The organism is Tamlana crocina, from assembly GCA_040429635.1.
GTDB lineage: Bacteria > Bacteroidota > Bacteroidia > Flavobacteriales > Flavobacteriaceae > Flavisericum > Flavisericum crocinum.
Genome location: CP158972.1, coordinates 346,028 through 576,713, shown reverse-complemented (window position 1 = coordinate 576,713; position 230,686 = coordinate 346,028). Strand labels below are relative to the sequence as shown.

Here is a 230,686-nt window from a genome sequence, read left to right as displayed (position 1 = left end):
CCCCCAACAAATCTAAAACCTCGGCGAAATTTTCAGATTTTAAGTTTTTATAATTCACTCCAGCATTGAAAATGATGTGGTCGCTAATATTTTTTGTTAAAATAGAATTGATTGTGAATTGTTTGTCGTCCACGCGGTCTTCGTACAACGCATAAATGGCGTTTCTTCCATTTTGACTGTTAGTGATGTTCGCTTCGTACATGCTGCTCCAATCAATTTGCCCGTCATTTTGAAACGCCTTCAATGCGCCGTAGGCAAACTGTAAATCGTTCGGGAAATTACGTTCGAAATAGCTAGGCAATTTTTGATAATAGGCTGGGCTCGGGTTGGCACCGCCACCCTGCGGAAAACCATCCACCAAATCGGTGCCGTTGTAATCTAGCCGACTATTACCCATTTTTCCGAATTGATAGGCTACATTGGTATTTAAATTCGTTTTCGGATTCACCTTCCAATAGTAGTTCAGCATCACAATCGGTTCGTTGATGTCCTTGATTCGCGAATTCCGTTTTTCTCCATTCTGCCAGCCCCAATATTCGTTGTATTTTATACTTTTTAAATTGTAAATTTCTTGGGTGTTGGGCGATGATTTTCCGCGTCGGTTTGGGGTGTAAATGGCCGTGAAGTTCAAACTGTGGCTGTTGTTGATTTTCTTTTCCGCGGAAGCGAAAAAAGAATTGGCACTATACAGCGTGCCATCCTGATAGCCTTCGTTGCCCCAGCGCCGACCCAACGACACGGTGTAAGCCCAATTGTTTTTGAGCATGCCTGAAGCGTAAGTAGCCATAAGGCGGTTGGTGTAACTGCGATTGGAAGAGGAATAGGTGATGCGCCCGCCCGGTCGTGCCTGCGATGCCCGAACATTGATGTTTGTCGCCCCCAAAACACCGCCAAAGGTATAGCTTGAAGGCATGAGTCCCAATGCCAATTCCTGATTGCGGAGCACATCGTTGATGCCGCCCCAATTGCTCCATTGCGGACGGCCGTTGTAGGTTTTGTTCATTTCAATGCCGTTGATAAGCAGTGTACCGTTGTTGGAATCAAGTCCGCGCATTCTGAAAAACGACGAACTAAACTCAAATGCTGCGGTACGTTGGAAGACATCGAGCGAAGAAGCCAGAAGCCCTGAGATATTATCGGCGCCGCTGGTATCGTCATTCAGTTCGTCGTCTGACAATGTTATGGTGAACAAATCGGCTGCGTAGGCCGTGTTCCGTTCCAAAATCATATCGGAAATATTCACGGTTTCGCCTTCATTCACCACAATGGGATAGCGATTGGTGAGATAGCCTGTTTTGGAAATACGCAATACCTGCTCGCCCAAAGGCACATTGTCTTGAAATATAAATTCGCCCAAAACATTTGTGAGAACGAACTGTTCGATCTCCTCAATGGTAACGGTAACGCCTTCAATTGCCTCATACGAAAGTGCATCTTTAACACTACCTTTAATTAATGTTTGCTGTGAAAAAACAGGGATTGAGAACAGGCTAAACAGGAAAAAAAGTAATGTTCTATTCATTATAAAATCCAGGCAAAAAAGATGAAAAAAAGAAACACTTTGTGAAGAAATTTACAACATTTATAATAAACATGTAAATTTGGCTTAAGATTTGTTTTCAAAAACATTATGAAAAACACTCGATTTAGATTAATAAAAATCAGCCTTTTAGTGACGTTTATAGGTTTCTTCACCAATATTTACACGCAAGAAAAAAAATATAAAATCCATACGGTAGCTTTTTACAATCTGGAAAATTTGTTCGACACCATTAACAATCCCAAAAAGTTTGACGAGTACAGCCCCATAATGGAGTTAAAAACGAACAAACAGAACGCTTATCAGCAAAAAATTAAGAATATGGCCCGAGTGTTGGCAGACATTGGCCGCGATGTTACTGGGAATGCCCCCAGTATTATCGGGGTTTGCGAAGTGGAAAACAAAACGGTTTTGGAGGATTTGGTAAACGACTCCCTTTTGGTTGGTAACGATTACGGCATCATCCATTTTGATGCGCCCGATATCCGAGGAATTGATGTGGCTTTATTGTACCAAAAAAAGGCTTTTACGCCAACACATACCAGCACGCATGAACTGAAACTTTATGACAACGACACTCAAAAAAGGGACTATACCCGCGACCAACTTTTGGTGAGCGGCTTGTTGGAAGGTGAGCAAATTCACATTATAGTAAACCACTGGCCATCTCGGCGAGGTGGTGAGGCTAAAAGTGAGTATAAACGTATGGCTGCAGCTAAACTGAACAAATATCTAATCGATTCGCTACAAGTGATTGACCCTTATGCCAAAATTTTATCGATGGGCGATTTGAACGACAACCCCAACAACAAAAGCATAAAAAGCGTTTTAAAAGCGAAAAACAAACCCAGTAAAGTGGGTTTAAAAGGAATTTACAATCCGTATATGGATTTTTATAAAAACGGATTGGGCACTACAGCATATCGTGACAACTGGAGCTTGTTCGACCAAATTATGTTGACTAAACCCTTTCTGGAAAAAGACTACTCGACCTTGAGACTATATAAAGCCAGCATTTTCAACAAAAATTATTTAATTCAGAATGATGGCCCATACAAGGGCTACCCCTTTAGAAGTTGGAGCGATGGCGGTTTTAGCAATGGCTTTAGCGACCATTTTCCGGTTTATGTGTTTCTGATAAAGGAGCAATAAAAAAGACCTGATAAGTTTTTAAATCCTATCAGGCCTTTTATATATTATTAAAAGTATTCTAGCCCAACCAAGCACTCCAAGGAATTCTTGATAGTAAGAATACCAAGGCTATACTGTAAAAAATAGCAACGGTTTTTAATTTGGCTTTTGAGGTGAGTTTCTTTTTGTGCTTAGAATAACCGATAGTTATCAAGGCAACCGCAACAATATTAATAAATGGATGCTCTACCAAATACAAACGGTTTACGGCGTCTTTCATTACACCACCCATGCCCAATTCACTGAACAATTGCAAACGTGGCGACACAAAATACAGCACCAAACCTATTAACAATTGAATGTGCGAAACAATTAAGGTAAACAACGACTTTCTAAAATCGTTGGCTTCGTATTCCTTGTCTCCAAAGGTTTTAATAATGGCGTTAAACGTGGCGATTACTAAAACTAGCAATACTAAATAAGCCCAATAGGAATGTAATGATAGAACAACTTCGTACATAGAAATATTTTTAGTTAAAATGATTACAAATGTAACAATTAAAAGCTAAAAAAACCGCTTCGTTTTGAAGCGGTTTTTCTCTCTATAATTTTGTCTTAAAGCCATTTATTTTCGGCTTCAACACCGCCCCAAACCAAATTGACCAGGTAAGGGTTGTCTACAAAAGGATTTCTGTTTCCTTGAGCGGCGTAAATCACATCATTTCGTTGTTCTTCAAAAGGAGAAACGGGATCTTCAGCATTCCATTTTAAAAACAGTTCTATCCCTCCTACTTTATCAAACGTTTCACCATAACGAATATTTAAATAGAGTACCATTCTGGCCACATCTCCTTTCCATTGGTCTCCGGGGTACCATGTCTCACCTATTAACTGATAAGCACCATTCCCATCTGCAAACGGATAGTTTAACCTTAGGCTATTCACGTCGGCATCGCACGACCGCAAATGATGCAGGTCGGTAACAGCATCATCTGATGCTAACATCGATTGCGGATAAATATGCTCGGTATTAAAAGTTTGCGGGGTGTACGAATTGTTGCCCGAAGTGTATTCTTGCCAATATCTACTTTCACCAGAGTACATTAAAATAACATTGTCTGAATTACCCAAATCGGCATCGGCATTATATAAATAATTATGACGCTGTGAATACGACAAAATAGTGGTATGCTTTGTAACAGTGAGACTTTCTAATTCTTTAAAAGTTAAATCTTTGTCTTCTGAAAAAATCACGCCTTCGTAATACTCCTGCAACTGCGCAGGAATATTGAAATTAATGGCTTGGATTACAGTTACCGTTACGGTAGCGGTGGAGCAAGATGGCTCAGGACTATCGTCATCACAAATGGTGTAAGTAAAGGTATCGTCGCCTAAAAAATCCGTTTGCGGGGTATAGCTTACCGTGCCATCGGTATTTAAAACCACTGTTCCGGAAGATGATGTTCCGTCTACGGAAGTAATTTTTGCATCGTCAATAGTATCGTCGTTTTCGGTTAAACCCATTATTTGTCTGGTACTATTGTAGAGCGCCATTACATTATCATTCACTGCCACTGGATTTCCCTCGTCGGTTACAGTGATGGTTACCGTAGCGGTAGAACAATCTGGTTCATCATCACGGTCGCATAGCGTATATGTAAATGAGTCTTCGCCCACAAACCCTTCTGGTGGTGTATAAGCATACGAACCGTCACGGTTATCCTCAATAGTTCCTCCTTGCGTACTTGTAGCATCAAATGAGGATATACGGGCATTGTCTACCACGGTATCGTTACCTAAAATCCCTTTTATATCAACTTTTTTATCTTCGGTAGTTGTTGCAGCATCGTTAACCGCAACTGGCACCTCGTTGGGTTTTGGTTCCGGAATTGGCGTATCGTCATTACTTGAGCTACTGCAAGCGGCAAAAACCATTACCCAGAACATTACTACTATTTTTTTCATAAAATAATTTTGTTAAAAAAACCCCTTACCGATTTAAGGGTAAGAGGTTTTATATAATTTAAGGATTGAGGATTATTGTAAAACCCATACCCCGTTTGTTTTAATAACAGCGATATCTTCTGTACCGCTTGACCCGTTATAAATATCGTAAGTCACTACATATTTTTGGCCGTCTTCTGCTGAAGGATCTAGTTTACTTAAAACAACATCCATAGCTTCAGCGATCATTTCTGGCGTCCACTCAGCAGCATTACCTGGTCTTCTTTCAAAATTACCATAGTTTTCCATACTTCCTGTAGCTGCTGGATAAGTATCTTTTAAAGCCTCTACAATTGCTGTATAATCGGCTGGCACCAATGTGTATTTAATGGTATTATCTGGCACCCAAATGGTTCCGTCATGACCAAACTGAAGGGTTATATTAGCTTCATTTTCGTATGGAGCGAACGAGATTCCGTCGAAAACATAGGCTGCGGTATAACTCTCTGTTACACCTCCACCAACGTAAAGTTCGTACATTGACAACACAATATCTCCAGCACTTTTGGGGTTGTATTTATAAACATCTAAAAGTGCAATTGGAATTTTTTGGTTGGCTTCATCTTCACTTGTGAAGTTTGGAAAACCTTCTCCCATAGCTTCGTATTGGTCTTCAGTAAAACCTGTAAATTTAATCCACTCACCATCTTCGTAGGCAAAACCATCGGTTAATGTAGATTCACCTCCAGCATAGAAACGGTATCTTAAAGATACAAAATCACCATCTTCAGCATCTGGGTAAGTAGCATTCAAATATTGATAAATATGTCCACTTTCATCAAAATTACCATAAGTTTCACCTGTAATAGCGTTATGCTCTTCATCTGAAAGTTCGTAAACCTCTGCTTCGTAAGTATCAACAGGATTGTAAAGTTTATACGTTACTATAGCAGAAGACCCTTTACCTAATGCTGGATATTTATCGCTCAAAAAATCGGGCAATAATGCTTTCGCATCTTCTTCAGAGCTAAAGTTTCCGTATCCTAAATCTAAATCTTCGTAATCGTCATCACTCAATGTTAATACAACATCTCCAGAAACGACCAACTCGTTATTTTCATTAACTTCATTATGAATGTCTTCAAGTGGGTTACACCCAACAATAATTGCTGCTAATAAAATAGTGCAAGTATATATTATTTTTTTCATTTTCGTTTTTTTTAAAATTGAACTCTTAATCCTACGCTGTACGTTCTGCCAGCACCATAGTAAACTTGAGCAGCCGTTGAAGTTCCATCTATATCATTCGCATCAGAGATATACTCTGTATTAAATACGTTGTTAATCTTTCCGTTTAATGTGGCTTCAAATGGTCCCATATCAAATGTGTGACGCAAACCAACATCAAACAAACCAAAATCTGGCAACTTCCATACGTTTGGCAAATCAGCGCTTCCTCTGTTAGTTACATCGTAAGATGCATAGTTATCTCCTGCAAAGTTGTAATCAACATAAACGTTTGATTTTGGAGCTAATTTATAATCTGCACCCAAAGCAAAAGTGGTTTGTGCAGCATCACCAACTTTTAGGCCGTCTGCATAAACCTCAATAACGTCCAGTTCGTTTCCTGCTTGATCTCTAATTATAGAAGTAACATCGCTCTTCCATTTCCAGTTACCTAAAGAGGCCATACCTGTTACTGTTAACTTGTTTGTAGCTTTATATCTAAAATCTACCTCAACACCTTGATGTAAGGCATCAATACCTAACAAGTTATAAAAAAGTACTTCGTTGTTGGCTGCAGGTACAGACCCGGCATCTGCCTTATCTAACCAATTCGTGTGATAAATGTTAACATTAGCGCTTAACTTTTCGCTTCTGTAACCATAACCAATTTCTGCACTGAATACTTTTTCGTTAACAGCTTCTTCATTGGCCTCAATACCGTCTTCATCTAAAAATACTGAATCTAAGAAAGGTGCTTTAGAGAAATACCCAACATTAACAAACACGTTGTGATTCATATCGATATTGTAGTTACCACCACCTTTAACGCCAAAACCAACAAAGTTTACCTTATCAGAAGCTCTGCTACCAACAATCTCGCTGTTCATATATTCTTTTTGCTGATAGTTTGTATTAGAAATATCGGCAGCCATAAACACATTGAAAGAATCGTTTATTTGATACTCTGCTTGCCCAAACAAACCAGACCTCAACACAATCCCGTCGTAATCTTTGTTGTATCTATCTCCAACTGTTAAAGGCTTTCCAAAGGCAAATGTATCAGACTCGTTATCTAAAAAGAATTGACCTCCAAGTAAATCATCAACTTCGTACCAATGCGAACCAATGTAATAGCGGGCATCTAGTCCACCAGATATTACTAATTTATCGTTAATGGTATTCTTGTAAGTAGATAAAAGCCCGTACCACTCGTGCGAGTTTCTTGAAGAAGAAATAATATCGGTAGATCCCTCTACACCATTGGCTCTATTCTCTTCCATAATTCTATCAAAATCGATAGGCTGTAATCCTGTTGGCCCTAATCTGTATTCACCAGAACCTATTTTAGAGCCCTCATCTCTACGCCCGCCACCAGAACCAAACGAAGCATATAAGGCAGTAGATAATACCGAACTATCATCGATATTCCATAAGTGGTTTAAAGATATTTGCGGTTTATGGTAAAAGTTGAAGGACTGGTGGTAAACCTCACCATTTTTTATCCCCCAATCTTTGTTTGCTTTTTGTGGGCCAGAATCGGTTTGCTGTAATTCTGCAATAGTTGAGCGGTTAAAACGTTGTCCGTGCTCCTGTTGTGCTCCAAAAGCTGTAAAAGTCAATCTGTGAGCATCGTTTAACTGCTGAGCCAAACTTATAAAATAATTATAACCAGAAAACTCTGTGCCATCTACATAACCATCACCTGAAATCTGTGAGGCACTAACAGTAGCTGCAAAACCTTTATCTGATAATCCTGTGGAATAAGTCATTCCATATTTAAAGTAACCATCATTTCCTATTGATGAAAACACATTACCGCCTTGCTCTGCATCGGTACTTTTAGTGATAATATTTATGGTTCCCCCTACTGATGGAACAGCTACTTTAGAAGCCCCAAGACCTCTTTGAACCTGCATGGTTGAAGTTACGTCACCAAGCCCGGCCCAGTTGGACCAATAAACCACACCATTTTCCATATCGTTAACAGGCACACCGTTAATCATCACAGCAACGTTTTCAGAGCTAAAACCTCTTAAGTTAACTCTACCATCACCATAACCACCACCGGCTCTGGTAGCATAAACACCCGGCGTAGATTTTAAAATTTCAGGGAATTCCTGAGTACTCAGTTTTAATGAAATGTCGGCCGCTTTTATTGTTGAAACCGCCACAGGTGTTTTCCTGTCAACAGCTACCGAAGCAATAATTTGAACCTCTTCCAAGCCCACTTGGCTAGATTCCAGCACTACGTTTCCTAGAGCTACATCTCCAGAAAACGCGATGGTTTTTGTATTGTAACCAATAAAACTGATAACAACCTCTCCTGAAGAAGCCTGCGTTGAAAGTTTAAAGTTACCATCAAAATCGGTCGTCACACCATTTGAAGTCCCTTTCTCAATAACATTGGCTCCAGGAAGTGGGATATTGGTTCCCGCTTCAACAATGGTACCCGACACGGTACTTTGCGCCATTAAAACTGTAGAAAACAATAACACTACAGCGTACATTAAAAAATGCGTAGTTTTTTTCATAATTAATTATTTGAAATTAGTCGGGGCAAAAATACGCAATATCAATGTAATAAGATTATGATATTGTTAACAAACTTTAAATTTGTGTATAAAAAAACGGTGTAAATATTTAAAATATTCACACCGTTTTAGGGTTTTTTCGTTTTTTTTATCTAAAAATTACCGCTTTTGCTTATAATAATTCAATAAATTTTGGGTTGACGAATCGTGCGGGTTTGTTGCGCTATCGTTAAATTCCTGTAAAATTTTGTTTGCTAGTTGTTTCCCTAATTCTACCCCAAATTGATCATAACTGAAAATATTCCAAATAACACCCTGCACAAATATTTTATGTTCGTACATGGCTATTAGTTTCCCTAAACTTTCGGGAGTCAATTTGTTAATAAAAATGGTATTTGTTGGTTTATTTCCTTCAAACACTTTGAAAGCTATGACGTTAGACTGCGTACTTTCTGCAATAACCTGCTTTTCGGTCTTTCCATTTAACAGTGCTTCGGTCTGTGCCAAAAAGTTAGACATCAATTTATCTTGATGGTCTTGATTACCGTGCAACGACTCGGCAAAACCAATGAAATCGGCCGGAATTAATTTTGTGCCTTGGTGTATCAATTGAAAAAATGCATGTTGCGCATTGGTACCTGGCTCGCCCCAAATAATGGTTCCCGTTTGGTAATCGATGGGCTTTCCGTTTCGGTCAACACTCTTACCGTTACTTTCCATGATACCCTGCTGTAAATAAGTAGCAAACTGGTTTAAGTATTGCGAGTATGGAATAATGGCTTCGCTTTCGGCCTTAAAAAAGTTATTGTACCAAACACTAATTAAAGCTAATATAACAGGAATATTTCCAGCAAAATCTTCATTTTTAAAATGCTCGTCCATTTTATGGGCACCATTCAACAAACTGTTGAAATTATCGTAACCAACGGCTAAACTAATGCTTAAACCCACGGCACTCCAAAGTGAAAAACGGCCACCAACCCAGTCCCACATCGGGAAAATATTATTCTCGTCTATACCAAATGCCTTTACGTTTTTAATGTTGGTTGATACCGCCACGAAATGTTTTGCAATAGCTTCCTCTGAAGTTGATTTTAAAAACCAATCTTTTATCGTATTAGCGTTTGAAAGCGTTTCCTGTGTTGTAAACGTTTTTGAAACAATAACAAACAACGTGGTTTCGGGATTTAGTTTTTTGATGACTTCGTTTACGTGGTCGCCATCTACATTACTAACAAAATGCGTATTTAAATCATTTTTATAATATTGCAAGGCATCAATCACCATTGCTGGCCCCAGATCGGATCCGCCAATGCCTATGTTCACTACATCGGTAAACGCTTTTCCGGTATGGCCTTTTCGTTCGCCGTTTACTACCTCGTTTGTAAAGCCTTTAATCTTTTCCTTTACTTGATAAATTTCAGGCATGACGTCTTCGCCATCCACCTTAAAATTAGCCGTTTTAGGCGCTCTAAGTGCCGTGTGCAATACCGCTCGTCCTTCAGTTTTATTTATGGTTTCCCCTGAAAACTGGCTTTTTATGGCTTCTTTCAACTTTACCTCTTCTGCCAATTCCAGTAAAAGCTTCAGTGTTTCATCGGTGATTCTATTTTTTGAATAATCCACATAAAAGTCATCCCATTTAATGGTAAAATTGTTCGCACGATTGGCCTCTTTTGCGAATAAATCTTTCATGTGAAGCCCTTTAGCGTCTTCAAAATGTGCTTGCAATTTTTTCCAAGCTTCGGTTGTTGTTGGGTTGATAGTTGGTAATGCCATAATTATGAATTTGCTTGAGTGATTATGGGTTGTTTTGGTTTTTCCTCTTTTATTTCTGGTTTAAAATACAGATTGTCCAATTGGTACTTAACAGGAGCAATAAAATCTAAATATTTTACTTTTAAGCTGTCTGAAATGGGTTTTGCTTCGGGCAGTTTTTGCTTAAACGGATCTACTTGTTTGCCATTCACCCAAAAACGGTAACACACGTGTGGCCCGCCAGTATTTCCCGTCATGCCAACCCAGCCGATAACATCGCCCTGTTTTACAAAATCGCCCACTTTGGCCTTTCTTCGGCTCATGTGAAGGTATTGCGTTTCGTAAGTGGCATTATGGCGGATTTTCACGTAATTACCATTGCCCCCTCTACGTTCAGATTTTGTAACCGTTCCATTTGCCGTTGCCATAATAGGTGTTCCAATGGGTGCGGCAAAATCTGTACCTTTGTGCGGACGCACCTTAAATCCATAAACTGCAATACGGCGCTTCAAGTTGTAACGCGATGAAATTCTACTGAACTTAACCGGTGCTTTTAAAAAGGCCCGGCGTAAGTTTTTCGCATCTTCGTTAAAATAATCTACAATGCCTTTTACACTATCGGTCATAAACCTGAAGGCGTAAAAAGGTTCAGTGTTATGCTCAAAATAAGCAGCCTTTACATTGTGTACCCCAGTATAAATACTATCGTCTATATATTTATCCGTATAAATAACTTTAAAGCGATCGCCTGGTTGCAAGCGCCTAAAATCGATAGTCCAAGCATAAATTTCATCGGCCAGTTTATTAGTCAAAACCGGACTTACACCTTGCTCATCCAAGGTTACTGAAATACTACTGTTAATTACGCCCGTAACCGTTTTTTCGACGTATTTAATGGGTTTTCTATCGGCATAAGCGTGAATAGAATCGGCAAAATTGATTACCACATATTCTTCTAAACTGGGTTGATAAATAAAACTTTGAGGGGTTTCAAGGGAATCTTTGGCGCACAAAATCGCATAAGGCTTACCTCTTTGAAAAAACCGAGCTATATTGTAAACTTCTTTTGTTTTTTCGGCTATATGGAAAATTTTGGGATAGCCCACATTGTTCCGTTCCAAAATTTCTCCAAAGCTTTCTCCCGGTCTTACCGTATCTCTCTTTACAATGAAGTCGTCGAGTTTAAAACCAAATTCGGTGATTTCTTCAACTTCTTCTTCTACAATTTCTTCTGGTGTTTCAACTAGCGCTTTTTCTTCTTCTTTACAGCCCACAAAAATTGCTGCAAACGCTAATAGCATAATTAAATATCTGTTCCCCACGTGTCTTTCTCGTTCTCTGTCCATAAATCTGGAAAAAATATTCTTTTTTGGTATTTAGGGTGCATGTACTTTACCCACTCACTTCCTCCTGTGGCTTCTGCCGTTTCCCCTCCAATGTTCAAATAATGATTTGCCGTATTGTAATGTGCCATCACCCATTTTATGTTTACGGTATAATCGTAATGGCGCATGGCTTTTATCAAATCTTTATTGGCTTGTGAAGCTTTGGGTAGGGTTTTAAACTTGGTCCACAAATTATTAAACTGATAAAATTTTGTAAATCTAATAAATTCCTCTTTATATCGGTCTTCAAACGCCGATAATGTATAGGTTTTTTTACCCGTTTTGAAGTCTTTGCCAGCCGCCTGCCAATATAGGTGCTCGAAAGCGTGTTCGTAGGACGAATTTCGGTCTATGGTATCCCTAAATCGTTTGTCGATAAGGTTGATTAGCTCGGTTGAAGCGAACTCTATTTTTCGGTACTGTGCGCTTTGGAATCCGCTTGCCGGAATCAATGTTGTTCTGAATTGATTGTATTGCTCGAGGTCCATTCCATCTTTCATAATACTGAACGATGACGTGAGCACATCAAAATACCGACTGATGCGCATAATTTTATCCGTAAAAACCTCGGCACTAATAGGATCGGCTTTTGCGACTTGCTCAATTTCACTCAGGATCATTTTGAACAGCAGTTCTGAGATTTGGTGGTACATGATAAATACCTTTTCGTCTGGAAAAACGGTACGCTGCACCTGAAGATTCAACAGAGCATCAGTTTGGATATAGTCCCAATAATTGATTGGTTTGCTATGCAGCAAACCCTCTAAATGGGCCTCGACATCTTGGTCGATGGCCTCATATTTTTCTTTTAGTTTTTTGTTTATGTTGGTGCTCAAAATGAGTTAATTGTTAACGACAATCTTGAAGGGGTGTTTTAAACCTTTAAAAGCTTCAAGATCGGCTCTTAGTGACCCCACCGCTAAATCGGCCTTAACACGTAAAGGTATTTTATTTTTGTCTTTAGACACCCAAAGTGTTAAACTTTCTTCTTCCTTAAACACCCGACCAGCCATTACATACGGCCTAAATTTTAAAGATTCTACCTCGCCAAAATCGGTATTGATGGTTTCTTCGCCTAAATATATCAACTTAAAACCGTAGCTTTCTTCATCAAAAAACATTTCAACCTTAGCCTCGTCACCTACTTTAATATCTCGGGTATCCATGGTATTTCGCAGATAGTAAAATGCCGATAATAAATCCTGCACGTTCGGCTTGGTATCCACCACTTTTTGAATGTTGTGCTTTATATCGTTTATATGCGCTTTATTATTTGCCTGATCGAAATGAATTTCCAAGTTTTTCGTGTACCCGCCTTCATCGATATCCCTTATAAATTTATAGGGCATTATGGTTTCTTTGTCGAAATAGGTTTCGTAGCGGTCTTTCACCTTAAAAAACCATTTGATCATTCCGGTGGTCCAACCTTTACCAACTACATGATAGACCTCTTTTTCGTTAAGTTTTGAATCTTTTACCAGCAAAGTAGCATTTCCTGCTTTTAGCCAATTGCTATAGCTCATCCTAAATTTAAACCATTCGCCATCACCAAATGCTGGTTCTGGTTGGGCCACCAAAAACTGGACTGAAACAAAAGTAATTAGTATAAGTAGTATTTTTTTCATGGTATTTGGAACTTATGTAATGTAACTTCCTAAAGCCACATTTATTGTTTTACCTTAGAAATTACAATTACTGTTCCAAAAATAAAAATTTTCTCCTAACCCCTTTGTTAAATACTGTTATAGTTGTGTTAGGGTTTTTGCTGGATAATTGCAACTTTAAATACTGAAGAACGACCCTAAAACCAATTCAAACCGCTGAACATCAAAGCATTTTTAAGGTATTCACCTCTTGCTCGGTTAAATGTTTCCAATGGCCGCGAGGAATGTCCTTTTTGGTTAAGTGGCCAATAGCGACACAATCTAAACTCACAATATCGTAGTTGAAATATTCAAATATGGTACGGATAATGGTGTTTCCTGTGTTTTTAATTTTAAGCCCCACTTCGCGTTTTGAGGCGCCCTCGATATAACTGATTTCTTCAACTTCAACCAATTCACCATCAATTTTGAATCCGTTTTGGATTTTTTTGAAATCGTCGTGTTTTAAGTTTTTATCCAATTCAATATGAAACAAACGCGCCACACCGTTTTTGGAATTGGTGAACTTTTTCGTCACTGCATCATCATTGGTAAACAACAGCAACCCTTTTGAGTTCCTTCCCAAACGCCCAATAGGCTTTATTTTCGAATTAGTGGCATTGGCCACCAAATCCATTACCGTTCTTCCTTTAGTTTCGCTAGTGGTTGTTGCAAATCCTTTGGGTTTGTTCAACAAAACGTAAGCTTTTTTCTCCGGACTTATTCTTGAACCATCGTAACGCACTTCGTCGTCTGGTTTTACTTTATAGCCCATTTCGGTAACCACTTTTCCGTTCACGGTTACTAAGCCCGTTGCAATATGCACATCGGCCTCTCGGCGCGAACAAATGCCCGCGTTGGCCACGTATTTATTCAATCGGGTTTCATCGGGATTGCCCGATTTTTTCTGATTGGCGTTCGACTTTTTAATAGGTGCATTTCCCCTAGCATAACTGGCAAAGCGCTTATTTCCGCTTCCTCGCCCCGATGGCTTTCCTTTTCCTTTGCCCCCTTGATGTCTGTTCATGTTCTTAAATTTTGTACAAAGATAAAGTTAATATTGTGATTGTGTATTTATAGCTTCGGTTTTGTTTTATTTGGAAACATTCAAACCCCGTCTTTTAAATGCGGTTTAAAACCACACTCACCTTTATTAATACAATTGAAAACACCCCAACAACAATGATAAATTTAAGAATATTATGAAGAATGAGATAATGTGTTTTTGTTTGCGATCGCCAAAGAACTAGCAAAAAAACCACCAACAGACCAATGCTTAAATAGAAGTACCAATACATGTACCCCACATCGTAACGGTAGAGCAACATATAGGTAGGCACCAATGTTAAAACCGACAGCACCGTTAACATGATTTTCGACACTTTTTCGCCATAAGCCACGGGGATGGTTTTGTAGCCTTGGGCCAAATCGCCCGTTATGTTCTCCAAATCTTTGGTGAGTTCGCGCATGGAAATAAGCAAAAATAGAAACAGCGCGTGAACAAAAATGACGGTTTCGAAATTTTTGTAATACATAAAAATGGCAAAAAATGGCGTTATGGTTAAAATGGCCGAAACCAAATTCCCAACAAATGGCATTTTTTTGAGTTTATGTGAATAAAACCAAATGGCAAAAATGTAAATAGCAAAAAACACCACCGCCTTAAACGAGACATAACTCGCCATGACCACCGCCAAAAAATTGAGCACGAAATAAAATGACAATTTGGTATTTTGGCTCACCAATCTATCCAATCGACTTTTAATGGGGCGATTGATTAAATCCTTCTCTGAATCGTAAAAATTATTGATGATGTACCCTCCCGCAATGGTTGCTGCCGAAGCCAACACCAGCACAAATAAATTGATATCGAAAAGCACTTCGTGCAACGGCAAATCGTGCGCCAAAATATAAATGGAAGCCAAATATTGGGCAATTACGATTACCAAAATATTGTAGCCACGAATAACAGAAAACATGCTGAAAAACTTAAGAAGAATGTGTTTCTGCCGTCTGCTTAACATAAAATTCAAATAAGATGACTCCCTGCAACGTCTTAGTTAAGATGCACTAAAATTTAAAGAATCTATTAGAAATTGTAAACCACTTCCAGTTTATGTGCAGAAAGTGCTTTTTTGGCTTTTTCAAAATCTTCGGTAAACCCTAAAATGTAGCCACCGCCCCCAGAGCCACAAAGCTTTAAGTAGTAGGCATTGGTGTCAATTCCTTTTTTCCAAAGTTCATGGAATTGCTGAGGAATCATCGGTTTAAAATGATTCAGTACAATTTTTGAAAGCTGTTTTGTGTTTTTGAACAGTGATTTTATATCGCCTTTTAAAAAATCATCCACACAAGCATCTGTATGCTTAATAAACTGATTTTTTAGCATATTTCTAAAGCCTTCCTGTTTCATATTTTCCATAAACAGACTCACCATCGGTGCCGTTTCACCAATAATACCGCTGTCTATTAAAAATACAGCGCCTTTACCATCGCTTTGCTGTGCCGGGATGCCTGTGGCTTCAATATTATCTTTTGAATTGATAAGAATAGGGATACTCAAATAACTGTTTAAAGGATCTAAACCAGACGATTTCCCATGGAAAAAGGATTCCATAGCCGAAAAAACCTGTTTTAATTTCAACAGTTTTTCGCGGGTTAGGTTTTCAAGCACCGTAATTTTATCGAAAGCATATTGGTCGTATATCGCAGCCACCAATGCACCACTACTTCCCACCCCGTAGCCTTGCGGAATGGACGAATCGAAATACATGCCTCCGTTAACATCTTCGGTAAGTTTCTCAATATCAAAACGCACCAAACCTTCGTCAATATCTTGAAGATAAGCAGCAAATCGCTTTAAACTTTCGTTGGATTTTAAGGCTGCCTCTGAAGTATTACCATCATTCTTTAACGCTCCGTTATAGAAGTTATAAGGAATAGATAGCCCTTTGGAATCTTTAATGATGCCATACTCACCAAAGAGTAAAATTTTCGAATAAAATAGAGGTCCTTTCATAAACTATATGGTTTTCAGAGCAATACGTTTAACAAATATAATGTTTTTTTAAACAAAAAATCATTTCTATAAAATGTTTTCAGCCCCCAAACCAATAACATCGCAAATATAATGACCATTTTGGCAATACGCAACTAATTCATTTTTAATGAATTTCAAAACATTTTCAGCTTCATTTTCCGGATAAAGCACGTGCACGTTGGCTCCGGCATCCAAGGTAAAACACACCTTCGAACCTGTTTCGTTTCGGTACGCCCAGATTTTATTGATGATTTCCAAAGTGTTGGGTTTCATCAAAATGAAGTATGGCATACTGGTCATCATCATGGCGTGCAAGGTCAACGCTTCGCTTTCAACCAATTTTACAAAGGCATCCAAGTCGCCCGTTTCTAAAATGGTTTTTATTTCCGAAATATTATTGTTGGCCTGTTTAAAGCGCTCTTGCGCAAACGGATGCCCGTGCATTAAATTATGCCCCACCGTACTGCTCACCTGCTTTTCACCTTTATCGACCAACAAAATCGTGTCTTGATAATTTTTAAAATGATCGTGCACTTTATACTGATATTTAACGCCGTACAAATCGCTGCTCCCTTCAATAGAACCGTGTTCGCCCCAAACCACCAGTGGCCCCTCAAGGCTTCTGCAGGCACTGCCCGAACCTAATCGTGCTAAAAAGGAGGCTTTTTGATTGAAAAAATCATCAGTCATTTCGACTCCGCTTGCTTCGTCTTCGCTCAACAACCTCTGCTCTACACTCAATAAACATAAGGCTAAAGCACTCATGCCCGATGCGGAAGAAGCTATACCAGAACTGTGCGGAAAAGTGTTTTCGGTTTCAATTTTAAAATGATAGGATTTTAAAAATGGTAAATACACCTCTACACGCTTGAAAAAGGTTTGGATTTTGGGTTTGAAGGCATCGTTTTTCTGTCCATCCAAAAACACTTCAAACGAAAAATCATCCGTCCCTTTGAGTGCAGCCGAAAGGTCTTTTTTTGAAAAACTGAGCTTCGTGATGGTTTTACATTGGTTTAATGTAAAGCTGATGGATGGATTTTCGGGAATTTGGTTTTTCTTTTTCCCCCAATATTTCACCAAAGCGATGTTACTGGGCGATGACCAAGAAAAAGTGCCGGATTCAACATTTACTGAATAAGGCTTTGGAACAAAATGGCTTTCTGTCATGATAAAGGTTTAGCTTCCTAATTTTTGACAAAAATAGTAATTACAAAATAGCTTTTTCATTCACCTGAAGCCAAAGCTAATAATTTTGCCATCGTCTTGTAATTTCTAGCTGTTGCCGTAGTGTTTAGCTTTCTTTCAATGATATTATTGTTCAGTTTTGCTTTACCGTAACCCGTTGCACAATGCAAATACACGCAGGCATCGGTAATAACAAAAGTTTCGTTGGGATAGGACATGCTTTTAACTTCCTTAACAACTCCCTCATTTGGTTTTGAAAACAACAAGACAAAGTAACTGTTTACCTTCTGTTCATCAGGAAACGGACAATTCTTTAAAATATTCTGAAAATCGGTTGGAGTTTTTACTAAAACGGGTACCTCGAAACCAAAATGTTTTAAAATTACAGAACGGATTTCATTTTCTAATTTTTGAATATTTTCCTCAGAAGACTGAAAAACAACATTACCACTTTGAATATAGGTTGCAACATTTTTAAGCCCCGCTCTTGTTAGCAAATTTCGTAACTCGGCCATCGGCACTTTCTTTTGGCCGCCAACGTTTATACCCCTTAATAATGCGATGTATGTAGTCATAATTTATGTTTCGTTTTTAACACACCCCTTACTCCCCTCTTTTTAGAGGGGAAACTCAAGCCTTATTTCTTTTCGAGCAACAGTTTCCCTCCTAACAAGGAGGGATTAAGGGAGGTGTAAGCTATTAAGCTATACTATTAGCAACAATATACGCCCCCGTCCAGGCATTTTGAAAATTGAACCCGCCTGTAACCGCATCTATGTTCAGCACTTCACCAGCAAAAAAGAGGTTTTCTATTTTTTTACTTTCGAAAGTTTTAAAATTAATTTCTTTTAAATCTACGCCACCCGCCGTTACAAATTCTTCCTTAAACGTACTTTTTCCGTTAATGTTAAAAACGGCTTCCGTTAGTTGTTTGGCCAAGTTTTCCAATTGGGCTTTGTTCAAATCGGCCCAACGGGTTTCAGCAGAAATACCTGAAGCCAAAACCAATTGATGCCAAAGTCGTTTAGGCAAATCGAATTGTGTGGATTTATAAACCGTTTTTTTTGCCAAATCGTGTTTTGCGCTTTTAATTTGCTCCAAACACCGTCCAAAAGATTGACGAATGAAATTAATCTCGATTTGGAATTTATAATCACGCTCGGCCAATTCAATCGCGCCAAATGCCGAAAGCTTTAAAATGGACGGCGCACTCAAACCCCAATGTGTAACCAGCAACGGGCCTTCACTCCACAAATTGGTGCCCAAAACTTTCACTTCAACATGAGGCGCCACCACCCCCGGAATACCGGAAATACGTTCGTCTTTAATATTGAAGGTAAACAACGACGGCACGGGCTGGGAAATGGTATGCCCCAGTTCCTCTAACATCTTCCACATTTTGGGGTTGCTGCCTGTGGCCACCAAAAGTTTTTCTGCCGAAAAGCTATTTTCGGAGGTTTCAATTTTAAAAAAATGTTCGGGTTTCGAAATGGATTTCACAGCATGGCCATAAAGCACCTCAACACCATGCTTTTCGGCTTCGCTTAAAAAACAATCGATAATGGTTTGTGACGAATTGGACACGGGAAACATCCTCCCGTCATCTTCAATTTTCAATTCCACGCCCCGTTTTTCGAACCACTCAATGGTATCGCCCGTCATAAACTGATGGAACGGTCCCAACAATTCCTTTTCGCCGCGCGGATAGTTTTTAATCAATTCCTGTGGAATAAACTCGGCATGCGTGACGTTACAGCGACCGCCACCCGACACCTTTACTTTGGCCAGGCCTTCCTTGCCACGCTCTAAAATGGCCACTTTTAAATGGGGGTGTTGCTCGGCTATATTGATAGCTGCAAAAAAACCTGCCGCCCCGCCGCCAATTATTATCACATCTTTTTTAATCATAACTTAAATGACGTTCAATTAATTCTGAAAAAGCTACTCCGTAATCAAAATCTGGCTTTCTAACATCTATTTCGTTAGCTTCAAAGAAATCATTCAAGTGACTATTCCAAGCGGCAGGATGAACTAAAGGTAATATCGGAATATTTTCAACGTGATTGCAAAAAGTCTTAACCACCTTTTTTTTAGATAGGGAATGTACTTTTTTACCAGTCAACTTTGTAATTATATCACTTCCAAAAGTGATAATAATGTGAGGGTCCACAAGATTTATTTCATTCAATAATATTTCTAAACTATTTGTGTTTATATCCTTTTTCCTAAAATAATCATAACTTCTGATTTCCTTAGAAGTTACTTTAACTCTAAAAAAAGTCTTGTAAAGGTCTGTTAGATAAACAAAATTATCTTTTTGAAGGTTTTCTATTATAGTTCTATATTTACTTTTTTTCTTGCTTTCCTTTTCACTTTCCTTTTTAATCATCAAATGCAAAGCATAAGGTGTACCCAACAAAACATCTGTTTGGATATTTGCCCCTATTACTTTTCCATTCGAATCTTTAGCTTCCTCAAAAGCAGAGGGATGTCTTAAAGGGTCAAGCCCAACAATCATAACCCGTTTGTTTGCTGTTTCAATATTTCCAAAATAAAAAGGCAAATCTATTCCTCTTAAATAAGCTTTCTCAGGCACATTTAACTTTTCATTGATTACTTTTTTATTTTGAATCCACTTGTCTTTAGTTCCAAGTCCATTAAACCAAGAGTTATATAAAAAACCTATTTCTTTTTTTGAAATATTAAGTATTTGTGAATTCACAATTTTCACAATCTCTTTTTTCAACTTATTATTATTCATTTTATCATTCATTGAGATTTTATTTTAATCATAATCTATCCGGAAAGTCTGAAATAATGCCATCTACCCCATAAGCTTTCAGCCGTTCAATATGGACTTTATCGTTGACCGTATATGTGATTACTTGCATATTATTAGATTGTATATTTTTGACATGCTCATCCGTAAGCATGGTATAATCAGGGTGAATGGAAACCGCTTGGATTTGCCGTGCAAAGTTAAGAGCTTCTTCCAAATTGGTATCGGTCAAAACGCCCAACATAATGGGAAGATGGGTGGCGTATACCTGTTCTAACAAATCCTTTTGAAAACTCGACACCAGAAAATCGCGCCAAGCCCAACCTTTTTTTTCAACATGACGTTCAATAAATCTGGCAACGGGCTTGGTCGTATTTTGTCCCTTTAATTCGATATTCAGTAGAGTATTATTATCCAAAACCGAAACAACTTCGTCTAAAGTGGGGATTTCAAACTCGCCCAAAACCTTCAATTGTTTTAATTCTGAAAGTGTTTTTTGGGCAATTTCGCCCGTGCTATTGGTAACACGATCTAAAGTAAAATCGTGGAATACCACCAGCTCGCCCGAAGCGCACACATGCACATCGACCTCAATGCCTGTTGCCCCTAGTTCTATAGCTTTTTTTACCGACTCTACTGTATTTTCGGCTATGTGGCCGGCTGCCCCGCGGTGACCTATTTTAAAAATGTCGAAATTCATGCTTTATTGTTTTGGACGCATCAAACCCTCTTGGGCTACCGAAGCTATTAATGTTCCATCGCGAGTAAAAATGTTTCCTCTGGCAAAGCCCCTAGCGTTTGAAGTACTGGGCGATTCCATGGAAAAGAGCAACCAATCATCTAAATCGAAATCGCGAAAATACCACATCGAGTGGTCTAAACTAGCCGTTTGCGTATTTCCCCAGTGCGCTTTACTGGCATGCGGGTTTAGCGCCGAGACCAAAATATTATAATCGGAAATATAGGTTAAAATCTGCTGTTTTTTTGATACATCCAAACCGTTAACATCGCCCTTTAACTTAAACCACACATCGGTAAACGGCGGTAAATCTTTTGGCTGCATCGGGTTGGGTATATAGGTTGGCTTAAAATCAATTGGGCGTTCAATTTCAAAAAACGATTTTAAACTTTTGGGCAGAAAATCGCCGTACTGGTGCAGTATATCTGTCCAACTCAACAGTTCTTCAGGCTGTTTTAAGTCAGATTTCATGTCAATTTGGTGATTGTAACCTTCTTCTTTTTTATGGAACGACGCCGAAAGAATAAAAATAGTCGAATCCTTTTGGTGCGCCGTAACCCGCCGTACCGAAAAACTTCTGCCATCCCTCACTTTGCTCACATTGTACGTAATACGCTGACTCAAATCGCCGGGCTCCAAAAAATAGGCATGCATGGAGTGCAGCACCCGCCCGTTAGTAATCGTTCTGCTCGCGGCATGAACGGCCTGCGCCAACACTTGTCCCCCAAAAACAATGGGACTGCCAACGGTTTTACTTTCACCGGTAAACTCGTTTTCGGTTACTTTTTCTAAAGTGAGCAAATTGAGTAAATCATCAACTGTAGTCATATTTCTTTTGGCTTTTCACCCTATAAATCTAATAAATTACACCAGCGTTTTAGGCAAGTTTTACAAATAGTTTAAGATTTTAAATTTTCCTGTTGGGCCTAAAGTGGGTATTTTGGTTCAAAATTAAAACTTCATGATTTATCAGCTTTCAAAACTTTGGGCACTTTTGTTAATATTTACGTCTTGTAACACCGGAAAACTAAATGTTATCGCCGATTTACCTTTGGGTTTGGAAGAAGCTTCGGCCGTTGAAATGGTAGCCAGCCAAGAATTACTTTGGACGATTGAAGATGCCGGAAACGATAATTATATTTTCGGTTTTAATACTGAAGGCAAAATGAAGAAGCGCATTAAAATTGAAAATGCAAAAAATAGGGATTGGGAAGATTTAACTTCAGATGGTGAGGGCAACCTCTACATTGGCGATTTTGGCAACAACAGTAAAAAGCGCGACCACTTTACCATTTATAAAGTTTCTGATTTTAAAAAAGGCGAAACCCATGCCGAACGCATTGACTTCGATTTACCCAAGAAAGTAAAACCCGAAGATTTTGAAGCCTTTTTTCTGCTGAACAATTACTTTTATATTTTCAGCAAAGAGAACAAATCGAGCATACTTTTAAAAGTACCCAATGCCATTGGCGAGCATACTGCCGAATTGGTCACCGACTTTAATCTGGATGGCAAGCACCACAAAATAACCTCGGCAGATATTAGTGAAAACGGCAAAACCATAGTCTTATTAAACCACGATAAACTTTGGAAGGTCACCGATTTTGAAGGCGACGAGTTCTTTAAAGGAAATATAGAAGAACTAAAGTTTGAACACAGTTCGCAAAAGGAAGGCATTTGTTTTAAAAACGATGACACAGTTTACATTACCGATGAAAAAAACAAAAGCGAGGGGGGCAATTTGTACACTTTCAGTTTAAAAATTTAAGCCGAAACCGAACGAAAACCTTAAGCCTTCCACACTATTAAAAAAGTTGAAAGTACCCGACAAACTTTCGGCAGCAGTTACCCAAAAACCACCTCCGTAATCGTTGTGCCATTTATCTGAAAAATCACCTCTTAGCCATACGCGCCCCACATCTGCACCGCCAAACACTCCAATTTGCAACGGCAAAGTACTGGTTTTAAACGATGGAAAACTAAAACGTAAATCGGCACTTCCCACAAGTGAGTTTTTACCCGTAAAGCGTTCGGTTCTAAATCCTCTTAACCCATTATTCCCTCCAATATTCGCCGCTTGGTAAAACACCAAATCGTCGCCTACACGTACTTGCGTGCGTACATCGGTTTTTAAAACTAAGGCTTTGTTTGTAGTTAGCGTGTTGTAAAAGCCTAAATCTGAATTAAGATAGCCATAAGTGTTTTTGGTATCCTTAAATTCGGTTTTACCCCCTACTTGCAAATGGAAGGTCATACCCTTTTTGGGGTTGATTTTATCATCAAAACTTTCGTAATTAAATTGCGCTTCCAAGCCTCCAAAATAGCGACGCTCGTAGAATTTGGTATTATCGGCCGATACAAATTCGTCAGTAATAAATCTGTCTGCTGTATTTTCTATTTCAATGCCTTCAAAAACGGTTCGTATTCCATAATCGCTACCAAAATTCCCCTTTTTCAGGATACCAGCTTTTACGGCATAAATACTTGTTTTTACACGATTGTAATCTAAATCGAGGTCATCATCATTATTTGGCGTTTCGTTTCCGTAGCCAAAAAAGTTATTGGTAAAATTCTCGGAAGTGAACTGCCCACCGATATGCAAATTCCAATCGTTCATAATGTTGGCGAATTCGCCATCGTAATTCAGTGAAAATCCACTGGTTGCGAAATAATACCCTCCCTTAAAACGGTGTTGTTGCGAAAACGGATTTCGCTGAAAACCTTTGGTAGTGAGTGAATACGCCATTCCTACTGAAAAACCATCATCTGGATTAAAACCTACGGCCGGTGTAATAACGCTGGTTTTGGTAATGTTTTTGTTGAAATCGAAAAGGTTGAGTTTATAAACATCGGTAAGCCTGATGGTAGCCCCTTTCTTTTCCTTTATGGTGTTTTTCTTGCTTTCGTGGTCATAAACCTTAATGCGTCTTCCATGTTTTATAATGTAAGTATCATTCTCCTGCCCGCCAATCAACCGAGTAAAGATTAAGTTATTTGCCTTTCCGGTAACTTCAAAAACATCTTTATCGTCCAATCCGTAGATCCATATTTCTTTGGTAATATCCCTGTTAAAAGTACGATCTACAATCACCTTATCTTTTTTTCCATCAATGATTCTGGATATTTTTACGTGGGTTTCCTTATCGGCAGTTCGGGTCACTTCAATATAATCGTCTTTATCGGTTCCCGTTAAAATCACCAACTCATTCAGGTAATTATAATATCGCGTAGCAATATTTTGAAGATTAGCCCGACGGCCTTTTAATTTTTCCTTTATATCATCAAGTGTTTTGTCGTGCACCTCCTTTGGCACTTTAGCGAAGGCTCGCTCTATTACCTCGTCGGTTATATGTTCCTGAATGAATTTAGCATGCTCAAGCCAGGCATCCATTTCGGATCGCTGAATGAGTACCCGATCCAGCTTTATACCGGCACTGTTCATCCATTTTATATTTTTCAACTTATCATCATAAACCTGCAACTGTTTGGTTGAACCTGAAATAATGCGCATCACATCAAGTAACGCGCCATCAAAATTCGAGAACACCTGATCGCGGTCCCGTGGTATGGGTCTGTAATAATGGTCGCCGTTTTCCATATCGAACTGTGCCCAGCGCCATTGGTCCTGGTGCCGGTCCCAATCGCCAATAAGCATATCGAACAATCGAGCCCTTATAAAAGCATTTTCGTCAATTTTATGTTCTTCATCTTCCCTGATTTTCTCAATAATATCGTGGGTACTCTCAATATCATCAGCATAACCAAAATTCTTTTCGTTTGAATAATTTTCCTCCGGGCGTTCTTCAATCATGTAAAGCTCACCTCCGTATTCTGCGTTGAATTCCCCTAAATGCTTGTGCTTCGGAACAAAATACAGGTTGGGATTGGTATGGTAGATTTCTGCTGCATCCGACAAATCGGGAACCGCCATAAAAGCATAGGGATGCGCCGCGGTATAAAAATCTAAAATAAGTTGCTCTACAGCCGTTTGTTCAAATTCATCTTGAATGTAATTATCTTTAAACAGTACGGTTTGCAAATACTGGGTGGCACTTTTTCGCAGTGCGCGCATGTTCAGTTCCCGGCCATCTTTAGTTTTTAATCGCAGTGACCGGGTTTGGTGCCCACCGCCTTTACGCACTACTTCCAATCCGCCATAAAGTGTATCTAAAGTAGCGACTTGTGCTGTAATTTTTGTACTGTACACATCGCGATAATGGTCGCCCCAAACCGATTTAAAAAATCCAGACACATCGGTTTCCTCTTTGGAATAAATTGAAACTTCAACAGCCTGCGGAAAGGATTCGGGCAACTTTGAAATATCGTAGGCTTCTGTTGGCGGATATACTTCTTTGGTGAACAACAATTTAGGCTCGCCGTTTTCTTCCCCATAAAAACGCACCCAACTACTGCCATCCATAAACACCGTAAGTTCTGCAAAACCTTGCTTTCCATACGAAAACAAACCGTTGTTGCTCAATTCGGCATACGACTCCTTAGCGCCCGATCCCGAAACTATTTGTTTTATACTTTCGTTTTCGGCCACACTTTGGTTTTCAATATACTGCAAAGTATGTTCGTGCCCCGATACAAAAACCAAGTTTTCAACACCAATGGCCATGGTTTCCAAACGGTTCATCAATTCGTGGTAGCGCTCGTTGTAGCGGTCTTGAATGGACACCCCGCCCTGCGTTCTAATCTGGGTTATAAACGAGGCTATCCCGGGCAAGGGTATTTTTTTCTGAAAAGGATATAAATGTTTTTTAAACGCATATTTTCCACCGTGCGTTCCATTGGTGTACATAGGGTGGTGCATGGCAAACACGATAGTTTTGTTTTGGGCTTTTTTCAATTCGCCTTCCAACTCCAATAAAAAGCGCTCCCTTGTTTTTATTTCGCATTCGTCATTCACTTCTGGATGGCTGTTCCAATTTTCGAGATACCATTGCGTGTCTATAACTATCAACTGAATGGTTTCGCCCACATCAATACTTTCCAGCGGACAACCGTTTTCTGGCTGAAAGGTGTTTTTCCCCAAGGCTTCTTCAATATATTTTTCCTGTCTTTTCAAACCCTTTAAACCATTGGAATACCAATCGTGGTTTCCGGGAATAAAAAGTACTTCGCCCTTAAAATTCTTAACCGATTTTATTTGTCCGTTTAAGGCATTTTCGGCCGAGCTACGGTTTTTATCGCCTTTTGATGGCAACCCCGACGGGTAAATATTATCACCCAAAAAAAGGGCAAAATCTTTTTTGGTTGCCTTTCCTTCAATATGTTTATTGAAAGCCGTTAAAGCTCCAGACATGCCGCCTGTTGGCGAAATTCCAGCATCGCCAATTAAATAAAAGGTTCGGTCAATTTCTTTATCAGGAAACGAAACCTCTTTATGATTTTTATTTGAATATTGGGGTTTGTAAGTGGCACAAGCACTGATAATGACAAGCACAGCTAAAACTGAAAAATATTTAAGTATCTTCATATTTAATTTTATATGAAAGCGAAATTAAAGGCTTTTGATTCCTAAAGATATTGCATTTAGATAAATAATTGCCCCAAAAGAAAAGGCAAAATTAAGAACCCCTTGTTATCCTCGATTACTCATTGAGCTTAAGTGATTTAATTTTTCTGCGTTTACGGCTGCTGAATACTTCTTTAACAACAACCTTAATTTGGGTGTTATAAAATTTTCACAGAATGGCTTTTCGGGATTTTTATAGTAGTAATCTCGAATTTGCTCCCGGGACGGCTTGAAGCTTTGAAATGGCAAAACCCGTGTTATGAATGGATTTTCAAACAACGATTGAAGTTCGCTCAAAATGTCTTTGCAAGCTTTTGATTGTTCTTCTGAAAAAGAATAAATGGCCGACCGGTATTTTTTACGCATGGAATGGTTTGAGGTGCTTTTATGCGTTTGCAAATGAATTTCTATCAAGGTTTTGAGCGGTATTTCATTGGCTTTGAAATGGACAATAACCGCTTCAGACCACGATGCTTCATCGCCGTGTGAAGCCACATAGCCTTGCTCCACTTTATAAACGCCCACCAACGATTGAAACACCGCTTCGGTACACCAATGGCAGCCACCTCCAAGTGCTATTTCATCCATTTTCGATGCTTTTGTAATGATTTAAAAAATGAATCACTTTTTGGGCAGGCATTTCGCAAGGTTTTAATTGCTCCGATTGTTTTGTGATATAATAATTCAAACTGATAAAATCGGTATCACCCAAGGCTTCAGCAAAAACTTTAAAACTTTTTCCGTTGTTGAAATCCGTTCGGGTAACGCCGTATTTTTTGTTTTGATATTCTACTACCGAATAGCCCATCGGCAACCCTTTTATTTTGTCCAACAACCCCATTTACGAACTGCACGACAGCATGGAGCAACCTACTTTATGCCTGGCCCATTCCGGGCGTTTAGCAAACCATTTTTCATACTCCGGTTGCTCCGCATAAGGATACTTTAAAAGTTGAAATAACTCCTCAACTAATTTGTAATCCCCTTTTTCGGCATCGTCTATGGCGAGTTGTGCCATGTAATTTCGCAATACGTATTTTGGATTAACAGCATTCATTTTTTCTTTTCTTTCTTCATCAGAAAGTTGTTCTTGGCTAAACCTCTCGGCGTAGCGCTTAAACCATTTTTGCCACTTTTCTTCAATATCTTCGGAAAGCTCGTCGAGATTATAAAAAGCATCTTTTATTATTGCCAATCCCTCGGAAGTTTTTTCGGCTGAAAAGCCACTTAAATTTCTAAAGAAAATAGTCATATCCGTTTCTGCCAACAGCAAATTATCTTCCAATTCTTGGATTAGAGACGCATCAAAAGCATCTTCTTTTTCCAATCCCAATTTGGAACGCATCATACTTAAGGATTTTGTTTCGAACCCTGTTTTATAATCATCCAAAATAGCCTGAAATGGCTCTGCCTCCTCCACCAAAGGATACAGCGCATTGGCAAGTTGGTATAAATTCCAAAGTCCGATATTGGGCTGATTTCCGTAGCGGTAGCGTTTGTGTTGTCTATCGGTGGTGTTGGGCGTCCAACCATAATCGAAACCTTCCAGCCAACCGTAAGGCCCATAATCGATGGTGAGACCCAAAATGGACATATTATCGGTGTTCATTACCCCGTGCACAAAGCCCACCCGTTGCCAATGGATAATCATGTCGAGGGTTAGTTGGGCTACTTCTTTAAAGAAAGCGACATAGGCATCTTTTGAAGGTGCTCCCAAATGCGGGAAGTGGTGTTTTATGGTAAAATCCACCAAGGTTTTCAACATCCCATGTTCCTGTCGGGCCGCAAAAATTTGATAATTTCCAAAGCGTAAAAAACTGGGCGCCACTCGCGACACCACTGCCCCGGGCTCGTAGGCTGGATTACCATTGTACATCACATCGCGAAGTACGCTATCGCCCGTCAATACCAACGATAAAGCCCTTGTTGTGGGCACGCCCAAATAAAACATGGCCTCGCTACACAAGTACTCTCTTATGGACGAGCGCAACACGGCCAATCCGTCAGCTGTTCGTGAATACGGTGTTTCACCCGCCCCTTTTAATTGAACTACCCAATGCTTATTTTTATGCTCTACCTCAAACAAATTGATAGCCCGGCCATCGCCCAATTGCCCGGCCCAGTTTCCAAACTGATGCCCACCGTAGCACATGGCATAGGGGTTGGTTTCGGGAAACACCTCATTACCCGTAAGCACATTCAAAAAAGTTTTAGATTTGGTATCTTCCTCAGTTAAGTCCAAGTTTTCAAGCATATCTGGCGATACGTGAATCAATTCAGGATTTGAGGTTTTTTTAGGAGTAACAAATGAAAAACAGGCCGATTTTACCTGCCTTCTGGTATTATCCAAAATTGGGTCGGCTGGTAATTCAACGTTAAATCGGTCTTTTATTTTAAGCTGCATTTATTTCAATTTATCGGCATGAAGCTTTCTAAGCTTGGCCAGTTTAGGTGTAATTACAAAACTGCAAAACCCTTGTGTTGTATTATTTCGGTAATAATCTTGGTGGTAATCTTCAGCTTTATAAAATATTTTTAATGGAGCAATCTCGGTAACAATAGGGTCGTTGTAATACGGCGCCATTTGTTTCACCACTTTTTCCGCAATGCTCTTTTGCTCGTTGTCGTGATAATAAATCACCGACCTGTATTGCGTACCCACATCGCCTCCTTGACGGTTTAACGTAGTTGGGTCGTGCGTAGTCATAAAAATAACCAGTACATCTTCATACGAAATTTGGTTGGCATCAAAGGTAATTTGAACCACTTCGGCATGGCCTGTCAAACCCGAGCATACCTCTTTATATGTTGGGTGACCCGGGGCGTTGCCTCCCGAATAACCTGAAACTACTTTTTCTACGCCTTTAATTTCTTGAAAAACGGCTTCGGTACACCAAAAACACCCACCACCAACTGTGGCTACTTGTATATTTTTATCAGTCATTTACTTTTTCTTTTTTTAATGTCATTGATTCTGAATTGATACAATATCGTAATCCGCTAGGCTCAGGACCATCGGGAAAAACGTGCCCTAAATGCGCATCGCAAGTATTGCACATGACTTCTACCCTAACCATTCCAAACGAACTGTCTTTCTCGTACTTAATAGCATTTTCCTCAATAGGCTGGGTAAAACTAGGCCAACCTGTTCCTGAATTAAACTTTATGGTAGAATCGAAAAGTGGGGTGTCGCAACACACGCAATTATATTGCCCCGCTTCATAGGCAGCACACAGTGCACCACTGTGCGGACGCTCGGTCCCTTTCTCCCTCGTAATCCTAAATTGTTCTGGAGTGAGTTGCGCTTTCCATTCTTCCTCTGGTTTTTCCACCCGCCTATCGGGTTTTGGGTTTCCGTTAACCGAAAAATTTATAATGTCTTTCCAAGTAAGCATACTTTTGGATTTCTTTTTTCGTTAATTAATACTTTAAAACTTTATCTATGGGTAAGTCGAATTTTTCATCGGTTTCTTACCGTTAAAATCTTTATAGATAAAGCACTCATAATATATTTAAATTTTAGTAATTTGTGATGAAAAATCTATTCCATTTATGTCAAAACTAATTGAGAAAGCCGAAAAATTTGTTTTTGATTTATTTAAAAATGAATTAGACAGTTCTTTTTTATATCATAATTACACACATACCGAGCGTGTTGTAAGAAGTTTGCGCGAAATTATTGAAAATACCGACGTAAGCAAAGAAGATGGCGAAATATTGGAGCTTGCCGCATTATTGCACGATACCGGATACACGAAAGTACGCGACGGACATGAAGAGGAAAGCGTAAAAATAGCCACAGCATTTTTAAAAGAAAACAAAGCTAACGACGAATTAATCGAAGCCGTGAGCACTTGTATAATGTCTACTAAATTCAAGAACCCACCAGAAACGGAATTAGGGAAAATAATAAGGGATGCCGATTCATCGCATTTTGGGAAGAAATATTTTGCTGAAGCGAGCGAGTTTTTACGAAAAGAGTTCGAACTACAGGGTATAAAAACATATTCGCCTTCGGAATGGCGCGACGAAAACATTCAAGTGCTTACCAAAAAACATGAGTTTTACACCGATTATGCTTTAAAAAACTGGCAAAAACAGAAGGAGGAGAATCTCGCCAAATTGATTAAGGCCAAGAAAAAACAAAAGGAAAAACTCAAAAAAGAGGAAATGAAGGCCAAATATAAGGCCCAGTACAAAAACGAAAGTCCCGAACGCGGCATCCAAACGTTTTATAGAGTGGCCTTAAGAAACCACATTAAATTAAGTGATATTGCCGATACCAAGGCCAACATTTTACTTTCGGTTAACGCCATTATTATTTCATTGGTATTGGCCAACTTAATTTCTAAACTGGACACCAATCCGTATTTAATTTATCCCACGGCTATTTTCACGATATCGTGCGTTATTTCCATGGTATTGTCCATTATTGCTACCAGACCGAATGTTACGAGCGGTGAGTTTACCAAAGAAGATGTTGCCAACAAAGATGTTAACCTTACTTTTTTTGGTAATTTCCATAAAATGGAACTTAAGGAATACGAATGGGCCGTTAGCGAACTTTTAAAGGACAAGAATTACGTTTACAACTCCCTAACCAAAGATCTTTATTTTTTAGGAAAAGTATTGGAAAGAAAATATAGGATCTTGCGGATAACCTATACCATTTTCATGATCGGGATGATTATTTCTGTGATTGCTTTTGGCATAGCATTAAAAAGGAATGGCACCAATTTAAAGGATGTTTTACCAGAAGAACCACCACTAACCTCACAAAATATAGTACCAAAACAGGACAATTTGAACTATCCTGTTTTTAGGCTTTAATTTCTTTCATAAGGTCGTCGTAAGTGTAGAAGGTTTTATTATCTTCATCTTTGCCGTGGTACAAAATGCCCACTCGCAAGGCTTTAAGCCCAGTAACTCCTTGTAAATCTTCAAGCTCAAGCACTTCAACGTCTTCGTTCAACACTTTTTTATTCTGAAGGAACTTGATATACCTCATGTATTCTTCCTCGTCCTCTTTTTGTGAATAAACAATGGAGATTTTTCCGTTTTGGGTAATACGTTCTTCAGTACCTTTTACAAAAGCTTTGTCAACCCGCTTTTTTACCACTTCGTAACGGGCATTATAGGTCCCATCTACATCAAATTGTTTTTCATCCATTCTAAACCTGATAGACAGCGGCTGATTAAACACCAAAATCATGGAAGCTACATCCAAATTTATAGGGTATAAATGCTGGTTACCGTAGTACTCATTTTCCATTTCGCACATCACCTGCAATTGCCAAAGCCTTAAATTATACAAGTAAATAGGGTTGAAACTATCGGCTTTTGTAATGGCTTCGCCAATGTACATATTGTGCTCTACCCCATCTGTTTTGTAACGCTCAAAATAATGTGGATACATGGCTTGGGCGTCTTTTTGTTTTTCATCCAATACCGCAGCCATATTTTTATTGATGAGCATGATGGTATCGTCATAATTTTTTCGGTAATAATAAATCAGGTTTAAATCGCTATCTATTTTCCCAAAATAATCTTCTATCTCTTCTTTTAAACGGTTTTCTTTTTTCAGTTGAAATTGAAATAAAGGCTCAATCTCTTTTCGTAAAAAAGCTACAATATTATGCTCGCTATCTACCTTGAAATTGGATTTTAGCTCTTTGGTGTAATTGTTTACTTGAAATAATATTTCCTCATAAATAGGCAGTGGTTCATCTTCATTGATCTGTCCAACAATTTTTTCTACCAACGATAATTGCAACAACAAATCCTTTTGCGTGGCCAAATTTCGGGCGTCCGATGATCCTTTTACATCAATTTGCCCAAATAACGGATAAATATCATCAAACACAATTTGCTCAAACGTGGCTTTACTGCCATATTGTATTTTGTTCTTTAAAAACTGGCGTGCGGCAGCCACAAATTTCCAATATACGCTTTGGTGAATAGATGTGCATTCCTGCTGAATTACAGCTTCAATAGCATTTTGCTCTTCTGCTTTAGAACGCTCAACAGCCGAAACAATAAACGGCATAACATCAACCAACCTGTTGGCGTTGATGCTGTTTAGTATTGTAGATTGACCTGAAACGATTTCCAATACTCCCATAACGCCTTGCTCATTCGCAATTGGAGCAAAAATGGCGCTTTTAACTCCCTGCTCGTGCAAACGATCAATGTGCGGCGGATGCCCTTCTACATTATTAAAAATGTGTTCTACATTCGAAATGGCTATTGTTTTTTTCTCATTAAGCAAACTGTTGTAAGACCAATTACACAATACCTCCAAACACTTTTCTTCTTGCTTTTCACCCAACAAAAAACTCTGCATTCCTGCACCGTGCACACATTCAAAGGTGCCCTCCTCTTTATTGAATATTGAAAACCCTGCCCTAATATCCTTTATACCCAAAAGGGAACGGAAAATTTCCTGAAACCCTTCCATGAAGGTCTCGTCCTTACGCTTTCCTCCTACAATTAAGCTTGATTTGATATTGGAAATGGACTGATCATCGGTTACATCAAAAATGTTTGAAATCACAAACCCTTTGAACACATAGCTTTTCGGCGGAAATTTATCTTTCCACAATGCGATGTTATGGAAATTATCGAGCAACTCTTCTATGTCTGCTTGCGTTAATTCAGGAGCATCATCGGTTCGTATAATTTCACAAAAATCGCCATTGTACAAAATCTTGTAATACCGCATGACGCCATTGGCATCGGGTATTTCATAAAAAAACGGCCGCTTAAAATTAAGCTTGCAACCATAATAAAAGTTTAAAATAATGGTACAAGCTATGATATAAGTATGGTCGTCGGGCATGTTTTTTATTTCGAGCTCGAAATCATTACCCGCCGATTTTATGATATTTTTGAATCGTTCAGAAGAATTGAAAATCAAATTGTGCAAAGGCACCGAAGCTGTTTTAATCTCGTTATTGGTCAACAACGGACTAAAACTATCTTGAAGAACTATACCAATTTCCTTTTCACGTTCTTTCAGCACCCCAACTTCACTAAATCCATCGCGCAGTTCAGGATACCCCTCAACACTATTTAAAATGCGTTTGGCCTTGGCCGCAATAAACTCATCGTTTCCTTTTGCTAAAACTTCATATTGCTCCAACAATTTATTGAAGCTAACCTTTAACAATAAAGGCGACTCGATATTTGCATTAATATCCATACAGTTACAATTCTTCCGGTACAAAATTACGAATTATTGGGTTAGTCGATACAAACTAGACTAATTAACACCAAAATTGTTACAAACCTGAAGTTGGATTTTTAAACTGAAGTTTTAAGAAATGATTAAATGCTGCAGCCCGTTTTAGTTAACCGCCGGACAAAGACAATCGTAGGCTTTTCTTCTGCAATTAAAATTATAACCTAGGGTTAACTGGTGAAAGCCCCCGTTAGTGAACACCACCGAATTGGTTTGGTAAGTATAGGTGTAAGCAAACATAAAGTTGTTATAGTCAATGCCTAATATGGGAGTTATCTGCTGTAAGCGTTGGCTATCAGTACCATTTCCGGTAGAAAATTCGGCACCATCAAAACTGTTCCTGTATGAAAGACCGCCCCAAAGTTTGCCAAATTCCATTTCCTTGTATGCCTTTACATTAACATCAATAGCGGCCTCTTCAGTAGCATCTCGGTACTGAAACATTACCGAAGGCTCGAAACTCCAACTGCTTCCGTATTTGTTAAAAACATAACCTGTGGATAATAAATAGCGTCTTAAATTGCTGGTGATTTCAACATCTCTATTGATACCAGAATTGTTCAAAAGATTTTTCACTGTAGCATGCGCATAAAAATCGAGATAATGGTATGAAAACCCAAAATCGACATTAAAATTGGTTTCGTTTTGCACAATGCCATCAATAGCTGGATCGGGAATGGGCGCGTCATTTAAAAAAGACGTTTCGTCCAATTGGTATTGAATAAATCCGGCACTTAACCCAAACGACAACATGTTCAAATCGGCCTCTGTTCTAGAAAACAATAAATGATGTGCGTAGGTAGCATAAGCGCCTTTTTGTGAGTGATAACCGTTTTCGTCGGCAAACACAATACCGCCAATACCGGACTGCGACTCGCCCAACCTGCCATTCATGCTCAATGTTAACAGTTTTGGTGCATCATCTTGGCCAAACCACTGTTGCCTACCTGTTAGCCTCACTTTAGAACAATTAGCAATACCGGCCATAGACGGATGGATTAAATAATAATTATCCGTTAAATAATCGGTATAAATAGGTAATGCTTCTTGTGAAGAGGCTAATTTGGAGCTTAGCACAAGAATTACCGACAAAATAAAAGTTATCAGTTTCATAATCAATCACCAAGTAGGCTTGGGTTTACAAAACGCATTTACTGCTTAAAAATTACATTTACAAACTGCGCTGTTATTATAATTATTTATGTTATTTCAACATACAACAAAACTCAAATATATGACATCTAACGTTTTCTTTTAGTATTTTTGTAAAAAATTAGCTAAATGAACAATTATCAGGTTTCTGTACAAAAAACATCAAATGATGCTATTGTAAAATTCGAAATAAATCAATTTGTTACCAAGCACCAAAGCTTTGAGTTCAATAACATTGACGAGGCGAAGCATTCGCCTTTGGCGCAACAATTATTCCATTTGCCCTTTGTGAAAAAAGTATATATCAGTAGTAATTTTATAGCTGTTGAACGTTACAATATTGTGGAATGGAGCGACGTTCAGGATGAAGTGGCTGAACAAATTGAAGCTTACCTAAACAATGGCGGAGTTGTGGTTGAAGAGCAAGCGGCTCCTAAAAAAATACCGGTTACAGTTTATGCCGAAAGCACTCCAAATCCAGCGGTAATGAAATTTGTGGCCAACAAAAAAATTGTGAATACTATGTTTGAGTTCACCTCTATAGAAGAGGCCAAGCTCTCGCCATTGGCCACACAATTATTCCATTTTCCATTTGTGAAAAGCGTATTTTTTGACGAAAACTACGTGTCGATAACCAAATACGACATCACCGAATGGCAGGAAATCACCATTCAATTACGTGAATTCATCAAAGATCATATTGAAAAAGGACAAGAAATAGTGGCTCCTGATGCGGCACAAAAATTAGAAAAATCGACCGAGCAACTCGACCACCGTTTCGATAATTTGGATGACACCTCAAAAGAAATCGTCAACATTCTGGAAGAATATGTAAAACCGGCCGTGGCCAGCGATGGTGGAAACATCCAGTTTATTTCGTATGACGAGGACACCAAAAACGTTAGTGTTTTGCTTCAAGGGGCCTGTAGCGGTTGCCCATCGTCAACCCTTACCCTTAAAAGCGGGATTGAGAACATGCTAAAGCAAATGTTGCCCGGAAAGGTTGAAATGGTTGAAGCCATTAACGGATAAATTTTCAAAAACATCAAAAAGGAAAGCGTTCATATTTTGAACGCTTTTTTTACGCTCCATTTTAGCTTACTTTGAAAAAAACAACAACGTTAGTATGTCCATTACGACTACCCTCTTAATTGCTTTTGTAGCTTTAGAACATATTTATTTTTCTGGTTTTAGAAATGTTTCTCTGAACCAAACCTACTGGCATAAAAACCTTCGGAATAAAATCAAAGGGATTTGCTGAAGACACCAAAGTACTCGCAGCCAACCAAGGACTTTACAACGGGTTTTTAGCAGCGGGCTTATTTTTTTCTTGGTTTGTGTGACTATTGCAGCCATTTATGGGTCTTACTCCACAAAACAGATAAGGATATTTTATTTCCAGGCCATTCCCGCCATTGTGGCTTTAGCCAGTCTCTGTTTGTAAAAATTTAACTATATTTTCACATACTAAACACAAAAACCTTTTTTTATAGATATAATTTTGTATCACTAATTAACTTAAAATTTTTATGGATTTAGAAAACGTAGACACTGAAAAATGGATTGATTTAATAGTTGAGTACGGCTTAAAGGTACTCGGCGCTATTGTTATTTGGATAGTTGGTGCTTGGGTAATAAAAAAGATACTTAAGGCCACAAAAAGCATTATGTCCAAACAAAACTACGACGAAAGCCTTCAAAAGTTTTTAATGAATCTTTTAGGCTGGATTTTAAAGATTATTTTAATTATTGTTGTTTTGGGCACCGTAGGAGTTGAAACCACTTCGTTTGCTGCTATTTTAGCTGCCGCAGGTTTAGCCATTGGTATGGCGCTTCAAGGTTCTCTTGGAAATTTTGCCGGTGGGGTATTGATCATGATTTTCAAACCTTTTAAAATAGGTGACTTAATCGAAGCTCAAGGTGAAATTGGCGTGGTTAAGGAAATTGAAATTTTTACCACCAAATTGACCGGCTTATCAAACCGTGAGATTATTATTCCTAATGGGTCGCTTTCCAATGGAAACATTATCAATTACACTACTGAAGGTACGCGTCGTGTCGATTTGGTTTTTGGTGTAAGTTATGATGCCGACATTAAAAAGACGAAAGAGGTGATTATGAATGTGCTCACTTCACATCCAAAAGTACTGAAAGATCCTGCCCCAGCAGTTACCGTATTGGAACTTGCCGACAGCTCTGTAAACTTTGCCACCAGGCCATGGTGCAAATCTGAGGATTATTGGGACGTATATTTTGATGTTACCGAAAACGTTAAGGAAGCCCTTGATGCTGCCGGAATCGAAATTCCATACCCACATCAAGTAGAAATTCAAAAGCAAGGTTAAAACCTTTTTGTAATATTTAAATATAATGCCCTGTTACAGATTTGTAACGGGGCTTATTTTTTTGACTTTAACGCTACAAAATCCTTTAAATAAAAAGGCTCAAAGTAGGCGACATCTTCTGTATCGTTTTGTTTGAATTTTTCATAAGCCAAGTGGCTCATTTCATTAGCCGATGGTAATTCACCTTCAACAAAAATAGCATTCTCGTGTGTTATCAAGTTTTTGGTCTTTTCAACACCATTACCTACAAAATACACTTTTCCGTTGTTTAGTTCTTCCGCGAAAGCGTTTTCATCTAAAATTTGTGCTTGGGTCTCTCGAATCCTGTCATGTGCATTGCTGAATATTGCAGAATATACTTCCAGGCGTCTCGCATCGAGCATGGGCACGATAATGCCTTCCTCTGCTTTTACCTTATGCGCCAAAGCTTCTAAAGTGGGCACCGAAATAAGCGGTTTATTCAAGGCAAAACACAGTCCTTTGGCGGCCGAAACCCCAATGCGCAAGCCCGTATAAGAGCCCGGGCCTTTGCTGATGGCGATGGCCGACAAATCTTTTGGCGCAATTTTAGCTTCTTTTAAAACCTGGTCGATGTAAACATGCAACCGCTCGGCATGCGAATAGCCTTTATCGTTGTCTTCTTTTAAAACAATGGTTTCCCCGTTTTTTGAAAGCGACACCGAACAATTGGTGGTTGCGGTTTCAATATTAAGTATATACGTGCTCACTATTAATCGAATAAAGATTTACCGGCGTAAAAGTCTAAAACTTTTGTCTTAAAAACAAAATCGTACTTGGCATTTATTAAAGACGACTCGGCATTTATTAACTGAACCCGGGCCTGTTCCAATTCGTAGGTCGTCATTACCCCAATATCGTAGCGTTCTTTGGAATTATTGAATGCCAGTTTTTGCGATTCAAGTGATTTTTTAGCAGCATCGAAAGCCTTAAAAGCAGCTTGGGCATCGGTAAAGGCTTGCTGGATATTGGCTTCCAAATCCAATTTGGCACGCTGTAAATTGAGCTTACTGTTTTCTTCCTGAATTTTTGATTTGGCCACTGCCGTTTTATTTTGATACCTCGAAAAAATGGGAATGTTTACATTCAAATTGAAATTGTGCCCTTTGAACAAATCGAGCTCCCTGAAAAAAGCTTGTTTTACCAAATCGTTTTTAGATTCACTCCAAACCGAACCAAAGCCATAACCAAAACTCACAGACGGATAATACCCCGATTTTGAAATTTCGGTGCTCAATTCGGCACTTTCAACACCTTTTTCAGCTACTTTAATTTCACTGCGGTTTTCTAAAGCATGGTTTAAAACAGGGGTAACTTCTTTATATAATAAATTTTCCGAAGGGCTATCAACGGTAATAATTTCAACATCAAACCCTTCAAACGGCACTTGCAATAATTGCGATAGCGTTAACAACGCCAAAGTATAACTGTTTTCGGCCAGAGTAACCTGTTGGGCATCGCGGCTTAGAGTGGCTTCGGCATCGTAAATATTGGCTTTAGGCTGTACTCCGGCATCCACCAAATCTTTTACCTGTTTCAATTGTTTGCTACTGAATTCATACTGTGCTTTGGCGGTCTGCAAATTTTCCTTGTTGAACGCTACATTCAAATAGGCATTTACCACATTAAGGGATACATCGTCCTTTATTCTGCTTAACTCCAAAGCATTGGTTTCTTTGGTGAGCTGCGACTGTTTGTATTGGTTCAGCGTACGGAAGCCATTGAACACATTCTGGCTAACGCTTAAATTGTAATTGAATGAATGCGTGGTTTGGTTGTTGATACGCTGGTTGGAAACGGGATCGAAACCCGAACCAATACTCATCCGTTGGCCCATGCTACCACTCACCGATGGCAAAAACTGACCTCTCGCCGCCAGAATATCCTGGTCGTTGCTCAACAATGTATTTTCACTTTGTTGAATAGTGATGTTATGCTCCAAGGCATGGTTAACACACTCCTGAAGCGTCCACTTTTTTTGCTGCGAAAATGAAAATAACGATACAAAAAGTAGCGCCAAACACAAACCTGATTTTTGGTATTCACTTTTAATCATCTTTCGGCTCTTTTTTATCTTCATCGTCGTTATTATCGTTTGATGCTTTATTCCAAACCTTGATTTTCTCGCCCTCTTTCACACCGTCTTTAATCTCAACATTAATACCATCAGAAATACCCAATTCCACATCTTCTTTTTTGAATTTATTATCGCCATCGAGCACTTCCACAAAGGGTTTTTCGGTAATACGGTTGTATTGCAGCAAGGCTTCGCGAATGGCCAGCACGCTGTCTTTGGCCTCAAGGTCGATTTCGGCATTGGCACTGTAGCCCGCCCTGATATTGGTAACCGTATCGATTTTCACATCGGCCTTAATGGTAAACTGTACAGCACCATTTTCTTCGATGCCTTTTGGAGCGACGAAGGTTAACGTAGCCGGAAAATCTTTATCTTTTATCGCGCCCAAAACTACTTTGATTTCTTTGCCTTCTTTCAATTTACCTACTTCGGCTTCATCTACTTTACCTTCAAAAATCATTTTGCTCATATCTGCAATAACAGCAATGGTGGTTCCGGCATTAAAATTATTACTTTGAATCACTTGATCGCCCTCACGAACCGGAATCTCCAAAATAGTGCCTTGAATTTGGGCTACAATATTGGTGTTTGCCGAACTACCTCCCGAAATGGATCCCTGTTTTATAATTTGATAATCGTTCTGGGCTTGGGCCAAAGTTTCCTTGGCTTGGTTGTAAGACAGCTCGCTGTTTTCAAAATCCTGTTGAGAAATCACGCCTTTGTCAAAAAGGGCTTTATTACGGTTGTAAAGAATTTTGGCATTATCGAACGACAATTTTGAAGATGCAATCCGGCTTTTGGCACTCACCAAACTTTGCTCGTTGGGCACTACCCTAATTGTTGCAATTAAATCGCCTTTTTTTACCACGTCGCCTTCCTCTACCACGATTTTATCGACAATACCCGAAATTTGCGGTTTTAGCTCTACTTCTTCCTCGGGGTTTAATTTGCCCGTGGCCACAGCTTTGGTGTTTATCGACGTGTAAAAGGGCTCTTCAACCTTGTAATCGACAATGTCTTTAGAATTGGCATCCTTAAAATATTTTAGCACAAATGCCAAGGCTATAATGCCCACTAAAACTAAAATGATTCTTACTGTTTTATTCATTTTTTTGATTGTTTATTCTTCTCTTAATGCTTCAATAGGTTTTACACTGGTGGCCTTAAACGCTGGGATAAGTCCGATTAATGTTCCTAAGATGACTAATATGACCAAGGCCACAAAAACCACCGAAATCGACACCGATGCGTTCACGATGGCCGCCTCATCGCCTTGCCCAAAAAAGTAGTCTAATGTAATGAGTATCCAGCCTCCGGTAATAATTCCAATAACCCCAGCTACCAAGGTTAAAAACACGGCTTCGACCACTATTTGCCGTTTTATTTCAAAGGGTGTGGCACCCAATGCACGGCGTACTCCAATTTCTTTGGTGCGCTCTTTTACCGTAATCAATAAAATATTCCCGATGGCAAAAACGCCCGCTACTAAAGTGGCCAAGCCCACAAACCATGTTAAAAACTGCATGCCCGTTAAAAAGCCAGTTACTTTTGCAAATTCCTTCCCCATGTTAAAACTCCTGAAGCCTCGTTTATCTTCGGGATGCACGTGGTTTAAGGTTTTCAACATCAAAATGGCATCGTTTTCTATTTGTTGAATATCGAACTCTGGCTTTCCCGTAATCATTAAAAAACCAATTTTTTCGCCCTGATTATATACCTGCTGAAAAGTGGTAAACGGAATGTGGATGTCTTCACTCGGGCCAAAATTAACATTGCCCTGATCGTACATGCCCACCACCATGTAGTTGATGTTGTTTACTTGAATGTACTGCCCAATAGGGTTTTCGTCTTTTTCAAAAAGTTGTTTGTAAATACTTTCGGAAATGACCGCTACTTTTTTATGGTCGTCGATGTCACTTTGGTTGATAAACCGTCCATGTACCAATTTCTTTTTTTGAACCTTATCGAGCACCGGATAATCTCCCATCACATTGAAAGTTCCCGAGAGGAAATTCCGCACCACCAAACCTTGGTTCATATTTCTTGGCACGACAAATTCTATGCCTTCAACATTGGCCTCTACTTTTACAATATCGGTTAAGGTTAATTGTACCCTTCTACCCTCCTGAAAGCCCTTAAATGGCCTCCCGGTTGAGCTGCCCATAACAAATACGCTGTTGGTGGCAAAATCACCAAACAAACGGTTGAATGCGTTTTCCAAGCCCCGTGCCGAGCCCAATAATCCGATGAGCAATAATATACCCCACCAAACGCCTACCATGGTCAAAACCGACCGCAGTTTGTTCTTGTTGAAGCTATCGAAAACCTCTTGCCATGTATCTCTATCGAATAAAAATCTAAACATCGCTAATCGTTTCTTAAGGCTACAATGGGTTTAATTTTTGAAGCATGTTTAGCTGGTATGTAACCCGCAATGGCTCCGGCTAGAATAAGTACAATGGTTGCTCCCACCACCAGCCTATTGCTCACACTGGGGTCTTTTATAAAATATTGTTCCAAATACGGTGCTACCCACTCCAAAACGCCAACGCCTATTAGCAAACCGACGTAGCCTGCAATTGCTGTAATAATGATAGATTCCAACAAAATAATGGATACAATGGAACGCGGCGAAGCCCCCAAAGCTTTACGAATACCGATTTCTTTGGTGCGCTCTTTTACAATAAAAATCATAATATTACTGATGCCCACCACCCCAGCGATTAAAGTACCGAAGCCAATAACCAAAATGATAACTGTGAGCCCAAAGGTCATCATATCTACTTGCTTGGTGCCCTGTGCCATATTGTGCACCCTAATGGCCCGTTGGTCGCTTCTCGCCACCGAAAAACGTTCTTTTAATTTTTTGGTGATATCGTTTCCAAAAGCCAACGCTTGATCGCTGTTCATTTTTGGATTGTACGTTAAGTGCATAAAATCGATAAAATCGTTATTGCCGTACAAAAACTGGGCGGTAGTCAGGGGCACATAAATAACCCGCTCTTCGTTGTCGCCTTCATCATCAGTAAAAACGCCCACTACTTTAAAAGAAATGCCGTTTAAGCTGATGTACTTTCCAATGGCGGTTTCCTTTAAAAACAGTTCGTCGTTAACCACATTGCCGATTACGGCCACTTTGGTTTTATTGTTTAAATCGTTTTGATTGAGGTAGCGGCCTTCGCTCACAACATTGTTTTCAATAAACATGTATTCGGGATGCACGGCCCGCATTTGGTAGGTGTTTTTCTCGCCTTTAAAAGTGGCAGTTACGTTTCTGTTGACTTTACTGGTTATGTACTGTACTTTTTCACCAAACTCATCCAATACAAAATCGTGGTCTTCGTTTTTAAATTGGATTTGCCGTCCCGCCTGAAGGCCATCGTGCGCTTTGGTAGTTCGTCCCGGAAAAATAACAATGGAATTATTGGCATCGGTACCAAAGGCTTCAGCAAAAGTGTTTTGTAAACCGTTGGCAATACCAAAAAGAATGGCGAAAAGCAAAATGGCGAAGGCCACCGTAAACCCCGAAAGCAAACTTCGAGTCCGGTTTTTATTGATACTTTGAAATATTTCCCTCCAAAGGTCTAAATCAAACATATTGACCGGCTCTTACCTGATTTATTTTTTTGTCTTCCATAATTACCCCGTCGCGAAGCCTTACAATGCGTTTGCACATATTGGCAATATCTTCTTCGTGGGTAACCATTAAAATGGTTTTTCCTTCGTCATTCAATTGCTGTATAAACTCCATAATTTCGTGCGAGGTTTTGGTATCGAGTGCTCCGGTTGGCTCATCGGCTAGCAATAATTTGGGGTTGGCCGCCAAAGCACGGGCAATGGCCACACGTTGTTTTTGCCCTCCAGAAAGTTCCTTTGGCAGATGTTCGGCCCAGTTGGCCAATCCTACTTTTTCTAAATGGAACAATGCCTTTTCTTGGCGTTCCTTTCTATTCATACCTTGGTAGTACAGTGGCAATGCCACATTTTCCAAGGCGTTTTTATAATTTATCAAATTGAAAGACTGAAAAATGAACCCTAAAAATTTATTTCGGTAAACGGCCGCTTTTTTTTCTGTTAGGTCTTTAATGGGGAGTCCATCTAAAATATATTCACCCGTATCGGCTTCATCCAACATCCCAATAATATTCAGCAACGTAGATTTTCCTGAACCTGATGAGCCCATAATGGCTACCATTTCGCCCTCTTCAATATTGAGGTCTATTCCTTTTAAAACATGTAAACTGGAATCGCCAATGGGATAGGACTTGTGAAGCTCGTGAATTTTCAACATAACTTTGATGGATTTTAGGATTCTTATAGCCTAAAAAGTTAGACTACCCTCACAAAGAAATGTTACAAATTAAGTAAATAAAACTTTTTATTACTTTTTTAACGTATTGAATTTACGATAAATAGCATAAGCTATACCAGCCACCAAAATGTATGGAATGGCCATAAGGTACACGATGCCATCGTTAATGCCCTCGGCTGCAGTTTGGCTTTCTTCGCTCTCCAATACGGCACGGCACATGGCGCACTGAGCGTTTGTCTCTAGAAAAAAGAGAACAGAAAAGAGAAAAAAGACGAGTTTGTTTTTCATTTTAAATCTTATGAGACCCCGATATTCATCGGGGTTAATTCAACTTACTAATTTGTTCTCGTTTTGCAAACTTCACAAATTAGAGTTTCATTAATAGTAAGGTGAAATCATAATATAAACAATTACCCCCGAAACAGCCACATACAACCACAACGGAAACGTAATCTTGGCTATTTTTTTATGCTTTTCAATATTATTGGTTATGGCACGAACGTAAGTAATCAACACGAACGGGATAATGATGATCGACAACAAAATATGCGTAATCAACACGAAATAATAAATGTATTTTATGGCACCTTCGCCTCCAAACTTGGTGGAATCGCTGGTCATGTGATAGGCTACGTACATCACTAAAAACGCTACCGAACAGCCAATGGCCGTTTTCATTACATTTTCGTGCAATTTTACTTTTTTGTTTTTAATTGCCACAAAAGCAATAACCAACAAAACGGCGGTAAAACCATTAATGGTGGCATAAATAGGCGGCAAAAAACTTAAAGGCTCTACGTTAGGGATTTTAATACCAAACAATACCGCTACCGCAACGGGAATTAAAATAGAAAGTACAACAATTAACTTGTTGTATTTTTTTTCGTCTAAAATTTCTTGTGAATTATTCATTAAGCAACTTTTTTATATCTTCTTTTAGCGCGCTGATTTCTTCGGGCGCTCCATCATCATCTACTTTTTCATCTTCGGAAACAATCCCTCTGTAATAGATAATGGGGTTTCCAAAATCATCTTTTCTTGAACGGATAAAACCGTTTTTATCAATCAAGGCAAAATTACCCGAATGCTCAAATCCGCCTGCTGCACTTTCTTCTTCGGCTGTATAAAGATTAAAGCCTTCGTTAGCCAATTTATAAATCGCATCTTGATTGCCCGTCATTAAATGCCAATTGGGGTTGGTAATACCGTATTGTTCGGCGTAATTTTTTAAAACTTCGGGGGTGTCGAATTCGGGATTAATGGTAAACGAAGCCACTCCAAAATTTTCAAATCCATTGAATGCATTTTGAATTTGAACCAAGTTACGATTCATTCTGGGGCAAATGGTCGGGCATGTAGTAAAGAAAAATTCTATCACATATACTTTGCCTTCATAATCTTTATTCGTGACGGTCTTTCCGTTTTGATCGGTAAACGAAAACGGTGGTACTTTTTTGGGTTCACCGTTAATTTCGATAAACGCCAAACCAGAATCAATCGATTTATTTTCATCGGCATAATCACTGCGACTTTCCTTTCGGTTTATATCGCCTTCTGAAATTCTATCAACAATTTTCGGAATAAAAATAATCCCAAAAACCAAAATAATAAAAGCGATGCCTATGTATGAATAATTATTCTTTTTCATCGTTGCTGTTTAAATCGTTAGCGCGGCGCGTATCTGAGTTGAACTCTCCTTTTCGTTTTTGCCGATACTCGGTAAACAAAATGCGCATGTCTTCGCTCATTTTGTTCTTTATTTCGGCCACTTCAATACAATCGTAACTGTTTAGTCCGTAAACGGGTTTGTCCTTTTTCAATTCGTTATCGGTACGATCGTCTATTCTGCCGCGTTGGTTCAAATCTTTATCAATGATGAACACATGGTTGGTGGAAAAATCTTCTCTAAGCGGTTCTTCACTTTTTAAACTGGCGAATAGTTGTTCAATTTCGGAAGGTTCGCCGAACACAAAATGCCAAAACCTTAAATCTTCGTAAGAGCTTATTTCCGTTTTTAACTGACTTACGGCTTCTTCCGTCCCAACGGGCGCCACAAGCACCATTTGGAAACGTTTAAAGCCTTTAAACTTATCGTACACCAATTCCTTTAGGTTGGATGCACTGGTAGCGTTTTCCATTGGGTTTGTACCGACAAACCCTAAAACGGTAATATGGTCTTTTAAAACAATGTCTTCTTCGGAAGTTGAAGTAAACCCTTCTAAATCGGCTACAGAATCATTAACAATATCGAGGGGCGTATAATTATGTGTTGCCGGATAAAGCATCAATAAAAACGTTACGGGAAGAAAAAACAAAATCCCTAATACAACGTACCGACTCACTTTTTTGTAATCCATAAAACACTGAGGTTTTCGCAGCTAAAAAATGCGCTGCAAAAATAGAAAAAGGCGGTTGAAAAACCGCCTTTATTACTTTATTTAACACTTAAATTCCAGTAGACTATTAAACAGAAAACTGTTTAAAAATCTCTTTTTATAAAGCCTTCGTCATATACTTTAAATACATAACCACCTTCTTGCAACAAGATGAATATTAAGTAAAGTATCAAGAAAATGGTAGTCCAAACTACCGCGCGTCTCAATCCTTTGGTTTCATCGCGCATGTGCATGAAATCCCAAGTAATGTAGTACGCCTTAACTATGGTTAAAATAATGAAAATCCAGTTCAGTAATTTCATTCCCAAAACTTGGGCCATAGACCATTTTGGTTTGTAAATACCCAATACAACCTCTATCGCCGTAACAATGGATAAAAATATAAGTACACCCCAAATTTTCTGGGTATTGGATTTAAACTTTAGTAAACCTCTAAATATTTCTAGTTTATGTTCGTGTGCCATTTTTTAAGTTTTTCTTTATTATACAAGGTAGAAGAAGGTAAATACAAATACCCAAACTAAATCTACAAAGTGCCAGTATAAACCAACTTTTTCTACCATTTCGTAACTCTTGCGTCTTTCGTAAGTACCCAATACCACATTGAAGAAAATAATGATATTAAGAACCACTCCCGAAAATACGTGGAACCCGTGAAATCCTGTAATGAAGAAAAAGAAATCGGCAAACAATGGCGAACCGTATTCATTCACATGAAGGTTAGCGCCTTCAACAACCAACTTTCCGTTTTCTTTGATCTGCTTTAAAGACTCTTCTCTTGACAAAACTGTTTTGTGTCCGTTTTCATCAAGCAACTGTGTTCTTACCAAAACATTCTCGTGGCTTTCCAATCCTTTTACTACTTCTTCCACAGTAAATGGAGGCAGTGGCGCTTCATCTACAAACCACAAACCGTTTTTACGTTCGTGGGCTGTTCTATCGGTATGCTCGGCCACCACAAAATCTCTTAATGCTACGCGGTGCCCATCGGTATCAACAAACTGAAGAATATTTCCGCCTTTGGTTTGTACAGCACCGTAATCGCCTTTTATAAATGTTGCCCATTCCCATGCTTGCGACCCCACGAAGATTAAACCTCCAATAATGGTCAAGAACATGTAAAGGGTTACTTTTGCTTTGTTTAAATGATGCCCAGCATCAACAGCCAATACCATGGTTACAGACGACATGATTAAAATGAACGTCATGAACGCCACATAAATCATCGGTAACTCTTGTCCGTGCAAAAACGGAACGTGTGTAAATACTTCGTCGGCAATAGGCCACTCGCTTATAAACTTAAATCTTGAAAAACCGTAGGCCGCTAAAAAGCCAGAAAAGGTTAAGGCATCAGAAACGATGAAAAACCACATCATCATTTTACCGTAACTTGCTTTTAGTGGCTCGTTACCGCCACTCCAAGTTTTGCCTTCTGCTACTGCTGTACTCATATTTATTGGTTGTTGTTTAAAAGTTGCACAAAAATAATCAATTTATTTATCTAACGAAATATAAAAACAAAAAGAGATAGACCCAGAGAATATCAATAAAATGCCAGAACGTAGCTGCCAGTTCGAAGCCTAGCATTTTTGTTGGCTGATACTTTTGTTTATAATGATTATAAATTACCACCAATAGACACACCATGCCAGCAATAACGTGCAATATATGCACTACTGCTATCAAATAAATGTAAGACATGGTAACGTTACTGGTTGGGCCCGTAAAATTATAACCCTGATCTATGATTTGCTGAAAACCCGAAAATTGATTAAAAATAAACACAATGCCCAAAACCAAGGTAGCCCACAACCATAGCGTTGTGGCTTTTCGGTTGTTGGTTTTTAAAGCTTTTTTTGCCAAAAGAAAAGTGATACTGCTCAACACAATAACTACTGTACTGATCACAAAAGCATTTGGCAACACAAAATCTTTTAACCAATCGGGACGCGAACTACTTACAATAAAAGCACTGGTCCAGCCCATAAACGACATAATCAACGAAATAATACCAAACCAAAGCATCATTTTTTTGGCTCTGGCGTGTTTTTCTTCTTGAGTGCCTTGTGTTAAATCCATAGTTTATCTAATAAATTTATCTATAACATAAATAATTTGAACCAAAGTAATGTAAGACACACTTACCAGCATCAACTGCTTGGCAGCCTTTTCGGTCATGATTCTGAACAACCTTATGGCGTAATACAGCATCCACAAACCTGCGGCCAACACCAACAGCATCGCTACTACAGACAGCTCCAACCGTCCCGTAAACCCAAATACCGGGATGATGGACACTAAAATAGTCCAGACCGTGTACATAATGGTTTGTACCGCTGTGCCTTTATCCTGCTTTCCCGTGGGCAGCATGTAGAATCCGCCCTTTTTATAATCGTCGTACAAAAACCAACCAATGGCCCAAAAGTGTGGGAATTGCCAAAAGAATTGCAGTGCGAACAATGTGCCCGGTTCGATACCGAAATCGTCGGTTGCGGCCACCCAGCCCAACATGAACGGAATAGCCCCCGGAATGGCCCCAACAAACACCGCCAAAGGCGTTTTAGTTTTTAAAGGCGTATATACACAGGTATATAAAAAAATGGAAATGGCCCCAAACATGGCCGTTTGCTTGTTGATGGTGTATAAAATAACCACACCGGCCACCGTAAAAATACTGGCAATGATAAATGCCGTGGTTACCGACATGCGCCCCGAAGGGATGGGGCGGTTTTTGGTACGGCTCATCAAAGCGTCCAAATCTTTTTCTATAATTTGGTTGAAGGCGTTGGAAGCCCCCACCATAAAATAGCCACCAAAGGCCAATAAAATCAAGGTTTTTAAATCTACGGTTTCTACACCCAACAAATAGCCTGCCAACGACGAAAACACCACACTCAATGCCAAGCGCATTTTCGTGATTTCCTTAAAATCTGAAATTACAGAAGGGTTTGCTAATGAAGATTTTGAGTTACTCAATGGCCTAAATTCTTAACCGCTTTAAATTGCGAGTGCAAAGATACTCTTTAAAAGCGTTTTGGGCAATGGTTTTGGTGGTGAAATTGAAAATGGGCGTAGTTTAAAGAATTTAGGGGTTACCAAAAGGTGAGCTATACAATATATTTTTACAAAGCTTCATTTTAGATACGTTCAGCTAAAATATATTTTGGTTTGATAGTCTCAAAAATATAAAATCAAATGCTCGAATTGCCCCAATTAAAACCACATTTCAGACTTTCACGTATTTCAACCAATTCTATATATCTTTAACTTTTTATAATATTTTTTAGTATTAAGCAAAATCATTGGAACTTTAAGATAGAAATCATTATTGAAGCCAAATTCAAAAAATAGAGCATATTTGTTAAAGGGCGGATTAAACCTTTCCATAGAATCACTATATATCTCAATTTGAAATTTAAAAGCCCTATCTGCTGGCACCTCTAACTCTTCAGTCAAATTTGTCTCAACCACTTTGCCTCCAAAAGGCATTCCTATTTTATACTTGATTACAGGCCTCAAAATAGTTGGCAAAGGAATATGTGGTCCTGCCAAACCTATTGGAAGCTGTTCAGATCTAATTTTAACGCTTGTTAACAAAACTGTTTTATTCGATTGATTTATGAAGGTGAAATTAAAAACTGGAAACAGCGACTTCAACTCAACGGCTTCGAATGCATTTTTATAATCCTTAATAGGGCGCCATCCACATTGATGTTCATCAATCGAAACAGAAACAAACTGAATCTTTGATTTTTTATTCTTTAGATTTAGCTTTATATCAATAACCTCTTGCATAGAAATATCCTCTTTGGTGATTTTTGAATGACAGGTAGGACATAGTAAAATAAGATTTTGCAAATTATGGTTTGATGGATTCTCATCTATATGATGGATTTCAAAATGCCCCACGTCTTCATTATCACAAAAGGGACAAATGGAGTCAATCTCTTTTTGCAACTCAGAACGAACTTTGTTTTTTTGAGGAATATTTGTTTTTGTTTTTTTCATTCAATTCGTGATAAAGTCTCAAAATAATAAAAAAACACTTCGAATTCACTCCTGATAGATAAGGACATGAACTCCAATTTAAAAGATTCCCGCCTGCGCGGGAATGACAAATGATTATTAATGATCGAAATACCAATTAAACAAATCGGTGCGTATTCCAAAATTAAACCACACGGTATTGTTTTCAAACGTGGATGCCGTGGTGGCTTCGGGGTTAAAATTCCGCACGGTGATATCGGTAAAAATCTTAAGGTTCGAGGCGGGGTTTACCAAATACCCAGCTTTCAGATTGGCGTAAAAACTGTTGGTTTTTATGCCTTGCCCTACTTCTACGCCCGTATCGAAAGGGCGGTCGTTATAATCGCGGTAAATATCGCCACCGTAACTAAAATTATCGGTTCCGTTGTTAAAATCGAGTCCGCGCATACCAAAAATAAACTTGGCATTGCCATACCAGCGTTGGTAACGGTAACGGCCAATTAAAATCAGTTCGCTAAAATTGGCGCCCCACAAATGCGCCATACTTTGGTTGTTGTGCCCGTAGTTCAGCACAATAGTGTTATGCGAATAGGTAAACGGCCTAATGCGGTTATACTCCATTTGGAGCAATAAATTATCCACTTTAAAAGCATTGAAATACTTTACCCCAAGTTGGTAGCCGTACTTGTTTTTCCAACTTCTTTCACCGCCTTTTATATCGCCCAATGAAAATTCATCTAAAATGAATTGTCCGTAGGCATTCAGCTCGTCACTGAATTTATATTTTGCCGAAGCCCCTAAAAGCGCATTTCCAGCACCTTGCCCCGTTTCGAACTCAATGGCACGGTAAAACACAATAGGGTTTAAATAATTCACATCGAACCCTCGGTTGTTGGAATTGGTCCACAACACCGATTCAAACAACCCAATATTTAAGCGTTTCGATACATTCCAACTTAAATAATGGTTGGCCATGTATTTGGTTAAAAAAGCTTTGTCGGCCACCGCTTCGTCGCGTACATCTTTTAGCCACATCCAAGTGTTGGTGTATTTTATTTTCCAAAATTTGGTGTTCAGTTTTAAAAAGGGATGCGGGCTCGCCACATCGCTCAATAAGAGCGACCGATAGCCATCACCGATAAAATTTTTACCATGCCCAAACTGCACATTCATAAAATCGGTTGGTGCGTACGACAGGTATGCTTCGGCAACGGGGTAATCGTAACTATCGGTTTTAAATCGCTTGGCAATGCCCCGCCCGGGAATAATCGCCGGATCAGGCCCAAAAGCCTTTAAACTTTCCGCATAGCGGTTCACGTAATCGGCAAATCGTCCTTGGCTTTCAAAAACAGTGGTGTAAAAGTTTAATTTTTTGCCCAGCCCTCCCTGAACTAAAAGTCCGCGGGTGTTGTTATAAGTGGAACCAATTTCAGCATCGCTTCCTAATTGCAAATCGAAAATCGGGTCGATAGTGAACCAATAATCCTTACCCTGTAACTGCACCAAATGTTCATTCCACAGTTTTTTGCCCGCCCAAGTTCCAGCTTCTCTTTTCAACTGCTCCTGTTCGGCCTTAAAATCGTAATATTTTGAAACATCCTCGTAAACAAAGGGTTTTGATGCGGTATGGCTGTTCGTGCCCACTAAATTCATTCCGCGATCAAAACGCGCATAGTCGCTATGCGTAAATGGAATGTTTAATTGACTTTCAAACTTAGGGTTCTCGAAGGTTTTTAAACTGGCATTGACACTATCGAATTCGCGTTTGGCCGCCATTGCTTGTTGATTGATTTCGTTTTCGTTAGACATCGGCTGCCGTTTCACATATTGGTTTTGAAGGGGAATTTTAATCGCCACCGAATATTGGGTAAAAGTCTTTCGGCCGTTGTAAGTTGCTGGGGCAACTTTCGGCATGGCGCCAAAAAGCCGTTTGGCTTCGTCTTTCAACGATTGGTAAACTGCATTGGCATAAACCACTTGAAATTGCCCGAGCGTATCCACTTCAAAAAGCACCGACACTTCGCCTTTATAATTTTTTTGGGCAAGATCTTCTGGCACTTTAAAATGATTGAAAATATGATTGAAAACCTGCTTATCGAAACAATCCTGCAAACTAGCAATAGGTACGCTATCGCACTCTGGAAAAACAGGCGGTTTTTCGTTTACTGATTGGATTTGAGCATTACCGAATTGGAAAACAAAAAGTAGAATGGGAACAATAAATAAGCGCATGCGTGTTGTAAGGCGTTGATTTAGGACTGAAAGATACTATATTTTTTTAGATCGCCGATTGGTGAAACTTATGAAAGAAACTGTATTAAAAGTCGTCATTCCGAACAACGTGAAGGAATCTTTAAAAATCAAGTTATTGATTATGAGATTGCTTCACTTCGACTGCGCTCAGTGCAAGCTATTTTCCCTCAATGACGTTTATTTATCACTTTTTAGACAGTCTCTTGTCATTAGTTTAAACCAAAAAAGAGGTTCAAAAAAAAAAGTATATTTTCTGAACCTCTTTTATAAACTAAAATGGTAATTATTTATTGTGCCTTAAAAATAATTGGCAAATTATAAATCACCCCTACGTTCTTGTCCCTCTGCTTTCCGGGAGTCATTTGTGGAATCATATCTATAACACGCTCAGCTTCCTCATCCAATTTTGGGTGTGGCGACCTAGTTTTAATATCATTAACCTTACCTGTTTTGTCAATTGTAAATTGCACATCTATTCTTTGTACACCCTGCAAACCATAGCTTGTTGCAATATCGTTGCCATCAAACTTCCTTTGGATAAGCTTGGTGATTTTATCGGACATGCACTTTTTTCTACCCTTATTATCCTTAAACTTTTCACACCCCGGATAAATAGGAGCATCTTCAATTAAAATAAAAGAAACATTTTCTGGCTCTCTTGGCTTTTCCTCTAAAATTATATCGCCGGGTGAAGTTATTGGTGCAGACACCTTTTCCTTTTTTGGGGTTTCCTCAATAAAAATATCAGGTGTTTCATCGGGAACCTCTATAAAAGTTTCACTTGGAGCCGTAACAGCTTTCTCAATAGGCTTGCTTTCTTCAATAATTTCGGGAGTGAAATTTGGAGGGTCGGCACTGTAAATGGTGTCTATTGGAGGCAAGGCTGCAATCTCGACATTGGCCGTTTCAAATTTCATTTCAAGCAACCCGTAGGCGGCCAGTAAACAAACAATAAGCCCCACCTGAAAATAAAGGGTGGAGTTTTTTTGTAAATTTGTGTCGTGCTTGTGTGGCTTTTTCTCGACTTCCCCATTTTGCCGAATGGGTTTGTGAGCGATCTTTTGATTTCTCATAATAATTATAGTTTAAAATGTTAATAATATGCTAAAGTCACAATAAGCATACCAAAAACGAAACCCCGTTACAGAATTGTAACGGGGTTTTATGCTTCAGCTACGCTCAAGATAAACTACTAGAAATTCCACAATTATGAGATTCCTCCTCGTACCTCATTCGGAATGACACAATTCGTTAAACAATGCCATTAAAAAGAAGATTACCTATGTTTTTTTTAAATCAAACTCCCTTTCCTGAAAGCGAAACCATAACGCACAAAAAAACCTTGAAGCAAACTTCAAGGTTTTTATATAATTTATTAAGCATGGACTTAGTCTTGAACTTGGAAGATAATCGGTAACGAATATGGTACGTTTACCGGCTTACCTCTTTGTTTTCCGGGCTTCATTTTTGGTAATAAATTGATTACCCTTGCTGCTTCTTTTTCTAAAGCAGGGTGCGGTGCTCTGGAACGGATACCCGTTACGCTACCTGTTTTGTCAATTTTAAAGATTACGTTGATACGCTGTCTTCCCGACAGACCTAAATCACTGGCCAAATCTGTATTAAATTTCTTTTGTACAAACTTTTGGATTTTTTCAGACATACAGTCTCTTTTCTCTTGGTTGGATCCTTTTTCACAACCAGGGAAAACCGGTACATTTTCAATTACTGAAAACGGTACGTCTATATCTTCTTCTACCTCTACCACTTCAACTTCTTCAACTTCAACAATTTCGGTTTCTTGATTTACCTCTGTCGATTCGATTACAGTTTCTTCTACTTCTACCTCATCTTCAACAATCTCGATAACCTCAGGCGCTGCTGGTGGTGGCGGTGGTGGCGGTGGCGTTTGTATTTGTTCTGTTAATGGAATTTCTTCTTCAATTTCCTCTTCCATAGAAACCATACCTATATCTATTTCTTCCTTATCATAGGTTTTATAGTTGATGGCGTAATTGGTAAGGAAAAGCATAAGCGCCAAACCAATGGCGAAGTACAGCGAACTGTTTCGCCCAACATTTGCTTTAGGATTTTTTTTAGGTTCCATAATTTATTCGTTTATCAAGATTGCTAATTTAACTATTTATTTCCCAAAAAAGCAAGGCTTTATTGCTTTTTAACGTGTAAAGTTTTCTTTAGCCACAGAGTGCCAGCGGTTAACAATGCACCGAGACTATTGGCTATCATGTCGTAAATATCCAAACTTCTAAAATCGGTCATGGTATCTTGTAATACTTCAATAATTATACCAAAGATTACCGCAAAAACCGTGGCGCAAAGTATGGCTTTTGAACGCCCTGCACTGGTATAAAACAAAAACGTACCAAACCAAAGTAAAGTTAAAACGCTGTAAGCCAAAAAGTGAAAGATTTTATCGCCAAAAGAAACCCCTACATCTGGTAAATTATTCAACCGAATTAAGCACACCAAGGTTAAGGCCAAAGTATACAAAATGGTTACCAGAAGTATTAGTTTTTTAAGCACCAATTAAGGCTTTATAGTCGTCGGCAGACATGAGTCCGTTGATTTCCTCGGCATCCGAAATTTTCACCTTAATCATCCAGCCATCGCCGTAAGGATCGCTATTTACCTTTTCAGGTTCGTCTTCCAACAATTCGTTGAACTCGATTACTTCGCCAGAAAGCGGTAAAAATAAATCGGAAACTGTTTTTACGGCCTCAACCGTTCCAAAAATGTCTTCGGCATCTAAAGTCTCGTCCAAGGTTTCAACCTCAACATAAACAATATCGCCCAATTCGCTCTGTGCAAAATCGGTAATACCTATAGTAGCAATATCACCTTGAATGGATACCCACTCGTGATCTTTAGTGTACTTTAATTCTGAAGGGATGTTCATTTATATATCTATTAGATTATTTTGGCAAATGTATTTATTCGCTATTAAAATTCAAATATAATGCATGTTAATTAACCTGTGTTCGATATAACTATCTATTTATAAAACATTAATCTCAATAAATTAACATCATCTGTCAAGTTGAGCGGAGTCGAAACCCAATTGAAATTCTAATTTTTCAAAACCTTTCGACTCCGCTCAAGGTGACAACAGTCAATTTTATTGGAAATGCAACCGCAAATACTGAATTATTAATCGAAATTATATTAATTACCAAAATTGTACCTCAACGTAAGCCCCGAACGGATGGTAGTTTGCGGAAATGCGGTTGAAATGGCATATTCTGAAAACGTATAATCGAAATAAAAGATACCCGTTAGGTTTTTACTGAAGGCATAATCGGCCGAATATTTTAAGCCCCAAATGGTTTGTCCCGATGTGATTTGGTTGTTTTCCAAATCGAGGTAACGGATAATGGTTTTGTTATCGCGCACCGAAATATCGGCTTTCATATTCAAATCGCTCACAATACGGCGTTGCGGCCCAGCCAGTTTAGAGCGGATACGCAAGTCTTTAATGCGGTACCCCAAACCTATGACGTATTCATTGCCCTGTACTTCGGTCATTAAATTGTTATCGAAACTTAGAGACAGTAATCTATCCTTTCTAATTTCAGCCAGAATTTTAACCGAATTTTTCATTTCGAAATCCAATCGCATCAACGGACTGAACATTTCAGTAAGGTTGATGTTACTGAACAAGCGGGCATTTTTAAAATTTCCAGATTGGTCTAAAGCTTCCTGTGGTTGGTTTGAATATGGCGTTTCGGCAACGGGTTGTTCGTTATCATCCGGATCTAAATTCAAATTTAGGTTGGTTGTAAACTGATTGATGGTGTAAGTTGAACGGTAACCGTGCGTTAACGAGAAACGTTTAAAGTGCTTTTTAAACCAGTTAAACTTCATGAAACCGGTGTACTTTAAATCCCAGTTTGGGATGGGTACATCCCTAAACGCCGAGGTTTTTACCTTGTTGGCATCTTGCCCCGAATAGGCCGCCAAAAATGCTGGCAATAACACCTTCTGACTGTTTTTTCCGAAACCTAACGGGAAGCCATCCTCAGTATTTCGTTCGTAGTTTGTGGTGCCGTAAAATTCTTCCGCTAAACGCTCGGCCACTTTCAGTCGGTTTGACCTAAATTCATCAAAAGCTTCGCTCACATTTTCATCACTTTTACTGAAAGCCGTTTTTATCAACACCGTCGAAATATTGAAATTACCAAAGGTATTTGGCGTTAACGGATTGTACACCCCATTGACTACATTGTAGTTTTCGGCATAATTTTCATAATAGGCACGGTTTCCAAGTAAATCGATTTTTAAATCGGAAACAGGTTGCAAGCTCGCCGAAAAATCCAATTGTTTGGTATTGGTCGCCGTAAATTGCTGGTTAAATTCTGGGAAAGCAGTTAACCAACCTCGCCTTGCCGCCAAATAACGCACGTCACTTTGGCTACCAAAAGTATAACCAACGGTGGGTTTCAAAGTCCCTACAAAACCAGGTGTTCTGGTATAACCCGGCAAAAAGGTTCCGTTGTTTTCAGAGTAATTAAACTGAATTCGTTTTATACTGGTTAAAATATCAACTCCCGCATTTAATATTTTGGTCATCGATTGGTTTTTAGGCCGCGATGGTTTTGCATTATCCCCATTGGCTCCCGGAGGGCCGCCTGGTGTATTGGTTCTTTGCCTTACCGTTCGCACTGGTTTTTTCACCAAACCAATGTATTTGTAAAAACGGGTCATGTCCAACGACGTGTTCAGGTTATGTACATTGGAGTTTTGTATGGTATTCCCTAAATCGTAAGTCTGTCCGTCCAGCTCTACATTTCCAAATAAATCCGATCCTTTTTGCCATTGGAAACTGCCCGTGTATTGGTAAGTCGCATCAATAAAATTGAACGTTGGGATTTTATTAATCGGTAATTGATAGGTTACCCCCAAATTTTGGTTTTGCCTGTTAGGGTCGCCCACATCCATTAAACCGTCCCAAACATCCAATCGCTCGTCTTGCTCACCACGGATTAAATCGTTATCCACAAAATAATTCCTAACAATGTTATTGTTTGCCGCCGTAAAATTAAACTGAAGCGCATCGGTTAAATTGTAATTGATGGTATATTGAAAATCGAAAGTATAATTTCTTCGGAAGAGTTCCTCAATACCAATATTATCGCCCGTTAAATCAACTTCTCTAAATTTCTGTTTGTTGAATTGCCTGTTGATATCGGTATTCACCGTAAAACTCGATGGCAATAAATTCAAGTTAAAATCTTTAATGATTTTCCAATATTTATTTCTGAAAAGCGAATCGTTGTTTTTAAAAGGCTCCACCTTCACCGGATTGAAGTTGTGGGCATAGTTGGCGCCAACCCTTAAGGTTTTGTTTACCGAATTTTCAATTTCGAAATCGCGGTGCTCCACTTTGTTGTACGAGTAGTTTAGCGTTACGTTTTCCACATCATAAAAGCGTGGTTTTTTATCGGTCGTTCTATTTTTTCTAACCCCAATAAAATTGATGCTTTGGCGTTTGGTATAGTCTTCCGAGATTTTTTTGATGCGTTCGCGCTCTGCATCATCGTTGGCCGCTTCCAATCGCGACTCCAAGGTTAAATCTTTATAAAAGGCATCGTATTTTGGGGTAATCAACTCTTCGCTTTGCCCATAATTAAACGGCACTTGAATGCCCCATTTTTTTGGCAGCAATTGTCCCACATTAATATTGGTAACTACATCGTATTGCTTCACATCCTCCAAACTACGCTGGCTTGGCCCTTGCTCTAAAGCACCAAAACCAGAAGTGCTTTGTCTTGCCGTGGCACTAACGTTGGCAAAATCGGCAATATTACTATCCATGCTTACCACAGCTGCCCAACCACCTTCATTTTCTAAATCTGAAAGACGCAATTCGTTAAACCATACTTCGGCGCAAAGGTTGTTGTCATTCGAAACGTTTTTCACCCCAACCATTAAAGTCCGGATATCTCCAAAACTAGGGTTTCCTTTTATTCCCACACGATGCTGACCAATAACATGACCGCTGTACGGATCGGCAGCCAATACCAGTTCGCCATTCACAATATCATAAAACGTGGGGTCTTCGTTAGCCAAGGTCATGTTTGAAATACCTTCGGCTTTTACTTTTCCTAAAATTTCAATGGGTAGATTGACTTCGTTTTCGGTAGGCCACAGCCCCTCTCGGGAAGTAGATGTTGAAACCATTAACGGAATCTCAATTTGATAGTAGTTTTCGGTTAAATCGTTACCCATTCTAATGAAACCAACTAAATCTCCATCTCCTAAACTGCCTGCTCCAGAATCGTCGCCATCTTCAGCATGCATGAACATCCTGATACGTTTGTATTGACGCATATCCACATTGATGTTTTTAAACACCGCACGGGCATCTTCGGTTTCAAGATTACAAACCTTGGTAACCAACGACTGTTCATTTTGGCGTACCACCGTATTGTTATTAAACAATTCTTCAGGCTCAATTCCTGGTGGTCTATCATAACTACCTTCATTTTCAATAGTACCGATAACACCCACTGAAAAATCGGTTTGTGGGTCGCTTGGCTCAGGATCATCTTTATCCAAAACTTGGGTAAAACGACGCCAATCGCTTCGCACCAAATCTAAAGTACCAAAACGGAACACGGTAGATTGCTGGAACTCCTTTAAATAGATTCTCGCAAAACGTACCGACCTTAAATCATTGATGCCTCCAACGGCTCTAACATGTGCCCCTTGCACCGGAATCCTAAACTGGTACCAGCGTACATTTTCACTTTCTCCGTTAGGAAAATTACGTTGTCTTTCTTTATAATCTCTTAAAAATTGTTTTAACGGATTGGAATCTGGTAAATTCTGAAAATCGGCCAAAGACTCGGGCAGGTTTTGTCTATTTAAATCTAACTCATACTCAAAATAGCTATCAATCGTGTTCATGGTATTGTCACGATTAATATCCTCTACATCGGGTTGGGTATTGGCTCCACGGTTGGTATTCGAAAAGGTATCTGGTGAATTTCCATCTACCCCATTGAATCTTTTATAACGTTCAAAAATACCGCCTTCGGCATTTAAAAAATAGGTATAGTTATCATTTGAAGGATCGTCGCCAAACTGGCTTCCAAATACAGCAGCCTCTTCCTCATCGTCATAACCATCGTACCCCACATCTTGATTAGTTCGCTCTTGCCCCTTAGTATCGAAAGCATAAACCAAACTTTGGTTTTGTGGCGTTACCGTGCCCCAACTGGTAGGTTGTAGTAAACTGACATCGCCATCATCTGGCAAACCATTTTCGTATAATTTTTTACCATCCTTTATAATATCTTCGGAAATATTCCCGAGGTTGAATACCAGTTTTCCTCCCGGATTGTTGGGGTTGCCCTGAAAAGGGTCTTGTAACCAAAAATCGATGTACTCTACGTTTTGTTGTTCGAAATCGGTTGATGTAATCTGTCTGGTAATACCGGCCCACGAATCTTCTGGTTCTGTTAAAATTCCATTTTCAATATCAATATTCGTTGTTTGGAAGTTATAAGGCCCACGTTCTTCGGGATAATACGCTAAATCTAGAGTATAAAGCACCGAGTTTTGCCCCTGAACAATATCCCTGTCGGGGAACAGTTCGTTAATGAACACGCGGCTAGTGTATAAATCGGAAAGATCGTCGTCGGTAACGCCATTGGGGCGCTGACTCGTGTAAAAAATAGGATCAATCACATACCAGTTTAACATGGCACGGTTGAATCCGTTTTCAATTATGGGATTGTCCTCTGCATCGGGTTGCCCATCGCCATTTAAATCAATTGGCCTACTCGACAAAAACCACGATTGTTGCGAGGTTAAATCGATACCATTTTGCGAGCCTTCAAAATCGTCAATGTAAGAGGTCGCTTCACCGTTTAAATCGGTGCCTTTGGGCGCGCCCGGTGCCAAATAAGCAAACTCACCTCGTAGCGACAAATTCGATTCCACATCGGTATCAATATTCGGGAGCTTATTGGCTAATCGGGTTAAAAACGGCACTTTGGTGGCGTAGTTTCCATTCAATCCGAAAATGGTATTGTTTATGGACTCCGATCCGTAGTTTGCCTTTTGAGTAATGGGGCGTTCGTTAAGATTTAACAAGGTACCGCCCAAAACAAAGTTTTCGTTGAATTTATGTTCCACATTGAACCCCGTAAAACGACGCGTTTGCTGACCGAAAACCGCATTATTTTCAGTGGACACTTCAATAGGTGTGTTTGAAGCTTTTAAAGCTTCATCTAAAATTTGAACGCGGCCCAATTGATAATTTACTGTATAATCGATCCCCTCAACCAACACACGTCCGCCAGCAGTAACCCGCACCGAACCTCGTGGCACATTGAACGAACCGATTGGAATACCATCGCCACCACTGGATTTGTAACGGCCTTTTAATTTAAATTTGTTCTTTTCGGCGTCCTCTAAAGCGGCGGTTTTTGTACTGTTGTACAACGTATTGAAAACGTATTTTTGTTGATTATCGTCGTAAGTCGATTCATCCTCATAATTACCCGTTCCCAGTTTATTGAACAGATATTCACCAAACGGCTCGGCACTGGTAAACACAATTTTTCCGTTTTGCGGAATCACGGTAATGCCAGGCACAAAATCGAAAAAGCCATCACCTCGGGTTTGCGGATCGTTGTTGAAATTCAATTTATCAAGATTGAACACTCGCAACAATGGCGAATTTTCAATTAAATCGTCTTCGGGAGTTGACCCATCTACTGGGTTTCCGTTGATATCCAAAGCAAAACTACCGCCAACGGGAGCAATAAAATTCAGCGGTGAGGCTTCGTTGTAAAAAATATTCAGTTTAAAATCATCCTGACTCAAGTTGTAAGCTCCCGTATCGTAGATGTTTTTCATCATCAAATCCCAAATAGGCAAATCGACATTGGTCACACTACTTTTTAGCATTTTCAGTACCAAACTGGAATTGACCACCGAAGTGACCTGACCTTGGTCGTTCGTTTCTACATCTGTAGCGTCCACACCATCGTTGGCAAATTCCCCCACTTGATATACATTTCCGGACACGGTATATTGAAAAGCTACTGCCAAAACCTCATCGTTATTCAAGCGTTGGTTTAAGGAAACGTATCCCAATTCGCGGTTTACGGTATATTCCTGACCTTGGGTTAGTTTTCTGGCATTTTCTAATTTGGCATAATCGAAACCTTCACGAGCGTTGGCCACCTCGATACCTGCTTGAGCTGTTGAGATATCGCGGATATTCTGGTTTAATTGTGAGTTTGGCGCAGAACCAGCTATATTGGTAGGATCGAAAGCATTATTTCCGTTATCAGGAAAAGCGCCTGGCCCCGCCAAAACATTCACATCTGAATAGGTTTTATCGGTTTCACCCAAATCCTGTAAGGCTACAATATTCCTTACGTTTTCGGTACGGTTGCTTCGGTTGGTTACCCAAACTTCAATACGTGTAATTTGTAAACCTCGGTTATTTATAAACGGATAATTCGCCAATGAAGCATCGTAAGTATCCCTAAAATATTGAGACAGGAAGAAGTGACGGTTTTCATCGTAATCCCTAACAAAAAGTTCGAATTCCTCCAGTGTTCCACCGCCTTGTGCTACTACGGTATTGCCTTGCGATTTTTGTTCGGAAAACACACCGGTTACAGTCGTTTTACCGAATTGGAGCTGCGCTTTTACACCAAACAAACTTTGTGCCCCCGTGATGAGCGAACTATTGAGCGGCATACTCACGTTACCGACTTCAATTTTTTGGATGATATCGTCTTCCGTTGGGGTGTATTCCAACTTGATTAAATTCTGAAAATCGAAGGTAGATTGGGTATCGTAATTAGCCGTTACCTGCAATCGCGTCCCCACTTTACCCAACAAACTTAAACTGATACGCTGATCAAAATCAAAAGTAAAATTGCTTCGGTTACGTGGTGAAAACGACGGGTTATCCTGTTTTGAAAACAGAATACCCAAATCCATTTCTACCGAACCTTGCGGCACCACTTCAATGACATTGCTACCGAAAATGGTTTCAAAAAAATCGGACTGCACATAAAATTCGGGCAACAGGTTTTTCTGTCCGTCTTCGGCGCCTTCCTTTTTGCCATCAAAGGCATCTATCTTTTCTTTGTAATACCCCTTTAAATTTTCTCTTGCTACTAAAGCGTAGTATTCATCGGGCGTTAAAATTATAGGGTAATTAATATTGAATTCACCTATTTTTTCGGTGTAAATGTAGCGATCGGTTACGGGGTCATAAGTGTATTTAGACTCAACACTATTGGGGTTGGGCATTTTTATTTGGCCTACATTATACCCCGTTTGAACAGAATCTTGAACCGGCTCCTGACCCCAAGACCAAAAGGAAACACATAAAACACAAACCAGTAAAGTATATAGTTTATAAGAGTTTTGGTTAGTTCTGTTCAAAATAGTTATAAATTTTTTAGAGCTTGTTTTATAATGGTTTCAACATCGGCATCGGGCTGGGACTTCACAATCTTATCGACCACTCGCTCTGCTTGTTTTTTGGCAAAACCGAGCACTTCTAAAGCAGATAACGCTTCATCTTTATTGGTATTGTCTTTTGCAACCGAAACTTCATCAATATCATAAATCTTTAAAACCTTGTCCTTAAGATCAATAATAACACGCTGTGCCGTTTTTGCCCCAATCCCTTTTATGGATTGGATTAATGCGACGTCTTCACCAGCTATACCCTCGCGCACCTGTTTGGGTGTTAAGGACGATAACATGGTTCGTGCCGTACTGGCACCAATGCCGCTAACGGAAATCAGCAACCTGAAAATTTCGCGTTCGGCAAGCGATGAAAAACCATAAAGTGTATGGGAATCTTCTTTAACTTGAAGGTGGGTAAATAGTTTTAAATTCTCGACATCAGGTATTTGCGAAAAAGTATGCAGCGAAATATGGAGCATATACCCCACTCCATTACAATCAATAACCACATGCGTTGGATTTTTCTCAGTAAGTTTTCCTTGAATATGTGTTATCATCTACAGCACTTCATTAACCGACCAAATGTAATAAATTTATTTTCAATAGGATTACTTGGCACTGGCCTTTTCCTTTTCCAACTGCTCCTTGTGTTGTGCATCTACAACGGCAATGGCGGTCATGTTTACAATTTCATCAACACTGGCTCCCAATTGCAAAATATGCACCGGTTTTCGCATACCCATCATGATGGGACCGATGGATTCTGCCTCGTTGAGGGTTTTTAGTAATTTATAGGTAATGTTTGCCGAATCTAAATTTGGAAAAATAAGCGTGTTCACTTTTTTGCCTACCAATTTTGAAAACGGAAAACGCTCTTTAAGCATCTCGTCGTTTAGGGCGAAATCGGTTTGCAATTCACCATCTACAATCATTTCTGGGTGATAACGATGCAGGTTGGCCACGGCATCACGCACTTTTGAAGCCTTTTCGCTGGTTGACGACCCAAAGTTTGAATATGAAATCATGGCCATAACCGGAGTAAGTCCGAACATTTTTACCACATGCGAAGTCATTTGAGCAATTTTGGTCAGTACTTTTGCATCGGGGTCGATGTTGATGGACGTATCACTTAAAAACAACGGACCACGCTTGGTCATCATCATATTTGTGGTGGCCACACGGTTTACACCATCAGCCATTCCAATCAGCTCCAGCATCGGCTTAACCACACTCGGGTAGTTTCTGGAATAGCCCGAAACCAAAGCATCGGCATCGCCTTCGTTCACCATCATCGCGGCAAAATAGTTTCGCTCGCGCATTAATCGCTGTGCCGCGTAATAGGTTACACCACGACGTTTGCGTTGTTCCCAATACACTTTGGCGTATTTATTTTTTCGGTCGTTTTCTTCTTCCGTTTTAGGATCGATAATCAAGACATCGTCGGCCTCAAACTCGATTTCGGCCATCAATTCTTTAATGGTTTCAGTTCGTCCCAATAAAATAGGAATGGCTACGCCTTCCTCATAAACTATCTGTGCTGCTTTGATTACAGCCAATTGGTCGGCTTCAGCATAAACTACACGCTTCGGATTCAATTTGGCACGGTTCAAAAGTAACCTCACCAATTTATTATCAGAGCCCAAACGCTCGCGAAGGGTGTCTTTATAATCTTCCCAATCGGTAATGGGAGATTTGGCAACACCACTTTCCATGGCCGCTTTTGCCACGGCTGGCGGCACTTCGGCAATTAATCGGGGATCGAATGGCTTCGGAATAATATAATCTTTTCCGAATGCCAAACGGGTTTCGCCATAAGCGATATTTACTTGCTCTGGCACGGGTTCTTTAGCCAATCTGGCCAAAGCCTCGACCGCTGCCATTTTCATTTCTTCGTTGATTTTAGTCGCACGAACGTCTAAAGCGCCACGGAAAATAAACGGAAAACCAAGCACGTTGTTCACTTGGTTAGGATGATCGCTTCTACCCGTGGCCATAATTACGTCTTTTCGGGTGGCAATAGCCAAATCGTACTTTATCTCGGGATGCGGATTGGCCATGGCAAAAACGATAGGGTCTTTCGCCATAGATTTCAGCATTTCGGGCGATAGCACGTTGGCCATCGACAGACCAATAAACACATCGGAATCAATCATCGCTTCTTCCAAAGTATCGATTTTACGGTGTGTGGCGAATTCGGCTTTTTCAGAAGACAGATTTTCACGGTCGTCTCGAATAACGCCTTTACTATCCAACATCACCATATTTTCGCGCTTGGCACCAAAGGCTTGGTACAATCGCGAACAAGAAATAGCTGCCGCTCCGGCGCCACTGATTACGATTTTAACTTCGTCAATTTTTTTCTTCGTTAACTCTAAAGCATTGATTAAGGCCGCAGCGGAAATAATGGCTGTACCGTGCTGATCGTCGTGCATGACCGGAATATCGAGTTCTTCCTTCAATCGGCGTTCAATTTCAAAAGCGCCGGGTGCTTTGATGTCTTCAAGGTTTATTCCACCGAAAGTCGGCGCAATATTTTTAACCGTTTCAATGAACTCATCTACATTTTCGGTATCTACTTCAATATCAAAAACATCGATATCGGCAAAGATTTTGAACAACAGACCTTTTCCTTCCATTACGGGTTTTGAGGCTTCAGGACCGATATTTCCTAAGCCTAAAACAGCGGTTCCGTTGGAAATTACGGCCACCAAATTACCTTTGGCCGTGTATTTGTAAGCGTTGTTTTTATCCTTTTCAATTTCCAAACATGGCTCTGCCACCCCTGGCGAATAGGCCAAAGACAAATCTCTTTGTGTAGCGTATTTTTTTGTGGGGACTACTTTTATTTTCCCAGGAACGGGCTTGGCATGATATATTAAAGCCTCCCTGCGTTTGCTTTCTTCACTCATAGTTTTCGGTTAATTAACTAAACGAACAAAGATAAGAAACCTGATGAATGGAGGGCTTAAACTTTTCGTTTTTTGGTGGTACTTTCTTATCAAGAAATTATACTTATTTACCACACTCCAATTACTTGACAGAAAATGGTCACTGTCTTTTAAAAAATTTAAGGGCAAAAATGTCTTGTTCTTCAGTTTAATAGCATTTGACACCTACCACTTATTTTGTAACTTTATAGAAAGACAAATAGTCAACTACAATCAACACAATTCACCTTACACCCCAATATCCCTGCTTACTTTGGTATAAAACAGATGTTATTTGCCAATAGAAAAAGTAAATGTAGCCCCGTTACCTAAATCTGAATCTACTTTTATGGCTCCCCCTAATTTTTCAACCAGCTTTTTAACGGTAGCCAAGCCAATTCCGTTACCTTCTCGACCAAACCTATCTTGACTATTCAGTTTTTCAAAAATATTGAATATTTTTTGCTGATTTTCTGGTGCTATGCCGGGACCGTTATCTTTAACACTAAACTTATACTTCTTGCTGGTCTCCGAAACTGATATTTCTATTTTGGCCAATTCCTTGTCATTATATTTGATGGCATTAGCAACTAGGTTGATTAAAATTTGATTTATTGCTGTTTTGTTAGCCTTAATGCTAGACAATGATGAGTTTATAGTCATCTCCACCGAATGATCGAAATTGAACAGTTCAAGCATTTCAGTTTTCATCTCTTTAAGCCCAATAATTGATTTTTCCTGATTTAAAACACTATCGCTTTTACTGTATTGCAACAAACCATCTACCAAACTTGCTAAATTTTCCGAAGAATGGATAATCATTTCCAACATTTCCATCCCTTCATTATCGATCTTTACTTTATATTCTTCAACCAGCAAATTAGCTAAGCCAGATATACTCAATAATGGTGATTTTAAGTCGTGAGCCGCAACATAAACAAACTTCTCTAAGGCTTCGTTTTTTTCTTCTAAATCTTTTAAAGCCTCTTCTAACAGGTGTTTATTTTTTCGTAACTCAAGTAGTTTCATCACTTGATTGGAGAGTGCACTTAAAGATTGAATTTGACTTTGGCTTAACAAATTAGGTTTATGATCTATAACACATAATGTACCCAATGGCAGCCCATTTTCAGAGGTTAGAGGCACCCCTGCATAAAACACCACCTCTGGATCTCCCGAAACCAAAGGGTTGTCATGAAAACGTTCATCTTTTCTTGCATCTTGAACAACAAACACACTTTTTGGGTCGTTTATGGCATGCGCGCAAAAGGCATACTCTTTAGGAGTTTCCGTAGCCTCCAAGCCATGGTGAGATTTAAACCATTGCCTTTTGTCATCTACAAGACTGATAAGAGCAATAGGCATATTGCAAATCTCTGCCGCAATCTTTGTGATATTATCATAATCTTCTTCCGGCAATGTATCCAGAATACTGAAAGATTTAAGATTCTCTAATCTTTCGTTTTCGTTTTCTGGATCGGTTGGAGTTATCATGCTTTTCTTTTTTTAAGAACTCCAATCTAGTAAAATAATTACATTAACTACTGTTAAAATTTTGTTGTTTTAAATTTGTCGGTATTAGTTTTTATCAATTTCATACTCAAAGGTCTCAAGGTCTGCTTTTAAACGTACAGACTCTCCGTCATTTTCCCAAATAATATCAATCTTGTTCTCCGAAGTATTTTTAATGTGCATTTCGCCCAAAAATGCTTTGGAAGTATTTCGCAACCTAATCATCTCCAATTGATAGCGTACCACATCTGTTTTTAAGCCCTCTTCAACGTCCTGCAAGGTTAAAGTAGATCGGTTAATTTCTTTATGACCACCACTTCCTGCTTTATCGGCTGCCTCATAATCGTTCTTTCCGGCAAACACATCCAAATACCAAACTTGCGGAATGCCCGGCATAAACATTTGGATAGCACGCGCCAAAAGCATTTTATTTTCATCTTCGCCAAGGGCACTAAAAAATGTAGCATTGACTTGGTAATATGAGATTTTTTCTCCGGAAGGCCCGTAGAGATTTTTCACTCTTCCGCCACGCTCCATCACTTTATCCATTACGGCTTCAATCTCGGCGTCTTCCAACAAACCTTTATTGTATTTACCATCAACCTCTTTACCTTTTAAATCCAGAACCGGAATACCATCATGGCACCCCAACATATTTACGGTTTTATAGCCTTTGGAAACTATCTCATTTACCCATTTAATCAAGGCTTTGTTGCTTCCAGTTTCCAAAGTATGAATCATTAAACCTGGAAGAAAAAAATCATAAATAGGATACCTTTCACCTGCCACTTCTTCATGGAGTTTTGCGCCATATTCTGCATGGATTTCTGGCAGAAGCACCAAATTATGTTTATCTGCAATTTGTTTTATACGCTCTAAATACTGCCAAGTGCCCGGTTTATTAAAAAAGTTAGTTTCGCCAACTTCTTTATGGAGATAGGCAAAAGCATCGAGACGTAAAATTTTGCAACCATATTGCTTTAATTTAGCCAGGGTTTCCTCATAAAATTGCCAAACCAATTCGGATTTGGCATTAACATCCATTTGCCCTAAAAATGTTTTTTCGTTCGTGGCTTCATCCACCGTTATTTTTTGATAAAACGAGTTCCAGTAGGGTTGTTCCGCACCATCAGGAAATGGCACTTTTAAAATGGGCAGCCCTGCTTTACGCATAAACAGTTTATCCAAAAACTCTTTATTGGGCACTACTACACCTTCTTGATTTTTTTCACCGTTCCCGTCCCAAAAGGTATTCCAATTGATGAAGAAATCTTTATATTTTGATTGTTCGCCGTTCTGCAACAAATCTTTAAACTGAGGCGAAGCGACCGATAAGTGGTTTAAAACAATGTCAAACTTTAGTTTAATATTTAACGCTTCTAAAGTTTTTAAATCGCTTTCTGAAACCAATGCTTCATTCAAGTTATAATCTATAATTGAGAATCCCCGATCTAAATCACTATTAAAAAAAGTAGGCAAGACGTAAAACAGCGAAAACACATCCTTAAACTCAGCCTTTTTTAGCATGGCAATTAAATCGCCCAGATTTTCACCTATACTATCGGGATAGGCATTGAGCATTACCCCACTAAACATTATTGTTTGTTCATCTTTCATAACAGTTTTGATAAAATATTGATATTATCTGGCAATCGTCCTACATTTTGAAGTTTGAGTGCCGCTAGTTTTAAAGCCACTTCAAGACATTCATCAACAGACTTTTTATTAATATAAGCGAATAAAAAACCAGACCAAAAGGCATCTCCTGCACCAGTGGCATCCATAACCTTTTCTATTTTTACAGCCGGCTTCACTATCTCTTCTTTTCCTTTTTGCGACAACTTTACACCTTTGCTTCCCAAGGTTAAACAAACGGTATCGACACCTTGATTATGAAAAAATTTAAATATTTCTTCGTGCGGAAGCTCCTTTTCAAAAAGACGGAGCATATCATCTTCACTAATTTTCACCAGAGGGTTTAAATTACAATAGGCCTTTATCACTTTTAAAGCTTCCTCTCGGCTATCCCAAAGCTTTCTGGCATAGTTAACATCAATACTCAAAGTGCAACCTTGTTTACTTGCTTCTTCGGCTTTTTTAAGAATGGTTTCTTGTGCCGGTTTTCGACTTAACGCGAAACATGTAGTATGGTAAATATTGGTTTTTATTAAGGTTTCTTCTGTAATTTGACTTTCATCAATCTGATAATCGGTTTCCCTAAAAGGAAGAAAATCTGGAGTACCTTCAGACCGCGACACAAAAATGACGCTAGTGGCTTTGTTCTCCATTTTTTTGATAAAACTAGTCTTGACACCAACTTCTTCCAATCTTTTAAATATATATTCCCCAAAACCGTCGTTACCAACCGTAGCCACCAATGCCGAATTCAACCCCAATCGAGCGGAATTCATCGCTACGTTTGTTGGTGAGCCTCCTAAATACCTATGATAATCACGTGTCTCATTGATTAGCACTCCAGATTGATGACCAATAAAATCGACCAACACCTCGCCAACACACAAAATATCTATTTCTTTATTATTCTGAATCATTTTTAATCTCTGTAATTAATGTCCGCTAACGTTAAAAACATCCTAAATCGTTTCATCTTCATTCATTTCGGGTTGCTTAAGCCTTAGCGCGAAAACTCCTGAAATCACAAAAAATACTCCTCCAAACAGGATGGCGTTGACCGCACTATTGCTCAATAAGTTTTTAACTATTGGGCCAAAGGTTAATGTTTGTATTCCCATAGGAATCACAATCATCATGTTTAAAATACCCATGTAAACGCCACGACGCTCTTGTGGCACAATTTTAGATACCATGGAATACGGAATGCCCATCATCGCCGCCCAACCAATTCCGAAGAGTATCATGGGTAAAACCACCAATAAAGGGTCATTTATATATGGGATGCATAGCATGGCCAGTCCGGTTATAAACAAACTAAAAACATACACTTTTTTTCCGCCAAATTTTAATGCCAACGGCACCAATGCCAGGGCAAAAACAATGGTAGAAATATTGTAAGTCGTGTTCATCTTTGCCGCTTGTGCCAACGCTTGCGAGCTATCGAACCCCATACTTTCCTTAAACATAGGGGCTATAAATTGCCAATATACAAACAAGGCGTACCACTGAAACAAATAAACCGCTGACAGCTTCCACATAAATTTGGGCATATCTTTTATGGCGCTTACAATTTCCATAAAAGGCGTTTTAATTCTTTCGGAAATTGGTAAAGCTTTGTGTTTTTCAATTTCTTTCAGTTCGTCATCCGAGGGCGGAATTTCCGGTGTTTTTAATACTGACCAAAGAATGGTTGAAATGGATAACACAGCACCTATAAAGAAGGAATAATACAGCCACTTTGGAATGGATTTCACATTTTCGGTTACCTCTTCAACACCGCCAAACCAATCTTGAAAAATGAATATTGAAGCATTTGCTAAAACAATTCCAGCTCCCACAAATAAACTCTGCATTTGATAGCCAAAACTAAGTTGTTCATTTGGCAGCTTATCACCCACAAAAGCACGATAAGGTTCCATGGCCATGTTGTTTCCCACATCGAGAATCCACAATAATCCAACAGCAAACCATAACGCCGGACTGAATGGAAAAGCAAACAAACACAAACTACCAATTAAAGCCCCTATTAAAAAGAAAGGTTTCCGTCTTCCCCATTTTGGAGACCAAGTTTTATCTGAAATGGCTCCAATAATGGGCTGAACAATCAACCCTGTAACCGGACCTGCCAAATTAAGCAAAGGCAGTTGGTCGTGCTCTGCACCGAGAAATGAAAAAATGGGATTAACGGCTGTTTGTTGTAAACCAAAACTATACTGAATGCCCAAAAATCCAACATTCATATTAAAGATTTGCCAGAAGGACAATTTTGGTTTTGCTATTTTCATAGTTTTTAGTGTTTAGTGTTCAGTTGTTTTAAAAAGCCCTCAAAATCAGCAACATTATTCATAATCAATTGTTGTCCTAGATCTACAATCGGCAACGATATGGCATCAAGTGGAATGCCCTCCTTTTGCAATTTTAATATCATTTCGTTTTGTTTGTTTAAATCCACATCTACATCAAAGTAAACAAATGCTATATTGTTTTTTTTAAGGTAGGCTTTGGTATCCAGACAATAATGGCAGGTATCGCTACCGTAAACAATTAGTTTTTTCAACTCTTTTTGTACTGACTGATTTTTGGCAACTGAGCCTTGCTCTTGTGCAAAGCTTAAATTAACAGTTAGAGTAAAAAACACTATTGAAACAATTATTGACTTCATCATTTAAACTGGATTTAAAAAGAAACTGGTGGAACTTACCAACACACCACCAGTTCCTAAATTAACAAACAAATCAAACTAAACTTATTGTTTTTAGAATTTATATTGTAATGAAACAGTTGATGAGCGACCACTAATAGATCTTGCTCTTACCAAACGGTCATTACCAAAAGCACCATCACCATTACCCTCAACCTCTGTAATACCAACGGTATCGAATAGGTTGTTAACACTCAATACTAATGACAATCCTTTTGTTAACCCAGCTCTACCTATTAGGTTGAAGTAGGCATATCCTGGCATTACTAAATCGTTATCATCCTGAGCATAAGATTTTGTTGTACCCAAAACACTTAATGCCACCCCGTGCTGCTTACCTTCACCGAAGTTATAAGACGGTGATAAGTTGTAAACCAAATCGGCCTGTCTTCTTGGCGTGTTTCCTTTATTGTCTCCACCGTCAATTTCAGCTTTGGTCCAAGTAAAAGACCCGTTGAATGTTAGATTTTCTCCAAAAGCCAATGCTGTTTCGGCCTCTAAACCAAGTGCTTTAAATGGGTTACCTACAGAACGATTCAACTCATTACTTAAACCTTCGTCGGTATTACTCATAAATCCAGTAAGGTTAAGTACCCCGTTGTTTAATCTTTTCTTAAAACCAACTTCCAATTGAGATACTTCATCGTACTGAACATCGGCCTTTCCATCGGTGCCGTAGTTATTTCTATCGGTAGCTCTACCCGAAGCACCCGAACTATAGCGTGCGAACACCGCCGAACCTTCGTTCAATTTATAGTTAAGACCAGCTGAATACGATACAAAGTTGTATTTGTCGTCAACAATTTGACCGGCATTACCAATAATTACTGGAACGCTTTCTTCAATACCTTCTATAGTACCGTTTCCGTCGTAATCGTAGTTGCCTTGACTTGTTGGCCCAGCTTGAATGTTTCCGTTAACACGAACGTTTTCAAAACGGATACTACCATCAAAGTTTAATTTTTCAGTAATATCGGCATCCACACCAACATAAGGTGAATTTACATTATGTACCGTGTTGTATTTACGTTGGCAGCAGTTGCCCCAAACCGGAGTTCCGTAAGAATACTGTCCGTTTCTTGAGAAGCCGTCGAAATCTGCTAATCTTGCTTGTCCGCCACCTTGTACTTCAGAAATGAACGAACTCCATTGCCATCCAATTTTGGTGTTTTGGGTTGCTGTGAATAAACCAGCAGTAAAACCAACATTATCACTTATCTTCTTAGATACTTTTACGTCGCCAAAGAAATTGCTTAAATCATCAACCGTTACATCGAACATGTGAATAATTTGCGCTAAACCATTTGAAGGATTGAAAGCCTCTCTATCTCCATCTGAATACACTAAAGAACCTGTTGCATTTACAGCATCTCTTGCGGTAGATTCAATTTCTGAGACCGTTCCAACAGCCGCAGTAAATGGAGATACCCACTCACCGCTATTGCTTGAATATCTTGCTTTACCAGTTACTTTCCAATCTTTAGGCAAGCTAAAAGAGAATTCTGCACCCAAAGATTTAGAGATAGGATTGTTTCCATTTCTAACATCGTTTACATGGTTTTCTCCGCTAAAAGGCGAGGTTCCGGCACTTTGTTGTAAATAAGCTGAATGTACAGCATCTGAAGTGATATCGAAACCAGGCAAGTTATCGTAAGTAGGGTCGTCGTTACTACCTTTTAACAACATAGGCATAGGCAAGTACATTACCGATCTGTCATTCAATAATTTTGTGTAAACACGCACATAGCCGTTATCGAATCTTTTGGTAAGGTTGGCTTTAAACTGCCCACCTTTATTACCTTGATAACCAATTTCGCGAGGCCCTTCGCCAGTTCTGATGAACCCACCCATATGATATGAAAACCCATTTTCTAAAGGTGCACCATATTCAAAATCCAATCGGCTAGTTTGATAACCCAACCCGAATGTTGTACCTACAGAACCACCTTCAGTTGAACCTGTTTTGCTAATCATGTTGATTATACCTGCTGGCCCATTTGAAGTTTGTGTAGAGGCTGAACCACCTCTAATGGCTTCCACTCTACCAATATTAGAATCAATTCTTAAAAAGTTATCGGCATTACCAAAAGACGTATCACCAAATAAATTTAAAGGCAAACCATCTTCCTGAATTTGGAAATACCTTGAACCACCCGAAGAAATAGGCACACCACGCACGTTAAAGTTGGCATTACCTTCACCACCTGATGATTCTGCACGAATACCTGGGATATTTCTAAAAAGCTCACCTGAACTACGCGGAGAAGCCTGTTCTATGAGTTTAACATCCATGGTAGAAACCGATACACTCGACTCGATTTTCGATTTCGGATTTACCACACCGGTTACCACCACTTGGTCTAAAGATTGAGTATCTTCCTTCATGGTAACATTAACTGAAACATCTGCTCCGCTTACGGATACACTTTGTGTAAACTTGGCATAACCTAAAAAGGAAGCTACTAAAGTGTAAGTTCCATTTTCAACATTATCAATGGAATAGTTTCCATCAAAATCTGTTACCGACCCCTTGGAGGTTCCTTCTAAAATAACGTTTACACCAGGTAAAGGCACCCCGGCTTCGTCTTTAACGTTACCTGAAATTGATTGCGCCATTACGCTGCCCACCGATAGAAGCATAACAATCAACAACATCCCTTTGTTCTTTAATGTGTTCATTTTTGTCTTTTTTAGTTATTTGAAAATTTAATCAGTTTATTTTGTCAAATATATATTTCAAACATGATTTTTTTATCAATCCACTAAACTAAAACGATTTAGTTTAAACTAAATCGTTTTAGTAATTATAGAAATTAACTTTTATATTTACCATAATTTATAACTGGAATACCATTTTCAGCGCTGCGAAAAAACAAACAACTGAAAAACAAGCTATCGTAAAACTCAACTAAATGAAAGAAGCTGTAACCCTAAAACAAATTGCTGAAAAATTGGGTATTTCTGTAACTGCTGTCTCGAAAGCCCTCAAAGACTATCCAGACATTAGTAAGAAAACAAAGAAGCTTGTAAGGAAAACAGCAAAAGAACTCAACTATAAACCCAATACATTTGCAGTTAACTTAAGAACAAAAGAATCTAAAACCATTGGTTTGATTATTCCTGTAATTGTACACCACTTCTTCTCGAATGTTATTAAAGGCATAATAGCTCAGGCCGAAAAAAAGGGATACCTCGTGATTATACTTCAATCTAATGAATCTTATGAATTAGAAAAAAAACAATTGGATTTGCTGATGAGTCAACGGGTAGACGGCATAATAATATCATTGGCAAATGGAACCTCTAATTTTAGTCATTTAAACGATATCATTGCTCAGGAAAAACCTTTGGTAATGTTCGATAAAATAGCCAAGGTTGTAAAATGCTCTAAAGTGATTATTGATGACCGAAAGGCTGCTTACATGGCTACCCAACATTTAATTGATACAGGCTGCAAACGAATTGCTCATTTTAGGGGTTCACTGCTGCCACAAAATTCCATTGATAGATTTTTGGGTTATAAGAAAGCTTTAGAAGACAACAATATGGTTTTTGACCCAGCTTTGGTCTATTTGTGCGAATGTGGCGACATGAGTTTTGAAGAGGGGCAAAACAATGCGAAAAAGCTATTGAACGACCACAACGATGTTGATGGAATTTTTATCAACACCGATTTGGTAGCTATTGGTGCGATGACTGAATTTAACAAACAAGGCATAAAAATACCTGATGACATTAGTATTGTTGGGTTTAGCAATTGGTTTATGGCTTCGGTTATTTCTCCTTCACTTACCACCATAGACCAACCGGGATACCAAATGGGCAAAGCTGCATTTAAACAATTATTCAAAGAAATTAAAGCAGCTAAAAAAAATAAAACCGTAGAACCTGAAGTTATCACACTAGACACGGCTTTGGTAAAAAGGGATTCCACCAAATAAAAAAAATAATCGCCCTATCCCTTTAGGTCTTGATTTTTAAGCCTTCGCTCCCCCTATTGGTTAAAACGATAAACAGGCTTTCTTTTAAGTTATAAAAACACCCAAAAAAAAACCTAATGTAAACTTAATATTAACTAAATGTAAATTAATTGTAAACTTTTTGCTATATTAGATTAAAAATGAGAGTTATGCAATTATTTAAAAACATCAGAAAAACGTTTAAATCACTATCGTATAAATATTGGGTTTTTAAAATAAGATTGAAAATGTATGTCCTAAAATCGAAACGTGTTTTTGAAACGCCTTATAGGTAAAAACTAATCATTTAATGCTTTAAAAACTTAATATTTCGAGTTAAACCGGCGTATTTGGTACGCTTTACGGCCGATTTTTTAAACACTTTTCTAAAGGTATCTTCGGTAATCTCTTCCCAGTCTTTCTTGCTCATAGAAAGTAATTCGGGATGCGGATTGAACAATGGTTCATTATGTGGTTTTGAAAACCGATTCCACGGACAAACGTCTTGGCACACATCGCAACCAAACATCCAGTCGTCCATTTTCCCGTTAAATTCCTTTGGAATGTTTTCCTTTAACTCAATGGTTAAGTACGATATGCATTTGCTGCCATCTACTACATAAGGTTCAACAATGGCTTGTGTGGGGCAGGCGTCAATACAAGCAGTGCACGTACCACAATGGTCGGTAGTTGGTGCATCGTACTCTAATTCTAAATCGATAATCAATTCGGCTATAAAGTAAAAAGACCCTACCTGTTGGGTCAATAAATTGCTGTGTTTGCCAATCCAGCCCAAACCACTTTTTGCAGCCCAAGCTTTGTCAAGAACCGGCGCGGAATCGACAAAGGCCCGTCCTTCCACCTCCCCAATTTCATCTTGAATGAATTGTAAAAGTGACTTCAACTTATCCTTAATGACAAAATGGTAATCGGTGCCGTAAGCGTATTTTGACAGTTTAAAACTTTCAGGATTTTGGGTTTCCGAAGGAAAATAATTCAGCAACAACGACACCACACTTTTTGAACCTTCAACCAATTTGGTTGGATCCAACCGCTTATCGAAATGGTTTTCCATGTATTGCATTTTGCCGTTCATGTTGTTGTTTAACCATTTTTCCAAACGCGGGGCTTCTTCTTCTAAAAACTCAGCTTTCGAAATGCCACAAGACAAAAAACCGAGGCGTTTGGCTTCGGTTTTAATAAGTTCGGTATGTTTTTGTTTGGAGTTCATTTGTCAAAATAACCCACCCTGCGTTGGCCCTTTAATTTTACCAAGGTGCTTGTAAGCTTGCTCGGTCACTTCTCGGCCACGGGGGGTTCGCATAATGAATCCTTGCTGAATTAAAAAAGGCTCGTAAACTTCTTCAATGGTTTCTGGGCTTTCGCTTACTGCCGTAGCAATGGTAGTAATCCCGACAGGACCACCTTTAAATTTTTCGATGATTGTTGATAGGATTTTATTGTCCATTTCATCCAAACCGTGGGCGTCAACGTTTAAAGCTTCCAAAGCGAATTTGGCGATTTTAATGTCTATTTTTCCGTTGCCTTTTATTTGGGCAAAATCTCGAACACGGCGCAATAAGGCATTGGCAATACGGGGTGTGCCACGACTTCTTCCGGCAATTTCAACAGCGGCTTCCATCGAAATGGGCACGTTTAAAATACTGGCACTACGCTGAATAATCGTCGTTAATAAGTCGGTTTTATAATATTGCAGCCTACTTTGAATGCCAAAACGGGCACGCATAGGCGAGGTTAACAGTCCCGAACGGGTGGTCGCCCCAACCAATGTAAACGGATTCAAATTGATTTGTACCGTTCGGGCATTGGGACCGGTTTCGATCATAATATCGATTTTGTAGTCTTCCATGGCCGAGTACAGGTACTCTTCCACAATGGGACTTAATCGATGGATTTCATCAATAAACAGCACGTCGCGCTCTTCCAAATTGGTTAGCAGACCGGCCAAATCGCCAGGCTTATCTAAAACAGGACCTGAAGTCACTTTAATTCCCACATCCAACTCGTTGGCTAAAATATGGGCTAAAGTGGTTTTTCCCAACCCCGGAGGTCCATGAAACAAGGTATGATCTAAAGCTTCGGTACGTAAATTGGCGGCCTGAACAAAAATTTGAAGATTTTCCAATACCTGATCCTGACCCGTAAAATCATCAAAAGATAGCGGTCTTAACTTTTTTTCTACATCGAACTCTTCTGGAGAAAAACGATTGTTTGTTGGATCTAGGTTTTCGTTCATACAAAGCCCTTCGACTGCGCTCAGGGTGACATTTGATTTTAATTTAAAAATAGACTGCCGTCTTCACGGAAACAGCAAAGCTACATACTCAAGCAAATATAAACAAAAAGCCTTTCCTGTGCGGAAAGGCTTTGACTAATAATTTGGTTAAAATTAGGGTTGGTTAAGAATCTCTTTTATGATATTTCCGACTACGCGGAAATTTGCGTTAGTTTAAAATAGTAAACTCGCAGCGTCTATTAATATCGTATTCCTCATCATCACAAATGCCTTCTTTTACACATTTATTAAGCGGCTGCATTTCTCCGTAGCCAATGCTTTTTAAGCGGTTGCGCTCAATGCCTTGGCTTACCAAATATTCTAAAGTGGAAGCTGCGCGGCGTTTCGACAAATTTAAGTTATACTCGTCTGGGCCACGGGCATCGGTGTGTGCCGACACTTCTACTTCCATACTTGGGTATTTTTTCATTAAATCGACCAAAACGTTTAAAGTTTTAGCCGCATCTTCACGGATTTCCGATTTATCGAAATCAAAGAATATTTTTTCCAATTGCACCTGCACGTCTCCTTTTTCGTTTTCTTTTACGCGTTCTTCAGCATCGGCATACGATTCCAAACTTAAGTAAATATTATGCTGAATTTTTCCTTTGCTATCGGTTGAAAACTCTACATCCTGCGGAATGTAAGCTTTGCGAGTTCCACGAACCTTATATTTTTTATTCGGCTCGATTTTGAAAATATAGTAAGCATCATCACCCACAATAGTATCTTGAATTACAGTGTCAGACTCATCGAACAAGGTGACCAAAGAACCCGTTAACAATTCTTGGCTGTTTTTATCTTGCACAATACCTTCCACTTGGTATTTAGTCAACGGATTTTCTTCCCTTTTGAAACCAAAAATCCGGTCGTAACCCGTGCGGTTTGAAGACACATAACCCATGTTGTCTTTCTCGCGAACCACATAGGCAAAATCGTCCAAATTACTGTTTACCGAACCGCCTAAGTTCACTGGTTTATCGAACTCGCCGTTTACCATATTGCTCCTGAACACGTCCAATCCGCCATAACCTTCATGACCGATGGATGAAAAATACAGCACATTGTATTCACTAATAAAAGGAAACTGCTCGCGGTGTTTGGTGTTTAATTTATCACCCAAATTTATAGGCTCGCCATAAGTACCATCATCATTAATGGCCACTTTATAAATATCGAAACTTCCGTAAGTTCCTGGCATATCGCTGGCGAAATACAGTGTTTTCTCATCTTTGCTCAATGCTGGGTGCTCGGTACTGTAGCTGTTTGATGTAAACGGTAGTGCCGTTACGTTGGTCCATTCGCCATCAACCATTTCAGCTTTATAGATTTTGATGTGGGCAATACGCTCTTCATCCGTTCTTTTACGGGTTTCGTTTGTTCGGTTGAAATACATGGTTTTTCCATCTTTGGTAATCACCGCATTACTTTCATGCGAATCAGTATTAATGGCATCCGGAAATGCTTGGATATCTTCCAAAGTATTGGCATCGCTTAATGTAGCATGGTATAAATCCAAATACGGCAAATTATTCCATGAGTATGCTGGGTTATCGGAATTTCTGGCGGAAGCGAAAGCCACCTTATCATCTCCAAAAAACGATAATCCGAAATCACCACTGGAGTTTTTATTTTCAATTTGTTTTAAATTGAAGACGTGAGGCGTGGTTTTTTCAACCGACTCGATAAAAGCCATTGTATTTATAGGCTTGTTGTAATACATGCTTAAGTGCTTATCGGCTTCCTTATAGTTTTTAACGCCTTTTAAGGCCTGCCCAAAACGAAAATGGTAATCGATATCGATAGAATCACCATATTCCACAAACAGCTCTCTATAGGTTTTAACTGCTTTTTGAAGACTGGCATTGTAGTAATAACTATCGGCCAAATTTTGAAGCACTTCTTGGTTGCGCTCTTTTGTTTCGTAAATTTCGGCAGCATCTTTATAGGCGCGCATTTCAAAAAGCTTATTTACGCGCTTTAAATTGCTTTTTTGCGCCCATGCCATTCCACCAATTAATAAAAGGCCTGCCAGTATATATATATTTTTTTTCATCTTTCTTGTTGTTAAAAATTAGAAGAACCTTGGTGAACGGTCGTAGCCACCTTTAAATCCGAATAAGTCCACATCAAACAGTACAAAAATTTCGTGCGATCCCGAGCTGTATTCGTTTAAGCTGCTTATGGTATAATCGTAAGCATAGCCTATTCTTAAATCTGGTGTTACCCTAAAATTTACCAGGGCACTCATGGCATCCCCTAAACGGTAGCCTAAACCGGCTTCCAATTTTTCGTTAATCAACACATTTGCCGTCAGATCGAGAGCCATTGGCGCTCCTTTTACCGCTCTTGCCATAAAAGCTGGCTTCAGTTTTAGGTTTTGATTTAAATCGAACACATAACCACCGGTAAAAAAGTAATGCACATTTTCAACTCCCGTGGCTTTTATACCATTTTCTTCTTCCAAATGTTTTGTGGACAACATATTGGGAGCTGAAAGACCTAAATAATAGTTTTCTGCGAAAAAGAAAGCACCGATGCCCACATTAGGGAATACACGATTAACGTTTTCGTTAAAGGCATCATCGGTATTTGTTCCTCCCGATTGCAACTCGAAGCCATCAAAATTGGTATCGAACATAGTAACTCCGGCCTTTAATCCGAAAGATATTTTGGTTTCTATCCCCACCGGAAGCACGTATGCGAAATCGGCATAAATATTATTTTCGTTTACCACATCACCAATATTGTCGTTGGTGAACGAAACACCCATTTCAATTTTATCGTTTACGGGTGTATGGGCAAAAAACGTTCCCGTTTTTGGAGCACCTTCCACGCCTACCCATTGGGTTCTGTAAAGTCCACCGAGGTTTAAAATACCTTCTTCGGCGGTGGCATAAGCGGGGTTAATAACGCTCATGTTATACATGTACTGCGTAAATTGGGGGTCTTGCTGTGCGTGGCTTTGTATCGATAAGAACGCCAGACTTAACAAAGCAGCTATTTTATGATATATATTTAAATTGTTCATCGTTTCTAAATTTTGCTTTATTTATCAATTATCTGCTTAAGTATAAGCGTCCTTGTTCTGGTTGATTTTCGCCATCATTAAATTTGAAGATGTAGAAATACACGCCTACAGGAAGTTTTCCTTTTGAAACCACTCTCGATTGGTTGGATGTTCCGTCAAATCTTGGAGAATTGGCATTTCCTTTGTAAACCACATTACCGTTTCGGTTAAAGATTTCAATTTCGAAATTCGGATAAAGTAATGCTAGGTTGTCAACATCATAAGTATCGTTTACACCATCGCCATTTGGAGAGAAACCGTCTGGCAAATTAACTTTTCCGCAAGCGGTAACATCTGGCGTTACGGCCAAACGCGTACTACTTTCACAACCCGTTGAAGCATCTATCAATGCGGCATAATAAGTCGTGTTTGTAAGTGTTTCACTTTCTGAAAGGGTTGAGCCACCTGTTGCGACATCGTACCATACCACATTATCGGTATTTGAATCGTACTCCAAAATATTATTGCTTAAATCCAAAATGGTTGGATTATCATTGATACAATAGTCTTCGGAAGCATTTTCCAAGGTTGGTGTTGGGGCATCGTTCACCGTAGCTACAACTTGCACGGCCACTGACGATTCACAACCCGAAGTTGTTGTTTGGGTAGCATAATAATCCTCTCCATTAGTCAAGCCTTCTGTTCCTGTTAAAGGTAAAGTTAAGCTTGCATCTTCGTACCAATTCACTGTTCCACTTGGACGAATAGCTATTGACAAATCTGCTACTGTTGGGTTATCAACCAAACAGTAAGACGGATTGGCATCGTTAACAATTATAGCTGGGCTATCATTAACCGTTACCGTTACTTCAGCCTCGGCATCTGGCGAACAAGGTGATTCTGCCGTTACGGTATAAGTATAATCTCCCGGGGCATCGACAGCAGGGTCGAAAACGCCCGTACCACTAGCTAAGGCAGGCGACCAAGTTCCGCCGCTTTGGGCACCAGAACCTAATAAGGTGAATAAATCGATTGGTCCATCTATAACACAAAGCGCAGCGGATGCATCTGCTCCTGCATTTGGTGCCAAGGTAACTGAAACATCAATACTACTTGATGCCGTTCCGCAAGCGTTGGTGTATGCATAGGTATAAGCACCCGGAGCATCAACTAAAGGATCAAAAACACCCGTACCACTAGTTAAGGCAGGCGACCATGTTCCTCCCGTATCTGGATTTCCGTTTAAATAATCAAATAAATTTACAGTGCCATTGTTGCTACAAAGCTCTAATGGGTTGCCATCCGTTCCAGCATTAAAAGGCTCTTCCACTGTTACCGATATAACCGTGCTATCGTCAGCACAAGGAGATGTGCCTGATACGGTATAAGTAAAACTATAGGTTCCTGCGAATAATCCCGTGGCATTAAAAATACTACCGAGCAACGAGCCCACGTTATCGTCATTACTCCAAGTACCTCCAGCATCTTGCGAACCATCTAAGCCAGCAAATAAATCGATATTATTATCTGTGCTACAAACAATAAGCGCTGTACCATTGGGGTTTCCGGCATTTGGAGACGTGTAAATATTTACGTTTACCGCTGTTCGGGTTGCCGATTCACAATTTTTTGCTGGATCGGTTTGCGAAGCATAATAAGTAGCACCATTTACTAAGGTGTCTGTACTTGCTAACAGGTTACCACCAGTGGCCGCATCGTACCATTGGATGTTATCTCCAGTAGCCACTAAATCGGCCACGGTAGCGCTATCACAAAACTCTTGTGGAGAATTGGCGGTTGGAGCGAAAGTATCATTTATAATAATGGTTACGGTTACGTCTGCATCGTCGCAACTACCAATAGCATCCACATTAAAAGTAAAATTGTAATTGCCTTGAGTAAGATTATCTAAAGCCACTTCATTTCCGTTTAAAGCACCTGAGGCGTCATCATCAGTCCACGAACCTGATTGGTCTTCACCGGTAAGTAAATCGAACAGATTATAAGTTTGCCCCGTTGTAATTTCCGAAAGGCAGAATTCTGCCGGAGCATTTACTGTGCCGGATTCTGGAGCGTCGTTTACGGTAATTGTTACCGTGCTACTATTCGAGCATCCGTTGGTATCGGTAATAGTATAGGTAAAATTATAGCTCCCTATAACCAAAGCTGTTAAATCAATATCGCTTCCCGAAAGGGCTCCCGAAGTATTATCGTCGCTCCAATTACCTCCAGCATCTTCGCCTGAAAGTTGATCAAACAAATCTAAAGGTGAATTGGCTGTTAAATCATTTTCACAAAATGAAACGTTTGACGGTGTTCCGGTATTGGGCAGTGGGTTAATAATAACGGATACAGTAACGTTTGCATCGTCACAGCTTCCTATTGGGGCAATATCAAATGTAAAACTGTATGTATTTGCAGTATAACCCGATAAATCCACATTGGTTGGGTCTGCTACTGTTGTTGATGTCGTATTATTGGTCCATGTCCCCGTTCCACTTTCTCCAGAAATTAAGCTGTATAAGTCAAAACTTGATGATGCAGCGCCTTCACAAAACTCGGCCGGCGCATTCGCTGTACCGGATTCCGGAGCATCGTTTACGGTAACCGTTACCGTGCTACTGTCCGAACATCCATTCGCATCAGTAATGCTATAAGTAAAATCATAGCTTCCAATACCCAAAACAGTTAAATCAACATCGCTTCCAGAAAGGGCTCCCGAAGTGTTATCGTCACTCCAACTACCAGCAGTATCTTCGCCTGAAAGTTGAGCGAATAAATCCAATGGGGAGTTTGCTGCTAAATCATTTTCACAAAATGTAACGTTTGACGGTGTTCCGGTGTTTGGTAATGGGTTGATAATAACGGATACCGTAACGTTAGCATCGTCACAACTTCCTATTGGGTCAATATCAAATGTGAAACTGTATGTATTTGTAGTATAACCCGATAAATCTACATTGGTTGGGTCTGCTACTGTTGTTGATGTTGTATTATCGGTCCATGTTCCAGTTCCACTTTCTCCAGAAATTAAACTGTATAAGTCAAAACTTGCTGGCGCAGCCCCTTCACAAAACTCGGCCGGCCCATTGGCCGTACCAGATTCTGGAGCTGGTTCTATCGTAATACTAATAGTTTCAGTATCTGAACATGTTCCATTATCGATAGTGTAATTGAATGTATATGGGCTCCCCGACACAGTAAGTGTTGTTAAATCTAAACTATTAGAAACAGTAGCATTGCTCGAATCGGTCCATGTACCTCCGTTATTATCTTGCGAACCATCTAATGCATCGAATAAATTAAAGGGTGAGTTTGACGCCAATTCGTTCTCGCAAAACGTTTGATCTATGGCAACACCTGCATTTGGATCGGCCAAGACAATAACTTGTACCGTCGTAGATTCCTCAGGACAGGGACTTGGTGCTAAGTTTTGGGTGTAGGTAAAATTATAGGTTGCCGGTGTAAAGCTTGTTAAATCGATAGGCGATGTAACTACAGGGTCTGAACTGGAAGTTCCTTGTGTCCATTGCCCATTAGGGTCTTCATTTTCAATCAGTGAGAACAAATCAAAATCTGTTGGTAAGCCAGACTCGCAAAATGAAGCTGGGTTGGAAGCCGAAGCTGTACCCGACGACCATGTTTCATAAATTATTATTGAAACCGTTGAAGTTTCATCAGGACAAGCATTATTACTCAAAACAGTATAGGTAAACATATAAGTTCCCGCTGTGGTTAATGATGAAATGTCAACCGTACCCAGATGCCCATTTGATGTTGCTACTGGCCCTGCCCAATTTCCCGTTGTATATGGTGCGCCTGTTAATTCATCAAACAAATTAAAGGGCGCAGGAAGGTTGTCGTTACAATACTCCAATGTTGCTGAGTTTCCTGCGTTAACTGGATCATCAATTTCAACTGATACAGGAACTGCATTACTATCACAGGTTATTTCATCAACTTGCACATAATACGTAGCTCCATCTACTAAAGGTGTAGTAAGCGATAAAGCTGGAGGAACTGGGTCTCCAGAACCATCTACGCTACTATACCAGCTATAACTGCCTGTTGTTCCCGGATTCAGATCCTCAATCGTGGGGTTAGTATCAGAACAAAAAGTTTGGGGACTAACAGGGGTTGGATCTTCTGGCGAAGCTAACAATATTGTATTCCCTACATTAATTTGACTTTTACAAGCACCATCAATAAAAACAATATAGAATTTTGTAACTCCAACAGGTAAAGGATCTGAAGTGTTTGCAAGATTGGTTAACCCAGAATCATAATACAATTCAACTCCTGTTGGAATATAAGGTGCTAATGCATCATCAATATAATCTTGAATTACAGCATTTTCATTACTACAATAGAACTTGTCCAATGATACACCAGAAGAAGGGCTACTAACTTGAAAGTCTATTGTAATAGAATTTCTCGGTGTGGGGCAATTGCCCGAATTATTATCAATATAATACGTTCCTTCGTAAACAAGCTGAGAAGGAGAAAACGGGTTCCCTCCGGTATCTTCATCATACCAAACAATACCGTTTCCGGCATCGGTGGCATACGTAGCACTTAAATCGTTAAAAGTAAATCCCGAAGCATCGCAGATAGGCGGCGGATTTGAGTCTGTAATTGTTGGGCACTGTGCGAACAATGTTATCGACGTACCAAACAACAGTAAAAACAAGAGCGCATGTTTAAATGCATTTCTTAACAGTAGGTCTGTTTTCATAATTGAAACTTTAGAATCTTGATTAAATAGCGTTCAACTTGTACTAAATACTACCAACAAATTGGGAGAATCACATTACAAATGAAATTTAACGCAATTTAACTGATTTTTTTGTATTTCGTCGATTTTTCCAATTATTTTTTTCGTTTTGTCGAAAAAAAAAGGCTTTAAACGACAAAACCCGCCTAAATAGGCGGGTTTCTATATTTCAATTTTACTTTTATTAGTGTTGAAGCTCCTCTTCTCCTTCTTTTAAAGGTATGTTTTGAGGAACAAAGTCTACATCGTGTCCTGGTTTACTGTAATCGTAAGCCCAACGGTGTACGTGTGGAATTGCTCCTGGCCAGTTTCCGTGTATGTGCTCTACAGGTGTTGTCCACTCTAATGTAGTAGACTGCCATGGGTTTTGAGTTGCTTTCTTTCCGTAGAAAATACTAGCAAAGAAGTTATATAAATACACAATCTGTACCACACCACCAACTAGGGCAAACACCGTAATAACAACATTTACATTCGCTAAATCATCAAATAATGGGAAGTTACTATTAGTGTAATAACGACGTGGTAAACCTGCCATACCAATAAAATGCATCGGGAAGAATACACCGTAAGCGCAGATGGCCGTTAACCAGAAGTGAATATAACCTAAGTTTTTGTTCAACATACGTCCGAACATTTTAGGGTACCAGTGGTAAATACCAGCAAACATACCGTACAATGCCGATATACCCATTACCAAGTGGAAATGAGCCACTACAAAGTATGTATCGTGCACGTTAATATCTAAAGCTGAATCTCCTAAGATGATACCTGTTAAACCACCAGTAATGAAAGTTGAAACAAAACCAATTGAGAATAACATGGCTGGATTCATCTGTAAATTACCCTTCCAAAGTGTGGTAATCCAGTTAAACGCTTTTACAGCAGATGGAATGGCAATCAACAATGTTGTAAAAGTAAATACCGAACCAAGGAACGGGTTCATACCAGAAATAAACATGTGGTGACCCCATACAATCGTTGAAAGGAAAGCGATAGCCAAAATAGAAGCAATCATAGCACGGTAACCGAAGATAGGTTTACGTGAGTTTGATGCCATAATTTCAGATACTAATCCCATCGCTGGTAAGATTACAATATATACTTCAGGGTGACCTAAGAACCAAAATAAGTGCTCGAACAATACAGGAGAACCACCTTGGTAATGCAATACTTCACCTTGAATAAAAATATCTGATAGGAAAAACGAAGTTCCAAAACTTCTATCCATAATCAATAATAACGCAGCCGATAATAATACTGGGAATGAAATTACACCAATGATAGCTGTAATGAAAAACGCCCAAATGGTTAACGGAAGTCTTGTCATAGACATCCCTTTTGTACGCAAGTTAAGCACCGTTACAATGTAGTTTAATGATCCCAATAATGATGAAGCAATGAAGATAGCCATAGATACCAACCATAAGGTCATACCCATACCCGAACCACCTTGAGCCATCGGCAAAGCACTTAACGGCGGATAAATAGTCCAACCAGCAGCAGCAGGCCCAGCTTCAACAAATAAAGAGATAATCATGATTACACTCGATAAGAAGAATAACCAATAAGACACCATGTTTAAGAAACCGGATGCCATATCGCGTGCACCAATTTGCAACGGAATTAAAAGGTTACTAAACGTACCACTTAAACCAGCAGTTAATACGAAGAATACCATAATAGTACCGTGGATGGTAACCAAAGCCAAATAAATATCGGCATCCATTACGCCACCTGGTGCCCATTTGCCCAATAAGGCTTCAAACAATACGTTTGGCTCTTCCGGCCATGCAATTTGCATACGGAACATCATAGACATTAAAACACCAATAACACCCATAATAGTACCAGTAATAAGGTACTGCTTAGCAATCATTTTATGGTCTTGACTAAATATATATTTAGTTACAAACGTTTCTTTATGATGATGTCCGTGGTCGTCGTGAGCGTGGTTATCTGCGTGTGCTGACATAATCTTATATCGTTTTTCTTTTTTTAAAAATTAGTTTACTAAAGAGTTTTTAAATTCCTTTTGCTCTTTCATCCAAGCATCAAATTCTTCCTGCGTTTCCACTATAATCTTCATTTGCATGTTATAGTGTGATTTTCCGCAAATTTTGTTACACAACAAAAGGTAATCGAATTCGTAACGCTCTAAAGCATCTTCGCCGTTGGCTACCAATTCCTTACTGTTTTCAACTCTAATGTTATTAATGTTTTGAACTTTTTCAATCATTTGAGGTGTTTGGCGCATTTCCTCTGTGGTTACTGTTGGCGTAAACCCAAATTGCGTAATCATACCTGGAACACAGTTCATTTGAGCTCTAAAGTGAGGCATGTAAGCAGAGTGCAATACATCCTGTGAACGCATTTTGAACAATACTGGCTTGCCTACCGGTAAGTGCAATTCTGTAGTGATGACATCATCCTGTGCATTAGGGTCAGCCTCGTCTAAACCTAAAATGTTAGCACGATCGATATCAATTAAACGCACATTGGCTTTTCCTAACGTATTATCGGCTCCACCATATCTTGCTTTCCAGTTAAACTGTTGGGCATACAATTCTATCACTAATGGATCATCGCTTTCATCAACCCCCATAATGTTTACCCAAGTGCTCAATCCGTAAATGATTAAACCTGCTAAAACAATTACTGGGATAATGGTCCAGATTGCCTCTAATTTATTGTTATCGGCAAAGAACAAAGCCTTTTTCCCTTTTTCACCTTTATATTTAAATGCGAAATAGTGCAGTAAAAATTGGGTTATCGTCTGAACAAAGAAAATAATTACCAATGAAATTATCATCAAATTATCAATGGTTGGCCCATGCTCTGAAGCCGAATTTGATAATAATGGTAAATCTCCCCATTTAACAAAACATACTATGGTAATGATGTAAATAAAAGCTAAGAAGCCCATCATTAAATAACCATTTATTTTATTATCCTGATCTGTGGCCACACCAGAGGTAGTGTTTTCGTTTCTAGCCTGTGCCAAATCGAAAATCTTTACCATTTGCCAAATGGCAATTAAAATAAATACTAAAACTATAATTGTTAATAAAGCAGTCATTGGTATCGTTCGTCTTTATTTATATCTTAATTAATAATGAAAATCTTCACTTTCTTTTCTAAAAGGATAGCCTTTTACTAACAGCGGTGCTTTGGTTAAAGCTGTAAATACTACGAAAATAAACAGCCCCGCAAACAATAGTATTGAACCAATTTCTGGTACACCAATAAACCATCTGTCTCCTACCGTTGCCGGCATTATCATATTGAAAATATCAATATAGTGACCAAATAGGATTACTAAACCGGTCATCACTACAAACCAAGGAATTCGTTTGTAATCGGCATTCATCAACATTAAAATTGGGAATACAAAATTCAATACTACCATACCTAAGAATGGTAATTTGTAATCGTTGAAACGGCTAATAAAGTAAGTTACCTCTTCTGGAATGTTCGAGTACCAAATCAGCATGAATTGTGAAAACCAAAGGTAAGTCCAGAAAATACTCATGGCAAACATAAATTTAGCCACATCGTGAATATGATTTTCGTTTACGAAATCTAAATAACCCCTAGATTTTAAGTAAATAGCAATTAAAGCAATAACCGTAATACCACTTACAAACATACTAGCGAATACGTACCATCCGAATAAGGTTGAAAACCAGTGTGGATCTACACTCATTATCCAATCCCAAGACATCATCGATTCTGTATAAATAAAGAATACTAAGAATGCCGCAGAAATACGGAATGACTTTTTGAAGTTACTTTTATCTTCTGCAGTATCTTGAGCGATAGAAAACTTACGTGAAAAATGGCGATATAATACCCAACCAGCGATAAAGATGATTCCACGGATAGCGAAACCAGTGATGTTCAACCAGCTCGATTTACCTTGAATCAGTTTATCGTGGGCAACTACATCAGGATCCATCCAAATAAATAAGTTATAATGGCCAATAGTGCCAGATGCCAAAGCAATCAACAATACAATAACAGCTCCCGGTAATAGATATGCCGTAATACCTTCCATAACTCTAAAAAGCACTGGAGACCATCCGGCCTGCGATGCAATTTGAATCGCATAGAACGCCAAAACACCCAAAGCAATCATCATAAAGAAAAATGCCGCGACATATAATGCCGCCCAAGGACGATTTGCTATTTGATGCTGGACGTGCTCAATATGTTTAGCGTGCTCGTCAACTTCAGCGTGTGCTTCTTCGCCATGAGCATCTGCTGCATGGGCATCGTGCGATTGTGCAGCATGAGCCGCTTCCTCACCGTGCCCACCGCCATGGTGTGCTTCTTCAGCAAGAAGCGTTTCAACCTCTTCAAAAGATTTATGCGATGTCATAAAACCATATCCAACTCCTAATAGCCCCAATACCATTAGAATGATAGAAAATGTCTTTAATTTATTTGAAAATGTGTACATATCTATAATAATCTTATCAGTCTTATTTTTCTAAATCGGCCTTTAACTTCAACACATACGATACTACTTGCCAACGCTCTTCTTCGTTAAGTTGGTTAGCATACGATCCCATCGCATTCTTTCCGTAATAAATAGTATGGTAAATACTACCAGCTGTGATTGCTCTACCGGCATCATCGTAACTTGGAATACCCAATATCTTTTCTCGTTTCACAAGGTTTCCTTGTCCGTCTCCTTTTGTTCCGTGGCAGATACCGCAATAAATATTGTAAAGCTCTTTACCTCTCTCTAAATCTATAGCTGTAGAATCAAGCGGATTGGTTAATGAAGCCTTAGCCAGTTCATAACCTTCAGTGGTATTATCAATATCAAAAGGAATGTGACCTCTAGGCACAGATCCTTCAGCAGGCAATTGTGCTTCTACACCATCTCTAAATGCCGCTTCCCCATAGGTTTCATAACCGGCAGACTCATACATATTGGGCATGAATTGATAGTTTGGCGCTGTACTTTTATTACATGATACAGCCACAAAAACGACTGCTATTGCTACTATTTTAATTAAGCTTTTCATAGATATATTAATGGGCTTTATCAACTAAATTAACTTCTACTGCACCGGTATCTTTAAGTAAGCTGGCAAGCTCTTCTTCATTACCGTGCACAGGTATTTCCATTAAAAAATGGTCGTCTGTAGTTCTTGGATCTGGGTTTTCAGCTTTTTTAAATGGCCACATTCTACTTCTTAAGTAAAACGTAATTACCATTAAGTGGGCTGCGAAAAATACCGTAAGCTCGAACATGATAGGCACGAAAGCTGGCATGTTTTCCAAATAGCTAAAACTTGGTTTACCACCAATGTTTTGAGGCCAGTCTTCAATCATGATAAAGTTCATCATGGTTATCGCAACGGTAAGACCAACCAAACCATACATGAATGCAGTTATGGCGATACGCGTTGGCGCTAAGCCCATGGCTTTGTCTAGCCCGTGAACCGGAAACGGAGTATATATTTCTTCAATGTGATGTTTGGCTGCCTTCACCTTTTTTACGGCGTGCATTAATACATCATCATCGGTATAAATAGCGTGAATAACTTTTGAAGCTTCCATTGACTATAATTAGTTTATTAAATTTTTAGCTTGTCCTGCCCAATCATCGCGTTCTGCTCTTCCAGGGAAAGAACCAGTGATAGAGTCTAACAAATCGTATTCTTTTTTGGTCATTTTACTAACCTGAAGGAAGGTATAAATACCAATACTATTAAGCACTTCTTCCATTTTAGGTCCAACACCACTAATCTGTTTCAAATCATCAGCGGTTTGCGTAGCAGCATCAAACGTACCAATGCTTCCTAATAAACTGCTTACCTTTTCTGATTTTTCTTCTTCTGAAACTTCAACCCTTTGCTTTGCAGGTTCGGCAGTTGCCACAGATGATGTTCTTGGATCGGCACCTGTACCTACTAAGCTCTGTCCAGCTTCTCTTAAGTTTTTATATTTTTCGCCCGAAGATTTCAAAATCGTCTTCACCTCTGCTTGTGCAATTACAGGGAATGTTCTTGAGTATAATAGGAACAATACAAAGAAGAATCCAATCGTTCCGATGAAAATTCCAATATCAACAAACGTTGGCGAGAACATAGTCCATGACGATGGCAAATAATCTCTATGCAACGAGGTAACAATAATTACGAAACGCTCGAACCACATTCCTATGTTTACCACAATAGAGATAAAGAATGAAAACATAATACTAGTTCTCAATTTCTTGAACCACATAAACTGTGGAGAGAATACGTTACAGGTCATCATCGCCCAGTATGCCCACCAGTAAGGCCCTGTTGCTCTGTTTAAGAAGGCGTATTGTTCGTACTCTACACCTGAGTACCAAGCAATAAATAACTCAGTAATATAAGCCACACCTACAATAGAACCAGTAATCATGATTACAATGTTCATCAATTCAATGTGCTGTACAGTGATATAATCTTCAAGGTTACACACTTTTCTCATGATAATAAGAAGCGTGTTTACCATGGCAAATCCTGAGAATACCGCACCAGCAACGAAGTATGGTGGAAAGATGGTGGTGTGCCATCCTGGAATCACCGAGGTAGCGAAGTCGAACGATACAATGGTGTGTACCGAAAGTACAAGTGGCGTTGCCAAACCGGCAAGTACCAATGATACTTCTTCAAAACGTTGCCAATCTTTTGCTCTTCCAGACCATCCGAAACTCAATATGGAATAAATTTTCTTCTGAAATGGCTTTATAGCTCTATCTCTTAACATCGCGAAATCTGGTAATAATCCAGTCCACCAAAATACTAGTGATACAGACAGATATGTAGAAATCGCAAATACGTCCCAAAGTAATGGTGAGTTAAAGTTTACCCACAACGAACCGAATTGGTTTGGAATAGGGAGTACCCAATAACCTAACCATGGACGACCCATGTGGATAATTGGGAACAAACCTGCTTGCACAACCGAAAAGATGGTCATCGCCTCTGCAGAACGGTTAATTGCCATTCTCCATTTTTGACGGAACAATAAAAGTACCGCAGAAATAAGTGTTCCTGCGTGACCAATACCTACCCACCAAACGAAGTTGGTAATATCCCAAGCCCAACCTACGGTTTTATTTAAACCCCAAGTACCAATACCCGTAGATATTGTATATAAAATACACCCAATACCCCAAAGGAAAGCGGCTAGTGAAATTCCAAAAACTATCCACCATTGTTTGTTTGCTTTTCCTTCTACTGGCTTTGCTACATCCACAGTTACATCGTGGTATGATTTTTCGCCGGTAACTAAAGGTCTTCTAATAGGTGCTTCGTAATGAGACGCCATAATTATATAATTGATTCTTTAATTAGATTTATGCTTCAGTTGTATTTCTCACTTTCGTGTGGTACTGCACGTTTGGCTTCGTTCCTACGTGCTCCAACAAGTGGTACATACGGTTATCTTCCTTAAGTTTTGCAACTTTGCTTTCTTTGTCGTTGATGTCTCCAAATACCATGGCACCACTACTACATGCCGCAGAACACGCTGTTTGGAACTCACCATCTTTAATCTCACGTCCGTCACGCTTCGCATCAAGGATAGTTTTCTGTGTCATTTGGATACACAGAGAACATTTTTCCATCACACCACGAGAACGTACCACAACATCTGGATTCAATACCATACGACCTAAATCATCGTTCATGTGGTAATCGAACTCATCATTTCCATTGTAAAGGAACCAGTTGAAACGACGTACTTTGTAAGGACAGTTGTTAGCACAGTATCTTGTACCCACACAACGGTTGTAAGCCATGTGGTTTTGACCTTGACGACCATGTGATGTTGCCGCTACCGGACAAACCGTTTCACAAGGTGCGTGGTTACAGTGCTGACACATTACCGGTTGGAATGCTACTTGAGGATTCTCAGAAGCATTTTCCATTTCGCCAAATTCACTTAACGAACTTCCTAAACCAGAAATGTTATCTTTTTTCTCGTTATCGCCTTCAAATGAGGTTTCAGATGAATAATATCTATCGATACGTAACCAGTGCATATCACGGCTACGACGTACTTCAGACTTACCAACTACTGGTACGTTGTTTTCAGCATGACAAGCAATAACGCAAGCCCCACATCCTGTACACGCATTTAAGTCGATAGAAAGGTTGAAGTGGTGACCTACAGAACGATCAAACTCATCCCATAAATCCACTTCTGGTGAAGTTACTGGAGTTTCTTCGTGGTTTAATGACACCACAGGTACTGCATTCCAGTATTTTTTATCTTTAGTATTGAATATCTCTAAAGTGGTTTCCTTAACGATATCACCACGTCCCATTAAGGTATTGTGCAACTGTACGCAAGCAAATTCGTGCTCACCAGATGCCGCCTCAACAGAAACACTCTGTACGTTATTGAAGTTTTGGTATAATGGATAGGCATTAACACCCGTTTGCATTTCTTCCTTCAAACCTAAGGTTCTTCCGTAACCGAATGAAAGACCAACAGACCCTTTAGCCTGTCCTGGCTGAATAATTACCGGAGCGGTAACAGACACACCGTTAACAGTCACTTTAGCATAACTTCCGTTTAAAGCTCCATTGGCAACGTGCTTATTCATTAAGCCTAATGCCTCAGCATCTGCTTTTGAAACGGTTAAATAGTTATCCCAAGATGTTCTAGTGATAGGATCGGGGAATTCTTGCAACCATGGGTTGTTGGCTTGTTGGCCATCACCCATTCCTGTTTTTGTGTATAAAGTCAATTCAAGACCTTCTGATTTAGCAGAAGCAGCCAATGTTCTAGCGGCATTGCTAAATGGTGTTGCAGCAGCTTCTTCCTCAACAACTTCAGCTGTATCTTGAACTTCAGTGGCAATTGAACCTACATAGATTCCATCGTGAAGTGCCTTATTGAAAGAACCACCTCCTAAAATAGAAGTACCCCAAGCTTCTTTGATATAATCGTGGTAAGAAGCATCGTTACCCGTCCACTTCAACAAAGCCTCTTGAAATTGTCTTGTATCGAATAACGGACGAATGGTAGGTTGCGTTAAAGCAAAATGTCCCTTTTTGATTTCAACATCACCCCAGGATTCTAAATAGTGAGGCGCTGCTGCGATATATTGTGCTTCAGAAGAGGTTTCATCTTCCTTCATTGAAAACACAATCGATAATTCTGTTTTCTTTAATCCTTCAACAAAATCAGCTGCATTTGGTAAAGAATAAGCAGGATTAACACCACTTGCGATGATTGCCCCAACTTTTCCAGCTTTCATATCAGCAACCAATTGGGCTACTGACTTATCGCTACCCTGTTTTGTTTTTATTGGTGTTTTTGGATCAAATGCTTTACTTCCTAAAGCTTCGTTGATTTCAAAAACAACGGTTTGTGCGTTTACATCTTGAATTCCTGTAACTACAACCGCTTTACTTCCTGATTTTTTCAATTGGGAAGCCGCATTCCTAACAGCTTCTTCTGCTTTTTCAGGTAAATTCCCAGAAACTGAACCACCAACAATATAGCTATGCAATTTAGCTAAAGCTATTTTTTGTTGTGATGGCGTTAATGGCACACGCTTATCGGCATTAGCACCAGTTAACGACATATTAGCTTCAAACTGTACGTGACGAGACATTTTTCCGTGGTCTGGCACTCGGTTTTTGGCATAGCCAGAATCGAAGCCTCCGCCTTGCCAATCGCCTAAGAAATCAGCTCCAACAGAAACGATTGTCATCGCTTTTTCAAAATCGTAGTTCGCTAATCCGCGTTCTCCATATTTTGCCTGGTAAGCATCCAATGCAGCAGATTCTGAAACAGCATCATAAACTACATGGCGAACGTTACCATATTTTTCTTTGAATTCTGAAATCAACTTACTTGTTGATGGACTAGCAAAAGTTTGCGTTAACAACACAATCTCTTTTCCTGCAACTTTTAAATCGGTTAATTTCTGATTGGTCTCAGCATCAAAATCACTCCAAGAAATAGCTTTCCCTTCTTTTTTTGGACCCTGAACCCTTAAACTGTCATACAAACCTAAAACAGATGCGTTAACTCTGGCATTAGCACTGCCATTTGTTTTAGCCATCGCATTGTTTTCAATTTTTATTGGACGGCCTTCGCGAGTTTTAACCAATACGCTAGCAAAATCAAATCCGTCTGCAATAGTAGTTGCATAGTAGTTGGCCACACCCGGAATGATCTCGGTAGGCTGAACCACGTAAGGAATCGATTTTTTAACTGGGCCTTCACATGCTGCCAAAGAAGCAGCCGCTGTACTAAACCCAACATATTTTAAGAAATCGCGACGAGTAGTTGATGTAGTCTCTAACGTATCTTTATCACCTAAAAATTCATCAGTAGGAATCTCGTTAACAAACTCGTTTTGTTTTAGCGTCTCAACAATAGAGCTATTTTCGTTTAGCTCTTCAACACTTTTCCAGTATTTCTTGTTTGATGACATATGATATAATTGAATTACTTCTTATTAATTATTAATAGTGGCACTTACCACATTCCAAACCACCCATTTGAGCCGCAGTTAACTCCTCAACACCGTACTTTTTAGAAAGCTCTTCATGGATTTTCTCATAGTACGCATTGTCTTTTACAGCCACATTGGTTTCTCTGTGACAGTTAATACACCATCCCATGGTAAGTGGCGCGTGTTGGTACATAATTTCCATTTCCTCAACAGGGCCATGGCAAGTTTGGCACTCAACACCTGCAACGGTAACGTGTTGCGAGTGGTTAAAATAGGCGAAGTCTGGCAAGTTATGAATTCTAACCCATTTTACAGGTTGAGATTCACCAGTGTATTTTTGGTCGGCATCGCTCCATCCAGCAGCAGCATATAGCTTTTGGATTTCACCATCATAAAATTCTTTTGAATACTCAGGAGATGTTTCACCAGTGTATTCATAAATTGACTTATGACAGTTCATACAAACATTCAACGAAGGAATACCTGAAGTTTTACTTACTCTAGCAGAAGAGTGACAGTACTTACAATCGATACCGTTATCGCCCGCGTGGATTTTATGTGAAAAGTGAATAGGCTGCACTGGTTGATACCCTTGATCAACACCAATTTGAGATAAGTAGCCATACACAAAATAAGCACTTGAAAGCAAGAAGAAAATCGCCACTACAATCATCAAGAATTGATTTTGAACGAAAGCTTTCCAAAGCGGTGTTCCTTTTGTTTCTTCTGGCAATTCTATATTCTGAGCTTCAGCAAAACGACGCAACGTTTTGTTCACCAAGTATAGCCCAGCAGCCAAAAGGATAAACAAAACAGCCAGAGCCCCTAAAATAATTTCGTTTGAAATCCCTCCAGAAGCAGCAGGAGCTTGAGTTGCCACAGCACCGCCCGCAGCACCCTGAGCAGGAGCAGCTGGCTCTTCAGCCGTATAAGCTAAGATATTATTAATATCATCATCCGATAATTGCGGAAAAGCAGTCATTGCCGCTCCACTGTACTCATTGTAAATTTTGTTAGCATAGGCGTCCCCAGACTTTATCACACCCGAACTGTTTCTTATCCAAGCATGAATCCAATCCCTATCCAAACCTTGCTCGTCGGACAAACGCGCTTCAACATTACGCAATGCCGGTCCGGTCATTTTTTTATCTAATTTATGACAAGCTGCACAATTGGCATTAAATAAAGCTTTTCCTTTTGCTGGATCTCCATCTTGAGCCGAAAGAGAGGTTGTAAACGCTAGTAAAACCATTAAGCCTAAACGAAGAATGTTTGCGCTCAATTTACGGTGAATCACCTTTTCCATATTGTTGGTTATGTTAACTTCTAAACTTTGGTATGATTTTTTCATTTACGAAATAGAAAAAATACAGTTAAAAAAATCTGTCGCAAAAGTAATATTAAAAGTCCATTTTAGAAATGTTACATAAGTGTTAATTGATAATTTAGAGCAATTCTAAATAATAAAAAAGCACGCATTTCAGTTAATATCATATACATTTGTGAAAAATATTTAAAAATGAAACCATTGAATTTGAAAACTAGCATTTTAAGCATTCTCGTTTTTGCATTGGGCATCACTTTGGGCTTTTCCCAACAAGGAAAAACCGAAATAAATCGAGACCCAAAAATAGATGTTTTGATGAATCTGATGAAGGAAATGAACAAAAACGACAACGATTCAGATCGATATAAAATCCAAATCTACTCCGGAAACCGCTCGGGAGCCCAAAAGGCACAAAGTGAATTCAAAGAATCGTTTTCCGAATGGTATTCAACCGATGTTTACGAACCACCAAATTTTAAAATTTGGGTGGGCAATTTCAGAACACGATTGGAGGCTGATAGAGCGTTGCAACAAATAAAAAAGAAGTTCCCTATAGCTTTTATCTTTAAACCCAAAAAATAAACAAAAGCGAAACAAACAGTTTATACTGGGCGTCAAGTAAATGCTATACTTGACGCCCTTTTCTATTAAAGCTTACTTTACTGTTATCTTCTTTAAAACGTTGCCCTGGCGAGTTTCAATTTTTAAAAAATACACTCCCGATTTTAAGCCAGAAACATCTACATTATCAATTGCTGAAAATTGGCGGACTACAGCTTTTCCAAATACATCAAAAAGAACAAGTGAATCAATATTCACCGTGGTTTTGATTTGGATGGAATGTTTGGCAGGCACAGGGTAAACACGTACCATGTCTGCAACAGCGCTTTCTTCTATCGAAAGTTCTTCATCCTGAACATCGCCGGTTAAAACAGCATTCGAAGGACTCAAATTTCCTCCACAACCACTATCTGTAATTGAACTGTTTTCAATCCAAGTGCCCAACACCAAACTTGGCGGATTGGGACTAGAAGCAATTGTATTGGTATAAATAACGTAAGGTGAGCCAAAATCACCATTGCCATCGTCGGCAGTAAATTCCCAAACGCTGTCGACATCATTCCACTTAATTTTAAATTCACATGTACCAATGCCTCCGCAGGATTGTTCACCATCAACAGGAATCGTGGTGTAAACATTTCTGCCCGTAGCATCAGTTTCAACGTAACTGAAAATATAGTCTTGATTTTCGAACAAATCATGGCAGCCATTAAAGGTAATTTGGCCAAAAACACTGTAACAGCACATCACAATTAAAAGGGTTTGAATATTTGTTTTCATAACCAAACTAGTTTCGAGATGGAAAAATGCCTTGAAGGCAAATAATGTAATTTACAGTACCGTAAGGCTGAATATTATTTACGGGCTGACCACCTCCGGAGTTTCCAATCATAGTGCTGTTCATTGTTGTGTTGGCTGCTGCATCTGAATATTCTTTATCTAATGCCTTTGTACCCGCTGGTAAATTTCCGGTTGGCACGGATTGGTTACCATCCTCTACTACAGCATTTACAGTATGGGAGTGCGGTGGCATTTGCGAAACCGTTAGCGTATTTGTTTCCGTACCGCCTTTACTCCCTTGGCGGTAAGTACTAAGCCCGGGACCACTACCCGGATGGATAGCCACACGACCCCGCAAATCGGGAAGGGCAAAAGTGGTTCGGCCATCGCCGCCATAGGTAGTTCCTAAAATGGAGAACAAAGCTTGATACTGACTTATGGCCAATAATTGCCCGTCGCATAAGGCCCAACTTCTTGGTGCAAAATTTCCAGCAAACATGCGTATTTCACCAATAAAACCCTCTTGAGCGTTCAATTGGAAACTAAAAACAAAGCAAAGGAGAAAGAACCCGATTGTAATTCTTTTTTTCATAATGATAGATTTAAAATTAATAGCTCCTTTAAAGATAGGCAAAAAAAAAGCACTTATCAATTGATAAGTGCTTTTAAACGAATTGCTTAAATTCTATTTATTATTTCAGTTTCTTTTTAACCTCAACTTCATGGAACGCTTCAATAATATCGCCTTCCTTAACATCGTTGAAGTTTTTAATTTGCATACCACAATCGTATCCTTTGGAAACTTCCTTCACATCGTCCTTAAATCGTTTCAACGAAGCCAATTCACCAGTATGAACCACAACACCGTCACGTATTAAACGTACTCCTGAGTTTCTTAGTATTTTTCCATTGGTTACCATACAACCTGCAATCGTACCAATTTTAGACACCTTGAAGGTTTCCCTGATTTCTGCAGTACCCGTAACTTCTTCTTTAAGCTCTGGAGACAACATGCCTTCCATAGCATCTTTAAGGTCGTTAATGGCATCGTAGATGATCGAGTATGTTCTAATATCGATTTCTTCTTTATCTGCAATGGACCTTGCGTTACCAACAGGTCGCACATTAAATCCGATAATAATCGCATCGGAAGCCGTTGCCAATAACACATCACTTTCTGTAATGGCACCTACGCCTTTATGGATGATATTAACGTGGATTTCTTCAGTAGAAAGCTTTTGGAACGAATCGGTTAACGCCTCCACAGAACCGTCCACATCACCTTTAAGGATAATGTTCAGTTCTTGGAAATCACCCAATGCAATACGACGACCAATTTCATCAAGCGTAATATGGCGTTGCGTTCTTACAGACTGCTCGCGTTGCAATTGTGCACGCTTGGCTGCAATTTGTTTGGCTTCACGCTCATCTTCAAATACATTGAATTTATCACCTGCTTGAGGCGCGCCATCCAAACCAAGGATGGATACTGGAGTTGATGGACCAGCGGCTTCTATATCTTGGCCTCGTTCATCCTGCATCGCTTTTACTTTTCCGCTATGCTGCCCTGCTAACACATAATCTCCAACCCTTAGTGTACCTGCCTGCACTAAAACCGTTGAAACGTATCCGCGACCTTTATCTAAAAAGGCTTCCACTACTGTACCTTGAGCAGCTTTGTTAGGGTTGGCTTTTAATTCCAACAATTCAGCTTCTAGCAATACTTTTTCCAAAAGCTCATTAACACCAGTACCAAATTTGGCCGAAATATCGTGCGATTGTATTTTACCGCCCCAATCTTCAACTAGAAGATTCATATTGGCTAAGCCTTCCTTAATCTTATCAGGGTTTGCATTAGGTTTATCAATTTTGTTGATAGCAAAAACAATAGGAACACCGGCAGCCTGAGCGTGTGCGATGGCCTCTTTGGTTTGTGGCATGATATCATCATCAGCTGCAGCAACAATAATAGCAATATCGGTTACCTGCGCACCACGGGCACGCATGGCCGTAAACGCTTCGTGACCTGGTGTATCTAAAAAGGCAATTTTTTGTCCGCCCTCTAAGGTTACGCCGTAAGCTCCAATATGCTGGGTAATTCCACCAGACTCGCCAGCAATTACATTTTCTTCACGTATATAATCCAGAAGCGATGTTTTACCGTGATCTACATGACCCATTACCGTAACAATTGGCGCGCGTGGCTGTAAATCTTCTGGCTGATCCTCTACTTCTTCAATCGATTCCTCAATATCAGCCGTTACAAATTCAACCTTGTATCCGAATTCTTCGGCAACGATCGATAAGGTTTCAGCATCCAAACGCTGGTTCATCGTCACCATCATTCCTAATGACATACAAGCCGAAATAACCTGTGTTACACCAACGTCCATCATAGTTGCCACCTCGCTTGCCGTAACAAACTCGGTTACTTTCAGGATTTTGCTTTCCGCAGCTTCCATTTGTTGATCTAGCTCAGATTGTTCTCTGTGCTGATCACGCTTATCTCTTCTATACTTAGCACCCTTACCTTTACTGGACTTCCCTTGAAGTTTTTCGAGTGTTTCGCGCACTTGTTTTTTTACATCTTCTTCGCTAGGCTCTTCCTTTACAATGTTTCTACGTCCTTGGCCTTTGCCTTTATTAAAGCGATCGTTACCGCCTCTGTTACCTCCCTTGTTATCTTGAGGGCCACCAACTTTACTGATTCTTCTGCGCTTTCTTTTTCCTGCACCAGCATCACCTGGTTTTGAATCGGATTTTTTATCCTCTTTCTTTTTCTTAGGCTTGTTAAATTGCGATAGATCAATTTTATCGCCAGCAATTTTAGGGCCGGTAAGTTTTTGGTATTGGGTTTTTACCTTTTCTTGAGGAACCACCAATTCACCATCAATCAACACCTTTTTAGGTTGCTCTTTAGCAGGTTCATCGGCTTTTTTCTCCTCCTTTTTTTCTTCTTTTGCGGCAGGAGCAACAGGTTTTTCTTCTGTTTTAGGCTTAACTTCTTTTGGCTCCTCTTTTTTGGCTTCCACTGGCTTTTCAGCAGATTTAGCTTCTTCTTTAGGAGCGGCAGGCTTTTCTTCGGCCTTTTTGGGTTCTAAATCTATCTTCCCCACTGTTTTTGGACCTGACAGCGTTTTAGATGCCTTTACAATTTCTTCTTGCTTGGCTTTTTCTTTGGCTTCTTCTTCTTTTTGCTTAGCCTCTAACTCCTGTTCGCGCTTAATACGCAAATCTTCTTTTTCCTTTTGCTTAGCTTCGCTTACTTTTTGCGACTTCATTTTCTTATTCGCGTCGGTCTCAAATTCATCGGAAAGGATATTATAAGTTTCCTCAGAAATTTTGGTCGTTGGACGCTTCTCTATCTCGATACCTTTTGAATCTAAAAATTCAACGGCCCGATCTAGTGAAATGTTCAGTTCGCGTAATACTTTATTTAATCTAATTGTTTCAGCCATAAATTGCCTTTAAAATACTCAAATATATATATTATGCCTTTATAATGGCACAAAGTTGTGCAAATCTGCACTATTTTTATTATTCTTCAAATTCTTCCCTAAGAATTCTGATAACTTCGTTAATGGTTTCCTCTTCCAAGTCGGTTCTTTTCACCAAATCATCAACATCTTGCTCCAATACGCTTTTTGCCGTATCCATTCCAGCTTTGCTGAATTCTTCGATGATCCATCCTTCAATTTCATCAGAGAATTCTCTTAATTCCACATCTTCTTCAGCACCTTCTCTAAACACATCGATTTCGTAACCTGTTAATTGACCGGCCAAACGAATGTTGTGCCCACCTCTACCAATGGCTTTACTTACCTCTTCTGGTTTTAAAATTACCTCGGCACGCTTCGCTTCTTCATCAATTTTTATTGAAGTTACTCTTGCAGGGCTCAAGGCACGTGTAATAAACAATTGTAAGTTGTTGGTATAGTTAATTACATCGATGTTTTCGTTACCCAACTCACGTACAATACCATGTATTCTTGATCCCTTCATACCTACACAGGCACCTACTGGGTCAATTCTATCGTCATAAGAATCTACAGCTACTTTTGCCTTTTCACCTGGAATTCTCACTACATTTTTTATAGTAATCAAGCCATCGAACACCTCTGGAATTTCCTGCTCGAAAAGTTTTTCCAAAAATACGGGCGAGCTTCTCGACATGATTATAGTTGGTTTGGCGCCTTTTAACTCCACACTGTCAATGACACCGCGAACGTTATCGCCTTTTCTAAAGAAATCAGACGGGATTTGCTTGTCTTTTGGAAGCACGATTTCGTTACCTTCGTCATCCAACAAAATCACGGCTCTATGACGGATGTGGTGCACTTCGGCTGTATAAATTTCACCTACTAAATCTTTAAATTGCTTGTAGATGATGGTATTGTCGTGCTCGTGAATTTTAGAAATTAGGTTTTGGCGCAATGCTAAAATGGCACGTCTCCCCAAATCGACCAACTTTACTTCTTCAGATACATCTTCGCCAACCTCGAAATCGGGCTCAATTTTTTGCGCTTCAGAAAGAGAGATTTCTTGGTTTTCGTCCTCTACCTCTCCGTCGGCAACCACAATCCTATTTCTCCATATTTCTAAATCCCCTTTGTCTGGGTTAACAATAATATCAAAATTATCATCATCTCCAAATTTCTTCTTAAGGGCACTTCTAAATACTTCTTCCAAAATAGCCATTAACGTTACTCTGTCAATTAACTTATCGTCTTTGAATTCTGAAAAAGATTCAATTAACGCGACATTTTCCATATCTCTTTTAAATTAAAATTTAATCATAACTTTTGCTTCAACAATATCTTCATAAGGAATATTGGCTTCCTTTTTTACGGTGGTTTTGCCTTTACCAACGGGCTTGGGCTCTCTAACCTTCCATTCTAGCTTTATACTTTTATCGTCTGCTTCGGCAAGTACCCCTTCAACACTTTCTGAATTGGTTTTCACCTGAAGCGTTCGACTTATATTTTTTTTATACTGGCGCTGATGCACCAATGGCGAGGCTGCTCCTGCCGACATCACTTCCAAAGAAAAATCTTCCTCCTCACGGTCTAAATTATGCTCTATGGCGCGGCTTACAAAAATACAATCGTCAACCAAAACACCATTATCGCCATCAATAATCACTTTTATGTGGTTGCTTGGCGAAATGCTTAAATCTATTAAAAACAAATCTTGGCGTTCCGTCAATGCAGCATCAAGTAATTCTGTAACCTTCGTTTTAAACATTTTTTAGTATAAAAAGAGGGGACTTTTTGTCCCCTCATAATCTTTAATTTCGTCTTTCTATGGTGCAAATATATAATATTTTATTGATTTTTAAAGGAATATTTCATAAATTTAAATACATCTGACTCAATAAAACACTAACTAAATACACCTTGAACTGATGAAAAAATTACTTGTCCCCACCGATTTTTCTGAACAAGCCGAAAACGCCCTTAAGGTGGCGGCGCAAATCGCAAAAAAGCACAATTGCGAAATTTTTCTGCTTCACATGCTTGAAATCCCTCTTCAGGAAGTAGACCCTTTGGGCACACAAAGTGCTTTGCCCGAAGCCATGTTTTTTATGAAACTGGCGCACAAAAAGTTTGAAACCCTTATGAAGAAAGATTTTTTAGAAGGGATAACAGTGCACGAAACTGTAGACTTTCAAGAAATTTTCAAAGGCATTTTCCATGTATGCAAAAAGCACGACATCGATTTGATTGTAATGGGATCTAACGGCGTAAGCGGACTGCGCGAAATGTTGATTGGCAGCAATACCGAAAAAGTAGTTCGAACCTCTGAAACACCAGTTTTGGTGGTTAAAAAAGAGCATCCCATCTTTAATGTTGGCCATTTTGTTTTTGCTTCAGATTTTGAAGATGAAAGCAAAGATGCCTTTAAAAAAGCCATGAATTTCGCCGATATGTTTGGCGCCAAATTGCACCTTCTATTGGTGAACACACCCAATATGTTTATAACCACCGAGGAAGCTAACGAACGGATGGAAAGCTATCAAAAACTATTGGGCGACAAACCGCACTCTTTAAACATTTACAACGATTTAAGTATTGAAAAAGGCATTATGAATTTTGCCGAATCCATTAACGCCGACATCATTGGCATGAGTACCCACGGCCGCCAAGGGCTTTCGCATTTTTTTAATGGCAGCATCAGCGAAGATTTAGTAAACCACGCCAAACGTCCGGTAATTACCTTTAAGATTTAGTAAACTTACTTCACCAAAACCCCTTTCACTTTCATTAAAGGAATGGGCTGCAACGCCTTTTCGTTAATGGTATTTTTTCTAAACAGATAGGTTTTATCGAACATTTGGTTGCCCTCAAAAAACGATACTTTAAATTGGTTGTTTAAAGCAAAGAGTTCTTCCTGCATCAATTCGATTTTGGCATAGCTTTTTGCGGGAAGCTTATCGAGTTTTTTCCGAAAGGTGGATGTTATTTTATCGCCGGCATAACCGTTGGTTACAATTAGTACCACTTCCAAATCCACAGCTTTATCGTTAATGATGTAAGCGTTCCAATCTTGGGTTTTATAAATATCGTTGTACTCGTTTACCACGGCTACATAAACACCTTCAACTTTTGGAATATCAATATCTTTCTTCATGCTGCAAAAATAGAAAACTATTCAAAATAAGGATTCGAATAATTGGGTTTGGTAATGCCCCGTAAACTAAAAATAATAAAATGGTTTAGCAAATCTGTGTTAGAATACACATCGAACAAGTTATTACGTATAAAAGCGACTTCTTCAAACCGTTTAAAGTACAGATCGCAAAACAAATCTAAATTTACCCCTTCCAATAAAATGTCTTTTTCTTTTGCCACTTTCAAAAGGCTGTAAATCCGTTCTTTTACAAAATTATTCCGAAAATCGTCAAATACTTTGTTGGCTAACGGATAGTATTTTCTTAGTCCGAAAATAAAGGAAGGTTTAAAGTACTTTAGGCGCTCAAAAGCCTTTTCGTACATTAAAATAATACTAGTGATTGGGTCTTTCTCGGATTTTATTAAATGCTCTAGTGTTTCGTTGTATTCGTCAATTAAATATTGAATACTGGCCACCACCAAATCTTCTTTACTGGAAAAATACTGGTAAATTGTTTTTTTAGAAATCCCCAATAGGGCAGCGAGCTCATCCATAGTGAACCGCTTGCTGCCGAATTGGGTGAATTTCTCGGCTGCGAACGCAATAATGTGTTCTTTGCCAATCATAAACAAACTAACCTAACATTAAAAAAAAATCTATTGCCAACCGCCACCAAGTGCTTCGTATAAAGTTACCGCACTTAGCAATTGTTGTAATTTGTTATCAATAACGTTTAATTCGGCATTAAGCGCACTTTCTCTTGCGGTTAACAAATCAAGATAATTAGCTAAACCATTTTGCAATAGCTCTTCTGAGTTTGCTTCAGCTTGTCTTAAGGCTTCAACTTCATTTTTACGATATTCGAATTTTTCGGTTTCAGCATTGTAAACGTAAAGTGCGTTAGACACTTCGTTACCTGCAGTTAACAAGGTTTTCTTAAAGTTTAAAAGCGCTTGTTCTTGCTGTGCTTTGGCTACTTCGTGTTGTGTTTTTATTTTACGCTGATTAAAAATTGGCTGTGTTAAACCACCAACAACTGTTGCAAACAATGAATTGGCATTAAATAATTTATCTAATTCTAAACTTTGAAATCCGCCACTTGCGGTTAAGGTCAACGATGGATAAAAGTTACTTTTTGCCACATTAGTTAGCTCAAAAGCATTGATTAAATTGTATTCTGAAGCAATCACATCTGGTCTATTTCTCAACAAGGTTGCTGGCACGCCAAGTGTAATGTTTTCATCTAACTGTTGCTCGGTTAACTTACTACGTTCAATTGGTTCTGCAGGTCTTCCTAATAAGAAATTTAACGTGTTTTCGGTTCTAAAAATGGCTGCTTGTAAATCTACTTTTAACGCTTTGGCATTGTTAAACTGCGCTATGTATTGGTCTACAGCAACTTGTGTTACATTTCCAGCATCTTTTAATGCCTTAATAGTGTAAACACTACTGTCTCTAGTGGCAATGGTTCTTTCAGTAATTTCTAATTGTTCATCTAAGGCTAATAGTTGATAATAGGTTGATGCTATTGCCGAAATTAATTCGGTTTTTACAGCTTTATGTGCTGCTACAGTTTGTAAATAACTGGCTTCGCCTGCACGTTTATTACTTCTTATTTTACCCCAAATATCGGCTTCCCAAGATAAACTACCAGATAATTCATATTGATCTACAGACGAGAAAAAACCACCAAACTGACTGTTTTCAGACAGTTCTTGATGTGTTACTTGGGCTGTACCAGTTAACGTTGGTAAATAACCTGCTTTACCTTGTTTCATGTACGCATTCGCAATAGCAATTTGCTGAATAGCCACACGAATATCTAGGTTGTTTTGAAGACCTTCTTCAATATATTGCGCTAAATATTGGTCTTTAAACATATCTTTCCACGATACATCTGCTAACGATATACTATCTTGTGGTAAGTTATCGGTTCTATACAAATGTTCTGTTTCTTCTAATTCAGGACGTGTGTAATCCTTCGCCACAAAACAACTTTGCAGTGTTAGCGCCAGCATTAAAATTAATGCGCCTTTACTAAAATTTTTATTTATAGTTAATTTCATTTTTTTAAGCTTCAATTGTTTCTACTTCTGGTTTACGCGATACTTTTTCTTGTAACCATTGAAAAAAGATGAATAAAATTGGAATAACAAATACACCTAAAATGGTTCCTATTAACATACCACCAGCTGCACCTGTACCAATAGAATTGTTTCCTTCGGCACCAACACCTTTGGCCAATACCAATGGCATTAACCCAAGTATAAAGGCGAACGATGTCATTAAAATTGGTCGTAAACGTGCTTTGGCTCCATGAATAGCTGCATCTACTATACCTTCGCCTTGTTTGCGTCGTTGCAATGCAAACTCAACAATAAGTATGGCGTTTTTAGCCAACAGACCAACCAGCATTATCAGTGCAATTTGGAAGTAAATGTTGTTTTCCAATCCAAAGAATTTCGTACTTATATACGCACCAAATACACCAAATGGTAGCGATAATAATACCGAAAATGGTAAAATATAACTCTCGTACTGCGCACTTAATAAGAAATACACAAACAGAATACTTAAGATGAAAATAAACGTGGTTTGGTTACCTGCATTTACCTCTTCTCGTGTTAAACCAGAATATGCAACGGTGTAATTACTTGGCAGTTTTGCCACTTCTTCTTCAATCACTCTAATGGCATCACCTGTACTAAATCCAGGATTAGTTGCACCTGTTATATTTGTTGAATTAAATAGGTTGAAACGCGTTACCGATTGCGGACCATACACACGTTTTAAGGTTACAAACTGTGTAATTGGCGTCATTTCACCAGAACTTGTTCTAACATACATACTGTTTAGGTCGTTTTCATCTGCTCTGTCTTCTGGTAACGACTGAATGTATACACGATACTGTTTACCAAATCGGCTAAAATCTGACGCGTAAATTCCACCGATATAACCTTGAAGCGTCCCGAAAATGCTGTTAATAGCCACACCTTTTTCTTTTGCTAAAGGCACATTAACTTCCATTTCGTACTGTGGATAATTAGTGTTGAATGCTGATTGAGCATACTGAATTTCTGGATGACTCATTAAGGCTGCTGCAAACTCTTTATTTGCTTTATCTAAATCGGTAAACTCACCACCGAATTTATCTAATAAATTCACCTCAAAACCAGCTGAATTACCAAAACCACGAATACTTGGTGGCGAGAAGAAAATAATTTTTGCTTCTGGAATAGTTGCCGCAATACCAAATAATTTTCCGGTGATGGCTTGTGCAGATAAGGCTTCAGATTCTCTTTCAGACCAATCATCTAACTTCACGAAACCAATACCAAAGTTACTACCAGCACCACTTATTAAACTACGTCCTTTAATAAAACTGGCATCTGTTACACCATCAAGGTCTTTAATTTTTGCGTATAATTCTTTAGTTACTGCTTCGGTACGGTCTAATGATGCACCTGCAGGTAATTCTATGTTAGCGAAAATAATTCCTCTATCTTCATTTGGCACAAATCCTGTAGGCGTTGTTGTTGCAGCCCAATAAATACCTACACCAGCAATGATTAATAACATTACTGATACAAATTTGTTTTTATATAAAAACTGTAATGACTTACCGTATTTATTTACCGTTGCATCAAATCCTCTGTTAAATAACGTGTAGAATTTTTGAAGTGCATTTTTTCCTTTTAATTCTTCATCGTCTTTATGTTCTTTTAATAACAATGCACACAATGCCGGACTTAAGGTTAAGGCGTTTACTGCCGAAATTAAAATGGCAATAATTAAAGTAACACCAAACTGCTCATAGAATACACCTGTTGGACCAGTTACAAAAGTTACCGGAATAAATACCGCTGCCATTACCAACGTAATAGAAATAATAGCACCCGAAATTTCACTCATAGCCTTTAATGTGGCACTTTTCGGTTTTTTCTCACCTTCATCCATTTTGGCGTGTACGGCTTCTACCACAACAATAGCATCATCTACCACAATACCAATAGCCAGCACTAATGCGAAAAGCGTTAATAGGTTTATGGAATAGCCAAAGACATTCAAGAAAAAGAAGGTACCAATAATTGAAACCGGTACTGCAATTGCAGGAATTAATGTAGAACGGAAATCTTGCAAGAAGATAAACACCACTAAAAATACCAGTAAAAAGGCTTCTAAAAGTGTACTAATTACCTTGTCTATAGATGCGTTTAAGAATAAACTTGTATCGTAAGGCACAAAGAAGTTTAAGCCTTCAGGTAAACCTTGTTCTACATCGTCTAAAGTGGTTTTTATGTTTTCAATAATTTCGGCAGCGTTAGATCCTTTGGTTTGGAAAATCCCCATAAATACCGCTGGATGTCCTAAACTTGTAGCATTAGATGAATAGGATTGCGCATCTAACTCGATATCTGCGACATCTTTCAATCGTAAATATTCGCCATTTCCTAACGCTTTAATTACGATGTCTGCATACTGTCCTTCTTCTTTAAATCGTCCGCTATACTTTAAAATATAAGAGAAAGATTCACCATTATTTTCACCTAAAGAACCAGCTGCAGCTTCTAAATTCTGCTCGTTTAAAGCAGCTGTAATATCTGATGGAATTAAATTATAAGCCGCTAATTTTTCAGGTTTTAACCAAACGCGCATAGCGTAATCTTGTTGTGAAAATACCGATACATCACCAACACCTTTAATACGCTGCATTGCAGGAATTACGTTTATTTTTAAGTAATTCTGAATAAAAGTTGCATCGTAATCTTCGCTATCAGAATACATAGCAATAAACATTAATGCACTGGTTTCTTGCTTTTGCGTTACAATACCAGTTTGGATAACTTCTGAAGGTAACAACGGATTTGCACGTGCTACACGGTTTTGAACGTTTACCGCAGCAATATCGGCATTCATGGTTTGGTCAAAATACACTGTAATTTCGGCAGTACCATTATTTGATGCTGTAGAGGTAATATACGTCATACCTTCTACACCATTAATTTGCTCTTCAATAGGTACAATTACACTCTCTAAAACAGTCTCTGCGTTAGCACCTGTATAGTTAGCCGTAACCTTAATAGTTGGCGGCGCAATATCTGGATATTCCTCTATAGGTAAGGATGTTATACTGATAACACCTAGTATAACTATGATAATAGAGATTACTGTTGAAAGCACTGGTCTTTCAATAAATGTTTTTAACATAACTAATAAATATGTTTAAGGAATAATTTAGTTTTTAAATAAAGTAGCTACTTTTTTAGTGGCTTCGTTAAACGGAATTTCTTGTGGCGCAATTGGCATACCATCGCGTAATTTTGAAACACCAGATGCCACAATTTTTGTACTAGCATCTATACCCGATTTTACCACGTAAAGATTATCTACTTTAGCTTCAACTTCAATAATTTTACTGCTTACTTTATTGTCTTCGCCCAACGTGTAAATCATTACTTTACCTTGTTGCTCAAAGGTTGACGATTGTGGTACAACTACTGCATTTTCGTAAGTTGAAGGAATACGTATTTTACCACTATTTCCGTTAGTTAAAAGCTCATTTGGATTATCAAAAGCTGCTCTTACTTTAATGGTACCAGTTGTTTCGCTAATTTGACCAGTACTGGTTTGAATACGACCTTTTTCAGAATATATATCGCCATTTGCCAATACTAAACTTACGTCTGGCGAATTTTTAATACGTTCTGCTTTGGTTTTACCTGTCATTCGTTTTAAATGGTCTATGTACTGCGCTTCGTTTAAAGTGAAAAACGCATATACTTGACTAATATCACTAACCGTAGTTAATGGTGTTGCATCGGCAGCACTTACTAAAGTGCCTTCTCTAAAATTAATAGAACCCACGTAACCATCAACCGGACTTTTTACCGTTGCATAACCAATATTGGCAGCAATACTGCTGTAAGCCGCTTTGGCTTGTGCTAAATTGGCTTTTGCAGTTTCTAATTGTACAGGACTAATAATGTTTTTTTCTACTAAAGGTTTTAACTTATCAACCTCAACTTGAGCCACGTTAACTTGTGCTTTTGCAGCTTCGGCATCTTGACTTAGCGATTGCGTTTCTAACCTAAAAAGCGGTTGACCTTTGCGTACTCTAGCACCTTCGTCTACCAATACTTTTTGAATGTATCCTGAAGTTTTTGCACGCACATCACTGTTTACAATACCTTCTATATTTACAGGATATTCGTTGTAACCAGTTACCGTTTGCGTTTGAATTTGCGTTACCGGAAATGGTAATATTTGCTGCTGTTGTGCTGCAGCTGCTTGCACATTGTCTTTATTACCACAGCTTACCACGACTAGAAACACGCTAGCTATGGTTAATATTGAAATTAATTTATTTGTTGTCATCATTTTAAAGGTTGAATTTGTTTTTAATTAGGTTTTCTTTTAATTGTTCTATTGAAGCTGAAGCATCTCTAACAAACTTCAAATAATCGTTATGAAAGGTTAAATCGAACTTTTCCTCTTCATCTGTAATATGTTCGTTAATAGCTTCTTTGTATGCTTTGATTTCTTTGTGAAGCGTAGCAACTTCTTCCCATTCCTTAATCATTTCATTAATATGATGTAAAACAGAATCTTTATTAATGATGAAATACTTTTTACGGTCACCCGTTTTGGTGAAGTATTCTATCTTTTTTAAATCTTGCAAGTGGTTTAAATGCGTAGAAATGGTGCTTTTACTGGCTTGAAGTACCGTAACCATTTCATCAAACGTAGTACCACGTTTACCTGTTAAAATTACGTACGCCATAATGCGTGCAGCAACAGGTGCTAGATTTTCTCTACCTTCTAAATGCACACCAAGTTTTTCAACCAATGCCATTTTTTTGCTACATATATCTTTCGTCATAAATTATTTTAAAAAATTATGCTGCAAAAATACATTAGGTTCGGAACAAACCGAACCAAACGAAGTTAATTTGTTGTTAAATAAAAAAAGCCGATGGGATCATCGGCTTAAATCTTTTTGAAAGTTATATTTTATAATGCGCTCTTAAACTGTTCCAAGAATCGCACGTCGTTTTCACTCAATAAACGAATATCGCCAATTTGGTGCAAAAGCATGGCAATTCGGTCTATTCCCATTCCGAAAGCAAAACCGGAGTATTCTTTAGAATCGATACCGCAGTTTTCCAAAACATTGGGATCTACCATTCCGCAGCCCATAATTTCCAACCAACCGGTACCTTTAGTAATTCGGTAGTCAATTTCGGTTTCCAAGCCCCAATACACATCTACTTCGGCACTTGGCTCGGTAAAAGGGAAGTAACTTGGGCGCAAACGTATTTTGCTTTTCCCAAACATTTCGGTGGTGAAATGCTGAAGCGTTTGCTTTAGGTCAGCAAAACTCACATCCTTATCAATGTACAAACCTTCCACCTGATGGAAAAAACAGTGCGAACGTGCCGAAATAGCCTCGTTACGATACACCCTGCCCGGAGAAATGGTTCGGATAGGCGGTTTGTTATTTTCCATGTAACGCACTTGCACCGAACTGGTGTGGGTACGCAACAAAATATCAGGATTGGTTTGGATAAAAAAGGTATCCTGCATATCACGTGCCGGATGGTACTCTGGCAGGTTCAATGCAGTAAAGTTATGCCAATCGTCTTCAATTTCTGGTCCCTCGCTCACATTAAAACCAATGCGCGAAAAAATATCGATAATTTGATTTTTTACGATAGAAATAGGATGACGGGCAGCAATCTGAACAGATTCGCCCGGACGGGATAAATCGCCATAAACGCCTTTTACCTCTTCTTTGCTTTCCAGCTCCTCTTTTAAGGCGTTGACTTTATCCTCAGCCGTTTTTTTCAGCTTATTAATGGTTTGTCCGAATTCCTTTTTTTGGTCGTTCGCCACATTTTTAAACTCGGCAAAATACTGTTTCAGCAAACCTTTCGAGCCCAAATATTTTATTCGGAACGCTTCAACCTCTTCTTTCGATTGGGCTTTAAACGCTTCGGCTTCGTCAATAAGTTCTTTAATCTTTTCTATCATAACATCTTAAAAAGGATGGCAAATTTAGTAAAATATAGTCATTACGCACAAAACGAAGTCATCTTTAAATCAAGAGATTGCTTCGCTAAGCTCGCAATTACCTATAATTACTCAATATACTCCGTTTCCACGAAATAATTCACAATAGCTTCTTTCATCAAAACCGATTGCTCGCCCGCTTTTAAATGCGGTAAGGTTTCCAATGTTTTATAATGCGGCCAACCCTCTTCGTCCACAAAATCGAGCTCGTAGTAGCCGTAAGGCGCCAAAAGTTTGCAGATGGCAATGTGCATCAAATCGAGTTTTTGGTCCTTTTTAAAACTGCGGTGCAATTGCCCCAATTCCTGTACGCCAATAAGGTAAATAATGGCATCGAGATCCATGGTATCACCATCGGCAAATTGTGCCGACAGTTTTTCAACCACCAAATCCCACCGTTCTTTTAATTGCTCGTCCCTAGCCATAAATTAGTTTCTAGTTTCAGGTTTAAAAAGTTCAAAGTTAACAAACCTCTAGGTCACTTCGCCACATCTCTCCTTAAAAGGAACGAATTTAACATGGTTATTTAATTATATTTGACAAAATTCTGAATTATGGGCGTAATAGATATTATTTTAGGGGCTTTAATTTTATTTGGACTGGTGCGTGGTTTTATGAAAGGCTTTTTTGTTGAAGTGGCCTCACTCCTTGCGCTGGTTGCTGGAGTTTACGGCGCCATTCATTTTAGCGATTTTGTTGCCCATTTTTTACAGGACAAAACCGATTGGAGCGAAAACACCATAAAATATTCTGCATTTGCCATAACGTTTATCATTATTATTTTGGCTATATCGTTGGCCGGGAAAGCATTGACCAAATTGGCCGATTTTGCAGCATTGGGCATTATCAATAAAGTTTTGGGTGGCATTTTTGGCGCACTGAAAATTGCCCTGGTTTTAAGTGTGACTTTGATTGTATTCGACCGCTTGAATAACACGCTGCCCTTTGCTAACGAAGATGATTTGGAAGACTCTTTGCTTTACAGCCCTGTAAAATCGCTGGTTCCGAGTATTTTTCCGAATGTTTTAAATAGTGATGAAGATTCAGATGAGCCAGACAGCGACACACTCCAATCAGTTTAAAACAAACTGGTAATCGATATCGTCAACATTCAACAGGCTTTTGCCTTTCCGTCTAAAAAACAAATCCTTTAATTCTTCTATTTCCTGCCTATTGAACATCAACACTAAATTCGGCTGAACCGAAGGTATCGGTATTTTTCGTTTGAAGGTCGATTTGGCATATTTGCACTCCCAAAATTGGGCGTCGATGGTTTTTAGGTATTCCTTAAACTGGATATATTGCCTGTAATCAAATTCAAAATACAAATTGTTGAATTCCAAATGATATATTTTACAATTGACGCACAACGACAATTCGCCATTTTTTCCTTTTGATATTGTTTTTATGCTTTGGCACATGATTTATTATTTTTTCGATGGTTACAGCATAAAATCTGGCTAGTAACAATCGGTTTTTATCTGTTGATTTTCTCTGTAAAACTCAAACGGTTTTAAGGAATGTTCGGCACAAATGCTTTTTAAAACAGCAAACACACTATTTTGCATGGCCAACGACCCGCAAACCATAATCACACCGTTTTCATTTAAGGTTTTGGCCATTAATGCCGTATCTGCTTTTATGGCCTCCTGCACATATTGCTTTTGGCCTTCCTGCGAACAAGCAAAGTTCAATTTTTTCAATCGGTTTCTTTCCACATCTGTTTGCAATCGGTCTATAATGGTTTTAGACGACGATTTCCTTCGGATGCCCCAGTATAAATGGGTTTCTACCTGATTTTTGTTTTCATAAATCATTCCTAAAAATGGTGCAATGCCCGTGCCGTTGGCTATTAAAATGGCTCGGCTTGCTTTCTTCGGAAAATAAAACGCTGGATTTTTAACAATGCGCGCTTTAAAGGTTTGGCGTTCCGACAAATCGTTTAAATAGCCCGAGCCCAAACCGTGTTCGTGCAGCTTAACGTTTAAATGTACATGCCCGTTGATTCGTCCAATGGAATATAAACGCTCCCGATGGTAGTTTTTTGGGTAAATGGCCAGCAAATCGCCCGACTTGATGGTTTTGGGCCACTTGGGTTTTAGGGTTACCGAAAACGTATTGTCGGCACTCACTTGGGCCAACTCCTTTTCAACTACCGCAAAACGTTTCAGGTTTTTGGGCTTTGCCGTGAGTTTATCTTCCGGAATGGTTAAGGTCAAATCTAATTGACTGCTCCAATTTTTTACCCACGCATCAAAAGCTTCAAACGATCTGTCGTTTATGGTATGCAACTCGGTAAGCTGTGTGGCATCCTTCAGTTTTAAAAAGGCGTGATTGACATCTTCAGCAAACTTGCAAAAATCGGGATAGGCCAGCGAACCAAACCCAACTACCGAAAATGAAAACGGCTGTTCTTGCTCAACCGCTTCAACCAATTTTAAAAATTTATTGGCATTGGTGGGAGCCTCGCCCTGACCATAAGTTGCTGTTATGGCAACAATTTGTTTCGCCGTTTTAAAGGTTGAATAATTATTAAGCTCGGTGATGTACGATGTTTTTCCCGAAGCCAACAATTGTTTGTGCAATGCGTTGGCATAACCAATAGTGCTACCGTTTTCCGAACCCACTAAAATGACAAACTCGGCTTCATCCTTTTTAAATTTGTTTTTCAATCGGGCGGCGCGGCGTTTAAAAGTCATCGCAAAACCAGAATAGATAAAAAACAGGATGTTTGCTGTGGCAATAGCTAAAATGACCGACCACAATATGCTGCCTTTACCCGTGTGCAAGTTGAGACTTAATGCCGTAAACACACTGAATTTTGAAATGTTGATGTCGCTCAAAACTTCTCCCGTAAACTGATTGACGAGCATTTCTTTGTTATTCAATTTTAAGGTGAAATAATCTTCAACATCGGGTGAAAACGGAAATTCGATGGATTGAATTTCGGAAAGCGAGGTATTTCTGAAGACATCAAAACCTGAAATCTCCTGTTTTGGCGTTTCAGAAATCGATTCGAAATTTACTTGGTGTTTTGCTTGAGATTTGGGCAGCAAATCAAACTTATCGAATGATAAGTACACGCCCGTGGCGGTGATGATGATGATAGGAATTAAGGACAAACGCCCCAAAACCACATGCCAATATTGATTAAAATCGTCGTTGACTATTTTAGCAAAGAACTTTTTAAATGAACGTTGTCGCTTTACAATCAGTACCGTTCCGGAAACAGCAATTAAAAACAAAAGGAACGAGCACAGCCCGACAAAGAAACGCCCCACACTTTTTAAGAACAACGACCGATGAAAGTTGGTCACCCACTGAAAAAATGGCGAAGGTTTTATTTCCTCCCCCAAATATTCGGCTGTGTTTGGGTTGAAGTAGCCTTCTAAGTTATCGCCCTCTTCGGTAAAAACGGACGCTAGAACAAAATGGTTAGCATCTACTTTTATGTCTAAAATTTCAGGATATTTTTCTTGAAAAACGGTAATGGTTTCAGCAACGGTTACCTCATCCAAATCGGAAACTTCAAAAGGCTGCAATTGTTCAGAAATGGGCTGAAAGGCCAGAATAATGCCCGTTACCGACGCCAAAAAAATGAAAATAAAAGAAGATACAGCCAACGCTAGATGACTGTACCTCCAAATTGAAATAGACATAAAAACTAAACTAACTCGAAATAATAATTATTTGTTGGGAATCATCCGCACGTAACGGATAAAGCCCTTTCCTTCATGCTTGCCTTTAATAGCTTCGCTGGTTAATGGAAATTCCACATCTTTTACATGATATTTATCGTCTTCAACCGCAGATTCAAAACGAATGCTGTATCCTGCATCAATTTTCGAATCTTCAATATCGATAACATTAATGCTGCGTTCGCCGCCAGAAATGGTTGCTCCGGTTATGGCATCGATGTTGTTACGTTTTTTTCCGTAGAATTTCCACCATTCTTCAACGGTGTTGTACCATTCGTCGTCGTCACCAATAACGTAAAGGGTTTTTTCATATTCACCCTCCGGATTAATTAATGAAATAACGATGTAAGCCCCATGCCCCGTGTAATTGGTCAATTGGATCATGCATTTGTATTTGGTAGATTCGGTTAAGGTTGAAAAAGATACGAGACCTAAAAACAGCACACCTAAGGAGCCTATATATTTTAATTTCATGTTTTATTGTTTTTTACTTTAAAAAATCGATGGCTATGTTTTTTTCTTTTAAAATTTCGTTTTCTGAAGCGAGGTCGTAAACGGTTTCTTCAAACTCGGTCAACGCATCTTTTTTGGCGCCATTGGCTATAAGATACTCCAATATTTCAGTGTCTTTTGCCTTCATGGCGGCCAAATGCAACGGGGTGTTGCCTTCGTTATTTTTAGCATTAACGTCTGCTTTGTAGGACAACGCTAATTTCAACAAATCCATATTCTCTTTATTTACCGCCAAATGGTATAGAGAACTGCCATCTTTCTGTAGTTCAGATACGTTTAAACCAGCAGTTTGTAACAGTTTTAATTTTTCATCAAACTGCTCTTTATTTCTTGGGCTGTAAGATTCGATTAGATAATACGCTAAATTATTCCCGTTGGAATCTACTGCATGCACATCGGCATTATTTTCAATCAAGTAGTTTACTACCTCGGGTGAATTATGCTCCACGGCCATAGTTAAAGCCGACTGCCCTTTATTATTGATAATATTGATATTTTTCAACTCTTGCTTTAACAGCTCTAATACTTCAATGCTGTTCCGGCTTGCGGCATACATAAAAGCATTATTACCGTTTTCGTCAACCACGTTTACATCGTTCCCTTTTTCAATAAAATACTTGATGATTTCCAAATCTTTACTTCTGCCCGCTAAAGTATGGAGTGGTGTACTGCCGTGTTTAGTGGTCACTTTGGCATTTAAACCAACACTTTCCAAAAATTGGAAAACCTCCAATCCGTTGGTTTTGCCACGCGTGCCCTGAGCCGCAAAAATAAAGGCCTGATCGTTGCCTTTTACGCCTTTTTTTATCAGCTCCTTCAAAGCCTCGATATTTCCGGTACGTGCTACGTAATTAAACACGCCATTACCTTCGTAATCGGCACTGTTGATGTCCAAGCCTTTTGAAACGAAGTATTCGGTAAGCTTTCCCGTTTTATCGCTTGGTGCCGCCAATAGCAATGCATTAGCACCGTTTTGGTTAACATCCTTTTGAAGGTTAGCACCGTTGGCCAAACAAATATCGTACACTTTGGTGTTTTCCTGCCCGCCAGATGCCGCAAAATTTAGTACGGTATTACCGTGGTCCTCAACCATATCGGTTTTTGCTCCGCTTTCAATTAAATATTCCATGATATCTGAATTGCCCATTCTAGCAGCCCAGAAAATGTATGTCCGGCCGTCGTGCGTTAATTTGTTTACGTCGTTACCTTCTTTTGAAATGATATATTTAATGGTTTCATTGGGGGCGTTATTGTTAATGGCAAATACCACGGGATCGAAATAATGTGACGTCAATTCTGAAATATTGTTGCCTTCTTTAATTTTGGCATCTACCTCGGCAATGGTCGTGGTGGGTTTCCAAAAATCGCGGCTTAAAAACACGTTGTTTTGTGCCACTGCAGTAATGCTGGTAACCAACAGGATTAATGCTAAATGTAATTTTGAATTTCTCATTTGTTAATTGCTATTTTTATGTTTGGTTTTTATGTTATTTTTTTACAAACGACTCAATTATCGGATTAATCTGACTGGCCGTTTTATAATTTTCGTCATCGAACAAATACTTATAAAGCAATTTATTATCAACCTTTTCTTCTAAATACAAATCTTTGTTCCTAGCGAACACCTCATCCCATTTGGCTCTAACAATAGACCATTTTTCTTGTTGTTCACTCCAATAGTCTTGTGCCGCCTTACATTTGCTATCAGCCACTTTCACATAAGTATTGTAGCCTTTTTCATCGGCCAACACAACATCCTTTTTACCCTTTTCACGAATTACTTTATGGTTATCTTGATCGTGTACCCAACCTGCTTCTGTAATTTCGTGTCGATTGGTTCTTATAGTTACATTATAATCGCTACGTGTAGTATACTCGCGACGCGGAAGAGGCGCTGCCGTGGTGTTTTCCCAATAACTTTTCCCATCAACATGCACCCATGAGGCCGAACCAGCATAACGTGGGCTATCATCTACCTGAAATACTTTTTGCGTCCATTGGCCTTTTACGGCTTTTTTCGGAAGGCTTACATAGTTCCATTGATTGTCGTGGCCGTACTCATACAAATCGGTGTTTTCATACTCCCAATCCTGTCTCCAATGCTTTACAATGTGTGGATGCGCTGGCGGCCCAACAATTAACAAATGCTGCACCACTATTTTGTTTTTATCATCTTCAACCAACTGTACCCACTCTAAAGCTTTATCGTGTTTCGTTTTAGATGGCACATAAGCAGAATCACCAGAATATTCAAAAGTTTCAGCAAAATTAAAATTGACCTCATAGCAACCGCACATGCTTTTAATCGCGGCTTGATCTTGTTTTTTCTTGCTTTGTGCTACAACACTCAATGACAATAAAGTAAATACGGCTAAGGATAATAACTGTTTCATTTTTAAATTTTTTAAGAGTACAAATATAAAAATTTATGCTTATTTAGACTGAATCAAAATAACTTTTTATATTTGCGACAAAATTATATAGAATGAGTCTAAATAAAAATAAAACGAGTATTTATTTTTTAATTTTTTTCCCGCTTTTAGCTTTCGCGCAAAAAGTAGAGCTGGATTCAACAAAAACCCAGCAATTAGATGAGGTTGTTGTTACGGGGCAGCTTAAACCGCAATCCATAAGAAAATCGGTTTTTGAAGTTGAAGTCATCACTCGTGAAGATATTGAAAACCGAGCCGGAAACAACCTTGCCGATTTGCTCAACCAAATCTTAAATATTGATGTGTTTCAAAATGCCTCGAACGGGCGGTCCGAAATAAACGTTTTAGGTCTGGGCTCTCGTTATTTTAAGGTTTTAATAGACAATATTCCTGTAATAAATGAAGAAGGTTTTGGAAATTCTACCGATTTGACCACCATCAATTTAAACGATGTTGAGCGCATAGAATTGGTGCAGGGCGCCATGGGCGTGCAATACGGCGCCAATGCTATGTCTGGCGTTTTAAACATTATTACCAAAAAGAAATCGAAAAGCGATTGGGAAATCAACACATTTGTACAGGAAGAAACCGTGGGCAACGAATTTGAATTTTTTGATGAAGGGCGGCACATACAATCCATTAGTTTAGGGCATCAAATTACCGATAAGGATTTTATAAGCGCTACCTACAACCGAAACGATTTTGCGGGTTTTTACGATAATTTAAAAGGTGAATATTACGATGTTAACGATAGTTTAAGAGGCTACCGTTGGTTGCCAAAAATCCAGAATTTCGGAAAGTTTTTAATCAGCCATAAAGGCAGTAAAATCAATGCGTTCTATAAGTTTGATTATCTGCACGAAGATATTTTTAAACACGACTCAATTGTAAATTCAAATTACAATCCTGCAACCGAAACCAGCAATCCTTCGGCTTCGGACGAAAAATACAACAACCAGCGCTTTGTGCACCATTTGAACATCTCCGGTTTATTTGGTGAAGTGCCTTATAATATTTCGGCGTCCTATCAAAAACAAGAAAACAAACGGGAAGGCTACACCTATTATATTCGCGAAGACAGAAAAGATGTAGTGTCCGACGAAACGTACTTATCCAAAGAAGTGCTGTTTTCCAGAGGCACATTCAGTAATTTGATAAACCGTAAAAAATTTAAGCTTCAAGCGGGCTACGAATTTAATCGGGAATCGGGTTTTGGGTCGTCGTTCAGCGTCAATTTGGCTCCGGGTGAAGCAGGCGTTTCAAAAACCTTAACTAATTTGGATGTTTTTACTTCGGCCGAAATAGATTTTAACCAAAATTTCTCTTTAAAACCGGGCATCAGAGCTTCGTTTAACGATAAATTCAGCACCCAATATTATTATTCATTAAGTGCGAGACATTTATTCAAGAACCATTGGGAAGCCAGGGCCGTATTGGGTTTTGGAACGCGAACACCCACGTTTGACGAGCTTTACAGATATTTTGTGGATGTAAACCACGATGTACAAGGCAACGAAAACTTAAACCCTGAAGAAGGCCTCTCGGCATTTTTTCACCTTAAAAAACGTTCACGATTAGGCGAAAATTTTGTGATGGACAATAAGTTAACGCTTTCATACACTGGCCTTAATGATAAAATTAATATGATTCTTGTTAACCAAAGCCCAATGCAATTTCAGTTTAACAACATCGACGATTTTTCTTCATTAAATATAGCATTGGAAAACGGTTTCTATTTCAACAATTTCACACTCAACCTTGGCGCAAGCTATTTTGGCACCAACCGAACCATTGATTATGAGGCCGAAGAAACTTCGAACAGGCAAAACAACTTTCAGATAAACACTAATTTTTCGTATAACATCCCAAAAATTAATGCCATTGTAACGGCTTATTACAAGCATATTGGCGAAACCAACAGGTTTATACAAGATAGCGACGGCTTTTTCCAAACGCAAACCATAGACCCTTACAGTTGGATGGACATAAACCTGCGCAAGTTTTTCTTTGAAAAGCAGTTTGAAGCCACTTTTGGTGTTAAAAATGTTTTGGACACCGCAACCGTAAGCACCAATGCCGTAAGCGGTGGCGCGCATTCGGGCTCATCGAGCAGTATCACGATGGGCTACGGCAGGTCGTACTTTTTAAAACTGGCCTACAACATAAACATATAAAATGATGAAGAAATTATACCTTTTACTTTTTTTGATGATTTTAAGTTCTTGTAGCGAAGACGCAACTTTTGTGCAAGACCCCTTTGTTGTGGCATTTGAAAGTTTATCAAAAAATTTGATGGCTGTTGAAAGTGGAACCGAAATCGCCTTGGTATATTCTGAAACCGCTTCGGAAAACGGCACGGCGAACATCCAAATCACTTCAGAAAATGCCATTTACGGCATCGATTTTACAACAACTCCCGAAGCCATTGGCGGTAAAATTGTGCTCGATATTAATTCGGGCGAAAGCGCAAACAGCATCACCTTCAACAAAATAAACCCCTTTTTGGATGAAACTACCGAAATTAAACTGGCCGTTTCTTCAATAAATTACAGCAATTCCAACATTCAGGGCCATTCAGAATTTATTTTGAACGCTTCCGCATCGCTGGGCGGCAGCATCTCACCCGAAGTTGGCGGACCCAACCAAGGCAACCAGGTATTTGTAGATTTAAGCAGCGGCGCCACCACTTTTGCACAGCGCAATTCCTGGGATTTGGGCTTTTACGGCGGCGACGCGTTTAGGGTAGCCATAAACGGCTCGGTTTACATGGCCGTTGCCCCGTTGGATTTTACTGATATCGATGCCGTTACCGAAAGTGATGTTTCTGGTTTAAAAAGCCAGGTTGCAGTTGGCACATTCGATGCTGAAAATGCTGCGTACATTGATGCACCAAACGGCAATATTTTGGAAACCGCCATGGCCGAAGTTTCAGATAGTGCTTCAGAAAACAAAGTGTATTTGCTTAACCTAGGTTACGAAGTGGGTACAGCAACCCCAAACACAGGAAGCGTTGCCGTTGCCGGAAACCACAGGGGCTGGAAAAAAATAAGGATTTTAAAAAACGGCAAGGATTATGTGCTTCAATATGCCGACTTGGATGCTTCAACGCACCAAGAAGTTACCATAAACAAAACGGAGAATTACAACTTTTCATTTTTCAGCTTTAATACAAATAGTGTTGTTGATGTTGAACCCGAAAAAGAACGTTGGGACATCAGTTTTACGGTTTTCACCAATATTATTGAAGGCGCAGGTAGCTATGGGTATTCAGACTTTGTAACACACAACCGCAAGGGCGACACCGAAGCTTATATGGTTGAAACCACCAGTTTTGAATATGATGCTTTTGCTTTAAGCAATGTCGATTCCAACCTTTTCAGCAAAGACCAAACCACCATTGGCGCCAATTGGCGCGATGTGTTTTCGCATACCGCTTTTTCCGATAGGTTTTTTGTTGTAAAAGACCCCAACGGCAATATTTATAAAATTAAATTTTTGGCCATGACCAACGATAACGGCGAACGTGGCTACCCAGAATTTCAATACGAACTTTTACAATAAATTTTAAAATAGTATCAATCCTAAAAATGTTTACACAATGAAAACAAAACTACAAACCATTTTGCTGATGCTTGTTAGCTTTTCGCTATGCCAAGCGAAAGAAACCGAGGTTGATTTAACCATGACGGCCGATTACGCCAACGATGTATATTACAAATTAAGCGATGGCGCCACGAGCTCATACGACAGAAGTTTATGGGATATTGCCTTTTTACGAACCAGCGCCATGAATTTTTCGTTAAGGGTTAATGATGGTGCGGGAATTCAGGTATTCGACGTATCGAACGACCCGAACGATTGGAGCAATGTTGATGTATCCAACGAAGCCTCGTGGGCCGAGCTGCACAACGACGAAACCGATTGGAACTTGGGTGCTTTCGACCAAGGTTCGGCCGATGGCGCCTACGCCTACGGCTGGGGAAATTACAACTTTGCCACCCATCATATTGAAGGTGATGTGGTATTTGTTTTAAAATATGCAGATGGTTCTTATATCAAATTTTTCTGCGAAGACTATTATGGCGGTTACACCTTTAGATATTCCAGTTGGGATGGTTCTACTTGGAGCAGCGACACCACTGTAACTATTCCGAATTCGGACAACCCAAATAATATGTTCAATTACTACTCTTTAAAAAACGAAACCGCCACCATTGCCGAACCCGTAATTGGCAATTGGGACTTAAAATTCACAAAATATATTGCCGATTTAGATGGCGCAGGAACCTACTACCTGGTAACAGGAGTGCTTCATAGCGACGAAGTTACCGTGGCCCAAAATGAAGAACCAAGCAGCATGCCAGCAAACCCTAGTTTAAGCTATTCCGAAGAAATTAACACCATTGGCTACGATTGGAAATCTTTTAACATGAGCACCTTTACTTATGATGTAGATTCCAACCAAGCTTTTTACGTAAAATATGCCGATGATACTGTTTACAGACTTTATTTTACCGCTTTTGAAGGCAGCAGCACCGGAAATATTTCGTTCGCTTTTGAAGATGTAACCAGCGTTTTGGGTATTGAAGAAGTTAGTAATAGCGTTTCATTTGGCGTATATCCAAACCCTTCAACCAATAAAAAAGTAACTATCGTTTACGATGTAAACCAATTAAGTTCCGATAAAAACGAAGTTGCCGTTTATTCGGTAACTGGAGCTAAAGTTTTCAACGCTTCATTAAAAAACACCTCTGGTTTTTTCAACAAAACTTTAGATTTATCAAGTTTAAAAAACGGAATTTATGTTTTAAAACTTACATCAGGAAACCAAAGTGCTACCAAAAAATTGGTGCTAAAATAACTGATATTGGTTTTTGCCATAAAGTTCGGTTTTATATTCAAACAAAAAAGCCGCCCGTTGTTGGGCGGCTTTTTTGTTGAATTATTTCTTGAAAAAAAACAAGCTTAATATTCATCCTTCACATTTGACTTTACCCATTTCATACATTCCTTAAATGTTTCAAAAATGTGTTCCTTGGGAATTAAATCGGGGATAATATCAATACGCTCCATCATATATTTAGGTTGTTTCAACAAGCCTACAAAAAGCACTTCGATATTTTTTTTATTCAAATCCTGAAGCACGTCTTCCATGGCATAAAGCCCCGATTGGTCCATGTATTGCATCCGCCCCAACCTAATTATGACGGTACTTGCCGTTGCGGGAATCTGCTCTGACAATTGCTGAAATTCATTCGTTGAACCAAAAAACAGTGGCCCTTTAAGATGCTTGATGAATACTTCTTCTTTTAAGTTTTCAGGGAAACTAGCTTCATCTTTCCAAGCATCTTCTTGGAGAGGCGTTACATTACTGCGTTCGGCAGTTAGGTCACCTATTTTCTTCATAAACATCAATGACGCGATAATTAAACCGATACCCACGGCATATACCAAGTTCCAAAACGTAGAGAGGAAGAGTACTACCAACATAATGAGTACTTCTGAGCTCAATTTAAGTGGCCCTAGTTTGATATCTTTTGGCAAACTCGGAATGGCTTTTAGTCCTTTATAATCCATTACCCCAATACCCACGGTTATTAAAATCCCAGCCAAAACTGCCGCTGGAATTTTTGATGCGATTGGGCCTAAACCGAGTAAAATTACGAACAATAGCACTCCCGCAATCATTCCTGAAAGCTTTGTTTTTCCACCAGAAGTAATATTTACCACCGTTCGAATGGTTGCACCCGCTCCTGGAATACCTCCAAAAACGGCAGCGATACTGTTACCAATACCTTGCCCCACCAATTCTTTGTTGGGTTTGTGTTTGGTTTTGGTCATATTGTCGGCCACTACACTGGTCAACAAAGAATCTATCGCTCCCAAAAGCGCCAAAGTAAGCGCAGTGAACACATAGGGCGTTACCTTACTGAGCTTGAACCCTGTGATAATCTCTAAATTAGGTACTGGCAATCCGCTAGGGATTTCTTCGATGGGTCGGTAATCGAGCCCGAAACCAACCGCTATCCCCGACATGACCAATAAGGCTACCAACGTGCTGGGAACGGCCTTAGTAATTCTTTTAAAACCATAAATAATAAAAATAGTACCGAGTGCCAATATCAATTCCAACCAATTGACATTCTGCAACGCCCGTGGCAGCGCTTTAACGGCCCCTAAAGCCCCCGAAGCTTCCTTTGCTGCCAAAGTCTGGGATTCTTTTAAAATATCAGCTTGCGTTATCTCTCCCGCCCTTCTAATGGTTTCTTTAAAGTCTTCCAACACCAAAATGCCTTCTTCAGCTTCTTCTTTTAAAATATTCTCTAAAATAACCTCTTCGGCCTGTGGTTTAAAGGTATCAACAAACTCTACATCTTCTTTGGGATAATAACCCAATGAAGGCAAAATTTGGGTGAGCAGAATAATAACCCCAATAGCCGTCATAAATCCAGAAACCACTGGATAAGGAATATAACGAATGTATTTTCCCAAACCCAAAATACCAAGCCCAATTTGCATGAGCCCTGCCAATAAAAACACGGTTAGGATTACTGGCAGCGCTTGATTGACATCACCATCGTTAACGGCAATAATACTGGCAATCACCACCATACTCACGGCCGTCATGGGTGCGGTGGGCCCCGAAATCTGAGTGTTGGTTCCACCAAAAAGAGCAGCAAAAAAACTAATAAAAATAGCTCCGTAGAGACCAGCCGTGGGCCCTAACCCGGAAGACACCCCAAAAGCCAATGCCAATGGTAGCGCTACGATACCTGCGGTTATTCCTCCAAAGGCATCACCTTTTATGTTTGAGAATAATTTCTTCATAATTCAGTTTAATTTAGAAACACTAGTTAGGTTTATTGGTTTTATTGCAAAAAAAAATCAACACTTAAAGTATTGATTTTTTTTGATTTTTAAAAGTTTACAAAGGTCATTATATTAAATTGGTCGCGGCCATCGGTTTCAAAAAACTGGTTCATATAACCCGCTTCAACCCGAACATTTTTATTGATATTGTAGCCTAAACCTCCGTAAAGTCGGTTCCTATCGAAAACGGGTGATTCGGTATTTAAAAATATTTCGTTGTATGCTGAAAGATAAAATTTGCTTGGGATTTCATCCTGTGCACAAAGCGGCACGTTCACTCCCAAAAAGTAGCGAAAACGCATTTTAAAATCGGCTTCCACAAAACGTTGTTCAAAACGGTACCGATGTTGTAAGCTTACTGAGCCTATGGCTTGTTTTGAGATGAACTGTTGGAAAATACGATGCTCGTTAACCGAAACTTTATCATTTGTATTTCCAACGTAGTTTTCAGAAAGAATGTAGCCATAGCCAAAAAGCACGTTGCTTTTTCCTTCGTTAAAGGTGTACCCCAAACCGGTTCTTAACAGCAACTGCTCTAAATCGCCAATAGCGTTGTAGTTTCGGTACTGCACCTCGTTATGGATGTTCCACTTGGAATTTATTTTTTTGTTTCCGATGTAAATAAGCCAATTACCAAAATTGCTATCTTGGGCTTGGCCAAAAAAAGGTAGCATTAACCCGAAGATTAATGCCACCAAACTTATTTTCTTTTTCATGTGTCGATTTTTATTGTTTTTCAATGGGCACATGTAACCTTAATGTTCAAAATAATCATTCCACTGTGTGTTTAATGTCCCGATAGCTATCGGGATTAAACATGCTGGTTTCATATTATTTCTTCCCATACAGTGCTTTATTCGTAAAAAGTTACTGCACCCGTGTTTATATCATACATAGCACCAATAATGGCTATCTGTTTGTTATCTTCCATTTCTTTTAAAACGGGACTTTGCTTTCTGATATTTTCAATGGTTAAATCAACATTTTTCTCGGCAACATTGTTGACAAAATCGATATTGGAAGAATTTCTTTTGCTGGCATCTTCTGGTTCCTTAACAGCATTTACGGCTGGTTTAATTTTCCCCAACATACTGGTTAAGTTTCCTAATTTAGCATCGTCGCAAGCGCCTTTTATTGCACCACAACTAGTATGGCCCAAAACCACAATGATTTTGGTTCCTGCCAATTTACAGGCAAACTCCATACTACCTAATATATCTTCGTTTACAAAGTTTCCAGCAATACGAACACTAAAAATATCACCCAATCCTTGATCGAAAACCAATTCGGCCGACACCCTGGAATCGATACAACTTAAAATGGTGGCGAACGGAAATTGCCCATCGCTAGTATCGTTTACCTGTTCCAAGAGGTTTCTATTGGCTTTTAAGTTATTTACAAACCTTAGGTTTCCTTCTTTTAAAAATTGCAACGACTTTTCAGGTGTCATTGTTGCTTGTGTTTCTTTAGTGTGTGCTTTCATGATGTGTGTTTTTTAATTTAATTGGTTTAAGAGCGCGTTTACCCCGATATGAGCATAGACACTTCTATTTTACTGATAATGTCCTTGATATCAGATTTCTTTAAACCATCATTGTTTTGTTCTTTACTTTTTCGGTTTAAATAAAGTAAATTAATATTACTCTTCAATAGGTATTTAGATAAATTACTTACGGTATTGTCGTTGCGCTCGAAAACAAACTCCACATCCCCATTAGCTGAAGACGCTTCGTTGCCTTTGTGTTTTCCGGCTTTATCGACAACCTCAAATAGTTTTAACGGTTTTTGGGTCTGTTCCAATAAACTGTTGGTAATGGCATCGCTATAGCCCGAGGCCCTTCCGTTTAAAATAGCCATAAATAGTGCTTTATCGGGCTCAATGGTGTTTTTGCTGTTAACCACCAATACTGGGCCTTCATGGGCTTTTAAAACAAAATTTATAATCTTGTCTCCAGCCAAACCCAATCTCGATTTTCGGCGTCCCACAATAACAACGTCGGGTTGGTATGTATCCAATTGGTCTTGAATTTCGTTTTTTATGTTTCCGAAAGCATAACTGTAATCAATCTTTAGGCCGTAGGTTTTGGAAACCGACTTTATAATGCCATCAATACTGTTTTTGGTTAAACTATGCTGCTCGTTTATGGTGCGAAAGCTGGATAATTGGCTATCTCTATCCACCACATCCGTTCCTTTTTTCACATGAAAAAACTTGATATCAGCACTTAGGATTTTGGCCAAGGCTATGGCACTTTTAAGTATAGCCTCGGTAGAATCCTTTAAGTCTGAAAGAACTAAAATTTTATTTTTATTGCCATCCATGATGATTAACTTAAACTGATGCTCGACTTAGGTCTTTCATTGAAAAACTTAATAAAACTCTCAGGATTTTCTTCAACACCCCGTTTCGATACCAATTTGATATCGATATTCCGCTCTTTGGCTTTAAATAGGAAATCTTCAAGAATTTCTATGATATCGTTATCCAAATACCTTGTTTTTAAAAGATTCAGTTCCAAATAAGTGTCTTTTGGTAAACTGTCCAATTCCTTTAAAATAGCACCTTTGTTGAAAAAAGTTACCTCTTCGGCAAGTGTCATCTTAATTTTATGCTTTCCGTTGCTCTTGTCTTCAATATGAAGGAAATGCGAATTTTGGTAGCTCTTTAAAAGAATAACCACAATACCAACCATAAGTCCGAGACCGATACCATACAACAAATCGATAAAAACGATACCCAAAACCGTTACGATAAATGGCACCCATTGCTTCCAACCTAAATTGTACATCACTTTAAATAATGAAGGTTTTGCTAGTTTATATCCTACAACCAATAAAATGGCAGCTAGAACCGAAAGAGGAATCATATTCAACAATCTTGGAATCAAAATCACCGAAATCAACAAGAAAAATCCGTGGATAATAGCTGATAATTTAGATTGTCCACCTGATTGGATATTTGCAGAACTACGAACAATTACCTGCGTAATAGGCAATCCACCTATTAAACCGGAAAGAATGTTACCAGTTCCTTGAGCTAACAATTCTCTGTTTGTTGGCGTTACGTTTTTATGCGGATCCAGTTTATCGGTAGCCTCAACACACAACAATGTTTCCAAACTGGCTACCAATGCAATTGTAAATGCCACTACCCAAACATCGGGATTGGTAATCACTCCAAAATTGGGAAAACTGAATTGAGCCAAAAAGGACGAAGCATCTTCGGGTACGGGCACACTCACTAAGTGTGATTGCGCGATAGACAACGTTTGGTGGTCTTGTGTAAATACATAAAAAATGATACCTAAAATCACTGCTACCAATGGGCCTTGAATAAGTTGGAAAATTTTGGACTTTTTCGATAACACCCTATCCCATAAAATTAGAATGGCTAAACCAACAGCACCAATTAAAAACGACCCCCAAATAATATTATCAGTAATGCTAAGCAACGAAGAAAATGTATTTTCTCCGGATGCCTCAATAAAACTATCGGCTCCTTCGGGCTCGGCATCATAGCCAAAAAAGTGAGGAATTTGCTTCAGTATAATGATGATACCAATACCGGTAAGCATCCCTTTAATAACCGATGACGGAAAATAATACCCAATAACACCCGCTTTTAGCACTCCAAAAAGTAATTGGATAATTCCACCCAAAACAACGGCTACCAAAAAGTTTTGATAACCACCCAAAGTTCCAATGGCAGTTAATACAATGGCAGCCAAACCTGCTGCGGGACCACTCACCCCAATATTTGAGCCACTCAATGCTCCAACAACAATACCTCCAATAATACCAGCTATTAACCCTGAAAATAATGGTGCCCCACTGGCAAGAGCAATTCCTAAACATAACGGTAAGGCAACGAAAAATACAACTATACTCGCTGGCAAGTCGCTTTTAATAGTTTTAAACATATTATAATAAAATTTTTGGCTTGGCTCCTATAAAACCAAACTCAGAATAAACAATAAGAAATTGATTAAGACTTACTTTAAGCCCTAAAAACTGAATTATAATATGTGAAATTTTGGAGGAGGGGAGTTTAATTTTAAATGCGGATTGGGATACTTTTTTTGGTAATATTCCAAATCAAGCTCATTGTCCCCCAAAAAAACATTCAAATTGGTTTCGCCCATTTCGTGGCATAAAAGTTCTTTTTCAGAAATCTTTTTAGCACCTTTTTCTTCCTCTTCGGAAGTAGTGTAGAAAACAGAAACATCAACAGAATCGTCCAACAAAGAAACCACCGTTGGCGCCATTAAAAACAGCACAAACAGCGTTGTAAAGCATATTGAAACGATTTGTTTTAGCATAAAAATCTGTTACTAGGTTAACAAATATACAATTCTTAATGTTAAATTTCTATTAAAAATTGTTGAGCAGTTTTATATCTTCTGAAGCTACCCAACCAGTTTTTCCATCGGCCAGTTTTATTTTTTTCCAGTCGTTGTAGGTTTCTTCCACCTGAACTTTGGTGCCTTCGTGCAACCTAAAAGCCTCTTCGCCCCGTGCATTTGGCGTGCTCTTCACTTTGCTTTCCTGTACAAACACAATAGCCGGATTGTCGTTTTTGTCCAAATTGTATTTATGGAACGCAAACGCCAAAGCTATGAATATCAAGCCCAAGCACACAAAACTCCCAATAAACGCCAAACGTTTTCGGGCTGTGGAATAAGCGAAATAATAGATTAAAAACAAAACGACAAATAAGAACACAAAACCAACGGCTGTTTTGGCCCAAGCATCAAAAGACAACTTATTGGTGATGTTTTTCACAAGTTTTGAAACTCCGGTTTCTGGCACCACCTCAATGGCATCAATGGTCATGTTTTTGGCAAAAGACATGTTGTTTTTTATGTCCTCATCATTCGGAGCCAACTGCAAGGCCTTTTCGTAATAATAGATACTCGGGGCTATATGGCTCAATTTATAATGGGCATTTGCCAAGTTGAAATACAAATCGGATGAGTGCTGCCCCGTTTCCAAAATAGCCGTGTAATCGTCAATGGCTTCAGCAAATTTTCCTTCGTTGTAAAGGGCGTTCGCTTTTTTAAACAAGTCTTGGTTTTGCGAAAAAGACACCAACCCAATTAACAACAAAAATGTACAGAATAATGGTTTCATGTTTTAGCGTGCTTGTTTATCAATTAACGAAATGGTTTTGGCGGCCTTATCATAATCTTCCTGCATGGTTACGTTATCGATTGGGGTATAGCGTGCCAAATCGCAACTCTCAATAATACCTATAAAATCGTTTATCACTTCGCCGTTAACTTGCTTTTCTTTTAACAGATTTTCAATTTTATCTTTACTGAAATCGCTGGTTTCAATATGCAATTTTGCCTTTAAATAGTTGTGCAAAGCTTTTTCAAGGGCAATATAAAATTCTTCTTTTTTACCTAATGATTTTTTGGCATTGCTCAAATATTTTCTGGCGAGCTTATCGGCCTTTCTTATTTTGTTTCCAAACACGTCGGCATCTCGGCTGGCCTTTTTACGACGCACCACAATAGCCAAAGGAATGGCCAAAAACGGCATCAACAACAAACTCCAAAATAATTTGGTCTTGAAGAAATAGCTAATTTCAATAGGATAAAAATCAGTTTGGGTTTTAATGAATGCAAACTGATCGCTATTTAAAACCACCGCTTGCTTACCGACATTGCCACTTGAAACGGAATTATCGGCAGTGGCATTGTTTGATGGCCCACTCAATACGTTGATTACAATTTCATCGGAAGACAAACGTTTGTAGCTCTCGGTTTTTAAATCGAAATATGAAAACGAAATACTAGGAATTGGATATTTCCCTTTGTACTGCGGCACCACGGTATAACTATCGGAAATGGCGCCCTGCATTCCTGAAAGATTAGTACGTACATTTTCCTTATGCTCTGGTTCGTAAACCTCTAGCGAACTTGGCAAGGAAATTTTGGGCAGTTTAAACAATTTTAAATTACCATTTCCACCCACTTCCACTTTTACCTGAAGCGACTCAGTGGCATCCAATTCGGTTTTTGACGCTGAAACATTTAAATTGAAATCGCCAACCGCACCGGTAAAATCCAACGGTTTTCCTATTTCGGGCAAAGGTTTTACGTTAATACTTTTATTTCCGGCCGAAACAGTTCGGTTAGTACGTTGCATTAATACGCTTCCAAAAATATCACGTCGGTTGGTGGGTACGCGCAAAGCGATATCGAGCGTTAAGGGCTCCAAATCGAGCTTTCCTGTTTTTTGCGGATAAAGTACCGTTTTCCGAAGGACTAAAAACCGGTAATCCTCGCCGTTATATTTTCCGTTTTGTACTTTCTGGCCTTGGGTATCTATATTCTGGCTCCAAAAATCATTATACCTTGGCGTATCAATTTCGTTCCAATTATCGACAGCAATTTTCGGGGAAACGTACAACTTGTAAACCACGGTAATGGCCTCGTTTAAATACGGATTGGTTTTGGAAACTTCTGCTACCAAATGGATATTCTCCGAAGCTAGATACTGTGGGTCGTTGGGGTCTTTTGGAATCTCGACCGCGGCAGTCACTTCAATTTTTACGGGCGTGGTTTTATAAATAGTACCATCAATAACAATAGTAGCTTGCTGAATGGTAAAATTTCCACGTTTTTTAGGAGCCAAGAAATAACTGTAGGTTTTTTTGAAGGTGCGCTTGCCATTAATCCACGAGTTGCTCACCGACTGATTAGGACCGCCAACAACAGTGAAATTGGCAAAATCGGGCGGATTGAAATTATCGCCATCTTGATTCATTTCAAAATCAATGCGCAACCTTTCGTTAACCCCCAATTTTTGCTTACTTACCTTGGCATTAAATTGCACTTGTGCAGAGGCAAGGCTGGTTGTTAAAACTAATAATAGAAATATGTATTTTTTGAATTTCATTTTTTTAGATTGAGATGCTTCACTTCGACTGCGCTCAGTGTAGGCTCGCTCAGCATGACAAAACGACTGTAAACTTCGAGCTTCGGTCTTCAAACTTCTAACTTTTACCAATCTTTATCCGATTGAATGATGACCCCTTTCTGCTTTTCGGCATTCATTTTTTCCTGAACTTTTTGTTCTTGGTTATTCATGGCTTCCAACAAATTTTTTATCTGCTGTGGCGATAACTGTCCGGGCTGTGGTTGTGGTTTCGGCTGCTCTTTTTGCTCGTCGCCACCCTCACCTTTATCTTGTTTGTCATCTTCGGGCTTGCCTTCATCTTCTTCGTCCTCTCCTTCTTTATTGTCTTGGTCGCCCTCGTCTTTGTTATCGTCTTGATTATCGCCCTCTTGGTCTTGATTATCTTGGTTATCCTGATTTTCCTTATTCTGGTCGTTTTCCTGTTGGTCTTTATTGTCTTGGTTTTCGTCCTTGTTATCCTGATTCTCGTCTTGGTTTTGGTCTTTTTGCTGTTCGGCACAGTCTTTCGCCACTGCCAAATTATACCGAGTTTCGTCATCAGAGGGATTGTTTCGTAACGCGTTTTTATAAGCATCAACAGCTTCCTGACACTTTTTTGCTTGCATTAAAACGTTCCCGATATTGTGATATGCTTTGTGTTTTTCTGTTTTTGAAGTCGCCGATTTAGCCGCTGCTTCCAATCTGTAAATAGCTTCATCAAAATTACCTTGCTTAATGTACGATGTGCCCAAATTGTAACTACCCACCGCCAAATTAGGTCGTTCAGAAAGCGCTTTTCGATATTCCATTTCGGCAGCAACGGCATCTTCATCCAATAAGTTATTACCCTGGTAAACAAAATTATTAGCCTTTTTTAAAGCCAACAACTGGGCTTTATCCTCTTCTTGCGCAAAGGAGAAAACAGTTGTAAAAAGGAGTAAAATTGCTAGTAATTGTTTCATTTTTTATTTCTAAGTTAGAAAATATGCTATGTTTTGTTCGTTAAAAATTTTATAAAATATCTCGATTCCAGCAGTTTATAAATTTTCATTGAACAGGTTCAACTTTTTCAGCCAAGCTGTTTTTCGCTCTAAAAGGAAAATATCCAGCAACAAAAAGAAAATACAGAAGCCTAAAAACCACTGAAACTGCGATTTAAAATCGGCAAACTGTTTCGATTCAAATTCGGTTTTGTCCATGGCATTCAATATTTCGCGGATGTTTTCAACAACATCTTTAGTATTCTTTCCGTTTATATAAGCTCCGTTAGCTTCACTCGCAATATTTTTAAGGGTTTCCTCATTCAACTTGGTAATTACCGTTTCGCCTTGGCTATCCTTTTTGTAATTCAGTACCACACCATTTCGTTTTTCTGGAATAGGCCCACCTTTTACATCGCCCACACCAATGGTAAAAATACGAATACCTTCTTCGCTAGCTTCTTCGGCCACTGTAGCGGCCTGCTCGCTATGGTCCTCTCCATCTGAAATGATGATGAGCACGCGGTTGGTTTGCTCTTCGTCATCAAAATAGGTTTTCGCCAGATTAATGGCTTCGTTAATGGCTGTACCTTGCGACGACAACATATCGGTATTCATACTTTGAAGGAACATTTTGGCCGAAGCATAATCGGTAGTGATAGGCAATTGCGGAAAGGCTTTCCCGGCATAGGCAATAATACCAACGCGGTCGCTAGCCAAATTATTGATAATTTGCGTTACCAATTGCTTCGATTTCTCCAATCGGTTAGGCGCAATATCTTCGGCCAACATACTTTTTGAAACATCGATAGCAAAAACAATATCGACACCTTCGCGTTTTACGGTTTCCAATTTCGTGCCAATTTTGGGGTTTACCAAAGCCAGTGCCAAACAGGCAAACGCCAAGCAAAGTACCGTAAGTTTTAAAATGCTTTTGAAAAGTGAGGTATTCGGACTTAATTTTTTGAGCAACTCCTTATCGGCGAACTTCCGTTGGGCGCGGTATTTCCAAAACTGAAGCACCAAAAAGAGCAACACCACTACAGGAATAACTGCCAATGCCCAAAACCATATTTTTTCGTCTAATTGATACATTTATTTAAAATTCCAATTTTAAAAATCTAAATCACAAAAGTTCCACTTTATGAGTTTCCGCCTTCGCGGAAATGCAAAATTTATTATATGAAACTTCTGAAAACGGTAAACCTCAGCAACACTTCCAACATTAAAAGCAAGCCTGCCAAAATCACCAACGGACGGAATTTTTCATCATAATTATAAAATTTAAATTCCTCAATTTCCGTTTTTTCAAGTTTGTTTATTTCATCGTAAATCTCTTCCAGCTTTTTATTATTTGTGGCCCTAAAATACTTTCCACCGGTAACTTCGGCGATTTCCTTTAACAAAGCTTCGTCAATTTCCACCTGAATACGGCCGTATTGAAATTGCCCGTTGGGCAAAATAGCAACGGGCGACAGTGCCATACCGTTGGTACCCAACCCAATGGTATACACTTTTATACCATATTCCACGGCCAATTCGCTGGCAATTTTTGGGTCGATAAACCCAGTATTATTCACGCCATCGGTGAGCAAAATAATCACTTTACTTTTCGCTTTGCTGTCCTTTAAACGGTTAACCGAAGTGGCCAATCCCATCCCAATAGCCGTTCCGCCTTCAATAATCGTGTTATATTTTATGCTTTTTAATGAGCGCAATACAATGGCTTTATCGCTAGTAATTGGGGTTTTTGTGTAGCTTTCCCCAGCGTATTCCACCAACCCAATACGATCGTTGGGGCGTTTTTTTATGAAATCGGCTGCCACATCTTTTAAGGCCTCCAATCGGTTGGGCGACAAATCTTTTGCCAACATACTCGCCGAAACGTCAATGGACATCACGATATCGATACCACGTGTGGTTTTAGTTCGTGTAGACACGTCAACCGACTGCGGACGCGCCAAAGCCGTAATTAACAGCACCAAAGCCAACAAACGCAACACGAATAACAAATGCCTTAATTTGGGCAACCAAGAGTTAGTAACTTTAAAGCCTTTTAAACTTGACATTTTAAGCTCGGCGGTCTGCTTTTTATTTTTGAACACATACCAAAGCACGGCCAAAGGCAAGGCCAACAGCAACCAGAAAAACTCTTTATTTACAAATTCTATGCCTTCAAACATTAGTTTTCTGCTTTTTTAAGTTCTACGGAATTTAAGATGCGCTCTACCATTTGCTCGGCGTAGTTATCATCCAACTTCCAAACTAACAAGATTTGCTGAATCACATTTTCAGAATTGAACAGCAAAATGGTGTAATTACCTTTTTCCTTTTCGTCGGGTACAATGGTAGGAAAATCGCCCGTACCATAAATCTTGAGGCCTTCGGCGCCATTGGGCGTTACAAACTTGTCGTTCTTCACCAACATATTCTCTACACCCTGCTGCTCAATCATTTTCATGCTTTGATCGGCAACCTGTTCCAACTCAATTTTGTTTTCTCCTAGGTTTTTAATCTTAGTGTTTATAACCACAATATTAAACCCATCAATAAGGCTTCCGTAGCCAAACATGGTCATATCTACTTGTTGCTTTGCTTCCTCAGGAATGGGCGGCGGCATGCGTTTTAAAACCTTTGGCGTACTTATGGTTACCGGTGGAACACCATATTGGCTGGTTACCCACTCGCCTTCTAAAAGTTCTTTGCTATCGTGGCCTATTATAGTGTCTTTTACATAATCGAAACCAAATTTTACAGAAAGCCCGGTGATTGTGGCCAAAAGCAAAAACACGCTAATACCCACAGTAAGCCACACTTTTTTACGCTTCTTTTTACGCTCTTGCTCTTCGCGATATTTTTGATCGAGAAGTTTTTCTTCTTCAGTGGGTTCGGGCAAGGCTTCTTTAACGTGATCTATTTCCAAATCGATGGTGTCGCGGTCTATTTTAGCCAACTCGATATCTGGGGCAGATTTAGCAAATTTCACCAAATCGGCACGTTTTAAAATCGCCTCCAGATTTTTAATATCCTCTTTACTCAAATCAACCTGATTGGCTTCTTTTAATAAATTCAATCGGTTAATTAGCTCATCAGTGGTACTTTCCAAAGCATGGTCGTACACTTTTTCATCTAAATATTTTCGGATGATAAAGGTCAATTCAGAATAATAATCCTTTAGGTTTTTTTCCTGTAAATAAGGGGCCTCATCCAGTTTTTTCAATGCCAATTTAGCACGGTCGTATGGCGGAAGCAAAGCTATTTTTTCTTCCTCGGTTAATGGTTTTTTTCGCCAAATAAACCAATACAATAAAAAGGCCACAGCACCGAGCACCAACAAGGTAATGAGCACATATTTCCACCAATCGCAGCCTTGTTTTTCAACGGCTATAATGGGTTTGATATCAAATAAGCCTTTGGTAGAATCGACTACTACATTACGAACTTCAACCTGCAGCGAATCGGTAAAGAATGTTTTATCACCAATGATGATTTTTTGCCTAGGGATGGTATAAGTCCCCGAATCGAACTGCGTGAGTCCGTATTTTTTAATGAGGTTGAATTTATCGTTGTTCTTTAAAGTATCGACATTGTATGATTCAATCATTTCCAACGGCGAAAAGGTTTGCCCCTCTGGAAAAACCACTAATTTGGTAGAATCGACCTCTACTTGAATATGATAAGTAATCTGTTCTCCAATTTTTATAGAATTAGAATTGATGGTTGATTTGACTTGGGAAAAAGAGAATAAAGAACTGAGTATTAAGAATAAAGACAGAAATAAACTTTTGTGGAAGTTTGTTCCTAATTTTAATACTTTACCAATAAATCTGAAATCGTAATTCGTCATTCTTAAATCCAAAATCGTTTATCCTCTTCTTTTAAAATAACCCAACAGCTTTTTCACGTAGCTTTCGTCCACACGGCAATCAATAGCACCGGCACCCGATTTGGTAAAGCTCTCTTTATAGTAATTCACTTTTTCGTTGTAAAACTTACCGTAATTTAATCGCACTTTTTTCGAGGAGGTGTTTACCAACATGAGCTCGCCCGTTTCTTCATCCTGCATTTGTACCATACCTAAATTAGGGATTTCCTCCTCGCGTTTATCGTACACCCGTATGCCCGTTACATCGTGTTTCCCTGCAACTATTTTCATGGTGTGGTGGTAATCGTCGGCAATAAAATCAGACAGCACAAAAACAATAGCTTTCTTTTTCATGACGTTTTGCATGAATTTTAAAGCTTCGGCCAAATTGGTTTGTTTACTTTCGGGCTGAAACTCTATCAATTCGCGAATAATGCGTAATACGTGCGAACGGCCTTTTTTTGGCGGAATATACAATTCAACCTTATCGGAAAACAAAATCAGGCCAATTTTATCGTTGTTTTGAGTGGCCGAAAATGCCAATGTCGCAGCTATTTCGGTAACCACCTCGTTTTTAAACTGCTGTTCCGTTCCGAAAAACTCCGATCCTGAAACATCGACCATCAACATCATGGTTAGCTCGCGTTCTTCCTCAAACACTTTTACAAAAGGTTCATTGTAGCGTGCGGTAACGTTCCAATCTATATTACGAACATCGTCGCCAAATTGATACTGCCTTACCTCACTAAAGGTCATACCACGCCCTTTGAAGGTGGAATGGTATTCACCCCCAAAAATATGATCAGACAACCGACGTGTCTTGATCTCTATTTTACGTACTTTTTTTAGTAAATCTTTGGTATCCATTTGAATTGTTCAAGGTTTGAGGTTTAAGGTTCAAAGTTTAGAAACATTGAACTTGAAACTTGTAACTCGGAACTCATCAAGGCACCTCTATTTCGTTTACTATTTTGTTGATGATATCGACGGAAGTCACATTTTCGGCCTCGGCTTCGTAAGTAATACCAATTCTGTGTCTTAGCACATCGTAAACCACGGCACGCACGTCTTCTGGGATTACGTAACCGCGACGTTTAATGAACGCGTAACATTTTGCGGCAGTGGCCAAGTTGATACTACCACGTGGCGAAGCACCGAATGAAATTAACGGTTTTAAACTGGTAAGTCTGTATTTTTCTGGGTATCGTGTAGCGAAAATAATATCGAGGATGTATTTTTCAATTTTCTCATCCATGTAAACCTCACGCACCGCTTGTTGTGCATTTAAAATCTGCTCGAGCGACACCACTGGATTCACTTTTTCCCAAGCACCTTTTAAATTGGCACGCATAATGAGTTGTTCCTCATCAATTTTTGGGTAGTCGATAACGGTTTTCAACATAAAACGGTCTACCTGAGCTTCTGGCAGCGGATAGGTTCCCTCCTGCTCTACCGGGTTTTGGGTAGCCATTACCAAAAATGGTTTGTCCAACTTAAAAGTATCGTCGCCAATGGTTACCTGCTTTTCCTGCATGGCTTCCAGTAACGCGGCCTGTACTTTGGCAGGTGCTCTGTTCACCTCATCGGCCAAAACGAAGTTAGCAAAAATAGGTCCTTTTTTGATGGAAAAATCATTGACCTTCATATTGTAAATCAATGTACCGGTAACATCAGCCGGCAAAAGATCGGGAGTAAACTGAATCCTGCTAAAGCTACCATGAACCGCTTGCGAAAGTGTATTAATAGCCAAGGTTTTTGCCAAACCTGGAACACCTTCCAACAAAATATGCCCCTGACCGAGCAAACCGATAAGCAATCGTTCTACCATGTACTTTTGGCCAACAATTACCTTGTTCATTTCCAACATCAGCAAGTCAACAAAAGCACTTTCCTTTTCAATTTTCTCGTTAATCGACTTAATATCAATTGTACTTGTTTCTTCCATCATTTTTCATTTTTATTAAAAGCCCGAATATACTGCCCTTATTTGAGCATTGCAAATTGTTAAAATTTTTATTTCACTGCTGTTAAAAATTGGTTAAAAATGAACTTCAAAAGGCGTTAATTAATGGTTAAAACCAAGAAAGGCAACATACTCGCTTTGTTTTATCAATTATTATGATTGCTTTTGAGGTTTTGAAGTAAAGTGTTTTAAGGAATATTCTGAAAAGTGGCATGTCTCATAATTATTTTCAATCCATTGAAAACCAAAACATATAATTAAATCAATTTACATTGGTTTTGATTATTTTTATGCTGAAAACCAAATAAGATTATGAACATAACCTATTTGTTGGGAGCGGGCGCAAGCTATGAAGCATTGCCAATAGTAGAGCAAATACCAGATAAATTAGAAGGTTTTTTAAACCAATTCTACATTTCCAGTTTTGACTTTGTCATTAAAAATCAACAAAAATCCAGAATTGGTGAAAAACACTTATTCAGATTTAATTCAATCGAGGGACAAAAATTAGAGTTTGAAAAAATAAAAACATTCCACAAAGATATTCTTTGGTTAGTAAATGGAGCTAAAAACCATACTAGTATTGATACTTTTGAAAAAAAATTATATCTACAGGATAATCATACCGATTTAAAAAAACTAAAATACATCTTATCTTGTTTTTTTATTTATGAACAAACCTTCCACTTTGATAAAAGATATGATAGCTTTTTTGCTTCAATATTAGAAAGCCTATCCGAAATACCAAGTAATTTAAAAATTTTATCGTGGAATTATGATTCACAGTTAGAAATTGCTTTTAGTAGATTTTCTAACAAAACAATTGAAGAAAGCAGAGATATTTTAAACGTTTTCTCAAAAGGGAACATGCCCACCTCTTCTGCCGAAAACCTTAACAATGAATTTAATGTTTTTAAAGTTAATGGCACAACCAATTTAAAAAATAAAAAAAACGAAACTTACGACTTGATTGAAGATTATGATATTGATGAAGTCAATTTGGTTTCGAGTTTCTTAGAAATCTATAGCAGCAGAAAACTATTCTCAGACTACGAACCAAATATGTCTTTTGCATGGGAAAACTTTAAAGAAGAGTCCAAGTTTTATAATAATTTGCAAAATTCTGTTGAAGAAACTGAAACCCTAGTTGTAATAGGTTATTCATTCCCTTTCTTTAATAGAAAAATTGACAAGTTCATCTTGGACGCAATGCCCAAACTAAAAAAAATTTATGTCCAAGACCCTAAATATTCTAAAGATATAATTGAAAAAATAAAAGGATTAATCCCTGAAAAACAAGTCCAGCACTATGGCTATTTAGGGCCCATATTATACGAACCTAAAACATTTCACGACCAATTCTTCATCCCTATAGAGTTCTAAACTTAAACCCATGAGATTCCTACCTTCGCAGGAATAAGAATTATGATTAACAAGCGCCTACTCATAAAACACCTTTTGGCCCATAACGACGAAAACAGTTTTTACGACAAAAAACGCAAGATCGATATTAGCCACAAAGAAGGCAAGGCCAAGTTTTTAAAGCATGTTTGCGCACTCTCGAACAGCAACCCCAAAAACAACTCGTACATAGTAATTGGCGTTGACGATGCCGACAATAAAATAATAGGTGTCGATTTTTTTGACGACAGTAAAATACAAAACCTCATCAATGCTTATTTAAGCCATCCACCCATTGTACAGTACGAAAACATTGCTTTTCCGCACTTACCGGAAGATAAAGTGGTAGGATTGGTAACCATTCGCCCCACTGGAAAAATTACTTCGCTGAGAAAAAACATTTGGAAATATTACGGCGGCTCGGTGTTTTTTAGGGACGGCAGTATGAGCATGCCCAAAGTGTTCGATATTGAAATTAAAGATGTTAACTCGAAAATTGTCGAAGCCGTTGAAAATAATGCGCAGAACAATATTGAACACACTCTAGACGGGGTGTTTCATTTTATGGACACCCGAAAAGATTACAACGCTCAATACAAAGTGTTTAAGGAATATTTTGTGGTATGCTGGGCCGGTCAAAAAAAAATGGTAAAAGACGAAACGTTCTATTCGCGGGTGGATATTGAATTGATCAACGAGCAGGTGCGTTTGTTTTTTTCGGCGTTGGATGAAGTGGCCATCACCATTGACGAAGACAGTTTTAAAATATTAGAGTATGTAAATTTAGGGCTTTACGACTCGAAAAAATACTATCCTTTGGAAGAAACCCTAATTAATTTTGAAGAGAACGCACAATACCACATAAAGACTAAACTGCTATTTGAACCGCCACAATTCGATAAAAAAATACTGCACCACATTTACAACACCAACAATGCTATTTTAAACAAACTGAAAAAAGGGCTCAAACTCACCGAACGACAACTATCCGACTTAAAAAATCTGCCTAGCACTTACCTTATTTGCTATTTAAACTCGTTTCATGAAGCCTTAGAAAAACTTAATGAAGCTAAGCCTTATCTTAAAGCGCACAGTGATGAAGTATATCAACTTTACAAAGAAGCCCTTCGAATACTTAGAAAAGTGAAGTATAATTAATTACGATTAATTTAACCCTTACTTAACATTATATCTTGTTTCATTGAAACAAAAATTGTAAGTTTGTACTGCTATTAATCTTTTTAATTAAACCTTGTGCTCCAAATCGAAACAGAGTCAAGGTTTTTTTATTTATACGAAGTTCAGCTGACTGAAAGATTTATTCAAAATTTTTTGATCATCAACCTGAAGCCACTTTCCTAACACCGTAGCATAAATGGTTCTAAAATCGATTTCAAATTTTAAATCGCCATTGTCGTCCAAATTATCCAGTCGCGCCACATTGTTGTAAAGCCCTTGCTTTTTCAAATTTTCACCAATAACAAATACGTTGTTTGCAGTACCGTGATCTGTCCCCACACTGGCATTTTGTTTTACCCTACGGCCAAATTCCGAAAAGGTTAAAATAAGCGTATCTTTAAAGGTGTTATTAGCTTTTAAATCATCAACAAATGCTTCTATGCTTTCGGCGTAGGTCTTTAGCAATCGGTTTTGTTTGTTCAATTGGTTAACATGCGTATCGAAACCGCCCAACGACGTGTAATACACCTTTGTCTCCAAATGCGAATTAATAAACTGCGCCGTAGTTTTTAACTGTTTGGCAAAACCATTATTGGGATATTCTTTTTTTGAACTGACCGTTTTACTAGTTTCGTAAATATATTTCGCTGACGATTCGGCCGCAATCATGGATTTGTATAAATAGCCCAAATTATGTTCGCTTAAATGCACATCGTTGTTGTGGATATTATCAAAAAACGGGTCTTTAGACATGTTGTACAGCGCTTTGGCATCTTGGGTAGCAATAGCATTAAAATGGTTGCCTTTCATGGCCAAGGATAAACTATCATCAATTTCTATGGCCGAATGGGGGTGTTTTCCATATTCGTCCAAGTAACGCCCAATCCATCCACTTTGAGAATACTCATCGGAATCACTTGCCGTTTGCCAAATATCCATCGACCTGAAATGCGACCGATTCGGGTTGGGATAGCCCACGTTGTTGATTATGGAGAGGTATCCGTTATCATACAAGCGTTTCAACGGCGCTAAATTTCTATTCAGGCCTACTTCATCATTTAATATTATAATGTCTTTTTGAGAAATACCCAACGTAGGCCGCTCTTTATAATACAAATCATTCCGGAAAGGCACGACGGTATTCAATCCATCGTTTCCGCCCGACAGTTGCACAATTACCAAACGCTTATAACCCAATTTACTGCTTGCTACTTCCTCGAAAGCCCGAACAAAACTCGGCACAAAAAAGAGGCTACTGGCTAACGACGACTGTTTTAAAAATTTTCTTCTGTCCATAATTAACACATTTGATATTCGGGTAACGACATAAGTTGCACGCAGTATTCCTGTTTAGAAACTTTCTCTAAACCATTTAAATACTGTTTTGCCGCCGGATTCACTTTGCAGGCTAAGATATGTTGCTCTAAATCTTCAATTTTTACATTTTTGAAATTTGTGTTGAAATACTCCCAATCGCTTTCGGCCTTTATTCTTCTAAAAGCGTTTTTAAAGGCTTCCTTTTTCATTTCCATGCGCTGATCTTCACGACCCGATTTCGTTTTGGAAATGTAAGCGCCGTTCAACAACAACGATGGCAACTTTAACCGCAGAACGATGGTATTGCTGTCTATCCAATTTTTACCACCTTTCCAACCTGCTACGTTGGGCGGGCGCAATAAAAATTGACCAAGTAATTTTTGAAGATATAGCAACTGCTTGTCGTTGTTAAATTCGATGGGAACCAAGTTGCTCAACCCTACTAAAAATTCGATGGGCGACTTAATTTTAGTACCAATATTGACCTCATCATAAAACCAATCGGCCATAAAAACATGGCGCATTAGGTTCTCAATATTGTAATCTTTGTAGAACACATCAGCCATTTCAGCAACATGGTTTTCATCGATTACATCGTTTACAAAATAGCGGTATATTTTTCGGCAAACATACTTGGCACACTGTTTTTGCTTTAAAATAATATCGATAACATCATCGCCCGTAAAACGCCCTGTTTCACCTAAAAAGGTTTTAACACCTTCGTCGTGCTGCCGTTTTCTAAAAGCAAAATCGCCTGCAAAATTATGTCCGTAGCCTGTAAAAGCTCGGGCACTTTCTTTAATATCGTTTTCAGAATAATGTCCTACACCAAGCGTAAATAACTCCATAAGTTCGCGGGCAAAATTTTCGTTTGGCCTCTGCTTTTTGTTTTGCTTAGTATTTAAGTATTTGGTCATGGCCGCTTCCTTTGAAATGGCTTTTACAAAATCTCCGAAATCACCAAGCGCGTGCTTCCGAAGTGTATTGTTAAATTTTTGAATGTACACGACACTGTTATCTTCGCACACAAAATGATTGGTCCAAAACAGCGTCATTTTTTCTCGTAAAAGCTCAGATGGCTGCTTAAGCCGATCTACCCAAGCCACATTTAAATCCACTTGCTTTTGCCGACTTATTTTTTGAAGTTTTTGGCGCGTATCCTTATCGGGTCGCCCTTCCATCATCATGCTTGAAAAAGCGGTTTTGAGTTCCGAAATATCAACCTCAAGCGGTGTTACGTTTTTGGATTCGCTTAAAAGATTCCCTACAATTTCCGCCTTGGAATTTTTAGACAATTCTTTTAATGTTTCGGGTAAAATACCGAAACCCGCACGACGATATAAATGCTGAATATAAGAAGTTTCCATAGGCTAAACATTTTATAAAACCAACAACCAATTTTACAACTATTTAGACTAGAAGATATTAAAATGGTTTAAACGAACTAAAAATTAGCGCATTACAAACCAAACTTTATCCCTTGCGCCAAAGGCAATTCGGTAGTATAATTAATAGTATTGGTTTGGCGGCGCATATAAACTTTCCAAGCGTCGCTACCACTTTCGCGACCACCTCCCGTTTCTTTTTCGCCACCAAAAGCACCACCTATTTCGGCTCCAGAAGTGCCGATGTTTACGTTGGCAATGCCGCAATCGCTTCCCGCATGCGACAGAAAACGCTCGGCTTCACGCAAATTATTGGTCATGATGGCCGATGATAATCCTTGTGCAACATTGTTTTGAATTTCAATAGCATTTTCAACATCGCCCGAATATTTCAGCAGATATAAAATAGGTGCAAAAGTTTCATGCTGAACAATTTTAAATTGAGGTTCAGCTTCAGCAATCGCCGGTTTTACATAGCATCCACTTTCATAGCCTTCACCGGAAAGCACACCGCCTTCAACAATAATTTTTCCACCTTCTTCCACTACTTTTTCTAATGCTTGCTGATACATTTTTACAGCATCGGTATCAATTAACGGGCCAACATGATTGTTTTCATCCAACGGATTTCCAATGCGCAATTGCTTGTAAGCATCAACCACAGCGTTTTTCACTTTATCATAAATACTGTCGTGGATAATCAATCGTCGGGTTGACGTGCAGCGTTGTCCTGCAGTGCCAACCGCCCCAAAAACAGCACCAATAACCGTCATTTTTATATCGGCATCGGGCGTTACAATAATGGCGTTATTTCCGCCCAATTCCAATAGACTTTTACCCAATCTACCAGCGACTTCCTGCGCCACGATTTTTCCCATTCGAGTGGAACCTGTTGCAGATATTAAAGGTATTCGAGTATCTTTCGTCATAAATTCACCCACTTTGTAATCGCCATTGATTAAACAGGAAATACCTTCCGGAAGATTACTTTCTTTAAGCACTTCTGCAATAATATTTTGGCAAGCTATGCCACAGAGCGGTGTTTTTTCACTGGGTTTCCAAACACAAACATCGCCACACACCCATGCCAAGGCCGTATTCCAACTCCAAACGGCCACCGGAAAATTAAAGGCCGAAATAACCCCAACCACACCCAACGGATGGTATTGTTCGTACATACGGTGCCCTGGTCTTTCGGAATGCATCGTCAAGCCATGAAGCTGGCGCGACAAGCCGACAGCAAAATCGCAGATATCAATCATTTCCTGAACTTCGCCCAAGCCTTCTTGGTAGCTTTTGCCCATTTCGTACGATACCAATTTCCCCAGCGCTTCCTTTTTTTCGCGAAGTTTATCGCCAAATTGCCGCACCATTTCACCGCGTTGCGGCGCTGGCACCATTCTCCAAGTTTTAAATGCCGAAGTAGCCGCTTGCATCACTTTTTCATAATCTTCCTTGGTGGTTGTTTTTACCCTGCCGATGAGTTTCCCGTCAACAGGCGACATACTTTCAAGGACGTTTCCTGACGAAGAAAAACTATCACATCCCGTTGAAGTCCCTTCATTTGTTTCCTTAATTCCCAATGTTCTAAGTGCTTCGGATATTCCAAAGTGAGCGGCGACCGTTTTCATTTATTATTGATTTTTTATTATTATTTGATTTATTTGCGAATATAACAATTAAAAGTCGGTTTTGCTGAATTTCAACAAAATTGAAATCACTAACTTTATCACCTTTAAAACTTTCCTTTATGAAACCTAGCATTTTTTTGATTTCATTTTTATTGATTGCCTTGTCCTGCAAAAAACAAGCGGAAACCGAACCGACTTCGGAAGCCTTCGAAAAACCATCTTTTTCCATCGTCATTCATGGTGGTGCGGGCACTATTTTAAGAGAAAGCATGTCCGAAGAAAAAGAAACCGAATACCGAAAAGTTTTGGAAGAAGCCATTAAAACAGGCCACACGATTCTAAAAAACGGAGGCACAAGTCTCGATGCCGTTGAAAAAACCATCAATATTTTGGAAGATTCACCACTCTTTAATGCAGGCCGAGGCGCGGTTTTTACCTTTGAAGGGACAAACGAGCACGACGCCTCAATTATGGACGGCAAAACCTTGAATGCTGGGGCTTCGGCAGGAACATCAACCGTAAAAAACCCAATCAATTTAGCACGTGCCGTAATGGAAAAATCGCCACACGTGATGCTTTCGGGCAAAGGCGCCGAAACTTTTGCCGAAGAACAAGGTTTGGAACTGGTTGACCCCAGCTATTTTTCCACCGAAAGTAAACTAAAATCGTTGGAACGCGTTAAAACCAAAAACGATGTTTCACTTTTTTATGATGACGAATTAAAAGCTTCAAAATTAGGAACCGTGGGCTGTGTAGCACTCGACAAAAACGGCAATTTGGCCGCCGGAACTTCAACCGGAGGCATGACCAACAAACGCTGGGGACGCATAGGCGATTCGCCCATAATCGGGGCGGGCACATATGCCAACAACAATACCTGCGCGGTGTCCAGCACGGGTTGGGGCGAATATTTTATCCGAGGGATGGTGGCTTACGATATTTCGGCACTGATGGCATACAAAAACTTGACCTTAAAAGAAGCCGCAAAGGAAGTCGTTCAAAACAAACTGCCAAATATCGACGATGGGCAAGGTGTTGGCGGCATAATTGCCATTGACAAAAACGGCAATATGGTTATGGAGTTCAACACACCCGGCATGTTTAGGGCAACCATGAACGATAACGGCGAACTTTATGTAGGGATGTTTAAAAACTAATAACAAATGGTATAATTTAAGAACAATTTAACAACCTGAAAAAAGCCGAGGGCCAAAATTTAATCGTAGCTTTATTAACAAGAAACATCGCACGCTTCCTTGAGGCTCATTTTGAATTTAATTCGTCAACCCATGCCATTAAGAAAATTTTTGGCTATCGTAACTGTGCTTACGCTAGTCGCATCCTGCAAAAAGAAAGCAGTAGAAACCGACAACCTTTTTAAATTTAGAGACTATATAAGTTACACCTCATCAGGTTTGGTTTCGGTAGTTGAGCCCATTCAAATTAATTTGGCAAACGATGTTGAGGGTTGGGAAATGGGACAAGAAATTACCGATAAAATAGTGTCTATCTCACCACATTCTGAAGGAAAACTAACAGTAGCTAACAAGCACACATTAATTTTTACTCCAGATGAACCTCTAGAACCTGCAACAGAATACACTGTTTCAGTAAAGCTGAACAAGATTTACGACAACATTCCGAAAGGGTTTGAAGATTACACCTTTCAGTTTAAAACTATCACGCCAAATTTCAGTATCGTTACCAATAACCTACAATCCTACAGCAAAAATTGGCAGTATTTAGAGTCTATTTTACGTTCGGCAGATGTGATTAATTTAGAAGATGCCAAAAAATTAGTTGAAGCCTCTCAAGACGGAAAAAATCTGTCCATTGTTTTTAATGAAAACAACACGCGTTCAAAAGTTTTTGAATTTAGAATTGATAGCATCAACCGAAAAATTGAGGACAGCGAAATTCTCGTGAAATGGAACGGAAAAGCCATAAAAGCAGATAATTCAGGCGAAAGCAAAGTGGTTATTCCTGGTATTAACAACTTCACTATTATTGATGTAGATGTTATTCAATCGCCTGAACAGCACCTTTCCATCAACTTTTCCGATCCATTAAAAAAACAGCAAAATTTAGACGGATTGGTCATTATTCAAAATGTAAAAAACCCAAAATATGTTGTTGATGGCAACGTGCTAAAAGTGTATCCAGACAGCAAACTGGTTGGTAATATTCTGGTTGATGTGTTTCAAGGCATTTCCAACGATGAAGGCTTTAAACTCAAAAAACCATTTTCTGAAAGCATTGCTTTTGAAGAATTAAAACCACAAGTTCGATTAATCAGCAATGGTACCATTTTACCAAATTCACAAGAATTAAAATTCAATTTTGAAGCGGTAAATTTAAGTGCTGTTGATGTACGCATCATCAAAATTTTTGAAGACAATATTCTACAATTTCTTCAAGATAACAACCTCAACAGTAACAACGAATACAACATTAAAAAAGTTGGTCGTCGCATTGCCAAACAAACCATTCAACTACAAACTGTAGCCGAAAACACCGGAAAATGGAAAGCCTACAGCATCGATTTATCCCATTATTTTAAGGCTGATGCTGGCGCAATGTATCGAGTGGAATTGAGTTTCAACAAAAATTATTCGTTGTATGATTGTTCTGCAAAAACCTCTGTCACCAATGCAGAAGATGATGAATACGACGATTATTACTACGAAGAAGACTATTATTACGAAGGCGATTACAACGAAACTTTCACCGAAGATGAAGAATTAAAGGAAGAAGAATATTGGGACAACCTCACGTACAGATACCGAAACCACACTTATAATTGGCGTGAACGCGATAACCCTTGTCACGAAGCGTATTACAACGAAAACCGCATCGTATCTCAAAATCTGTTAGGTTCAAACTTGGGTGTGATTGCCAAAAAAAGTACCAACAACTCCTACTATTTTGCAGTTACCGATATTTTAACCACCAATCCGGAAGCCAATGCGTCGGTTAAAATTTACAACTTTCAACAACAGGAAATCGCATCTTTATTTACCGACAAAGATGGACTCGTAACTATTGATGCCGAAAAACACGCGTCGTTTGCCATTGTCACAAAAGGCGCTAACAAAACCTATGTAAAATTGGCTGATGGCAATTCGTTGTCGTTAAGCAAATTTGATGTTTCTGGAAACAAATTACAACGCGGACTTAAGGGCTATATTTATGGCGAACGTGGTGTGTGGCGACCTGGAGACACGCTGTATTTAACTTTTATGCTAAATGATGTTGCCAACAAACTCCCAAAAGGACATCCCGTAAAACTGGAAATCACTGACCCTAACGGCAAGTTAGTTTACAAAAATATAACTGCGGATAACCTCAACAATTTTTATACGTTTACTGTACCAACATCAACCGAAGATAAAACCGGAAATTACAACACCAAAGTTTCGGTTGGTGGTGCAACGTTTCATAAAGGACTGAAAATTGAAACCGTAAAACCCAACCGATTAAAACTTAAAGTCGATTTTGAAAAAGAGATTTTAACCAGCAACGAACCATTAAACGGAACTTTGGACGTAAAATGGCTTCACGGAGCTGCTGGAAAAAACCTAAAAGCTGAAGTGAAAGCGAAATTCAGTACATCGTATTCAGGATTTAAAAATTATATCAATTACGTTTTTAACGACCCAACACGCGAATTCAACACCGAAGAAATCAACGTGTTTGAAGGTAATGTAAATGCTGATGGTTTAGCAAGCATCAACAAAAAGTTGGAAGTCGGCAAAAATGCTCCTGGCATGCTGAACGTACAATTTTTGGTTCGTGCCTTTGAAAATGGTGGCGACTTCTCAATGGATGCTTTTACCAAACAATACGCGCCTTACGAGTCGTTTGTTGGATTGAAATCACCTAAAGGAAATGCTTACGGTTCGTTTTTTACAGATGAAAACCAAACCTTTGATGTGGTTGTGGTCGATAAAGATGGTAAACCTATTAAGCGTAACAATCTTGAAGTAAAAGTCTATAAAATTGAATGGCGTTGGTGGTGGAATTCCTCTTACGATAACCTATCGAGTTACGTATCAAGCACCTACCACAGACCGTATTTAGACACAAAAGTCAATACCGATGCCAACGGAAAAGGCTCATTCAGCATTAAAATTCCAGACAACGAACGTGGTCGTTACCTCATAAGAGTGGTTGACCCAAAAAGTGGTCACGCCACAGGACGAACCGCTTATTTCTATAAAAACTGGTGGCAAAAAGCACCTTCAAACGATAAAGAAGCGGCTAAAATGTTAGTGTTTTCGGCCGATAAAGAACAATATAATGTTGGTGAAACCGCAAAAATCACTTTTAATTCTGGTAACGAAGGTCGTGCTTTGGTAAGTATAGAAAATGGCACCGAAGTTCTCGATTACAGATGGGTAAAAACCCAGCAAGGCGAAACGGTTGTTGATGTTCCAATAACCAATGTAATGGCGCCAAATGTGTTCGTCAACATTTCATTACTACAACCGCATGCTATTTCGGCAAACGATTTACCCATCCGTTTGTATGGCGTCATTCCAATTATGGTGGAAGACCCAAATACCAAGTTGGAACCACAACTAAAAATGCCAGATGTATTAAAACCAGAACAAGAATTTAAAGTTTCGGTTTCAGAAAAAAATAACAAACCAATGACTTACACTATTGCGATGGTCGAAGAAGGTTTGCTCGATTTAACGCGTTTTAAAACACCAAATGCTTGGGACGAATTTTACAAACGTCAAGCTTTGGGCGTAAAAACTTGGGATATTTTCGACGATGTTATTGGCGCATATTCTGGTAGCATCGACCAAGTATTTGCCATTGGTGGTGACGGTAGCGCATTGGCTGGAAAAAACAAAAAAGCCAACCGTTTTAAACCTGTGGTCACCTATTTAGGACCTTTTAATTTAAAAGCTGGTGAAAACAACACGCACAGCATCAAACTGCCAAACTACATTGGTTCGGTTCGCACTATGGTGGTTGCCGGAGACAATACCAAAGAAGCTTACGGAAGTACCGACAAAACCGTACAAGTGAAAAAACCGTTAATGGTGTTGGCTTCGCTTCCGCGGAAATTAAGCCCAGGTGAAAAAGTAACACTTCCAGTAACTGTTTTTGCTATGGAAAACAAAGTGAAAAACGTCAATATTAGCTTGAAATTAAGCGATGGTATTTCCGTAGTTGGTGCGCAAACCCAAAACTTGAGTTTTACAAAACCGGATGAGCAAATGGCGTATTTTGAATTGGATGTGAGTAAAGCAAAAGGTATCAATACCGTTGAAGTCATTGCCTCTGGAAATGGTGAAAAATCGACTTACAAAGTCGAATTGGATGTGGTGAATCCGAATCCAATAACTTCAAAAGCTATCGACAAAACTTTAGAGGCTAAAGCTACAGGTGCATTGGATTTTTCAACCTTTGGTGTTGTAGGAAGCAACAGTGCAACGGTAGAATTTTCAACCTTGCCTCCAATGGATTTCACGCGCAGATTACAGTATTTAATTCAATATCCTCATGGTTGTTTAGAGCAAACTACTTCTGCTGTATTTCCGCAGTTATTCTTGAGTGATATTTTCGATTTAACCTATGATAAAAAGCAAAACATTCAATCCAATATTGAAAATGGCATTAAAAAACTAGCGCATTTTCAGCAGCCTAATGGCGGAATGAGTTATTGGATGGGAGAAAATACCGCTAACGATTGGAGTACCAGTTATGCAGGACATTTTATGTTGGAAGCCGAAAAGAAAGGCTTTGTGTTGCCGTTAACCTTCAAAAGCAATTGGTTAAGTTATCAAAAACAAGCTGCTCGTGATTGGAGACCGAGTTACAGAACTTACAATTCCGATTTAGCACAAGCCTACCGATTATACACTTTGGCATTGGCTGGCGAACCCGATTTAGCCAGTATGAACCGTTTGCGTGAGTTTACCGAAATTTCCAACGAAGCCAAATGGCGATTGGCAGCAGCCTATGCCTTGGCAGGACAAAAAGAAGCGAGTGAAAGCATTTCGCAACGTGCCAATATTGATTTTCAACCGCCTCGTTACAACTATTATACTTATGGTTCGGCAGATAGAAATAGAGCCATGGCATTGGAAACTATGGTCTTGACCAAAAACCCAAAACAGCGCGAATTGGCACAATACATTGCCAAAGAACTGTCTGGAAATCGTTGGATGAGCACCCAAACCACAGCATACAGCCTGTTGGCTATGGCAAAAATGGTGGAAGCCAATGGTGGGAAAGCTTTGAACATAAGCTATACCAACAATGGCAAAACCGAAACCATAAACACCAAAAGTGCCATTGCGCAACGCGAACTCAACGTTATTGATGGCTCTAATACGCTTTCGTTTACCAATAACATTGATAATGTGGTGTATGTGCGTGTATTGAATTTAGGTAAATTGCCGTTAGGTGAAGAAATTGCAGAACAACGCGGATTGAGTGTTTCGGTGCAATACAAAGATTTAAAAGGTAACAAAATAGATGTTTCCAAACTGCAACAAGGTCAGGATTTTGTAGCAACCGTTAGCGTAAGTAATCTTAAAAATGAAAACGTGAACGATGTGGCGTTAACGCAAATTTTCCCTTCAGGTTGGGAAATCGTCAATACACGTTTTACCGATTTTGGCGATACAACAACAAGTCAAGCACGTTATACCGACATAAGAGACGACCGCGTGAATTTCTATTTCGATTTAAGTAAAAAAGGAAAACATGGTACCAAAACCTTTAACGTGATGTTGAACGCTTCCTATTTAGGAACCTATTATTTACCAGGAATTCAAGCCGAAGCGATGTATGATAATGAGTATTTAGTGAGAACTAAAGGCCAGTGGGTAACTGTTGAGAAATAAATGAAAGCAAATGAAATATTAAAACATACCAAACACAGGCCTTTTGAAGTTCCTTCAGGCTCTTGGAAATATTATCAGGAATGGAACAAAGCTATTTTTTTGCATTGGGAAGTTACTCCAGAGCAAACAACACCTTTTCTACCTAAAGACGTATCGGTAGATACGATTCATGGAAAAACTTGGGTGAGTTTGGTGGCCTTTAATATGAATAATATTGGTGTAAGAAGTTTGCCTAAAGTCCCACATATATCAGATTTTCATGAAATAAACATACGGGTTTATATTACTTGCAATGGCAAACGCAGTGTTTACTTTTTAAGTATGGAAGGTGCCAAACGTTCGTCGTGCAAGGTCTTAAAAGCAATGTCTAAATTTCCGTATTATTATTCTAAAATGGAGCGAACGGACTTTAGCTTCGCTTCCAAAAATAAGAATTACAACAATTCATTTTACACTGAATATCGTTTTGACAACAAACAGATTATCAAAGATGAAACCGATATTTGGCTAACCGAACGTTATGCGGTTTTTCAGGATTATAAAAACCATATTATTGAGTACCATGTGCATCACGTAGAATGGCCAATGGAATCTATTTCAATAAAAAAGCTAGAACTAGATTACCCTAAATTCAATCACTTAATCAATAACAAACCTGATAGAATACATTACTCTAAAGGTGTTCAAGTTTTAACTTGGGACAAAAGAAAGCTCACGCTATGAAGAAAGATTTTAAACCCTATTATGCAGTCATTTTCACTTCAACTCAAAAAGAAGATATTGAAGGTTATGCAGAAATGGCAAACCAAATGGAAGCACTTGCCAAAACTCAAGACGGCTTTTTAGGTATGGATAGCGCAAGAAACGAAGTTGGAATTACAGTGAGCTATTGGGAAAGTCTGGAAGCTATAAAAAACTGGAAACAGCACACCGAGCATCTAATAGCGCAACAAAAAGGCAGACAAGATTGGTACAGTTGGTACAATGTGAAAATTTGTAAAGTAGAGCGTGAGTATGAATTCCTGTGAAAGCAGGAATCTCTTTGAACCACCTCGACTTTAGTTTCTATGCTGAAACTAAAGCCACTCCTCCTTACAAGGAGGATAGCTGAATGGAGGAATGAATATTAATGATAATTGCAAATTAGATAATAACCGCAAACCAACACCTTCCCTTAAAAAGGGAAGGTGGATTTGATTTCAAGAAAGAAATCAAAGACGGAAGGGATTAAATATGAAAAACAAAATACACAACCATAAATACTTGGAAGAACGCAGAAAGGAATTACGCAAAAGCCTAACACCTGCCGAAGCGACTTTATGGAAATCACTTCAACGCAAACAGTTAAAAGGCAGAAAATTTAGAAGACAACACAGCATCACCAATTACATTGTGGATTTTTACTGTGCTTCGGAAAAATTAATCATCGAGCTGGACGGTGCGTATCATATGAATTTTGCGCAACAAAACTACGATTACGAACGCACACAGGTTTTAGAAGGATTAGGATTTAAAGTTATTCGATTTGAAAATAAATTGGTTTTTGAAAACTTAACTGAGGTTTTGGAAGAGATAAGTAGTTGTTTTAAGGAATGAACCACCTCGTCTTCAGTTTCTATCCTGAAACTGAATCCACTCCTCCTTACATAGGAGGAGAATAAAATGGCGGATAAAATAAACGAACGAAAAAACCCAAGTTAGCAAACAAGCTAAATTCCTTCCCTTTAAAGGGAAGGTGGCTTTAAACCCAAGTAAGGGTTAAAAGTCGGAAGGGTTAAAAAAACATGAACAGAATATTAACCTACATAAAAAACAACAAAATAAAATCAGCGGTACTTTTTGTATTACTGATTGCTTACTATTTCTGTTTGCCAAAACAACTTTTCAAAGACCCAACCGCAACGGTTATCACCAGTAAAAACGATGAATTATTAGGTGCTCAAATTGCAAAAGACGGTCAATGGCGATTTCCGCATAACGATAGTATTCCAGAGAAATTCAAAACTTGCATTATTCAGTTTGAGGACGAATATTTCTACAAACATCCTGGTTTTAATCCGGTTTCCATTTTTAAAGCCTTACGCGAAAATCTAAAATCTGATGGTATAAAACGTGGTGGAAGCACCATCACCCAACAAGTGATTCGCTTATCCAGAAAAGGTAAAAACCGAACCTATTTTGAAAAAGTCATTGAAATCATTCTAGCAACACGTTTGGAGTTGCGAACTTCCAAAGATAAAATTCTCTCTTATTACAGCAGCAATGCACCTTTTGGTGGCAATGTCGTTGGGTTGGATGCTGCTTCGTGGCGCTATTTCAACAGAAACGCTAATGAACTTTCCTGGGCTGAAAGTGCCACTTTAGCTGTTTTACCTAATGCGCCAAGTTTGATTTACCCAGGAAAAAACCAAGAACGCTTACTCAAAAAACGCAACGGTCTTTTAGCAAAACTGCTTCAAAACCAAATTATTGATTCGTTAACTTATAATTTATCAGTTGCAGAAAGTTTACCACAAAAACCGTATCCTTTGCCACAAATTGCACCTCATTTGTTGCAAAAAGTGGCTCAAAATTATTCTGGCAAACATATAAAAACAACCATCAACACACCATTGCAGCAACAAGTTAACCGTATTACAAAAAGACATTATAATCAATTAAGTCAGAATGAGATTTACAATGCTGCAGTTTTGGTTTTAGATGTAAGAACCAGACAAGTTTTGGCTTACGTGGGCAATACGCCAACCGATAAATCCCACCAAAAAGATGTGGATATTATTGACAAACCCAGAAGTACAGGTAGTATTTTAAAACCGCTTTTATATGCTGCCATGCTCGATGCTGGTGATATTTTACCCAATACTTTAGTCGCAGATGTACCAACTCAATTTGGGAGTTACAATCCCGAAAATTACAACAAAACATACGATGGCGCCATACCAGCTAGTAGGGCTTTGTCGCGCTCGCTGAATGTACCTTCGGTGAGGATGCTTCAGGAGTTTGGGTTGGATCGGTTTCATCATTATTTAAAAATACTTCAGCTTAAAGATTTAAAATACAATGCTAATCATTACGGTTTATCGCTTATTCTTGGTGGTGCCGAAAGCAACCTTTGGGATTTGTGCAAAAGCTACTCGGCATTGTCTTCGACCTTAAATCATTTTTCTGAAACGTCGAGCGAATATTATTCCAACGAATTTTGTGAACCTACATTTTTAGCTTTGGAAACGGTTGATTTCGGAAAAAAAACCAGTGAAAAAACATTGTTTGATGCAGCCTCCATTTACCTCACTTACGAAAGTTTAAAAGAAGTAAACCGACCAAAAGGCGACGAAAATTGGGAGTTTTTTGATGGCTCCAAACAAATTGCTTGGAAAACAGGAACGAGTTTTGGCTTTCGTGACGCTTGGGCCATTGGCACCACAACAGATTATGTGGTTGGCGTTTGGGTAGGAAATGCCGATGGCGAAGGCAGACCAGGTTTGGTTGGAGTACAAACAGCAGCTCCTATTTTATTTGACGTGTTTGATATACTACCTAACAGCACATGGTTCGCTAAACCTTTTGATGAAATGCAAGAGGTTACTATCTGTAAAAAAAGTGGCCATAGAGCATTGCCAAATTGTGATGATACCGAAAACAAATTCATTCAAATTAGCGGATTGAAAACCAAACCTTGTCCGTATCATGTGTTGGTGCATTTGGATAAAAGCGAAACCTTTCAAGTGAATTCTTCCTGCGAAAGCACGAGCAATATCACACATAAATCGTGGTTTGTGCTACCGCCTTTAATGGCTTATTATTACAAAACCAAAAATCCGTTTTACAAACCATTACCCAAATTTAGAAGTGACTGTTTGGGTGAAAACAGTATTTCAATGGCGTTTATTTATCCGAAGGAAAACAACAGTATTTTTTTACCAAAGGATTTTGACGGTTCTATCAACGATTTAGTGCTTCAAATCGCCCATTCAAAACCTGAAACTAGTGTGTTTTGGTATGTTGATGATAATTATATGGGAAGCACGAAAGGCATACACGAACTCACCATTATCCCCAAACAAGGCAAACACGTAATTACTGTGGTAGACGAATTCGGCAATGAAGCTAAACGACATTTTACAATTTCGGAGTAATCTACTTCCTCACAAAAGCCGAAATCATGCTATGATCACTTTTAAAGGTGTAGAATTTTTTAGCCTTTAGAATTTTTAAATCTTTTGAAACCCAAATATGGTCGAGTGATAGCAATGGCAAATTCCAAAACCACGTTTCCTTAAATCCATTGCCATTTTCGGAAAAAGCATGGTTAAAATCTCGTTTTAAACTATCGAGATATTTAGATTCATAAGGAATATTGAAATCACCTAAAATGACGGTTTTGGGTTTAATTTTAACATTTTCGTTTACAAAACCTAACTCCCAAGATCTCGGCACATCGGTACTGCCCTGAACATCAACCGCACAAAAATCGATGCCGGAGCTATTAAAAAACAGCATGTATGTATGGTATTTTGAAACCGTTTCCCTCTGGACTTCAATTGGTGTTTTTGAATACACCACCATATCGGTATCCGACTTATAAAAATAAGCGCCTGGATGTTGCTTTTGCAAGGTTTCAACATCCAAACTCGTGGCTTCAGTTAAAACCATAATATCAGGTAAACCTTCGTTCAATTCGAATGCTTGATTAAAGCCATTCTCTCGGGAAGCGTTCCAAAACACGATTTCAACATCGTCTTCAGAAATAGTTTTAGGAATATTAATTTTATAACTTCTGCCCAACCAAAGCATCAATAAAGCTACGGCTAAAACAAGGTTATATTTGCTCAACCTTCCTAAAAAAACAGAAAGCGCCACCACAATGAAAATGATAACGGGCAACGGAAATGTATAGTAAAGTAGCGAACTGCCATAACTATTTTCCTTAAACACAAAATGAATGGCCAGCAAGGCCGAGATGGCCAGGATATTGAAAAGCAAATAAATGCCTTTTATAATTTTTATAACCATTTACCGCAACGGATAACCTTTTGCCGCCCACCAAGGGTGAATTTCAATTTCCAATCGGCCCGCTTTTACCATGGGGTCGGCATTGGCTAAACTGTCGGCCATTTTTAAGGTGGGCACGTTGTAAATGGTCACGCCACGAATATCGCCATTATCACCAAACGGCCCAGAAATATCGGCATAGCCCAAATCGTACATTTTTTGCAGGTGGGCTAAATGCTGTTCTTGTAAATCGGCTGTTTCTTCCTCGTTTTGCCCCCTAATTGGCCCCGATTTTAAAAAAGCCATAAAATACTGCTGCATTAAAATAGTATCTTGGGTACTTTCGTCAACATAATCAAAGGTTTTGAAACCTTTTTCGGTGAGTTCTTTTTTTATTTGTTTGATGGATTTTTCTGGTTTGAGGTTTGCACTTTCTTCCGCCAAATCGATTGAGTCATTAACCGCTTCAACTGTTTCAGATGTGATTTCAGGCTCCCCTTTTGGTTCATCCTTGCAACTAAAAAACAAAATTGCACTTATTAAAATGATAAAAATTCTAATCATGGTTTCCACGTTTTAAATGGTTTTTGACTCAATTGCGAATTATAGTATTTCGGGTTTCCGGTTACTTCTTCACCCAGCCATTTTGGTTTTTCAAAAGTTTCGTTCTCGTCTTTTAGCTCGACCTCAGCAACCACCAAACCTTCATTATCACCAAAAAACTCATCTATCTCAAAAATATGATTTTTCAGCTTTACTTCATAACGTATTTTATCGATGATGCCCGATTCGCAAAGATTTAACAATTCCTTGGCTTCATTGGCGCTAATTTCCTTTTCCCACTCAAAACGCGACAGGCCATTTTTTGACGATGGCCCTTTAACCGTTAAAAAACCCAAATCGCCCTTAAGTCTTACCCTAACGGCACGCTCTTTATGAGAATTCAAATACCCTTGCACCAATCTCGTTTTTTTAAACGCCTCGGTTTTAAAATCATCCGAAACCACCAAAAATTTACGTTCAATTTCTATCATAACCATTTTAAATTCCAGATTCCAAAAAACAAATTTCATTGGATTCGCTTTGGAATTTAGTTTTTTGAAATTTATAATTTGATATTTTATTCACCCAAAATTACCATAATTTTGCTATATGCAGGCCGAATTCCCCATACGAAAAATAATCCATGTGGATATGGATGCCTTTTATGCTTCGGTGGAACAAATGGACAACCCCGAACTAAAGGGCAAACCCATTGCCGTTGGTGGCGGCGGCAAACGCGGAGTGGTAAGTGCTGCCTGTTACGAAGCTCGAAAATTCGGAGTAAAAAGTGCCATGGCCGGAACTTTGGCCGCCAAATTATGTCCGGATTTAACCTTTGTTAGGCCTCGATTTGACCGATACACCGAAATATCGAAAAAAATAAGACGCATATTTTATGATTATACTGATTTGGTGGAACCGCTCTCATTGGATGAAGCCTATCTAGACGTTACCGAAAACAAAAAGGGAAACCCCAGCGCATCGCTTATAGCCAAAGAAATCCGGGAACGTATTTTAAATGAGGTGGGGCTTACGGCCTCAGCTGGTATTTCCATAAATAAATTTATTGCCAAAGTGGCCAGCGATTACAACAAACCCAACGGACAAAAAACGGTGAACCCCGAAGAGGTGATTTCGTTTTTGGAAGATCTGGACATCAGGAAATTTTATGGCGTGGGAAAGGTAACGGCTGAAAAAATGTACCAAAAAGGCATTTTTACGGGATTGGATTTAAAATTAAAGTCGTTGGAATATCTTGAGGAACATTTCGGTAAATCAGGAAAATATTATTACTACATTGTTCGGGGCATTCACCAAAGCGAAGTGAAACCCAACCGCATCAGAAAAAGTTTGGCTGCCGAACGTACGTTTTCTGAAAATTTATCCAGCGAAGTGTTTATGATTGAAAAACTGGAACATATCGCCCAAGAGGTTTCCAAAAGACTCACCAAAAGCCAAGTTGCGGGGAAAACGGTAACGCTGAAAATAAAGTATAGCGATTTCAGTTTGCAAACGCGCAGCAAAACCCTGCCCTATTTTATTAGCGATAAAAGCATCATTTTAGAAACCGCAAAAGAACTCTTATATCAAGAAAATTTAAAAAACTCGGTGCGCTTGTTGGGCATAAGCCTTTCCAATTTGAATACCGAAAAAACCAAAAAACCAGAAACCCAAAAAACCATAAGTGCCCAATTAAAGTTTGAGTTTTAGTAATTGTTTAAATTTTCAGAAAGCACATCCAACACACCTACCCGACTCTTTCACAAACGGTTACAAATCCCCAAAAAAATAAAATTTTTAGATTTATATTCTTAAAAAAATATGTAGGTTTGCAGCATTATTAAAACATTTGATTTATGTCGTTTTCAGATTTATTTGACAGTGGATTTAAAAAGCGTAACGAAAGCCATTTTGCAGCAATCGTACGCGTAGCTATGGATGATGGCATCATCACCCCAGAAGAACAAGCGTTTTTAGAAAGAACCGCCAGAAACTTAGACATTAGTCAAGAGGACTTCAACTTAATCTTGAAAAACTACAAATCGCACCCTATCAATCCACCGGCATCTTACGACAGACGCTTAGAGCGTTTGTACGATTTAGCACGTATGGTTCATGTAGACAATATTAAAGGCGACCCCGAGCATGTTCTTTTGAAAAAGATTTGCATCGGCTTAGGGTTTCATCCTGAAAACGTAAAGTACATTGTAGATAAAGCCTTAACCTTAATTAAAAATGGGGTAGATTTAGACACTTTTATCGAAGAAATAAGAAACATGAATCGGTAATTCGATTTTATATCAAAACATAAAACAAGGCGCCCAATTTATTGAGTGCTTTTTTTATTTCAAAAAAAACAGCCACCAGCTTTTGTGATTTTTTAACAGCTTTTATTAGTACTTTTGTGGGCGTTTACCATTTATCATGCTGAAGTTTAGCCAAATATTTTTAGCTGTTGTTATCAGTTTTCTTTCTCTTCATTTCAATCGTTTTGAAGAGCAGCCGGATTTTGGCCAAACAGAACACACTTCGCAAAAACACGAGGTTAAAAACAACGGACTGTACAACGCATTTGGTATTGCACCAGAAAATACTTTTGAGCATGTTTTAAACCTTAAAGTTGACCAAGAAAATCTTGTTGAACATCAATTTGCGCACCACAGTCTAGGTAGCGATATTTTGTTAAGCACGCAAAAAAACTATATAAAAACATGTAGTTTTATTGCACCGGGCCTCTCATTAAAGGCACTAATTTTTCCATTCCACTCCTTCTTGTAACCCTTTGATTTTTTAACTGCCCCTTCAAATTTTTCGTTACAAAACCTGTAACGGCATTTTTTGTATTCCTAAAAATCAAATTAAAACATACAAGATGAAAACTTCATTAATTATTATTTCTGCACTTTTAGTGCTTTGCGTATTCGTACCCTTTTTTCTTTTTATTTATAACAGTTCAAAACATACTTCTAAAATAAAACAACTGGTCAAGACCTTTTCAAAATCTGAAAATCTTAATTATGCGGCACAAGAATTTTGGCGTAAAAACTTCATTGGTATAACCGAAAACAACGTGCTAACGGTCGCATACATTAAAGACGACGCATCTAAGATTTTTGATACAAACCTCAACGACATAGCTAGCTGTAAGGTTATTAAAGAATATGCTACAAGCAAAGACCATAAAAGCCATTTAAAAAGCTTAGGCTTAGAGTTGAAATACAAACAAGCACCACTACAACCGCTTTTTATACAGTTCTTTGATGTTGATTTGGACGTCACCGAAGATTTTGAGATGCAACGCATTGAAAAGTGGCACGAACTTATAAACCAAGCCGTAGCAAAAAGAGAGCTTATAAAAAAAGCATCGTAACTGCGTAAATTCCACATGGGCGGCTCCTGAACCTAACAAAAGTAAAGCTGACAAATTGTTTTGAAACGCAAATTTCTTGAGTAATGGATAGCCTTGAAGTAATGTTTCATACAGTGGCGGTCCGTCAGGTTTTGGGGTTAGCCCATTTCATCATTTTACCGTTCAAAAGAAAATATCCTGAGCCAGCCGAAAGGTATTGGCATGAGCATCAACAATGGTTTTTATATCGGGCGAGTAGCCGCCACCCATCGAGCACATCACCGGAATAGACCTATCTTTACAGGTTTGAAGTACAAAACGGTCGCGTTCTTTACAGCCATCAATAGTCATGGCCAGTTTCCCTAACTTATCAGAAGCCACCACATCAACACCACTCAAATAATAAATAAAGTCTGGTTTTTGCTCTTCAATAAGCTTTGGTAAGGTCGACTTTAAAATCTTCAGATAGGTGTCGTCGTCGGTATCATTTTCCAAAGGAATGTCTAAATCACTTTGCTCTTTCACAAACGGATAATTTCCTTTACCGTGCATAGAAAACGTAAAAACAGCTGGGTCATTTTGGAATATCTCGGCAGTACCATTTCCTTGGTGCACATCCAAATCAACAATCAACACCTTTTCTGCCAACTTTTCATTTAAAAGATATCGGGCACCAACAGCTTGATCGTTAAACATGCAAAAAGCTTCTCCTCTGTTTGAATAAGCGTGGTGTGTTCCGCCAGCCACATTCATGGCTACACCATATTTTAGGGCATATTGGCTGGCTTTAATAGTACCGTCGGCAATTACTATTTCACGCTCAATCAACATTTCGCTTAACGGAAACCCTATTTTTATGGCCGCCCGCTGACTTAAGGTTAAATTGAGCAAATCGTAAAAATACACAGGATCGTGCACTTTTAAAATTGGTGTTTCGTCCAGCATTTTTACCGGCTCGAAAAAATTGTGACGAGTACAAGTGCCCTCATGAAGCAATTGCCCCGGGAGCAACTCGTATTTTACCATAGGAAATCGATGCCCTTTAGGCAACGGGTGATTGTATATGGGATGGTAAGCGATTTTTAACATAGCTTGAACTACAAACGAAAAATACTAAGCCTATTTATGCAACTTCAATTGAATGCGCTTTCGCGGAATATCAACATCCAACACTTTTACAATAACCTGTTGGTGTAAATGCACATGCTCGTTAACATCTTTTACAAAACCATCCGACAGGTTGGAAACGTGAATTAAACCACTTTCCTTGATACCCACGTCCACAAAACATCCAAAATTGGTAATATTATTAACTATTCCGGGAAGCAATTGTCCCTCGTGTAAGTCGTTTATGGTTTTTACATTTTGATTGAAAGTAAACACCTTGGCCTGCTCACGGATATCGAGACCTGGTTTTTCCAATTCTTTTACAATATCCTGCAGTGTTGGCAAACCTACCGAATCGGTGCAATAGTTTTTTAAATTGATGTTTTGAAGCAATTCTTTATTGCCGATTAAATCTTGAACAGACTTCCCTAAATCTTTGGCCATTTTTTCAACAAAACCATAACTTTCTGGGTGTACGGCCGAATCGTCTAACGGGTTTTTGGCTTCCTTTATTCTTAAAAAAGCAGCGCCCTGCTCAAAAGCTTTATCGCCCAATCGTGGTACTTTTTTAATGGCATTTCTCGATGGAAATGCGCCGTTTTCGCTTCTGTAATTCAAGATGTTTTCTGCTAATTTAGGACCAATTCCAGACACATAACTCAGCAAACTTTTACTTGCCGTATTAATGTTTACACCAACGGCATTTACGCAGTTTTCAACCACGGATTCCAGAGCTTTTTGAAGCTTACTTTGATCGACATCATGTTGGTATTGCCCCACACCAATGGATTTGGCATCAATCTTTACGAGTTCGGCCAACGGGTCTTGCAATCGGCGGCCAATGGAAACCGCACCACGAACCGTTACATCGTAATTGGGAAACTCCTCTCGGGCAATTTTTGATGCTGAATAAATACTGGCTCCCGCCTCGCTCACTACAAATACTTGAATATCGTTTTTGAAACGTATTTTTCTAATTAAGGCTTCCGTTTCGCGCGATGCCGTACCATTACCAATAGCAATGGCCTCAATTTTATAGGCATCAGCCAACGAACTGATTTTTTTCATCGCACCTAAACTGTCATTTTTTGGCGCATGCGGATAAATGGTTTCGTTATATTTTAATTGCCCTTGGGCATCGAGGCACACTACCTTACAGCCCGTACGGAAACCGGGATCTATGGCCAATACCCGTTTTTCGCCCAACGGCGAGCCCAACAGCAATTGTTTTAAGTTTTTGGCAAAAACCGAAATAGCCGCATCATCAGCTTTTTCTTTTGCGACTTGTAAGGCTTCATTGCTTAATGATGGCAGCAACAACCTTTTGTAAGCATCTTTTATGGCTTGCTCAATTTGTTGGGCGCAATCGTTGTTACTTTTTATAATCCGACTTTCAATTTTGTTTAAAGCCCGTTCGTCGTCAATTTCAATTTTTACTCGGATAAAACCTTCTTTTTCGGCTCGTAAAATAGCCAATAAGCGGTGTGATGGAATTCGACTTAAATTTTCTTCCCAATCAAAATAATCTTTAAATTTTTGTGCGGCTTCATCACTACTTTTCGTTTTTACCACTTTTGTGGAAATGGTAGCAAAACGTTCAAGCTGATATCGAATATTATTACGAATATCGGTGCGCTCGTTTACCCATTCGGCAATAATATGTCGGGCGCCCTCTAAAGCATCATCCACCGAATTAATGGCTCCTTTTACATACTTAAAAGCAACCGACTCCACATCGTTAACATTCTGTGCCATAATGATTTTTGCCAAGGGTTCCAAGCCGTTTTGTCGCGCTTTTTCAGCTTTTGTTTTTCTACTTTTTTTGTACGGCAGATATAAATCTTCGAGCGTGGTTAAATCTTTGACTGTTTCAATTTTCTGCTTCAGTTCTGAGGATAACACCTCCTGCTCTTCCAAAGCTTTCAGTATGGTAGCCTTTCGCTTTTCCAAAGCTTCAAACAGCTCCTTATATTTTACTATTTCACCTATTTGAACCTCATCTAAATTTCCGGTAGCTTCCTTTCTGTAACGCGAAATAAACGGAACGGTACATGCATCGTTTAATAAGTTGATTGTGTTTTGGACGGCAATTTTGGGCAATTGGGTATGTTGGGTGATATATGTAATCATGCTAGTGCGGACGTATAAAATTCAAAACAAATGTAAATAAAAAGACCTGCAGGAGTAAACCCCAACAGGTCTGATTTTATATTTAAAACGGAAATGCCAAATTTGGCAATCACCTTTTATTTTAAGCTACTTTTTTAAGCAAATCGAAACATGGGCATTTGCCACAACGCTTGTTCTCGCCTTTTTTATACTTTTCGCAGCATTTACTTTTTACCTTTTTGGCATTGATTAAACCTGCTTCATGCAAAGTTTTAAGCGCTTTTTTTTGCTTCTTTTTTTCTTTTTTCTTTTTTCCCATGCAGTTATTAGAAAATAAAAACTGCGCAAATATAACTTGTTTTTAATTAATCTAAATAAGGTTTTATGTTAAAATTTACTCTGGGCTTTGTTGAGCGGCCGTGCTAACGGTCAGATTTTCAATATCCCTATCGAACAAATAGAGCCCTCCTTTATCATCACCAATCAGATTAATTTTGTCTAAAATGGTACGTGCCATGGCTTCTTCCTCGATTTGTTCGGAGACGTACCACTGCAAAAAGTTGTGTGTTGAATAATCTTTTTCCTGTAAGCTGATATGCACCAATTCGTTGATACTTTCAGAAACAAACACTTCGTGCTTGTAGAGTTCTTCAAACATTTCCTTAAATGAGTTGAACGTAACATTTGGCGCCGCTAGTGCAGAAACATGAGCATGGCCACCGCGCTCATTAACATATTTAATGAGTTTTAACATGTGATCGCGTTCTTCATTCGACTGGCTATACATAAAACCAGCAACACCTTCTAGGCCTTTAACTTCTGCCCAACAGGCCATGGCCAAATATATCTGAGATGATTCGGCCTCTATCTTGATTTGATTATTGAGCTCTTTTTCTATTGATTTTGATAACATAATTCTCGTTTTTACGTAAAGTTACTGAATTAGCGCGTTTATTTAAAATAAAAGGGACGCTCTTTACCGAGCGCCCCCTTTTAAAAATCAATCAAAAAAATCCCTATTTTCCTACTTGATCTTTAGCTTCTTCAATCATTTTTTCATTAGGTAAAATCGCCACATTTACACGACGGTTTTTAGCTCTACCCTCTGCAGTAGAATTATCGTGCATGGGCTGGGTTTCACCAAACCAGTTAGTGGTTAACCTACCGCTGCTAATGCCGTTATTCGACAAATAATTGGTTACGGCATAAGCTCGGTTTTTCGATAATGTCATGTTATATTCTTCTGCACCTTGGCTATCGGTGTGACCAACCACTAAAATATTCGTATCTGGATATTCCTTAAACACGCCAATAAGCTTGTTTAAGGTAGCTTGTGATGCTGAATTAATACTGTATTTGTTCGTGTCAAAATACACCCCACTACTTTCATCAAAGGTCACCACAATACCATCGTCAACACGTTCTACTTCGGCTCCGGGGATTTCCTCCTCAATTTTTTGTGCTTGTTTATCCATTTTGTTTCCGATAAGTACGCCCGCAGTTCCACCAACAACACCACCAATTACGGCACCCAGCTCACCATTACCGCCTTTACCAACGTTGTTACCAATAATAGCTCCTAAAATAGCGCCACCAGTCGCTCCGATTACGGCACCTTTTTGCTTATTGTTGGCATTCTGTACCGCTTTACAATTAGTGAAACTAATAGCCAAAACAGCTACTAACATGAAAATGGATGTTTTGTTTATAAATGCTTTCATATCGTTTATTTTTATCATTTTATTGTTTAGTGAAATTCATTGTAATGGTAAAGGGCCTTCCTTCTACCATAAGGGTTTGTTGCCATTGCATCATGTTTTCGGACAATGAAGTTAAGCTTAGTCTGAACCCTTTGTTGGTTTCCGATTTGTGCTTTTCGTTGGTGGGCTTCAATAAGAAATCGTATAGTCCGGTTTCTTCATTAACCTCATCAATGGTAAATACAAAATGCCTTTCGCCGGTTTGGCAACCCACATCGCCAATATTGTAAACCCCTGTGTTGTTATTAGGAACAAATTGCCAAGCACTGCCTTCAAAACAGGCTTTTGAGGCGTCATCCAAAAGCATAACATTATACGTGCCAGCCTCACTATAACTAATATTGTTCAACACCCAATTGCCCTTAATGACTTTTTTGGATGTACGAACCGTTTTTGATGCCCCGCAGGACAAAACACTAATTGAAACGAGTAATAAAAGTAATTTTTTCATTGTGTTAGTTTTAATACTTTTTGACCGTTAAATACCATATTACGTTAATACTTTTGGTAAAAACCTATAGTGTTGTTGTAATAAATAAACGCGCCAATATTATTTGATTGTTACTATAAACTACGTTGATATTAATCAAAATAGACTACACAAAATAATGTTCATTTTTAAAGCAGAAACAAAAAAGACTCACAAAACCTTGATTATGAGCTTTTTTAATTATTTATTAAGAAAGAGTCCACAACATTATTTAACAAAGAATTAACGGCTAATGGAAATCCGTAGACAATACACCATTAAATGTTTTGGGCATGGAAAATTGATGGTAGCAATTCCATTTTTAAGGGATAATAACCTTTTAAACATCAGGAAGAGATTATCTAATTACTTTTACACATTTCTATTTCAGAATGGTAGCATAAGCATATTGACAAAAAAAAAGGTTATCCTTAATAGAACAACCTTTTTTTGCCAAAAATAAACTCTTAATGAACTGTAAGTGTATATTGAGGTGTTTTGTTTAGAGGGCAAAAATAGATATACTCGCCTTTTGTTAAATTCGTTTGCTTAGAGCTTTCTACCTTTCCGTCTTTAACTACATTCGTTACATAAGCTGTTTGAATGTGGTTTTCTGGTTTACTGGCATCTTTGCCTTTAGGCACCAAAACAAAACCAACATCAACACCAGCATGGTTGCTTATTTTAAAAACATAAGACCCTTCACTTACTGTTAATCCTTTTTCAGTAAACTCACCAGGAGTTTGCTCTAAAGCAATGGTTTTAACTGCTTTGTCTTTCATCATGTTGTTTTGCGCATTACTGTTTAAAGTGAAACTTAATGCCAATACTAAAATTGCTATTACTTTTTTCATTTTTAAATTATTGTGAGCTTTCGCTCTGGTTATTGATTATTTTTTGAATTTTATGCTGTTACAGCTTCTAATGGTTGTGCCATAGGAAAATCGACAGGCACTTGTGTTGTACTGTGTAAGTAATTTGAAATTGTTTTCTCTCCTACTAATGAAATAACATCTACCAAGCCTCCTTTACTGTATCCTGCGTTAAAGAATTGTTCTAGAACTTTAGCATCTGTGGCCCCTCTTTTTTCTGTGATATTTTTAGCTAACCTTGCTAGAGCATCTAACTTATTATTAAAAGTTGCTTTACCTGCTCGTATCTCTAAAATTTGATCGTCGGTAAATCCGTTCATTTTTGCAATAGCGGTATGTGCTGATAAACAGTAAATACATTTGTTCACTTCACTTACGGCTAGGTTTACAACCTCTTTTTCTTTTGCCGATAGTGATGTTTTTACGTTAGCAAAGTTCAAGTAGTTTTGCAAAGCAGTATCGCTGTGCGCGTATGTCGCATATAAATTTGGCACAAAGCCTAATGCTTTGTTTAAATTATCGAAAATAGTCTGATCGTTTTCGCTAACTTCTTCTCTTGTTGGTACATTAAACGTATTCATTATTTTTAGATTTAATTATTGTTATTAAACGATAGTACAAAGTTGCAGCTTATTTAAACTTTAAAACATGCAACCTTTTCCCTTAAAATTGTCAATTTTTCCTTTTCTGAGCTTTAAAGCATTTTATTGGTTTCCACGTAAGGCATCTCAGCATCACAATAGAAATCGTGAATGTGTTTCTGCTCGCAATGTGTTTTTGGCGAAATGGTATTAACAATACTTGTAGCTTTTCCTCTGAAGATTTCAATTAAATTGAAAATAGATGTATGTTTTAAATTCATGACTTTGTTGTTTTTGTTTTACAGTACAAAGATGCATGAAACGAAAAGGCTATAAAATGTAGAGATTACCCATTGTATTGTCAATTTTTCCCTAATTGACTTTTCTTAGCTGTTTTTTAAAATCTGAAGGTGATAGCGCCGTATACTTTTTAAATAATCGGCTTAAATGAGAGGCATCATCAAAGCCAATTTCATAAGCAATTTCCTTTGCTGTTTTATCTGTATAAACCAGCAAACGTTTTGCTTCTAAAATAATGCGCTCGTGAATAATTTGTAACGGACTGGTGTTTAATTTCGCAAAAGTATTTGATAAGGTTTTAGGAGACTTAAATAGTCTTTCTGCGTAGAAGGAAACATTATGTGCTGTTCTATAGTTCTCTTCTACGAGTAAATTAAAATCGCGCAATAAATCCATCTTGGTGTTTTTTGATACATGCAAAACATCTTGATCAGCTTTTAAGAGACGCGTGACTATAATTATGAATCTTGCCATAAGCATTCTCAACATCTCTGCCTGGATAGTATCTTTAGTGTTTAATTCTTCCAAGAAAACATCGTGTAATGTATTTAGTTTATTTTGCTCTTTGTTTTCTAATTGAATAATCGGAATGTGCACATTGCCAAAAAACAACAAACCGGCACAACTCACTTCATGATCATGGTCTTTTATGCAATAAAACTCCCTGTTAAATTGGTAAACCAAAAGTCCACTTCCCGAGATCAACTTGAAATATTGAACCGTTGTTAGTGCCAAAACACTATTTGGTTGAATAGAATAGGGTATACTATCTACAATTATTTCAAGAGGATTATCGGTACTCCTTATAAACGTATATAAGCTTGGCTGTTTGGCCGTTTCATGAGACTCAAGCAGTGCTTCGTCCCCGATTTTTAAAATGGCATTGGTAGAAAACTCTGTGAATATTTTTTGCATAGACTTTAAGTCTCATGTCTTGCTCAAACATTACATAATTACTTTAATCTTAACTCACCTGTAAACCATTAGGCACTTTGGCATCACTCGGATTAACAAAAACCAATTTTCCATCGGCGCTTTCGGTCATTAATATCATGCCTTCGCTTTCTACACTGCGTAATTTTCTCGGAGCTAAATTCACTAACACAGTGACTTGTTTGCCGACCACTTCTTCGGGTGTGAAGCTTTCGGCAATGCCCGAAACAATGGTGCGCACATCAATACCTGTATCGACCTTTAACACCAATAGCTTTTTAGCTTTTGGCATTTTTTCGGCTTCTAAAATAGTGCCCACACGAATATCCAGTTTTGTAAAATCTTCAAAAGTGATGGTATCTTTTTGTGGTTCAACCGCTTTGTTTGCTGCTTCGTTCGCTTTTTTACTGGCTTCCAATTTATCCAATTGCTTTTGGATGGTTTCGTCTTCTATTTTGGAAAACAACAATTCGGCTTTATTGATTTGGTGACCCGCGGGAAGGAGTACTTCTGCCGTACTGACGGTGTTCCAAGACGTCTCGACTCCGCTCGACGTGACATTAAGTATATTTTTAAGTTTTTCTGAAGTGAACGGCAAAAACGGCTCGCTTAACGTGGCCAACGCCGAAGCGATTTGAAGTGCTACGTACATAATGGTTTTTGTACGGGCTTCATCCGTTTTTATGACTTTCCAAGGCTCTTCATCAGCTAAATATTTATTCCCCAAACGCGCCAAGTTCATTAATTCCTGACCCGCTTCCCTAAATCGGTAGCGCTCAATGGAACTGGCAATCACATCGGGGTATGCTTTTACAGCGGCCAAAGTTTCCTCATCCACTTTTGAGAGTTCTGAAGGCTCTGGAACAATACCGCCATAATATTTATTGGTAAGCACCACTACACGGTTAATGAAATTTCCAAAAATAGCCACCAATTCGTTATTGTTTCTAGCTTGGAAATCCTTCCAAGTGAAATCGTTATCCTTGGTTTCTGGTGCATTGGCGGTCAACACATAACGCAACACATCTTGCTGACCGGGAAATTCCTTTATATACTCGGGCAACCAAACCGCCCAGTTTTTTGAAGTAGACAATTTGTTTCCTTCCAAATTTAAAAACTCGTTGGCCGGCACATTGTCTGGCATAATGTAACTGCCTTCGGCTTTGAGCATGGCCGGGAAAATAATACAGTGGAACACAATATTGTCTTTCCCGATAAAATGCACCAATTTGGTGTCTTTATCTTTCCAGTACGGCTCCCAATCTTTACCCTCGCGCTCGGCCCATTCTTTGGTTGATGAGATATAACCTATGGGTGCATCGAACCAAACGTACAGCACTTTGCCCTCACCACCTTCAACCGGCACAGGGATACCCCAATCTAAATCGCGGGTTACGGCCCGTGGGCGCAATCCGTCGTCAATCCAAGATTTTACTTGTCCGTAAACATTGGGTTTCCAATCCTTTTTGTGGCCTTTTAAAATCCATTCCTTTAAAAAATTCTCGTATTTATCCAAAGGCAAAAACCAGTGTTTGGTTTGCTTTAAAGTAGGCACGTTACCTGTTAATGCCGATTTAGGATTGATTAAATCGGTGGCATTTAAACTGGTGCCGCAGCTTTCGCACTGATCACCGTAGGCTTCTTCATTGCCACACTTGGGGCAAGTTCCCGTTACAAAACGGTCGGCCAAAAATTGATTGGCTTTTTCGTCGTACAATTGCTCGGTGGTTTCTTCAATAAATTCACCTTTATCGTAAAGCGTTTTGAAGAATTCTGAAGCCGTTTCATGATGAATTGGTGCCGAAGTACGCGAATAGTTATCGTATGTTATCCCAAAATCCTCAAACGATTTTTTAATAATGGCGTGGTATTTATCCACCACATCCTGTGGCGACACACCTTCGTTTTTCGCTTTGATAGTGATAGGCACGCCGTGCTCGTCGCTTCCGCCAATAAAGGCCACATCGTTACCCGTTAATCGTAAATAGCGCACATAAATATCGGCAGGCACGTAAACACCCGCTAAATGGCCAATATGAATGGGGCCGTTGGTGTATGGCAATGCTGTGGTTACGGTATATCGTTTTGGTTTGTTCATCAATTCAAAATGGTATTACATTGTCATGGCGATAGCGGAATGACAATACGTTTTTAACGGCGCAAAAGTACACATTTTAAAAGGGATTAAGAAAAAAAATGTACATTTACATCATGACGAAAAGACTACTGATAACCAGCCTATTTTGTGCCTTTTTTTTCTTCGGAATAAACCCCTGTTCCGCACAAAATACAGCTACTGAAAAACCACAATACACTTTGAAACAACCACCATACATTAAAGCAGGCGACACCGTGGCCATTGTAGCGCCTTCGGGCATTTTAAAGAACAGAGTTGGTGAAGTACAGCAAGCCCAAGCCCTTTTAAAAAGTTGGGGACTACACTCGATAGTTGGACAACATATTTTTAATCAGGCTAACCATTTTGCTGGCACCGACGATGAACGTTGCGAAGATTTCCAACAAGTTTTGGACGACCCAAAAATTAAAGCTATTTGGTGCGCACGCGGGGGTTACGGCGCGGTAAGGATTTTAGATAAACTAGACTTTTCAAAATTTAAAAAACAGCCCAAATGGATTATTGGATATTCCGACATTACGGCCATTCACAACCAAATCCATAACGAAGGCGTTGAAAGCCTGCATGCTTTAATGTGCGTAAGTTTAACCAAAGACCTTTCGGAAATTGATGCCAGTATTTCCACATTCAAAAACACACTTTTTGGAGAGCCTTTAAACTATACTTTAAAAGGTTCAAAATACAACCGAAGCGGCACTGCTACAGGACAATTGGTTGGCGGCAATCTTACCATGCTGCATACCATGTTGGGTTCTAAAACCAGCATTGATACTTCTGGAAAAATATTGTTTATTGAAGAAATTGGCGAATACAAATACCACATCGACCGGATGCTGCAAAGCCTAAAACGTGCTGGGTATTTTGACAACTGCAACGGCGTGATAATTGGCGACATGACCAAACTACGAAAAAACACCACGCTTTGGGGCACCTCTATCGAACAACTTATTTTGGACGCTTTGACAGACTATAACTTCCCAATCGCATTCGGCATGCCTGCTGGGCACGAAAAGGACAACAGGGCATTGATCTTGGGCAGAACCATAAATTTAACCGTAAATATTGAACAGTCGTCTATTATTTTTAAGAATCATTAAAATCTGCATTACACTTGTGATTGATTAATTAATGACACTTAAAAATAGTCTCCAAATGAAAAAATTACAGCTATTATCACTCGCCTTTGGGCTTTTATTTACAATTGACATGAAAGCCGACGACGTTATCGTCAACTCTAATTTAAATCTTTACAATCCTGATGTTCGCAAATGTTTGCTTGACGCTTCAAAAAATGAAGGTTGGGAACTGAAATCGGTTTACCTGAATGACCAAAAAGAACTTGTAATGGTTTTCGATAAAGGCAACAACACCAAAATTTACAAAACCAAATAAAAACGGTTTATCCAAAAGCAAAAACCAACTATTCGTTTTCGTTTAGTTGGTTTTTTTATACTCCAAATTGGCTTAAATGATGGTCCAAATGTTTATAAAACATATTGTTCCATTCGGTTTTGGTCAGTTTTCCAAACGAGTGTGACTCTTTTCCATCAAAATAATCAGCGCCCAACTTTTGGGTTTTTACCAAATAATCAGTCAAACGGGCTTTTTCCTGCACGTAGTTTTTCGTATCTGTCACCAAAAATTGTGGTGCTGTTCTGCTATTTTTTTTATATGGTTTATCTCCTACCACAGTATTTTTCACGAACAACTTTAGCATAAATTTGGTAAAACCGTTGGGTTTTGGGTGCTTGTCTTCATAAGCCATTTCGTAAGTTACATTGCAGTGCGCCAACATTTGGTCAACACTCATTTTACCCCACAGCGGCTGGGTGTCGGGCTTTAGTTTGTTAATTCTATTTATAACAGCATTAGTTTCCTTTAAATCGAAGATATTTTTCACAAGTCTAATATTGAACGGGTTAGGCTTCTGCAATTTAGTAAAGAATTTCTACAAACCCACTATCCAGACTGTAAACCAACCTATTAAACCAGCTTCACCAACACCTTTTAACACAAAATAAAATAGGTGATAAATTTTTATTTGGGTTAAAATGAAACGCATTTAAACCAACCTAGTCTAGCCGCTTCTATTAAGTTTACCATAAAACTTTAGATTATGGATAAGACAAAAAAAGAAAAAGGAAATTTTGAATTTGTAAAAGAATCGGAAGACGAAAAAAGAAATTACATTTTCCAAAAAGACGGCATTACCAAAAAAACTGCATTAATCGTTATTGTATTTCTAATAATTTTGATTTTAGCAGTGGCCTTTTCTGGATTATTTTTCGAATCTTAAAACCCGTGCTCCTTCTGCAATTGTTCATAAGCGGCCTGAACCTGCCTGAATTTTTCTTCAGCCCCTTCTTGGTGCTCCTTACCTAAATGCACCACTTTATCGGGATGGTATTTTTTGGCCATTTTTCGGTAGGCCTTCTTTATATCATCAACCGAGGCACTTTTATTAATTTCCAAAATTTTATAGGCATTGTCGCTACTGTTATAAAACATGGCTTTTATGCTTTCATAATCTTTGGCATTGATACCCAAATAACCAGCCATAGTGTAGATTTGCCGTTCTTCAGATTCGGTAACCATGCCATCGGCTTTGGCAATTCCGAATAAAAAATGGATGAGCTGCAAGCGCGAGGCGTGGTCCATCATTTGCCTAATCTGTAAACACACCGGCCGTACAGAAACGTTCTGCTTGCTAATATTTTTAAAGAGTTTAAACGCATGGTTGGCACGTTCCTTTCCGTACATATTTAGAAACTGCTGGCGTACAAAATCCAATTCGCGTTTATCTTGGCTACCATCAGCCTTAATAATTACCGAGGCCAGAATAAGCAGACTAACCTCAAAATCACCCGATTGGGTTTGAGGACGTTGCCGAGGCTGTGTACGGTATGTAGTGCCACCAGCACGTTCTGCCCTTCCCTGCCCAATTAAAGGTTCACCGCTGCCATTGGCAACCGAATCGATTAAACTACCTATAGCCAGCCCGATAATAGCACCTATGGGGCCACCAAACGACCAACCCAAGGCACCTCCAATCCATTTTGAAAAACTCATGTAAGTATATATTTTGTTTAACGTCAAACCTAACACCATCTTTCAATATAAAGACGGAAAAATAAGGTTTACGCTTTGCTATTTAATGAATTAAAAACAAGCGTAAATATAATATTTGTTTGTTGATTGCCTTAACAATTTGTTACACAATTGGTATCTTTGCATCCCGATTGCTCCCGATATTTATCGGGACGGGACAAAAAAAGTTTAGAAAAACGTTAAATAATAAAATTTAAGAATATGTATCCAGCAGAATTAGTAAAACCGATGCGCGAAGATTTAACCAGCGTTGGTTTTGAAGAATTACATACCGCCGAAGCCGTTGATGCCGCTTTAGCCAAAAAGGGAACTACACTTGTGGTGGTGAACTCGGTTTGTGGCTGTGCCGCTGCCAATGCCCGCCCAGGCGCCAAAATAAGTTTACAGAACGCCAAAAAACCAGACCATATCGTAACCGTTTTTGCCGGTGTAGATAGAGAAGCCGTTGATGCCGCTCGTGCCCAAATGATTCCGTTTCCACCAAGCTCACCAAGCATGGCTTTGTTTAAAGATGGCGAATTGGTGCACATGTTGGAGCGTCACCACATTGAAGGCCGTCCAGCAGAATTGATAGCCGAAAATTTAGTTGATGCCTATAACGAGCATTGCTAATAGGTCATTGCGAAGGAAGCATGACTGCGGCAATCTTTTCTTAGATACTCAAAAATTTAGAAAAAGATTCCCATGCAAGCGTTCCGAATGACGACAATATTCAAACCACGATTTTCGTGGTTTTTTTTATGCCTTAACGCAACCTTTCTCACTTAACGGCATCTAACAAATAAAAATTACACCCAATGAAAAAAACCTTTTTCACACCACTGCTTATATTAATTTGTTTCAGCTTGATGGCATTTCAATGTGATGAAAACGATTCATCAACTATGGAAGAAGAGCAAACCGAATTGAGTACATTAAAATCTGAAATTGAAAGTTTCGCCCACCAATCGGAATGCAACACCAATACCGATTGCCAATTTATTGGTTTTGGAAGCAAGCCGTGCGGCGGCCCATGGAGCTACTTGGTGTTTTCTACTTCCATCGACACCGAAAAACTGGAACAAATGGTAGCAGACTACAATCAAAAGGAAGCTGAATTCAATGCTAAATGGGGTATTGTGTCCGATTGTGCCCTTGCTCCCCAACCCACAAGTGTAAATTGCGAAAATAACACCTGTGTTGCTGTGTACTAATTGCTAGTTTATTTATTTTTGGGGCATGCAAAAACTATTGTCATACCCCCTCTCAATTGTATATCTGGTGTTTTTCCTGTTAACACTGGTTATTTTTCATCCCATACAATGGGTTTGCTTTAATCTGTTTGGCTACCAAGCCCATAAAAAAAGTGTTGATGCCCTGCAATGGTGTTTAATGCGCTGTGCTAATATTTTAGGCACTCGTTTTTCTTTTGAAAACGAATACAAGCTCCCAACCGACAAACCTTTAATTATTGTTGCCAACCACCAAAGTTTCCACGACATTTATCCCATTACATGGTATATGCGGAAACACCACCCTAAATTTATCAGTAAAATAGAATTGGGCAAGGGCATCCCCAGTGTTTCGTATAATTTAAGACATGGTGGGGCCGCTCTTATCGACCGAAAAAATCCGCGGCAATCATTACCCGCTTTAATGAAGTTTGGCGAGTATATTGAAAAAAACAAACGTTCGGCAGTTATTTTCCCCGAAGGCACACGTAGTAAAACAGGCAAACCTAAACCTTTCCAAACACGCGGACTTGATATTCTATTCAAGAAAATCCCTTCAGCCGTTGTAGTACCTGTTACCATCAATAATTCGTGGAAAATGTTCCGATATGGCAAATTCCCCCTAGGCTTGGGCAATCACTTGAAATTTACCGTGCATAAACCCCTAGAATTGGCTAACTTTGTAAATAAGCAAGATTTAATTAAAGAAGTTGAATCTTCAATAACAGAACACATAAAATTTTAAAACAAGTACAAATGTCTTTAAAGAATAAGAGGTTAGAAGTGATGCAGTTTTTGGAAAAAGACGTTGATGCTTTAATGGAAAAGTATTTAATTCCCGTTGATACCATTTGGCAGCCTACCGATTTTTTACCAGACTCTGAAGGTACGGACGAAACTTTTTTCGAACAAGTTAGAGAAATACGGGAATTAGCCAAAGAGCTGCCCTATGATTTTTGGGTAGTTTTAGTGGGCGATATGATTACCGAAGAAGCCCTACCAACTTACGAATCGTGGTTGATGGACGTTGAAGGCGTTAACCAAGTTGATGGTGGCGGCAACGGATGGTCTAAATGGGTAAAACAATGGACGGCCGAAGAAAACCGCCATGGCGATGTGCTCAACAAATACTTGTATTTATCGGGAAGGGTAAACATGAAAGAAATTGAAAGAACCACACAGCACCTAATAGCCGATGGGTTTGATATTGGCACCGACCGCGACCCGTACAAAAACTTTGTTTATACCAGTTTCCAGGAATTGGCCACTTATGTTTCGCACAATCGCGTAGCGAAAATAGCCCGTAAAAAAGGTAATAAGCGCTTGGCTAAAATGTGCCAAATAATATCTGGTGACGAAATGCGCCACCACCACGCCTACTCCGATTTTGTGGAGCGTATTTTTAAGGTAGACCCTAGCCAAATGATGATGGCTTTCCATTACATGATGAAACAAAAAATTACCATGCCGGCTCACTTTTTAAGAGAATCGGGAGGTAAAATAGGTACAGCTTTCGAAGAGTTTTCGAATACAGCCCAACGTATTGGGGTTTATACATCTACCGACTATGTAGATATTCTTCAAAAATTGATAGACCGCTGGGAAATCGACAAGATTACCGGACTTAACGACGAGGCCGAAAAAGCTCGCGATTATTTAATGAAACTTCCATCGAGAATGTATCGCTTGGCGGATCGCATGAAAATTCCAGAAAACTCATTCCAGTTTAAATGGGTAGAGCCTGCGGTAAATAAGTAAACAGAACACTAACATAAATCAATTCCTTTCTTAACTGAAAGGAATTTTTATTTTTATAGCATGAACAACCAAAACGATATCATCAACAAAACCAAAGCTTTTGTAAAAGACACCCTGGCCAATGCAGAGGGCGGCCACGATTGGTTCCACACCCAAAGGGTTTTCAATAACGCTTTACTCATTTCTAAAAACGAAAAGGTGGATCCCTTTGTGGTTTCGTTGGGTGCTTTACTTCATGATATTGCCGATAGCAAATTCCATAATGGAGACGAATCTGTTGGCCCAAAAGTAGCTCGTAATTTTTTGGAGGGTTTAAACGTTGAACCTTCGGTTATCGAGCATGTGGTTAGCATTATAGAAAACATATCGTTTAAAGGCGGCAATGAAGCGCAAAAGTTCCGTTCTGCAGAATTGGATGTGATTCAAGATGCCGACCGCCTCGATGCCATTGGCGCTATTGGTATTGCGCGCTGCTTTAATTATGGTGGTTTTAAAAATCGGGTACTTTACAACCCCGACATTCAACCCAATTTGAATATGAGCAAGGAAGAATACAAAAGCTCAGACGCGCCCAGCATCAATCATTTTTATGAAAAACTGTTGCTTTTAAAAGACCGGATGAACACGCAAACGGGCAGAGATATCGCGTACCAAAGGCACAACTACATGCTGGAATTTTTAGACCAGTTTTACAGGGAATGGAACGGTGTTTCGTATTTACAACAATCTTTTAAATCGCCTTCGTAACCCCATTTATTTGGTCTGAATCATCAACTTGATTTCCTTACGGTAATTCGAAGCACTTTTCCCAGTAATTTCATTGAACTGTTTGTTGAAATGCGAAAAGTTATTGAATCCGCATTCGTAGCAAATATCGGCAATACTCATTTGGCTTTCGTTAAGTAGCTTCGTGGCGTGCACCACTCGGTATTCGTTCACCAATTGGGTAAAGGTTTTTCCGGTAGACTTTTTAAAATAACGACAAAACGCAGGTACCGTCATACTCACCTCATCTGCAATTTCATCCAACGAAATGTGGTTTTGGAAATTCTTGTTAACGTATTTGAATATCACATCAATTTTAGAACTATCCTGGGCTTCAGCTTCAAACGCAAATCCATCGGCATTTAGCAAAGTATAATCGTCGGTTTTTGATAAATAATTTAATATTTCCAAAAACTTCAATACACGTTTTAGTCCGTCGTGCTCTAAAAGCTTTTCTATTTTAGGCCCGATTTTCTTTTTGGTTTCTACCTTGAACCTAATTCCCTTTTTCGCTCTTTCGAATAAAGCCACAATATTGGCCATTTCAGGCACGCTTAGGAAATCATCACCTAAAAAGTTTGATTTAAATTGAATGGTGGTTTCTGTTCCGGTTGCCGTTAATCGATCGGTAAATCCATTATGCGGCAAGTTAGAGCCTATTAAAATTAATTGACTGTTGTTAAAATAAGACAGGTGGTTACCAATATGTGTTTTTCCTTGTCCTTTATTAATATAAATTAACTCTAACTCTGGGTGAAAATGCCAATACGCACTGTTACGATCCACAGATTCAACGTGCTGTTTAACGAACAAAGAACTACCAAAACTGGGGCTTATCTTTTTTAATGTGGGCTTCTTATTAATCATAATCTGGGACTTTATGCAAATTTACTACATATTATGCTTACACTGTATATTTAATTATCTCAAATATATGTTATTTTAACATAACAGTAAATTAACATTCATTTAACAGTTAAAATAGCATAGAAATAAGTCAAAATTGATGTTTTCCTAACTGTACTTCTACCCTAACTTTGCAGTGTAGAATGATATGAAAAACCTAAGTCATTTTAAACGTCCCTCAAGGATTTTGCGTTTATACTCTTAAAGGTTTATGAATCATTCAACAAACAAAAGTTAATTTTCATAATAAAAAAATATAACTCTTTAAAAAGAGTATAACGAAATTCATTAATAATTAGTTTAATGTCTTATTTAGTTTAGTTTAGTTGGTAAAGCGGGCTGTGGTGGCCCGCTTTTTTTTTGCTCGATTTTGTCAATTCAAATTTCAACTACGGATCAATCTCAAAAGTTGTGTGCGGATTTGATAAGGAATGATATTTTTGCAGAAAAAAGACAAGACCTTGCATTTATCTTTAGACCTACTTAAGTTATTACTTCCCGAACTATTAGTTTCACATTTTGATATTGTAAAACACGATAGCAACAAAGAAGTTCTTCATTTATACTTTGAAGAGAAGAAGGACACTCCAAAAGAAGAGGAACACCGTAGTTTAACAGCTCATGGCTTCCACAAAGAGATTAGGGATCATTTTACTGAAATCATCAACGTTTTGTAAGTGTTGTCTTTCTATTTATCTCCCAAATATACTTAGTTAACTTTAATATATACTATTTTACCCTAACATTAATTTAACATTTAAATAACAGATAATATAACATATAAATACGTCAATTTAAGCGTTTTCCACATCATAAATCGCCCATATATTTGCAGTGTTGAACGTTATTAAATACATGCAATTATGAAAAGCGTAATCAGAAACACAAAAAAAGGAATCTTGATGGTAACCATGATGGCTGCCTTGGCAAGTTTCGCAAACGTTAAAGAAGAATTAACTTTTAAAGATGATATTAAAAAAACGGCTTTAATACTTAATAATGTAAAAAGCGGTGATTTATTAACTATTAAAGATTACAACGGACTGATTCTTTACAAAGAACAAATCAATACCGCCGGGGTTTACAGAAAAGGATTCGACCTTTCTGCCCTTCCGGATGGCGACTACTTCTTTGAAGTAAACAAATTCCTTGAAATTAAAACGATTCCGTTTACGGTAAAATCGAACAAAACCATTTTTCACAAAGAAAAGGAAAGCTCGGTATTTAAACCTTATATTACGCACAAAGACAGCTCTGTACTAATAACCAAGCTTGCTCCAAAATTTGAGCCTTTAAAGGTTAAAATCTATGTCGATTACAATAGTGAGCTCACTTTAATCTTTTCTGAAGTGGTTAAAGACACAAAAAGTATAGAAAAAGCATACAAACTTGAAAAAGATAAAGATTACAAAATAGAAATCAGTTCTGATAACAGGACTTACACGAAATTCATTAATAATTAGTTTAATGTCTTATTTAGTTTAGTTTAGTTGGTAAAGCGGGCTGTGGTGGCCCGCTTTTTCTTTTATAAACTTTCCTGTTTTTTCCCTCATCAACTTTCCTTTTCAGAAAGCATTACCTTTTTTAATCTGACTTATCTGGTCGGTTTTTTTGATTTTCTGAATTCCAAAACTGTAATTCTCGATACAAATTTTTCTCATTTCAACAATCGAAAAATCCACTCGAATTGACGGTTTTTTCGAAATACACAAGAGAGCATAGACCTATTTTGAAAACAATCTGCGAGTTACCTTTTTTCCTAAAAAAACAAAACTGAGCAACCATTCAGTCATAAAAAATAACGCTCAAAGTTTTTATACCGATTCATGTTTTACTTCCTAACGCATTTAAAAATTCTATATCATTTTAAATGCCAACTATGGTTTCCTAAAGCAAAATACACTCAATTAACCCTTAAATATTCTATATTAATTTAACATAAAGTTGATGTAAAAATAACGGATAAAATAACACATAAATACATCAATTTCAATGTTTTAAACACCACTCTTCCATTGTACCTTTGGGGTGTTGAACGTTAAAACCTCAAATTATGAAAAACGTAATCAAAAACACCAAAAAAGGAATCTTAATGGCAATCATGATGACTGCCTTGTTAAGTTTCGCCAATGAAAAAGCTTCATTTACAAACATTAAAAATGACGCTGGAAGAACCACGGTTACTTTTGTTGACGCAAAAGCAGGTAACCTTCTGTCTATCAAAGATGGAAATGGCAATGTGCTATATAAAGAATCCATTCAAAAAACGGGCGTATACACTAAAGGATTCGATTTAACATCGCTTCCTGACGGAGAATACCTTTTTGAATTGGATAAAGAAGTAGAAATCTCCACCATGCCGTTTACCGTTAAAGCAAGTGAAGTATCGTTTAAAAAAGAACTTGAAAAAACACTTTTCAAGCCTGTAACTAGAGTAAAAGGCAATTTGGTTTACATTACCAGATTAACCCTTAACAAAGCGCCGATGGATGTTGAAGTATATTCTGAAAGCAATGGAAGCTACGAGCTTATCCATTCTGAAACTTTTAAGGATACCGAAAACATTGAACGCATGTACAGATTAAGCGGGTTGAACAAAGTAGATTATAAAATAGTATTCAAAACTGAAGGTAGAGTATTTACCGAAACTATTAAAGGTTAATTTTACTAACTCAAATTAACTTGAAGAGCGGGCCGTTTGGCCCGCTTTTTTTTAGAATAATTTTAGCTGCCCATCCTTAAATTGCTCATGTAAATCAATATTCAGTCTGGGCATACCTTTGTTCTTAAAGTATTTATGTCTGGCCAATTTAACCAAAGTGTTGATTTGCTCGGCTATTTTGCCTTCGCCACGCATGCGTGTGCCATAACGCGAATCGTTTAAACTACCGTCATGGCAACTTTCAATTTGGTGCAGCACCTTATCGGCACGGTCGGGCATGGCTGTTTTTATCCAATCGGTAAAAATTTCGCCAATCGCACCGTTTAACCGAACAATGGTGTGTCCAATAGATACCGCCCCATGATCGGCAGCCGCTTTTGCCAAAGGCAATATTTCATGACTGTTAACACTCGGGATGATGGGCGCTAACATCACATTTACCGGAATGCCATTATCACTCAATACTTTTACGGTTTCCAATCGGCGTTTTATAGTGGCCGTTCTCGGTTCTAAAATACGCCGGGTATCTTCGCTCAATGAAGTTATCGAAACATTAACGCCAATCAAATTATCTGCCGCCAAGGCTTTTAACAAATCTAAATCGCGTAAAATCAAAGCGTTTTTGGTAATAATGCCCACAGGGTGTTTGTACTTTAAAAATACCTCCAAGCATTTTCGGGTAATTTCAAACTGTTTTTCGGCCGGTTGATAGCAATCAGTATTGCCCGACATTACTATGGGGTGGGCCTTCCAACTTTTCTTTTTTAGCTGGGTTTCCAATAGTTTGGGCGCATCTTTTTTTACTAAAATACGACGCTCAAAATCCAACCCCGCACTGTAACCCCAATATTCGTGTGAGTTTCGGGCGTAACAATAAATACAACCGTGTTCGCAACCTTGATAAGCGTTCATGGAATACATCATCCCCACATCGGGGCTCTCCACTTTATTGACAATGGTTTTCGGGAAGGTTTCCAGATACAGCGTTTTGTTGTTATCGGCCACCTCTCCTTCCTTTTGGCAGAATTCCAAAAAATCGTCGCGCATTTCGTGGCTCAGTTCGAAAAACCGATTGTGCACATTGCGTTGCGCACCGCGACCTTTTATAAAAGGTTTGGGGTCCATGTTGTAGTAAAATTAAGGTTTTTTGCCCGTTGTGTAGCTCTTTAAAATTACACAATATCGGCATGCAAAATTGTTAAAAGGAAAATGGGTTATTAACAAATCTGCCATGCACTACCTCCGAAAGAAAGTACCTAAAAAATTTTGATTTTGTGAAAATTTTAGTCTAATTTAGTGACAACCAATTATTTAAAACCACAATATCCATTCTGTGCTTAAGCGATTAATCAAACTTCTTAAAAAACTACATATTATGAATTCTTACCCATTATGCGCCAACCACTTTTCAATAGAATGGGGCGGTAAACGTATTGGCGCCAGTGAAATTTCGGGTCTTTCCATTAACCTGCAACCCATTAGTTACAGCGAAGGAACGTTTAGAGCCAATGCCCCCATTGTAATGCCCGGAAAACAAAAAACCAATACCATTGTTTTAAAAAGAGGCATTATGCCGGGCGACAACGAATATTACGACTGGCTTAAATCGGTAAAAGGAAACACCGTTGAACGCCGTGATTTAACCATTTCGTTGCTGAATGAAAACCACGAGCCAGTGGTAACTTGGAAACTAAAAAATGCTTTTCCGGTTAAAATGGAATGGACCGACTTAAACGCTAACAGTAACGAACCCGCTATGGAAATGCTCGAGGTTATGCATGAAGGTATGACAGTTGAAAACGGAGCATAAACAACAATATAAAAACACCCTTTTTAAGGGTGTTTTTATGGTTTTTAAAAGCTTGACTTAAATATTTAAACTCAAATCCAAAAGAGCTACAGCTTCTTTTATTTCTTTTGGAGTTCCATACATTATATAAATTTCATTTCTATAGGCTTCGTAAATATTATCGTCTAATTGCGTTCTATTAATCATCCCTCTAATTCTATTTGAAAACCCATATTTGCTCATAGTCGGTATCCTTTTAAGATCATAATTCAATTTAACAAGATTACCCCTAAAATCCTTATACGCTATACTTTTATCTAATTCGTTAACGCCGATTATCACATTCTTATTAACATCTGTTTTAGGCTGATACAGCCCTAAGGCATTTCCTTGGGTTTCTACATTAGAATCGGAAAGGATAAAAACGGTATTATCTGCTTCCGGAAAACCGCTACCAACACTCTCTTTATCGGTAATAGCCCACTCTCCATTCGTTTTCCTGTAATACAGATAGCTTGTAGCCCACAAACTTCGGTCGTGCCTAAGCGACCAAACACCTGTCATTACATTCATATCCTTGTCGGAACCCGGATGCACACCACTTGGAGCCTTTACGGAAAGGTCTGACTGCACTGCTTTTTCATTCCATAATTTTGTGCCCGAACGATGTTGCTTGATACAATGTCCTGGAGGACGAATGAATGAAATTTGGTAATAATGTTTTATGATACCTATAGAAATTCCATGTTGACCAGAAATATCTTCATAAGTTCCATAATAATCAAATTCGCTTTTAACCTCATCCAGTTGTTTGCCTTCTAAGCCTTCTTCTTCAAGCCCATCTTCATCAGAGTTTCCTCCGTCATTTCTATACGGGTCTTCTCCAATATTTTCCCAACGCGTAAAATCATATTGCCCATCACCATGCCAAAGCGCCATGGGCCTTGGCTCTACAATTAATTTTTTGTTTTCTGATGTTTGTGTAATGGCACATTTTGAACCTAAAGTTTCATAAAACCCCGCTTGAGTTGGATTGTACCGACCGCCATGAGAAGCATCTCTAATCGCCACCTGACCTGCTCTACCATACATATCTGACGACACCCCCATAATATCGCCTAAACCAGGAATGATTACCTCGTTTATCACGCCTCCACCATTTGAGGTAATTCCAATTTGAAAACCTGACGAACCAGATTTTAAATGATGCGTTGTAATTCTTGGATCAGATTCAGATATGATATCAAAAGTCTCCGGCGATTCTGGTGTTTCTTCTGGCTCTTCTAACTCTTCTTCCTGCGGTATTTCAACTTCAGGAGTCTCATCGATATCCGTATTTTTTTGACAATTAAAAAGCAATTGACTTATTAAAAGTAAAATAGTAAGTCTGAATAATTTCATATAGGTATATATTTGATTTACACTAGTAAAACAAATATCACTGAAAGAATTTTTTCATCTATCCTGTAGTATCTGCACCCTTATTATTGCAACGCATTCAACTACATAAAAAATCAATTAACTACACTAAACAAGCCCGTTGAACGAAACCATTTACCCCGCTACTCGCCCGGGAAATCAGCTTTTCGTTTTTCTAAAAAAGCGGTGGTGCCTTCGGTAAAATCAGCCGTTCCAAAGCTGTTTCCAAATTGCTCGATTTCCAGCTCAAAACCATTTACACCATCTTTATAATTGGCATTAACGGCTTTAATGGCCGATGCAATCGCCACCGAAGAGTTATTTAAAATTTTACCCGCTATTTTTTCGCAAAGTGGCAACAGCTCCTCCTGCGAGGTGACGTGGTTTACCAAACCAAATGTTAAGGCTTGTTGGGCATCAATCATCCCGGCAGTCATGATCATTTCCATAGCACGGCCTTTGCCAATAAGTTGCGGCAAGCGCTGCGTACCACCATACCCCGGAATTAGTCCCAAACTCACTTCGGGCAAGCCTAATTTGGCATTATCGCTAGCCACCCGAAAGTGGCAGGCCATGGCCAATTCTAAACCGCCACCTAAAGCAAAACCGTTTACCGCTGCTATAACGGGTTTAGACAGGTTTTCTACAAAATCGAAAAGTATATTTTGTCCGTTAGCCGCCAATTTTGTCCCCTCAGCGACACTGTAATCAGCAAATTCACTGATGTCTGCTCCCGCCACAAAGGCTTTTTCGCCACTACCGGTTACAACAATTACTTTGACGGTTTTGTTGCTATCGGCCGTCTTAAACGCCTCGTGCAACTCTTGAATGGTATCCCGATTTAAAGCGTTAAGTTTTTTAGGTCGGTTTATGGTTATTGTAGCAATACTATTTTTTTCTTCAACTAAAATGTTATTGTAACTCATGGTTTTGTTTTTTATAAAATTTAAATGAAAATTCGCCGTCATTATGACTGTCACGCCGACCGCAGTCGAAGTGCAAATTCAGCACAGCCAAATTTAGGATGAAGACTGCAACGTTTATTTATGCCTTTGGAAAGGTGACCGTAAACGTGGTACCTTGTCCTTTTTCAGTCTCGAATGAGATACTTCCGTTATAGGTTTCCACAATGTTTTTCACCATAGCCAACCCTAGCCCCATTCCGCTGGATTTAGTGGTAAACTTAGGCTCGAAAACCTTGTCAATATTTTCTTCGGAAACCCCCATACCGTTGTCGCTTACGGTAATAACGGCCTGGCTACCTTCCTCAAACACCTTCACTTCTATTTTTCCTGTTTTATGGTCTGGAATGGCCTGAATGGCATTCTTAACCAAATTGGTTACCACGCGAATGAGTTGCGACCTATCGAGCTTGGCGATAACCTCATCGGTACTGGCATTGAAAACTATATGATCTTCATTAAAAATATCTAACGCTAATTTAACAATTTTTACCACGTTTAGCGTTTCGTTTTGCTGCGCCGGCATTTTGGCAAAGTTTGAAAATGCCGAAGCAATAGCGCTCATGGTATCGATTTGCTGGATTAGGGTTTTGCTGTATTCATCTACTTTTTGATGGATATTTTCATCTTCGGGATTAAACTTCCGTTGGAAATTTTGCACCGTTAGCCTCATGGGCGTCAACGGATTTTTAATTTCGTGCGCCACTTGTTTGGCCATTTCGCGCCAAGCCTGTTCGCGCTCACTACGCGCCAGCTGCACAGCACTTTCTTCCAACTCATCAATCATACTGTTGTACGAGTTCACCAAAGTGGTAATTTCTTCACTGGTATCGTTCACCTCAATTTTTTCGTTCCTTTTTTCCAACCTCGTGGTGTTGATTTTGTCGCTAATGGTTTTAAGCGATTTGGTAATGTACTTTGAAAGTAAAAAGGCAATGGCAATAGCCATAAGCAATACCAGTGCAAAGGCATACCCCAAACGAGTTAAAAACTCTTCGAGTTCTTTATCGAGAAAATCGTCTTTTTCTAAATACGGAATATTTAAAATGGCCAACGGTTTCGATTTTTGATCTAAAATAAAGGTGTACGACGATTGGAAAATCTCGCCGTTTTCCTCATGCTTATCGACGTAACGGTGCCTGGCGACTTCTATTTCGCTATTGAACTCCACCGTATTGTTTATGGCATTTAAAATATTGGCACTAATGCATTTGTCGGCGGCACTGGTTTGCAACCCTGCTTTTGAAGTAATCAGCAATCCACCTTCCAAATCGTAAATGTTAATCTGCAATTTATGAATGTCGGCAATATTGTAGATTTCTTCTTTAAAAATAAACGGAATATTTTCGGTTTTTACCTCCCAAGTATTTTGCCTGCCGTTAATAACCCGTTTTATATGCGCCTGTACACTACCTTCTTTCCGCTCCAAACGGCCTTCGTGGTAATCTTTACTTTGCTCCCTGTATTGATATATGGCCACCGCAGCGATAAGCACCGATGCCAAAATAACCAACAAAATCATGGCCAGGAAAATACGGGTTCGTAAGGAGAGTTTTTTTAGTTTCATTCGGAACAATAAAGCCTAAATATAGCAATAATCGAACCAAACAGCTTGTATTAAATCTCAAAATAGTAAAATTCCAAACCCCAATTATTATCGCTTTAGAATTTGGTTTTTGTGATTTCAGATTGGTTTTAAGCCTCCGGATTTTTTTCCCGAATGTTTTTATAAATTTTAAAACCGAGCATAATAAGAATACACAAAACGAAGATGCCCACAATGCCCCAAACCCAGTTAATAGCACTTTTCAACACCACCAGAAATACCACAGCAAACAGGATAAAGGTTGCTCCTTCGTTCCAGATGCGCATAAAACTGGAAGATTTTTTAACCACATCGTTTTGCAATTGTTTAAAATATTGATGGGTTTTTAAATGGTAAACAATGAGCAGAACCACAAAAGCCAACTTTACGTGCATCCAACCTTGCTGCAGCCAATACGGCTGTAAAATGAGTAACCAAATAGCAAAAACAGTCGCTAAAATGGCTGATGGCCAAGTTATGATATACCACAACCGTTTGGCCATTAATTTTAGCTGCTTCCCCAATATTTCCTTTTCGGGGGAAGGTTTATGGAAGGCTTCAATTTGATAAACAAATAAACGCGGAATGTAAAACAAACCGGCAAACCAGGTGATTACAAAAATGAGATGGAAGGATTTGATGTAAGCGTAATATTCCATAACTATTGGTTTATTGCTGAAGCGTTATTTTTAGGCTTTAAATTCTTGATAATTTCGCGATTTAAAAAGTAACCGGTAACTATAGTGGCCAAAACATCGGAAACAGGGAAAGACACCCACACACCAAGTTCTCCATAAAACAAAGGTAATATTAAAATGAGTGGGATAAAGAAAAATCCTTGCCGGCACAAGGTAAGCAACAAGGCTTGTTTGGCCTTTCCAATGGCCTGAAAATAAGCCGCTCCGATAAGTTGCCAAGCAATAATGGGCGTTGCGGCAAACACCCAACGCATTGCTGGCGGCGTTTCTTTAATCACTTCGGCGTCATCGGTAAACAGTTTGGTAATGGCTTCAGGAAAAACCATAAGCAAGATAAATATTATCGTAGCCAATCCAGCGGCATATTTAATCGCGGTATTTATAGTTTGCCTTACCCGGTTGTATTTCAAAGCACCATAATTGAAACCCGCAATGGGCAAAAACCCTTGGGTGATGCCATAAACCGGAAACAACGCAAACATAAGCATGCGTCCTACAATAGCATAGGCCGTTACCGAGGTCTCTCCGCCCAAATTGAACAGAATATTATTCATAAACAGATAAGTGATACTCACCACGGCTTGTCTTGCCAAGGTTACAAAACCCAACGAACTTATTTCCTTTACGATAGGTCTGTCCAGCCCAAAATGCGAAAAATTGATTTTTAATTCGGAATGTTTAGACAGAAAGAACCAAAAAATAAACGCAAAACATAACAAATACGAGCCCGTTGTAGCCCATGCAGCACCGTGCATGCCCCAATCAAAAACATTTATAAAAAGGTAATCGAGCAGCAAGTTTGACACCGACGGAATTACCATAGCATACATGGCAAATTTGGGTTTGCCTTCCGCACGAATTACGGTGTTCCCCATCATGCTTAACGCCAGAAACGGTACGCCGTAGAGCACTATGGTGTAATAGATTTTTGCAGGCTCTAAAATAGCCCCTTTACCACCAAAAGCCGGAATAATGCCTTCAACAAACCACAACCCCACAATAACCATCGTTACAGTCAACAATAAAGTGAGCGTTATTTGGTTTCCGAAGGTTTTGAGTGCTTTTCCTTTATTTTCAGCACCAAGTGCCCGAGATATTATGGACGACCCGCCCACACCAATACTCATACCCAAGGCCGCAATAAAAAACGACACGGGGAGCACGACGTTAATAGCCGCAATGGCCACAGCACCAATCCAGTTACCCACAAAAATAGTATCGACCAAGATATTAAGCGACATCACCAAAATACCAATAGACGCCGGAACCGCTTGTTTTATTAGTAATTTGCCTATAGGCTCTGTTCCTAAATCTTGTGACGAAATTTTTGCCATTAACCCACCTCAATATCGGTTGTAGCCCATTCGTTAATCCACTTAGAGAGTAAATCCACAAAGGCTTTATCGTCATTTAAACAGGGCACGGTGGTGTATGCCTTTCCGCCCACTTCATGGAAAATTTCCTGACCTTCCATAGCGATCTCTTCCAAAGTTTCCAAACAATCGCTCACAAATGCCGGAGTTACAATAGCCATATTTTTCACGCCTTGTTTTCCCAATCGCTCAATGGTTCGGTCGGTATAGGGCAGCAACCATGGATCAAAGCCTAAACGCGACTGGAATGAGGTGGAGTATGTCCCTTCCTCCAACTGAAGCCTTTCGGCCACCAAGCGAGTTACTTCCAAACATTGGTGGCGATAACAAAATTCGTGTGCCTTGCTTGGTGTTACGCAGCAACTGCCGTCGATTTTACAATGCGATTTGGTCACGTCACTTTTTCTGATGTGCCGTTCGGGAACACCATGGTATGAAAACAGTAAATGCTCGTACTTCTTGCCTTCCAAATGACGTTTTATGGAATCCGACAGCACCTCAATATAATCGGGCTTATTGTAGAATGCCGGCACCGATTCTATTTTTAACTGCGGAAAATGCTTTTGACGAAGCTCCTCGGCCAAAACCGTAATGGTTTCAGTGGTTGCCATCGCAAACTGTGGGTATAATGGAAACAACAGAACCTCTTCCACACCTTTATCGACCAATTCCTGAAGCCCATTTTTAATGGTCATGCTACCATAGCGCATGGCCAAAGCCACAGGTACCTCTACCTGTTTTTGTATTTTATTTTGGAGCCTTTCTGAAATAACGATAAGTGGCGACCCTTCCTCCCACCAAATTTTTTGGTATGCCGCTGCCGATTGCTTGGGGCGGGTTTTTAAAATAATGCCTTTAACCAAAGCCGTGCGCGCCACGAGCGGAATATCAATTACCCTTTCGTCCATTAAAAATTCGCCCAAATATTTTTTAACATCTTTGGGCGTAGGGCTATCGGGCGACCCCAAATTGACCAGTAAAATTCCTTTTTCCATATTCTATTTTTTTAGATCTTTCAGGTTTTTACTTTGACTATACTCGGCAGAAGCAAAACCTCAAAGGCCTGTATTTTATCTATCTCTTTAAGCAATAAAAAATACCACCCAATACATGCTGTTTAAATTCCGGATTGGAATATATTTCAATAGTATGGCCCAATCCCGTGTAAAACATGCGCCCGCCATCATACTCCCCATACCAAGCAATGGGATGATAATCGCCATGCTTACCGCCTACGTAACTCGACTCATCTACTGTTAACAGCACTTTTAAATCGGGGCTCATATCTCTGTAATTGTACCACTCGTCATAAAGCACCCACGGACTTTTTAAATGTTTTGTAGACTGATGTGCAGCATCCTCAACATGAACGTGGGCTTCACAATGCTTGGGGTGGTCTAGAAAATAAGCTCCCACCAGCTTACCATACCAAGGCCAATTGTATTCTGTATTAGTAGCAGAATGCACACCCATAAAGCTTCCGCCGTTATTTATATAGGTTTTGAAAGCCTGCTCCTGAGCGGCGCTAAACACATTACCCGTGGTACTCAAAAAAACAATGGCATCGAAATCTTTTAAACCTTCATTTGAAAACACATTCGAATCTTCGGTATGCGTAACCTTAAATTTATTTTCTTTTCCTAATTGCCGAATGACCTCCACCCCTGTCTCAATCGATTTGTGTCTGAACCCTTCTGTTTTTGAAAACACCAAAACACTCTCGGGCGCTTTACACGACAAAACCATTACGCTTAAAAGCAAAAATAAAATGGTTTTCATTGATTTGAATGCATGTTTCAAAATATTATTCTATCGTTGGATTATTGAAATTGATTATTTGCTTTTACTAAGCGCTTTTTGCTGATGATAGAGCTTTGGCCGATCTTCATTATAATCGCAATCTTGAAATATACCACAAGACACATTGGTACGCGCCAACGACTTGGTATTTTGGTCTCCATATTGCTTGGATAAAGCTTCTATTTCTGGACTTAAATATTTCATAAGCATAAAATGTTCTAATTTAAAGACATGATATATTTTTTTGGCGTGGTGCCGTATTTCTTTTTAAAGGCCGAAATAAAATGGCTGGATGTACTGTAACCCACCTTATGCCCTACTTCGTTCACATTATTTTCGCCCGACTCCAATAGTTTTCGTGCCACTTCCATTTTATAGTCGAATAAAAAACTAAAAACTGAATCGCCATAAATCTGTTTAAAGCCTTCTTTCAGTTTTTTAAGGCTCAGGCCAATTTCATCGGCCAACTCTTGCAAACTTGGCGGCTCGGCCATGCGTGAAACGATAATATCTTTCGCCTTTCTTATTTTTATCACGTTGGTTTCATCCACCAAAAACGGGCACTGCTCGACATCGGCATCTTCGCTCCTGTTAAAATACAGGCTCAGCAACTCGTAGGCCTTGCCCTTAAAATACAACGGTTTTATGGATGTATTAAGGTTATAGTTGATAATCTGATTGAGCACAATAGCCATGGATGGTGAAATAACCCCATCTTTATAATATTTTTTGTGACGGTTGTCTTCACTTAAAAACGTGATATAATCAGCCTCTTGCGAAAACAACCCATGGAATTTTTTAATAGAAATCAAAATGGAAACCATCCATGAATGCGGATTAATCTCTAAATCGATAGGCAAATCGCGCTGCGGATTGTACAGCAGCAACGAGTTTTCTTCGAGAATATTCAATCGGTAACGCCCTTCATTGAAAACGAACTGTCCAGAACCCTTCACACAGAAATGAAATTGTATATAATCGCTATCTATTTCTTTTGCAAGGTTTTGCACTTCACTCGCCTCGTTCTTAAACGCCAAAACCATAAAGCCATCTTCTATTCTGGTTTCTTCAAAAGAACTTTTGGCGATACTTTTTCCTGGTTTGATTTCTTTATTCATAGTTGTTTTATTTAGACTGATTCTAAACTAAACGCTTAAAACCAGCCTAATACACTACAAAAATATGACATTTATCAGGTTTTACGAAAAAACACCCTGAAAAAACCACAAACGATATTAAAAGTTCTCTTAGCGTTATTTTTTTCAAATTCGACATCCTATTTTTGCTCCACATTTCAGGTATTAGCATGCAGAAGTACAATATTTCACGTAGTCATTATTTTTACGCCATTGGCTTAAGTTACAAAAAGGCCGACGCCGATATTCGTGGGCGTTTTAGTTTAGATGATGACTCCAAACAAGCTCTTCTTGCCCAAGCAAAAGAAAACAACATTGAAAGCTTGGTGGTTACTTCTACCTGTAACCGTACCGAGATTTATGGTTTTGCACAGCATCCTTTTCAACTTATACAATTGCTTTGCGACAACACCAATGGTACGGTTGACGAATTCCAGAAAGTAGCGTACGTTTACAAAAACAAAGAGGCTATTACCCACATGTTTCGTGTAGGTTCTGGGTTGGACAGCCAAATTTTGGGTGATTTTGAAATCATAAGTCAATTAAAAACCAGCGCCAAGTTATCGCGCAAGCACGGTTTACTGAACCACTTTACCGAACGTTTGGTAAACGCCGTAATACAAGCAAGCAAGCGCATAAAAACCGAAACCGATATTTCTTCTGGCGCCACTTCGGTATCATTTGCATCGGTGCAATATATTCTCAACTCGGTTGAAGATGTTGCCAACAAAAACATTTTACTTTTCGGAACAGGAAAAATTGGACGAAACACTTGCGAAAATTTGGTGAAACACACCAAAAATGAGCATATCACCCTAATTAACCGCACCAAGGATAAAGCGGAAAGAATTGGCGGAAAGTTCAATTTAGTGGTTAAGGATTATGCCAATTTGCAGGAAGAAATCAACCAATCGGATATCCTTATTGTCGCTACTGGTGCACAGCGCCCAACTATCGACAAACATTTAATTCAGTCTAAAAAACCATTATTGATTTTAGATTTGTCCATCCCCAAAAATGTGGACAGTAATGTTAAGGAATTGCACAATGTGCAGTTGATACATTTGGATTATCTTTCTAAAATTACCGATGAAACCTTAGAAGCCAGAAAACAGCATATCCCTTCGGCAGAAGCCATTATTGAAGAGGTAAAAACTGAATTCAACAGTTGGTTGGAAACCCGCAAATTCGCCCCAACCATTAAAGCCTTAAAACATAAGCTCTCTGATTTTGCAGCTGCAGAATTAGATACCCAACGCCGAAAAAATGCCGATTTCAATGAAGCTCAAGCGGCGTTAATCAGCAATAACATCATTCAAAAAATAACCAATCACTTTGCGCATCATCTAAAGGATGACAATATTTCGACGGACGACAGCCTCGAACTTATTAAAAAAGTGTTTCAGTTAGAAGAATCTCCAAAAGCGAATGTCTAAAACCATTAGAATTGGCACGCGCGATAGTGAATTAGCACTGTGGCAGGCCAAAACCGTACAAAAACAACTTGAACATTTAGGACACAAAACCGAATTGGTTCCGGTAAAATCGACGGGCGACATTGTTCTCGATAAGCCCCTCTACGAAATGGGTATTACGGGTATTTTTACGCGTACCCTCGATATTGCTATGCTAAACCACGATATCGATATTGCCGTGCACTCTTTAAAAGACGTACCCACGTTGCTCCCAAAAGGCATTGTGCAAGTGGCTGTTTTAAAACGTGGTAATGTAAACGATACTTTGGTTTTTAAGCACAACGAAGAGTTTTTAGGCGCCAAAGAAGCCGTAGTGGCCACAGGCAGTTTACGCCGTAGGGCACAATGGCTAAACCGCTTCCCAACGCATACCATTGTAGATTTGCGAGGCAACGTTAATTCACGTCTCCAAAAATTAAAGGACAACGAATGGAACGGCGCTATTTTTGCCGCTGCCGGAATTGGCCGTATTGGCATTCGTCCAGAGGAATCAATTAACCTAGATTGGATGATTCCCGCTCCCGCCCAAGGCGCTATAATGATAACGGCTTTGGATGAGGATGAATTTGTAAAAAATGCCTGTGCCGAACTCAACCACGAGGAAACCGAAATTTGCACCACCATTGAACGCCAATTTTTAAACAAATTGGAAGGTGGCTGCACCGCTCCCATTGGTGCATTGGCGTATATTAAAGATGAAGAAGTACACTTTAAAGGCGTATTGCTAAGTGAAGATGGCTCGAAACGCATTGATGTGACCCGAGTTAAAAAGCTGGGTGAACACAACGACATGGCGCAATTCTGTGCCGATTTTGTGATTGAACGCGGCGGAAAACGTTTAATGGACAACATTAAAAACGCAACGAAGAAAACCAACGTGTTTTCTACCAAATCACTTACCGAAGACCAACGTTTACTGTTTAATGAAAAGGTGGTTACAGAAAGCACCGATTTTATAAAAATCAGCTTAAACCGCATCCATCCTCGTTTTCTGAGAAACGAAATACAAAACGTTATCATTACCAGTAAAAATGCGGTGGAAGCGTTGACGACCAATTTTTCGGCCACCGAATTGCAATTCAAAAACATTTATTGTGTTGGGCGAAGAACCAAACGCCTTATTGAAAAGAAAATTGGCAAAGTTACACACGTCGAAAAAAACGCTGAACATTTAGCCAAATACCTTATCGACTTTATTGAAGGCACCGAAGTCACCTATTTTTGTAGCGATTTAAGGCTTGACACGTTACCTACTGTTTTAGAGGAAAACCACATAAAAGTAAATGAAATTGAAGCCTACCAAACCAAATACGATGGGCAAAAAGTAGAAGAGACCGTTGAAGGCGTGATGTTTTACAGTCCGTCAACCGTGGAAAGCTTTGTTCAAAAAAACAACAAAGAAGTGATTGCTTTTTGCATTGGCGACACCACAGCAAAAGAGGCCCAAAAGCATTTTAGTGACGTAAGAGTGGCCAAAGTACCAACCGTAGAAAGTGTTATTGAGTTGGTAAATGAATATTATGTATAATTAGCCAATAGTTGCTGGTCGTTAGTTACAAAACCAACGACTAGCAACTAACGACTAACGACTAACAACTATGATTAAGAACGATTTATTTTTACGCGCATTAAAAGGAGAAACCGTAAACCGTCCGCCGGTATGGATGATGCGCCAAGCTGGGCGTTATTTACCAGAATTCATGGCCATACGTGAGAAATACGACTTTTTCACCCGCTGCCGCACACCAGAATTGGCCAGTGAAATCACGGTGCAGCCCATCCGCCGTTACGGTATGGATGCCGCCATCCTTTTTAGCGATATTTTGGTCATTCCGCAGGCTATGAATATTGAGGTTCAGATGAAACCTAATTTTGGCCCATATTTACCTAACCCCGTACGTACCTCAAAAGATGTTGAAAATGTAGTGGTGCCCGATGTAAAAGTTGAATTGGATTATGTTTATCAAGCTATAAAAGCCACCAAGGAACTCCTTAATGACGATATTCCACTTATCGGTTTCGCCGGTTCTCCATGGACCATTTTGTGCTACTGCGTGCAAGGCCAAGGCAGCAAAACTTTTGATAAAGCCAAAGAATTTTGCTTTACCAATCCTGTGGCCGCCCACAAACTGCTTCAAAAAATAACCGATACCACCATCGCTTATTTAAAGGAAAAAGTAAAAGCAGGATGTAACGCCGTGCAAGTATTCGATTCTTGGGGCGGCATGTTATCGCCAACCGATTATCAGGAATTTTCATGGCAATACATCAACCAAATTATTGAAGCCTTAAAGGATGATGCTCCCGTTATCGCCTTTGGTAAAGGTTGCTGGTTTGCCCTCCACGACATGGCACAAAGCAACGCTTCTGCATTAGGTATCGATTGGACTTGTTCAGCAAGAAACGCTCGTTATTTAACCGGTGGAAATGTTACGCTGCAAGGTAATTTCGACCCCGCACGCTTGCTCTCGCCACCTTCCGAAATCAAGAAAATGGTACACCAAATGATTAATGAGTTTGGAAAAGACAAATACATTGTAAATTTAGGCCACGGCATTTTACCGAATATTCCTTTGGAGAACGCCAAGGCTTTTGTTGATGCGGTAAAAGAATACGAAGTATAATTGTCATTACGAGGAACGTAGTGACGTGGTAATCTGTTCAATGAAAAGATTGCCGCATCACGCCCAAAAGCGTGATTCGCAAAGACGCAAACAATTATGATCAAAAACATAATTTCGGGCATTAAAGCATATTTTGGGGCTTTTGGTTTAATTTCCAAGCTCAAACTTTGGAAATATTTCGCTATACCCATGGCTATTAGTTTTATTACCGCTGTTATTATTTTTGGTTCAGCTTACGGGCTTTCGGATAACATTGGAAATTTCATCTCCAAAATCTGGATTTGGGATTGGGGCAAAGAAACCTTTTCAACCATCAGCACCTTTATTGGCGGTTTAATCATTTTAGTTATCGGACTCATTCTTTTTAAACATATTATTATGGCGCTTTCGGCACCATTCATGAGTCCCGTTTCCGAAAAGATTGAAGCACATTTTACCGGCAATGTTTCACATTCGCACAGAAACACCTCATTTGCCCAACAATTGTGGCGAGGCATCAAAATAAACGGCAGGAACTTAATTCTGGAATTATTACTTACCATTCCCATTCTGTTATTAAAATTCATTCCGGTCGTTAACATTTTTTCAACGGTATTGCTCTTCTTGGTGCAAGCTTACTACGCTGGTTTTGGTAACATAGATTACACTTTAGAGCGTCATTTCCAATATCGAAAAAGCATTCAGTTTGTTCGAAAAAATCGAGGATTCGCCATTGGCAATGGCATTATTTTTATATTGTTTTTATTAGTTCCGGTAATTGGTGTAATTTTAGTACTTCCTTTATCGGTTACCGCAGCATCAAGTCAAACAATTAAAATTTTGCAGACAGAAAAACACTTAACACCTTATGGTTAAGAAACTAATCTTATCACCTATTCAAAAATTTATAAACATTGAAAGTTTCAGTGGTACCTTGTTGCTTTTTGCAACGATTTTAGCCTTAATATGGGCCAATTCACCATTTTCTGAAAGCTATCAATCACTATGGCAATACAAGTTTGGATTCACCAGTCAAAACTTCGAGCTAAATAAACCACTGATTTTGTGGATCAACGATGGTTTAATGGCCATTTTCTTCTTTTTAATAGGGTTAGAAATAAAACGTGAATTTCTTATCGGCGAACTCAATTCTCTCAAAAAGCTAGCCTTTCCCCTTTATGGTGCCTTGGGCGGGATTATTATGCCTGTTCTTTTGTTTTTTATATTAAACAAAACTCCAGAAACCCAACAAGGCTGGGGTATTTCTATGGCAACCGACATCGCATTTTCTTTAGCGCTGCTTAAAGCACTTGGAAACAGAGTGCCGTTAAGCCTAAAAATATTTTTAACGGCTTTTGCCATAGTAGACGATTTGGGCGCTGTACTTGTTATTGCCATTTTTTACAGCAGCAATATTCAAGCAACTATGCTGTTTGTTGCCTTTATTTTATTGGCTGTACTCTATTTTCTGTCGTATCGCGGATACTTTTCAAAATTCGTAATGGTGTTTTTGGGCATCATCATTTGGACCCTCTTTTTAAAATCGGGCATACACCCTACCTTGGCCGGAATTTTATTGGCATTTTCCGTACCTATTAGGCAAAGAATAAAAACCCCACAGTTTATCGACAACTTAGTAAACATCACCAATAACATAAAAGCTGCCAGCATTTTAGAAAAACCCATTTTATCGAAAGAACAAATTCGTGAGATTGACAACCTAGAGGATTGGACCAATAAATACCAATCGCCATTACAGCATTTAGAGCACAACTTGCACGATTGGGTAGCCTATTTTATAATTCCGATATTTGCGCTAGCCAATGCTGGGGTTGCCATTAACACCAACATGAATATAGAAATCAACTTAGTAACCAATATCGCCATATGTTTGGTTTTAGGAAAAAGCATTGGTATATCGGCTATCGTTTTTCTAGCCAAAAAGCTTAAACTTATTGAAATCCCGTCAGACATTAGTAACCAACAAATTATTGGCGTATCCTTTTTAGCCGGAATAGGTTTCACTATGGCTATTTTTATTGCCAGCCTTGCTTTTATGGAAAGCCCCAAATACATTGATTCTGCAAAAATTGGAATCCTAATAGGCTCGGTAATTGCAGCAATAATAGGCTATTTAGTTTTGCGTTTTAAAAAATAATAATGAAAGACAAATTCTATCAGTACATACAAGAATTACAGGACGTCATCACTTCAAAACTCGAAGCGATTGATGGTAAAGCCCAATTCAAGCAAGATATCTGGGAACGGCCCGAAGGCGGTGGCGGCCGAACTAGAGTGATTGAAAACGGAAACGTTTTTGAAAAAGGAGGCGTAAATATTTCTGGCGTACATGGCAAATTACCAAAATCGATGCAGAACTATTTTAAAGTGGGTGATGTAGATTTTTTTGCCTGCGGATTAAGTTTGGTGCTCCATCCCAAAAACCCTATGGTTCCTACCGTACATGCTAATTGGCGTTATTTCGAAATGTACCCTTCGGCTCCGCTCAGGGCAGGTGAACCTAAAAAGATAATAGATCAATGGTTTGGGGGCGGCCAAGATTTAACGCCCTATTATTTATTTGAAGAAGACGCCAAGCATTTTCACGAAACGTGTAAAATGGCTTGCGATAAGCACAATCCGGATTTTTACCCCAATTACAAAGCCCGTTGCGACGAGTATTTTTATAACGAACACCGCAACGAAGCCAGAGGCATTGGTGGTTTGTTTTTCGATTATTGTAAAGCAACCGACGATATGACCATGGAAAATTGGTACGATTTTGTTACTGAAGTGGGCAATAGCTTTTTAGAAGCCTATGTACCCATTGTTGAAAAACGAAAGGATTTACCATACACGCAAGCGCAACGCGATTGGCAGGAAATACGTCGTGGGCGCTATGTAGAATTCAATTTGGTGCACGACAAAGGCACCCTGTTTGGCTTGAAAACCAACGGCCGCATTGAAAGTATTTTAATGAGTTTGCCCCCACATGTGCAATGGGTTTACGACCATAATCCAAAATCTGGCAGCGAAGAAGAAAAACTACTTGAAGTTTTAAAAAACCCGAAAGATTGGGTTTAAAACAAATCAAAATAAACATTTACAGATGTACCCATTAAGACGAAACCGAAGACTTAGAACCAATGCCGCCATACGTGGTTTGGTTCGCGAAACCATTATATCACCCAACGATTTTTTAGTGCCCCTTTTTGTGGTTGAAGGCAAAGGCGTAAAAGAAGAAATTGCTTCAATGCCCAATTATTTCCGTTATAGTTTGGATCTATTGGAAAACGAAGTGAAGGAACTTTGGAACCTTGGCTTAAAATCGGTGCTATTGTTCGTAAAAGTTCCCGACAACCTGAAAGACAATATAGGCACGGAAGCCATAAACCCCAACGGATTGATGCAACGCGCCATTAAAACCGTAAAAAATGCGTGCCCGGATATGTTGGTCATGACCGATGTAGCTCTCGACCCTTATTCGGCTTACGGACACGACGGCATTATTGAAAACGGACAAATACTAAATGATGATACCGCTGAAGTGCTGTCAGAAATGAGCCTATCGCACGCCCAAGCTGGTGCCGATTTTGTAGCTCCCAGTGATATGATGGACGGTCGTATTTTAACCATTCGCGAAGCTTTGGAGGACGAAGGTTTCATCAATACGGGAATTATGAGCTATTCGGCAAAATATGCTTCGGCGTTTTATGGTCCTTTCCGCGATGCGCTCGATTCGGCTCCCGTGGATTTGATTGATATTCCGAAAGACAAAAAAACCTACCAAATGGATTATGCCAACCGTTTTGAGGCCATTCGTGAAACCGAAATGGATATAGACGAAGGTGCCGATATTGTTATGGTAAAACCCGGATTGTGCTATTTGGACATTGTTCGAGAAATTAAAAATGAAGTGGATGTACCCGTGGCCGTTTACCAAGTGTCGGGCGAATACGCCATGTTAAAAGCTGCTGCCGAAAAAGGTTGGTTGGAACACGACGCCGTAATGATGGAGCAAATTACCGCAATTAAACGCGCCGGCGCAGATATCATCGCGTCCTATTTCGCTAAAGACGTTGTGAAATTGATTTCGTAAATTAGCATCACTAAAACCTATTTAATGAACGCACTGATCCTCTGGGCAACCCTTTCGATATTTTTTTCTTTTTTATGTTCCGTTTTAGAAGCTGTTTTATTAAGTGTAACGCCTACTTTTATATCTGTAAAAAAACGTGAGAATAGAGATTACGCTACCACTTTAGAGCACTTAAAAAAAGACGTTGACAAACCCTTAATCGCTATTCTTACCCTAAACACCATTGCGCATACGGTTGGTGCCATGATGGTGGGTATTGAAGCCGAAAAACTGCCTTTTAAAATTGAAATTTTCGGAATCAATACCGTGGGTGTCGTTTCGGCTATTATGACGTTTTTAATATTGGTCGCTTCTGAAATTATTCCGAAAACCATTGGTGCCACCTATTGGAAACAACTGGCCAATTTTGCGGCTAAGGCATTAACTGTAATGATTTTTCCGTTGAAATGGACCGGCATTTTATGGCTGCTCCAATTAACCACAAAACTTATTGGAGGCACTGGGCACGGCAGCGTTTTAACCCGTGAAAGCTTTATGGCCATGACCGACATAGCTCACGAAGAAGGTGTGTTTCAAGAAAACGAAAGCAAGGTCATCAAAAATTTATTGACTTTTAAGGAAGTATTTGCCAAAGATGTGATGACACCCAGAACGGTAATGAAAATTGAAAACCAAAACACTACCGTTGAAGAATTTTTCAATAGAAACCTCAACCTTCGCTTTTCGCGCGTACCTGTTTTTGTAGATGATCCCGACAACATAAAAGGCCTGGTTTTAAAAGATGAAATTTTTAAGGAAATGGCTTTAGGCAATGGCACAAAAAAGCTATCGGAATTAAAACGAAACATTATTGTTGTTGGCCGAAACATACCTATCCCAACACTGTTTGAAAAATTGATTGAAAGCCGAAACCACATGGCTTTAGTGGTTGACGAGTACGGCTCGGTAAGCGGTTTGGTAACCATGGAAGATGTTATTGAAACCCTTTTGGGACTGGAAATAATGGATGAAAGCGATAACGTTTCAGACCTTCAACTATTGGCCAGGAAAAGTTGGGAAATACGAGCCAAAAAACTAGGTATATTAGAAGACGACCCACTATAAACTATATGGAAACTTGCATTTTCAAATCCCCTTTAGGGTTCACCAAAATTATTGGCGACCATAATGGCATTACTTCTGTTTCCATATTAAATTCTGAAGAAAAAACTTCCAACATCATTCCTGTCGAACTTGAAGACTGCGTTTTGCAATTAAACGAATACTTTGAAGGCACGCGCAAACAATTCAGTTTAAAACTAAATCCGCAAGGTACCGATTTTCAAAAAAAGGTTTGGAAACAGCTGGAGCTTATCCCATACGGAAAAACCATTTCTTATTTGGAACTATCCAAACAACTGGGCGATATAAAAGCCATTCGTGCCGTAGCCAATGCCAACGGCAAAAACCCACTTTGGATTATTGTGCCCTGCCACCGGGTTATTGGCAGCAACGGTAGTTTAACCGGCTATGCAGGAGGGTTAAAGCGCAAAAAATGGCTACTGGAACACGAAAGTCCGTTTAGGCAACAAACCCTATTTTAACCCGCAGAATAAATAAAATATCCCTATATTTAATCCACTAATTATTCTGTAATGAAATTCCTAAAGAAACTCCTGAAGTGGATTAGTATAACTATTGCACTTCTATTAATTCTGCTTTACGCTTTCGATTATGGCTATATTTTAAAAGGAGCCAAAGTGGTTTACTTTACAGGTCACAATACCGCTTTTATTGACGACTATCCTTATTTTGAAAATGATACGATAGCAAACGGAAAACACATTGACCCTTGGCCTGAGCACACCAATTACAACTCGGTGAAGGAAACCGAAAAACTCACCGAAACCAACCAACAATTAGGCACCATCGCTTTTTTGATTATAAAAAACGACAGCATTTGGTTTGAAAATTATTATGATGGCTTTAACGATACCTCAAAAACCAACTCCTTTTCCATGGCTAAAAGCATTACCACGGCACTACTTGGAAAAGCGATTATGGAGGGGCATATTAAAAACTTAGACCAACCTGTTAGCGATTTTTATCCGCAATACAGCTATGCCAAAACAACTGTGGGCGATTTGGCTTCAATGGCTTCGGGCTTGGATTGGGTTGAACATTACACCAGTCCGTTTTCAGTAACCGCACGCGCCAATTACGATGATGATTTAGCAGAAACCATTCTAAATCAAAAAGTAATTAAAACGCCCGGAGTAGAATTTGAATATTTAAGCGGAAACACCCAACTTTTGGGGATGATTATTGAAAAAGCAACCGGCGTTCCGTTGGCAAAATATTTGTCCGACAAATTTTGGAAACCCATGGGTGCCCAGGAAAATGCCCTTTGGCAATTGGACGACGGTGAAAACAGATTGGCCAAGGCTTTTTGCTGCATTTCAAGCAACGCCCGCGACTTTGCCCGTTTTGGAAAACTGTACAAAAACGGTGGCAACTGGAACGGAAAACAGCTGTTAGATTCGGCTTTTGTTAAAAAATCCATCACACCCCGATTTAAAAAAGACCCTGTTTATGGTTATGGCTGGTGGCTTGGCAAATATGTAAACAAAGACTTCTTTATGATGCGAGGCCATTTGGGGCAGTATGTTATGGTTCAGCCCGAAGACAATGTGATTATTGTTCGTTTGGGGCATCGAAAATCGGCCGATGAAGGCCATGGCATTGGTAAATTTACAGACGATATTCAAATCTATATTGAAGAAGCCTATAAAATGTTAAGCCATGATAAGCAAACTAAATCTTGAAAACATATTGTTCCTAGACATCGAAACGGTTCCTGAAACCCAGCATTTTTCAGAATTAGACGAAACCAAACAAAACCTTTGGGAACAGAAATCGCAATACCAACGTCGGGATGAATTTACTGCTGAAGAATTTTACGACCGTGCGGGTATTTGGGCAGAGTTCGGTAAAATAGTTTGTATTTCGGTAGGTTATTTCAATATTTTGAATGATTTGCGCACGTTTCGTGTTACTTCATTTTATGGCGATGAAATAAAAATTTTAAAAGATTTTAAAAACCTGCTCATCTCTCATTTCAGCCAGACCAAACATTTGCTTTGCGCGCACAACGGTAAGGAATTCGATTTCCCGTACATTGCCCGGCGCATGATTATCCATAATATTGAACTGCCATACAAGCTGAATTTATTCGGCAAAAAACCATGGGAAGTACCTCACCTCGACACCTTGGAACTTTGGAAATTTGGCGATTACAAAACTTATACATCTTTAAAATTACTTACGCACGTGCTAGGTATTCCATCACCAAAAGACGATATAGACGGAAGCCAAGTGGGTCAAGTTTATTATGAAGAAAATGATATAGACCGCATCATTAAATATTGCGAAAAAGACACCATTGCCGTGGCGCAGATCTTTTTACGTTTGCGTGGTGATGAACTTTTGTGCGACGATGAAATTATTCATATATAATTTTTATGACAGCTTTGTCAGTTCAAATTTAGAACAACACTGATGTCAGGTCGAGCCTTTCGGCTTAAGCCTGTATCGAGCGGAGTCGAGATGCTCAAGATAGACTAAAATCGAGACCTCAAAAAATCGCTATGAAAAAATATTACATTTATATATTAGAATGTAATGACGACACATTTTACGTGGGTTTTACGTCAAATCTAGAACATCGTATAATGCAGCATAAAATTGGTATCGACCCTAACTCATATACTTTCACAAGACGCCCAGTGAAATTAGTTTGGTATCAAGATTTTACAGAACCCAATGAAGCTATAGTTTTTGAAAAGAAGATAAAAAAGTGGAGTAAAGCCAAAAAGAAAGCTCTAATTGAAGGTAATTATGATATATTGCCCATACTTTCAGAATGTAAAAACGATTCACATTTTAAAAATAAAAGTGTCGAAACTAGTTCTGATAAAGAAAATTAAAATAAATTTTTCACGAACTGAATAGATTTAAAATGCTGGTTTAACCTATTAACCTTATTTTTAACCGAGCTGTTTGTCAGGTCGAGCGGAGTCGAGACCTTTTAATAAAGCTCCATTTCGCTAAACTTCTCGACTCCGCTCGAAGTGACAAAGAGATGAACAATTAAAAAATGGAGTATTAAATTCGAACCAACAATTGAAAAAAAATAATGGAGCTGAAACCCATTTTAAACATAAAAAACCTTTCCATCTCCTTTGGAAACAACCAAGTAATCCACAATATTTCATATCATTTAAACGAAAATGAAATTTTGGGCATTGTAGGCGAATCGGGTTCAGGAAAATCAGTGTCATCATTAGCCGTTTTAGGTTTACTTCCGAAGAAAATTTCAGAAATAACCCATGGTAAAATCCTTTTTGAAAATGAAAATTTAGTAAACCTTTCCAGCAAAGCATTTCAAAAAATCCGCGGCAATAAAATAGCCATGATTTTTCAAGAGCCCATGAGCTCATTAAATCCGTCGATGACTTGTGGGACCCAGGTTGAAGAAATACTGTTTCAGCATACCAATTTATCAAAAAAAGCAGTAAAAGCCGAAACTTTGCAATTGTTCAAAAAAGTAAAATTGCCCAACCCCGAACGTGTTTTTAAAGCCTATCCCCATGAAATTTCGGGCGGACAAAAACAACGGGTTATGATTGCCATGGCCATTGCATGCAAACCCGATATTTTAATTGCCGACGAGCCCACAACAGCCCTCGATGTTACCGTTCAAAAAGAGATTGTTTCGCTTTTAAAAACCTTGCAGGCCGAAACAAAAATGAGCATCATTTTTATAACTCATGATTTGGCTATCATTTCGGAAATCGCCCATAGGGTTTTGGTGATGTACCAAGGCAATATTGTGGAACAAGGGTTGGTCACCGAAATTTTTAAAACCCCGAAACACAACTATACCAAAGCGCTAATAAACTCACGTCCTTCGTTAGACGCTCGATTGAAAACGTTGCCTACTATTCAAGATTATTTGAGTGGGAAAGTTTCCAAAGCTATTATCACAAAAGAACAACGTCAAAAAAACCACAAAAATCTATACAGCAAACCACCACTTTTGGAAGTCATCAACGTGGAAAAAGAATATATTTCAAAATCGGGATGGTTCTCAAAACCGAACAAATTTAAAGCCGTAAATGATGTTAGTTTTAAACTGTACGAAGGTGAAACGTTGGGTTTGGTGGGCGAATCGGGCTGCGGAAAATCTACCCTAGGCAACGCTATTTTACAACTCGATAAAACTACTGCCGGAACCATTCTTTATAAAGGTGTTGATATTACCAAACTATCGAAAACGGAAACCCGAAAACTAAGAAAAGACATCCAAATTATATTTCAAGACCCTTATTCCTCTTTAAACCCGAGAATCCCCATTGGCCAGGCCATTATGGAACCCATGAAAGTTCACAACCTTTATACTTCGGACGCTGAAAGAAAAGAAAAAGTGGTTTCTATTCTAAATCGTGTGGGATTAAGTGAAGACCATTTTAATCGCTATCCCCATGAGTTTTCTGGTGGGCAGCGACAACGTATTGGTATTGCCCGCACTATTGCTTTACAGCCTAAATTAATTGTTTGTGACGAGTCGGTTTCTGCATTGGATATTTCGGTTCAGGCACAAGTTCTGAATTTATTGAATGAACTTAAAGAAGATTTCGGTTTTACCTATATTTTTATTTCGCACGATTTGGCCGTAGTGAAATATATGAGCGACCAATTACTGGTAATGAACCAAGGTAAAATTGAAGAATTGGATAATGCCGATGTAATTTACAGCGCACCTAAAAAAGAATACACCAAAAAGTTAATTCATGCTATACCTAAAGGATTATAGCATGAATATTTTCTTGGTTAGATAAAATAAACTTTTAAAAAACTGCAAATTCTCTCTAAGAGTTTCTTTGAATTTGCTTCCATCATTTGTAGGTTGTTCAGGTAGATTTGTTGCAATATTCATAAGTTTAAATTTAATAGTAGATTTGGGGCAAATCTATCAATTGGTTTGGTTAATTTGGGGACTGCTAATATCAAACTTTTTTTTAAAAAATCAGTTAAAAAACATAATATTTCGATGAAATACGTTTTTATTTAACTAAAAAATGATTTTTCTTACTTTTTTACAGGATTTAATCTACTGAAAGTCGCTTCATTAAACGAACTCTTTTTCCCAAGATTACTTATCTTTATAACACTCTAAACTAAAATTAAGATGTCTTACAAAAAGTTATGGGAAGGCTCTTCCGCTTTTAAGCAAAACAGCCATTTATTTGAATATAAAAACTGGCTTTCTAAAAACTGTCATTTGGATTTTGATTCTTACGATGCTTTATGGCAATGGTCGGTTGATTATGTGGCAGATTTTTGGGAAAGCGTATGGCGATACTTTAAAGTAATTTCACACAGCGATTATGCTTCTGTGCTAAATATGACATCGATGCCCGATTTCAAATGGTTTGAAGGGGCAAAACTCAACTATTCTGAGCACATCTTTAGGCATAATTTAACCACCGAAACAGCCATTATTTTCAGCAACGAGCAAGGTGAATACACCGAAATATCTTGGACGGAATTAAAACAAAAAGTAGCCGCCATGGCCACTTATTTAAAATCGGTCGGCGTTAAAAAGGGCGATTGTGTAGTGGCATTTTTACCCAATGTGCCCGAAGCTACTATTTCGCTTTTGGCGGTCAATTCCATTGGTGCCATATGGTCGAGCACCTCGCCGGATTTTGGAGCAGAAAGCGTAATAGACCGTTTTGCACAAATTAAACCCAAAGTATTCTTCACCGTTGACGGCTACTATTACAACGGCAAACCATACGATAAAACTGAAATTGCCAATAATATTGCCAAAGCATTGCCCACGTTGCAACAAGTGATTGTTTTACCCTATTTAAACAAGGAAGGCCTTTCGGCGTTCCCAAATGATGTTATCAATATCAACACTGTTTTTGAAACCAAAGCAGACGAACTTGCTTTTGAACCTGTAGATTTCAACCATCCCATTTGGGTGCTCTATTCCTCGGGCACTACCGGCCTGCCAAAAGCTATAGTGCATTCTCACGGCGGCATTTTATTGGAGCATTTAAAGTACATGGCGTTTCATAACGATGTGCACAAGGGCGAGCGCTATTTTTGGTACACTACCACGGGCTGGATGATGTGGAATTTTTTGCAGTCGGCTCTTTTAATGGGCGCATCCATTGTACTTTACGATGGCAGCCCCACTTACCCCAATTTTAATAAGCTTTGGGGCTTTGCAGATGATGTTGGCATCAACCATTTTGGAACGAGTGCACCCTTTTTGGTGGCCAGCATGAAGAAAAACATAAACCCTAAAAGCTATTGTAAACTCAACTCAATCCGATCCATTAGCTCCACTGGCGCACCGCTTCCTTTTGAAACGTTTGAATACGTATATAAAAATATTAAAGAGGATGTTTGGCTCTGTTCTATGGCCGGCGGCACCGATGTTTGTACCGCTTTTGTGGGCGGCACACCGTTTTATTCAGTCCATGCCAGTGAAATTCAATGCCGCGCTTTGGGCGTTTCCCTTTACGCCTACAATGACGATGGAAAACCCGTTGAAGATGAATTGGGCGAAATGGTCATCGACAAGCCTATGCCCTCAATGCCCATTTATTTTTGGAACGATAAAAACAACAAACGCTATAAATCCAGTTATTTTGAACATTTTCCGGGGAAATGGCGGCATGGGGATTTTATAAAAATCAATTCAGAAACCAAAGGGATTGTTATTTATGGGCGATCGGACGCGACATTAAACCGACACGGCATCCGAATTGGCACTAGCGAAATTTACCGGCACATAAACACTATAAAAGCGATTGAAGACTCCTTAATCGTAAATTTGGAACTCGATGGCGGCAAACACTATATGCCGTTATTTGTAAAAATGAAACCGAATAACAAACTCAACGATTCCATTAAAACAGAAATCAACGAGCAATTGAAAAAAGAATGTTCGCCACGCCACGTACCTGACGACATTATTGAAGTACCCGACATCCCTTATACCATTAGCGGCAAAAAAATGGAAGCACCCGTAAAAAAGATTTTATTGAAAATGCCCTTGGAAAAATCAATCAATGTTGATTCGATGAAAAATCCAGAATCGGTGAACTTCTTTGTGGCGTTTGCTAAACAGATTTAAAACCGCATCTCAATTTTAACCAAAATCCAAATCATCTGGTGCCTCTTCAACGGTGTCTGGTGTATCACTATCTTCCTCGGTAACTTTCGAACAATCTACATTGATTGTGAGTTCTTCCGGCTCAGGAAATTCATCTTTAGAAATGTTCAACTCTTCATCAGCATAACAGCTTTTCATATACAATCCCCAAATAGGCAGCGCCATAGACGCACCTTGCCCATAGGTAATACTGGCAAAATGTGCGGCACGGTCTTCAGCACCTACCCAAACACCCGTTACCAAATTAGGTACCATGCCCATAAACCAACCATCACTTTGGTTTTGGGTGGTTCCTGTTTTTCCGGCTATGGGATTTTCAAAACCATAAGGGTAGCCCGTAATCACTTCTTTATAAACAGAAGTATTGCCAGCCCATTTATGCCTTAATCTTGTACCCGAACCGCCTTGGGTTACACCTTCCATAAGCTTAACCGTAACATAAGCGCTTTCTTCGCTTAACACATCGTGGGTTTCCGGTTTGAATTGATATAAAATAGTCCCGTTTTTGTCTTCAATATTGGTTACCATTACGGGTTTGGTGTACACCCCTTGGTTGGCAAATGCCGAATAGGCGCCCACCATTTCATAAACACTGATATCTGGCGTTCCTAAAGCAATTGACGGCACGGCAGGAACATCGGAATCTATACCCAGTTTTTTCACCAAATCGGCCACGGTTTGCGGCCCTACTTTATCCATCAATTGGGCCGTAATGGTATTGACCGAATTGGCCAGTGCACTTTTTAAAGTACGTGTTCCGCCGTAATCATTTGCTCCACCAGAGTTTTTAGGACACCATTCTTCTGGGTTACCATATTTATGAGCTTCGATACAAAATGGCACATCGGGAAACTCGTCGCAAGGCGAATAGTGCAGTTGATCTATAGCCGAAGCATACACAAAAGGTTTAAATGTTGAACCAATTTGGCGTTTACCTTGCTTCACCATATCGTACTGAAAATGCCTATAATTTATACCCCCTACCCAGGCCTTTACATGCCCCGTTTGTGGGTTCATAGACATCATACCGGTTCGCAAAAGTGATTTGTAGTACCGCATGGAATCGATAGGTTTCATTATGGTATCGATTTCTGAAGGCTGGCCGTCTTTCCATAGAAAAACCGTCATTTGAGTGGGCTTTTGAAACGATTCTATAATTTCTTCGTTTGATTTTTTCAAGTCGTATTTCATGTGCCTCCAACGCTCGGATTGTTTCATGGAACGATTCATCAAATCGTTGATTTCACTTTGTTCCAATTCCAAAAACGGTGCGGTTGGATTTCTATCGGGTGTGTTCTGATGGAAAAATTCAGCCTGTAGCTTTGCCATGTGCTGCTGAACAGCATCTTCAGCATATTTTTGCATCCGTGAATCAATGGTGGTGTAAATTTTCAATCCGTCGTTATACAAATTCCATTTCGACCCATCGGGCTTGGGATTGTTTTCAATCCATTCTTTCATAAAACCATCCAAATAGCCTCTAAAATACGTAGCGATGCCTTCGCGGTGCGATTCGGGCGTATATTTTAAGTCGATATCGGTTTGTTTGAGCGAATCGCGAACAGCTTCGGTGATGTAATCGTACTTAGCCATTTGATCAAGGACCACATTACGTCTGTTTTTCACTCCCACAGGATTTCGTCTTGGGTTGTAAAGCGCTGAATTTTTAAACATCCCAACCAACATGGCCGATTCTTTTAAATTTAATTCTTTGGGTTCCTTTCCGAAATAGATTCGCGAAGCACTTCGAATACCATCGGCATTATTTAAAAAATCATAAATATTGAAGTATTGGGCAATGATTTCCTCCTTGGTGTATTGGCGCTCTAAACGCGTGGCGATAATCCATTCCTTTACTTTTTGCAGAATACGTTCAACAATGTTTTTTGAACCCTCACCATGAAACAACTGTTTGGCCAACTGCTGTGAAATGGTACTGGCGCCACCGCCACTGCCCAATTTCACTACAGCCCTTAAAGTACCTCGGGCATCGATACCCGAATGGTCATGGTAACGGGCATCTTCTGTAGCAATCAAAGCTTCCACCAAATGCTGTGGCAACTCGTCGTAACTTACTGGAGTTCGGTTATCATTATAGTAGAACTTTCCAAGGGTTTGCCCATCTGAAGAAATAATCTCTGTAGCCAGATTGGTTCTAGGGTTTTCCAATTGGGTATGGTCTGGCATTTCGCCAAACGCTCCCCAAGAAGCCAATAAAAATATTAAGACCAAGGCTAAAATACCACCCGCAAACAGCATCCAAAACCAACGGATGTATTTTGAAAAATCTTGGGTTTGGTTCGTTTCTTTTTTTGCTTTTGCCATTCTTAATTTTATCTTTAAAAGACACTTCGACTTTAGCCTATATTAAGCAAAGACAAAAGACTCAGTGTTACAATTTAATTACTTTTTATATTTTCTATTCTAAAACCAACATCGGTAATACCCTCCAATTCTTTAACGCCATTTACCTTGCCGCGTTCGCGCATAGCATGCTGAATGTTTACCGTATATTCACCCGATTCGTTGAACACCACCCCCTCTTTGTACCACAGTTTATTTTCTTTTACATCGGTATAGCCAGTACCTAAAAGTTTTCCACTTGGCTCGGCCATACGGTACTCTAAAGTGTCTTTAACGGTTTTGCCGTGCGGAAACACCATTTCTACTATTAAAAACAGATTGCTGTATTTATAGGCGTTGGTATTGCGCAAATTAACAAACAGGTTATACGGGTTGATAGAATCTGGCGGGTTGATTTTAAAGCTCACCACCGAATCTTTATGCCACTTATTGGGCACCGATTTATAGGTGTCGAAAACACGATTGGAGTCGCAAGAAATAAACAAAGAAACTAGTAAAACTAGAAATACTAAGACTCTATTTTTCAGCATTTTTACTGTTTTGTGGTTTTCTTTTATTGTTTTTTCTTCTTTTATTTTGATTCCTTTTTTGCCCCTGTCCTTTTTGTTGTCCCTGCTTGGCTTGTCCAGCTTGGTTTTGGTTCTGGGTATTGTTGTTGTTACCTTGGCCTCCTTTGTTCCTTTGGTTGCCCTTTCTTTTATTTCTACGTTTTTTATTGCGTTTTGGATTATCAAAGCGCGTTAAACTATCTTGACCTACAACGTTCCCAAAATCGTTTTTAGTATCTTCCTCCACAACATCGGAAGCATACTCTTCCAAACTGGCAATTTTCTTCTTTTGTTTGTTGAGTTCAATAATTTCGTTGGCTTGTTCGGTAGTTATTTTGTGCCAATTCATCCATTCACCCTCGTAGGCGTACCACATGTGTCCTTTAAAAATATCGGTTTTTTGACACACGGCCGTTCCTTTTTCGGTATATAATTTGGTATCGGTTTTTGGGAAATCTTTAAGCGCATCCAGATAGGTATCGAGCTCGTAATTTAAGCAACATTTTAACTTACCACATTGCCCCGCCAGTTTTTGTGGATTGAGCGATAATTGCTGATAGCGCGCCGCCGAGGTACTTACCGAACGGAAATCGGTTAGCCAAGTAGAGCAGCACAATTCGCGCCCACAGGAACCAATACCGCCTAATCGGGCCGCTTCTTGGCGGAAGCCCACTTGTTTCATTTCGATACGGGTACGGAATTCGCGCGCAAAAACCTTAATGAGTTCCCTAAAATCTACACGCTCTTCGGCAGTGTAATAAAAGGTGGCTTTGCTGGCATCGCCCTGAAATTCGATATCGGAAATCTTCATTTGCAACCTCAAATCGATAGCAAACTGTCGGGCTTTCACCTTCATGGGTTCTTCCCGATCTCTAGCCTGTTGCCAAATATCAATATCTTTTTGGCTGGCTTTTCTGTATATTTTTAAACCTTCTTCAATATTTTCGGGAATGCTTTTGCGTTTCATCTGTACGCGCACCAATTCCCCCGTAAGGGTAACCATACCGATATCGTGGCCAGCTTTGGCTTGTATGGCCACCACATCACCAATACTTAAAGTGAGGTTTTCTGTGTTGTGATAATACTCTTTTCGGCCGTTTTTAAAACGCACCTCTACCCAATTGAACGGTTTTTCGCCACTGGGCAACGACATGTTTGCCAACCAATCGAAAACGGTTAACTTATTGCAACTATCTGTACCACAAGTACCATTATTTTTGCAGCCCTTTGGAGAGCCGTCCTTAGTTGAGCAACTAGCACAAGCCATATGTATTTTATATTGAATTCGCCAACAACAATAGTTATCGCGAATGATGGTTTATATTTATTTTGAAACGCTCCAAAAGGTGTTTATTGTTCTCTTTTGGGCGTTGTTTACAGTTTAAAAAGTTCGTTTTTAACATTTTAAGCAAAAGAACCTTCTCGATGTAAATATAAGATTATTCTATAGACTTGAACGAAAGAATTTTCCTTTGCGTATTTATGCCGAAGATTTACTGCTCTTTCTTCTTTAGAACTTCGAAAATATTTCGCAAATCTTTCTTGTAAGGCAAATGGTCGGCACGTCCTTTTTTGAAAATATCGTTGCTATTGCCCTGGCCTTTTCTCAATGCTTTTTGCTCTTCGAAGGGCAAAGCATGGATCTCTTTACAGTTGGTAGAACAGCAATTGTTCATTTCTTCCTTACACTTATCGCACTGAATAAACAACAAATGGCAAGCATCGTTGGCGCAATTGGTATGCACATCGAACGGCTCGCCGCATTGGTGGCACTGTGCAATAACATCGTCACTAATCTTTTCGGCACGGCGCTCGTCGAACACAAAGTTTTTACCTAAAAATTTGTTTTCCAACTGACTTTCATTCACCTGGCGCGTGTACTCAATTATACCGCCTTCCAACTGAAACACGTTTTTAAACCCTTTGTGCTTAAAATAGGCACTGGCCTTTTCGCAACGGATACCACCAGTGCAGTACATTACCAAGTTTTTATCTTCTTTGTGTTCCTTTAAATCTTCTTCAATAATATCCAACGACTCGCGGAAAGTATCTACATCGGGTGTTATGGCATTTTTAAAATGGCCTATCTCGCTTTCGTAGTGGTTTCGCATATCTACCAAAACGGTTTTTTCGTCTTCTATTAATTCGTTGAATTTTTCGGCCCCTACGTGTACGCCTTTGTTGGTGACATCAAAGGTATCGTCGTTCAGCCCATCGGCCACAATTTTATGGCGCACCTTCACTTTCAGTTTTAAAAACGACATGTTATCCTGCTCTACGGCAATATTCAAACGGATGTCCTTCAAAAAATCGATGGTATCCAAATGGGCTTTGAATTCGTTAAATCGATCCGCAGGCAAAGATAATTGCCCGTTAATACCTTCGGAAGCCACATAAATACGGCCCAAAACGTCCAGTTTGTCCCAAACAATAAATAATTGGTCTCTAAATTCCTGAGGGTTTTCAATTTTAGCGTACTGATAGAAAGACAATGTTAATCGGTCCTTTCCGGCTTTTTCGATTAACTCGGCTCTTTCTTTTGCGCTTAACTTATTGTACAGTTGCATGCTATACTAATTTTTAAGGTTAAAGCCACATGTTGTGGCGTAAAGAAATATTTTAGGGCACAAAAATACGATTTTAGGAGGAAGCCACAATTTAATGCATAAAAAAAGCACCCAAAACCACTGTTTGGATGCTTTTAAATTGAGTTTGAGTTAGTCTACTTTCAAAACTCGATTGGTAAATTTGATAGCAAAATTTTTCCCTCTTTTCCCTTTAGACACATAATTTACTGAAAGGTTGCGTAATAAAATTCGGTTTTTTGGAAATTTATGTTGAAAACTATTATTGCGATATGCCAAAAGATGTAGTACTTTAGCCTTCGGATTTTAAGAAAAAATATTGAAAATGAGCAGTGAAAAAGACGCTAAACTAAAAGCACTAAAACTTACTTTAGATAAATTAGATAAAGCCTACGGAAAAGGTACCGTAATGAAAATGAGCGATGCCGCCGTACAGGATGTTGATGCCATTCCGTCGGGGTCGTTAGGTCTGGACATTGCTTTGGGCGTTGGTGGCTATCCGCGCGGACGAGTGATTGAAATTTACGGTCCGGAATCTTCGGGTAAAACCACCTTAACCTTGCACGCCATTGCCGAAGCCCAAAAAGCCGGAGGTATTGCCGCATTTATTGATGCCGAGCATGCTTTCGACCGTTTTTATGCCGAAAAATTAGGCGTTGATATTGAAAACCTCATCATTTCGCAACCCGATAACGGAGAACAAGCTTTGGAAATTGCCGATAACTTAATCCGCTCTGGCGCTATCGATATTGTGGTAGTCGATTCGGTTGCCGCATTAACACCAAAAAGTGAGATTGAAGGTGAAATGGGCGACTCTAAAATGGGACTTCACGCCCGATTGATGTCGCAAGCCTTAAGAAAGCTTACGGCTTCCATCAGCAAAACCAACTGTACCGTAATCTTCATTAACCAATTACGTGAAAAAATTGGGGTGATGTTCGGAAACCCAGAAACAACAACAGGCGGTAATGCCTTAAAATTTTATGCTTCCGTTCGATTGGATATCCGTCGTTCTACACAAATTAAGGAAACCAATGGCGACGTGGCCGGAAACAAAACCCGCGTTAAAGTGGTAAAAAACAAAGTGGCGCCACCGTTTAAAACCGCCGAATTCGATATTATGTACGGTGAAGGCGTGAGCAAAGTGGGCGAGATTTTAGATTTGGCCGTAGATTACGAAATCGTAAAGAAAAGCGGTTCGTGGTTCAGTTACGACGAAACCAAACTTGGCCAAGGCCGCGATGCCGTAAAATCGCTTATAAAGGACAATCCGGAGCTTATGGACGAGCTTGAAGAAAAGGTTAGAAAAGCCGTTTCTGGAAAGGAATAATTTCAAAAGCCACGAATTCACGAATATTTTTCATTCAAATTATACAGTACTTGTGAATTCGTGGTATAACCACCCCCCTCTCCTTTCCACTAAATCATTCTGATTTAGCCTATCGGAGTCCCACCTCTCCCAAACATACAAACCACTCAATTTAAAACCTTTACAATAAAAAAACAGATTTTTTACGCAACCATTTAACCATTTAGGTATCTACATAGTGCAAACATGTATTTAACCCTAAATTTATTTGCTATGAAAAAATTTGCTTTACTTTGTTTAGCACTCGTGCTGTTCGTTTCCTGTAGCATTGATGACGACGGCACTAGCTACAGTTTTGAGGTATTACCAGTTGAGAGTGTAGACATTCCTGACGAATTTGTAATGGGAGAAACCTACCCTATTACCGTTTCGTATTTCAGGCCATCTACCTGCCATGGTTTTAAGGAGTTTTACTACCAAAAGGAAAACAACCAACGTACGGTAGCACCCATAAACTATGTGTTTGAAAGTAACGACTGCGAAACATTGGAAGATGTGCTAACCGAGGCCACATTTAACTTTATAGTAACCAGCAATGGCTCCTATGTTTTTAAATTTTGGCAAGGCAAAGACGAAAACGACGAATCTCAGTATTTAACCATCGAGGTACCTGTTGTTGAGTAAAAGAAACCTTTTAATTAATACATGTTTAATTTGAGTTTAGACCAACTCATAGAAAATTGTAAAACCGAAAATACTCAAGCGCAGAGCGAACTTTACAAATTGTATTCCAACAAATTGTTCGCCGTATGCTTGAAGTATTCAAGGAATTATGCCGAGGCGGAAGACAATCTGCAGGACGCATTTTTAACCATTTTCGAAAAAATTGAACAGTATAAAAACAAAGGTTCTTTTGAAGGCTGGATAAAACGTGTTACGGTAAATACCGTTTTGCAACGCTACCGTAACGAGAAAGTTTTCGATATCATTAATGAAGAAAGCATTGAAGCGGTAGAAGTTGAAGTTGACGAAGACAGCGTCTCAATGGACTATTTGTTACGGATTATCCAAGAATTGCCAGACCGCTACCGATTGGTTTTTAACCTCTATGTTTTGGATGGCTATTCGCATAAAGAGATTGCAAAAATGCTGAATATAACTGTGGGTACTTCCAAATCGAATTTGGCACGCGCCCGGCAAACTCTGAAGCAGAATATTGAAAAAAGTACAACAATACAGCGTTCACAATTATTATAATGAGTGACAAAAAACACATAGACCGCATTTTCCAGGAAGGTTTTAAAGATTTTGAAGCCCAGCCCAGCGACGCAGTTTGGAAAAACATTGAAGCCCAACTGAACGGAAAAAAGAAAAAACAGCGCGTTATTCCCATTTGGTGGCGCTATGCTGGCGTGGCCGCATTATTGCTGCTCTTTTTAACCGTGGGCAACTTGCTTTTTGAAAATCCAAACTCCAACCCGGTAACCGATACCGAAAATGTAGTTGATGACAACATTAAAACGGTGCTCCCAACAATAGAAAATAGTGAGAGCATCGCAAACGACAACTCAAACAATGAAACCGCAACACCTGAAAACGAAACAGTAGTTGGTGAAAGTAACGTTTCATCAGCAAACGTTGCACCTTCAAACGCTACTTCAGTTGCCAAAACGACTGCTTCACCCAACAACCAAAACAATCAAACAAGGGTTGCGACAAATCAAACTATGGGCAACAAAACACCCGCTATCCAATCCAGCAAAAATAATGCAGTTGCCAATCTTTCTGAAGAAAACACAACAGAAAATTCTTCTGAAGAAAATTCAGGAAACAATACCGTTTTAGCGTCTTCAAACGAAAAAGAAAATAATGATAGTGCTCCGCTATTGGATAAAGAAAAAGCGAAAAATATAATCAATAACGCTTCAGAAGAAAACAATTCGAGAATAGCCAAAACCGAAGATCAAACAGGTGAAACAACCACTTCGGAAAACATCGAGCAAAATAGTGCACGTACGATTGAAGAAGCCATAGACAAAAACAAAGACCTTTTGGAAAACGAGATTTCCAACCAACAAAACCGATGGAGTATTGCCCCCAATGCCGCACCGGTTTATTTCAACACACTTGGCGAAGGCTCGTCTATAGACCCACAATTCAACAATAACTCCAAAACTGGTGAAGTGAACATGAGTTACGGTATTTCGGCCAGTTATGCGGTCAATAAAAAAATAAAAATCCGTTCTGGGGTTAATAAAGTGAATTTGGGCTACAACACCAACGATATTGTTGTTTACCAATCGGTTGGGCTGAGCTCTAATAGCAACGCCTTACAAAATATAAAATCCGGAGGCGCTTCGGGCTATTCGGTGGTGAGTTCGGAAGCTTTAAACGCTAAAGATTTGCCTCAAACATTGCTCACTTCAAACACTACGATAAACCAAGCCTTTGGCTATATTGAAGTGCCTCTGGAGGTGCAATACACGTTATCGGACAAAAAATTTGGAGTTAACCTTATTGGCGGTTTTAGCTCGTTCTTTTTAGATAACAACGAAGTGTATTCGCGCGCTGAAAACGGGCCGATGGTATTTTTGGGCGAGGCCAATAACATTAATAAAGTGAGCTACAGCGCCAACTTCGGACTCGGTTTAAATTATCAAGTTTCAAAAACATTCGACCTGAATTTAGAGCCCATGTTTAAATATCAATTCAACACCTTTAATAACACCTCTGGTAATTTCACGCCATTCTTTATTGGTGTTTACACTGGGTTTGCTATAAAATTTTAATTTTTGGTTAGATGTGGGTATTCATTCATTAATGACTGCTAGCCCTAAAAAAACTGCTCACCCTAGAGCAGTTTTTTTTATTTCTTTACCCCCAAATTGCTCCAATTGCTGATAGATAATACCTCTAGCCTTTTCATTCAGCACTTTGGTGTTTTCAATAGTCAACCCTTCCGTTGATAAAAACTTATGGATTTTTACACGCATCCGTCCGGGGCTACCGCTAAAAAAAGTATACGAAAACCGTTTTTTATTGTCGGCCAACGTTATGGGCACAACAGGTATTTGGTGATTTATGGCCAGCCTAAAGGCGCCATCTTTAAATTCATCCAGTAAGATATGCTCTTCTGGCACACCTCCTTCGGGAAAAATACAGATACTCAGCCCCGATTTGAGTCGGCGTTGGGCTCGTAAAAACACGGCCTGTCTGCTTTTTGGCGAAGAACGATCTACCATAATGCAGGTTCGCTTATAAAAGAAGCCAAACAGCGGGATTTTAGCCAGTTCCTTTTTGCCCACAAACACAAACGGATTTTTAACCGAAACCAGCATCAGCATGATATCGGCCATTGAGGTATGGTTGGCAATAAACATATAGCTTTTACCTTTTTCGGGCGTTTGGTTGCGCTCAATTTTATAAACAAAGCCCATTCCCGTTAAAATGAATTTGGCCCAAAAACGAGCCAACCTAAAAAAGAACGGGTACCAGGATTCCTTTAAAATGGAAATTAAAAGCACCGGAAACAATACGATAATGGGCAATACCACCAAAATATAAAACCAAATGCGGTAAAGTGTCCAGAAAATGTATTTAAAAATTTTCATCGAACCCAAAAATACATAATTGTATTGAGCAATTCTATTAAAAAATTTACCTTTGCCTTTCGTTTAACAATAAAAAGATTCCTGCTGAAATTTATCTTGAGCGGAGTCGAAAGGACAGGTACATGGCAAGGATACTTACAGGAATACAAAGTACAGGAATACCACATTTAGGCAATATTTTAGGCGCTGTAATGCCCGCAATAGAATTGGCTAACGACCAAAATAACGAGTCGTTTTTTTTTATTGCCAATATGCACACCCTAACGCAAATTAAAGATGCAGAAACACTGCGCCTTAACACTTATGCTGTGGCTGCTACTTGGCTGGCTTTTGGTTTGGATTTTGAAAAAACCGTGTTTTACAGGCAAAGTGATATTCCGCAAGTTACTGAGCTGTCGTGGTATTTAAGCTGTTTTTTTCCGTACCAACGTCTAACCTTGGCGCATAGTTTTAAGGACAAAGCCGACCGCTTGGAAGATGTTAATTCAGGCCTGTTCACCTACCCCATGCTTATGGCTGCCGATATTTTGGCTTACGATGCCGAATTTGTTCCTGTTGGAAAGGACCAGTTACAGCATTTGGAAATGACGCGCGATGTAGCTTCGCGTTTCCACTCCAAAATGGGCGAAACTTTTGTGCTTCCAGAAGCCAAAATACAGGAAAACACCAAATTGGTTCCCGGCATAGACGGCGAAAAAATGAGCAAAAGCCGTAACAATACCATCAATATTTTCTTGGCCGACAAAAAGTTGAGAAAACAAATAATGGGCATCCAAACCGATAGCACCCCACTTGAGGAGCCTAAAGATTGGAAAACCTGTAACTGTTTCGCCATTTATAGCCTATTGGCCAACGACGACCAAATAGCGACCATGAAAGCCAATTACGAAAATGGCAACTATGGTTATGGCCATGCCAAGCAAGCTTTATTTGAATTGATTGTTGAAAAATTTGCCACAGAACGCGAACGCTACAACCACTACATGAACAATCTCAACGAAGTGGATGATGCCCTAGCTATTGGAGCCGAAAAAGCAAAACTTGTGGCCGATGATGTGTTGAAACGTGTTCGAGAGAAGGTTGGGTATTAAAACAAACACGCACACTTTTTGTCAACCTGAACTTGTTTCAGGTTCTCACTACAAATAAAAAAATAAAAAGGATGTGATTCTGAAATAATTTCAGAATCACACTTATTGGAAGATTCCTGATTCCGCAGGAATTTTAAACCACCTCAAACATTTTTCCTGGCAACGGGCGCACCACACCTTTCAGTTCCATATTGAGCAGTACGCTGGCGACTTTAAAAATGGGGATTTGGCAATTAATGGCGATCATGTCCAATTGCTCCTTTTCGTTTTCCTTTAGGAAATTGTAAATGGCTTTTTCAGTGTCGTCCAACTCTACAAACAACTGCTTTTGCACGGCTGGTTTTTCTTTGCTTTCCAACTCCCAATTTAAAATATACGGAATATCAGCAGGCACTGTTAGCATATGTGCCTTTTGCTGCTTTATTAAATTGTTACAGCCCGTGCTTTGGCTGTCGGTTGTTCTTCCGGGAACGGCAAACACTTCACGGTTATAACTGTTGGCAATATCGGCAGTGACCAAACTTCCACCTTTTTCGGCCGATTCAATAACAATAGTCGCCTCACTTAACCCGGCGATAACCCGGTTCCGTTTTAAAAAGTTGTTACGATCGAATTTATCGGTGCTCCAAAAATCGGTAAAAAAGCCACCGTTCTTCTCCACCTCAACCATGTATTTTTTGTGCACTTTAGGGTAGATTTGATTCAAGCCATGAGCCAAACAACCAATGGTCTGCAAATTATTTTTCATCGCCGCTTTGTGGGCCGTAATATCAGTTCCGTAGGCAAACCCAGAAACAATTACGGGATTATAAGGCACCAACTGTTCTATCAAACTTTCACAAAATGCTATACCGCTGGTAGTGATTTTCCGAGTCCCAACGATACTGATGACACGCTGACTTTTCAAATCGATATTCCCCGCCTGAAACAGTAAAATTGGTCCGTCGATGCAATGTTTCAGTCTTTCGGGATAATCACTTTCCTGAAAATACAACACTTTAATACCGTTAGATTTTATAAATTCTAATTCCTGTTCGGCTTCCTTTAAATGATGGGTTTTAAACAAATCGCTCACGGTAACGCTTCCAATGCCATCAATTTTTAGCAAATTTTGCTTCTTTTCCTTTAAAACAGCTTCGGCAGATCCGCAATGCGCAATCAGTCGTTTTGCGGTAATGTCGCCAATATTGGGTACATGTTGCAGGGCCAAAGTGTAAAGCAGGTCGTTTTCGGTCATTCTATCTGATTGATTTTTAGTCTAAAATAAAAGAATTTTTAGTCTGTTAATAAATACTTCCACTTAAATTTTAAGCAAAAACATAATTTTTTAACTTTGTTTACATGCAACTAGAAACCTACATTAGCGACTTACTATATAGATATGAATGCGTTACCATTCCAGAGTTTGGCGCATTTTTAACACAAAGAGTATCGGCAACGATTGACGAAGACTCCCATACGTTTTATGCTCCTAAAAAAGTGCTTTCTTTTAATGAGCAAATTCAGAAAAACGACGGGCTTTTGGCCAATTATATTGCCGAAGTTGAAAAAATACCTTTTGAAACCGCCAATAAAAAGATTGAAAAACGCGTAAGACTCCTAAAATCTTACTTAACACAAGGCGAAACCCTGACATTTAAAAATATTGGCGATTTGGTTTTTAATCAGGAAGGAAAAATTCTTTTCGAACCAACATACGAGTTGAACTACCTTACCGATGCGTTTGGGCTATCGCAATTTGAAACGCCTTCCATTGCTCGTGAAGAACATAAAGAAGTTGCGGAAAGCATTGAAAAAGTAATCCCAATTGGTGTTACCCCAGAAAAACGCAAAACCAAACCATATTTAAAATACGCTGCTGTAGCATTAATCGCATTGACGCTTGGTGGTGTTGCTGCTTCAAACTTTTATGTGAATAAAATTGAACAGCATAACCAAATGGCCCAAGAGGAAGCCACAAAGCAGTTGGACACCAAAATTCAGCAAGCTACTTTTAGTTTAAATCCGTTGCCTGCCGCAACCCTAAACGTTACCAAACAAACCGGAAACTACCACATTGTAGCTGGCGCTTTTAGGGTTGTGGAAAATTGCGACAAAAGGGTAAAACAACTTAAAAAATTAGGCTACAACGCCCGAAAAATTGGTGTTAACAAATACGGACTGCACCAAGTAGTTTACGGAAGCTACGAAACGGGTAAAGAAGCTTTAACTGCTGTTAGAGATATTAGAAAATCGCACAACAAAGACGCTTGGATTTTAGTTAAAAAACTGGATTAAATTTGTTGATGTTCATATAATTTTAAAAGCAGGAAGCGCATGTCGTTTTCTGCTTTTTTGTTTTAAATAAACCCACATTAAAAAAAGTCTATCTCGTAAAATTTCGGTGCTGAGTTGCGGTAAAGTAATCCTTAAAAATGCGATTTATATTTTCGTTTTCATTACACGCCCGAATGCCTAACATGGGGAAGAGTTCTATAATGGCTTTTGAAAGTGCTTTTACCGAATTTGAAGCATCATTATGTATTTTGGCCACCCACTTTCCTGAAAAGTCACCGCCAGAATTAACAGTTTCTTCAATTTGAATCACATACTTATTTAATGCATTATCGGCTGCAGCAATGGCACTTTCTAAATCCTCCAATAGTGTTATATGCGGCTGGACAGTTTTAGCTTCATTAAAGAAACCATCGGCCATTCCAATATAATTTACCCAAAGGGTTACATCGGCAAATACCGAAAAATCGATTTTGAAAATAGACGCATCATGATACACTTCGTTATACAAAAAACTATATTCATGGTGCACCCATTTCTCTTTCACCTGAAAAGAATGGGTAGCCGTAGCTTTAAGCCCCATGGCGTTCCAATCTGGAATGATTTCAACTGCTTCCCGGCTCATTACAAACGAACGTACCACATCTGTTCCGTCTTCGTTTTTCAATGTTTGTCCGTTTTCTGTAATTTTGGCATTCAAAGTAAAATGCGACAAATGTGGAGCGCCAGTAGCATATTTCCAAGTTCCTGAAATGATATAGCCTTCGCCTTGTTTTTCAGCTGTACCAAAAACACCGCCACTGCCACCAAAACAAACCGGTTCATTGGAATTCAAAAAAATGATATCGGCAACATCTTTTTTTAAATTTCCGAAGAAAAAGTTAGCACCGCTGCACAGTGTGACCGTCCACCCCAAACTGCCATCGGCTTTCGAGAGTTTACGCAGTTTCTGCAATCCTTCACCTAAAGTACACTCCAATCCACCATGCGATTTGGGCAACCAAATGTTCCAGAGTTTATTCTCAGAAATCCAATTCAAGATTTCTTCCGAAAACGTCTCTTTTCCCAAACACAACTCGTTAAGCCCTTGCATGTTCTTCTTGTTTTTTGTTGTCGAGAATGTTCTTCCATTTAAAATAACCAGACACGGCCACTATGAACAAAAACGTCGTTAATCCTGCATAAACATACAATTCTTTGTAAATAAGCAGTGGTACCGAAATAAAATTACTAATGTTTAAATACAACCAGTTTTCAATTTTTCGTTTGGCCATGAGCCACATACCCGCCCAGGCAAAGGCCACTACAATGGCATCCCAAATGGGCACATCGGAATCGGTATGTTGGGTGAGCCAATAGGCCATCAACGAAAAACAGCCCGCTACAATACCCAATGCAATACCATGTTCTTTGGTGCTGGAATACGAAATGGGCGCTTCGGTATTCTGCTTGCCCAATTTCCAATAAAACCAACCGTAAATACTCATCACCAAGTAGTAAAGGTTGAGTAAAATATCGGCGTATAATTTCGATTTATATAGCACCCAAAGACTGATTAAAATGGAAACAATACCAAACAGGTAGTTGTTGATATTATTTTTTCTGGCCAAAAGCACTTGTACCACGCCAAAGGATGTGCCTATCCATTGCAATAAAGTAAGTTGGGAGAATAAATCAGTCATCATTGAATTTCCATAGATTTTAAAAACGGGCCGATGACACTTTGGTGAAAATACCGTTGATGTATTTTTTGAAAAATCCCTACGTTGGCATTATCCAAATCAGGTATAGAACATATGCTCTTGGGTATCATCTCAGCCCTAAAATAGAGCACCCCATTTTAGTTGCAAAGTTAGGTAAACCTATCTAAATGATTCTGCTAAAACATTAAAACCTTTATCTTTGCAGCATCATTAAATTCGACTTCATGCAAGCCAAAACACCCAAAGAATCGCTTACTATTTTAACCGACATGGTTTTGCCCGGCGAAACCAACCCCTTAAACAATTTGTTTGGTGGTGAACTTTTAGCCCGTATGGACCGTGCTGCCAGTATCGCTGCACGTCGCCATAGCCGCCGCATTGTGGTAACTGCCTCGGTAAACCACGTGGCGTTTAGCCGCGCAGTGCCTTTAGGAAGTGTGGTAACGGTTGAGGCGAAAGTATCTCGTGCTTTTAAAACCTCTATTGAAGTGTTTATCGATGTTTGGATAGAAGACCGCGAATCGGGCAAAAAAACCAAAGCCAACGAAGCCATTTACACTTTTGTAGCCGTTGATGAAACAGGTCGCCCAATTGCCGTCCCGGAAGTAGTTCCAGAAACCGATTTGGAAAAAGAACGCTATGCCGCGGCATTACGTCGCAAACAACTCAGTTTATTGTTAGCTGGAAAAATGAAACCGAACGAGGCCACCGAATTGAAAGCGTTATTTATGTAAAGGAACTCCCTTATCTAGTCTACAATTTTTACATCGATTGATGTTCTGCTTTGCCAACCGGTTACATCGGTAACAGAATAGGCACAATGGTAATCACCAGTATCGACATCGTTTGGAATAGTAATTTGCACTGCTATTTCATAAGATTGTAAATCGCCATCAATACTAAAGTTTTCCATATAAATTAATGGGTTTACTGCGGTTTTAATGGGCAATAAGTCACATAATGCCACTTGGTCATCGTGGGTATGGTGATCAAAATTGTGGTGTAAATCCAAACTGTACGAAGCCAGAGACAAGTTATCAGTTACCATGGCTTTAAAGGTGTAGGTTTGACCTCTCTGTAGTTCTTGGCAACCTTGCGGAAAACCGCCATCGTAATTCACGGTTATGGTTGGTTTTTCCAAATCCTTTTCATCAGAATCACTGCTTGAGCAAGCTGTAAATAGCACAGCCAAAAACATTAGGTTTATATAAATTTTAAATCGTTTCATAGCATATTATTTTAAAAATAAGATTGCTTGGAAAGCCGTTTGAAACTTTTCAAGCAACCTGTTTTTGGGTGTTTCGTATTTACGCCGTTACATCAATGTGGGCATCGAAAGACGTGGTGTTACCCTCTTCGTCTTCAACGGTAAATTCAATATGGTATTCGCCGGCAGGAGCCGTTGCAGGAACATCAATGTGCTCGTGGAACTCTACTTCTGTTTTTCCGTGGTATTTATCACCATCAAAAATTTGTTCGAAGTCCCATTCCACTTCTCCGTCACCAGGGGTTAAACCGTGGGCATGAACATCAACCGTAATGTTATGAATACCGTGCACAGCGTCAATCATAAATTCGGCATGAAAATCGGAACCTCTTGCTACAGTTGCATCAATAGAAACATCGCTTATGGCAATAGGATCCATAATATTAATGTGCCCATCTATTTCGGTGCTATTTCCTAGTTCGTCTGTAACCACCAACTCTACATGGTATTCTCCGGCAGGAATGTTACTGGGTACATCTACATGCTCATGAAACTCAGGGTTTATAACCAAATATTTACTGTCTGTATAAACCATTTCGTAATCCCACTCTACTTCTCCTTCACCGGGTGTTAAATCGTGCGAATGGATGGAAAGTGAAATGCTTTTAACGGTAGCTTCGGCATTTATTTCGGCCTCTAAATGGATGTCGCTGCCTTTGTAAGCTACTGGATCGGTAGAATGTGTGCTGCCCTCACCGAATTCGAAATTTGAAATTACAGGAGCATTTAACGACACACTGTCGTCGTCATTACTACAAGATTGGAAACTTAGGCCCACAAAAGCGGCCATTGCTAAAAATTTAAAACTTGATTTAATCATTGTTGCTTTCATTTTGATTTTTGATTTAAGTGTTTATTATTAATATTTAAAAAGGAATGGTTAAGGATATGGAAATGTTGCGTCCAGCTTCAGGCACATCTATTAAGCGGTAAAAACTGGTATGGTTAAAATATTTGGTATTAAAAACGTTGTTAACCTTCAGCCGCATTTTTACGGTATTATTCCTATTAAAAAGATGGGCATTGGTCAAAAACGAAAGATTTAATACTTGATACCCGTCGGTTTGCTCTTCAGGGGGAACAATTTCATTTTGCCGTGCCGCCACTTTAAAATCGGCCATAAATTGCGGATGGTCCAAAAACAACACGTCGTTAAATTGGTAACTGGCCGACAATATACCCGACAGTGGCGGAGAAAAAGGCAGTGTAAACCCTTCTTTAGCTCCGCTGGTTTGTCTGGAATAGACATATTCGGCAGAAGCTTGAAGGTTTAGTTTTTCGAAAAAAGTGGTGCTCGCTTTAAGTTCGCCACCAAACCTAAAGACCTCGGCTTGCGTGTACTCGTAAATCTGTAAAGTTTCGTAATAATTCGGCGTAGGGTTTAAGTAAATGTAGTTGCTGAAGTAATTTAAAAAAGGACTTACATTAATGCTGAACGCATTGGCATTATGGTTTATTTCGGCATCTATTTGATAAGACGATTCGGGTTTGAGGTTGAGATTACCACGTTCGAACCTGTACATGTGGTAATTTACACCATCTGAAGACAACTCGTTTGCTAAAGGCATTCTAAAGCTTTTCCCAATATTGATTTTATAATTGGTTTTATCTTGAATATAGCTTAACCCCACCGAGCCGCTAAAACTTCCAAAATCCAATGTTTTATTGAGTGCACGTTGCAAATAAACTTGCGATGTGGTGCCATCGGTATTATTTACGGTAGAACGAAACCAATCAAAGTGTTCTTCGGTCTTCACTATGCCAAAATCGTAACGGGCACCTGTAAGCAAATGCAGATTAGGGTTTATTTCCAATTGTGAGTATGCAAATCCGCCAATAGTAAAGCGCTTGTAATTGGGTATTAAAAAACCCCAGCCACCAATGTTGTTATTTTGGTGCTCTACATTTATTCCCGTTACAATGTGATGGTTTTGGTTGGGATTAAAATCATCTTTTATGTTTAGGCTATAGGTGTTTTTTACAAAGATTCTTTCCTTACTATTGTTTGGCTTTGGCATGTAACCATGCGGCACAGGTTCGGAGTTTTCAGACCTGTGGTTGTTTTGAAACCCCAAGTCAATGAGAAGGGTGTGCTGGTTAAGTTTTATCTTGGTATTGTTGGTAACTTTAAAGTGGTTGGTTTCATGAAAAGGCAAATCAATATCGCGGCTAGAGCTATCATAATCGATGTTTGAATTGCGCACTTCCAAACCATGGGCATTGGCAAAAAAACCATTCTTAGAATTGACATTACTAAATGCCGTTTCCGAAGTTATATTTTTCATTGTATAACCCACATTAAAGCTAGCACTCACCTCTCTTCCGGCAGTATTTCTTAAATTATTGTCGTGCAATTCAAAAATGTAGTTCTCGTAGTTTATCCTATCGGTTGGCACTTTATAATCGCCATAATCCCTGTAGGTAAGCCGTGCTTTATAAAACCATTTATTCTTTCTGGCTTGCATTCCTGTGGAGACACCAAACAAATCGTTATTGCTTTCCCCTAATAGATTTACTTCACCTTTAAAACTGTTCTTTCCTGGAGTTTTAGACGGCAGAATGTCCACCACCCCGGCAATAGCATCAGAACCGTACATTAAAGATGCCGGACCTTTAATTATATTTATTGCGTTAACGTTGTATTGGTCTATTTCCAATCCGTGGTCGTTGCCCCATTGTTGCGCTTCGTGTTTTATCCCGTTTTGAACCACCATAACCCGGTTAAATCCAAGCCCTCTAATGACAGGTTTCGATTGGCCAGAGCCAATATTTATGGTACTAATGCCAGGTATTTTTTCGAGGGTTTGCATCAAACTGTTTTCTCTGTTGCTTTCTAAATATTCATTTGAAATACTTTCAGAAATAATGGGAAGTTCTTGGGCTTTTCTTTGG

At 39.0% G+C, this 230,686-nt stretch carries 197 protein-coding genes, 1 pseudogene and 1 riboswitch (2 of these 199 cut by a window edge); of the genes and pseudogenes, 58 read left to right on the top strand and 140 right to left on the bottom strand.

Going from position 1 to position 230,686, the window contains the following annotated elements:
* Positions 1-1,522: the 5' portion of a TonB-dependent receptor gene (locus tag ABI125_02535; protein ID XCF06746.1), read on the bottom strand. It extends 1,280 nt beyond the left edge of the window; 1,522 of the gene's 2,802 nt are visible here — the first part of the coding sequence; it begins with the start codon at positions 1,520-1,522; the stop codon falls past the left edge of the window.
* A gap of 108 nt (positions 1,523-1,630) precedes the next feature.
* Between ABI125_02535 and ABI125_02530 the strand changes: the two genes are divergently transcribed.
* Entirely contained in the window at positions 1,631-2,692 is a 1,062-nt protein-coding gene (locus tag ABI125_02530; GenBank protein XCF06745.1) for an endonuclease/exonuclease/phosphatase family protein, read from the top strand.
* A gap of 58 nt (positions 2,693-2,750) precedes the next feature.
* Here the strand turns inward: ABI125_02530 and ABI125_02525 are convergent, their stop codons facing one another.
* The 17 genes from ABI125_02525 to ABI125_02445 form a co-directional block, all read right to left on the bottom strand.
* The gene (locus ABI125_02525; GenBank protein XCF06744.1) at positions 2,751-3,191 is read right to left on the bottom strand and encodes a hypothetical protein; all 441 of its coding nucleotides are present in this window, start codon (positions 3,189-3,191) and stop codon (positions 2,751-2,753) included.
* Between the two features lie 95 nt (positions 3,192-3,286).
* Positions 3,287-4,636 (bottom strand): endonuclease, encoded by a 1,350-nt coding sequence (locus tag ABI125_02520; GenBank protein XCF06743.1) that lies wholly within the window; start codon positions 4,634-4,636, stop codon positions 3,287-3,289.
* Between the two features lie 72 nt (positions 4,637-4,708).
* Positions 4,709-5,824 carry a hypothetical protein gene (locus ABI125_02515; protein XCF06742.1) on the bottom strand — a complete coding sequence of 372 codons (1,116 nt, stop codon included), beginning with the start codon at positions 5,822-5,824 and terminating at the stop codon, positions 4,709-4,711.
* 11 nt (positions 5,825-5,835) lie between these two features.
* Positions 5,836-8,373 (bottom strand): carboxypeptidase-like regulatory domain-containing protein, encoded by a 2,538-nt coding sequence (locus ABI125_02510; GenBank protein XCF06741.1) that lies wholly within the window; start codon positions 8,371-8,373, stop codon positions 5,836-5,838.
* Positions 8,374-8,532: 159 nt separating this feature from the next.
* Positions 8,533-10,152, bottom strand: coding sequence for a glucose-6-phosphate isomerase (pgi, locus tag ABI125_02505; protein ID XCF06740.1), 1,620 nt, complete (start codon positions 10,150-10,152; stop codon positions 8,533-8,535).
* Positions 10,153-10,154: 2 nt separating this feature from the next.
* The gene (locus ABI125_02500; protein XCF06739.1) at positions 10,155-11,432 is read right to left on the bottom strand and encodes a peptidoglycan DD-metalloendopeptidase family protein; all 1,278 of its coding nucleotides are present in this window, start codon (positions 11,430-11,432) and stop codon (positions 10,155-10,157) included.
* 2 nt (positions 11,433-11,434) lie between these two features.
* Positions 11,435-12,352, bottom strand: coding sequence for a tryptophan 2,3-dioxygenase family protein (locus tag ABI125_02495; protein ID XCF06738.1), 918 nt, complete (start codon positions 12,350-12,352; stop codon positions 11,435-11,437).
* Between the two features lie 6 nt (positions 12,353-12,358).
* Complete coding sequence (locus ABI125_02490; protein ID XCF06737.1) at positions 12,359-13,141, bottom strand: DUF3108 domain-containing protein; 783 nt, start codon at positions 13,139-13,141, stop codon at positions 12,359-12,361.
* Between the two features lie 202 nt (positions 13,142-13,343).
* Positions 13,344-14,186 carry a pseudouridine synthase gene (locus tag ABI125_02485; protein ID XCF06736.1) on the bottom strand — a complete coding sequence of 281 codons (843 nt, stop codon included), beginning with the start codon at positions 14,184-14,186 and terminating at the stop codon, positions 13,344-13,346.
* A gap of 94 nt (positions 14,187-14,280) precedes the next feature.
* Complete coding sequence (locus tag ABI125_02480; GenBank protein ID XCF06735.1) at positions 14,281-15,183, bottom strand: geranylgeranylglycerol-phosphate geranylgeranyltransferase; 903 nt, start codon at positions 15,181-15,183, stop codon at positions 14,281-14,283.
* 65 nt (positions 15,184-15,248) lie between these two features.
* A complete protein-coding gene (locus tag ABI125_02475; GenBank protein XCF06734.1) occupies positions 15,249-16,178 on the bottom strand; it encodes a mevalonate kinase in 930 nt (309 codons plus the stop codon).
* A 66-nt stretch (positions 16,179-16,244) separates the two neighbouring features.
* Complete coding sequence (locus ABI125_02470) at positions 16,245-17,366, bottom strand: diphosphomevalonate decarboxylase (GenBank protein ID XCF06733.1); 1,122 nt, start codon at positions 17,364-17,366, stop codon at positions 16,245-16,247.
* A 56-nt stretch (positions 17,367-17,422) separates the two neighbouring features.
* Positions 17,423-17,959 (bottom strand): DUF1697 domain-containing protein, encoded by a 537-nt coding sequence (locus tag ABI125_02465; GenBank protein XCF06732.1) that lies wholly within the window; start codon positions 17,957-17,959, stop codon positions 17,423-17,425.
* Between the two features lie 124 nt (positions 17,960-18,083).
* Positions 18,084-19,292 (bottom strand): NAD(P)/FAD-dependent oxidoreductase, encoded by a 1,209-nt coding sequence (locus ABI125_02460; GenBank protein XCF06731.1) that lies wholly within the window; start codon positions 19,290-19,292, stop codon positions 18,084-18,086.
* On the bottom strand, positions 19,285-20,157 hold the full coding sequence (locus tag ABI125_02455) for a uracil-DNA glycosylase family protein (GenBank protein ID XCF06730.1): 873 nt from the start codon (positions 20,155-20,157) through the stop codon (positions 19,285-19,287). Before ABI125_02455 ends, ABI125_02460 begins: the two co-directional genes overlap by 8 nt.
* A gap of 16 nt (positions 20,158-20,173) precedes the next feature.
* Positions 20,174-20,863: a glycerophosphodiester phosphodiesterase family protein gene (locus ABI125_02450; protein XCF06729.1), complete on the bottom strand. Its 690-nt coding sequence runs from the start codon at positions 20,861-20,863 to the stop codon at positions 20,174-20,176.
* Positions 20,864-20,866: 3 nt separating this feature from the next.
* Positions 20,867-21,730, bottom strand: a complete 864-nt coding sequence (locus ABI125_02445) for an acyl-CoA thioesterase II (GenBank protein XCF06728.1) — start codon at positions 21,728-21,730, stop codon at positions 20,867-20,869.
* A gap of 133 nt (positions 21,731-21,863) precedes the next feature.
* Between ABI125_02445 and ABI125_02440 the strand changes: the two genes are divergently transcribed.
* Positions 21,864-22,670: a hypothetical protein gene (locus ABI125_02440; GenBank protein ID XCF06727.1), complete on the top strand. Its 807-nt coding sequence runs from the start codon at positions 21,864-21,866 to the stop codon at positions 22,668-22,670.
* Here the strand turns inward: ABI125_02440 and ABI125_02435 are convergent.
* The 6 genes from ABI125_02435 to msrB all read right to left on the bottom strand — a co-directional run bounded on the left by ABI125_02435 (position 22,659) and on the right by msrB (position 29,818).
* A complete protein-coding gene (locus ABI125_02435; GenBank protein ID XCF06726.1) occupies positions 22,659-26,384 on the bottom strand; it encodes a metallophosphoesterase in 3,726 nt (1,241 codons plus the stop codon). The two genes, ABI125_02440 and ABI125_02435, sit on opposite strands and share 12 nt — an antisense overlap.
* Before the next feature lie 105 nt (positions 26,385-26,489).
* Positions 26,490-27,011, bottom strand: coding sequence for a peptide-methionine (S)-S-oxide reductase (locus ABI125_02430; protein ID XCF06725.1), 522 nt, complete (start codon positions 27,009-27,011; stop codon positions 26,490-26,492).
* A complete protein-coding gene (locus tag ABI125_02425; GenBank protein ID XCF06724.1) occupies positions 27,004-27,264 on the bottom strand; it encodes a peptide methionine sulfoxide reductase in 261 nt (86 codons plus the stop codon). Before ABI125_02425 ends, ABI125_02430 begins: the two co-directional genes overlap by 8 nt.
* Positions 27,265-28,827, bottom strand: coding sequence for a protein adenylyltransferase SelO (locus ABI125_02420; protein XCF06723.1), 1,563 nt, complete (start codon positions 28,825-28,827; stop codon positions 27,265-27,267).
* Complete coding sequence (msrA, locus tag ABI125_02415; GenBank protein ID XCF06722.1) at positions 28,828-29,367, bottom strand: peptide-methionine (S)-S-oxide reductase MsrA; 540 nt, start codon at positions 29,365-29,367, stop codon at positions 28,828-28,830.
* A complete protein-coding gene (msrB, locus tag ABI125_02410; GenBank protein ID XCF06721.1) occupies positions 29,360-29,818 on the bottom strand; it encodes a peptide-methionine (R)-S-oxide reductase MsrB in 459 nt (152 codons plus the stop codon). Before msrB ends, msrA begins: the two co-directional genes overlap by 8 nt.
* Before the next feature lie 157 nt (positions 29,819-29,975).
* On the opposite strand from msrB, the gene ABI125_02405 reads away from it, so the two are divergent.
* Complete coding sequence (locus tag ABI125_02405) at positions 29,976-31,253, top strand: Pycsar system effector family protein (protein ID XCF06720.1); 1,278 nt, start codon at positions 29,976-29,978, stop codon at positions 31,251-31,253.
* Here the strand turns inward: ABI125_02405 and ABI125_02400 are convergent.
* Both ABI125_02400 and ABI125_02395 read right to left on the bottom strand, forming a co-directional pair.
* On the bottom strand, positions 31,243-33,624 hold the full coding sequence (locus ABI125_02400; GenBank protein ID XCF06719.1) for a GAF domain-containing protein: 2,382 nt from the start codon (positions 33,622-33,624) through the stop codon (positions 31,243-31,245). The genes ABI125_02405 and ABI125_02400 overlap by 11 nt on opposite strands.
* A gap of 144 nt (positions 33,625-33,768) precedes the next feature.
* A complete protein-coding gene (locus ABI125_02395) occupies positions 33,769-34,776 on the bottom strand; it encodes a type IX secretion system membrane protein PorP/SprF (GenBank protein ID XCF06718.1) in 1,008 nt (335 codons plus the stop codon).
* Positions 34,777-34,944: 168 nt separating this feature from the next.
* Between ABI125_02395 and ABI125_02390 the strand changes: the two genes are divergently transcribed.
* The 3 genes and pseudogenes from ABI125_02390 to ABI125_02380 all read left to right on the top strand — a co-directional run bounded on the left by ABI125_02390 (position 34,945) and on the right by ABI125_02380 (position 37,160).
* Positions 34,945-35,847, top strand: coding sequence for a NifU family protein (locus ABI125_02390; GenBank protein XCF06717.1), 903 nt, complete (start codon positions 34,945-34,947; stop codon positions 35,845-35,847).
* 191 nt (positions 35,848-36,038) lie between these two features.
* Positions 36,039-36,259 (top strand): annotated as a pseudogene (locus ABI125_02385) (DUF1304 domain-containing protein).
* Between the two features lie 85 nt (positions 36,260-36,344).
* A complete protein-coding gene (locus ABI125_02380) occupies positions 36,345-37,160 on the top strand; it encodes a mechanosensitive ion channel domain-containing protein (GenBank protein XCF06716.1) in 816 nt (271 codons plus the stop codon).
* 53 nt (positions 37,161-37,213) lie between these two features.
* Here the strand turns inward: ABI125_02380 and tsaB are convergent, their stop codons facing one another.
* The 29 genes from tsaB to ABI125_02235 all read right to left on the bottom strand — a co-directional run bounded on the left by tsaB (position 37,214) and on the right by ABI125_02235 (position 74,124).
* Positions 37,214-37,888, bottom strand: coding sequence for a tRNA (adenosine(37)-N6)-threonylcarbamoyltransferase complex dimerization subunit type 1 TsaB (tsaB, locus tag ABI125_02375; protein ID XCF06715.1), 675 nt, complete (start codon positions 37,886-37,888; stop codon positions 37,214-37,216).
* A 2-nt stretch (positions 37,889-37,890) separates the two neighbouring features.
* Complete coding sequence (locus tag ABI125_02370) at positions 37,891-39,258, bottom strand: TolC family protein (protein ID XCF06714.1); 1,368 nt, start codon at positions 39,256-39,258, stop codon at positions 37,891-37,893.
* Positions 39,227-40,363: an efflux RND transporter periplasmic adaptor subunit gene (locus ABI125_02365; protein XCF06713.1), complete on the bottom strand. Its 1,137-nt coding sequence runs from the start codon at positions 40,361-40,363 to the stop codon at positions 39,227-39,229. Before ABI125_02365 ends, ABI125_02370 begins: the two co-directional genes overlap by 32 nt.
* Positions 40,364-40,375: 12 nt before the next feature.
* Positions 40,376-41,620: an ABC transporter permease gene (locus ABI125_02360; GenBank protein ID XCF06712.1), complete on the bottom strand. Its 1,245-nt coding sequence runs from the start codon at positions 41,618-41,620 to the stop codon at positions 40,376-40,378.
* Between the two features lie 2 nt (positions 41,621-41,622).
* Positions 41,623-42,852 (bottom strand): ABC transporter permease, encoded by a 1,230-nt coding sequence (locus ABI125_02355; protein XCF06711.1) that lies wholly within the window; start codon positions 42,850-42,852, stop codon positions 41,623-41,625.
* Positions 42,845-43,546 (bottom strand): ABC transporter ATP-binding protein, encoded by a 702-nt coding sequence (locus ABI125_02350; protein ID XCF06710.1) that lies wholly within the window; start codon positions 43,544-43,546, stop codon positions 42,845-42,847. Before ABI125_02350 ends, ABI125_02355 begins: the two co-directional genes overlap by 8 nt.
* Before the next feature lie 90 nt (positions 43,547-43,636).
* On the bottom strand, positions 43,637-43,855 hold the full coding sequence (locus tag ABI125_02345) for a hypothetical protein (GenBank protein ID XCF06709.1): 219 nt from the start codon (positions 43,853-43,855) through the stop codon (positions 43,637-43,639).
* A gap of 90 nt (positions 43,856-43,945) precedes the next feature.
* Positions 43,946-44,479, bottom strand: a complete 534-nt coding sequence (locus ABI125_02340; GenBank protein ID XCF06708.1) for a DUF420 domain-containing protein — start codon at positions 44,477-44,479, stop codon at positions 43,946-43,948.
* Positions 44,472-45,215, bottom strand: coding sequence for an SCO family protein (locus ABI125_02335; GenBank protein ID XCF06707.1), 744 nt, complete (start codon positions 45,213-45,215; stop codon positions 44,472-44,474). Before ABI125_02335 ends, ABI125_02340 begins: the two co-directional genes overlap by 8 nt.
* A complete protein-coding gene (locus ABI125_02330) occupies positions 45,202-45,924 on the bottom strand; it encodes a hypothetical protein (protein XCF06706.1) in 723 nt (240 codons plus the stop codon). The genes ABI125_02335 and ABI125_02330 overlap by 14 nt, the downstream gene beginning before the upstream one ends.
* A 122-nt stretch (positions 45,925-46,046) precedes the next feature.
* A complete protein-coding gene (locus tag ABI125_02325) occupies positions 46,047-46,427 on the bottom strand; it encodes a cytochrome C oxidase subunit IV family protein (protein XCF06705.1) in 381 nt (126 codons plus the stop codon).
* Between the two features lie 18 nt (positions 46,428-46,445).
* Positions 46,446-47,414 carry a cytochrome c oxidase subunit 3 gene (locus ABI125_02320; protein ID XCF06704.1) on the bottom strand — a complete coding sequence of 323 codons (969 nt, stop codon included), beginning with the start codon at positions 47,412-47,414 and terminating at the stop codon, positions 46,446-46,448.
* Between the two features lie 46 nt (positions 47,415-47,460).
* Complete coding sequence (locus ABI125_02315; protein XCF06703.1) at positions 47,461-48,042, bottom strand: cytochrome c oxidase subunit 3; 582 nt, start codon at positions 48,040-48,042, stop codon at positions 47,461-47,463.
* A 3-nt stretch (positions 48,043-48,045) separates the two neighbouring features.
* Entirely contained in the window at positions 48,046-48,939 is an 894-nt protein-coding gene (gene cyoE / locus ABI125_02310) for a heme o synthase (GenBank protein ID XCF06702.1), read from the bottom strand.
* A gap of 267 nt (positions 48,940-49,206) precedes the next feature.
* Positions 49,207-49,971, bottom strand: a complete 765-nt coding sequence (locus ABI125_02305) for an HNH endonuclease (GenBank protein XCF06701.1) — start codon at positions 49,969-49,971, stop codon at positions 49,207-49,209.
* A 117-nt stretch (positions 49,972-50,088) separates the two neighbouring features.
* Complete coding sequence (locus tag ABI125_02300; GenBank protein XCF06700.1) at positions 50,089-52,182, bottom strand: gliding motility protein RemB; 2,094 nt, start codon at positions 52,180-52,182, stop codon at positions 50,089-50,091.
* Positions 52,183-52,490: 308 nt separating this feature from the next.
* Positions 52,491-53,276, bottom strand: coding sequence for an energy transducer TonB (locus ABI125_02295; GenBank protein ID XCF06699.1), 786 nt, complete (start codon positions 53,274-53,276; stop codon positions 52,491-52,493).
* Positions 53,277-53,590: 314 nt separating this feature from the next.
* Positions 53,591-54,310, bottom strand: coding sequence for an energy transducer TonB (locus tag ABI125_02290; protein ID XCF06698.1), 720 nt, complete (start codon positions 54,308-54,310; stop codon positions 53,591-53,593).
* Positions 54,311-54,369: 59 nt separating this feature from the next.
* On the bottom strand, positions 54,370-54,747 hold the full coding sequence (locus ABI125_02285) for a VanZ family protein (GenBank protein XCF06697.1): 378 nt from the start codon (positions 54,745-54,747) through the stop codon (positions 54,370-54,372).
* Positions 54,740-55,120: a glycine cleavage system protein GcvH gene (gene gcvH, locus ABI125_02280; protein ID XCF06696.1), complete on the bottom strand. Its 381-nt coding sequence runs from the start codon at positions 55,118-55,120 to the stop codon at positions 54,740-54,742. Before gcvH ends, ABI125_02285 begins: the two co-directional genes overlap by 8 nt.
* A gap of 266 nt (positions 55,121-55,386) precedes the next feature.
* Entirely contained in the window at positions 55,387-62,640 is a 7,254-nt protein-coding gene (sprA, locus tag ABI125_02275) for a cell surface protein SprA (GenBank protein XCF06695.1), read from the bottom strand.
* A gap of 5 nt (positions 62,641-62,645) precedes the next feature.
* The gene (gene ruvA, locus ABI125_02270) at positions 62,646-63,227 is read right to left on the bottom strand and encodes a Holliday junction branch migration protein RuvA (protein XCF06694.1); all 582 of its coding nucleotides are present in this window, start codon (positions 63,225-63,227) and stop codon (positions 62,646-62,648) included.
* 51 nt (positions 63,228-63,278) lie between these two features.
* The gene (locus ABI125_02265; protein XCF06693.1) at positions 63,279-65,579 is read right to left on the bottom strand and encodes an NADP-dependent malic enzyme; all 2,301 of its coding nucleotides are present in this window, start codon (positions 65,577-65,579) and stop codon (positions 63,279-63,281) included.
* A gap of 309 nt (positions 65,580-65,888) precedes the next feature.
* Positions 65,889-67,091, bottom strand: coding sequence for an ATP-binding protein (locus ABI125_02260; GenBank protein XCF06692.1), 1,203 nt, complete (start codon positions 67,089-67,091; stop codon positions 65,889-65,891).
* Positions 67,092-67,175: 84 nt separating this feature from the next.
* Positions 67,176-68,726, bottom strand: coding sequence for a sucrose phosphorylase (gene gtfA, locus ABI125_02255; GenBank protein ID XCF06691.1), 1,551 nt, complete (start codon positions 68,724-68,726; stop codon positions 67,176-67,178).
* Positions 68,723-69,661: a carbohydrate kinase gene (locus ABI125_02250; protein XCF06690.1), complete on the bottom strand. Its 939-nt coding sequence runs from the start codon at positions 69,659-69,661 to the stop codon at positions 68,723-68,725. The genes gtfA and ABI125_02250 overlap by 4 nt, the downstream gene beginning before the upstream one ends.
* 42 nt (positions 69,662-69,703) lie before the next feature.
* Complete coding sequence (locus ABI125_02245; protein XCF06689.1) at positions 69,704-71,029, bottom strand: MFS transporter; 1,326 nt, start codon at positions 71,027-71,029, stop codon at positions 69,704-69,706.
* Positions 71,030-71,034: 5 nt separating this feature from the next.
* Entirely contained in the window at positions 71,035-71,409 is a 375-nt protein-coding gene (locus tag ABI125_02240) for a glutaredoxin domain-containing protein (protein ID XCF06688.1), read from the bottom strand.
* Positions 71,410-71,499: 90 nt separating this feature from the next.
* A complete protein-coding gene (locus ABI125_02235) occupies positions 71,500-74,124 on the bottom strand; it encodes a TonB-dependent receptor (GenBank protein XCF06687.1) in 2,625 nt (874 codons plus the stop codon).
* Positions 74,125-74,357: 233 nt separating this feature from the next.
* On the opposite strand from ABI125_02235, the gene ABI125_02230 reads away from it, so the two are divergent.
* Positions 74,358-75,386 (top strand): LacI family DNA-binding transcriptional regulator, encoded by a 1,029-nt coding sequence (locus ABI125_02230; protein XCF06686.1) that lies wholly within the window; start codon positions 74,358-74,360, stop codon positions 75,384-75,386.
* Between the two features lie 325 nt (positions 75,387-75,711).
* Here the strand turns inward: ABI125_02230 and queG are convergent, their stop codons facing one another.
* The 13 genes from queG to ABI125_02165 all read right to left on the bottom strand — a co-directional run bounded on the left by queG (position 75,712) and on the right by ABI125_02165 (position 97,258).
* Positions 75,712-76,635 carry a tRNA epoxyqueuosine(34) reductase QueG gene (gene queG / locus ABI125_02225; GenBank protein ID XCF06685.1) on the bottom strand — a complete coding sequence of 308 codons (924 nt, stop codon included), beginning with the start codon at positions 76,633-76,635 and terminating at the stop codon, positions 75,712-75,714.
* 3 nt (positions 76,636-76,638) lie between these two features.
* The gene (ruvB, locus tag ABI125_02220; GenBank protein XCF06684.1) at positions 76,639-77,661 is read right to left on the bottom strand and encodes a Holliday junction branch migration DNA helicase RuvB; all 1,023 of its coding nucleotides are present in this window, start codon (positions 77,659-77,661) and stop codon (positions 76,639-76,641) included.
* 208 nt (positions 77,662-77,869) lie between these two features.
* On the bottom strand, positions 77,870-79,756 hold the full coding sequence (locus tag ABI125_02215; GenBank protein XCF06683.1) for an OmpA family protein: 1,887 nt from the start codon (positions 79,754-79,756) through the stop codon (positions 77,870-77,872).
* An 18-nt stretch (positions 79,757-79,774) separates the two neighbouring features.
* Positions 79,775-80,731 (bottom strand): type IX secretion system membrane protein PorP/SprF, encoded by a 957-nt coding sequence (locus ABI125_02210; GenBank protein ID XCF06682.1) that lies wholly within the window; start codon positions 80,729-80,731, stop codon positions 79,775-79,777.
* A gap of 28 nt (positions 80,732-80,759) precedes the next feature.
* Complete coding sequence (locus ABI125_02205; GenBank protein ID XCF06681.1) at positions 80,760-85,445, bottom strand: gliding motility-associated C-terminal domain-containing protein; 4,686 nt, start codon at positions 85,443-85,445, stop codon at positions 80,760-80,762.
* A 223-nt stretch (positions 85,446-85,668) separates the two neighbouring features.
* Entirely contained in the window at positions 85,669-87,459 is a 1,791-nt protein-coding gene (locus tag ABI125_02200) for a cbb3-type cytochrome c oxidase subunit I (GenBank protein XCF06680.1), read from the bottom strand.
* 30 nt (positions 87,460-87,489) lie between these two features.
* Positions 87,490-88,563 carry a cytochrome c oxidase subunit II gene (locus tag ABI125_02195; protein ID XCF06679.1) on the bottom strand — a complete coding sequence of 358 codons (1,074 nt, stop codon included), beginning with the start codon at positions 88,561-88,563 and terminating at the stop codon, positions 87,490-87,492.
* Between the two features lie 30 nt (positions 88,564-88,593).
* Positions 88,594-89,946, bottom strand: coding sequence for a quinol:cytochrome C oxidoreductase (locus tag ABI125_02190; protein XCF06678.1), 1,353 nt, complete (start codon positions 89,944-89,946; stop codon positions 88,594-88,596).
* A 22-nt stretch (positions 89,947-89,968) separates the two neighbouring features.
* Positions 89,969-90,433, bottom strand: a complete 465-nt coding sequence (locus ABI125_02185; protein XCF06677.1) for a cytochrome c — start codon at positions 90,431-90,433, stop codon at positions 89,969-89,971.
* 94 nt (positions 90,434-90,527) lie between these two features.
* A complete protein-coding gene (locus ABI125_02180) occupies positions 90,528-91,058 on the bottom strand; it encodes a DUF3341 domain-containing protein (protein ID XCF06676.1) in 531 nt (176 codons plus the stop codon).
* A 9-nt stretch (positions 91,059-91,067) separates the two neighbouring features.
* A complete protein-coding gene (gene nrfD, locus ABI125_02175) occupies positions 91,068-92,804 on the bottom strand; it encodes an NrfD/PsrC family molybdoenzyme membrane anchor subunit (protein XCF06675.1) in 1,737 nt (578 codons plus the stop codon).
* Positions 92,805-92,832: 28 nt separating this feature from the next.
* Positions 92,833-95,931, bottom strand: a complete 3,099-nt coding sequence (locus tag ABI125_02170) for a TAT-variant-translocated molybdopterin oxidoreductase (protein ID XCF06674.1) — start codon at positions 95,929-95,931, stop codon at positions 92,833-92,835.
* A gap of 31 nt (positions 95,932-95,962) precedes the next feature.
* Entirely contained in the window at positions 95,963-97,258 is a 1,296-nt protein-coding gene (locus tag ABI125_02165) for a c-type cytochrome (protein ID XCF07865.1), read from the bottom strand.
* A 228-nt stretch (positions 97,259-97,486) separates the two neighbouring features.
* Between ABI125_02165 and ABI125_02160 the strand changes: the two genes are divergently transcribed.
* Positions 97,487-97,861: an SPOR domain-containing protein gene (locus ABI125_02160; GenBank protein XCF06673.1), complete on the top strand. Its 375-nt coding sequence runs from the start codon at positions 97,487-97,489 to the stop codon at positions 97,859-97,861.
* A 72-nt stretch (positions 97,862-97,933) separates the two neighbouring features.
* Here ABI125_02160 and ABI125_02155 read toward each other — a convergent pair whose 3' ends face one another.
* The 5 genes from ABI125_02155 to rimP all read right to left on the bottom strand — a co-directional run bounded on the left by ABI125_02155 (position 97,934) and on the right by rimP (position 103,864).
* Positions 97,934-98,620, bottom strand: coding sequence for a T9SS type A sorting domain-containing protein (locus ABI125_02155; GenBank protein ID XCF06672.1), 687 nt, complete (start codon positions 98,618-98,620; stop codon positions 97,934-97,936).
* Between the two features lie 7 nt (positions 98,621-98,627).
* Positions 98,628-99,212, bottom strand: a complete 585-nt coding sequence (locus ABI125_02150; protein ID XCF06671.1) for a tail fiber protein — start codon at positions 99,210-99,212, stop codon at positions 98,628-98,630.
* 100 nt (positions 99,213-99,312) lie between these two features.
* A complete protein-coding gene (infB, locus tag ABI125_02145; protein XCF06670.1) occupies positions 99,313-102,078 on the bottom strand; it encodes a translation initiation factor IF-2 in 2,766 nt (921 codons plus the stop codon).
* Between the two features lie 79 nt (positions 102,079-102,157).
* Complete coding sequence (nusA, locus tag ABI125_02140) at positions 102,158-103,390, bottom strand: transcription termination factor NusA (GenBank protein XCF06669.1); 1,233 nt, start codon at positions 103,388-103,390, stop codon at positions 102,158-102,160.
* Between the two features lie 12 nt (positions 103,391-103,402).
* Entirely contained in the window at positions 103,403-103,864 is a 462-nt protein-coding gene (gene rimP / locus ABI125_02135; GenBank protein ID XCF06668.1) for a ribosome assembly cofactor RimP, read from the bottom strand.
* A 160-nt stretch (positions 103,865-104,024) separates the two neighbouring features.
* Here rimP and ABI125_02130 point away from each other — a divergent pair, with 160 nt between their 5' ends.
* A complete protein-coding gene (locus tag ABI125_02130; GenBank protein ID XCF06667.1) occupies positions 104,025-104,849 on the top strand; it encodes a universal stress protein in 825 nt (274 codons plus the stop codon).
* 5 nt (positions 104,850-104,854) lie between these two features.
* Here ABI125_02130 and ABI125_02125 read toward each other — a convergent pair whose 3' ends face one another.
* From ABI125_02125 to ABI125_02090, 8 genes are all read right to left on the bottom strand, one after another.
* Entirely contained in the window at positions 104,855-105,250 is a 396-nt protein-coding gene (locus ABI125_02125; protein ID XCF06666.1) for a hypothetical protein, read from the bottom strand.
* Between the two features lie 17 nt (positions 105,251-105,267).
* Positions 105,268-105,858, bottom strand: coding sequence for a TetR/AcrR family transcriptional regulator (locus ABI125_02120; GenBank protein ID XCF06665.1), 591 nt, complete (start codon positions 105,856-105,858; stop codon positions 105,268-105,270).
* Between the two features lie 30 nt (positions 105,859-105,888).
* Entirely contained in the window at positions 105,889-107,298 is a 1,410-nt protein-coding gene (locus tag ABI125_02115) for an efflux transporter outer membrane subunit (protein ID XCF06664.1), read from the bottom strand.
* A 4-nt stretch (positions 107,299-107,302) separates the two neighbouring features.
* Positions 107,303-110,440, bottom strand: a complete 3,138-nt coding sequence (locus ABI125_02110) for an efflux RND transporter permease subunit (GenBank protein XCF06663.1) — start codon at positions 110,438-110,440, stop codon at positions 107,303-107,305.
* A 27-nt stretch (positions 110,441-110,467) separates the two neighbouring features.
* The gene (locus ABI125_02105) at positions 110,468-111,607 is read right to left on the bottom strand and encodes an efflux RND transporter periplasmic adaptor subunit (protein XCF07864.1); all 1,140 of its coding nucleotides are present in this window, start codon (positions 111,605-111,607) and stop codon (positions 110,468-110,470) included.
* 4 nt (positions 111,608-111,611) lie between these two features.
* Entirely contained in the window at positions 111,612-112,112 is a 501-nt protein-coding gene (locus tag ABI125_02100; protein XCF06662.1) for a transcriptional regulator, read from the bottom strand.
* A 131-nt stretch (positions 112,113-112,243) separates the two neighbouring features.
* Positions 112,244-113,263 carry a phenylalanine--tRNA ligase subunit alpha gene (gene pheS, locus ABI125_02095; protein ID XCF06661.1) on the bottom strand — a complete coding sequence of 340 codons (1,020 nt, stop codon included), beginning with the start codon at positions 113,261-113,263 and terminating at the stop codon, positions 112,244-112,246.
* A 107-nt stretch (positions 113,264-113,370) separates the two neighbouring features.
* The gene (locus tag ABI125_02090) at positions 113,371-113,727 is read right to left on the bottom strand and encodes a hypothetical protein (protein ID XCF06660.1); all 357 of its coding nucleotides are present in this window, start codon (positions 113,725-113,727) and stop codon (positions 113,371-113,373) included.
* 129 nt (positions 113,728-113,856) lie between these two features.
* Between ABI125_02090 and ABI125_02085 the strand changes: the two genes are divergently transcribed.
* Positions 113,857-114,384 (top strand): CvpA family protein, encoded by a 528-nt coding sequence (locus ABI125_02085; GenBank protein XCF06659.1) that lies wholly within the window; start codon positions 113,857-113,859, stop codon positions 114,382-114,384.
* Here the strand turns inward: ABI125_02085 and ABI125_02080 are convergent.
* Genes ABI125_02080 through ABI125_02060 form a run of 5 tightly spaced genes read right to left on the bottom strand, consistent with a single transcriptional unit; the run spans position 114,376 to position 119,906 of the window.
* Positions 114,376-114,723: a DUF6686 family protein gene (locus tag ABI125_02080; protein ID XCF06658.1), complete on the bottom strand. Its 348-nt coding sequence runs from the start codon at positions 114,721-114,723 to the stop codon at positions 114,376-114,378. The genes ABI125_02085 and ABI125_02080 overlap by 9 nt on opposite strands.
* A 39-nt stretch (positions 114,724-114,762) precedes the next feature.
* Positions 114,763-116,961 (bottom strand): PepSY domain-containing protein, encoded by a 2,199-nt coding sequence (locus ABI125_02075; protein XCF06657.1) that lies wholly within the window; start codon positions 116,959-116,961, stop codon positions 114,763-114,765.
* A gap of 27 nt (positions 116,962-116,988) precedes the next feature.
* Positions 116,989-117,474 carry a DUF2271 domain-containing protein gene (locus ABI125_02070; GenBank protein XCF06656.1) on the bottom strand — a complete coding sequence of 162 codons (486 nt, stop codon included), beginning with the start codon at positions 117,472-117,474 and terminating at the stop codon, positions 116,989-116,991.
* Positions 117,475-117,487: 13 nt separating this feature from the next.
* Positions 117,488-118,966: an ankyrin repeat domain-containing protein gene (locus ABI125_02065; GenBank protein XCF06655.1), complete on the bottom strand. Its 1,479-nt coding sequence runs from the start codon at positions 118,964-118,966 to the stop codon at positions 117,488-117,490.
* Between the two features lie 34 nt (positions 118,967-119,000).
* Positions 119,001-119,906 (bottom strand): DUF6607 family protein, encoded by a 906-nt coding sequence (locus ABI125_02060; protein ID XCF06654.1) that lies wholly within the window; start codon positions 119,904-119,906, stop codon positions 119,001-119,003.
* Between the two features lie 92 nt (positions 119,907-119,998).
* Between ABI125_02060 and ABI125_02055 the strand changes: the two genes are divergently transcribed.
* The 3 genes from ABI125_02055 to ABI125_02045 are packed head-to-tail and all read left to right on the top strand — an operon-like array spanning position 119,999 to position 124,806.
* Complete coding sequence (locus ABI125_02055) at positions 119,999-122,119, top strand: TonB-dependent receptor plug domain-containing protein (protein ID XCF06653.1); 2,121 nt, start codon at positions 119,999-120,001, stop codon at positions 122,117-122,119.
* Position 122,120: 1 nt separating this feature from the next.
* Positions 122,121-123,506, top strand: a complete 1,386-nt coding sequence (locus ABI125_02050; protein XCF06652.1) for an HmuY family protein — start codon at positions 122,121-122,123, stop codon at positions 123,504-123,506.
* A 37-nt stretch (positions 123,507-123,543) separates the two neighbouring features.
* Entirely contained in the window at positions 123,544-124,806 is a 1,263-nt protein-coding gene (locus ABI125_02045; GenBank protein ID XCF06651.1) for a T9SS type A sorting domain-containing protein, read from the top strand.
* A gap of 104 nt (positions 124,807-124,910) precedes the next feature.
* Here ABI125_02045 and ABI125_02040 read toward each other — a convergent pair whose 3' ends face one another.
* From ABI125_02040 to ABI125_01975, 14 genes are all read right to left on the bottom strand, one after another.
* Positions 124,911-126,773 (bottom strand): SulP family inorganic anion transporter, encoded by a 1,863-nt coding sequence (locus tag ABI125_02040; GenBank protein XCF06650.1) that lies wholly within the window; start codon positions 126,771-126,773, stop codon positions 124,911-124,913.
* 89 nt (positions 126,774-126,862) lie between these two features.
* Positions 126,863-127,531: a DUF2490 domain-containing protein gene (locus tag ABI125_02035; GenBank protein ID XCF06649.1), complete on the bottom strand. Its 669-nt coding sequence runs from the start codon at positions 127,529-127,531 to the stop codon at positions 126,863-126,865.
* Between the two features lie 137 nt (positions 127,532-127,668).
* Positions 127,669-128,298 carry a carbonic anhydrase family protein gene (locus ABI125_02030; protein ID XCF06648.1) on the bottom strand — a complete coding sequence of 210 codons (630 nt, stop codon included), beginning with the start codon at positions 128,296-128,298 and terminating at the stop codon, positions 127,669-127,671.
* A gap of 38 nt (positions 128,299-128,336) precedes the next feature.
* Positions 128,337-129,137, bottom strand: a complete 801-nt coding sequence (locus ABI125_02025) for a universal stress protein (protein XCF06647.1) — start codon at positions 129,135-129,137, stop codon at positions 128,337-128,339.
* Positions 129,138-129,142: 5 nt separating this feature from the next.
* Entirely contained in the window at positions 129,143-130,735 is a 1,593-nt protein-coding gene (locus ABI125_02020) for a SulP family inorganic anion transporter (GenBank protein XCF06646.1), read from the bottom strand.
* Positions 130,736-130,831: 96 nt separating this feature from the next.
* Positions 130,832-131,134 (bottom strand): hypothetical protein, encoded by a 303-nt coding sequence (locus ABI125_02015; protein ID XCF06645.1) that lies wholly within the window; start codon positions 131,132-131,134, stop codon positions 130,832-130,834.
* Positions 131,135-131,186: 52 nt separating this feature from the next.
* Complete coding sequence (locus ABI125_02010; protein ID XCF06644.1) at positions 131,187-131,945, bottom strand: tetratricopeptide repeat protein; 759 nt, start codon at positions 131,943-131,945, stop codon at positions 131,187-131,189.
* Between the two features lie 3 nt (positions 131,946-131,948).
* Positions 131,949-133,721 (bottom strand): BatD family protein, encoded by a 1,773-nt coding sequence (locus ABI125_02005; GenBank protein XCF06643.1) that lies wholly within the window; start codon positions 133,719-133,721, stop codon positions 131,949-131,951.
* A 104-nt stretch (positions 133,722-133,825) separates the two neighbouring features.
* Positions 133,826-134,683, bottom strand: coding sequence for a tetratricopeptide repeat protein (locus ABI125_02000; GenBank protein XCF06642.1), 858 nt, complete (start codon positions 134,681-134,683; stop codon positions 133,826-133,828).
* Positions 134,684-134,758: 75 nt separating this feature from the next.
* Entirely contained in the window at positions 134,759-135,796 is a 1,038-nt protein-coding gene (locus ABI125_01995; GenBank protein XCF06641.1) for a VWA domain-containing protein, read from the bottom strand.
* Between the two features lie 83 nt (positions 135,797-135,879).
* On the bottom strand, positions 135,880-136,884 hold the full coding sequence (locus tag ABI125_01990) for a VWA domain-containing protein (GenBank protein XCF06640.1): 1,005 nt from the start codon (positions 136,882-136,884) through the stop codon (positions 135,880-135,882).
* Complete coding sequence (locus ABI125_01985; GenBank protein ID XCF06639.1) at positions 136,884-138,548, bottom strand: BatD family protein; 1,665 nt, start codon at positions 138,546-138,548, stop codon at positions 136,884-136,886. Before ABI125_01985 ends, ABI125_01990 begins: the two co-directional genes overlap by 1 nt.
* Before the next feature lie 18 nt (positions 138,549-138,566).
* Positions 138,567-139,433 (bottom strand): DUF58 domain-containing protein, encoded by an 867-nt coding sequence (locus ABI125_01980; GenBank protein ID XCF06638.1) that lies wholly within the window; start codon positions 139,431-139,433, stop codon positions 138,567-138,569.
* A 76-nt stretch (positions 139,434-139,509) separates the two neighbouring features.
* Positions 139,510-140,511, bottom strand: coding sequence for a MoxR family ATPase (locus ABI125_01975; GenBank protein ID XCF07863.1), 1,002 nt, complete (start codon positions 140,509-140,511; stop codon positions 139,510-139,512).
* A gap of 330 nt (positions 140,512-140,841) precedes the next feature.
* On the opposite strand from ABI125_01975, the gene ABI125_01970 reads away from it, so the two are divergent.
* Together ABI125_01970 and ABI125_01965 are read left to right on the top strand one after the other, a co-directional pair.
* Positions 140,842-141,912: a hypothetical protein gene (locus ABI125_01970; protein ID XCF06637.1), complete on the top strand. Its 1,071-nt coding sequence runs from the start codon at positions 140,842-140,844 to the stop codon at positions 141,910-141,912.
* 42 nt (positions 141,913-141,954) lie between these two features.
* Positions 141,955-143,088: an ATP-binding protein gene (locus tag ABI125_01965; GenBank protein XCF06636.1), complete on the top strand. Its 1,134-nt coding sequence runs from the start codon at positions 141,955-141,957 to the stop codon at positions 143,086-143,088.
* 132 nt (positions 143,089-143,220) lie between these two features.
* Here ABI125_01965 and ABI125_01960 read toward each other — a convergent pair whose 3' ends face one another.
* From ABI125_01960 to ABI125_01950, 3 genes are all read right to left on the bottom strand, one after another.
* On the bottom strand, positions 143,221-144,405 hold the full coding sequence (locus tag ABI125_01960; protein ID XCF06635.1) for a DUF1501 domain-containing protein: 1,185 nt from the start codon (positions 144,403-144,405) through the stop codon (positions 143,221-143,223).
* Positions 144,406-144,407: 2 nt separating this feature from the next.
* Positions 144,408-145,793 carry a DUF1800 domain-containing protein gene (locus ABI125_01955; protein XCF06634.1) on the bottom strand — a complete coding sequence of 462 codons (1,386 nt, stop codon included), beginning with the start codon at positions 145,791-145,793 and terminating at the stop codon, positions 144,408-144,410.
* 92 nt (positions 145,794-145,885) lie between these two features.
* The gene (locus ABI125_01950) at positions 145,886-147,442 is read right to left on the bottom strand and encodes an aldehyde dehydrogenase family protein (GenBank protein ID XCF06633.1); all 1,557 of its coding nucleotides are present in this window, start codon (positions 147,440-147,442) and stop codon (positions 145,886-145,888) included.
* A gap of 119 nt (positions 147,443-147,561) precedes the next feature.
* Between ABI125_01950 and ABI125_01945 the strand changes: the two genes are divergently transcribed.
* From ABI125_01945 to pbpC, 6 genes are all read left to right on the top strand, one after another.
* The gene (locus ABI125_01945; GenBank protein XCF06632.1) at positions 147,562-148,599 is read left to right on the top strand and encodes an isoaspartyl peptidase/L-asparaginase; all 1,038 of its coding nucleotides are present in this window, start codon (positions 147,562-147,564) and stop codon (positions 148,597-148,599) included.
* A gap of 132 nt (positions 148,600-148,731) precedes the next feature.
* A complete protein-coding gene (locus tag ABI125_01940; GenBank protein ID XCF06631.1) occupies positions 148,732-154,308 on the top strand; it encodes an MG2 domain-containing protein in 5,577 nt (1,858 codons plus the stop codon).
* Positions 154,309-155,031, top strand: a complete 723-nt coding sequence (locus ABI125_01935) for a DUF2071 domain-containing protein (GenBank protein XCF06630.1) — start codon at positions 154,309-154,311, stop codon at positions 155,029-155,031.
* Positions 155,028-155,336 carry an antibiotic biosynthesis monooxygenase gene (locus ABI125_01930; protein ID XCF06629.1) on the top strand — a complete coding sequence of 103 codons (309 nt, stop codon included), beginning with the start codon at positions 155,028-155,030 and terminating at the stop codon, positions 155,334-155,336. Before ABI125_01935 ends, ABI125_01930 begins: the two co-directional genes overlap by 4 nt.
* 205 nt (positions 155,337-155,541) lie before the next feature.
* Entirely contained in the window at positions 155,542-155,904 is a 363-nt protein-coding gene (locus tag ABI125_01925; GenBank protein ID XCF06628.1) for a DUF559 domain-containing protein, read from the top strand.
* A 188-nt stretch (positions 155,905-156,092) separates the two neighbouring features.
* Complete coding sequence (pbpC, locus tag ABI125_01920) at positions 156,093-158,444, top strand: penicillin-binding protein 1C (GenBank protein ID XCF06627.1); 2,352 nt, start codon at positions 156,093-156,095, stop codon at positions 158,442-158,444.
* 1 nt (position 158,445) lies between these two features.
* On the opposite strand, the gene ABI125_01915 is transcribed toward pbpC, so the two are convergent.
* From ABI125_01915 to ABI125_01905, 3 genes are read right to left on the bottom strand one after another with little or no spacing between them, the layout of a single operon-like run.
* The gene (locus ABI125_01915; protein XCF06626.1) at positions 158,446-159,321 is read right to left on the bottom strand and encodes an endonuclease/exonuclease/phosphatase family protein; all 876 of its coding nucleotides are present in this window, start codon (positions 159,319-159,321) and stop codon (positions 158,446-158,448) included.
* Positions 159,322-159,864 carry a YciI family protein gene (locus ABI125_01910; GenBank protein XCF06625.1) on the bottom strand — a complete coding sequence of 181 codons (543 nt, stop codon included), beginning with the start codon at positions 159,862-159,864 and terminating at the stop codon, positions 159,322-159,324. It abuts the gene before it with no gap.
* Positions 159,861-160,334: a CYTH domain-containing protein gene (locus tag ABI125_01905; protein ID XCF07862.1), complete on the bottom strand. Its 474-nt coding sequence runs from the start codon at positions 160,332-160,334 to the stop codon at positions 159,861-159,863. The genes ABI125_01910 and ABI125_01905 overlap by 4 nt, the downstream gene beginning before the upstream one ends.
* 118 nt (positions 160,335-160,452) lie before the next feature.
* Between ABI125_01905 and dinB the strand changes: the two genes are divergently transcribed.
* The 4 genes from dinB to ABI125_01885 all read left to right on the top strand — a co-directional run bounded on the left by dinB (position 160,453) and on the right by ABI125_01885 (position 163,213).
* Positions 160,453-161,553 carry a DNA polymerase IV gene (gene dinB, locus ABI125_01900; protein XCF06624.1) on the top strand — a complete coding sequence of 367 codons (1,101 nt, stop codon included), beginning with the start codon at positions 160,453-160,455 and terminating at the stop codon, positions 161,551-161,553.
* A gap of 146 nt (positions 161,554-161,699) precedes the next feature.
* Entirely contained in the window at positions 161,700-162,131 is a 432-nt protein-coding gene (locus ABI125_01895) for a TerB family tellurite resistance protein (protein XCF06623.1), read from the top strand.
* 136 nt (positions 162,132-162,267) lie between these two features.
* Positions 162,268-162,621, top strand: a complete 354-nt coding sequence (locus ABI125_01890; GenBank protein XCF06622.1) for a hypothetical protein — start codon at positions 162,268-162,270, stop codon at positions 162,619-162,621.
* 94 nt (positions 162,622-162,715) lie between these two features.
* On the top strand, positions 162,716-163,213 hold the full coding sequence (locus ABI125_01885; GenBank protein ID XCF06621.1) for a hypothetical protein: 498 nt from the start codon (positions 162,716-162,718) through the stop codon (positions 163,211-163,213).
* A gap of 162 nt (positions 163,214-163,375) precedes the next feature.
* Here the strand turns inward: ABI125_01885 and ABI125_01880 are convergent, their stop codons facing one another.
* The 10 genes from ABI125_01880 to metG all read right to left on the bottom strand — a co-directional run bounded on the left by ABI125_01880 (position 163,376) and on the right by metG (position 173,421).
* Positions 163,376-164,281 carry a histone deacetylase gene (locus ABI125_01880; protein ID XCF06620.1) on the bottom strand — a complete coding sequence of 302 codons (906 nt, stop codon included), beginning with the start codon at positions 164,279-164,281 and terminating at the stop codon, positions 163,376-163,378.
* Between the two features lie 30 nt (positions 164,282-164,311).
* Complete coding sequence (locus ABI125_01875; GenBank protein XCF06619.1) at positions 164,312-166,429, bottom strand: Tex family protein; 2,118 nt, start codon at positions 166,427-166,429, stop codon at positions 164,312-164,314.
* A gap of 373 nt (positions 166,430-166,802) precedes the next feature.
* On the bottom strand, positions 166,803-167,321 hold the full coding sequence (locus ABI125_01870) for a ferritin (protein ID XCF06618.1): 519 nt from the start codon (positions 167,319-167,321) through the stop codon (positions 166,803-166,805).
* Between the two features lie 103 nt (positions 167,322-167,424).
* Entirely contained in the window at positions 167,425-168,129 is a 705-nt protein-coding gene (locus tag ABI125_01865) for an OmpA family protein (GenBank protein ID XCF06617.1), read from the bottom strand.
* A gap of 19 nt (positions 168,130-168,148) precedes the next feature.
* Complete coding sequence (locus ABI125_01860; protein ID XCF06616.1) at positions 168,149-168,619, bottom strand: lipocalin; 471 nt, start codon at positions 168,617-168,619, stop codon at positions 168,149-168,151.
* Between the two features lie 485 nt (positions 168,620-169,104).
* Positions 169,105-169,491, bottom strand: a complete 387-nt coding sequence (locus ABI125_01855; GenBank protein ID XCF06615.1) for a hypothetical protein — start codon at positions 169,489-169,491, stop codon at positions 169,105-169,107.
* A 50-nt stretch (positions 169,492-169,541) separates the two neighbouring features.
* Entirely contained in the window at positions 169,542-170,090 is a 549-nt protein-coding gene (locus ABI125_01850) for a carboxymuconolactone decarboxylase family protein (protein ID XCF06614.1), read from the bottom strand.
* Positions 170,091-170,203: 113 nt separating this feature from the next.
* Complete coding sequence (locus tag ABI125_01845) at positions 170,204-170,371, bottom strand: hypothetical protein (protein ID XCF06613.1); 168 nt, start codon at positions 170,369-170,371, stop codon at positions 170,204-170,206.
* A gap of 91 nt (positions 170,372-170,462) precedes the next feature.
* Positions 170,463-171,305, bottom strand: coding sequence for a helix-turn-helix domain-containing protein (locus tag ABI125_01840; GenBank protein XCF06612.1), 843 nt, complete (start codon positions 171,303-171,305; stop codon positions 170,463-170,465).
* 49 nt (positions 171,306-171,354) lie between these two features.
* Positions 171,355-173,421 carry a methionine--tRNA ligase gene (gene metG, locus ABI125_01835; protein XCF06611.1) on the bottom strand — a complete coding sequence of 689 codons (2,067 nt, stop codon included), beginning with the start codon at positions 173,419-173,421 and terminating at the stop codon, positions 171,355-171,357.
* Positions 173,422-173,534: 113 nt separating this feature from the next.
* Between metG and ABI125_01830 the strand changes: the two genes are divergently transcribed.
* A complete protein-coding gene (locus ABI125_01830; protein XCF06610.1) occupies positions 173,535-174,557 on the top strand; it encodes an LD-carboxypeptidase in 1,023 nt (340 codons plus the stop codon).
* Between the two features lie 55 nt (positions 174,558-174,612).
* On the top strand, positions 174,613-174,852 hold the full coding sequence (locus ABI125_01825) for a hypothetical protein (GenBank protein ID XCF06609.1): 240 nt from the start codon (positions 174,613-174,615) through the stop codon (positions 174,850-174,852).
* A 55-nt stretch (positions 174,853-174,907) separates the two neighbouring features.
* On the opposite strand, the gene ABI125_01820 is transcribed toward ABI125_01825, so the two are convergent.
* Positions 174,908-175,360 carry a DUF1569 domain-containing protein gene (locus ABI125_01820; GenBank protein ID XCF06608.1) on the bottom strand — a complete coding sequence of 151 codons (453 nt, stop codon included), beginning with the start codon at positions 175,358-175,360 and terminating at the stop codon, positions 174,908-174,910.
* A 216-nt stretch (positions 175,361-175,576) separates the two neighbouring features.
* On the opposite strand from ABI125_01820, the gene ABI125_01815 reads away from it, so the two are divergent.
* Positions 175,577-175,756: a hypothetical protein gene (locus ABI125_01815; protein XCF06607.1), complete on the top strand. Its 180-nt coding sequence runs from the start codon at positions 175,577-175,579 to the stop codon at positions 175,754-175,756.
* On the opposite strand, the gene ABI125_01810 is transcribed toward ABI125_01815, so the two are convergent.
* Positions 175,753-176,529, bottom strand: coding sequence for a TerB family tellurite resistance protein (locus ABI125_01810; protein ID XCF06606.1), 777 nt, complete (start codon positions 176,527-176,529; stop codon positions 175,753-175,755). The genes ABI125_01815 and ABI125_01810 overlap by 4 nt on opposite strands.
* Positions 176,530-176,769: 240 nt before the next feature.
* Between ABI125_01810 and ABI125_01805 the strand changes: the two genes are divergently transcribed.
* The 5 genes from ABI125_01805 to ABI125_01785 all read left to right on the top strand — a co-directional run bounded on the left by ABI125_01805 (position 176,770) and on the right by ABI125_01785 (position 180,284).
* On the top strand, positions 176,770-177,180 hold the full coding sequence (locus ABI125_01805) for a BrxA/BrxB family bacilliredoxin (protein XCF06605.1): 411 nt from the start codon (positions 176,770-176,772) through the stop codon (positions 177,178-177,180).
* A gap of 185 nt (positions 177,181-177,365) precedes the next feature.
* Positions 177,366-177,761: a hypothetical protein gene (locus tag ABI125_01800; protein XCF06604.1), complete on the top strand. Its 396-nt coding sequence runs from the start codon at positions 177,366-177,368 to the stop codon at positions 177,759-177,761.
* 25 nt (positions 177,762-177,786) lie between these two features.
* Positions 177,787-178,524, top strand: a complete 738-nt coding sequence (locus ABI125_01795) for a lysophospholipid acyltransferase family protein (protein ID XCF06603.1) — start codon at positions 177,787-177,789, stop codon at positions 178,522-178,524.
* An 11-nt stretch (positions 178,525-178,535) separates the two neighbouring features.
* Positions 178,536-179,537 carry an acyl-ACP desaturase gene (locus ABI125_01790; protein ID XCF06602.1) on the top strand — a complete coding sequence of 334 codons (1,002 nt, stop codon included), beginning with the start codon at positions 178,536-178,538 and terminating at the stop codon, positions 179,535-179,537.
* Between the two features lie 60 nt (positions 179,538-179,597).
* Positions 179,598-180,284, top strand: coding sequence for an HD domain-containing protein (locus tag ABI125_01785; protein ID XCF06601.1), 687 nt, complete (start codon positions 179,598-179,600; stop codon positions 180,282-180,284).
* Between the two features lie 6 nt (positions 180,285-180,290).
* On the opposite strand, the gene ABI125_01780 is transcribed toward ABI125_01785, so the two are convergent.
* Entirely contained in the window at positions 180,291-181,169 is an 879-nt protein-coding gene (locus tag ABI125_01780; GenBank protein XCF06600.1) for an AraC family transcriptional regulator, read from the bottom strand.
* Between the two features lie 479 nt (positions 181,170-181,648).
* Between ABI125_01780 and ABI125_01775 the strand changes: the two genes are divergently transcribed.
* The 3 genes from ABI125_01775 (at position 181,649) to ABI125_01765 (ending at position 183,870) form a co-directional block, all read left to right on the top strand.
* Entirely contained in the window at positions 181,649-181,885 is a 237-nt protein-coding gene (locus tag ABI125_01775; GenBank protein ID XCF06599.1) for a hypothetical protein, read from the top strand.
* A gap of 186 nt (positions 181,886-182,071) precedes the next feature.
* Positions 182,072-182,671: a hypothetical protein gene (locus ABI125_01770; protein ID XCF06598.1), complete on the top strand. Its 600-nt coding sequence runs from the start codon at positions 182,072-182,074 to the stop codon at positions 182,669-182,671.
* Positions 182,672-183,261: 590 nt separating this feature from the next.
* Complete coding sequence (locus ABI125_01765; protein ID XCF06597.1) at positions 183,262-183,870, top strand: hypothetical protein; 609 nt, start codon at positions 183,262-183,264, stop codon at positions 183,868-183,870.
* Positions 183,871-183,921: 51 nt separating this feature from the next.
* Here ABI125_01765 and ABI125_01760 read toward each other — a convergent pair whose 3' ends face one another.
* Positions 183,922-184,995, bottom strand: coding sequence for a PA0069 family radical SAM protein (locus tag ABI125_01760; protein XCF06596.1), 1,074 nt, complete (start codon positions 184,993-184,995; stop codon positions 183,922-183,924).
* A 250-nt stretch (positions 184,996-185,245) separates the two neighbouring features.
* On the opposite strand from ABI125_01760, the gene ABI125_01755 reads away from it, so the two are divergent.
* Positions 185,246-185,680 carry a phage tail protein gene (locus ABI125_01755; protein XCF06595.1) on the top strand — a complete coding sequence of 145 codons (435 nt, stop codon included), beginning with the start codon at positions 185,246-185,248 and terminating at the stop codon, positions 185,678-185,680.
* 57 nt (positions 185,681-185,737) lie between these two features.
* Here ABI125_01755 and ABI125_01750 read toward each other — a convergent pair whose 3' ends face one another.
* The 9 genes from ABI125_01750 to ABI125_01710 all read right to left on the bottom strand — a co-directional run bounded on the left by ABI125_01750 (position 185,738) and on the right by ABI125_01710 (position 194,614).
* Complete coding sequence (locus ABI125_01750; GenBank protein XCF06594.1) at positions 185,738-187,060, bottom strand: hypothetical protein; 1,323 nt, start codon at positions 187,058-187,060, stop codon at positions 185,738-185,740.
* A gap of 161 nt (positions 187,061-187,221) precedes the next feature.
* On the bottom strand, positions 187,222-188,004 hold the full coding sequence (locus tag ABI125_01745; GenBank protein ID XCF06593.1) for an enoyl-CoA hydratase-related protein: 783 nt from the start codon (positions 188,002-188,004) through the stop codon (positions 187,222-187,224).
* A gap of 118 nt (positions 188,005-188,122) precedes the next feature.
* Positions 188,123-189,607, bottom strand: coding sequence for an ATP-binding protein (locus tag ABI125_01740; GenBank protein XCF06592.1), 1,485 nt, complete (start codon positions 189,605-189,607; stop codon positions 188,123-188,125).
* A 128-nt stretch (positions 189,608-189,735) separates the two neighbouring features.
* Positions 189,736-190,284 (bottom strand): CopD family protein, encoded by a 549-nt coding sequence (locus ABI125_01735; GenBank protein ID XCF06591.1) that lies wholly within the window; start codon positions 190,282-190,284, stop codon positions 189,736-189,738.
* Between the two features lie 2 nt (positions 190,285-190,286).
* Positions 190,287-191,657, bottom strand: coding sequence for an MATE family efflux transporter (locus tag ABI125_01730; GenBank protein ID XCF06590.1), 1,371 nt, complete (start codon positions 191,655-191,657; stop codon positions 190,287-190,289).
* Positions 191,657-192,691: a ferrochelatase gene (hemH, locus tag ABI125_01725; GenBank protein XCF06589.1), complete on the bottom strand. Its 1,035-nt coding sequence runs from the start codon at positions 192,689-192,691 to the stop codon at positions 191,657-191,659. Before hemH ends, ABI125_01730 begins: the two co-directional genes overlap by 1 nt.
* A gap of 79 nt (positions 192,692-192,770) precedes the next feature.
* Entirely contained in the window at positions 192,771-193,475 is a 705-nt protein-coding gene (locus ABI125_01720) for a ThuA domain-containing protein (protein XCF06588.1), read from the bottom strand.
* Positions 193,476-193,529: 54 nt separating this feature from the next.
* Complete coding sequence (locus tag ABI125_01715; protein XCF06587.1) at positions 193,530-193,700, bottom strand: hypothetical protein; 171 nt, start codon at positions 193,698-193,700, stop codon at positions 193,530-193,532.
* A gap of 14 nt (positions 193,701-193,714) precedes the next feature.
* Positions 193,715-194,614, bottom strand: a complete 900-nt coding sequence (locus ABI125_01710) for an AraC family transcriptional regulator (GenBank protein ID XCF06586.1) — start codon at positions 194,612-194,614, stop codon at positions 193,715-193,717.
* A 188-nt stretch (positions 194,615-194,802) separates the two neighbouring features.
* Here ABI125_01710 and hemA point away from each other — a divergent pair, with 188 nt between their 5' ends.
* The 14 genes from hemA (at position 194,803) to ABI125_01640 (ending at position 211,003) form a co-directional block, all read left to right on the top strand.
* Positions 194,803-196,068, top strand: a complete 1,266-nt coding sequence (hemA, locus tag ABI125_01705) for a glutamyl-tRNA reductase (GenBank protein ID XCF07861.1) — start codon at positions 194,803-194,805, stop codon at positions 196,066-196,068.
* Positions 196,061-197,635 carry a hydroxymethylbilane synthase gene (gene hemC / locus ABI125_01700; GenBank protein ID XCF06585.1) on the top strand — a complete coding sequence of 525 codons (1,575 nt, stop codon included), beginning with the start codon at positions 196,061-196,063 and terminating at the stop codon, positions 197,633-197,635. Before hemA ends, hemC begins: the two co-directional genes overlap by 8 nt.
* Positions 197,636-197,705: 70 nt before the next feature.
* On the top strand, positions 197,706-198,731 hold the full coding sequence (gene hemE, locus ABI125_01695) for a uroporphyrinogen decarboxylase (GenBank protein ID XCF06584.1): 1,026 nt from the start codon (positions 197,706-197,708) through the stop codon (positions 198,729-198,731).
* A gap of 96 nt (positions 198,732-198,827) precedes the next feature.
* The gene (locus tag ABI125_01690; protein XCF06583.1) at positions 198,828-199,586 is read left to right on the top strand and encodes an EI24 domain-containing protein; all 759 of its coding nucleotides are present in this window, start codon (positions 198,828-198,830) and stop codon (positions 199,584-199,586) included.
* Complete coding sequence (gene nhaA / locus ABI125_01685; protein XCF06582.1) at positions 199,579-200,868, top strand: Na+/H+ antiporter NhaA; 1,290 nt, start codon at positions 199,579-199,581, stop codon at positions 200,866-200,868. The genes ABI125_01690 and nhaA overlap by 8 nt, the downstream gene beginning before the upstream one ends.
* 2 nt (positions 200,869-200,870) lie before the next feature.
* Entirely contained in the window at positions 200,871-201,794 is a 924-nt protein-coding gene (gene hemF, locus ABI125_01680) for an oxygen-dependent coproporphyrinogen oxidase (GenBank protein ID XCF06581.1), read from the top strand.
* A 25-nt stretch (positions 201,795-201,819) separates the two neighbouring features.
* Positions 201,820-202,809, top strand: a complete 990-nt coding sequence (gene hemB, locus ABI125_01675) for a porphobilinogen synthase (protein XCF06580.1) — start codon at positions 201,820-201,822, stop codon at positions 202,807-202,809.
* Between the two features lie 24 nt (positions 202,810-202,833).
* Positions 202,834-203,913, top strand: coding sequence for a CNNM domain-containing protein (locus ABI125_01670; protein ID XCF06579.1), 1,080 nt, complete (start codon positions 202,834-202,836; stop codon positions 203,911-203,913).
* A gap of 5 nt (positions 203,914-203,918) precedes the next feature.
* Positions 203,919-204,392: a methylated-DNA--[protein]-cysteine S-methyltransferase gene (locus tag ABI125_01665; GenBank protein ID XCF06578.1), complete on the top strand. Its 474-nt coding sequence runs from the start codon at positions 203,919-203,921 to the stop codon at positions 204,390-204,392.
* A 51-nt stretch (positions 204,393-204,443) separates the two neighbouring features.
* A complete protein-coding gene (locus ABI125_01660) occupies positions 204,444-205,613 on the top strand; it encodes a serine hydrolase (GenBank protein ID XCF06577.1) in 1,170 nt (389 codons plus the stop codon).
* Positions 205,591-206,304 (top strand): 3'-5' exonuclease, encoded by a 714-nt coding sequence (locus ABI125_01655; protein XCF06576.1) that lies wholly within the window; start codon positions 205,591-205,593, stop codon positions 206,302-206,304. Before ABI125_01660 ends, ABI125_01655 begins: the two co-directional genes overlap by 23 nt.
* 131 nt (positions 206,305-206,435) lie before the next feature.
* Complete coding sequence (locus ABI125_01650; protein XCF06575.1) at positions 206,436-206,774, top strand: GIY-YIG nuclease family protein; 339 nt, start codon at positions 206,436-206,438, stop codon at positions 206,772-206,774.
* A 209-nt stretch (positions 206,775-206,983) separates the two neighbouring features.
* Positions 206,984-208,663 carry an ABC transporter ATP-binding protein gene (locus tag ABI125_01645; GenBank protein ID XCF06574.1) on the top strand — a complete coding sequence of 560 codons (1,680 nt, stop codon included), beginning with the start codon at positions 206,984-206,986 and terminating at the stop codon, positions 208,661-208,663.
* A 375-nt stretch (positions 208,664-209,038) separates the two neighbouring features.
* Positions 209,039-211,003, top strand: coding sequence for an acetoacetate--CoA ligase (locus ABI125_01640; protein XCF06573.1), 1,965 nt, complete (start codon positions 209,039-209,041; stop codon positions 211,001-211,003).
* A gap of 15 nt (positions 211,004-211,018) precedes the next feature.
* Here ABI125_01640 and ABI125_01635 read toward each other — a convergent pair whose 3' ends face one another.
* From ABI125_01635 to ABI125_01620, 4 genes are all read right to left on the bottom strand, one after another.
* Positions 211,019-213,367, bottom strand: a complete 2,349-nt coding sequence (locus ABI125_01635) for a transglycosylase domain-containing protein (GenBank protein XCF06572.1) — start codon at positions 213,365-213,367, stop codon at positions 211,019-211,021.
* Between the two features lie 74 nt (positions 213,368-213,441).
* The gene (locus tag ABI125_01630; GenBank protein XCF06571.1) at positions 213,442-213,936 is read right to left on the bottom strand and encodes a gliding motility lipoprotein GldH; all 495 of its coding nucleotides are present in this window, start codon (positions 213,934-213,936) and stop codon (positions 213,442-213,444) included.
* The gene (ricT, locus tag ABI125_01625; GenBank protein XCF06570.1) at positions 213,923-215,221 is read right to left on the bottom strand and encodes a regulatory iron-sulfur-containing complex subunit RicT; all 1,299 of its coding nucleotides are present in this window, start codon (positions 215,219-215,221) and stop codon (positions 213,923-213,925) included. Before ricT ends, ABI125_01630 begins: the two co-directional genes overlap by 14 nt.
* Before the next feature lie 226 nt (positions 215,222-215,447).
* Positions 215,448-216,521: a rhodanese-related sulfurtransferase gene (locus ABI125_01620; protein XCF06569.1), complete on the bottom strand. Its 1,074-nt coding sequence runs from the start codon at positions 216,519-216,521 to the stop codon at positions 215,448-215,450.
* A gap of 343 nt (positions 216,522-216,864) precedes the next feature.
* Between ABI125_01620 and recA the strand changes: the two genes are divergently transcribed.
* The 4 genes from recA to ABI125_01600 all read left to right on the top strand — a co-directional run bounded on the left by recA (position 216,865) and on the right by ABI125_01600 (position 220,637).
* Positions 216,865-217,869, top strand: coding sequence for a recombinase RecA (gene recA, locus ABI125_01615; protein ID XCF06568.1), 1,005 nt, complete (start codon positions 216,865-216,867; stop codon positions 217,867-217,869).
* Positions 217,870-218,121: 252 nt separating this feature from the next.
* Positions 218,122-218,532 carry a hypothetical protein gene (locus ABI125_01610; GenBank protein ID XCF06567.1) on the top strand — a complete coding sequence of 137 codons (411 nt, stop codon included), beginning with the start codon at positions 218,122-218,124 and terminating at the stop codon, positions 218,530-218,532.
* Between the two features lie 30 nt (positions 218,533-218,562).
* The gene (locus ABI125_01605; protein XCF07860.1) at positions 218,563-219,105 is read left to right on the top strand and encodes a sigma-70 family RNA polymerase sigma factor; all 543 of its coding nucleotides are present in this window, start codon (positions 218,563-218,565) and stop codon (positions 219,103-219,105) included.
* Positions 219,105-220,637 carry a hypothetical protein gene (locus ABI125_01600; protein XCF06566.1) on the top strand — a complete coding sequence of 511 codons (1,533 nt, stop codon included), beginning with the start codon at positions 219,105-219,107 and terminating at the stop codon, positions 220,635-220,637. The genes ABI125_01605 and ABI125_01600 overlap by 1 nt, the downstream gene beginning before the upstream one ends.
* 57 nt (positions 220,638-220,694) lie before the next feature.
* On the opposite strand, the gene ABI125_01595 is transcribed toward ABI125_01600, so the two are convergent.
* The gene (locus ABI125_01595) at positions 220,695-221,459 is read right to left on the bottom strand and encodes a lysophospholipid acyltransferase family protein (protein XCF06565.1); all 765 of its coding nucleotides are present in this window, start codon (positions 221,457-221,459) and stop codon (positions 220,695-220,697) included.
* Positions 221,460-221,581: 122 nt separating this feature from the next.
* Here ABI125_01595 and trpS point away from each other — a divergent pair, with 122 nt between their 5' ends.
* Entirely contained in the window at positions 221,582-222,550 is a 969-nt protein-coding gene (trpS, locus tag ABI125_01590) for a tryptophan--tRNA ligase (GenBank protein XCF06564.1), read from the top strand.
* 133 nt (positions 222,551-222,683) lie between these two features.
* Here the strand turns inward: trpS and dprA are convergent, their stop codons facing one another.
* Positions 222,684-223,787 (bottom strand): DNA-processing protein DprA, encoded by a 1,104-nt coding sequence (dprA, locus tag ABI125_01585; GenBank protein XCF06563.1) that lies wholly within the window; start codon positions 223,785-223,787, stop codon positions 222,684-222,686.
* A 104-nt stretch (positions 223,788-223,891) separates the two neighbouring features.
* Between dprA and ABI125_01580 the strand changes: the two genes are divergently transcribed.
* Entirely contained in the window at positions 223,892-224,827 is a 936-nt protein-coding gene (locus tag ABI125_01580) for an SPOR domain-containing protein (GenBank protein XCF06562.1), read from the top strand.
* 88 nt (positions 224,828-224,915) lie between these two features.
* On the opposite strand, the gene ABI125_01575 is transcribed toward ABI125_01580, so the two are convergent.
* Together ABI125_01575 and pnuC are read right to left on the bottom strand one after the other, a co-directional pair.
* Positions 224,916-225,917, bottom strand: coding sequence for an acyl-CoA dehydrogenase (locus tag ABI125_01575; GenBank protein ID XCF06561.1), 1,002 nt, complete (start codon positions 225,915-225,917; stop codon positions 224,916-224,918).
* A complete protein-coding gene (pnuC, locus tag ABI125_01570; GenBank protein XCF06560.1) occupies positions 225,904-226,509 on the bottom strand; it encodes a nicotinamide riboside transporter PnuC in 606 nt (201 codons plus the stop codon). Before pnuC ends, ABI125_01575 begins: the two co-directional genes overlap by 14 nt.
* Positions 226,510-226,565: 56 nt before the next feature.
* Positions 226,566-226,672, bottom strand: a riboswitch (TPP riboswitch).
* A gap of 79 nt (positions 226,673-226,751) precedes the next feature.
* On the opposite strand from pnuC, the gene ABI125_01565 reads away from it, so the two are divergent.
* A complete protein-coding gene (locus tag ABI125_01565; GenBank protein XCF06559.1) occupies positions 226,752-227,261 on the top strand; it encodes an acyl-CoA thioesterase in 510 nt (169 codons plus the stop codon).
* Between the two features lie 14 nt (positions 227,262-227,275).
* On the opposite strand, the gene ABI125_01560 is transcribed toward ABI125_01565, so the two are convergent.
* From ABI125_01560 to ABI125_01550, 3 genes are all read right to left on the bottom strand, one after another.
* Complete coding sequence (locus ABI125_01560) at positions 227,276-227,755, bottom strand: DUF4625 domain-containing protein (protein ID XCF06558.1); 480 nt, start codon at positions 227,753-227,755, stop codon at positions 227,276-227,278.
* Between the two features lie 79 nt (positions 227,756-227,834).
* Positions 227,835-228,614 carry a DUF4625 domain-containing protein gene (locus ABI125_01555; protein ID XCF06557.1) on the bottom strand — a complete coding sequence of 260 codons (780 nt, stop codon included), beginning with the start codon at positions 228,612-228,614 and terminating at the stop codon, positions 227,835-227,837.
* A 46-nt stretch (positions 228,615-228,660) separates the two neighbouring features.
* Positions 228,661-230,686 carry the 3' portion of a TonB-dependent receptor gene (locus ABI125_01550; protein ID XCF06556.1) on the bottom strand. 344 nt of this gene lie beyond the right edge of the window, so only the last 2,026 of its 2,370 coding nucleotides appear in the window; the start codon falls outside the window, past its right edge — the gene reads right to left on this strand; the stop codon is at positions 228,661-228,663.

What these genes read in the sequence shown, in the direction of transcription:
- ABI125_01610 (XCF06567.1), top strand. Translation starts at nt 218,122, where the DNA reads ATGAAAAAATTTGCTTTACTTTGTTTAGCACTCGTGCTGTTCGTTTCC.
- ABI125_02165 (XCF07865.1), bottom strand. Translation starts at nt 97,258, where the DNA reads ATGGAAAAGGTGATTCACCGTAAATTGAGCGCAAACATTCTTCGTTTA.
- ABI125_02345 (XCF06709.1), bottom strand. Translation starts at nt 43,855, where the DNA reads ATGAAAAACAAACTCGTCTTTTTTCTCTTTTCTGTTCTCTTTTTTCTA.
- nhaA (XCF06582.1), top strand. Translation starts at nt 199,579, where the DNA reads ATGGTTAAGAAACTAATCTTATCACCTATTCAAAAATTTATAAACATT.
- ABI125_01985 (XCF06639.1), bottom strand. Translation starts at nt 138,548, where the DNA reads ATGACGAATTACGATTTCAGATTTATTGGTAAAGTATTAAAATTAGGA.
- ABI125_02475 (XCF06734.1), bottom strand. Translation starts at nt 16,178, where the DNA reads ATGAAAGGACCTCTATTTTATTCGAAAATTTTACTCTTTGGTGAGTAT.
- ABI125_02520 (XCF06743.1), bottom strand. Translation starts at nt 4,636, where the DNA reads ATGAAAAAAATAGTAGTAATGTTCTGGGTAATGGTTTTTGCCGCTTGC.
- ruvA (XCF06694.1), bottom strand. Translation starts at nt 63,227, where the DNA reads ATGATAACACATATTCAAGGAAAACTTACTGAGAAAAATCCAACGCAT.
- ABI125_02510 (XCF06741.1), bottom strand. Translation starts at nt 8,373, where the DNA reads ATGAAAAAAACTACGCATTTTTTAATGTACGCTGTAGTGTTATTGTTT.
- ABI125_02240 (XCF06688.1), bottom strand. Translation starts at nt 71,409, where the DNA reads ATGATGAAGTCAATAATTGTTTCAATAGTGTTTTTTACTCTAACTGTT.
- ABI125_01815 (XCF06607.1), top strand. Translation starts at nt 175,577, where the DNA reads ATGGATAAGACAAAAAAAGAAAAAGGAAATTTTGAATTTGTAAAAGAA.
- ABI125_02190 (XCF06678.1), bottom strand. Translation starts at nt 89,946, where the DNA reads ATGTACACATTTTCAAATAAATTAAAGACATTTTCTATCATTCTAATG.
- ABI125_02325 (XCF06705.1), bottom strand. Translation starts at nt 46,427, where the DNA reads ATGGCACACGAACATAAACTAGAAATATTTAGAGGTTTACTAAAGTTT.
- ABI125_02005 (XCF06643.1), bottom strand. Translation starts at nt 133,721, where the DNA reads ATGAAATTCAAAAAATACATATTTCTATTATTAGTTTTAACAACCAGC.
- ABI125_01965 (XCF06636.1), top strand. Translation starts at nt 141,955, where the DNA reads ATGATTAACAAGCGCCTACTCATAAAACACCTTTTGGCCCATAACGAC.
- ABI125_01640 (XCF06573.1), top strand. Translation starts at nt 209,039, where the DNA reads ATGTCTTACAAAAAGTTATGGGAAGGCTCTTCCGCTTTTAAGCAAAAC.
- ABI125_01575 (XCF06561.1), bottom strand. Translation starts at nt 225,917, where the DNA reads ATGCAAGGGCTTAACGAGTTGTGTTTGGGAAAAGAGACGTTTTCGGAA.
- recA (XCF06568.1), top strand. Translation starts at nt 216,865, where the DNA reads ATGAGCAGTGAAAAAGACGCTAAACTAAAAGCACTAAAACTTACTTTA.
- ABI125_02000 (XCF06642.1), bottom strand. Translation starts at nt 134,683, where the DNA reads ATGAAACAATTACTAGCAATTTTACTCCTTTTTACAACTGTTTTCTCC.
- ABI125_01885 (XCF06621.1), top strand. Translation starts at nt 162,716, where the DNA reads ATGAAAACTTCATTAATTATTATTTCTGCACTTTTAGTGCTTTGCGTA.
- ABI125_02425 (XCF06724.1), bottom strand. Translation starts at nt 27,264, where the DNA reads ATGGGGTTGTTGGACAAAATAAAAGGGTTGCCGATGGGCTATTCGGTA.
- ABI125_02430 (XCF06725.1), bottom strand. Translation starts at nt 27,011, where the DNA reads ATGGATGAAATAGCACTTGGAGGTGGCTGCCATTGGTGTACCGAAGCG.
- ABI125_01855 (XCF06615.1), bottom strand. Translation starts at nt 169,491, where the DNA reads ATGAAAAAAGTAATAGCAATTTTAGTATTGGCATTAAGTTTCACTTTA.
- ABI125_01915 (XCF06626.1), bottom strand. Translation starts at nt 159,321, where the DNA reads ATGGTTATAAAAATTATAAAAGGCATTTATTTGCTTTTCAATATCCTG.
- dprA (XCF06563.1), bottom strand. Translation starts at nt 223,787, where the DNA reads ATGACCGAAAACGACCTGCTTTACACTTTGGCCCTGCAACATGTACCC.
- gtfA (XCF06691.1), bottom strand. Translation starts at nt 68,726, where the DNA reads ATGAAAGATGAACAAACAATAATGTTTAGTGGGGTAATGCTCAATGCC.
- ABI125_01995 (XCF06641.1), bottom strand. Translation starts at nt 135,796, where the DNA reads ATGTATCAATTAGACGAAAAAATATGGTTTTGGGCATTGGCAGTTATT.
- nusA (XCF06669.1), bottom strand. Translation starts at nt 103,390, where the DNA reads ATGGAAAATGTCGCGTTAATTGAATCTTTTTCAGAATTCAAAGACGAT.
- ABI125_02085 (XCF06659.1), top strand. Translation starts at nt 113,857, where the DNA reads ATGGGCGTAATAGATATTATTTTAGGGGCTTTAATTTTATTTGGACTG.
- ABI125_02020 (XCF06646.1), bottom strand. Translation starts at nt 130,735, where the DNA reads ATGTTTAAAACTATTAAAAGCGACTTGCCAGCGAGTATAGTTGTATTT.
- ABI125_02125 (XCF06666.1), bottom strand. Translation starts at nt 105,250, where the DNA reads ATGAAGAAAGATATTGATATTCCAAAAGTTGAAGGTGTTTATGTAGCC.
- ABI125_02400 (XCF06719.1), bottom strand. Translation starts at nt 33,624, where the DNA reads ATGGATATTAATGCAAATATCGAGTCGCCTTTATTGTTAAAGGTTAGC.
- ABI125_02130 (XCF06667.1), top strand. Translation starts at nt 104,025, where the DNA reads ATGAAAAAATTACTTGTCCCCACCGATTTTTCTGAACAAGCCGAAAAC.
- hemH (XCF06589.1), bottom strand. Translation starts at nt 192,691, where the DNA reads ATGGAAAAAGGAATTTTACTGGTCAATTTGGGGTCGCCCGATAGCCCT.
- ABI125_01945 (XCF06632.1), top strand. Translation starts at nt 147,562, where the DNA reads ATGAAACCTAGCATTTTTTTGATTTCATTTTTATTGATTGCCTTGTCC.
- ABI125_01925 (XCF06628.1), top strand. Translation starts at nt 155,542, where the DNA reads ATGAAAAACAAAATACACAACCATAAATACTTGGAAGAACGCAGAAAG.
- ABI125_01715 (XCF06587.1), bottom strand. Translation starts at nt 193,700, where the DNA reads ATGAAATATTTAAGTCCAGAAATAGAAGCTTTATCCAAGCAATATGGA.
- ABI125_02215 (XCF06683.1), bottom strand. Translation starts at nt 79,756, where the DNA reads ATGAAAAAAAATATATATATACTGGCAGGCCTTTTATTAATTGGTGGA.
- ABI125_02185 (XCF06677.1), bottom strand. Translation starts at nt 90,433, where the DNA reads ATGCCCAATATGTATGAGTCTGCCGGTTATGAAACCTATGGGGAAGCG.
- ABI125_01645 (XCF06574.1), top strand. Translation starts at nt 206,984, where the DNA reads ATGGAGCTGAAACCCATTTTAAACATAAAAAACCTTTCCATCTCCTTT.
- ABI125_01865 (XCF06617.1), bottom strand. Translation starts at nt 168,129, where the DNA reads ATGAAAGCATTTATAAACAAAACATCCATTTTCATGTTAGTAGCTGTT.
- ABI125_02010 (XCF06644.1), bottom strand. Translation starts at nt 131,945, where the DNA reads ATGAAACCATTATTCTGTACATTTTTGTTGTTAATTGGGTTGGTGTCT.
- ABI125_01810 (XCF06606.1), bottom strand. Translation starts at nt 176,529, where the DNA reads ATGAGTTTTTCAAAATGGATTGGAGGTGCCTTGGGTTGGTCGTTTGGT.
- ABI125_02405 (XCF06720.1), top strand. Translation starts at nt 29,976, where the DNA reads ATGTCAAAACTAATTGAGAAAGCCGAAAAATTTGTTTTTGATTTATTT.
- ABI125_01825 (XCF06609.1), top strand. Translation starts at nt 174,613, where the DNA reads ATGAAAAAATTACAGCTATTATCACTCGCCTTTGGGCTTTTATTTACA.
- ABI125_02035 (XCF06649.1), bottom strand. Translation starts at nt 127,531, where the DNA reads ATGAAAAAGAAAATAAGTTTGGTGGCATTAATCTTCGGGTTAATGCTA.
- ABI125_02110 (XCF06663.1), bottom strand. Translation starts at nt 110,440, where the DNA reads ATGTTAAAAACATTTATTGAAAGACCAGTGCTTTCAACAGTAATCTCT.
- ABI125_02350 (XCF06710.1), bottom strand. Translation starts at nt 43,546, where the DNA reads ATGTTGAAAATTCACGAGCTTCACAAGTCCTATCCCATTGGCGATTCC.
- ricT (XCF06570.1), bottom strand. Translation starts at nt 215,221, where the DNA reads ATGGCTTGTGCTAGTTGCTCAACTAAGGACGGCTCTCCAAAGGGCTGC.
- ABI125_01760 (XCF06596.1), bottom strand. Translation starts at nt 184,995, where the DNA reads ATGGACCCCAAACCTTTTATAAAAGGTCGCGGTGCGCAACGCAATGTG.
- ABI125_02120 (XCF06665.1), bottom strand. Translation starts at nt 105,858, where the DNA reads ATGATTGGCAAAGAACACATTATTGCGTTCGCAGCCGAGAAATTCACC.
- ABI125_02465 (XCF06732.1), bottom strand. Translation starts at nt 17,959, where the DNA reads ATGACTACATACATCGCATTATTAAGGGGTATAAACGTTGGCGGCCAA.
- rimP (XCF06668.1), bottom strand. Translation starts at nt 103,864, where the DNA reads ATGTTTAAAACGAAGGTTACAGAATTACTTGATGCTGCATTGACGGAA.
- ABI125_01755 (XCF06595.1), top strand. Translation starts at nt 185,246, where the DNA reads ATGAATTCTTACCCATTATGCGCCAACCACTTTTCAATAGAATGGGGC.
- ABI125_02115 (XCF06664.1), bottom strand. Translation starts at nt 107,298, where the DNA reads ATGAAATTAACTATAAATAAAAATTTTAGTAAAGGCGCATTAATTTTA.
- ABI125_01975 (XCF07863.1), bottom strand. Translation starts at nt 140,511, where the DNA reads ATGGAAGAAACAAGTACAATTGATATTAAGTCGATTAACGAGAAAATT.
- ABI125_02245 (XCF06689.1), bottom strand. Translation starts at nt 71,029, where the DNA reads ATGAAAATAGCAAAACCAAAATTGTCCTTCTGGCAAATCTTTAATATG.
- ABI125_02315 (XCF06703.1), bottom strand. Translation starts at nt 48,042, where the DNA reads ATGGATTTAACACAAGGCACTCAAGAAGAAAAACACGCCAGAGCCAAA.
- ABI125_01870 (XCF06618.1), bottom strand. Translation starts at nt 167,321, where the DNA reads ATGTTATCAAAATCAATAGAAAAAGAGCTCAATAATCAAATCAAGATA.
- ABI125_01770 (XCF06598.1), top strand. Translation starts at nt 182,072, where the DNA reads ATGAAAAGCGTAATCAGAAACACAAAAAAAGGAATCTTGATGGTAACC.
- ABI125_01780 (XCF06600.1), bottom strand. Translation starts at nt 181,169, where the DNA reads ATGATTAATAAGAAGCCCACATTAAAAAAGATAAGCCCCAGTTTTGGT.
- ABI125_02390 (XCF06717.1), top strand. Translation starts at nt 34,945, where the DNA reads ATGAACAATTATCAGGTTTCTGTACAAAAAACATCAAATGATGCTATT.
- ABI125_01830 (XCF06610.1), top strand. Translation starts at nt 173,535, where the DNA reads ATGACGAAAAGACTACTGATAACCAGCCTATTTTGTGCCTTTTTTTTC.
- ABI125_02300 (XCF06700.1), bottom strand. Translation starts at nt 52,182, where the DNA reads ATGCGCTTATTTATTGTTCCCATTCTACTTTTTGTTTTCCAATTCGGT.
- ABI125_02090 (XCF06660.1), bottom strand. Translation starts at nt 113,727, where the DNA reads ATGGCTAGGGACGAGCAATTAAAAGAACGGTGGGATTTGGTGGTTGAA.
- pheS (XCF06661.1), bottom strand. Translation starts at nt 113,263, where the DNA reads ATGATAGAAAAGATTAAAGAACTTATTGACGAAGCCGAAGCGTTTAAA.
- pbpC (XCF06627.1), top strand. Translation starts at nt 156,093, where the DNA reads ATGAACAGAATATTAACCTACATAAAAAACAACAAAATAAAATCAGCG.
- ABI125_01840 (XCF06612.1), bottom strand. Translation starts at nt 171,305, where the DNA reads ATGCAAAAAATATTCACAGAGTTTTCTACCAATGCCATTTTAAAAATC.
- ABI125_02435 (XCF06726.1), bottom strand. Translation starts at nt 26,384, where the DNA reads ATGAAGATACTTAAATATTTTTCAGTTTTAGCTGTGCTTGTCATTATC.
- ABI125_01955 (XCF06634.1), bottom strand. Translation starts at nt 145,793, where the DNA reads ATGGAAACTTCTTATATTCAGCATTTATATCGTCGTGCGGGTTTCGGT.
- ABI125_01980 (XCF06638.1), bottom strand. Translation starts at nt 139,433, where the DNA reads ATGGATACCAAAGATTTACTAAAAAAAGTACGTAAAATAGAGATCAAG.
- ABI125_02040 (XCF06650.1), bottom strand. Translation starts at nt 126,773, where the DNA reads ATGAAGAAATTATTCTCAAACATAAAAGGTGATGCCTTTGGAGGAATA.
- ABI125_02530 (XCF06745.1), top strand. Translation starts at nt 1,631, where the DNA reads ATGAAAAACACTCGATTTAGATTAATAAAAATCAGCCTTTTAGTGACG.
- ABI125_01720 (XCF06588.1), bottom strand. Translation starts at nt 193,475, where the DNA reads ATGAAAACCATTTTATTTTTGCTTTTAAGCGTAATGGTTTTGTCGTGT.
- ABI125_02155 (XCF06672.1), bottom strand. Translation starts at nt 98,620, where the DNA reads ATGAAAACAAATATTCAAACCCTTTTAATTGTGATGTGCTGTTACAGT.
- ABI125_01730 (XCF06590.1), bottom strand. Translation starts at nt 191,657, where the DNA reads ATGGCAAAAATTTCGTCACAAGATTTAGGAACAGAGCCTATAGGCAAA.
- ABI125_02320 (XCF06704.1), bottom strand. Translation starts at nt 47,414, where the DNA reads ATGAGTACAGCAGTAGCAGAAGGCAAAACTTGGAGTGGCGGTAACGAG.
- ABI125_02335 (XCF06707.1), bottom strand. Translation starts at nt 45,215, where the DNA reads ATGAAAAAGAATAATTATTCATACATAGGCATCGCTTTTATTATTTTG.
- queG (XCF06685.1), bottom strand. Translation starts at nt 76,635, where the DNA reads ATGAACTCCAAACAAAAACATACCGAACTTATTAAAACCGAAGCCAAA.
- ABI125_02015 (XCF06645.1), bottom strand. Translation starts at nt 131,134, where the DNA reads ATGCTAAAACAAATCGTTTCAATATGCTTTACAACGCTGTTTGTGCTG.
- ABI125_02485 (XCF06736.1), bottom strand. Translation starts at nt 14,186, where the DNA reads ATGAACAGACATCAAGGGGGCAAAGGAAAAGGAAAGCCATCGGGGCGA.
- ABI125_02445 (XCF06728.1), bottom strand. Translation starts at nt 21,730, where the DNA reads ATGACTACAGTTGATGATTTACTCAATTTGCTCACTTTAGAAAAAGTA.
- ABI125_01910 (XCF06625.1), bottom strand. Translation starts at nt 159,864, where the DNA reads ATGATTAGAATTTTTATCATTTTAATAAGTGCAATTTTGTTTTTTAGT.
- ABI125_01745 (XCF06593.1), bottom strand. Translation starts at nt 188,004, where the DNA reads ATGAGTTACAATAACATTTTAGTTGAAGAAAAAAATAGTATTGCTACA.
- hemC (XCF06585.1), top strand. Translation starts at nt 196,061, where the DNA reads ATGTCTAAAACCATTAGAATTGGCACGCGCGATAGTGAATTAGCACTG.
- ABI125_02150 (XCF06671.1), bottom strand. Translation starts at nt 99,212, where the DNA reads ATGAAAAAAAGAATTACAATCGGGTTCTTTCTCCTTTGCTTTGTTTTT.
- ABI125_02365 (XCF06713.1), bottom strand. Translation starts at nt 40,363, where the DNA reads ATGAATAAAACAGTAAGAATCATTTTAGTTTTAGTGGGCATTATAGCC.
- ABI125_01650 (XCF06575.1), top strand. Translation starts at nt 206,436, where the DNA reads ATGAAAAAATATTACATTTATATATTAGAATGTAATGACGACACATTT.
- ABI125_01555 (XCF06557.1), bottom strand. Translation starts at nt 228,614, where the DNA reads ATGATTAAATCAAGTTTTAAATTTTTAGCAATGGCCGCTTTTGTGGGC.
- ABI125_01735 (XCF06591.1), bottom strand. Translation starts at nt 190,284, where the DNA reads ATGGAATATTACGCTTACATCAAATCCTTCCATCTCATTTTTGTAATC.
- ABI125_01630 (XCF06571.1), bottom strand. Translation starts at nt 213,936, where the DNA reads ATGCTGAAAAATAGAGTCTTAGTATTTCTAGTTTTACTAGTTTCTTTG.
- ABI125_02490 (XCF06737.1), bottom strand. Translation starts at nt 13,141, where the DNA reads ATGAAAAAAATACTACTTATACTAATTACTTTTGTTTCAGTCCAGTTT.
- ABI125_01930 (XCF06629.1), top strand. Translation starts at nt 155,028, where the DNA reads ATGAAGAAAGATTTTAAACCCTATTATGCAGTCATTTTCACTTCAACT.
- ABI125_02030 (XCF06648.1), bottom strand. Translation starts at nt 128,298, where the DNA reads ATGAAAGCACACACTAAAGAAACACAAGCAACAATGACACCTGAAAAG.
- ABI125_01950 (XCF06633.1), bottom strand. Translation starts at nt 147,442, where the DNA reads ATGAAAACGGTCGCCGCTCACTTTGGAATATCCGAAGCACTTAGAACA.
- ABI125_02195 (XCF06679.1), bottom strand. Translation starts at nt 88,563, where the DNA reads ATGACTGCTTTATTAACAATTATAGTTTTAGTATTTATTTTAATTGCC.
- ABI125_01565 (XCF06559.1), top strand. Translation starts at nt 226,752, where the DNA reads ATGCAAGCCAAAACACCCAAAGAATCGCTTACTATTTTAACCGACATG.
- ABI125_01795 (XCF06603.1), top strand. Translation starts at nt 177,787, where the DNA reads ATGCAAAAACTATTGTCATACCCCCTCTCAATTGTATATCTGGTGTTT.
- ABI125_02055 (XCF06653.1), top strand. Translation starts at nt 119,999, where the DNA reads ATGAGTCTAAATAAAAATAAAACGAGTATTTATTTTTTAATTTTTTTC.
- ABI125_01860 (XCF06616.1), bottom strand. Translation starts at nt 168,619, where the DNA reads ATGAAAAAATTACTTTTATTACTCGTTTCAATTAGTGTTTTGTCCTGC.
- hemE (XCF06584.1), top strand. Translation starts at nt 197,706, where the DNA reads ATGATTAAGAACGATTTATTTTTACGCGCATTAAAAGGAGAAACCGTA.
- ABI125_02250 (XCF06690.1), bottom strand. Translation starts at nt 69,661, where the DNA reads ATGATTCAGAATAATAAAGAAATAGATATTTTGTGTGTTGGCGAGGTG.
- ABI125_01660 (XCF06577.1), top strand. Translation starts at nt 204,444, where the DNA reads ATGAAATTCCTAAAGAAACTCCTGAAGTGGATTAGTATAACTATTGCA.
- ABI125_02265 (XCF06693.1), bottom strand. Translation starts at nt 65,579, where the DNA reads ATGAGTGAAGAAAGCAAACGCAGGGAGGCTTTAATATATCATGCCAAG.
- ABI125_01800 (XCF06604.1), top strand. Translation starts at nt 177,366, where the DNA reads ATGAAAAAAACCTTTTTCACACCACTGCTTATATTAATTTGTTTCAGC.
- ABI125_02395 (XCF06718.1), bottom strand. Translation starts at nt 34,776, where the DNA reads ATGAAACTGATAACTTTTATTTTGTCGGTAATTCTTGTGCTAAGCTCC.
- ABI125_02290 (XCF06698.1), bottom strand. Translation starts at nt 54,310, where the DNA reads ATGGAACCTAAAAAAAATCCTAAAGCAAATGTTGGGCGAAACAGTTCG.
- ABI125_02205 (XCF06681.1), bottom strand. Translation starts at nt 85,445, where the DNA reads ATGAAAACAGACCTACTGTTAAGAAATGCATTTAAACATGCGCTCTTG.
- ABI125_01635 (XCF06572.1), bottom strand. Translation starts at nt 213,367, where the DNA reads ATGGCAAAAGCAAAAAAAGAAACGAACCAAACCCAAGATTTTTCAAAA.
- ABI125_02295 (XCF06699.1), bottom strand. Translation starts at nt 53,276, where the DNA reads ATGAGAAATCAAAAGATCGCTCACAAACCCATTCGGCAAAATGGGGAA.
- ABI125_01935 (XCF06630.1), top strand. Translation starts at nt 154,309, where the DNA reads ATGAAAGCAAATGAAATATTAAAACATACCAAACACAGGCCTTTTGAA.
- ABI125_02200 (XCF06680.1), bottom strand. Translation starts at nt 87,459, where the DNA reads ATGTCAGCACACGCAGATAACCACGCTCACGACGACCACGGACATCAT.
- ABI125_01560 (XCF06558.1), bottom strand. Translation starts at nt 227,755, where the DNA reads ATGAAACGATTTAAAATTTATATAAACCTAATGTTTTTGGCTGTGCTA.
- ABI125_02100 (XCF06662.1), bottom strand. Translation starts at nt 112,112, where the DNA reads ATGACGAAAGATATATGTAGCAAAAAAATGGCATTGGTTGAAAAACTT.
- ABI125_02525 (XCF06744.1), bottom strand. Translation starts at nt 3,191, where the DNA reads ATGTACGAAGTTGTTCTATCATTACATTCCTATTGGGCTTATTTAGTA.
- msrB (XCF06721.1), bottom strand. Translation starts at nt 29,818, where the DNA reads ATGCTTACTTGGAAAGACATTATAAATTTTTCGGTTAACGGAAACCCA.
- ABI125_01890 (XCF06622.1), top strand. Translation starts at nt 162,268, where the DNA reads ATGCTGAAGTTTAGCCAAATATTTTTAGCTGTTGTTATCAGTTTTCTT.
- ABI125_02075 (XCF06657.1), bottom strand. Translation starts at nt 116,961, where the DNA reads ATGTCTATTTCAATTTGGAGGTACAGTCATCTAGCGTTGGCTGTATCT.
- ABI125_01940 (XCF06631.1), top strand. Translation starts at nt 148,732, where the DNA reads ATGCCATTAAGAAAATTTTTGGCTATCGTAACTGTGCTTACGCTAGTC.
- ABI125_01620 (XCF06569.1), bottom strand. Translation starts at nt 216,521, where the DNA reads ATGCAACTGTACAATAAGTTAAGCGCAAAAGAAAGAGCCGAGTTAATC.
- ABI125_02230 (XCF06686.1), top strand. Translation starts at nt 74,358, where the DNA reads ATGAAAGAAGCTGTAACCCTAAAACAAATTGCTGAAAAATTGGGTATT.
- ABI125_01655 (XCF06576.1), top strand. Translation starts at nt 205,591, where the DNA reads ATGATAAGCAAACTAAATCTTGAAAACATATTGTTCCTAGACATCGAA.
- infB (XCF06670.1), bottom strand. Translation starts at nt 102,078, where the DNA reads ATGGCTGAAACAATTAGATTAAATAAAGTATTACGCGAACTGAACATT.
- nrfD (XCF06675.1), bottom strand. Translation starts at nt 92,804, where the DNA reads ATGGCGTCTCATTACGAAGCACCTATTAGAAGACCTTTAGTTACCGGC.
- pgi (XCF06740.1), bottom strand. Translation starts at nt 10,152, where the DNA reads ATGGCATTACCAACTATCAACCCAACAACAACCGAAGCTTGGAAAAAA.
- hemB (XCF06580.1), top strand. Translation starts at nt 201,820, where the DNA reads ATGTACCCATTAAGACGAAACCGAAGACTTAGAACCAATGCCGCCATA.
- ABI125_01595 (XCF06565.1), bottom strand. Translation starts at nt 221,459, where the DNA reads ATGAAAATTTTTAAATACATTTTCTGGACACTTTACCGCATTTGGTTT.
- ABI125_01665 (XCF06578.1), top strand. Translation starts at nt 203,919, where the DNA reads ATGGAAACTTGCATTTTCAAATCCCCTTTAGGGTTCACCAAAATTATT.
- ABI125_01845 (XCF06613.1), bottom strand. Translation starts at nt 170,371, where the DNA reads ATGAATTTAAAACATACATCTATTTTCAATTTAATTGAAATCTTCAGA.
- ABI125_02480 (XCF06735.1), bottom strand. Translation starts at nt 15,183, where the DNA reads ATGTTAAGCAGACGGCAGAAACACATTCTTCTTAAGTTTTTCAGCATG.
- ABI125_01970 (XCF06637.1), top strand. Translation starts at nt 140,842, where the DNA reads ATGAACATAACCTATTTGTTGGGAGCGGGCGCAAGCTATGAAGCATTG.
- ruvB (XCF06684.1), bottom strand. Translation starts at nt 77,661, where the DNA reads ATGAACGAAAACCTAGATCCAACAAACAATCGTTTTTCTCCAGAAGAG.
- ABI125_02450 (XCF06729.1), bottom strand. Translation starts at nt 20,863, where the DNA reads ATGAATTTCGACATTTTTAAAATAGGTCACCGCGGGGCAGCCGGCCAC.
- ABI125_02305 (XCF06701.1), bottom strand. Translation starts at nt 49,971, where the DNA reads ATGAAAAAAACAAAAACAAATATTCCTCAAAAAAACAAAGTTCGTTCT.
- ABI125_02210 (XCF06682.1), bottom strand. Translation starts at nt 80,731, where the DNA reads ATGAACAATTTAAATATATATCATAAAATAGCTGCTTTGTTAAGTCTG.
- ABI125_01785 (XCF06601.1), top strand. Translation starts at nt 179,598, where the DNA reads ATGAACAACCAAAACGATATCATCAACAAAACCAAAGCTTTTGTAAAA.
- ABI125_02065 (XCF06655.1), bottom strand. Translation starts at nt 118,966, where the DNA reads ATGAGAAATTCAAAATTACATTTAGCATTAATCCTGTTGGTTACCAGC.
- ABI125_02260 (XCF06692.1), bottom strand. Translation starts at nt 67,091, where the DNA reads ATGATAACTCCAACCGATCCAGAAAACGAAAACGAAAGATTAGAGAAT.
- metG (XCF06611.1), bottom strand. Translation starts at nt 173,421, where the DNA reads ATGAACAAACCAAAACGATATACCGTAACCACAGCATTGCCATACACC.
- ABI125_01990 (XCF06640.1), bottom strand. Translation starts at nt 136,884, where the DNA reads ATGTTTGAAGGCATAGAATTTGTAAATAAAGAGTTTTTCTGGTTGCTG.
- ABI125_02045 (XCF06651.1), top strand. Translation starts at nt 123,544, where the DNA reads ATGAAAACAAAACTACAAACCATTTTGCTGATGCTTGTTAGCTTTTCG.
- ABI125_02470 (XCF06733.1), bottom strand. Translation starts at nt 17,366, where the DNA reads ATGACAGAAAGCCATTTTGTTCCAAAGCCTTATTCAGTAAATGTTGAA.
- ABI125_01765 (XCF06597.1), top strand. Translation starts at nt 183,262, where the DNA reads ATGAAAAACGTAATCAAAAACACCAAAAAAGGAATCTTAATGGCAATC.
- ABI125_02050 (XCF06652.1), top strand. Translation starts at nt 122,121, where the DNA reads ATGATGAAGAAATTATACCTTTTACTTTTTTTGATGATTTTAAGTTCT.
- ABI125_02235 (XCF06687.1), bottom strand. Translation starts at nt 74,124, where the DNA reads ATGAACACATTAAAGAACAAAGGGATGTTGTTGATTGTTATGCTTCTA.
- ABI125_01960 (XCF06635.1), bottom strand. Translation starts at nt 144,405, where the DNA reads ATGGACAGAAGAAAATTTTTAAAACAGTCGTCGTTAGCCAGTAGCCTC.
- ABI125_02360 (XCF06712.1), bottom strand. Translation starts at nt 41,620, where the DNA reads ATGTTTAGATTTTTATTCGATAGAGATACATGGCAAGAGGTTTTCGAT.
- ABI125_02460 (XCF06731.1), bottom strand. Translation starts at nt 19,292, where the DNA reads ATGATTAAAAAAGATGTGATAATAATTGGCGGCGGGGCGGCAGGTTTT.
- ABI125_01905 (XCF07862.1), bottom strand. Translation starts at nt 160,334, where the DNA reads ATGATAGAAATTGAACGTAAATTTTTGGTGGTTTCGGATGATTTTAAA.
- ABI125_02060 (XCF06654.1), bottom strand. Translation starts at nt 119,906, where the DNA reads ATGAAACAGTTATTATCCTTAGCCGTATTTACTTTATTGTCATTGAGT.
- ABI125_01880 (XCF06620.1), bottom strand. Translation starts at nt 164,281, where the DNA reads ATGTTAAAAATCGCTTACCATCCCATATACAATCACCCGTTGCCTAAA.
- ABI125_01740 (XCF06592.1), bottom strand. Translation starts at nt 189,607, where the DNA reads ATGAAACTAAAAAAACTCTCCTTACGAACCCGTATTTTCCTGGCCATG.
- ABI125_02440 (XCF06727.1), top strand. Translation starts at nt 21,864, where the DNA reads ATGATTTATCAGCTTTCAAAACTTTGGGCACTTTTGTTAATATTTACG.
- ABI125_01690 (XCF06583.1), top strand. Translation starts at nt 198,828, where the DNA reads ATGATCAAAAACATAATTTCGGGCATTAAAGCATATTTTGGGGCTTTT.
- ABI125_02330 (XCF06706.1), bottom strand. Translation starts at nt 45,924, where the DNA reads ATGGATTACAAAAAAGTGAGTCGGTACGTTGTATTAGGGATTTTGTTT.
- ABI125_02340 (XCF06708.1), bottom strand. Translation starts at nt 44,479, where the DNA reads ATGAATAATTCACAAGAAATTTTAGACGAAAAAAAATACAACAAGTTA.
- ABI125_02420 (XCF06723.1), bottom strand. Translation starts at nt 28,827, where the DNA reads ATGCAGCTTAAAATAAAAGACCGATTTAACGTTGAATTACCAGCCGAC.
- ABI125_01710 (XCF06586.1), bottom strand. Translation starts at nt 194,614, where the DNA reads ATGAATAAAGAAATCAAACCAGGAAAAAGTATCGCCAAAAGTTCTTTT.
- pnuC (XCF06560.1), bottom strand. Translation starts at nt 226,509, where the DNA reads ATGATGACTGATTTATTCTCCCAACTTACTTTATTGCAATGGATAGGC.
- msrA (XCF06722.1), bottom strand. Translation starts at nt 29,367, where the DNA reads ATGACTGATAAAAATATACAAGTAGCCACAGTTGGTGGTGGGTGTTTT.
- ABI125_02515 (XCF06742.1), bottom strand. Translation starts at nt 5,824, where the DNA reads ATGAAAAAAATAATATATACTTGCACTATTTTATTAGCAGCAATTATT.
- ABI125_01790 (XCF06602.1), top strand. Translation starts at nt 178,536, where the DNA reads ATGTCTTTAAAGAATAAGAGGTTAGAAGTGATGCAGTTTTTGGAAAAA.
- ABI125_01895 (XCF06623.1), top strand. Translation starts at nt 161,700, where the DNA reads ATGTCGTTTTCAGATTTATTTGACAGTGGATTTAAAAAGCGTAACGAA.
- dinB (XCF06624.1), top strand. Translation starts at nt 160,453, where the DNA reads ATGCAGGCCGAATTCCCCATACGAAAAATAATCCATGTGGATATGGAT.
- ABI125_02455 (XCF06730.1), bottom strand. Translation starts at nt 20,157, where the DNA reads ATGAATGATAAAATGAATAATAATAAGTTGAAAAAAGAGATTGTGAAA.
- ABI125_02070 (XCF06656.1), bottom strand. Translation starts at nt 117,474, where the DNA reads ATGAAATTAAAATATATAGGCTCCTTAGGTGTGCTGTTTTTAGGTCTC.
- trpS (XCF06564.1), top strand. Translation starts at nt 221,582, where the DNA reads ATGGCAAGGATACTTACAGGAATACAAAGTACAGGAATACCACATTTA.
- hemF (XCF06581.1), top strand. Translation starts at nt 200,871, where the DNA reads ATGAAAGACAAATTCTATCAGTACATACAAGAATTACAGGACGTCATC.
- ABI125_01850 (XCF06614.1), bottom strand. Translation starts at nt 170,090, where the DNA reads ATGAATACGTTTAATGTACCAACAAGAGAAGAAGTTAGCGAAAACGAT.
- ABI125_01750 (XCF06594.1), bottom strand. Translation starts at nt 187,060, where the DNA reads ATGAAATTATTCAGACTTACTATTTTACTTTTAATAAGTCAATTGCTT.
- ABI125_02500 (XCF06739.1), bottom strand. Translation starts at nt 11,432, where the DNA reads ATGCTATTAGCGTTTGCAGCAATTTTTGTGGGCTGTAAAGAAGAAGAA.
- ABI125_01670 (XCF06579.1), top strand. Translation starts at nt 202,834, where the DNA reads ATGAACGCACTGATCCTCTGGGCAACCCTTTCGATATTTTTTTCTTTT.
- ABI125_01805 (XCF06605.1), top strand. Translation starts at nt 176,770, where the DNA reads ATGTATCCAGCAGAATTAGTAAAACCGATGCGCGAAGATTTAACCAGC.
- ABI125_02105 (XCF07864.1), bottom strand. Translation starts at nt 111,607, where the DNA reads ATGACAACAAATAAATTAATTTCAATATTAACCATAGCTAGCGTGTTT.
- ABI125_01875 (XCF06619.1), bottom strand. Translation starts at nt 166,429, where the DNA reads ATGATTACATATATCACCCAACATACCCAATTGCCCAAAATTGCCGTC.
- ABI125_02180 (XCF06676.1), bottom strand. Translation starts at nt 91,058, where the DNA reads ATGGAAGCTTCAAAAGTTATTCACGCTATTTATACCGATGATGATGTA.
- ABI125_02355 (XCF06711.1), bottom strand. Translation starts at nt 42,852, where the DNA reads ATGTTTGATTTAGACCTTTGGAGGGAAATATTTCAAAGTATCAATAAA.
- ABI125_02025 (XCF06647.1), bottom strand. Translation starts at nt 129,137, where the DNA reads ATGGATGGCAATAAAAATAAAATTTTAGTTCTTTCAGACTTAAAGGAT.
- ABI125_02370 (XCF06714.1), bottom strand. Translation starts at nt 39,258, where the DNA reads ATGAAGATAAAAAAGAGCCGAAAGATGATTAAAAGTGAATACCAAAAA.
- ABI125_02170 (XCF06674.1), bottom strand. Translation starts at nt 95,931, where the DNA reads ATGTCATCAAACAAGAAATACTGGAAAAGTGTTGAAGAGCTAAACGAA.
- ABI125_02380 (XCF06716.1), top strand. Translation starts at nt 36,345, where the DNA reads ATGGATTTAGAAAACGTAGACACTGAAAAATGGATTGATTTAATAGTT.
- ABI125_01580 (XCF06562.1), top strand. Translation starts at nt 223,892, where the DNA reads ATGCAACTAGAAACCTACATTAGCGACTTACTATATAGATATGAATGC.
- gcvH (XCF06696.1), bottom strand. Translation starts at nt 55,120, where the DNA reads ATGAACATCCCTTCAGAATTAAAGTACACTAAAGATCACGAGTGGGTA.
- ABI125_01600 (XCF06566.1), top strand. Translation starts at nt 219,105, where the DNA reads ATGAGTGACAAAAAACACATAGACCGCATTTTCCAGGAAGGTTTTAAA.
- ABI125_02080 (XCF06658.1), bottom strand. Translation starts at nt 114,723, where the DNA reads ATGTGCCAAAGCATAAAAACAATATCAAAAGGAAAAAATGGCGAATTG.
- hemA (XCF07861.1), top strand. Translation starts at nt 194,803, where the DNA reads ATGCAGAAGTACAATATTTCACGTAGTCATTATTTTTACGCCATTGGC.